Here is a 230686-nt window from a genome sequence, read left to right as displayed (position 1 = left end):
TCATTGTCTAACTGTATCGCTATCTAGCTCTTGGGGTTGTGTGCTGATTAGGAGAAGATCGCCACTTAAGCTCGAGGAAGATTGTTACTAGTGTACGTGTCAAGAGAAAAGGCAGGAGTGCGTTCACTATAGTCAATATCTCTACCAGTAAAAGATTTTGCTAGTTGTTCAAAAGATTCAGATTTGAGGTTGCGCTCATGGATTGGCTTAGTTTGTTCGCCACGGAAATAAGCCTGTGTTCCAATAACTGCTGCTGCTGCCCAACCAATGATGAATACTGCGACCAATAAAGTTATCATAATAGACCTCTGCTTTGTAAACTTTTTATTCTTTATGTAAATAAATGTAACAGAAACTATTGTTGAGTGCAATATTGTGCACGTACGGTTATACGAATCTTTATAGGGGGCAAACCGATTGTCATTGGCTAAAAGTCAACAGCTAAGAGACTGTTCGTAAATTAGCTCCACATTTCATAAAACAAACAGCGGAATGCCAGTAGTTGGTCATGACTAAAAAAGACGCGGTTCTGAGAAAGGAGACACTGAGAGGGTAGAGAGGAGAATCGCCGCCTCCCCGTGTCTCCGTGTCAGTCTCAACCCACAACTCGCGCGTTCCTTGGCAGAGGAAATATGTCGCCGTATGCGATGGCTACCTACGGCAGGTTCGCTCGTCAAATTCGATGTTGACCAGCTTATGAAATGGTGGTTTCAAAGAAATCTTGGTTCATACAATCTACATCCTGGTATGAAAACTTCTTGAAGTAATAGATAATCGCTTATTCCCATGTCATACTCAATATAGAAGTTAAATCTTCTTCACCCCCTATAAATAATTTTTATAAAATACCATTCGCGCCTTAATTTATTGAGGCGCAATATATTATTTGGATATGGCGAGTTCGCTCTCAGATTTGATTATCCTTGGTTAAATGCTTGACAACTTAAGCGGCAACGGGAAGATGTAAACCACATTCCTGTTTGAGACCCCGAAAGCGAGTTAAACGTTCGTTAGTGTCTTCAGCCATTAAGGAACGACTGGAATGCCAATCGCCAACAGTAACATATCCTTGGTCGAAGAGCGGATGGTAAGGTAAATTATATTCTTGGAGGTAATAGTAAATATTTTTAGCGTTCCAAGATAAGATTGGTAGAACCTTGTATTGTTCTCCTTGCAGATTGATTGTTTGTAACTGTTGACGAAAATCGGTCTGTTCCCGTCGCAATCCCGCCAAAATAGCTTTAGCATTTAATTCTTTCAAGGCTCTGTTCATTGGCTCAACTTTACGGAGATAGTCATAGCGGTTTAATGCTTTAAGGTCATCTTGTTGCCAAAGCTTACCGTAAAGTGCTTCCATACGAGCGGGACTAAGATCTGATTGATATATCTGCAAATTGAGTTTCAGCTTTTTAGTTAATTCTTCAGCAAAGCGATAGGTTTCTGGAGGTAAGTAACCTGTATCAATCCAAATAACGGGAATATCGGGAATAATTTGAGTAACCATGTGAAGCATGACGGCTGACTGGATACCAAAACTAGTACTCATGACCAAACCTTTGGAGAAGTTATCTTGGGTCCATTGAACGATTTCTATAGCTTTTAAAGGAGTAAGTTCCTGATTAAGGCTAATTAAATCTAAATTTTCCGTTTTCATAGCTCTAGTGCCTCTAAGCTTGCGTCTGAGGTTAATTACAATCGAAATCTTCATCTCTTTGAGAGACAATACGACCTGGAATGCCCACTACTGTAGAATTTGCTGGTACATCTTTTACTACTACAGCACCAGCACCAACGCGAGCGTTACTGCCAATATTGATATTGCCGAGAATTTTCGCTCCAGCACCAACAGTAACGTTACATCCTAAAGTGGGGTGGCGTTTTCCATTATCTTTGCCTGTTCCACCTAAAGTTACACCCTGATAAAGCAAACAATTGTTGCCAATTACTGCGGTTTCGCCGATAACTACTCCCATACCGTGGTCGATAAATACCCTGTTGCCAATTGTTGCCCCAGGATGAATTTCTATTCCCGTTAGCAAGCGGGTGAGATGAGATAGAAAACGAGGAAAGAAAGGGAGATTTAACTTATGTAGCCAGTGAGCAAAACGATAGGAAACTATAGCTTGAGTGCCAGGATAACAAAGTAAAACTTCTAACCAATTCCGAGCTGCTGGATCTCGTTTTAAAGCGATCGCATAATCTTCAAAAATGGTTTTTCCCATCTGCTTAAGGGCAGTCCAGCGAGTGCGATCGGATTTGGTAAGGGTTGGGAGTCTGTTGTAAGCAGTCATAAGTAGTATTTTTGAGCTTATTTGTCTCGAATAGATTTTGTGAAGCGACAATTGGACGAAAATAGCTAACTTAGTTAGTCTTTGGGTTCTACAATTGGGAACGATATAGATGCTCCGGTTGGGTCGACCGTTTCCAGGGAGCTAACACCAGAGATAGCAGTAAGTAAAAGGAAAAAAGCGATGGTAGTAAAATCAATCAAGCGTTTCATGATGTTTTCTCCTGAGATGAATTAAGCAGTATCAATAACCAGACAGACCATTCTGTCTATAAAAGAACAAAAAAAATTAGCTCAATAATTGGTTCGCCGCCGCCTTACTTGCCTCAATGGGCCATAAGTCATGATGAATACGACTTTCAACTAATGCTGCTTCAAACAGTAGATAGACAGCAGTGGCTCTAGTCTGAGCCGATTCTGGGGAGATATCTTCTGGTAAAGCCTTCAACACTAATTGCTCTATGTATACCTTTAAATCGGTTTTCAATTGAGCAATTAACTGGCGGGGTTTACTCTCAGGTTGCGAAAATTCTGCCGCAATATTTAGAAAAGCACAACCTCGGCATTCAGCTTGTTGAGCAAAGCACGCAATATGATCGAATAAGGCTAAGATTTTAGCCTTTGGTTCTGGGTGCTGCTTGTCTAACTGTCGTAATTGTTGAACAAACGAACTGTTATAAGTTTTGATGTATTCCAATACCAATGCTTCTTTGGAAGGGAAGTGTTGGTAAAAACTTGCTTTCGCCACTTGAGCTTCGGCAATTATTTGGTTAATACCGGTTGCTAGATAGCCTTGTTCATAAAACAAGCGATCTACTGTTTTGAGAATGCGTTCTTTTGGTGTTAGTTGCTTGGTAACTGTATCCATAGTTAAATTTTAAAACAGACAAGTCTGTCTGTCAAGTTTAGATAAGACCTATTTCAGTTCTGAAGTAACAGGAAAAAGCCATCTGATAAGCTTTACCATTAATAAACCACAAATTAAACCAGTAGCATTAGCTACCAGATCGTGAAACTCTCCGTAACGATTAACATAAGGTTGTAATAATTCAATCCCCCCACTCCAACAAATAAAGAATAAGGCGATCGCTGGCCAATAGTTTGGTTTTCTGAGAGCTGTGGGAAACATTAAGACAGCGTAGGCAATTAAGTGGTGTGTTTTATCGTTTCCAGGCACAGGAGGTAATTGTTCTAATGGCCAAAGAGACATGATGGTGATGAACGAAAGGATAAACAGTGTGATAGAGATCCAAAACCTTCTGATAATAGTCAGCAGTTTATTAATCATATTTGAGCGAGCTAGTATTTCAACCTGATGCTTTAATTTGAGTAGAATTGTAAAGTAATGTAAGGAAGTCAATCAATCATTATAAGCTCATGGAAATAACTAAGCTATCGGTCAGTAATATATCTCTCCCGACCTTGGGTATTGGTACTTGGGCTTGGGGCGATCGCTTGTTTTGGGGTTATGGTTCTGATTACGGGGAAGTAGAAGTACAAAAAGCTTTTGAGGCTGCTGTTGCTAATGGTGCAACTTTTTTTGATACTGCTGAAGTATACGGTTTAGGAGAATCAGAAAGACTTCTGGGACAATTTTTAAAGCAAACAACTCAACCAGTACAGATAGCAACCAAATATTTTCCTTTACCCTGGAGATTTGGCAAGCAAGCGGTAGCCGATGCCTTAACCAATAGTTTGGAGCGGCTTGGGATAGAACAAGTCGCTCTCTATCAAGTTCATATGCCTTTTGACTTTCTAATGGGTCAATCAAATTTGATGGCAGCTTTAGCCGAAGAGGTTAAAGAAGGTCGTATTCTCACTGTTGGAGTTAGTAACTATTCGGCAGAGCAGATGGAACAGGCTCATGAATTCTTAGCTAAATATGATGTTCCCTTAGCCGTAAATCAAGTTCGTTATTCTCTGCTAACCAGACAAGTCGAACGCAACGGAATTATAGAGAAAGCCCGTGAGTTAGGTGTTACTATTTTGGCATATAGCCCACTAGCTCAAGGATTGCTGACTGGAAAATATAGCCCAGATCGACAAGAGCGAGTGACAGGAGCAAGAAAGCTCGACCCCAAATTTTCAGTTTCAGGATTAAGCAAAATTGAACCCATAATTAGCCAGCTAAAAAAGTTAGGTGAAAAATACCAAAAAACGAGTACCCAGGTAGCGTTGAATTGGTTGATAGCCCAAGGAAACGTAATTCCGATTCCGGGAGCAAAAAATGCCAAGCAAGCAGCAGAAAATGCTGGAGCTATGGGTTGGCAGCTTTCTCCTGAAGATGTTCAACAACTTAGTCAATTAAGTAATGATTGACGATAAAGGGCTTCGCCCCAGCTATCAGCCATAAGCCATAAGCTATAAGCTAGTTAAGATATGACTCCTAAATGAAAACTGCAATTCTCACTCCGCTTAAAGAAGAATTAGCTATTTTGGTTACTGAATTAGAGCGGTTTGGGCTGAATAAACAGGAGTTAAGATTAGGCAATATAGATATTTTTGAATTTTGTGAACTCGATCTATTGGTTGCTTGTGGTGGACATGGTAAAACGCAGTTTGGCATACAAGCACAATATTTACTTTGCCAAGCACCGCAGATAGATCTATTAGTCTGTGCTGGTGTGGCTGGAGCATTGTCTAACTCACTGAATATTGGCGATGTTGTCGTTGCAACTGAAACGGTTGAACACGACTACAATCTGAAATTTATCAGCCGTCCTTTGCCTCGTTTTGCTGGAGATCCTCAAATTATCGAGGTTCTACAAAATTTATCTCAAATGAATTCAGCGTTTTCAATTCATTTTGGTGGAGTTGCAAGTGGTGACGAGGATATTATTGATGCTGTAAGAGGACAAGAGTTAATGAATTTAACTGATTGTATTGCCGTAGCATGGGAAGGGGCGGGAGGAGCAAGAGCATGTCAATTCAGTGAGAAGCATTACGTTGAGTTGCGTAGTGTAACTGATACAGCGAATCATCAAGCAGCGGCAGATTTTGAAGCCAATTTGGTTATAGCCATGCATAATCTAGCTGAGATAATAGTTCGATGGAGAGCAAGTATTAAAAAAAGTAGAGCAAGTATAAAATCTGCTGATAGCTGATAGCTGATAGCTAGGAATTACCGTTCCTGTAAGACGATGAGGAATCAGTTTCAGTTCTTAGTTTTAAAGTCACAATTTTATAAGGTTCAATTTTATAAGGTTCAATTTTATATAGTTCCTCTGTTGCTTTTTTGGTTTTGTTTTCCAAACAATCCAATAAACTATCTTGTTGTAAATTCAAATCACTTTTGATGCTCAGATTACTTGCTTCTCCCTGAGATTCATAGCAACGCATAATTAGTTCTTGATTTTTGGATAGTTTTAAAGCCATTAAGATTAAATTGTCGGCTGATAAGTTTAACAACTCGCTCCTAGGAGATAATTGCTGATAAGTTTGATTATTCAAGTTATTACTATCGAGCAATACAGTTTGTAGTGAAGTATTTAACTCATATGCCTTTTGTACTGTTTTAGCTGATTGCCAACCATTATTATGGGGATATATTGCATAGGTAAAATGATGAATTCCTCGATCGCTCTGGGGATCGGGCCATACAGGAGAACGTAACAAAGTTAATCGTAACTGATTGGGTTTGGCATCGTAACCATACTTGCAATCATTGAGAATGCTAACGCCATATTGACCATTATTAAGAGTTAGATCGAGCCAATTAAGGGTTGACCCTTCCCACTTAGCTTTATCTGCTGCTGTCTTGGGCTTAGTTGTTCTGGCTATTGTTCCGCAGGGAATTTCACAGGTAACATAATCGCTGTTTAGATTGAGGGGAAACGCCACCTTAAGCATCACATGAGTTTCTTGCCAATCAACTGTATTGGCTATTTTTAATATCGGTGAATTGCCTTGCAAGATAATATCTTGAATGAATTCTGATTGATTAAGATGCTTGATTACTCTGATTCGTTGTTCGAGCTTTTCGTCTTCAATCCATTGAATTGATTTTAATTCTGGATCGGGTAATTGCTTTTGTTCGTATTCGGGATCGATATTCCAAGCATCCCAATATTGCCCTCGATCTGCAAAAGCTTCTAATTTGTTTCCTGGGTCAGATAGTAATTCTCGGCGATTTTGTTTATCGTAGATACTATTTAAGTTACCAGTTTCAGAATCAACAACCACTTTTAAATATTGATTCTCAAGCATAAATTCTTGCTGGTCTAAAGTTGTTCTTTGAGGAGAAGTCTTATTAGGACACAGCCAAAATAAACGATATCCCACAGAGGGAATATCTTCAGCTAAGAAAATTAATTGCTGCTCGGCTTTAAATTGTGATTCTCCTTCAAAAGATATTACTGCTTCCACAATCTGCGATCGCACAGGATTTCCTAGACAATCAAACACCGTAAATTCTGTATTTTCGATGTTTACTGTTACTATTTCTGATCGCTCCCAATTAAGAGAATTAAAAACAACTAAGGGTCGAGCATCAGGTTGAGGTGGGGTAGGAAGAGCAATACTTGAGGCGATCGCTTTTAAGGCGGTTTGAAGTATTTGCTCGCCGAGGGCGATCGCAGTTTCCCAGTCCTGGTTCGCTTCCGTAAATACTTCAGGAATAGAAGTACCAGGTAAAATATCGTGAAACTGATTAAATAAGACTTTTTTCCAGGCAATTTCAATCAGTTTTTGCCAATCTGCTAAATTAAGATTTTCTCGTTCAGGAATCGAAATCTTATCGAGCAATTGTAAATGATTCAAGAATTGGTCTTGACAAAGTAAAGTTGCCCAAGTTGACCATAACTCCGCTTGATAAAGTAATCTTTCACAATAGCGATTATATTTTTTCTGATCTCCATGGGTAGTGTAGCAACCTCGATGTAGCTCTAAATATATTTCGTCTTGCCAGATAGGTATTGAGGACTGGAAATTATTGATGTGATTGTTGTTATTTCTAGGTTGAGATATCTTTTTCAAATAATCAGTGGCAGTGGAAAACTCAATTTCCGGAAAAAAGGGGGAATTATGCCATTTCTCGGCTACTTCTAACATATCTCTCGTAGGACCACCGCCATGATCTCCTACTCCCGGTAGCCAAAAGATATCCTGCAAACCTGTTTGGGTTTCCCATTCAATAGCATAGTTAGTCATGGTAATCGGGTTAGTATCCATAACTCCCGTAACGTTGGGAGGAGACATCACAGTCAGCAACTGTGTCCCATCGGGAGACTCCCACCAAAAACACCCCAAAGGAAACTTAGTGGTATCGTTCCAATGCAGTTTACCGGTAACAAAATATTCAATCCCACATTGTTTGAAGATTTGAGGAAGTTGCCAGGTAAAACCAAAGCTATCGGGCAACCAAGCTATTTTGCTAATTTCGCCAAATTTCGCCAAATAATATTGTTGACCATAGAGTAATTGTCGAATTAAAGATTCTCCACTAACGAGGTTAGTTTCCGGTTCGATCCACATTCCTCCTAAAACTTCCCATTTATTTGACTTAACTGCAGATTTAATTAATGCAAACAGTTGAGGACGATTAATCTCCATCCATTCATATAAAGCCGGACTTGTATGACCAAAAGTCAGATGGGGAAAATCCTGTTGTAAACTCAGTACGGATTTAAAAGTACGTTCGGCTACCTCATAAGTTTCGTCAGTAGTCCAGAGCCAAGCCATATCTAGATGGGCATGACCAAGTAAGTTGAAACAACGTTGTTTAATATTTTTGGCTAGAGGTAATAGTCTTACTCGCAGATTAGCTAAATCCCGAGCAAACTTCTCAGCGGATTGCAGATTACTCCAATCAAAACTTGTTAATTCTGTTGCTAAGATTTCTAGGTTTTCCGGTTCAAACTGGGAAATATATTTAAATAAAACTGTAAGCTCATCTGCTACCAAGCCAGGATCGACACTTTTAGGAATATCTATTTTTTCATAAACTAAATGCGATCGCATTAAGGCTCCTATGTCATGATTAGGGCTAACTAAGCAGATTGCAACTGTGTATTCATTACCTGGTTGAGCATCCTCAGTAATCATTACCCGTGCTGAAGAGTCAAACAAGTCACCTTGCTGCACCAATTCCCCATTAATAAATATCTGAGCCTCTTCTGCCCACCAAGTTAATACTAAGCGTAAGCTTAAACCTGACACAGAATAACCCTGAAGTGTTGGAGGAATAACAATCTTTTGTGCCAACCATCTTAATTGTCTTCCCTGAGGAAAAACTATATAACCTTTTTCATTGGCTGATGCAGTCGGGCATTCTTGAAGATTAATCCTCGCTAAATTACTGTTGATGTTGATTATGTTTAATAGTGTAATGTCACGCCAACTATGCTGTACCTCTAATTGAACTAGCTGGCGTAGTTTATTGATGACTTGCTCTATGGTTACAACAAAGTTATGAGCCACGGCTGATTGGTTTGATTTTTTTTGAGGAAACGATAGTTAACAATTTATCAACAAGCATCTACCAGAATACTTCTTTCTCGCATTCTATTTAAAATTAAAAATCTACAAACCCAAAATTTTACGCTGTTATTAATCTTTATTATTTTTAAAATTGCCGTTCATAATACTTTAGGATAACTTAAAAGTATTTCCATTTTATTTAAATAGTTCATAATTTTGTTGATTCAAATTTATGTAAAAACACCTGATTTCAATGTAAATAGCTATTAGCTATTAGCTATTAAAAAAATAATGATTAATCAAGAAGGTCTGAGAGGATATCTGAAAAGTTGTTTTTATACATTCAAATCTTTGATTTCACCCCCCTAGCCCCCCAATTCTGGGGGGAAACGCTCAAAAGTCCCCCAAACTTGGGGGATTTAGGGGGCTTTAAAATTATGATTTATACTTTTCAGACAACCTCTGAGAAAATTTATTTGGTTAAAGTTACAAAGAAAATCTAAAAAATTATTACTTAAGCAAGAAAGAGAAGTTGCCATCAAAAGATTGCATCGAGAACTATGGTTAGATGCAACTTGGAATACAAACTATATTGTTTTTACGATTAGTGCCTGTTTGATTGCTACTTTTGGATTAGTTATAGTAGTTCTCGAATTAGTGAAGTACACCTCGGTTAGGATAAATTCGGAATTCGGAGTTCGGAATTCGGAAAATTTTGTACCTCACCTATTTGAGAAACGCTCTAGTAAATTAGATATTAAACTGACCTCTTGACTGGTCTACCATTCACTTCTGCATCATTTTGACTTAGCAACGATGCTCTAGATTTTAGTGCTACTGCCGATGATGATGGCGATCGCAAATATTTTGGTATGCTCTTTGAGATTCAGGATTATCGGTAATTATTTCCAGTCGTATTTTAGTATTGCCCGGAGTAGAATTAGTTGTAATTTTGGTCAATAAGTCTTTAACTGATTGTAAAGAAACAAACTCGCTTTGAGCTTGGTAAATATTGTGGGTATCACCTAGTTCGCCAAATTTAACGCCGTCAACCTCTGATTCTCCTAGGTCTATTTCCGTTAGATGCTCTGTAGTTATTCCTACTGTTTCTACAATCAGTTTTTCTCGACGAATCGGAATATGTACCATCCGCGTTTCAACTTCTTTGCGAACAATGACCTCTCCAACTTTTTGCTTACGACGTTTAACAATTAACTTTTCTTCTAACAAAGAAATATCATGAATATCTGCCACTTCTTCTGGCTTTTCTTCAGTGTTATCTGTGTGCGGAGAATTGATTTGCCAGTTGTTATTTAGAGAGAAATTGTCCATCTTTTTTGCTCCTTAAGTAAAATAAATTTAGGATTAAATTTAGGATGATTATTTAATTATCGATCTTAATTACTTAGTCAGTACTAAGCAGACGATCCCAAAAAGTAAAATACAGACCGTAGTGGCGAGTATATATCTGATGATGTAGAGCGTGATGATCGGAGCTGATAAACCATTGACCTAACCAATGATGGGGAAATCTAGGGAACAATTCAAAACCAAGATGGTTAACTAACGCCCAAACGGTCATGGTAATTAACAATAAAGCCAAAACATAGAAGTGAAGGGGAATAAAAAATACTATTGCGACCAGAAAAATTCCTTGAATCAATGCTTCGGGAAAATCGAGAGCGAAAGATGTCCAGGGGGTAGGATGTTTAGAACGATGGTGTCCACGATGTAGCCATTTGAATAGTTGGGGATGATGAAATCCGCGATGGAGAAAATAAAAGCAAGCATCCTGTAGTAGGATTACAATCAGAAAACTGGCAATCAAATACCAAGTTCCATAATCATCAATGGACCTGTATATTCGTGTAGCACCAGAATCGTAGATCGTCATTACTAATGCAGCACATATAGCTAATGCCACAGTAGTAATTATAGAAAGGGCAATATCGTTTTTGATCGCTTTTCGACTGGGAAGTTTAATAATTTTAGGTTGATGTTTGAGCAAAAATTTCTGGGAAGAATAAAATAACCAATAAGTTCCTCCTGCTACTAAAAAATAGCGTACAAGAATAATACCAAAAAAGGCGCAAAGGTAATATAGCCAGAGTTTCATTAAATTAATTGTTACATTTTAAATATTTAATTAGCATTAGAAATTTTAGTGGAACTAGCTTACGCGTAGGCTAGCACGGTCAAATTCTCTAACGTCTTTTAGAGCAGAGGCAGAACTATTGTTGATTTTCTGGATCACGCTAAAGCTACCGTCTGTTTCTAAAACTACGGCATCGGCATCTTCTATTGCACTAACACCACTAGCACGCAAAGCTGCTAAAACTTCTCCTTCTGAGACACGTTCTCGTTTGAGTACATCATGTCTGAGTTTTCCTTGATAGAGCAATAATGCTGGTTCAGCTTTAACTAGTTTTTGCACCCAGGTAGAACGCACTGCTACCCAGGTAAGAATATATTGAAACAGAACCAATAATGCAAAACCCAGAATTCCCGTACCAAAAGAATCCTTAGTCGATAACAAAATACTCGATAAAATTGACCCAAAGGCAATAGTAACTACAAAATCAAAAGAATTCCATTTTGCTAGGGTGCGTTTACCAGATATCCGCAACATAAAAATTATGGCGATATAGGCAATAGTTCCCAGTAAAATAGTGCTGAAAAATGGATTGTCAAGCATGGTTAGTTTAAGATTTAAGAGCTATGGAGCAAGACTCATACTAAAGAGTTCTGTTCGTATAGATTACTTGTATATAGTCCCTAAATCCTTCAAACTTGAGAGACTTAAAATGACTTTCTACTTCTTCGCTAAAGTAACTTTTATCAAGCAGATTTATTGTTAGCAATGTCCTTTAGATTTGTCAAAAGCGGATATTAGTATCGATTAGAAAATTTAGGGGCTATGGCTGAAAATAAATTTAAGTCCGCCTATGCCCCAACTGCCTTATTTAATCCTTTTTGACTTCGAAGTCGTCTGGCTAAAGCTTAGGATTCGGTAGGAGGTACAATTTCTACCTCTTCAATATTGACACTATTAACACCCGTAATTTCTTTTGCCAGAGGCTCTATGGTTGAGTATTCCTTTTCTCCTGGAACAGTGCCAATAATAACTACATCACCATTCTCTGCTTGAATAGTCAACTTAGAACGAGGGATATTAGCTTCCAATTTTGCTCTAATTTCACTTTCTAGATCAGAATCGTTTCTTACTTCTTGTTCTCCCAAGACATCGTTGCGTTGCTCTCGCGCGCGAATATCAGAACTTAACTGATCTTGGCGAATTTCGCTGTTGGCATCTTCTAATGTATCTTCGACTTGTGCGGGGTCTTCTACTGCCTCATCTGCTGAATCGGGAGCTTCAGAACTTGTTTTGGCTACATCACAGCCGACTGCACCTAAAAGTAAAACACTACTTAATAAAAATGTTGTTAGTTTATTCATTATTCTTTTTCCTTGCTCTTTAATAATTAATTTGATTGACTGTGGTGATTAAATTACTTTCAACTCGATAATTTATTTTGACGACTAAAGTGAAGGGTCAAATATTGATCATTTATTAATTGTTAAATGATCAATAGTTCAATATCTATCGTTCGATGATATCGCCGTCGGCATCAACTTCTAATTCTTCACGACGGATAGTTTCACGAGCCTCTACAGTCTCAGTTTCTACTTCTTTGCGAACGTTAACTTCTTCGCGGACAAAAGCTTCCTTTTGAATATCAGCAGTTTCCTCATAGAGTTCTACCTCGGCTACTTTACCGCCTGCGAAATTAGCAGTACCAGGAGTAACTACAGTACCAGCAGCAACATCTGTACGTTCAATCACGATGCGTTCTTTTTCTACAGGTACAGAAACACTAGCTGTTTCGGTTTCAACACGTTTGCCGATGGCAACTTCACCAGTTTTCTCACGCTGTTTGTTAACCATCAAGCGTTCTTCATATAGTCTGATTTTCTCATCATCAGCAATATCAGTTCTGGTTCTGATATCTTCGTCTACTTCTGTAACTGCTGTAGCTTTGGCACCAGGAACGTCATAGATACCAAATTCTTCTACACCGTTACGTTGTAGAATTACCTCTGCACGAGCTATTTCTGCTGTATTACCGTTGACTATTACAAGGAAACTGCCACCTTTTACTCTGTCGTTGTATATCTTGGCTTTTTCTTCAGGAATACCCAAACCGATCAAAGCACCGATCAAACCACCTGCTGCCGCACCAATACCAGCACCGGCTAAAGTAGTGGCGATCGCCGTTGCTTCTGCACCAGCTAGCAAGATTGGTCCAATACCAGGGATAGCTAAAGTCCCTAAACCAATTAACAAACCAGTAATACCGCCTAAAGCACCACCAGTAACTGCACCTGTTGCTGCACCTTCATCAGCTTTGTTACCGATTTCTTCTGTAGTCTCGTGTCCACCTATTTGATCGGCATCTCTAGCAATTACAGACACTCGATCCATATCATAACCAGCATCCTTAAGGGCGCGGACTGCTGCTTCTGCTTCATCACGACTATAAAATAATCCAGCAGCACGTTTATAAAAGTTATGTTCCATTATTGCTTTACCTCCTAAGATATTTCTCGACTGATTTTTAGCGGCTTGTTTAACAAAAATTGGCGAGAATTCAATTCGTTTTCCTATATCATCTTCACATTACTTGGAAATAAATCCATCTATCTAAAGCACAGTTTTTGGTTATTAAAACTTAATTTCTTCAAGAAGTTCTTGAGTATTTCATGTTGATACATGATGACTTTTAAAGGGATTAGAGATTAGCTCGGTATAGTTTCAATCTCTAGATAGATTCGTTTAAATCAAATAACTGTGTGTTAATTTTTATATTAGTTAAATCCAGTCTCGTTTACCAATCCAAGTAGAATTACACTGAAATAAATAATACTGAAGAAAAATAAAATATTTTGCTGATTTTTATCAAGAAACACTGAATATATTTTAAAAATAAGGTGATCTACTCAACCTTTCAAAATTATTATTTTTGTTAAAACGTTTTAGAATTAAATAATAAATAAAAATAAGTTATTCTTATTGGAAAACGAGATAGTAGCCAAAATTCTATTCTGATACAGCATCGATTTAGAATTTATGAACGGAGATCTACTGTTTTACATCTTTAAGTATTTATATTTCATTACTTAAGAAGTATCTATAAGTAAGAAGGAATCATAATCTATGGGGAATATGGTTTATGGTTAGTCAGACATTAGACGAGCAACCGCAAATTTTAGTCGTAGAAGATAACATTGATAGTTTGCTCTACGTTACTGCCGCGTTAAATTTATTGGGATATTCTTTTGCAACCGCGCAATATGCTCAACCAGCATTATATTTAGCCAGAAAGAACTTGCCAGCTCTTATCCTTTTGGATATTGGTTTACCAAAACGTAGCGGTTTAGATTTAGTCAGAGATTTAAAGCGCGATCATTCAACTAAAGATATCCCGATTGTGATCATATCTGCAATAGAAATATCAGAGATAGAAAAACAAGCCAAAGTGCTAGGATGTGATGAATATCTTGAAAAGCCCTATTTATTTGAACAGTTAGAACGAAAAATCAACTCTCTAATCAATTAGTATAATAATCTCACACCGCTCAACTTTACCGTTTGAAGGAGAGTAAAATGAACAATTACAGGAACGGTATTCTTGGCATCGCCATTCTTCTATGCGCATTCTGTCTTGGTTTGACTTCTGTAGAGGATTCTAAGCCACACAAACAGGAATCCATAAAAAGCTTTCAGGAACTTAATCATGCTGAATGGAAAGAGGTATTCTACGATCCAGGCACAAGGGACTGGAAAGAGAACTGGACACTTGACGGACTAGAGGCAAAGGTTGAAAACAGTAAGGAAGGCATGGATTTCTCTGCGGGACAGTCATTTGGCAATGATTCGTCCCACGCCGTAATGTGGACAAAACAAAGCTTCAGTGGAGATATCAGGATTGACTATGAATATACCAAGCTAGATGAAACCATCCGTGCCGTGACCATTCTCTACATCCTCGCCACTGGCAGTGGATTAGATCCATACGAGAAAGACATTGCCGAATGGGGCGACCTTAGAAAAGTACCCTCCATGGCAACGTATTTTAACAACATGAATACTTACCACATCAGCTATGCTGCATATGGACTTAAGAACACCGATCCTGCAAATGATTACATACGGGCTCGACGATACATGCCGAAAGCCAAGAAGGGCTTGAAAGGAACAGAACTGAAACCTGACTATTCTGAAACGGGACTTTTCCAAACTGGGGTCCCCCATAGAATAACTGTTATCAAAGAGGGAAATGACCTATTCATGAGTATCCGCACTAAGGGAAAGACAAAGTTATTTCATTGGAGAACCGATTCTTTACCTCCGATTACGGAAGGACGCATTGGTTTGCGCCACATGTACACCCGAAGTGCCCGATACCGTGATTTCCGAGTTTCAGTGCTGAATGATCGAGATATAGATCGTTTTTAGATCAAATTTAGATCAAACAAAATATCAACAGTCAAAAAATAGTGAATTTATTATTGCATTTACTTTGTTACTGCCGTCACATTCTCTCTTATAATGAAAAGTCCTAAACTTTCTCTTCAATTAGAAGGATTATCAATTGTAGATTTTTCTAGTTTTTCTGAAGAATCGTTATTTCAAATGGTTGTAAAGTTTCAGGTATGTCGATAATTTTACCTTCTTCCCAAATATTGGAAATTAGTACCGACCAATCTTCTGGTTCAATATATTCATCAACTTCCATCGGCTTTTCATAAGAAAAATTGATGATAATTAACACTTTTTCCGCTTTAGTTTGTCTAACATAAGCCAAATGTTCGTAAGGATAATGAATTAGAGGTTTCCAGCTTCCCCTCAAAAGAGCCTTACTATTTTTTCTGATCTTAATTAATCTCCTATAGAAATTAAAAATAGAATCTTTATTTTCTAATTGCTGGACGACATTAACTTCCGTGTAATTATCGTTTACTGGTAAATAAGGTTCGACATCTTTACCAAAGCTAAACCCTGCATGAGCAGTATCATCCCACTGCATAGGAGTTCTGGCACCATCTCTAGGAGGTGGTAATTCTCCAGTTTCACTCTTGACTACCGCTTTGTCTTGGATTTTTTCCGGAGGAATATCGAGATTGTCCACCATACCAATCTCCTGACCATAATACATTACAGGAGTTCCTCTCACGGTCAAGAGTAAAGTAGCAGCTGCTTCGGCGATCGCATCTGGATTGGTACACAAGCTACACTCAATCCAACGAGATAAATGACGGGGAATATCGTGATTGTCTAAAAAGTATGTAGGCCAACAATCCTTGGGAGTAACGGCCTCTATTTTAGCTATTTTTCGTTGGAGATAGCCTGGATACCAAGGACTAAAAGTAAATTCAAAATTAAATGGTAAGTGCAGCTCGTCATTCTTGATGCCATAAAAAGTAATTGAATCGTATAAACTGCTGTCAATAAAAGTCTCGCCAATTAAAACTCTGGCATCATATTCATCAATAATCTGGCGAATTTCTTGGATAATATGATGATTTTCTGGCAGATCTTTATCATATAAGTGGTCTTGATTATTATAGTTATTTCTATCTGTGGTACCAAACTTAACAGGATTGTAACGATAATATTTATCCTTACTGTAAACGCTGGAAGCATCGAGTCTAAATCCATCCACCCCCTTATCTAGCCAAAACCTAATAATGTTGTAAACTGCTTCTCTAACTTCAGGATTGTTCCAATTTAAGTCTGGTTGATTTTTATTGAATGCATGATAGTAATATTGATCTCTAGCTTCGCAATAAGTCCAGGCAGTCCCCCCAAAATAAGATAGCCAATTATTGGGAACTGAACCATTGGGTTCGGCATCTTGCCAATGATACCAATCACTTTTGGGATTGTCTTTACTGGAACTAGATTCAATAAACCAATCGTGCTGATCTGAGGTGTGGTTGACAACTAGGTCGAGAATCACCTTAATATTGCGCTGGTGACATTCAGCTAATAAAGTTTCAAAGTCTTCTAAGGTACCAAATACTGGGCAGATATCATAGTAGTCGCTAATATCGTAGCCATTATCAAACATCGGCGAAGTATTAATTGGGGATAGCCAAATTGCATCGATTCCCAATGAGTTTTTACTATCTGGTTGACCACCGTTAAGGTAATCAAGTTTTTTAATGATGCCCTGTAAATCACCTTTGCCATCACCATTGGCGTCAGCAAAAGTTAAAGGATATATTTGGTAAATTACGCCAGTTTCCCACCATTTATCTGCTCGAGATTTCGTATTATTGATCATTGAAGAATAATTTTATCTATTGAGATATTTGCCTATAAGATCCAGTTTAGTTCGAGCGCAAAACATAACCAACACTTCTTACGGTATGGATTAAGCGTTTTTCATGCTGCGCCTCTAACTTAATACGCAAATATCGAATATATACTTCAATAATATTGGAATCACCAAAAAAATCATACCCCCAGATTTTTTCGAGTATTTGAACGCGAGTCAATACCTGACGTGGATGTATCATTAAATATTCTAAAAGATTGAATTCTTTAGCAGTGAGGATAATTGAACGATTATTTCGATGTACTTCTCGTGTTAGAGTATTTAGCTCTAGATCTTCAAAAATTAAGATATGAGACTTTTCTCGTCTATTTTGACGTAGACGAGCCCCTACAATAGCTAAAAATTCTGCCATCGAAAAAGGGTGAGATAAACAGTCATCTGCTCCTGCATTTAAAATCGTGACTCTCTCCTTAGCACTTTTGCCCTCAGTTAAAGCGATGATCGGAATATAATTACTTGTTGATCGCAAACAATAGTAAATGTCGATACCAGAAAGAAAGGAAACTACCCAATCTAAGACAATCAAATCTGGTTCTTGTTGACGTATCGCGATCGCTGCTGTGAGACCATCATGAAAAACTTCCACTTGGTAGCCTTGATGAATAAGCTCTATTTCGATGATTTCAGTTAGTAATTGTTTTCTAGCAATTAAAAAAATACGTGCTATCTTGCTTTGGGATACAAATCGTCTACAGTCTTTAACTTTTGGTAAGGCTTTAGGCAACTTCTGCATTTTTTAGCTAGTTGTTTAAGAACAAGAGATAGAATTAGATGACAAGTATTATTGAGTAAAATCTAGCAAAATTTTGGCATCATAGAATATGGATTTTAATAAATTAACTTTATAAGAAAACTTTGATCATCTCTCTGTAAACTTTGTGACAGATATTAGATATTTGGGCAAAACACAATAATAACTACATATTTTGAAAAGCAAATATACTACAAAAACTGTATAATATTTTATTAAACAAATATACACGCAATCATGCTCTTAAATATAGCAATATTCAATCAATTTTAACAATAATCAACTTGACTACTATCGGTGAATTAAGATAAATTTCGATAACAAATGATATTAAATAGTTTTACTTTGATTTATTAAATAAACTCAAAACTAATTTGGAATTTATTTGTAACCGAAATATTTCGATAGTATGGTCACAAAATCATAAAATTGTTTAAGAGCTTGTTTGATTAATCAAAAAATAAAAATGCTTAATATTTGATTTTTTTTGAGGTAAGAGTAAAGATATAACTTATATATATATTACTTGTTTCAAATCAAGTAAATTTTGTGCAAAAAAAAGAGCAAATTAACTGTTTTTTAGGTCAAGTCTAAACGAAGAATATTTTAATTTCTCAGATTTTAGAGTGATTAAGACTACGATCTACAATTCATAAGTTAGAAGTAGTGCAACCCATCGTCGCTGTTGTTGGGGAACCACTCCAAATTGAGAAAATTTTCAGGTGTTTCTAATCTTGATAAAAGTTTTCTGGCACAAATTGTTAGTACGAAAGGAGACCGGTAAAGATTTGTTGCCAATTGTCAGATTGCAACTTACCAGCCAAAACAACTATCTCTAGTTCATAGGCTATCTCCATCGTGGCAAATAACTTTGAATTATCTTCAAAAAATCATGTTAAGTAGTCTCGGTAAAATTAAGAATCCTTTCCTGAGAAGCATTACGACTGCCAGTACATTCTTGTCCATGGTGACTTTAATTTCTGCTGTGGCGATCGGATTAACCAATCCTCAAGATAAATCAGCAAATAAAATCGGCGTTTACGCTTCCTTACTCGCTACTGCCGCTGGCGCAGCTTTTGGCTTGGCTGTCAAAGATAAATCAACAACTAGACAAGGTAAAATCATCCAGCTCCAGCCTGAACACAATCACACTTGGCAAGATTGGCGTGATTTTGAAATTTTCCGCAAAGTACCAGAAAGTAAAGAAATTACTTCTTTCTACTTCAAACCCCAGGATAGAGGAGCATTACCCGATTATAAGCCTGGTCAATTTCTAACCATTAAGTTGGATATACCCAATCAGCCACGCCCAGTAATTCGTACTTATTCCCTTTCAGACTATACATTTTCTGGAGATTATTATCGTCTTTCCATCAAGCGAGAGGGTTCCCCAAAAGGTTTAAATGTTCCTCCTGGAGTAGCTTCCAATTTCATGCACGATCGCATTACAGAAGGTTCTATAATTCCCTGCAAACCACCAAACGGCAAGTTTTTTCTGGATGTAGAATCTTCAATTCCGGCGGTCTTAATTAGTAATGGCGTGGGGATTACGCCGATGATTAGTATGGCAAAAGCCTGTAGTCGATTTAATCCTAACCGCCATCTTTGGTTTATTCATGGTGCCAGAAATGGGGAATTTCATGCTCTGCGGGATGAAGTAAATGCGATCGCCGAAAATTACAACAACTTACATATTCACTATCGATATAGTCGTCCCCGACCAGAAGACGAAGGACAATATCATAGCCAAGGTTACGTAGATAAAAAGCTTTTGGAAGATTCGATTCTGACTGAAATCAGTCAGATATACGGCTCTAGTAGTGCTAAATTTTTCTTGTGCGGTTCACCTTCCTTTATGGATTCAATTAAAGATGGGTTAAGAGAATTAGATGTGCCCGAAAACAATGTTTATTTTGAATCTTTTGGAGGAGGATCAACCAAAGGTCAGTCTAAAACTGTAGCAACTAACCAAGCAGCTGTAGACAAGGCAGAGGTTGTATTTGCTAAGTCAGGTCAAACTATAACCTGGACAAAAGATGATGGAACTCTTTTAGAATTTGCCGAAGCCAATAACATCAATCCAGACTATAGCTGTCGCCAGGGAGTTTGTCTAACCTGTATGTGCCAACTTCAAGAAGGCGCAGTTGAATATTTAGAACAACCTGCTAGCGAACCCGATGAAGGTTCAGTGCTAATTTGTATTTCTCAACCAAAAACGGCAAAAGTAGTCCTCAATCTATAATATCCATTTATTGATCTCGAAAAGAGATTATAGTCAATGCTTAAGTAGGTGGGTGTAATTAAATATAAAATGCCTACGGTAAGGGAATAGGGAATAGGGGATAGGGAATAGGGAAATAGCTTAATAGTATGGTTTTCCTACTTAATTTGATTTATCAATAAGGTACATTTGACTGAGTACAAATAGCTGATAGGTAGTACTTTAGGCTGAAATATTTTCCAGTTGTTTTTATCTGAGCTACGCTTAGATTGAAAGCTCGATATAGGATATCTTGATTTGGGGATGTCTCGGTTTAAAATACTTGGCGATCATCTTTATCTCTTTATAAGTAATACATGAAGAGATAAAGATGATCAAGAGTTTACTTGCGCGAAACAAATGGTAAACAGAGGAAATTGGGTTAAAGAAACCAACTATTCGATTTACGAATGGTTCGATAATTATCAGGGAGAGAAAGTCAAGCAGCAGATCTATTTAGAGCCTTGCTCGGCAAACCGCGATCGCGGTAGATTCAAATCATCATTTCTGTTTATTTCGCCGCTAGAAATATTAAATCTCAACACTTATTATTTTGATCGCCAAAGAGCGATACAAGAGATCGAATCTTGGGCAAAAGTGATCAGCGAAACAATACATTTAGACTTAAAGCAAAAACAAGCTTTTGAAGAATGTAGTGAAAGCAATATTTATTTGTCAACTTTGATTAGTTCAGAATGCCTTAGACTAGAGGCAAAATTGCCGAGCGGGGGTATTGAATCGCATTTTCAAGAAATTTATAGTTTCGACGTGGAAATTCAGGACAAAGACCTAGAGGTTGGTATTGCCGATCTATTTCCTAGATATTACATCAATAAAAATGTGGCTAAATTAGAGATGATCGAATGGTCCAAACATTGGTTGAGAAATTATGCTCAAGTTTTCACGGAATATGTCAGCCTAAATTGAGTGAAATTAATTCAAGGAGAAGAACTAGTACACTACCAAGTTTGAATTGAGGGGTAAATCCTTTGACTCCGAATTAACTTATAACCTATAACCTATAACCTATAACTTTGAATTCCGATTTTTTTTAGTATCGATCATTTCAAAATTGGCAAACTACTAGCGGGTAGTCTACAGAAAGAATAAGTATTAACTCCTAAAAAACTCTTTTTTTCAGGTAATATCAGCTTTTATTTAGGAAAAATTCAGAATAGTAAAGATCTGGCTAAGAAGAAATTCAGGGTGGTCAATCATAGTAATCGAGTAAACCAAGTTAGTTTATTTTAGTCAAGATATCTATGAAATTCTTCGACCCCCATAGTTTGCCTACCCCGATAAAGAATAAAATTACCTATCGAAATTTGGCTGTAGGAGAAAGGTTGTTCAGACGAGGGGATGCAGCTGTTAATTTCTTTATCTTAGCCACTGGAAGAATTCGGCTGATTCGTCCAACCATTAATAACCAAAATGCTACTCTGCAATTTGCTGAACCTGGAGGCATTCTGGGAGAAGATGCTATTTTTGAAAGTGCTTATTCTAGCAGTGCGATCGCAACTGTAGCTTCCAAAGTTATTGTCTATCCATCTTCGTATCTTCTATCAATTCTCCAAGAGTATCCTGATTTAGTTGAAGATTTGCTAAAAATGCTTCTAGAAAAAATCAAGTATTTCCAAACCAACATGGAGTTACGAGAAATTCGTGCTGCTAATCTAAGAGTGTTGCAATATTTAAATTATGCTGCTGACAATGAACACAAAATTGTTAATTTAAACTGTCCGCTACAGGATATTGCTGCTCAAATAGGGTTTACCCCGGCAACTTTTTCGAGAACATTATCACAATTAGAAGCTGAAGGTTCAATTACTCGTCAATCTGATGTCATTATCTTAAATGATTCAAATGCGGCATAATCAAGATTTAGGGATATTCAACATATTCTCCAGAATTGATCTATTTTGGGCATCTCTTAAACAAACTTTTCAATTTTTGCCGCAGTTTCTCAGAAAAAATTAAGATAACAAAGATGAATTTGTTATTCAATCAAGAACATAATTGCCAAAAATTCATCATTATTGTTCCGAATAAGCTTTTTTGAACATTCATAATAGTATATCGGTATCTTATGAAACGTTTGCAAGATCGAGTAGCTTTAGTTACGGGTTCGAGTTCTGGTATTGGTGCAGCAGTAGCTAAATCTATGGCTGCGGAGGGAGCAAAAGTTATTGTTAACTATGCTCGCAGTTCTAAAGGTGCAGAAGCCGTGGTCGAGGAAATTAAAACTGCTGGGGGAGAAGCGATCTCGATTCAAGCCGATGTCAGTCAAGAAGACCAAGTAAAAAGTATGTTTCTACAAACGTTTGAAGCCTACGAAACTATTGATATTTTGGTCAATAATGCGGGATTGCAAAAAGATGCCGCTTTTGTCAATATGACCTTAGATCAATGGAATACGGTTATAGGAGTTAACTTAACGGGACAATTCCTCTGTGCTCGGGAAGCAGCGAAAGAATTTATGCGTCGGGGAGTAATACCCGAGAAATCTTGTTCTGCTGGCAGTATTATTTGCATGAGTTCTGTTCATGAGGTGATTCCTTGGGCTGGTCATTGCAACTATGCAGCATCCAAAGGAGGTGTAATGCTGTTGATGAAGAGTATGGCTCAAGAGCTTGCTCCCCATAAGATTCGGGTTAATAGTATCGCTCCAGGGGCAATTAAAACTCCCATTAATCGAGACGCATGGGATACACCAGAAGCTGAAGCAGAATTACTGAAGCTAATTCCCTACAACCGTGTGGGAATACCAGAAGATATTGGTAAAGCAGCCGTCTGGTTAGCTTCCGATGAAGCGGAGTATGTGCAAGGAACTACTATTTTTGTCGACGGGGGAATGACTTTATATCCAGGTTTTGCCACAGGTGGTTAATTTGATAGGAATTTTAATTTAAATTGAATGAGCGTTAAATTTTTAACCGATCGAGGAATTGAAGTTCCCTCTGTCACCACCGAACAAATGATCGAGGTCGATCGCGTGGCAATAGAAGAGACGGGACCCAATCTGTTTCAGATGATGGAAAATGCGGGGCGAAATCTAGCTTTGCAGGCGATCAGCTCTGCTGGTGCGCGACGCGGAGCTAGTCCTTTAGGGCGGAGCGCAATCGCCTGTCTGGGAGAAAATTGGCAACAGGCTAATATTGTAATTCTTTCAGGGAGTGGCGGCAATGGTGGTGGGGGTATCTGTGCCGCTCGCCATTTAGCCAATCGCGGAGCAAAAGTGCAATTGTGTTTGTCTGCTCCAGAGCGGTTAAAAGAAGTACCCCAGTGGCAAAGACATATTTTTCAATCTACTTCTGGTAAGGAAGTTGGCATTGCTGAATTAAAATCATCTAACGAGCCGATAAACCTAATTATCGATGCTCTGATTGGCTATAGTTTGCGAGCTGCACCTAGAGGCAATGCCCTGGAACTAATTAATTGGGCAAATAACACTGGCGTACCAATTCTCTCTCTAGATACTCCCTCTGGAGTTGATTCCACGACGGGAGAAACCCCAGGTGAATACATCCATGCTCGTTGGACAATGACATTAGCTTTGCCCAAAAAAGGTTTACTACCAGAGAAAACAGGAGAATTGATTCTGGCAGATATTGGTATTCCCCCTGGTGCCTATAGTTGGCAAACCTTGCAGTTAAATTATATTCCACCTTTTGGCGATCGCTTTCGCATTCCTCTACAAACCATCACAGAATAACCATTAAAAATGGGCGATAAACTATGAATTTCAAGTTTGGGCGAGAAATATGTAATAACCTGCAAATGGTGGAATCAAGAGAATGGTTAGTTACCAATGGGATTGGCGGTTTTGCTTCAGGAACGATCGCAGGAGTATTGACCAGACACTATCATGGTTTACTGATTGGGGCTTTAAACCCACCTGTAGCCAGAACTTTACTGTTAACTAAACTTGAAGAGATTGTTCACTACAACGGTCAATTTTACGATCTAGCTACTAACCGATGGGCAGATGGTACTGTGGCACCTGAAGGATACCTCAATATTGAGAGTTTTCATTTAGATGGAACAACTCCTGTTTGGAATTTTGCTTTTGCTGATGGGTTACTAGAAAAACGTATCTGGATGCACCAGGGAGAAAATACCACTTATATTCGCTATAGCTATCAGCGAGGTAGTCAGCCTTTAACTCTATCTCTCAAAGCATTAGTAAATTATCGCGATTATCATGGTGGAACTCACTTTGACTCAAAATCTATAGGCAAGATTGAACCAATATCAGATGTAGATCTAGAAATCAAACCTTTTCCTGACGCTGCCAGTTTATATTTATCAGCAATTTCAGAAAATTCGACTCATAACTTTAGTTGGTTAATCAACAATACTTGGTATCAGAATTTTGCCTTAGCAGTAGAGAACTATCGGGGTTTGGATGATACAGAAGATCATTTATTAGCTGCAACTGGCAACGTTAGTTTACAACCAGGGGATTCCATAACTTTTGTCGCCAGTACTCAGAAAGATGAGGAGACAAAGAGACACGGTGACAAAGAGAAGGAGGAAAAAGGGCGAAAATTAATCGATCTGTTCTATTCTCAGAATAAACTTCAAGCTGCACCAGAATGGATAGAGCAGTTGGTTTTAGCAGCAGATCAATTCATTGTCGATCGCCCGTTAACTAATAATCCTGAAGGGAAAACGATTATTGCAGGCTACCCCTGGTTTACTGATTGGGGTAGAGATACGATGATCAGTCTGCCAGGATTAACGATCTCTACAGGGCGTTATGACATTGCGAAAACTATTCTTCTTACCTTTGCCAAGTATGTAGATCGGGGAATGTTGCCCAATGTATTTCCCGATGCAGGGGAAACTCCCGAATACAATACTGTAGATGCTACTCTCTGGTATTTTGAAGCAATCCGCACTTACTATGATGCAACTGAAGATCGGGAATTTATTGCCGAGTTATTCCCTTTGCTAGCTGAAATTATTGATTGGCACATTAAAGGAACCCGCTACAACATCAAGATGGATGATGATGGTTTACTCTATGCTGGCGAGCCAGGAGTACAGCTTACTTGGATGGATGCCAAAGTAGGAGATTGGGTAGTTACCCCTCGTATTGGTAAGCCTGTAGAAGTAAATGCTCTTTGGTATAACGCTCTAATTTGCATGGATTATTTTGCTAGTATTTTGCAGAAATCTGAGACTAGATATCAGGAGATAGCAAGCAAAACGCGATCGCACTTTTCTAAGTTTTGGTATGAAGAAGGTGGTTATTGCTACGACGTAATTGATTCTCCTGATGGAAATGATGCCAGTTTTCGTCCCAATCAAATTTTTGCCGTTTCATTGCCGAGTAGGGGTTATTCTGTAAGGGCGTTTCGCGAAACGCCCCTACGACCAGAACAACAGAAAATGGTGGTCGATAAAGTAGGGCAAAAATTATTAACTTCTTATGGATTGCGATCGCTTTCTAGAGATCATCCCGATTACGTTGGAATCTATGGCGGAGATCAATTAAAACGCGACGGGAGTTATCATCAGGGAACTACTTGGGGTTGGCTAATAGGTCATTTCATTCAAGCACACCTGAAAGTTTATCAAAATCCAGAACTTGCTTATACTTTTCTCGAACCAATGGCTGATCATTTACAAGATGGTTGTATCGGCAGCATTAGCGAAATTTTCGACGGCGATACACCCTTTTCTCCCAGAGGTTGTTTTGCTCAAGCTTGGAGTGTAGCAGAAGTATTAAGAAGTTGGGTGATGATTCATAGCAATTAACAATTAACAATTAACGATTATCAATTAGCAAAAACATGACTAAAGAATCGGAACGTTTACAACAAAATGATTGGAAAAAATGGGGACCTTATCTCAGTGAAAGGCAGTGGGGAACAGTTAGAGAAGATTATAGTGCCACAGGGGAAGCCTGGGATTACTTTTCTCACGACCAAGCGCGATCGCGGGCATATCGTTGGGGAGAAGATGGTATTTTGGGTATTAGTGACGATCGGCAACTACTCTGTTTTGCGATCGCCTTATGGAATGGCAAAGACTCGATATTAAAAGAGCGTATCTATGGATTAACTGGCTCTCAAGGCAATCATGGAGAAGATGTCAAAGATTATTATTTTTATCTTGATAGTACTCCGACTCATTCTTATATGAAGGGATTATATAAATATCCTCAGACAGAATTTCCCTACGCTGATTTAGAAGCAGAAAATCGGCAACGAGGTCGGGGAGGAATGGAATATGAATTATTGGATACAGGAGCTTTTGAAAATAATAATTACTACGATGTTTTGGTTGAATATGCCAAAGATACACCAGAAGATATTTTAATCAAAATTACTATTACTAATCGCTGTAAGGGCGAAAGGCTTTCGCCCACCCAATCATTACATTTACTACCTACTTTATGGTTTCGTAATACCTGGTCTTGGGACAAAGATACAGTTAAACCCAAAATTTCTGTAGGGTCTGTTCTCGATCAGCCCCTACAACATACCGTAATCGAAACCAATCATCCAGAACAAGGCGATCGCTGGTTATATTGTGAAGGTCAGCCCGAATTATTATTTACCGAAAACGAAACTAATTATCAAAAGATATTTAATTACGACAATGGTGCTAAATATGCCAAAGATGGCATTAATAATTTTGTAGTTAACGAACAAAAAGAGGCAGTTAATCCCCATAAAATTGGCACGAAATTTTCGCCGCACTATCAATTAACTATTCCACCAGGAGAAACCAAAGTAATTAAATTACGACTGAGTGATAAGTCAAATTTAACTGAACCTTTAGCTGATGAATTTGATGATATTTTCAGAACCCGTTTAGGGGAGGCTGATGAATTTTATCAGCAAATAAACAAGCAAGCTTTAAACGAAGATTTAATTAATATCCAGAGGCAAGCTTTTGCTGGGATGCTGTGGACAAAACAATATTATAAATTCGACATCGAACGTTGGCTGGAAGGCGATCCCACTCAACCCGCACCTCCACCAGAAAGGAAAAAGGGACGCAATCATCAATGGAAGCATTTAGATAATGAAGATATTATCTCTATGCCAGATAAATGGGAATACCCTTGGTATGCTGCTTGGGATTTAGCTTTTCACTGTTTACCTATTGCCCTAATCGATCCTGATTATGCTAAATATCAGTTGGATATCATGACCCGGGAATGGTATATGCACCCCAATGGACAAATTCCCGCCTATGAATGGGCATTTGGGGATGTTAACCCTCCTGTCCATGCTTGGGCAACTTGGCGAGTATACAAGATTGAGGAAAAAAGGAAAGGCAAAGGCGATCGCCAGTTTTTAGAAAGAGTATTTCAGAAGCTTTTACTGAATTTTACTTGGTGGGTAAATCGCAAAGATGCAGAAGGAAATAACATCTTTGAAGGCGGCTTCTTGGGATTAGATAATATCGGCGTATTTGATCGCAGTGCCCCTTTACCCACAGGAGGTTTTATCGAACAGGCAGATGGTACTAGCTGGATGGCAATGTACTCCCTCAATATGCTGACAATTGCTTTGGAGTTGGCATTAGAAAACCCTGTTTACGAAGACATGGCAACCAAATTCTTCGAGCATTTCCTGTATATTGCCGATGCCATGGTACATATCGGTGGTGATAAAACTCAGCTTTGGGATGATGAGGATGGTTTCTTTTATGATGTACTCCATCTGCCTAATGGCAAGAGAGTCAGATTAAAAGTGCGATCGATGGTAGGTTTAATTCCCTTGTTTGCTGTCACGACCCTTGAACCAGAAGTTATTAATCAGCTCTCAGGCTTTAAACAGCGTTTGGAGTGGTTTATTAGCAATCGTACAGATTTAAAGAAAAATGTTGCCTGTATGGAAACCAAAGGGCTAGGTGCCAGAAGAATGCTAGCTCTTTGTTATGCAACTTTAGACAGATATGAACCAGAAGATAAGTTACGTCGCATCTTGGAAAAACTTCTCGATGAAGACGAATTCTTTGGTGATTATGGCATTCGTGCTTTGTCTCGTTTCCATAAAGAAAACCCCTATACTTTTTATGTCAATGGAGATGAGAATAAAGTCAGTTACGAACCAGCCGAATCTAGTAGTGGTTTATTTGGCGGCAATTCTAACTGGCGAGGTCCCGTATGGATGCCAGTCAATTACTTATTAATTGAATCTCTACAAAAGTTTCATCACTATCTGGGGGATGATTTTAAAGTTGAATGCCCTACAGGTTCGGGTAACTTAATGAATTTGTGGGAAGTTTCTCAAGAAATTTCTTCTCGGCTAACACGTATTTTCCTGAAAGATAGCGAGCAAAAACGACCTTTATATGGCGGCATCGATCAATTTCAAAATGATCCGCACTGGCAAAATTTAATCCTCTTCCATGAATATTTCCATGGTGATAATGGTGCTGGAATTGGCGCAAATCATCAAACAGGATGGACAGGTCTGGTCGCCAAGTTGATTCAACAAAGTGGCGAGTATATTCAAAAGAAACAGTAACTTTATCTGATATAAGTCCGAATCTTAAAACTTGAGTGAATTTATGAAAGAAGAACAAAAAGAAGCCCTCTTAGACGCAGTAAATAAAGCAAGTACACAATGGAAATCTGCTTTTAATTCAGGAAATGCAGTTGGTTGTGCAGCCCAATATGAAGCAACTGCAATTATGGAAGCAAAGCCATTTGGTACTTTTGTTGGAACTGAAAATATTAAAAGTTTTTGGCAAAAGATTATCGATGACGGTTTTTCTGATGTTGAATATCTAGAACCAAAAATAGAGGTGGTTGATGAAACAAGTGCCATACTAACTTCTGGCTGGAGAATGAATAAAGCCAAAGGTATTATTCATAAGGAATTGTGGGTATTACAAGAAGATGGACAAGCTAAGTTACGAGAAGATTATTTTGAAGTGAAGGATTAATTTAATAACTCTTTTAATGTGAGCTAGAAATTAACTTTTTCACTCGCAGTTTGATATTTAAAATCTGAGATACTTACCTAACCTAAACTTTTTAAAAAAAATAATTAATATCAGGAGATGTTTTGAATTATGCGACCGAAAGAATTAATCAAAGAATTTGTAGAGGCATTCAATCAGGCTGACGTTGAAGGTTTGGCAAATTTTTATAGTGAGACAGCTATTAATCATCAAGTAGCAAATAGTCCAGTGGAAGGACGGGATGCTATACGCAAGATGTTTGAGAAAGAATTTGCTACAGCCAACATGATTTGTATCATCGAGAATATTTTTGAAGATGGTGAGTGGGCAATTCTGGAATGGCGCGATCCTTTAGGCTTAAGAGGCTGTGGTTTTTTTCACATAGTAGATGAAAAAATAGTATTTCAAAGAGGATATTGGGATAAATTATCTTTTCTAAAACTTTATGGTCTGAATGTAACACAATAAAATCTTTACTTACAATGACTGAAATAAATAAAACATGAGTTACTTTCGTGCTGCTGTTGATGCCACAACTGGCTACATTCCTGGAGAACAACCCAAACCAGGAACAAAAATCATCAAACTTAACACTAATGAAAATCCTTATCCACCTTCTCCAGATGCCATAAAAGTATTGCGTACTATTGATAGCGAATGGCTGCGACGCTACCCCGATCCTTACGCTATGGACTTTTGTTTAGCTGTTAGTGAAGTTCTAGGAATTCCTGCCGATTGGATTATTGTGAGTAATGGGAGTGATGAACTACTCAATGTGATCATTAGAGCCTGTGCGGAAGGAAGCGATCGCCCTGTAGTTTATCCGATGCCAACTTATGTACTCTATAAGACATTGGCTGCTTTACAACCAGCTAAGGCGATCGCTATCAATTATGATCAAAGTTTTCAGTTACCAATAGACGAACTGGTTGCCGCTAAAGGTGCAGTGACTTTTATTGCCTCTCCAAATAGTCCTTCTGGTCATATAGTACCTCTTGATGATTTACGGGAATTGGCACAGAGAATCTCGGGAATATTAGTTATCGATGAAGCTTATGTTGATTTTGCCGAATATTCAGCATTATCTTTAGTCAAAGAATTTGAGAACGTTATTATCCTCAGAACTTTATCTAAAGGTTATTCCTTGGCAGGCTTGCGCATGGGATTTGGGATCGCCAATCCCCAATTATTATCTGGTTTGTTCAAAGTTAAAGATAGCTACAACATTGATGCGATCGCCACCTTAGTAGGTGCAGCAGCAATTAGAGATCAAGCTTACAAAAATGAATGTGCAGCAAAAATAAAAAAGTCTAGAGCAAAATTAACTAGTAATCTTCAAAGCTTAGACTTTACCGTTCTCAACTCCCACGGAAATTTTGTCTTAGCCACTCCCCCAGAAGGTAATGCCGAACAATTATATCTGCAATTAAAAGCACAAGGTATTTTAGTTCGCTACTTTAAACAGCCTGGATTAGACGACAAACTACGTATCACCGTTGGTACTGAGCAACAAAACCAAACTTTACTAAAAGCCTTGCAAATTAAGGTAATTAGCTAAATTAATGAATAATATCGCTCTCCAAACATAAAAAAGTTGTACTATCTGTTAAATTAATCAACTGTTGCCAATTAGGATTAATATCTTCTTCGTTAGTACTTAAAATTATTTGCTGTGCTGATGTCTTAGGTAAATCAAACCAAAAAGTAGGGTTTTCGGCTACATCAGCAGTTTGATAAAGGCGATCGGCATTAGTCTTTTGTTGTTGAGATAGATAAAGGTCTTGAGAACACATTTCATCGTGATGCGAAGATTCGCCGCGCGAACCTGCTCCCTCTGAAAATTCTGGTTGTTTTTCTTCTGGTGGAGGTTGAAATGAGATTGGAGTATTAATATCTTCAATTTCGCTGAAGGCAAGACACTTGCAAATCCCTATTGGTGTTAATAAAAAACCTAATATAGTTATACAAGCGATCAAGCCTAATTTATTGTTTGATTTCTTTGAATTTGAAGACGTACTTTTTTTAAAAAGTTTCATTTTCTGATCTAAAATCTCTGTTAATAATTTTTTATTTATTTAGGACTAAAGTCTTTTAGTAGTAGCACAACACTACGCAATAACTTCATACTAAGGCAACACTATAAAATAAACTGAGTCTATAGTGATTGCTAGAGTGACTGGGAAAACTCAATTAAATTTCCATTGTTATCTTGAATAAAAGCGACCCTTCGACCTACAGCAGCGTAGTCTGCGACTTCTATCAAAGCAGAAACACCTTGTGCTGCTAATTCATTTATCACTGCATCTACATCATCGACTTGAAAACTAATTAGACCAGCATAGTCCATAGTTCCTAAATAATCATTTACATCTGCAACCTGAGATGTACCAGTAGAATATGCATTGTTACCCACTATATTCACGTTTAATCCGTACACATTAAGATTCGCTAGCATGATGTTTGGAAGTTCGGGAAATGTCCATTCTTCCTCTATGGTTGCGTTAAAATTCTCTTGATACCATTGCACTGTCTCGTCATAGTTAGTCACGCTAATGGTAATTGAGTCTGTTCCAATAGTTGCTTGAATTGTGTCTATAATACTAACATCTGCAATGACGTCCGCTTCATTCCCAACGTTTTGAACTTTCAGGATTTCTTGCTGGTTCTGTTGATCTATAGTATTAATCAAGCTCTCATTCGCTGTGGCAACACTGTTAAAACCGAAAGTTGTAACTAACAAAGTAGTAATAATTGCAACTGTAGATTTCATAATTGATTTCTCCTTAATTCAATTCTTTTGAATTAATCATAGAAATTCAACATCTGAAAAACATCTGAAAAACGTCTCGAATCCCCTCTCAACCAAAGAGATAGCGATCATCTAACTTTCGTTGATTAGTTGAGTATATTTGCCTAGAACTAAAGTCCCCCACTACTGATATAGTCGTACAAAGTTGCATTAAGACAAGTTTATTTGATTGCTCGTAAGTAATGAGTAATGAGCAACTTTCGTAACAAAGGACTTGTCCGCATATAGTGCTGAACCCGAAGGGAGCACAATCGCAAGTCAAAATAATCGATTTCAAATAGTGAGATCGCTTGTGTCAAGCTGAAATTCAATAAAATCGTTTAATTATTTTCTAGCATGCAGCATTGAATTAATCCATTTTTTTAAACGTAATTCCCATTCTGGTTCATCTTTGAAAAATTCCCGAAGCCATTTATGGTGCAAACTATTCCATCGATAATAAAAATCAGTTGAAGATGGATAAAGCCAATCTCTTATTTCCCAAGCTGCTCTTTGAGCTTGTATGGATTTACTTTCTATTAATAATGAAAGAAAACGGACAAAATCTTGACGATGAAATCTTGAGTTATATGGTTGTTTAAAATAGCTCCATGCTTGTCTGATTTGTCTTTGGTCTAATTGAGTCTGGACTCTTTCTCTTACAGTTATAATATCCCATGATAATTTCTTACATTTTTTTCGGCGAATAGATTTAACAGCATCTTCACAACTATCTATGTCAATGAATTTTTGTTTTACTTTTCGACGATAATGCCTGTTTTTCTCTCGCATCCCATCTTTCCAACTTTTTCTAAAACTATGAGGATATTCAACATTCAAAACATAGTCTTTGTCATATCTATATTTCTTTTTTTGTTGAGGCGTTAATCTACGATTTTTCATCGCACTGCTTTTTGTATCTTTTTAATTACAATTAAAGCATAGATTTTTATTTATATGTAGCAAGAACGCAATTTCAAATTAATCTTATGCAGACATGACTTTTCACGTAATAGATCTTATTTCACAAGTATTTGCTATTGAAGAAAAATTTATAGGTCAATCAGACACCGAAATTATAGAATGGCTTCAACAGAAAGGAACTCTTTATAAATTTAAAAAGCGATCAGCTTTGCTGGTGCGCGGAGCGCAATCGCCTGAAGCAAAACAATTATTTAGATTTTATTCTTATCTTGGTTTTGAAGCTACCTTTTTTATAGATAATGGTAAATTTTTCTTCATCGGCGATCATTGTACTTTTCGCCCTCGCAGAATTTCCTAAAGATGTCCATTGTCAATTAAACAGTAACTCCTTCCAATTCATCTTCTGTAGATTCATATAACTCTCTTAATTTCTCTAACTTCTCTTCATCGGCATTCCAAAAACCTCGTCCATTAGCCTCGATCGCCCGTCCGACAATATTACGAAAGGCTTCAGGATTAGCATCCCTTAACTTCTGTGCCATTTCTGCATCTAAAGCATAGGTATCAACAGCTTGATCGTATACCCAATCATCTTTAAAACTAGCTGTACCACCCCAACCGATTAAAGCTGTCATCCGTTGGGATATTTCATATGCGCCACCACTTCCTTGATCTGCCATTGCTTCTGCCCATTTGGGATTAAGTAACTTGGTACGATATTCCATGCGAAGTAAATCTTTAAGCTTACGGGGGTTAGTATCTTTAGAAAAGCTTTCGACAAAAGAAGCTTCTACTTCCTTACCACTTTGTTTTTCCGCAGCTAGTTTTAATCCACCTGTATTGCCGTAATATTCTTGGATGTCTGTTAAGCCATATTCTACTGAGTCAATTTCTTGAACAATGCGATCGCTAGTCTGTAATAACTGAGATAATACCTCTGGTCTAGCCTGTCCTTTATCTTGGCGTCCATAACTAAAGACATTGCGATTTTTCCAAGTATTAGCAAGTTCGTCGCCAGATTCCCAATTACTATCAACTACTTGGTCATTAACTAATGAACCAAAATCACCAGCAGGGTTAGAAAACATTCTGGCACTGGCATTTTCCACGCCTTGGGCTTTTAATGCTAGATAATGCTTGCGTATATAATTATTATCTTCTAATTCCTCCACTTCTGCTGCCCGTCTAAATAAATCGTCTAGTAACTCAATGATGTTGACAAAAGTATCGCGGAAGATACCCGATAAGTTAGCTAAGACATCGATGCGAGGATGTCCTACGTCATCAATAGGTTTCAATTCATAACGAACAATTCTACCTGTTCCTTCTTTAACAGGTTCAGCACCCACTAATTCTAGTAAAATACCCAGAGATTCTCCCTTTGTTTTAATCGAATCCAGTCCCCACAACATTACTGCTACGGTTTCAGGGTATGTCCCTTTTTCTTCAAGATTTTGGGCAATAATTTTTTTGGCTATTTCCCTTGCTCTCTCAAAAGCAGCAGGGGAAGGCATCCGATAAGGATCTAAAGCGTGGATATTTCTGCCTGTAGGCAATACTCCACTACCATCTCGCAGTAAATCACCACCAGGCGCAGGAGGTATATATTCCCCGTTTAAACCCCGCAAGAGATTGGTCATCTCGTCGGTGTTTTGGGTTAATAAATCTCTAATTTTGGTTGCTTCTTCTAAGTTAGGCGAAAGCCTTTCGCCCCTACTTTGCTCATCCTTGTAAGATATAGATACATCTTCTCTGCCCGAAATTACGCTATCAATTGCATCTTCTGATAATTCCCCATCAAAATAAGCCTCCAGATAAGATTTCAATTGTTCTTCGTTCGGTGCATTTCCTAATATGTGCAACCCTGAAGAGAATAATCGTTGTTCCAATACTTGCAAGTATTCATAAACTTGAACAAAATATTGATTAATTACATTCTTACTAAACAGCTTTGAATTCTCGACAGTAAAAGCAATACCCTGTTTTAATCCCTCTTCAAACTTACAATCTTTTTCTAAACCAGCATCGACAATCTTCTGACAGATAATATCTCTGAGTGCAGAATTCTTTTCCGTATCTTCGCGATATTCTCCAATTAATTCCCGCAGCGCAATCAATTCCTTATATAAACCAGCTCGTCCATAGGGAGGAACATTGTGAGAAATTAAAACACCATAACCTCGACGTTTTGCCAAAATTGATTCTGAAGGATTATTAGCGGCATAGATATATAGGTTGGGAATGTCACCTAATAAAATATCCGACCAAGAATAGCCCGTATTACCCAAAGGCGAACCTGGTAGCCATTCAACTGTACCGTGCATACCAAAGTGAACTACTGCATCAGCTTGATATTCGTTTTGCAACCATTTATAAAAAGCCGTGTATTGAGGATGAGGTGTTAGGTCTTTCTCGAACATCAACCGCATCGGATCTCCGGCTATTCCTAAAGGCGGTTGTACTCCTATCCAGACGTTACCTAATTTAATTCCACCAATGTGAAATTCGTCTCCATAAGTTTTAATGCCTGTCCCTTTTAATGACTTCCACTGTTTTTCGACTCTAGTGGTTTGTAAGTATCCTAACCATTTTTCGAGAGTGCGAACGTTTATCGATCCCCCCTGTCCCCCCTTAACAAGGGGGGTGGATTCGTCAGCTTCTTTAACTTGTTTAATAATTTCTTCGCCGTCTTCTGGTAACTCTCCAACGTCATAACCTTCTGCTTTTAAAGCGTGAAGCAAGTTTAATAAACTCTTGGGTACATTCAATAATGCGGCTGTACCTGTTGCGCCATAACCAGGAGGAAAACCATATAGAATGACTGCAATTTTCCTATTTGGTGTCGGCTTGTGGCGCAAACTAATCCAGTTTTTAACTCTACCTGTCAGGCGATGGAGTCTTTCCGGTACCAGATAGATATCTTCTCCTACTAACCCACCTAAAGGAACTGTATCGATCGCCCCATCTAATTCGGGGAGAGAATATAACACCACACTCTGTAAACCGCCTATGCCCTGTCTTGTCCAAGAATGGATATCTTGAATTAATAAAGGTGCAGCCACAATATAAGGTATGTTCTTAGCTGTCAGAATTCTTTTAGCTACTTCTACCTGTCTTCCCGCTTCCATCGAACCTGCGGGACCTCCTACCAGAGGGAACCCAATGGTAGAAACTATCGCATCTACTTTGACTGCATCATCAGATAGGGAGAGAATTTCTTTATTACCCTGCTGTCTTTGTTCCTGTTCGTAGGTAGTTGTTAGCCAGTCTCTTACGACGACATGACCTTCTACACCATTGATAAATAACGGCAGGGGGATCAATCCCTCTTGTTCAAAATGTTTAATTAACTGAGGAATGTAAGGTTGTTTGGTAATTACATGTTTGCGATACAGCAATATCCCAATTACTGGTAGGGGCATATCGCACTGTGAGGGCGAACAGCCGTTCGCCCCTACGCGGGTGATGTACCATTCGAGATAATCCTGTGGAGAGGTAAAATAACCCTGGTATTCAGGATGTAATAAACCCATATTCGGGGTTTCGATTGGTTGGGGAATTTCACCGACTGTTAAACCAAGGTATTTCTCTGCTAACGTCCAACACATGGAAGCAACATTTTCTGTTCCCCCGGCATTCCAGTAACCATAGATAATCAGCCAGTTACGCAAATCTTGAACTTTCTTGGCAGGGATATATTTCAGTAATTTGGGTCCTGTTTTTAAAAAGCTGAGATAACCAGCCAGTTTGTCTTCTTCTCTGCTATTACTAAACTTACTGAGAATAAATTTTACGGGTTTGGGCATTCCTTTGGGTTGATCGCCAATGACAAACTTACCCAACTGAGTCAGACTCATTAATTCTAGAGCCGACTCAAATACTAGCCTAATAGGAATATCTTTGACTCTTGACCGAAGCCAAATTACTTGGTCATAATCAAAAATCAAACTGCCAAAGAAGACATCAGCAGACTGTAAGGCAGTTTCTACTTGATTGGGATTAGCGGTAATGTCGCGATCGCTGAAGACAATAACTTCCAACTCCCCACATCGCGATGTCGCCATCTCAGCAGCTTGTCGATACAGGTTAGCGTTAAAAGATTCAAATCCGGCAATCAAGACAATCCGTTTCATATACCCTGCTTCTTAAAATTTCTTTATATTATGCCTATCTTGATTGTAAAGAAATTCTCAAACAAAGGCGATGATTGTCACTTTGAACGGGATTTGGGTTAATGCGATCGCACTTGAAAATAGATAATCAACAATAATCGCAATCAATGCCAAATTACGAGCAATTGCTCAAGACGGTTCAAATATGTCAAGCTTTGTCGGATATGAGACAAGATATATTATTGTTTCTTTATGACGAAGATACAAATGAATTTTCCATCTTGGCAGAAAAAGAGCCAGAATAGAGGTGACGGTATATCGAGATTCAACGGTAGATGTAGAAATAGGCGATGAAATATAAATCGATGACTAAGAGCGAATTAAAACAATATCTTTTAAACAATCGCAATGATAAAGAGGCTTTAAAAGAACTTAAATCAAGACCAAAACAAAATGTAATTACTATTCCTGCAAATACTAATGCGGCAGAACAAAAACAAATTTTAAAACAAGCTATTTCTCATATTGGAAGCGATCGCCTTGAGCGCTGAAGACCATAATTTCCAACTCCCCACTATGGTTCAAATACCCTTACCAGCAGATAAAATCAAAGCATTTTGCAAACGCTGGAAAATTACTAAACTTGCTTTATTTGGTTCTGTTTTAAGAGATGATTTTCACAGTAATAGTGATGTTGATATCATAGTTGAATTTGAGCGTAATTTACGTTATGGCTTGTTTGATTTAGTAGTTATGGAAGATGAATTAAAAGCAATTTTTAATCGAGATGTCGATCTCGTTACTCGTAAAGGAATTGCTAATAGCCGTAATTATTTACGTCGAGAAAATATTCTTAATTCTGCTAAAACTATTTATGAATCGGGAAAAACAATTTCTCCTTGATATGTTAGTGTCGGCAAGAATTGCAATTAATTATCTTCAAGAAAAATCTATTGAGGACTTGGAAAATAATTTGCAGCTTCAAGATGCACTTATTAGAAGATTACTAATTATTGGTGAGGCTTCTAAGAGAATTTCAGAAACAACACAACAAGATTTAGCAACAATTCCTTGGCGACTGATTAAAGGAATGCGAAATCGTTTAGTTCACGAATATGATGATATCGATCTAGATACTATTTGGGAAACCGTGAATACCAGCTTACCTATCTTGGTTGTTGAATTAGAAAAAATAGTTGCATCTTATCCGGATTCGGGCAGTTAGTTAACTATTTTTTAGATTAAGGTAATCATGGAAGTCTCCCACTAGAAAATGGGTTTTTCATCAAGAGTAGTAACAAATAAAACTCCTAAAAGACATAATGTGGCAGCGATCGCAAATGCACTGATATAACCAAATGCTTCTGCAATAAAACCACTAAGACTACTAGCCATTAAACTACCAATAAAAATAATCGTAACTTGTAGAGTGTAGTCAAACCCTGCCTTTCCCTGCCGGCTATTATCCATGGCGATCGCAAACATCGGAACACAAGCCATGCTATAGGCAAAATGTAAGCCAGTAGAAATTAGATAGAGAACTGGTAAACTGGCAAATCCCAATGTGGGTAAAATCCAAGTGGAGATCGCCACTGTCATCAAAATACCGAATACAATCAAACCTCGTTTACGTCCCAAAGGTTTGACTAGAAATCCACCTAAAATAGAGCCGACAAATCCTCCGCCAAAAGATACAATACCGTTCATTACCCCAATATCAGTCATAGACATTCCCAAGTCTACAAGTAAGGGTCGAGACATAGTACTGGTGATAGTTACTCCCATCATGTAAACCACCAGTATTAAGATCCACCGCACCATCCCAGGCTGCCGAAAAAATCCCACTAATGCCGAAAAACTTAGTTCATAGTCGATTTTTGGATTGGTTACATTTTCACGATGAAACAAGACGGGAAATATTAATAAAAAGACACCCAATGCCATTACTAATAAACTTCTAGTCCAACCCCAAGTATCTAATAAAATAAGGATCACACCACCGCCCAAAATTCCTCCCAGATATCCGCCAGCCCCCTGAATGCTATTACCAAAACCTCTTTCAGCAGGTTTAAGTAGTTCAATTGCTAAAGCATCGGTGGCAATATCTTGAGTTGCAGCCAAAGTAATAGCTATTAGCATAACAGCTAGTAAGAGAGTAAAATCAGTTTCGAGATTGATAAAAGCACAAATGGCGATCGCTATCCCCATCAGACTTTGCATCAAGATAATCCAGAACTTATAATGTCCCCATCTCGTCCATCCATAGCGATCAATCAACGGCGACCACAATACCTTAAGTGTCCAGGGTAAACTGAGTAAGCTAGTCAAGCCGATTAATTCTAGAGAAACGCCCTGTTGTCGCAGGAATATGGGTAGAGTTTGCCCAAAGAAAGCTACAGGCAGAAACTGTGCTACATATAAGCTGGCGAGTAATCCCCATTTATTCATAATTAAAACTTACTTCTAACTTGAAAACCATAGGTGGCAGGTGCGTCAAAGCTGGCAACATCAGCAAAACGGTCAAAATTAAATGCTGTTGTCAGATATACAGTTATTTGATCTGGTGCTGTGTCTACTACTGGTACGGGTGGTGTTGCGCTAATAGTTAAACTCTGAGTTCCTGTTACCGTTTCTGCCGTAAGTGTTCCATCAATTCCAGAGATAATCACTCTAACCTCAGATATACCTTCAGTAGGATTTTGACGCACAAACCTCGATTCTGTTAGTTCAAGTCGAGCATTAGGAATATAGAATAATGGTCTATGAATCTATCTTGATTCCGTGAGAGGACACCCGTTAAAGCACCAAGGATGTAAGGCTTAACGGGCGGTGAATCACGGGTTGGCATTTTGTTGTAAACAGTTGGGTCGACATTCATCTAATCTTGCATGCGGCAAAAAGCGATGAAGTGTGGTCTTGCGAGACAGTCCGTTGGCGGTGAAGCAGGGCGTTGGCGGGGTTCCCCCGCTTGAAGCCACTGCTGAACCCTTTAGGGGGTACGATGCGGCCATACGCCTGGCCTTTGTCCCGCTTGAAGGAACTGTCGCCCTAAAGGATACCGCTTCGCATAAGGGCGGGGGTTTCCCCCATGAACAACTTCATCAAGAAGAATGCCTTTGCATATCAAGGACTTCAGACGTTGTATAATACTTTTGTATGCGACACAAGCTGAGATTGCTGGACTACATACAGAACCTAGAAAACAAAATAAACATGGGTTGTAACCAAAAGTCTCAGATAAATTCGTTGGAAGCGTAAAAGTTTATTACGAACCTGGGTGAGTAAATTAATTGTTTCAACATTGAATTACAAGAAGTCGGCGGTAGGGCATATCGTGGTCTTTAACATAAAATGCTTGCAGAGACGGTCTGACGGGGATGCATTTTAGGGTGCATCTAGTTAAGAGTCGATGAATCAAGAATCGTGCGTTAAAATCTTTGATTTAGCGCGCGAGTGTCAACATGAGAAAAGTACCCGCATCAAAAGACAGCTTGTCGTACTTTAGCTATTGATAAATTCTATGGAGAATCAATATTCAGCAACAAACTAGGTGAACCTGAATAAAGCGATAGCGAGATTGAAATCAAATTCAATATCATTGACCTTGATTTTAGGGAAAATCTCTGTCCTTTAGCGTCAGCGCAGGACGGAGAGGATGTCAAGATAATGCAAAAAACAGAAATTATAAAAAAAACAGCAAGTGTCTGTGGCGGTCATACATGTGTTCGCAATACGAGAATTTTCGATTGGTGTTTGCGAAGATAATTTTAGAAGTTTCTCGCCTGTTTGTTGTTGAAATCGTTGAACTCGGCGATCGCCTCAGGAGGATATATTGTTCCTCTCTTATATCAAGTACGGATAATTAATTGAAATAAACAGGCTTATTGCAGACCTGAAAAACTTATTACTTGTTACTTGTTACTTGACCTCATTCTTAATTTAAGTATTCAACCGAACTTGATATTACGTGGTGTAGAAGAATAAAAATATCACTCTGAAATTTTCAACCGTTTAATTCTTTGTAATTTCAACATAGTGATACAAAACGTCAGCCACAAAAAGCCGATACCGTAGCCACCAATAATGTCAGTTGGCCAATGTACTCCTAGATATAATCGACTCAAACCAATTGCACCAATCAGACATACTACTACAGCATAAATTAATAGAGAAAATTGAGGATAACGAGTTGCTATAAGATAGGCGATAAATCCGTATAATACAGTTGAACCTAGAGCATGACCGCTAGGATAGCTATAAGAGAGGTCTTCAATAGCTGATTGCCAAAGATCGGGTCTAACCTTACCAAATACTGATTTAAGACCGTAGCTAAGAACGACACCACCTAAACAGTCTATGATAAATATCTGAGCTTCTGAATAATAACGTCGCCATAAAAGTATTCCCAAAGTAACAAAAGCAATTACAGTAACCGTACTAGGATCGTTTAGGCGAGTAATAAAGTGCATTATGCCATCAAGAGTGGGATTCGCGAAGGAGTGAATCCAGAGTAAAATCGTTTTATCAAAGGCGAAGGCTTCTTGATCTAATACTTCATCGGAAATTTGGGCAACAACATAAATAATTATGAGACAGCTAACTAATCCTACTGTTCCGACAGTGGTAATTAAAAAAGCTATTCGACTATGAATATTGTTCTGCCAAAATTTGACTAATCTTTGTAAAATAGTTTGCATCGTAAAATATGGTTAGACATTATCAAAATGTTACTCGATAATGTTTTGCTGATTTTAGAAACATGAATCATTAAGTGAACTATGCGAGTCCCTTTTCCAATGTCTGCTAATGTTTAATTAAGTGTATTTTTGGCGATTGCTCAATTTAAACTTATGACAGCATTAAACGAACGACAACGAAAAGCTATCAATCGGAATTTTTCTTTAGTAATTGATTATTTAAATAGTAAGTTCCGTAAAACTCAGGTACACCTTCAAGAATCGCCTTGCTATTTTTATATGGGAAATAAATCGAAGCTAGAAATAACAGTATTTTCCAATCCTCAAATTGCCAAAATAGATGTAAGAATAATTGCCTTAAAAAATTACGACAGAGAGCCTGCTTATGAATGCAGTTACGATCTAGATGGGCTGTCGATAGTCATGTTTCAAAGAGCTATTGAGGATTTAATTTCTAGGATGGACTAACGAGGGAAGTTAAATAGATCTTCTACAAAGGTGATTTCTTTTATTGTTAACACCCAAGACGGAGAACGTTAGTGATTATTAATTTTCTCTTGTAAAGCACGTAAACTTAATAGTGATGCTGCGATCGCGCCTATAGCATCCATAATTAGATCGACTATGGTATCGTCAAGAGAATTAATTGTTGCAGTAAGCCATTCAAATACTTCCCAAAGCGCACCAATGGCAAGACCAAACGAAATAATGGTTAAAATATATAACCAGCGATGACTGCGAAACAGAGTCAACATGGGTTGATAGACCAGAAAACTTAGTGCCAAAGTCACGGAAAAAGTTGTAAAGGCATGGGTAATTTCATCATAAGGTCCTGGTTGATAAAACAATCCAATCCAGCCTCCTGCATTAAGTAGTGCTGCAATCACAAATAGCAGATCGAATAAGGTAGGTAGCTGACGCTCTTTAAGCACAAAAATGAAAGATGCTACTAAAAACCCTAATAATATAACTGCTGCTTGCCAACCTACTTGAACGAAAACAATTGCTGTAGCAATCGCTAATAAAAATTGCCCTATCCAAGCTGCAATTCGATAACCACGCCAGTTAGTACTTGTTGCTGTGCTTGTTTCATTACCTTGGAACATAAACAAATGACGGTAGATTCTTTTATCAAGCACAGTATCATGTTGAACAATAATTTTCGGTGGGTCAAAAGTTAGAAATAGTGTCCCAGAGTAGAGGAAGCGGAAGAGACAGCCTATCAAAGAATACTAACCCTAAAGGACATCTTCAGATAACCGCGGGCAGTCGGCGCATAATTATTAAAAGAGAGAAGTACAAATAAGAAATAATATATTCACTAACAATATAATTAACCCAGTTTTTTTCGATGAAGTTAGCAGCGATTGATATAGGTACTAATTCTATTCACATGATAGTGGTAGAGGTGAATAACAAAAAGAGCTTTGATATCATTAATCGCGAAAAAGAGATGGCAAAATTAGGAGCTGGGGTATTTGCTTCTAATTACATTAGCGATCGCGCTTTTAAAATTGGTTTAGAAACGATTAGTCGTTATGTTCAACTTGCAGATAGTTTAGGAGTGGACGAAATTATCACCGCTGCCACTAGTGCTATCCGTGAGGCACGCAACGGGGAAGATTTTTTAAATCAAGTGGTAGCTCAAACTGGACTTACTCCCAGAATGATCTCAGGACAAGAAGAGGCTCGATTAATTTTTTTAGCTGTCCGTAATTCCATTGCCTTAGAGTCAGATAAAGCTTTAGTTTTAGATATTGGTGGTGGGAGTACCGAAGCAGTTTTAGGCGATCGCTCTAAGATATTCTTCAAAGATAGTATGCCTCTTGGAGTTCTGCGTTTATTAGATATGTTTGAAGATCGAGGTACTGTTGGTACTGAAGGAAAGGGTGTTCTAGAGGCTCATATTCGCTTTGTCGGTAAACAAATTTTTAAACAGATACACGATCTTGGCTTTGATCGAGTAATTGGCACATCGGGCACAATTCGGACTATGGGAGAGGCCGCCCACGTAGCTGCTGGTGGGGAATCATGGCAATCAGTCAATGCTGAAGTTGTACAGCTAAAAGATATTGATAAATTGACCCAGAAATTGCTCGACATGAAACCAGAAGAACGGGCAGAAGTTAAAGAAATAAGCGATAAACGTGCTGATGCCATTCATTTGGGAGGAGTGCTGCTGGTCCAGTTATTAGAAATGGCAGGAGTGAAAGAGATTACTCTTTGTGATGCTTCCTTAAGGGAAGGAATGATATTAGACTACATACAACGTCATTCTAATGAAGTATCTGTATTACCCGAAACCCCAAGTTTACGACACCGTAAAGCAGCAAATTTGGTTTATAAATATGAATCAGATTGGGACGAAAACTGTCATGTCGCCAAATTAGCCTTACAGATATTTGACCAAATTCAAAAGCTACATCAATACGGCGATTTTGAACGAGAAGTCTTAGAGTTTGCTGCGTTACTTCATGACATCGGACAGTTTATTTCCTTTCGCCAACATCATAAAAATTCGCGTTATATTCTCAAACAAACCGATCCTAGAGGATTTAATGATGAAGAGATGCTGTTGATTAAGCACTTAGTTCGTTACCACTGCAAAGCAAAACCAACTAAAAGACATAAAAAGTTTAGAAATCTCTCTAAACAACATCGTCAAATCATTCAAATGTTGTCAGGAATTCTCAGAATTGCAGTAGCTTTAAACAAAACTAAAAATCGCCGAGTTGAACGGATTGATTGTCAGGTATCAACAGAAAAGCTAGTAATAACCGTTACGGGTGCTGATAATTTAGAAGTAGAAATTTGGTCAGCTCGTAACAGTCGTCAGGTTCTAGCTGAAGCATTAAAACGTGAGGTTAAAATTAAGCCAACTTATGCTGACGATTGATTAAAGACTAAACTTGGTCTAAATGATCGTGTTATTCACCGATCAACCTCAGTTGTTCTTAAGATTCCACTCTATGAACCATCAACAAATTATCTTCAATGCCGAATTGATCGATAATGAAATCAGGATTAAGCTTACTGCCGACAATGACCATCAGAATCTAGCGATCGCAGCAGCGAGTAAATTGTTTGCCTCGTTAGAAAAAGTCGGGATAGAAATGAACAGAAAAAATTTAGCATCCCCCGCGAGAAGCCCGACACCATAACCCCAAGGATGCAGGGTTTGGTGTCGGGATGGCAATAGCTTTAAGCGGGGTTCCCCCGCCAACGCTTTGCCGCATGAATCGTGGGCTGGCATTTTGTTTATAACTGGTTAAGTTGATATTCATGTAATCTTTATGTAGCCAGGGTTTCAGTTGTTGTAAGATAGTTCTAGAGCGTATGAATGGGATGCCAATATCCGAACATCGGTAGTAAAACAAAAAACTAAAATTGGCAGCACCTTGAAAATCAAACATATAGGGTTATAGCTAAGAAATAGTCTCGATTGGAGACTCGGTAGCTGTGTAAAATGTTTGCCGTAATAAGCGCAAAAATGCGGTCTTGGGGGTTTCCCCCATAAGCAATTTTTGTAAGAAGGAGACATTCTAAAAACTGTACGCACGGACTATGCGGAACGGAAACTGCCTGGGCAATCGATCTGTCGGGGGTGTGATTTTTTTCATATCTAGATAAGTGGTGCAAGATCTTGAAAGAGAAAACAACCAGGAAAACCTAGTCGTGAGTCTAGGGAAGCCCAGACTGTATTGCGAAGCAATCAGTGTGGGAGGAGGTCACAGAAAGATTGGCACCTAGAATCTTGATTTTGCTGGAAATTTTAGGTAACAGGCAGGAAAATTTATTACCTATTACCTAAAATCTAATTATCATTTAGCTTCCAGGTAGCTGCTGGGGTTGGACAGGGGAAATTCGCTCTTGACCCAAAGTTGCCGTCATGGGTGTAAAACGGCTGGGTTGAACACAGGGTGCGTTATCTAGTTCGTCTTTAAGTTTGGTTGCAAAGGACTCAAACATATCTGATAGAGTTTGGCGATCGCTCAAGCACCCCTGTAAGGCGGTTAGTTGTTCCAACGTCCAATTATAAAGCTGAGTATCTCCCTGTTCGATGCGCAAATATAGCTGAGTTTCAAATTGTCCCAGACGGGAGTAGAAGTTATTAACCTCGCCTTTAATAGTCTCCATATCGATAAAGAATTGCTGTTTCTTAATATCGGATAAGACCGTAGTTTTGATTGAGTCGGTGTAGTTTTGGTTCAGCTCATTTTTGACAATGGAGGTGACATCATCGCGGAAGTTGAGAATTTTGTTTTCTAATTTGACATCAATGCGATCGTCTACATTATTAATGACGTTATTAACTACTACCTGAACGCTATTGTCAGTCTTGTCAGTAACTGCGGTATTGATACGTCTGTCTATGTCAGCTTGTAATTGATTAACTACCAAGTTTTTAATATTCTGAGTTCTAGCTTCTAGCTTGGAGTCAACGTTAGAATTAACCCGCTTTTCTAGATCCCCCTGTAACTTTTTGGTTATGGAGTTATCAATTTCTAAGGTTTGGTCTGCCAGTTTGAGATTTACTACCGCATCAATGCGTTTATCAACATCCGCCTGTAGCTGCTGAATGACTAAGTTTTTAATATTTGGCGTTTGGTCTGTAACTTTAAGATTTACTACCGCATCAATGCGTTTGTCCATATCAGCTTGTAGCTGTTTGATTACCTGGTTATTAATATCCTGTGCCTGGTTTTCTACTTTGAGATTAACAGTAGTATTAATCCGCCGCTCCATTTCATCTTGTAGCTGATTAACAACCAAGTTGTTGATTTCTTCAGCTTGATTATCTACTTTAAGATTAACTATTGTACTGATGCGCTTGTCGATATCACCCTGTAGCTGTTCAACTACTTGGTTCTTGATTTGAGAAGCGCGATCGCTAATCTTTAAATTCACTACCGACTCTACACGTTTGTCGATATCATCCTGTAATTGCTGAATGACTTGGTTTTTAATTGCGGTAGAGCGATCGCTAATTCTTGAGTTAACCTGTTCTTCTACCATCGTCATCATTCTGGTATCGATTAGTTCGTTAAGACGACTATCGAAGTAACCAGACCAAGCCTGGAAGTTTTGATTAAAGCTGACTTCCATCTGTTGAGTGATGGACTTCATCATAAACTCTAACCGTGCGACTTGGATCGCTAAGTCTTTAGCTTGAGTTTGATAGCCCTTAAGAATCCACTTTTCTAAATTATCCCAGTAGTAAGCCTCTTTCTTTTCATCCTGTTCGTCGGTTACTGTTACGGAAGTTTCAATCTTGGCTGCCATTTGCTGCCACATCTGTTCCATTTGAGCTTCATCAAAGCGGAAGTTGAAGCTAGTACCATTGCCGACTTTAACCTGTTGTGAGGTTTTCCCACTATTAGTTGCTGAAACGCTAGTGGTTTGAGTTTCTCGTTTCGTAGTACTACTTCCCCCAGAAGCGGTAACAGTTACTCGTTCACTGCTTTGAATATTTCCTCCCCCAGAGGAGGTAACGGTTATGCGTTCTCCACTTATGGTATCTTCAACGTTTGCTGTAACCTTTTGCTGCTGATATTTCTGAGCTATTTCTTCTGCGTTGATATTTTCAATAGCAATAATAATTTGTCCTTCATTGTCTTCGTTGAAAGTATCGAAAAATAAGCCTGATAAAGTAGTTTTGGTTTTTACTTCTAAAATAAATTCGTCTTTCAAACCATTTAAAGAACACCAAGTTTCACTAGTTTCTACTCCAGTTAGTTGAGTGATAAATGAACCTGCCTTGATCCAGATCAATGCCCAGGGTTCTAACTTAAATTTCTTTTGGTCAGACCAATAGCTAGCATTACCTTCCCGTATCTTGACTCGATAGTTACCAGGTTCTAGTTCAATAAAGTTTTGTTCCCACTGTTTGAGACTTGATAGATATTGTTCGTTAAGTATGTAGCTATGATCTCGACTATTAACCGTTAGTTCTCGAACTTGAGATGATTCGTCCTTAATCGTCAATTTAACTGAACCGCTATTATCTCGATTACTTTGGTTAAAGAACAAAGCACACAATACAGCCTGCTGTTTGACTTCTAACTGTAATTTTTGATTGTATCCATTGAGAGTTGTCCAGGTAGCACCAGTTTCAACACCTGTTCCCCGATTGATAAAAGTACTGCCCTCACTGCCATAAATCCATAACAATACAAAAGGTTCTCCCTCAGTCTCATTCTTGCTATAGCTATAACGACCATCAATAATCTGAATTTCAAAGTTGCCTCGATCTAGGATCATCTTGCTAGCGACATTTTCCTGTAGCTCGTTCATGCCGTTGGGATCGATCACATAACAGTTATTTTTAGTATCGATAGTTAATAGCTGCATATTTTCCTCCACTGCGCTTTGAGATTGATTAGGATTAATTTGGGGAACAGTTTTTGTCTTTGCTGTAGTTGGTTGATATACGGTCATACCCGCCCAACGACCAACAGGATTGGTTTTGGTCACGACGATCCCTTTCCCTGTCCTCGTATCAATTCGAAGCAGTTGACCATCTTTGCCCAAATTAAAAAAGTTACCCGTTACGCCATAGAGAACATCGTCAATAAATTCCATGCTGGCAAGATCGGGGAAACCAATATCGCCAATGACACTAACTTCTCCACTGTCTAAATTGCAGCTTGCTAGTTGTTTCTTTTTATCAGTGCCGATCAGGGTAATGTAAGCTTTTCCCGAACTATCAAAAGCAACTTCGCCACAACCCCGTTTATCTTTGCTTACCGTTACAGCAGGTTGACCTTTACCCGTTTCTAAAGCGATCGCAATTAGTTGTTTAGCTGCTGAGGCATATAAAGTTTCACGCTGAGTGTTATATGCCAACCCCACAACATCAAAGCCAATATCACCGACTACTGTAGTTTTTCCTGTAGCACGCTCTATTTTGACTAGCTGAGTATTCTTTTTGCCTTGCTGTAGTCCGTATAGCTGCGAACCAACAAAAGCTAGATCGTAGACATTAGTTGCAATTGAGCCGACTAAATCTGCTTTACCTATTTGTAGATTTAAAGTGTAGAGATTACTCGCTTTGCCAGCAACAAAATCTTGAATATATACTGTGCCAGATTGAAGGTTCACAATATCTGTGTTCACAGTGCGACTGCCACAGATGACTTGTTCCAAAACTGCGCTAAAACCTTTGAGGGTATCTTGGTCTGTAAAAGCCTGTCCTCCAGTGTCGGTAGCAAGTCTGGCGTATTCAGAGGTAATACCTTGGCGATGCTTGCTTTTAGAAGTACCAAAATAAGTATAAACCTTAACTTCTTGGGCTTGAGCTTTTTGAATGGCAACATTGGCTGATTCAATGTCTGCCCGTTCAGTTTTCGCTCCACCTCCTTCAAGTGCTTCGTCGCCCAGATAAAAAATAGCTTTTGCGGCATCTTGACGCCAGTTAAAATAATCGACAAGATCGGCAACGGCTCTTGCCCCATCTTCTTGCGCTCCAGCCGACTTTAATTCACCCCGCTTTCTACTCCTAAAGTCAGACTCAGAAACTTTACACTCCTCGGTTAAATAACTTCTAACCGTTCGATTGAATAGTGTTCCTTTCCAAATTCCCTCAATACCAAGCCAAGTCACTTTTAAATTTGACGGACAGCTAGATTTAGCCGTGTTAATTGCTGCCTCTGCTGCTTTACTCAAAGCTTGGGCTTCATCTTTCATAGAGGGACTAGTATCGATTACGATAACCAAATCGACGCTAGGAATATTACTTAAAGACTGATTATTCATTTTTTGGGACTTTCTTGGTTTAAAAAAGGAGAAAATATTTCTAGGCATAAAACACATAGCCATCAAAAGAAAAGCTATTTTTGTCTTTAGCAAATAGCTTAAAACTACGTTGGTCTAATTAGAATTAGATCTACACTTTATTGGTAGTTTCAGTAGATAAAAACTTCAAATATTTCAGCATAACTTGTTTGTCGATATTAAGGTATATCTAACGTTAAAGACCTTAGAATACGATGAAACTTGAATTAGAATGTACCAAATACAAGTTTTCCTCTAATAAAATAAGTTGACTTTTATTTTGTATTTGAATTTTGGCTACTCGGATAAATGTCATATAGATTAACCTTACTACTTTGAGAGCTTATTCTAAATGATAATTACTTTTTTCTTAACTTAACTTCAAATCTTATTCGTAAACCATACAAAAATGGTTAGAAAACTTACTTTATGACTTTTTGGTAGAAAGTAATTTATGATTTTTATATTTTTATCAGGATTTCAAATGGTATTAAAGAGCTGAATATTTTATAAATAGTAGATTTGAGAGAATTGTCTTAAAAATAAGTTGTCAAACAGATGTTTTGTCTGTTTTGTTATCTAGATTACATTCGAGAAAAGGTAATCTAGATAACAAAAAAATAGTGATTATTTCCTCAAACTATACCAATTTCCCAAAGATGCTAAATTGCTTTAAGCTATATTTTTTATGATTTTTAAAAGCTTTCTCGATTCAGAATGGTTTGTTTAACTAGTTTTTTACCACCTAAGCTTAATTTTTTTCATTTAAAACTTCGCGAAAATAAAGACGATAAAGTTCACAACTGGGTTGAGCTAAGAAACCATCCAATGATATAAGTCCGATACTTTCTAACTTATACGCTACCAAAGTATCTATTCTTACGGGTTCGTTACTATTAACTATTAACTATTAACTAATCGATACATTGCAGACATTAATTGATTATCCTTCTTCTCCCATTGTTCTAAATCCTGATATGATAGGCGATCGCCAGATAGTTATAACCAAGAATCTTCTTTTCTATTTCGGCATCTTTATTAGCTACCTGTTGCCAAAGCTGAGCGGCTTCAGAATATTGTCCGCGATCATAATATTGTTTGCCCGTATTTGTAAGGAATTCTTAGTCCAATACTATTGCCCCATTTCCTTAACTTGATTTCAATGTGCCTATACTTGAAATAATTATATAATTATACATTGTATAATTAAAAAGCTATTTGCGATCGCTTTGACCTGCGACTAAATAGTTACCACATTATTCGTTTTAATTAAGGAAAAAATGTCTTCTGGTAGAGAAAAATGGTTTACATGGATTAAATTGGCAATAGATTTACGCAGTTCGGTTATTCCTGCAATTTGGAGAAGAGTAGTTGCGACTATGATATTTGCAGCGATCGTTACTGTAGCTTATTATGAAGGATTTTCAGTCAATCAGCCAATTATTAATAGTTTGATTCCGACTATTGTTTTAGGGTTATTAATTGTTTTTAGAACTAACACAGCCTATGACAGATATTGGGAAGGACGTAAGCTTTTCGGTAGTTTGATTAATAATAGTAGAATCTTATCTAGAAATATTTGGTTCATAATTCCAGATAAAACTCAAGAGCAACAGCAAGAGAAAATTACTCAAGTTAGATTGGTTTTTAGCTTAATTGTAGCAATCAAAACTCACTTAAGAAAAGAATATTTGAATCCAGAGCTTAGTAATTTACTAACCGATCAACAGTATTTAGAACTAAAAAATGTTACTCATATACCTTTGAGAATGATTAACTGGTTAGCCGCATATTTTAGCGACCTTTATTATCAAAAAGGTCTGATCAACGACCGATTTTTTGATTTGTTGAATAAATCTTTAGATCTTATTGCAGGGGATATGATTGGTTGCGAGCGAATTTTAAATACACCTCTGCCAAAAGCTTACTCCATTCACTTGAGACACTTATTATTAATCTACTGTTTGGGCTTACCTTTTTCCTACGTTTCCGATTTAGGCTGGGGAGCAATTCCTGCAGTTGGTTTGGTTAGTTTTGCTTTATTAGGGGTAGAAGAAATCGGTATTGAAATTGAAAACCCTTTTGGTAGAGACCCTAACGATTTGCCTTTAGACGATCTATGTAAAATACTTCACGGAAATATAGAACAATTAATTCAATATGGAACTGATGTGGAAAAAACCGATCCAACTTTTATCTATGACAATTGAAATTTTTCTGCCCAATATGCGGCTCGTTGTTTGAACTGGCGATAGTACGGTTGTCTAAAATATTTAGCGATAAGCCTAACGGCATGGCTACGCTACGCCCTGCTTGAAAAGTTAGATTACTATTAGTCAGGCTAGTAATATCATCATCAATGGTAATATCGTTATCTGCTTGCAACACCACATCGCTATTTACCAATGCTGAGAAATTGATGCCCCGCTAATTGTTTCACCTTGTAGAGTTCGTTGTGGCAATATTATGCTTCAAGTCACAACAAACACCTGAAAAAACACCTGAAAAAACACCTGAATTTTTCCCCTAGTATTGACTAAAGAGTAACTGTATAATTAATAGACTGAAGCCAAACGATAGACTGAAGCCAAATTACAGTGAACAGCAATAATTTAACCCATTACTAAATATTTTGATGAAGGAGCATAAAACTATATTCTCTTATCAAATTGGAGGAAGTTTAGCTAGTAAATCTCCCAGCTACATAGAACGAAAAGCCGACCAAGAATTAGATCGAGCTTTAAGACAAGGAGAATTTTGCTATGTTTTAAACTCACGACAAATGGGAAAATCTAGTTTGCGTGTGCGAGCAATGGAGAAATTACAAGCAGAAAAGACTGTTTGTATTTTTATTGACTTGACGGGTATGGGAACCCAAGATTTGACTCCGGAAAAGTGGTACGCAGGAATTGTCCGTTCGCTAGTTAGTGGTTCTCAACTGAAGTTTAATTGGCGTAAATGGTGGCGAGAAAAAAGAGATTTATTCAGTCCTTTACAGAGATTAAGTTTATTTATTGAGGAAGTTTTATTAGTAGAAATTACAGAAAAAATTGTTATTTTTATTGATGAAATAGACCGAGTTCTTAGCCAAAAATTTTCTCTAGATGATTTTTTCGCTTTAATGCATAGCTGCTATCAAAAGCGTCAAGTTAATCCACATTATCATCGTCTTACTTTTACTCTTTTAGGAGTAGCAGCACCTAGAGATTTAATTAGCGATAAAACTCAATCTCCATTTGATATTGGTAAAGCAATAATCTTACAAGGTTTTAAATTAGAAGAAGCTTTACCTTTGACATCGGGGTTAATGAATAAGGTTACTTATCCTGAACAAATATTAGCAGATATTTTGTATTGGACAGGAGGACAACCTTTTTTAACTCAAAAATTATGCCAATTAGTTGTAGAAAAAGGGAATAGTGAAGAAAACAACATCGTAGCTAATATCGTTGATAAATATATTGTTACTGATTGGGATACCCAAGATGAACCAGAACATCTTCGTACCATACGCGATCGCCTATGCTATCGAAATTCATCAGCAACTATTCGTTTACTAGGTCTATATCGAGAGGTATTACAACAGGGAAAAATTCGGGTTAATAATAACCCCGAGCAGATAGAACTACGTTTATCGGGTTTAGTTGTCGAAAGACATGGGAACTTGGAAGCTAATAATCCGATTTATACCAAAGTATTTAATTTAGCTTGGGTTGACAATCAATTAGCACAACTACGTCCCTACAGCAAAGAGATCGCGAATTGGATGACCAGCAATAATTGCGATCCAACTTATTTACTCAAAGGGAAAGATTTGCAAGATGCTTTATCTTGGTCGTTGGGTAAAAGTCTTGGCGATATAGACTATCAGTTTTTGGTTGCTAGTCAAAACTTAGCCAAACAGAAGACAGAAGATACTTTAACAGCAGTAAAAGCAGCTAGTAAATTATTAGCAAGAGCGAGAAAAAAAGCGCGACATAGAGTATATCAACAACGCTTAGACATTTCCTGGCTAGCATTAATTGCTTCGGGAGTAACAGCATTGATCTTACTATTACGTTCTACGGGAATTTTACAAACTTGGGAATGGAATGCACTCGATCTCTTTTTTGGTTGGCGACTTACAGATCACCAGGAACCTCAAATCGCAGTAGTTACGATTGATGATCAAGATATTGCAGATATTAATCAATGGCCCATTCCCGACAGTGTCTTTGCAAAAGCCATTAAAAATTTAAAAGCGCATCAACCAAGTGCGATCGCCTTAGATGTCTATCGCGATATACCAGTTCCAGATTTATCCAATTGCGATGATTCAGGAAATCGAGAATTACTCCAAATCTTTAACTCTACTCCCAATCTGTTTGCCGTCGAAAAAGTAATCGGAGATCCTGGTATTTCTCCCCCCAAAGATTTTAAGCAAGAACAAGTTGGCTTTGCCGATCAAATTACAGATGGTGATGGTAGAGTACGCCGGGCGTTATTATCTTTGGGAACCGATAATGACAAGGTGCGTTTAAGTTTGGGTGCTCAATTAGCCCTACATTATTTAGGAGAGCGAGACATCCATCCAGACCCTATAGACGAAGATCCTATTCGCTATGGTTTAGGAAAAGCTATCTTTAAACGATTTGAGAGTAATGATGGAGGATATGTGCGTACAGATAATGGGGGAACTCAAATATTACTCAATTTTTGGGGAACACAAGCTAATTTTAAACAGTATTCTTTAACAGAAGTGCTAAACGGCAAAATAGCTCCCCAAGACCTTCAAAATCGCTTAATTTTTATTGGTACTACTGCTGAAAGTATCAAAGATGTCTTTGATACACCCTATAGTAATAATCAAGGTTGGTTTCGTTCTCCAGAGAAAATGCCTGGGGTTTTTATTCATGCTAATGTCGCCAGTCAAATAATTGATGCTGCGCTCGGTAAGCGCCCATTACTTCGCACCCATAACAAACTCTCAGAATCTCTCTGGATTCTCTTGTGGGGAATCATTGGGGTTATTATTTTTTGGCGTTGGCAATCGACGCTCGCAATTTCTGGTTATGTTTGCTTAACCACCATCATATTGATTATTACTTGTTATCTAGCATTTCTATCAGGCTGGTGGCTTCCTCTAGTGCCTTCAATACTGACACTAATTATGACAGTAATTATGGCGATCACACTGAGAAATCAACAACGCGATCGCCAAAAGTTTCAACTTACCTTAGCATTTCTGTTAGCAGAACATCGTGAGCGACCTATTGTCAGTAGAATTGCTCTAGAACATCTCAAGCAATCAGAAAATAAAGACAATTCAGACCTAATAGAACAAGAGATAAAACAATTACCATTTAATAAAGGGGTTTAAACCCCCTTCATTGATGACGATTGAAAGGGTAAAGCGGCAGAGCCGCAGCTATAAGCTGTAAGCTGTAAGCTGTAAGCCAATTAGAAGAGGCTTTAACCTCTCCTAATTGTAGACCACCAAACTTCGTTTGCTGGGGGCATTAAACCCGATAGCTATAAGCCCTTCGGGTACTCTTCGAGAAGGCTCCGCCAACGACAGTTTCTTTAAGCGGGACAAAGGCCAGGCGTATGGCCGCATCGTACCCCGCCAATATGCGGAGCGGTATCCCTTTAGGGACGAACTGTCTCACTGTTAGCCGTTTACCAAGCGTAAACTTTAGAGCTTAAAGCTTAAGGCTTAGAGCTTAAAGCTTTTTAAGGTAAAAGTTAAGGGGGAAAGGATTAATTTTTTTCCCTTTTCCCTTTTCCCTTTAACCTACTCTTCACCGTTTATTTATGATGGTGAGGAGTCAAGGTAAAGACGATCCCTGAATCCTGCCTAAAATTGGTTGATTAGCAATTTTACCTAAACCAGCAGATTTTAGATATTGAGTCCAAAGATTGTTCCAATTACTTAAAGACGATTTTTTTTCGGATATCAACATATCTAGCGAATCATACCAAATTCCCTTTTTTGCATATATGTTCGCCTTTTCTAGCATACTGTTTGCCGATAATGAAGAATCAGTCACTGGAGATTCCTCAGCAACACGCTTAATCCCAGCAGTAACAAATGGATCATTAGGATTAGCTCTGTTACCGCAAACTAACACTACCGCCCATTGATACTGTTTGCCAATTTCTAAAGCAGGAGCATCATCTAATAATCTAATCCCCAAAATCCCAGTTTTTCCTGTCAAACTAATCGACTGTTGCCAATGAGGGTTAGCACCTTTTTCTTTAATACTCAAAATTGCCTTTTTTGCTGAAGTTTTGGGTAAATAAACCCAAAAAGTAGGACGTTCGGCTACTGTTAACCCAAAGCGATCGGGTACAATAGGAGTTAGTTGAAGGCGATCGCGTTCGGACTTTTGTTGTTGAGATACTAAACGATCTTCAGAACATCTTGCATCTTGACGTGAAGCCGCTGCATCGGTCTTTTCTGGGCGTTCTTCTCCAGATGGAGGTTGAAATAAGATCGGAGCATTGATATTTTCTATCTCGCCTTCTGCGAGACATTTCGAGATCGCTACTAATGTTAATGAAAAGCTTAATAAACTTACAAAAGCGATCGAGCCTAAATTATTGTTTGATTTTTTTAAAGACATATTTTTTTTAAAGAGCTTCATTTTTTTGCTTATAATCTTTGTCAATATTTTTCTTCGTATCTGTGGGAATAGATAATTTTCTATACTTGGCGAATTTTAGATTAGCTAGAGTAACTTCTAAAGAACTTGAAAATTGAAAAACACTCAGTATCACCAATGTAGCTATAAATAACCAAGCAAAAATAATTTTTTTTAAGAAGATTGACTATGAATCTTTTTGGTTTTGTCTGCTGATACATCGAAACATTCTGGGTAAATGAGAAATATAGTTTCGGAGATGCAGATTAGTTAATAAGATTTGATAAATTTAAGTTCCGAGGGGAAATTTAGATATTATGTTTTATCATAATTTTTAATTTAATTGAAGTTTATTTTTTATAATTGTGCATCCAATAGAGAAATATTAAAAGAGGAAAAATTCAGGTATTTTTCAGGTACAGTTTTTAATCAATCTACAAATCCTTAAATAACTAGAGTTTTACTAATATTAGGCAAATTGTTGCACTTTTCCTTGATTCTCCCAGACAGACATTCGTGGTTCTGGAATCTCCAAGGCTTTTCGCCTCGATACCGATATTACTTTCTCTTTCTTTATCTCAAATCCTTCTCCTGAACCAATATTTGGTGTTGAATAGTTCACTCTCAAGTCTGGTTTTGAGACTTGTTCCCACCTTTTACCAGAAAGACTTTCTTGCCCACCTGTTTGCAGTTTTACTTCTGGAAGCCAAATCTTCATTCTGTTCTTTCTTGTCTTTTTCAATTCATCAGATGATGATGGCTGAGAACTTGTCTGACCATCTAGCCTCCAACTTCTCTCTAGCAGTGCTTGATTTTCTGTCTCTAAAGTTGCTGCTTTTTCTTCTTGTCTTTCTGGGTTCATAGAAAGAACACGATCATTATTATGTCTTTCTGAAAATTCCTCCTCTTGCTTTGTCTGGGGGCTTGCTTTGATGCAAGAGATTTCGACTTCTATTCGACAGCCGTTTCCTGGTGAAGTCTTGAGCTGAAGATGACCGTTAACACTAGCTACCCTCTCTTGCATTCCTTGAAGTCCAAACCCAGAACGCTTTTGGTTTAAATCAAAACCTTTACCGTTATCTTCTACAGTCAAATAAATTCCTTCTGGGGTACTTTTAAGGTTAATTTGTACTTTTGTGGCTTGTGCATATTTAAAAATGTTGGTCAAAGCTTCTTGGACAATCCGATAAACATTTTGGGCTACTGGAGAGGGAACTGAACCACAGCAACTAATGTTGGTATCAATGTCTAGACCAGTTCCTCTGCGACAATCATCTACTAAAACGTCAATTTTGGCTGCTAGAGGTTTTTCATCTTGAGCATCTTCTCTAAGGCTGCTAATGGATTGACGCACTTCTTTTATGGCTGTCTTTCCTAACTGTTGAGCTTGCGCTAGAAAAGAGTGAGCTTGTTCGGGTTCTTTGTCCCAGAGTTTGAGGGCAGTTTGCATCTGAATGTTTAAACTAGTGAGAGCGTGACCCAAAGAGTCATGGAGTTCCCGAGCAATACGATTACGTTCTTGTATCGTGGCCAGTTCTTCAATCTTCTGAGAATATTGCTGTAACTGTTCGTGAGCATGAGCCAATTTTTGTCGCATCTGACGTTCAGCTCGTACTTGATTAGTTAACTGCGCCACAGAGAGCGCTAAATTATGATTAGAGAAATGGTGTTGGGTATTATTGCTTTGTTGAGTATCTGTGGGAAAAGATAGTGGAGGAGTAAGTTGAGTTTTTAGCATGATATTTTCTTGCTTGGAATCTTCTCGATTTAAAATCTATGTGAGTATTATGCTTCAGGCTTTTAGTCCGTACAAGAGGAAAAATTCAGGTGTTTGTTCAGGCAGAGCCTACTTCTTTTAAGACACAAGGACAAAAACTAGAGAGATTGAACAAAGTCAATTTCAAACTGCTCTAAATTGAAAAAGATACGACGTAAGTGCTCGAAGCCTTAGCGAAAAACACTACATATGGCGAACCGAATCGCCTTTGTGGCTTTCCGTCCATGCTTTGTAATCGCGATCAGTTTTTCCTTAGATAACCATAGATAACCATTGACCAGTAGGATCTGCCCAACATATGCGGAGCGATATCCTTTAGGACAGAACAATGGTTAATAAAGTAAATAGACGACTAAGGCGTTCAAAATCAATCAAGTGAGTATCTTCGAGGTTAAAGCCACGACTTTTAATTACCTGGGTTTTATTAAGTCGATATTTGCCAACTGTTTGACCTTTAACGACAGGAATTTGGGATGAATTTCCTTCGTAACGATTGTCTAAAAGAGTAAATTGCATAAGAGATGCTCCCTGGCTCAATTCCTACTTCTCTCTACATCTATGTTTAATAATAGTTTGATTAAATACCTATCAATATCATAAAATTCATCCCAGAATTCATAAAAAAACTCATGAAAAAATATGGGCGTTGTTCAACAACGGTTCGCATTCTTGAAAGTAGATTGTCTCAGTGATGGACAACATCATCTCCCGACTCTTATTGTTTTTTCTCATCTCAAAATTGGTCAATCAGAACTACTTAAGAGAAAGCGAAGCGGAAAGGTGGGAGCGTCAAGATTATGCCAAGCGTTGGGGGATCGAAACTACTGATTTAAACTGTATAATCAAAACCAAATTGACCATCAGAAGTATCTTTAAATGAAACCTTGCTCTTCAATACTCTTAGGGTTTTTTCTGGGTAGTGTGTTTATCGCCCCCGTTCAAGCACAAATCAGTCCAGATCGCACGACCAATACCACTGTAACTCCAATAGATAATGGGATCAGAATCGACGATGGCGATCAGGCTGGAGGCAATTTATTTCATAGTTTTGAGCAGTTTTCCGTACCCAATGGCAGCGAAGCCTTTTTTAATAATGCCAACGACATAGTTAATATCTTTTCTCGTGTCACCGGGGGAAGTATCTCTAACATTGATGGTTTGATTCGAGCCAATGATACTGCTAATTTATTTTTGATTAACCCAGCAGGAATTATCTTTGGGAAAAATGCGTCTTTAAATATTGGTGGTTCTTTTTTAGGCAGTACTGTCAGTAGTATTTTGTTTTCTGATGGGATTGAATTTAGTGCTACCGATTCCGAGAATCCGCCTTTATTAACCATTAATGCGCCTCTAGGATTAGGTTTAGAAGATAATCCTCGGCAAATAGTCAATCGTTCAGTTGTCGAAAATAGCGCAGAAGAAGTTGTCGGTTTAGAAGTTGCCCCAGGAAATGATCTGGCTTTGATTGGCGGTCAGATTGATTTTGAGGGAGGTCAAGTTACTGCTATGGGGGGAAACATAGAATTAGGTGGTTTATCAGTCGCAGGAACAGTAGGTATTAATTCTGATGGTAGCTTTAGTTTTCCTGAAGGAGTAACCCAAGCAGATATCAATTTGAGCAATGGTGCGGATGTAGATGCCAGGGGAGCAGGTGGAGGAAATATTACCGTTAACGCTGGTAACTTAAATTTAGCAGCAGGAGAATTCCGTAAAAGTTTTATTCGAGCAGGAATTAGACCTGAATCGACATCTGCCGAGGCACAAGCAGGAAATGTGACTATCGATGTGGCTGAAAAGATCACTCTGAATGATAGTCGTATTACTAATCGAGTTGAGTCTGGTGGAGTGGGTAATTCAGGCAGAATCGTGATTAATACTGGTTCAATTGAAGCAATCAATGGGGGAGATATTGATGCTAGTACAGGAGGTCAAGGGAATGCCGGAACTGTTGAGCTTACTGCCACAGGAGATATAACTATTGATGGTGAAGAGTCAGAAGGTTTTCCTAGTGGTGTTTCTAGTGCGGTTAATCCAGGTGCAGAAGGAGATGCAGGGGGAGTGACTATCTCCACTAATAATCTGACTCTAACCAAGGGGGCAAGAGTTGTTGTTAGTACTTTTGGTCGAGGGAATGCCGGAACTGTCGAGCTTACTGCTACCGGAGACATTACTATTGATGGTGAAACTTCACAAGGTTTTCCTAGTGTTGTTTCTAGTCAGGTTGCTCCAGGTGCAGAAGGAGATGCGGGGGGAGTGACTATCTCCACTAATAATCTGATTCTAACCAATGGAGGACAAGTTGATGCTACTACTTTTGGTCAAGGGAATGCCGGAACTGTTGAGCTTACTGCCACAGGAGATATAACTATTGATGGTGAAGAGTCAGAAGGTTTTCCTAGTGGTGTTTCTAGTGCGGTTAATCCAGGTGCAGAAGGAGATGCAGGGGGAGTGACTATCTCCACTAATAATCTGACTCTAACTAATGGGGGAAGAGTTGATGCTACTACTTTTGGTCGAGGGAATGCCGGAACTGTTGAGCTTACTGCCACAGGAGATATAACTATTGATGGTGAAACTTCACAAGTTTTTCCTAGTAGTGTTTCTAGTGCGGTTAATCCAGGTGCAGAAGGAGATGCAGGGGGAGTGACTATCTCCACTAATAATCTGACTCTAACCAAGGGGGGAAGAGTTGATGCTACTACTTTTGGTCAAGGGAATGCCGGAACTGTTGAGCTTACTGCCACAGGAGATATAACTATTGATGGTGAAGAGTCAGAAGGTTTTCCTAGTGGTGCTTCTAGTGCGGTTAATCCAGGTGCAGAAGGAGATGCAGGGGGAGTGACTATCTCCACTAATAATCTGACTCTAACCAAGGGGGGAAGAGTTGATGTTAGTACTTTTGGTCAAGGGAATGCCGGAACTATTGAACTTACTGCTACCGGAGACATTACTATTGATGGTGAAACTTCACAAGGTTTTCCTAGTGGTGCTACTAGTATGGTTGATTCAGATGCAGAAGGAGATGCTGGAGGTATTACCATCTCTGCTACCAATTTGACTCTTACCAATGGGGGACGAGTTGTTGCTAGTACCTCAGGTCAAGGTGAAACTGAGAATAGTGGCAACATCAATCTCCGCGCCGATAATATTTTTCTACTGGATAACAGTTTGATATCAGCAGAAGCTCTTAATAATAGTGCTAATGGCGGTAATATTGATATTGATGCTGGTTTTGTGGTTGCTTTCCCCAACCAAAACAACGATATTATTGCTAATGCGGCACAAGGAACGGGGGGCAACATTAATATTTCTACTAATTCAATTTTTGGAATCGAAGAAAGAAGTTCGCTACCTGCTAATGAAACAAATGACATAGATGCTAGTTCAGAATTTGGCTTAGATGGAACGATCGCCATTAATCAACTAGATGTTAATCCCGTCGAGGCATTGGAAGAGTTACCCATGTCTCTGATCGATGTAGTGGGATTAGTAGCGCAAAATCTCTGTCAGCAAGGAAAAGGAAGTGAATTTATTGTCACAGGTAAAGGTGGTGTAGCGCCAAATCCAAGTCAAGTCAGGGAGGGGGAGATTAGTGACGTAGATTTGGTAGCACCTGCAACTGGGGAAGAATCAGAAAAAGTCGAGACAGTGAAGGGAACAGGGGCAGATAAAGAAATAGAGGAAGAGAAAGAAATTGTTGAGGCTCAGGGATGGATAATCAACGATCGCGGTAAGGTAGAGTTAGTGGCTCAGAAGACTGATGTGAATGGTGCTTCCCCACAACCTAAAAATGACAAAATATGTCGGCGTTGAGCCAATAGTACTGATTTAATCTGTATAATCAAAACCAAATTGACCATCAGAAGTATCTATAATGAAACCTTGCTCTTCAATACTCTTAGGGTTATTTCTGGGTAGTGTGCTTATCGCCCCCGTTCAAGCACAAATAAGTGTTGATCGCACGACCAATACCACAGTAACTCCGATTGATAATGGCATCAGAATCGACCAGGGCGATCGGGCTGGAGGCAACTTATTTCATAGTTTTGAGCAGTTTTCTGTCCTCAATGGCAGCGAAGCCTTCTTTAATAATGCTAATGATATCGTTAATATCTTTTCTCGTGTCACAGGAGGAAATATATCTAACATTGATGGTTTGATTCGAGCCAATGGTAGTGCGAATTTATTTTTGCTTAACCCTGCAGGAATTATCTTTGGGCAAAATGCCTCTTTAAATATCGGTGGTTCATTTTTGGGCAGTACTGCCAGTAGCATTTTATTTCCTGATGAAATTGAATTTAGTGCTACCGATTCCGAGAATCCGCCTTTATTAACCATTAATGCGCCTCTGGGATTAGGTTTAGAAGATAATCCTGGAGAAATAGTCAATCGTTCAGTTGTCGAAAATAGTTTAGAAGAAAACGTCGGATTAGAAGTTGACCCAGGAAATAATCTGGCTTTGATTGGTGGTCAGATTGATTTTGAGGGTGGTCAAGTTACTGCCATGGGGGGAAACATAGAATTAGGTGGTCTATCAGTCGCAGGAACAGTGGGAATTAATGAAGACGGTAGCCTCAGCTTTCCTGAAGGAGTAACCAAGGCAAATATCAATTTGAGCAATGCTGCGGATGTAGATGCCAGGGGAACAGGAGGAGGAAGTGTGACCGTTAATGCTGGTAACTTAAATGTAGCAGCAGGAGAATTCGGTAGTAGTTTGATTAGCGCAGGAATTAGAGCTGAATCGACATCTGCTGAGGCGCAAGCAGGAGATGTGACTATCAATGTGGCTGAAAAGATAACTCTGAATGATAGTCGTATTACAAATCGAGTTGAGTCTGGTGGAGTGGGTAATTCAGGCAGAATCGCGATTAATACTGGTTCAATTGAAGCAATCAATGGGGGAAGCATTTCTGCTAGTACTTTTGGACAAGGAAATGCCGGTTCGGTAGGTATTACTGCTACAGGAAACATTATTTTTGATGGTGAAACTTTAGGAGGTACTGATAGTAGTGGTGCTTTTAGTCAGGTTGCTCCAGGTGCAGAAGGAGATGCCGGAGGTGTGACCATCTCTACTACTAATCTGACTTTAACCAATGGGGGAAGCATTTCTGCTAGTACTTTTGGACAAGGAAATGCCGGTTCGGTAGGTATTACCGCTACAGGAAACATTATTTTTGATGGTGAAACTTTAGGAGGTACTGATAGTAGTGGTGCTTTTAGTCAGGTTGGTTCAGATGCAGAAGGAGATGCCGGAGGTGTGACCATCTCTACTACTAATCTGACTTTAACCAATGGGGGAAGCATTTCTGCTAGTACTTTTTGAACAAGAAATTGCCGGTTCGGTAGGTATTACCGCTACAAGAAACATTATTTTTGATGGTGAAACTTTAGGAGGTACTGATAGTAGTGGTGCTTTTAGTCAGGTTGGTTCAGATGCAGAAGGAGATGCCGGAGGTATGACCATCTCTACTAATAATCTGACTGTGACTAATGGGGGACAAGTTGATGCTACTACTTTTGGTCGAGGGAATGCCGGAACTATCGATATTACCGCTACAGGAGACATCACTTTTGATGGTGTTGGTAGTGGTGCTTTTAGTGAGGTTGGTTCAGATGCAGAAGGAGATGCCGGAGGTATGACCATCTCTACTAATAATCTGACTGTGACTAATGGGGGACAGGTTTCCGCTAGTACAGGAGGTCGAGGGAATGCCGGAACTGTCGATATTACCGCTACAGGAGACATCACTTTTGATGGTGAAAATTTACAAAATTTGGCTAGTGGTGTTGCTAGTCAGGTTTTTTCAGGTGCAGAAGGAGATGCCGGAGGTGTGACCATCTCCACTAATAATCTGACTGTGACTAATGGGGGGCAGGTTTCCGCTACTACTTTTGGTCAAGGGAATGCCGGAACTGTCGATATTACCGCTACAGGAGACATCACTTTTGATGGTGAAAATTTACAAAATTTGGCTAGTGGTGTTACTAGTCGGGTTAGTTCAGACGCAGAAGGAGATGCCGGGGGGGTGACTATCTCCACTAATAATCTGACTCTAACCAATGGAGGAAGAGTCTCTGCTACTACTAATGGTCAAGGAAATGCCGGAACTGTCGATATTACCGCTACAGGAGACATCACTTTTGATGGTAGTGGTGTTACTAGTCTGGTTAGTTCAGACGCAGAAGGAGATGCCGGGGGGGTGACTATCTCCACTAATAATCTGACTCTAACCAATGGGGGACAAGTTACTGCTAGTACTTTTGGTCGAGGGGATGCGGGAAACTTGACAGTGACAGCTTCAGAATCCATTGAATTGGTTGGGTCAAATGGTTCATTTCCTAGTGGTTTATTTGCTAATACTATTGAAGGTAATGGCAACGGTGGCAATTTATCCATAGCTACTGACCAATTAATCCTTCGAGATCAAGCAGTAATCACTGTGGGTAATTTTCAAAAAGTGGTTGAAGGAGGACCAGAACCACTTCCCCCAGGAACAGGTGCTGCTGGTAATCTGGAAATTAATGCTGGCTCGGTGGAAGTAAGTAATCAAGGCGAGATCGATGCCAATAATGCTAATGGCATTGGTGGGAATCTCACGCTGAATACAGATTCTTTAACTCTGGAGAATGAAGCATCTATTTCTGCTTCAACTACTGCCGAACAAGGTCAAGGGGGTATTATGACTTTAAATATTGATGATTTCTTACTCCTGCGCGATCGCAGTCGGATATCGGCAAGTGCAGACCGTGGTGCTAATGGCGGCAATATCAATATTAATGGGGGGTTTGTGGTTGCTTTCCCCAACCAAAACAACGATATTATTGCGAGTGCAGTACAAGGGAGAGGGGGGAATATTAATATTACTAACAATGGTCTTTTTGGGATTGAAGAACGTCCTCTCGATCCTGTTACCAATGATATTAATGCTAGTTCAGAATTTGGCTTAGATGGAACGATCGCCATTAATCAACTGGATGTTAATCCCGTCGAGGCATTGGAAGAGTTACCCATGTCTCTGATCGATGTAGTGGGATTAGTAGCGCAAAATCTCTGTCAGCAAGGAAAAGGAAGTGAATTTATTGTCACAGGAAAAGGTGGTGTAGCACAAAATCCAAGTCAAGTCAGGGATGGGGAGATTAGTGACGTAGATTTGGTAGCACCTGCAACTGGGGAAGAATCGGAAAAAGTCGAGACAGTGAAGGAAGCAGGGGCAGATAGAGAAATAGAAGAAGAAACAGAAATTATTGAGGCTCAGGGATGGATAATCAACGATCGCGGTAATGTAGAGTTAGTTGCCCACAAGACTGATGTGAATGGTGCTCCGCCACAGCCTAAAAATGACAAAATATGTCGCCGTTGAGCTAACAGTGCTGATTTGAGCTGTATAATCTAAACCAAATTTACCATCAGAAGTATCTATAATGAAACCTTGCTCTTCAATACTCTTAGGGTTTTTTCTGGGTAGTGTGTTGATCACCCCCGTTCAAGCACAAATCAGTCCAGATCGCACGACCAATACCACAGTAACTCCGATTGATAATGGCATCAGAATCGACGAAGGCGATCAAGCAGGAGGCAATTTATTTCATAGTTTTGAGCAGTTTTCTGTACCCAACGGCAGCGAAGCTTTCTTTAATAATGCCAATGATATTGCTAATATCTTTTCTCGTGTCACTGGGGGGAATATCTCTAACATTGATGGTTTGATTCGAGCCAATGGTAGTGCGAGTTTATTTTTGCTTAATCCTGCGGGAATCATCTTTGGGCAAAATGCCTCTTTAAATATTGGTGGTTCATTTTTGGGCAGTACTGCCAGTAGCATTTTGTTTCCTGATGGGATTGAATTTAGTGCCAACGATTCTGAGAATCCGCCTTTATTAACCATTAATGCGCCTCTAGGATTAGGTTTAGAAGATAATCCAGGGCAAATAATCAACCGTTCCTTAGGGCAAAATAGCAATCAAGAAGTTGTCGGTTTAGAAGTTGCCCCAGGAAATAATCTGGCTTTGATTGGCGGTCAGATTGATTTTGAGACGGGTTGGGCTACCGCCAGAGGGGGAAATATTGAATTAGGAGGATTATCTCAAGCGGGAACTGTAGGAATTAATTCTGATGGTAGCCTCAGCTTTCCTGAGGGAGTAACCAAGGCAAATATTAATTTGAGCAATGCTGCGGATGTAGATGTCAGAGGAACAGGGGGAGGGAGTATTACCGTTAATGCTGGTAACTTAAATTTAGCAGGTATTAGTTTGATTAGCGCAGGAATTAGAGCTGAATCGACATCTGCCGAGGCACAAGCAGGAGATGTGACTATCGATGTTGCGGAAAAGATCACTCTGAATGAAAGTCGTATTACTAATCAAGTTGCTTCTGGTGGAGTGGGTAATTCAGGCGGGATCGCGATTAATACTGGTTCAATTGAAGCAATCAATGGGGGAGATATTGATGCTAGTACTTTTGGTCGAGGTGATGCCGGAACTGTGGATCTTACCGCTACTGGAGATGTAACTATTGATGGTGAAACTTCAATTGGTATTCCTAGTGGTGCTTTTAGTCAGGTTGCTTCAGATGCAGAAGGAAATGCCGGAGGTGTGACCATCTCCACTAATAATCTGACTGTGACTAATGGGGGACAGGTTTCCGCTAGTACAGGAGGTCGAGGGAATGCCGGAACTATCGATATTACCGCTACTGGAGACATTACTTTTGATGGTGAAACTTTAGATGGCTCTGATAGTAGTGGTGCTTTTAGTCAGGTTAATCCAGGTGCAGAAGGAAATGCAGCAGGTGTGACCATTAGTACTACTAATCTGACTCTGACCAATGGAGGAGTAGTCTCTGCTAGTACTTTTGGTCGAGGGAATGCAGGTTCGGTCGATATTACCGCTACCGGAGACATTACTATTGATGGTGAAACTTCAGACGGTTTTGTTAGTGGTGCTGCTAGTCAGGTTGCTCCTGGTGCAGAAGGAGATGCAGAAGGGGTGACTATCTCCACCAATAATCTGACTCTAACCAAGGGGGGACAATTTTCTGCTAGTACTTTTGGTCGAGGGGATGCAGGTTCGGTCGATATTACCGCTACTGGAAACATTATTTTGACTGGTGAAAGTTCACAAGGTATTCCTAGTGGTGCTACTAGTCTGGTTAGTTCAAATGCAGAAGGAGATGCAGGAGGTGTGACTATTTCTACTAATAATCTGACTCTAACCAAGGGGGGAAAAGTTGATGCTAGTACTTTGGGTCGAGGTAATGCCGGAACAGTCGATATTACCGCTACTGGAGATATAACTTTTGATGGTCAAACTTCAGAAGGTATTCCTAGTGGTGCTACTAGTGGGGTTAGTTCAAATGCAGAAGGAAATGCAGCAGGTGTGACCATTAGTACTACTAATCTGACTCTGACCAATGGGGGACGAGTTGATGCTAGTACTTTTGGTCAAGGGAATGCCGGGACTGTGGATATTTTCGCTACTGGAGATGTAACTTTTGATGGTCAAACTTCAGAAGGTTTTTCTAGTGGTGCTACTAGTGGGGTTAGTTCAGATGCAGAAGGAGATGCGGGAGGTATTACCATCTCTGCTACCAATTTGTTTTTGGCTAATGGACGAGTTGTTGCTAGCACTTCAGGTCAAGGTGAAACGGATAATAGTGGCAACATCAATCTCCGCATTGCTGATACTATTGTTCTACGGGATGAAAGTTTAATTTCAGCAAGAGCTTTCAATAGTGCTAATGGCGGTAATATTGATATTGATGCTGGTTTTGTGGTTGCTTTCTCCGACCAAAACAACGATATTATTGCTAATGCGGCACAAGGAACGGGGGGCAACATTAATATTTCTACTAATTCAATTTTTGGAATTGAAGAACGTCCTCTCGATCCTGTTACCAATGATATTAATGCTAGTTCAGAATTTGGCTTAGATGGCGCGATCGCCATTAATCAACTAGATGTTAATCCCGTCGAAGCATTGGAAGAGTTGCCGATGTCATTAATCGATGTGGTGGGATTAGTAGCGCAAAATCTCTGTCAGCAAGGAAAAGGAAGTGAATTTATCGTCACAGGAAAAGGTGGTGTAGCGCCAAATCCAAGTCAAGTAAGGGATGGGGAAATTAGTACCGTAGATTTGGTAGCACCTGCAACTGGGGAAGAATCGGAGAAAGTTGAGACAGTGAAGGAAGCAGGGGCAGATAGAGAAATAGAGGAAGAAAAAGAGATTATTGAGGCTCAGGGATGGATAATTAACGATCGCGGTAAGGTGGAGTTAGTGGCTCAGAAGACTGATGTGAATGGTGCTCCGCCACAGCCTAAAAATGACAAAATATGTCGCCGTTGAGCTAACAGTGCTGATTTGAGCTGTATAATCTAAACCAAATTTACCATCAGAAGTATCTTTAAAACGGTAGATTATACCCATAAAGCCAGTCCGAAAAAGCCTTTTGACCAATTTGGGCTTGTTCTGGCACTGCTGCAAATGATTTATTAAAAAACCGTTTTGGACTTAGGAAAGGATTGAACATTTGAGCGGCAGAAAACAGCGTGCGATATTGCACAATAGTGGTGCGCTCGATACGACTTTTTTCGTAATATTCTAAAGCCTCTCCCAGATCGCCATAATTAGATAAACAAGCAGACAATTCCCACACATCTTCAAATGTGGTATTAGTGCCTTGTCCAAGATGAGGTCCCATATAATGGGCTGCATCTCCCACTAAAATTACTCTGTTGTCACCCCATTTGGGCAAGATTAGGGGCTTGCCAACTGGTCTCTCCACGATGATATCTGCATCCGTTAGGTCAATAACTTTTTGCACTACAGGATGCCATTTTGCCAGTTCTTGAATAACTCGTTCTTTAACTTCTTGGGCATTCTGGGATCGATGGCTTGTTTCAGAAAGCATCTCCAGCGACCAGGAAATATACCCATCTCCATTATCCATAACTAGAAATATCTTTCCTTTATTGGCAAACACGGTTGCTTGATGAGGAGGCAATAAACGATGTTGATATTTCAGTACCCCGCGCCAAGTCATCCAACCGCTATAGGTCGGGTTTTCAACCCCAAACAACTGTTTACGAACAACAGAGCGAATACCATCTGCACCAATAAGTAAATCGACGGTTGCAGCTTTATTATTTTCAAAGCAAAGCGTGACACTCTGATGATTTTGTTCAAAGGCAATTAATCGATGATCGAGATGAAAGTTATCTGGTGGCAGTTGAGATCTCAGAATTTCCTGTAGGTGAAACCAACGAATCGCCATAAACGGCTGATCGTATTTGTCGCCAAATATGCGTTGGGTGATGATCGGCCATCCTCTTTTAGATGTTCTGACTTTGAATCGTTTAATTTGAGAACCTTGTAGTTTGAGTTGCCGAGCGATATCTGGAGCGATCGCTGCTAAACTTCTTAATCCGTTAGGGGACAGAGTCAGTCCTGCGCCAATAGGTCGAAATGCTCTGGCTCGATCATAAATGTGGACTTCAATACCTTGTTGTTTTAGGGCGATCGCTGTGGCTAATCCAGCAGGACCTGCCCCGATGATACCGACTTTTTTAAGGTAGGTTTGAGAGTTCTTTAAATTGCTCATCTACGGGTCTATTTTCAGATAGTGTATTAAACATTTGGCAATCAATGAAGTGATTTAAAGGTTGTAATAGTTGATCGATAATGGGATCGTCAGACCTTAGTCTTCCTTCATTAGTAACTTGGCATTTGTTCCACCACTGTGAATCCCTTTGAGAAAGTGATTTCAACAAACTTAGATAAGGTGTCTTATGGTCATTGCTCCCTCGATCATTTGAGGGGAAGTAGTCAAGCTTTTTCATCGCCGAACAGCAGATTCGCACATAGGAGATTGCTTTTAGGCAGAGAGGAATATCTGGAGCAAAAAGTTTTCTCCTAGCAAAGGCGAGTTGGTTAAGAACCCTTTGGTCGTCCGTCAACATAAAATTGCCCTCCAATTCGATTTAAGTTAAGGTTTTCTGATGAAAGTATTTCTTGTTTTCTGAAAGTCTGTTCTTATCTTTAAAGCTATTAGCTATTAGCCTTTAGCCTTTAGCTCTAAAGTGAGAAGATTAAATGTCTTGTAGCTAACAACTATGGGTCTACGACCACCGCCAAAACGAAGTTTGGCGGCATATCATTCAGTGGCGGGTCACAATCTCCCACTGAATACAAATGACAATGTCAACAGTTAACTTAAGCTAATTGCTAACAGCTAACAGCTATTGAAGAAATCAAACTTCTCGTTGACACACTAAGACTGACTTTCGATTTCCCTGGGTAATTCGCAACTCTTCATCTAGATAAAGTAATTTCAATTTGCCTTTGGGTGATTTATCGATCGCAAAGGATTGTTTTCCTGTTGTTGGATCGATCGCAGATACTTGACTCATACTGAACATTTTCTGCACCAACCAAAATGTCAGACGCTCTAATAAGGAAATCTGGGACTTTGTTTGACTACTACCAAATATCTCCAACCATTGTTTAATCTGTTCTCGATCGCTATCAACGGCAGGGATTAATTCTCCGCCAGTAAACATTACTTGCAATGTATCGTCTTCGACAGGAGAGCAAACTGCCAGATTTTTAACTACTCCTTGAAGTTCGGGAAAATTTTCGTCGATAATTTTGAACTCCACTACGATATCGTAGCTATAATCATTTTCTTGTTCTTTAAAAAAGATTGGTTGGGAAACTCGCTCTATGGCAACTCGAAGATTAGCAGGTTCAAACTTATTAAATGCTAATCTGCCCAAAGTATAGACATATCTGTTGGCTTCATCTGATAGTTTGCCAGGAAAATTGGGCGCACTAATCAGTATCCAATTACCTTCTAACAAGGTTTGATTCTGGGCTGGGTTTGGTGTGGGATTAAGAGAAGATAACAGAGCGATCGCTTCTGCTACCGCGATCTCTTTTGTATCACCATTATGAGTGGCTAAGGCTGTTTTCAGATCTGCTTTTGCTTTTTCCCTTTGAGCATCTATGCTGTCTGTATTCATAGTTATTATGTTGAGCTTATTTGAAAATATCTATCAATGCTCGATTACTCCAATCTTATAAATTCTCAGATAAGCAAACATCTGAAAAAAGTCTCGAATTGGTCATCAACGAAAGAAATAGGCACTCTCTAACTTTCGCTGATTCATTAGGTAGATCTTCTTAAGACTAAAGTATTCCACTCGGTCTTTAATCAAGTAACTACAAGCTTCCTTAATGTCACCCAGTTTTTTTGTTGATTGGGGTCCCGGTGTCAGAGAAAAAAATTATTGAGGCTCAGGGATGGATAATCAACGATCGCGGTAAGGTAGAGTTGGTGGCTCAGAAGACTGATGTGATACTAAATCCGATTAACAAAGGTAGTGTTTAATTTCTTCATAAAAGTCTTACTCTGAAATCAGAATCACCAATACTCGTTACTCGTTACTCGTTACTTATTACTCAATTTTTTAAGTGACCTATACGAAACGGATTTAGTATGAATAGTGCTTCCCCACAACCTAAAAATGACAGAATGTGTCGCAGTTGAGTCAACAATACTGATTTGAGCTGTATAATCAAAACCAAATTGACCATCAGAAGTATCTTTAAAATGAAACCTTGCTCTTCAATACTCTTAGGGTTTTTTCTGGGTAGTGTGTTTATTGCCCCCGTTCAAGCTCAAATCAGTCCAGATCGCACGACCAATACCACTGTAACTCCGATTGATAATGGCATCAGAATCGACGATGGCGATCAAGCAGGAGGCAATTTATTTCATAGTTTTGAGCAGTTTTCCATACCCAATGGCAGCGAAGCCTTCTTTAATAACACCGCTGATATTGCTAATATCTTTTCTCGCGTCACTGGGGGAAGTATATCTAACATTGATGGTTTGATTCGAGCCAATGATACTGCTAATTTATTTTTGCTTAACCCAGCAGGAATTATCTTTGGGGAAAATGCGTCTTTAAATATTGGTGGTTCTTTTTTAGGCAGTACTGCCAGTAGTATTTTATTTCCTGATGGAATTGAATTTAGTGCTACCGATTCCGAGAATCCGCCTTTATTAACCATCAATGCACCTCTGGGATTGGGTCTAGAAGATAATCCTGGAGAAATAGTCAATCGTTCAGTTGTCGAAAATAGTTCAGAAGAAGTTATCGGTTTAGAAGTTGCCCCAGGAAATAATCTGGCTTTGATTGGCGGTCAGATTGATTTTGAGGGAGGTCAAGTTACTGCTAAAGGAGGAAATATAGAATTAGGTGGTTTATCAGTCGCAGGAACAGTAGGTATCAATGAAGATGGTAGCTTAAGCTTTCCTGATGGAGTAACCAAAGCAAATGTCAATTTGAGCAATGCTGCGGATGTAGATGCCAGGGGAACAGGAGGAGGAAGTATTACCGTTAATGCTGGTAACTTAAATGTAGCAGCAGGAGAATTCCGTAGGAGTTTGATTCGGGCAGGAATTAGAGCTGAATCTACATCTACCGAGGCACAAGCAGGAGATGTGACTATTAATGTTGCGGAAAAGATAACTCTGAATGACAGTAGTATTACAAATCGAGTTGAGTCTGGTGCAGTGGGTAATTCAGGCAGGATCGCGATTAATACTGGTTCAATTGAAGCAATGAGTGGGGGTCAAGTTTCTGCTAGTACTTTTGGTCAAGGGGATGGAGGTTTGGTGGATATTACCGCTACTGGAGATGTAACTTTTAATGGTGACGATTTAGATGGTAATCCTAGTGGTGTTGCTAGTCAGGTTGCTTCAGATGCAGAAGGAAATGCAGGGGGGGTGACTATCTCGACTAATAATCTGACTCTAACCAATGGGGGAAGAGTTTTTGCTAGTACAGGAGGTCGAGGGAATGCCGGAACTGTCGATATTACTGCCACAGGAAACATTATTTTTGCTGGTGAAGATTCACAAGGTTTCCAGAGTGGTGCTTTTAGTCAGGTTGCTTCAGATGCAGAAGGAAATGCAGGGGGGGTGACTATCTCCACCAATAATCTGACTCTAACTAATGGGGGAGGAATTTCTGCTAGTACTTTTGGTCAAGGGGATGCTGGTTCGATTGATCTTACCGCTACTGGAGACATTACTTTTGATGGTGAAACTTTAGATGGCTCTGATAGTAGTGGTGCTTTTAGTCAGGTTAATCCAGGTGCAGAAGGAAATGCAGGAGGTGTGACTATCTCGACTAATAACCTGACTCTAACCAATGGGGGAAGGGTTTTTGCTAGTACAGGAGGTCGAGGGAATGCCGGAACTGTCGATATTACTGCCACAGGAAACATTATTTTTGCTGGTGAAGATTCACAAGGTTTCCAGAGTGGTGCTTTTAGTCAGGTTGCTTCAGATGCAGAAGGAAATGCAGGGGGGGTGACTATCTCCACCAATAATCTGACTCTAACTAATGGGGGAGGAATTTCTGCTAGTACTTTTGGTCAAGGGGATGCTGGTTCGATTGATCTTACCGCTACTGGAGACATAATTTTTGATGGTGAAACTTTAGATGGCTCTGATAGTAGTGGTGCTTTTAGTCAGGTTAATTCAGGTGCAGAAGGAAATTCAGAAGGGGTGACTATCGATACTGCTAGCCTGACTGTGACTAATGGAGGACAAGTCTCTGCTAGTACTTTTGGTCAAGGGAATGCCGGAACTGTCGATATTACTGCCACAGGAAACATTATTTTTGCTGGTGAAGATTCAGAAGGTATTCCTAGTGGTGCTTTTAGTCTGGTTGGTTCAGATGCCCAAGGAGATGCAGGGGGGGTGACTATCTCCACCAATAATCTGACTCTAAGGGCAGGGGGAAGAGTTAATGCTGGTACAGAAGGTCGAGGAAATGCCGGTTCGGTCGATATTACCGCTACTGGAGACATAACTTTTGATGGTGAAACTTTAGATGGCTCTGATAGTAGTGGTGCTTTTAGTCAGGTTGGTTCAAATACAGAAGGAAATGCCGGAGGTGTGACTATCTCTACTACTAATCTGACTCTGAGGGCAGGAGGGGATGTCGATGCTAGTACTTTTGGACAAGGAAATGCCGGTTCGGTCGATATTACGGCTACTGGAGACATAACTTTTGATGGTGAAAATTCACAAGGTTTCCAGAGTGGTGCTACTAGTCTGGTTAATCCAGGTGCAGAAGGAAATGCAGGAGGTGTGACTATCTCTACTAATAACCTGACTCTAACCAAGGGAGGACGAGTTGATGCTGGTACTTTGGGTCGAGGGGATGCCGGAACTGTCAATATTACCGCTACAGGAGACATAATTATTGATGGTGAAGATTTAGGTGGTTTTCCTAGTGGTGCTACTAGTCTGGTTAATTCAGGTGCAGTAGGAAATGCCGGAGGTGTGACTATCTCTACTACTAATCTGACTCTAACCAATGGGGGAAGGATTTCTGCTAGTACAGGAGGTCGAGGGGATGCAGGTTCGGTAGATCTTACCGCAACAGAAGACATAATTTTTGATGGTGAAACTTTAGATGGCTCTGATAGTAGTGGTGCTTTTAGTCAGGTTAATTCAGGTGCAGAAGGAAATTCAGAAGGGGTGACTATCGATACTGCTAGCCTGACTGTGACTAATGGAGGACAAGTCTCTGCTAGTACTTTTGGTCAAGGGAATGCCGGAACTGTCGATCTTACTGCCACAGGAGATATCACTTTTGATGGTGAAGATTCAGAAGGTATTCCTAGTGGTGCTACTAGTCTGGTTGGTTCAAATGCACAAGGAAATGCCGGAGGTGTGACCATTAGTACTACTAATCTGACTCTGACCAATGGGGGACGAGTTGATGCTAGTACAGGAGGTCGAGGGGATGCCGGAACTGTCAATATTACCGCTACAGGAGACATTACTTTTGATGGTGAAGATTTAGGTGGTTTTCCTAGTGGTGCTATTAGTCTGGTTGGTTCAAATGCACAAGGAAATGCCGGAGGTGTCACCATCTCTACTAATAACCTGACTCTAACCAATGGGGGACGAGTTGATGCTAGTACTTTTGGTCAAGGGGATGCAGGTTCGGTAGATCTTACCGCAACAGAAGATATAACTATTGATGGTGAAGATTTAGGTGGTTTTCCTAGTGGTGCTATTAGTCTGGTTGGTTCAAATGCACAAGGAAATGCCGGAGGTGTCACCATCTCTACTAATAACCTGACTCTAACTAATGGGGGAGAAATTTCTGCTAGTACTTTTGGTCAAGGGGATGCAGGTTCGGTAGGTATTACCGCTACAGGAAACATTATTTTGACTGGTGAAAGTTCACAAGGTTTTTCTAGTGGTGCTACTAGTCAGGTAGTTTCAGGTGCAGAAGGAGATGCCGGAGGTATTACCATCTCTACTACCAATTTAATTTTGGCTAATGGACGAGTTTCTGCTAGTACCTCAGGTCAAGGTGAAACTGAGAATAGTGGCAACATCAATCTCCGCGCCGATAATATTGTTCTACTGGATAACAGTTTGATATCAGCAGAAGCTCTTAATAATAGTGCTAATGGCGGTAATATTGATATTGATGCTGGTTTTGTGGTTGCTTTCCCCAACCAAAACAATGATATTATTGCTAATGCGGCACAAGGAACGGGGGGCAACATTAATATTTCTACTAATTCAATTTTTGGAATCGAAGAAAGAAGTTCGCTACCTGCTAATGAAACAAATGACATAGATGCTAGTTCAGAATTTGGCTTAGATGGAACGATCGCCATTAATCAACTAGATGTTAATCCCGTCGAAGCATTGGAAGAGTTGCCGATGTCATTAATCGATGTGGTGGGATTAGTAGCGCAAAATCTCTGTCAGCAAGGAAAAGGAAGTGAATTTATTGTCACAGGAAAAGGTGGTGTAGCGCCAAATCCAAGTCAAGTCAGGGATGGGGAGATTAGTGACGTAGATTTGGTAGCACCTGCGACTAGGGAAGAATCAGAGAAAGTCGAGACAGTGAAGGAAGCAGGGGCAGATAGAGAAATAGAGGAAGAAAAAGAGATTATTGAGGCTCAGGGATGGATAATCAACGATCGCGGTAAGGTGGAGTTAGTGGCTCAGAAGACTGATGTGAATGGTGCTTCCCCACAACCTAAAAATGACAAAATATGTCGGCGTTGAGCCAATAGTACTGATTTAATCTGTATAATCAAAACCAAATTGACCATCAGAAGTATCTATAATGAAACCTTGCTCTTCAATACTCCTAGGGTTTTTTCTGGGTAGTGTGTTTATCGCCCCTGTTCAAGCACAAATCAGTCCTGATCGCACGACTAATACTACTGTAACTCCGATTGATAATGGCATCAGAATCGACGAAGGCGATCGAGCTGGAGGCAATTTATTTCTAGTTTTGAGGAGTTTTCTGTCCCCAACGGCAGCGAAGCCTTTTTTAATAAAACATCACCGATTATTGAGCAACGCCAGAGAAAGTAGGAGATAGGAGGGAAATGATGATACAATGTACAGGTAATATGTACAGATAGACCAAGATGTTTCCGATATCTACTTCGTATACAGATGCTAGGCAAAATCTAGCATCCTTGTTGGATCGTATTGAACAAGAAAACGCGGTCGCGCTGGTCACTAGAAGAGGACATAAAGATATTGCTATTTTACCTGCTGAGGAATTAATAGCACTAACTGAGAGTTTGCATTTACTGCGATCGCCTAAAAATGCTCAACGTTTGTTTGCTGCATTAGAAGAGTCAATTGCTAGGGATGCTCAAAGCGATCACAATCTACCTGATGAAAGTCTTGCCAAGTTAATAGATGATTGCCAAAAGTAGAAAAATCATATTCAACAAGGCTTTTCGCGAAGATCTTAGATGGTGGTTTAGAAAAGATAAATCTAAAGCCGAGAAGATTTTGGATTTGATTGAATCGGCAACAGAAGATCCATTTAAAGGATTAGGTAAGCCCGAACCCCTAAAACATATAGCTAGTGGAGTTTGGTCAAGAAGAATTACCCAAGAGCATAGGCTAGTTTATCGAGTAACAGATCGCTTTATCGAATTTTTGCAAGCTAGATATCATTATTAGTTTTTTCTAGGGCAATACTGTTCAGGTAAAATCAGTTCGATGAAGTGACTTTTTCCCTTTAATTTGTCTTCATAATGTACCCTTAAATCCTGCTGTGGCTTCCGTCCCAGAAACCTATCATTGTCTATAACTGGTACTCGTTGCATAAGAGATAATCCTATATAAGTGTTTGTACTTTTAGTACGTCCCTTCGACCACCCAACTAACCATGTCCACCTTTGAGATGAAATTCCACCCAGGAATTTTAGAGATAATCCGAACTAGGGAGATATTCGGAAGTCTGTTAGATAGTTAGGCTATGGGTCTATTCAACGTTTCAAGTCAACTGGGTCTGACATTCTCCGTTCTCGTCCCGTTAGGGCAGGGCGGAGTTATTGAATCCGTTAGTTCAAGAACTCATTAAGCTTTTGTTGAAGATAGTTCTTCTGACTTTGCTCAGAATTCGTGGGACAATATTCTTCGTGGGTTTGCACTATGTTGCTACTAGACTTGACCCAACTGAAAACCGCTGTATTTATTCCTACAGAATTGAGTAAAATTTGGAATGTGAGCCAGAATAATATTTTAGTTGATAATGTTTTAGTTACTTGTCTTGTCCAGCTAATTCTCATTTTCCTTAACTTCCCTTTTGAAAGCTTTTTGATAAATAATATTTAAAGTTCATTTGCTCGTATTATCCGATTCATCTTGAGGAAGTAACAGGGGAGAAATTCAGATGTTTTTTCAGGTATCTAACACTGTAGTTTTCGGGAACAAAAAAAATATAGTTATGAATTCAATTTTAGATAAGTACTTAATTACTTTCTTCGTTTTGGTTTTAGCAATACCTGTAACTCAAACTAAAGTTGTTGCCGCGTCTTCTGTTTCTACAATTCAAAAGAATCAAGATTCTGAGCAATTAATTAAACAAGCTCAACAACTCTATCAAAACGAGCAATATGTAGAGGCAATTCGAGTCTGGCAACAAGCAGTTAGCGATTATCAGCAACGGGAAGATATTCTGAACCAAGCTATGGCGTTAAGTAATCTGGCTTTGACGCAACAAAAATTAGGAGATTTAACCGCAGCACAAGATGCGATCGCCTCTAGTTTAGAATTACTAGAAACTCAATCTCAGACAGAAACTCAACAACGTATTTTCGCTAATAGTTTAGATATCAGAGGAAGTATAGAGCGATCGCAGGGAAAATCTAAAAAAGCTTTTGAGACTTGGCAGCAAGCAGCAGAAATTTATCGGGAATCAGATAATCATAGTGCCATAATTCAAAATCATTTAAATCAGGCTCAGGCTCTACAAGATTTAGGATCTTATAATCGCGCTAGTAAAATCTTAAAGTCAGTTCGAGAGCAACTTGCTAATCAACCTATTTCTGAACAAAAGGCGTCTAGATTACTAAGTTTGGGTAATACTCTGCGGGAGACAGGAAACTTAGAACGCTCAGAAGAAGTTTTAAAACAAGCTAGGGAAGCAGCTGATAAATTAAAAACCGAGCATCAACAAAGTGCAGTTTTACTGAGTCTAGGAAATACGCTCCGTGCTTTAGGTAATCGAGATAGCCAATCTCCAAGCATTCAGACAGTAAATTTATCCTCGTCTCAATGTATAGCCGAGAGTAATTTAGGAACCAAAAACGCCTACTATGCCCAGGCAGCAGACTGTTATCAACAAGCAGCTTTATCCCCCGATCAAGCCACAAAAATTAAAGCTCAACTGAATTTGCTTAGTTTGGCTGTACAAAATCAAAATCAAGACAGAGAAGTGATTGACCTACAAGGGCAATCATCAATTTCCGAGCTTATTACTCAGATAAAAACCAATCTAGCTCAGTTACCTGTTACACGCACCAGCATTTTTGATCGCCTTAATTTAGTTCAAAGTCTAATCTGTCTTCAGCCGAATACAATTCAATTTTCTTCTCCTATTGCTCAACAATGCCCAGCATCAACCAAAAATAATTTAAATATATCTTGGGGAGAAATTGAATCAGAAATTAACATTGCTCAGCAACAAGCTAATCAATTACAAGATAAACAAGCACAAGCTCATACTCTAGGCTATTTGGGCGCAATCTATCAACAAACAGGAAGATTTACCCCAGCACTAGAGTCAACCAATAAGGCTTTGTTGACTATGGATAGCACTACAGCACCAGAAACAGAGTATCTATGGCATTGGCAGCTAGGTAGACTCTATCAACTTCAAAATCAGCCAGAAAAAGCTTTGCAAGCTTACAATACTACTTTTGCTATCTTACAATCCTTAAGACAGAATTTAGTTGCGATTAATCCTGAAATACAGTTTGCTTTTCGCGATCGCCTGGAGCCAGTATATCGCGAACGAGCAGCGTTACTGTTAAACAATAATAATCCTAGTCAAAAAAATCTCAGACAAGCCCGCGATACGATTGAAGCTTTGCAGTTAGCAGAATTGAATAACTTTTTTCGAGAAGCTTGTTTAGATGCTAAACCTCAAACAATAGAGGATGTAGACGGCAAAGCGGCAGTTATTTACTCGATTATTTTTGAAGATCGTTTTGCTGTTATCTTATCTCAACCAGGAAAAGACCTAAAGTATTATGAAACCGATAGTGGTCTTCGAGAAATTGAGAGCGTCTTTACAGAGCTGAATGCGAACCTCCTCCCCGTTCTATCTTCTAACGCTCCATTAAAACCTCATCAAACTTTCTACGATTGGTTAATTCGTCCCCTAGAAAGCGAACTAGAACAAAATGGAACCAAGAACTTAGTATTTATCTTAGACGGGATCATGCGAGGAATTCCTGTAGCTTCACTTCACGATGGCGAACAATATCTAATTGAAAAAGATTATAATTTAGCCCTAACTCCTGGCTTACAACTATTAGCATCTCGTTCTTTAAGCTCTGATAGCTTAGAAACTATTTCCGCCGGCTTAACTAAATCCCGTCAGGGTTTTGACCCATTACCCAATGTCAACACAGAAGTCAAAGAAATTGGTACTTTAGTTCCCTCAGAAATATTGTTAGATGGAGACTTTACTCGCGATCGCTTACAAATGCAAATTGCAACTTCACCTTATCCTATAGTGCATTTAGCAACCCACGGGCAGTTTTCTTCTCGCGCCGAAAATACTTTCTTACTTACTTGGAACAATCGTATTCGTGTTAAAGACTTAGACGAATTACTCCAAGAAAGAAATTTCACAGAAAATAATCCCATAGAACTCCTCATTCTGAGTGCTTGTCAAACCGCTGCTGGAGATAATCAAGCGGCACTAGGTTTAGCAGGAGTCGCTGTACGCTCTGGCGCGAGGAGTACGGTAGCTACATTATGGTCGGTACAAGATGATTCTACCGCCGAATTAGTCACTCAATTTTATAAAGCTTTAAAGATTCCAGGAATCAGTAAATCAGCAGCACTACGTCAAGCACAATTAAAATTATTGGAAGATCCTAGACACCAACATCCTTACTATTGGTCGGCTTTTGTTCTAGTTGGCAATTGGTTGTAGTTTGAGAGCGTTATAGTTATACTCACTCTATCCGTATATTTGCTTATTTTTGTCCAAATTTTGGACATTTTGACTCTTACGCTTAGAGTAGACGCTCAAATATTACAGTTAAGCCACTTTGGTCTTAAGTAAATATACTTAACTATCAACGAAAGTTAGAAAATTGCTATCTCTTTCGTTGAGGCTAGATTCGAGACGTTTTTCAGATGTATTTCCCATGTTGAATCTCTACTATTAATTTAAACGAGTTTAATTTAGGAGAAATCGATTATGAAATTCACAACAATTTTAGTTATTAGTATGTTGGTGGCTACAGCCTTCGGCTTCAATAGTGGTGTCAAAGCGAATAAGAGTTGGGGTAATACTATAGACCAACAGAACCAGCCAAAAAGCGATCGCAGTTAACGATCAACAAAGCAATGGGATGACTTATAGCCGTACCGAGTAACATTAGGACAAGTTTATTTGATTGCTCATCAGTAATCAGTAATCAGCGTCCTAATGTAAATCCATATTGCTTTATCATCTCACCTATGAATCAAGTGGGTTTTCCCCATCACTTAGCTTAGATAAGCTCAGAAAAAGAATCCTCAATCTTGATGGTATGATTACTCCAACTAAACCCGCTGATTTAGGTTTTATTCTGTCGTGACAAAATCGAATGAAATTACAGCTATTACTCAATTATTTTAAGATTTTAGAACTATCTGGAGCCATAGATACTCTTAATGTCATAGACTACCAGAAAGCGATGTCACCATTCGAGGAGAGACAATCCCCTATAGGGTTCAGTAGTTGCTCGTTGGGGGAAACTCCCAGCCTCAACAGTTCCTTTAAGCGGGCGACCAACGAACTACCTTGGGGACCCCCGCAACGTAACTGTTTCACCGCCAACGAACTACCCTGGGGACCCCCGCAAAGTGACTGTTTCATCGCCAACGAACTACCCTGGGGACCCCCGCAACGCAACTATTCCATCGCCAACGAACTGTCTCGCAAGACCACGTTGCCAAACTGCGTTGGTGACAGACGCAATACAAAGTGCTTGCCCGTACATACGCGCACGGAAACAGAAATGGTGAATCTAATTGTCGCTCAACGTAGAGAATATACAATTACTTTAAAGAAAGTATATCAGCTCAATCAAGCTAATCTACATAGATATCTGTATTCCCTCTCAATTTCTTGGCTAGCTTTAATAGCAGCACTGATAGGAGTACAGCCACTAAGTGCGAAGGAAGTAAGTTTAATCGAAACAGCTAAACATCAAGATAGTTCCCACCACTACTCAGAGCTGTTAACTAAATCTCTACCTACACCTAAACCAATAACTCAAGAACGAGACAATAGCCAGCAAAAATCTTTCCGTAACTCAGCCTATCCGCTATCTCAAGGGCAGACATTTTCAGAAATCAAGATCAATAATCAAGACTTAATTGTCGCTCAAAATTCTGATGATATTCCTGAAGAAATTGTCGTTAAAAACTTTAAGGTGGTTGGCAGTAGTGTTTTTAGTCAAGAAGAATTAGCTAAGGAACTTAAACCTTATCGTAATCGTCCTCTAACTTTATCAGAGCTATTTCAAGCCAGAAGCGTCATCACCGAACTTTACACCGAACGAGGATATGTCAATTCTGGTGCTTATATACCTCCTGAACAAGAGCTTGAAGATGGTCCTGTCACGATCACGATCGCCGTTTTGGAAGGTCAATTAGAAAGAATTAACGTTTCAGGAACCAAACATCTCATTCCTCAATACATCTCCTCTCGCCTTGAGGCTGCTGCGGGAAAACCCTTGAATGTTAACTCTTTATTGTCTGGTCTACAGTTATTACGGCTTAATCCTCTAATTGATAACATTTCGGCAGAATTATCGGCGGGTATTCACCCCGGAACCAGCTTATTAGATATTGAAATTGAAGAAGCAGATGTGTTTAATATTTCCACTAGTCTCAATAATAATAGATCCCCTAGCGTCGGCAGTAATCAGCGTTCTGTCGGTTTAAATCACGGTAATTTATTCGGGTTTGGGGATCAATTTAACTTTAACTATACCAATACTGACGGCAGCAATAGTTTTGATTTTGCCTATGCTTTACCTGTAAACACCAAAAATGGCACGATTAAAGCAGCTTACAGTAGTAATGATAATGATGTGATTGAAGAACCCTTTGAACCTCTTAATATTGAATCTAAATCACAGTATTACGAGTTAAGTTTTCGTCAGCCTGTGATACTCAAACCAAATCAGGAATTTTCGTTAGGCTTGGGTCTCTCTCATACCGACAGCGAATCTTTTCTTCTCGATGAGACATTTCCTTTATCTCGTGGTGCCGATGAAAATGGAGAAACTAGAATTAGTGCCATCAGGTTATTTCAAGAGTTTGTTAATCGAGATGACAAACAGGTATTAGCATTTCGTTCTCAATTTAGTATTGGGGTGGATGCTCTCAATGCAACCATTAATGACGATGAGCCTGACAGTACTTTTTTTGCTTGGCGAGGACAAAGCCAATGGGTAAGAAGGTTAGACGAAGATTTTTTATTGCTTTTAAGGGCTGATGCTCAATTATCGGGCGGAAGTTTAGTACCCTTAGAACAATTTCGGATCGGCGGAGTTAGTAGTGCTAGAGGTTATCGTCAAGATTTGAGTTTGGGAGATAATGGTTTATTTGCCTCGGCAGAGTTACGCATCCCAATTCTCAGATGGAGAAAAGTTGATGGCTTATTCCAAATTGCTCCCTTCGTTGATGTTGGAACAGTTTGGAATAATGATGAGGTTGAAATTGCCAATACAACTCTACCTTCCTTGGGTGTGGGCTTGAATTTTGCTGCGGGAACTAATTTTAATGCCCGTTTAGATTGGGGAATTCCTCTAGTAAATGTCGACAATGAGGGTGATTCTCTTCAAGAAGATGGGATTTACTTCTCCGTAGATTACAACTTCTTCTAGTCAGCATAAATAGATGAACCATTTATTGAATAGAAATTTCGTAGGTTAAGCAATAAAGGTAAGGTATTAATATGAATAGTTCAAACAACCGATTTTGAAGATGCAAGTGGAATACTTAGACAAAAATGAAACTAAATACGGAATTTACTTGGGAAAAAGCGCAACAAACTTTAGAGAGTTTAGTTTTTCAGCAAACAGGTAAACATCTCAGCGATCTTGAAATTGTGGTTTTACGGGGTGCTTGGGATAATAAAACTTATGAAGAAATTGCTGAAGCCGAGGGCTATACCAGTAACTATCTGAGCAAAGATGTTGGAAATAAGCTTTGGAGTAATCTTTCCCTCGCTTTGCAAGAAAAGGTATCCAAGAAAAATTTTAGAGCTGCTTTACAGCGCAAATATTACAATCAGGCTCCAAGTAATTTAGCTCAATATCAACCTCAATTATCAGAATTTTCAACCGAAAATCTAACTTTTCCTGAAGGTTCAGTTGCTTTAGAATCTCCTTTTTATATTGAGCGATCGCTTGTTGAATCTCTCTGCTATCAAACAGTTATTAAACCAGGTTCTTTAATTCGGATCAAAGCAGCTAAATGGATGGGTAAAACCTCTTTAGTTAACAGAATCCTCGAACAGGGTCGTGTCTCTGGTCACAAAACAGTATATTTGGATTTTGGTAGTATTGAACGTTCTATTCTCAAAGATTTAGACAAACTATTGCGCTGGCTATGCGTTATGGTTTCACGTCAGTTGGAATTGACCAATGAAGTAAATGATTATTGGGATACAGATATTCTCGGTAGTAATGATAACTGCACCGTTTATTTTGAAGAATACATATCAGCAGAAATAACCAGCGAGATCGTATTAGCTTTGGATAATATTGATAAATTATTTTCTTACGAAGAGGTAATCGAAGATTTTTTTGGTATGTTGCGCAGTTGGCATGAAAAGGGCAAGATAGATGATTCTTGGGCAAAATTCAAACTAATACTGGCACATTCTACAGAAGTATACATACCTTTAGATATTCATCAATCTCCCTTTAATGCAGGAGTGCCAATTCTACTTGAAGAATTTACTCATTCACAAGTAGAAACTTTAGCTTCTTGGTATCAACTAAATTGGGATAAATCTCAAATTACAAAATTAATGGATTTAGTCGGGGGTCATCCTTATTTAGTCAGATTAGCGATGTACCAAATTAAGACTTCATCTCTTAACCTAGAACAGTTTTTACAAGGAGCTATTTCTGAAACAGGAATTTATAGCAATCCTTTACGTCGTTTATTAAATATTCTCAAACAATCACCCGAACTTAGTTCTGTATTTGAACAAGTAGTAAAATCTGACAAACCTGTAGAACTAAATTCTCTGCAAATTTATCAGTTACATAGCATCGGTTTGGTTCAACATCAACAAAATTTTGTTTCCCCGCGCTGTAAACTGTATCGAGATTATTTCAAAAGAGTATTTTAAAAGGAAGTTCAGAAATTAGATTATACAGCTCAAATCAGCACTGTTGGCTCAATGGCGACATATTTTGTCATTTTTAGGTTGTGGAGAAGCACCATTCACATTAGTCTTCTGAGCCACTAACTCCACCTTGCCGCGATCGTTGATTATCCATCCCTGAGCCTCAATAATCTCTTTTTCTTCCTCTATTTCTCTATCTGCCCCTGTTACCTTCACTGTCTCGACTTTCTCTGATTCTTCCCCAGTTGCAGGTGCTACCAAATCTACGGTACTAATCTCCCCATCCCTTACTTGACTTGGGTTTGGTGCTACACCACCTTTACCTGTGACAATAAATTCACTTCCTTTTCCTTGCTGACAGAGATTTTGCGCTACTAAGCCCACTACATCGATTAAGGACATGGGTAACTCTTCTAGTGCTTCGACGGGATTAACATCCAGTTGATTGATGTCTATTGTCCCATCTAAGCCAAATTCTGAACTAGCATCAATATCATTAGTTTCATTGGCAGGTATCGAACTTCTTTCTTCAATCCCAAAAATTGAATTAGTAGAAATATTAATGTTGCCCCCCGTTCCTTGTGCCGCATTAGCAATAATATCGTTGTTTTGGTCGGGGAAAGCAACCACAAAACCAGCATCAATATCAATATTACCGCCATTAGCACCACTGAAAGCTCTTGCTGAAATAAAACTGTTATCCCGTAGAACGATATTATCGGCGCGGAGATTGATATTGCCACTATTCTCAGTTTCACCTTGACCTGAGGTACTGGCAGAAACTCGTCCATTAGCCAAAATTAAATTGGTAGTAGAGATGGTAATACCTCCGGCATCTCCTTCTGCACCTGAAACTACCTGACTAGTAGCACCACTAAGAATACCTTCTGAAGTTTCACCATCAATAGTTATGTCTCCTGTAGCTTTAAGATCTACCGAACCTGCATCCCCTTGACCAAAAGTACTAGCATCAACTCGTCCCCCCTTGGTTAGAGTCAGATTATTGGTGGAGATAGTTACACCTGCTGCATCTCCTACTGCATCTGAATTAACCTGACTAGTAGCACCACTAGGAATACCTTCTGAATCTTCACCGTCAATAGTAATATCTCCAGTAGTGGTAATATCGACAGTTCCGGCATTACCTCGACCAAAAGTACTAGCATCAACTCTTCCCCCTGCCCTCAAAATCAAATTAGCAGTATCGATGGTCACACCTCCTGCACTTCCTACTCCAACTTCATTAACCTGACTAAAAGCACCACTATTATTAGAGCCATCTAAAGTTTCACCATCAATAATTATGTCTCCTGTGGCGGTAATATTGACCAAACCTGCATTTCCTCGACCAAATGTAGTAGCGTCAACTTGTCCCCCTGCGCTCAGAGTCAGGTTATTAGTAGAGATGGTCACACCTCCTGCATTTCCTACTGCATTTGAAGTAACCTGACTAGTAGCACCACTAGGAATACCACCTAAATCTTCACCATCAATAATTATGTCTCCAGTAGCGGTAATATTGACAGCTCCGGCATTCCCTCGACCCAAAGTACTAGCATCAACTCTTCCCCCTGCCCTTAGAGTTAGATTGTTGGTGGAGATAGTCACCCCCCCTGCATCTCCTTCTGCACCCGAATTAACCTGACTAGTAGCACCACTAGGAATACCACCTAAATCTTCACCATCAATAATTATGTCTCCAGTAGCGGAAAGATCGACCGAACCGGCATTTCCTCGACCTTCTGTACCAGCATTAACTCTTCCCCCTGCCCTTAGAGTCAGATTATTGGTGGAGATAGTCACCCCCCCTGCATCTCCTTGGGCATCTGAACCAACCACACTTAAAGCACCACTAGGAGAACCACCTGAAGTTTCACCATCAATAGTAATGTCTCCTGTAGCATTAATATCAACAGTTCCGGCATCTCCTCGATCAAAAGTACTAGCAGAGACTTGTCCCCCATTGGTAAGAGTCAGGTTATCAGTAGAGATAGTTACACCTCCGGCATCTCCTTGGGCATCTAAACCAACCAAACTTAAAGCACCACTAAAAACATCATCTCTTGAACTTTTACCATCAATAGTAATTTCTCCAGTAGATATAATATCAACAGTTCCGGCATCTCCTCGACCAAAAGTACTAGCAGAGACTTGTCCCCCTGCCCTCAAAATCAAATTTGCAGTATCGATGGTCACACCTCCTGCACTTCCTACTCCAACTTCATTAACCTGACTAAAAGCACCACTAGAAGAACCTTGTGAATCTTCACCATCAAAAGTTACATCTCCAGTAGCAGTAATATCGACCAAGCCGGCATCTCCTAGACCATTAGTACTAGTAGAGACTTGTCCTCCATTAGTCACAGTCAGATTATTAGTATCGATGGTCACACCTTCAGTATTCCCTACTGCACCTGAATTAACCAGACTAGTAGCACCACTAGTAAAACCTAGTGAATTTTCCCCATCAATAGTTATGTCTCCTGTAGCGGTAATACCTACCGAACCTGCATCCCCTTCTCCTGAAGTACTAGCAGAAACCCTTCCCCCATTGGTTAGAGTCAGGTTATTAGTAGAGATGGTCACACCTCCTGAATTTCCTACTGCACCTGAATTAACCAGACTAGCAGCACCACTAGTAAAACCTAGTGAATTTTCCCCATCAAAAGTAATGTCTCCTGTGGCAGTAAGATCAACCGAACCGGCATTCCCTCGACCATTAGTACTAGCATCAACTACTCCCCCATTTGCTTCAATTGAACCAGTATTAATCACAATCTTGCCTGAATTACCCACTCCACCAGTACTAACTTGATTTGTAATAAAACTATCATTCAGAGTTATGTTTTCAGCCACATTGATAGTTACATCCCCTGCTTGTGCCTCGGTAGATGTCGATTCAGCTCTAATTCCTGCGCTAATCAAACTAATACCTGTTAAATTTAAGTTACCAGCATTAACGGTAACACTTCCTCCCCCTGTTCCTCTGACATCTACAATGGTCAAATTGCTCAAATTAATATTTGCCTTGGTTACTCCTTCAGGAAAACTAAAGCTACCATCAGAATTAATCCCCACGGTTCCTGCTTCAGATAAACCACCTAATTCTATATTTCCCCCCATAGCAGTAGCCAAACCCGTCTCAAAATCAATCTGACCGCCAATCAAAGCCAGATCATTTCCTGGGGCAACTTCTAAACCGATAACTTCTTCTGAACTATTTTCGACAACTGAACGATTGACTATTTCTCCAGGATTATCTTCTAGACCTAATCCTAGGGGGGCATTAATGGTTAATAAAGGCGGATTCTCTGAATCAGTAGCACTAAATTCAATCCCATCAGGAAACAATATACTATCTGCTGTACTGCCTAAAAATGAACCACCGATATTTAAAGAGGCATTTTCCCCAAAGATAATTCCTGCTGGGTTAATCAAAAATAAATTAGCTGTATCATTGGCTCGAATTAATCCATCAATGTTAGATATATTTCCCCCAGTGACGCGAGAAAAGATATTAACGATGTCGTTGGCGTTATTAAAGAAAGCTTCGCTGCCATTGGGTACGGAAAACTGCTCAAAACTATGAAATAAATTGCCTCCTGCTTGGTCGCCCTGGTCGATTCTGATGCCATTATCAATCGGAGTTACAGTGGTATTGGTCGTGCGATCAACACTTATTTGTGCTTGAACAGGGGCAATAAACACACTACCTAGGAATAACCCTAGGAATATTGAAGAGCTAGGTTTCATTTAAAGATACTTCTGATGGTCAATTTTGTTTAGATTATACAGCTCAAATCAGTACTGTTAGCTCTAATCTATGAAATACGATAAAATACGATATGGCGGTTCTCAGATAAAAGCCTAAAGCTCCTGGCTAAAAGCTTTAAAAATTAACTTCGATTCCAGATAGTTACTCCGCCTGGTTTATCAATTAAAGTAATCCCCAGGGCTTGTAATTCATCTCTAAGGCGATCGCTTTCGGCATAATTTTTATTGTTGCGTGCCTCATTACGCTGCTGCACTAAAATATCAATCTCATCGTCGCTTAAACCTCCCTCATCATTTTTACTAGCTTCTTCTGGCTGTATTTCAAAACCTAGAACTTCAGCAAATTCAATTAGGGTTAGCCATTGTGTTTCTAGTTCTTCCTGGGTCGATTTAGTTGTCCCTTCATGGACTAAAATATGACCTTCCTTACTCAGATTCTTGGCAATTTCAAACATGACGGCTAACCCTCCGGCAAAGTTAAAGTCGTCATCCACTGCTGCTTTAAATCTACTAACTAATTCTTCACTTGGAGATGAAGTATTAGAAGAGTTAGCAAATCCTAGCTTGTCTCCATACCGATAACCAAATAACAATCCTTCCTTTAAAGTTTCCCAGCTATTAGTAGCAGTAGCTAAAGCTTCTTCAGTAAAGTCTAGAGGCTTACGATATTGAGTCTGTAGGATAAACAAGCGAACTGCCATCGGCTCAAATTTCTCTAGCAATTCGCGGATGGTAATAAAGTTGCCCAAAGACTTGGACATTTTTTTTCCTTCCACAATAATCATGCCATTATGCAGCCAGTAATTTGCTAGGGTTTTACCTGTTGCTGCTTCAGATTGAGCAATCTCATTCTCATGGTGAGGAAATGTTAAATCTCCGCCGCCGACATGAATATCAATTGTTTCTCCGAGTCTTTCTCGAACCATGGCAGAGCATTCAATATGCCAGCCAGGGCGACCATTTCCCCATGGAGATTCCCAGGCTGGTTCCCCCTCCTTGGCAGCCTTCCAGAGAGCAAAATCGAAAGGATATTGTTTCTTACTTGCTTCGGTATCTTCTACGCCGACTCTCCCGCTTGCTCCTGCTTGTAAGTCTTCTAATTTTCTACCCGATAACTTGCCATATTCAGGAAATTTCTGTACGGAATAGTAAACATCTCCCTGGGCAGGATAGGCAAAACCTTTTTGTTCCAATTCCGAGACTAAACGTTTGATACCATCTAGAGTATGAGTAGCACGAGGATAGGCATCGGCTTGTCCTACCCCCAGACGTTCCATGTCTTCAAAATAGGCTGCGATATATTTTTCAGAAACAACTTCCATCGATGTCCCTTCTTGCCTAGCACGATTGAGAATCTTGTCGTCAATATCAGTAAAATTCTGTATATATTGCACTTCATAACCACAATACTGAAGATAACTTCGTACCACATCCCAAACTAAACAAGTTCGCGCATGACCAAGATGGCAGTAATCATAAACGGTGATGCCACAGCAATACATCCGCACCTTATTCTTTTCAATGGTTTGAAATTTTTCTTTGCTACGGGTGAGAGTATTGTATACGTTTAAGGTCATGGCGATAATAAAGTTGGATATGTGATTGCAGACGCGCACATATTAATGTAGAGAACAGAAGTCATCTCAGTCAACATGCTGACCGAAAAATTTGGGATACAAGCCCCGTGCTTATTGCTCAAAAATTAATTCAATTTCTTAAACTTTAGAATTAACGAGTTTTTCCCATACTGGCAGAAAGATCGTAGGGAAAGATCTAAGCAATGGGAAGACAAAATCTGAAAGTGCTTCCTCGATCAATTTGACTTTCAACTTCAATGTGTCCTCCTTGTAATTCAACTAGGCGGCGAGCGATCGCTAGTCCAATACCTGTTCCTCCTGAATGACTAGCGCGGGAGGGATCGGCACGCCAAAAACGTTCAAATATATAGGGTAAATCCTCTTTGGCAATCCCAACTCCTGTATCAATTACCGAGATCCAGACATAACGATGAACTTTTTCTGCCTTAACTGTGATTGAGCCAGTTTCTGTATAGCGAATAGCATTACCCAACAAGTTAACTAGTATTTGTTCCAGGCGATCGCGATCGGCTAATACATGAGGGATATCCTGGGGACAGTCTAGCTTGAGGCTTGGTCCTTCTTCTAATAGTTGATCGGCAAAACGTTCAACTAAAGATGAAAGTAAAGGACATAGACTAATTGGCTTGGAATCAATCGATAAATAGCCAGCTTCTGCCTTAGAAAGTTCTTGTAGATCGTGAATTAATCTTTCTAAACGCCTAGTTTCTCTTACCAGACGCAAATAAAGTTCAGGCGTACCATCAATTGTGCCATCAGCTAGTTCTTCGAGATAACCGCGCATTACAGTCAGTGGAGTACGTAGTTCATGGGTTAAATCGCTAATTAATTCCCGTCGTCGTTGCTCTACATCTCCTAAGCTACTAGCCATCGAGTTAAAACTAACGCTGAGTTGGTTTAATTCAGGTATGGCACTTTCAGGAACTCTTTCGGCTAAATCTCCAGCGGCAAATTTTTGAGTAATCTGTTTCATTTGCCTTACGGGTTGAGTAATACGTTTAGAAGATAGATAACTTACCCCTCCTGCTACACTAGAACCAACAATTACCGATAAGATGGCACTGCGATTCCAAGCATTTTGAAATCCTTCTACTAGATAGGTTCGTGCTGAACGAACGGTGAAAATACCTCTTTTTTCTAGTTGCTCTAGCCGTAAAACAAACATTCGTGGAGAAGAAAGTTTAGCAATAATCACGAAGCTTCCTAATCCCACCATCATCACTAATAAATGGGAGATAAATAAACGCGCTCCTAGACTTAATTTAGGCATTTTTTGATTTTCAAGTTTGATTGATCGAAAGCTATCAGCTTTTCTCTTCAACATAGTAAGACAAGGATCAAGCAGCTAACAGCTATTTGGGTTGAAGATCTTTTTTGATTTTAATTAATAGCAGTATTCCTCTCGGTTTCATACCTTAAATCACTAACTCTATTTATTCTGAGATCAAATTTCCCTCATAAGTTCCTCAAATTATTTGTCTATATATAAAGGTAGAGCTTCCAAGTATCTCAACCAAGCCAAACAACATTCTTGAATGGCTTTAAAGAAACTTGATTCAGACTAGAGGAAATCAATATGTTTAACAAAATTTTGGTAGCAATAGATGATTCAACAACTAGCAGAAATATTTTTGACGCTGCTCTATGTCTGGCAAAAACAACTGGCGCTAGTTTGATGTTGCTGCACGTTTTATCCTCTGATGATCGGGATTATCCAAGTCCGTCTCTTTACTCTGGTCTTGAATACGATCCCTTTGATTCCATTCTTATCGAAGCTTATCAAGAGCGGTGGCAGAAATTTGAACAACGGGGACTTGAAATGCTTCGCTCACTTACAGAAGAAGCAACTAAAGCAGGAGTAAACACCGAATTTACTCAGGCCGAGGGCAATCCTGCTCATATTATTTGTGACTTAGCTCAAACGTGGTCAGCGTCACTGATCTTCATTGGTAGTAGAGGTCTGACTGGGGTCAAAGAAATATTTCTGGGCAGTGTGAGTAATTATGTGACTCACCATGCTCCTTGCTCGGTTTTTATTTGGCGTGATAATGTCAATCCTGATTCTCAATTTTCTCAAAAAAACAATGCGCAATTAACCTCTTCTCCTTCCTGAAAACCAACTCTTAAAGGATCTGGATTTATGGCTTAGCTGTTCGGCGAGAAGCCCCACATCTCTTTTGCGACAGCAATGAGTGTGGGATGAATCGCTAGTAATAAACTAGCTATAGGAGAATTCTGATTTTCAATATATTTTCTAAGTGTTGAAATAGTAACTCCACCGCAGCTTGCGAGAAAATAACTGCTATTCCAAACGACTTTCTTTTGATAGTATGTTTTCTCCAATTCTGGTAAAAATTCCTGTCTCAATTTACGACTAGATACGCTTTTGAGACTATTGACTAGCTTGCTCAATTGAACCTCTGGGTGATATTGGCAAAGCAAATGTGCGTGCTCGCTTTCGGCGTTGAACTCGACCACCTTGCAGTCGAACTTATCTAACAAAGATTCAAATACCTGATGAAGTCTATCTATCATTGGTGCAGTTAATACTTTATGCCTGTACTTGGTAGTCAAAACTAAGTGAGCTTTTAAATCAGATACGGAGCGTCCTCTTGATACGAAATCTTTCTTCATAAATAGTTCGGAACGACTATGATATTATCAGTGTATCAAATTAACTGACTCCAATATTGATTTATAACTACCAGTATCGATTGTATCTAACTACAGAACAGAAGCTCGTCCTTAATGACTGGCTTCGGATTTGTCGTTATTGGTACAATCGACAGCTGGGGGAAAGATTTGATTGGTGGAAGAGAAATCGCAGCTACACTGATAGCTGTCCTTTGGTATGCCATTTACCCCAGTTAAAAGAAAAGCCTGAGTTTTACGGACAAAAAAAGCAGCTACCTATAATCAAACAAGACTTGGTAACTGTGGGCTGGAGTGGCGAATTACTAGACTTTAACTCCGTTCCCTCGCAGACGCTTCAGGAGGTTTGCACTAGAGTCAAGTTGGCGATGGAGCGATATATAGCTGGCGATGCGAAGGGTAAGCGTTCGGGAAAACCGAGAATTAAAAATACCGCCAGATACAGATCGATGGTGTTTGAGGGAGCGAAGCTACACTCTTGTTCTGTCGGTGCAAAATGGTTATATGTTTCCCTGCCTAAGATTGGTCCAATTAAAGTCAGGCATCATCGTCCATTACCAGATGGAGCAAAACTCAAGTCTGTACAGGTAATAAAGAAAGTAGATGGTTGGTATGTTAACCTTCGTCTAGAAGACATCTCTGTTCCTAATTTCCAAGCAGATATTGTTCCTACCTGGGATAATTCTTTGGGAATGGATGCAGTTCTGCATGAAAATGATTATCTGGCTACTTCTGAAGGAGTCAAACTACCAAGTCTCAAGTCTTTTCGCCAATCCCAGCACAAGCTAGCCAAAGTCTCAGGACGTAAATCCAATAGAAGTGTGGGTAGTAAACCCCGACGCCAACTAGCCAAGCGTGAGGCCAAGATACATCAGCGCATAGCAAGAGCTAGGAAAGACCATGCTTATAAGACTGCCCATAAACTGATGGCTACTGGTAAAAAAGTTTTCTTCCATGAAAAACTCAATCTAGCTGGGTTGAGCACAAGAAACAAACCCAAGCAAGATTCCAAAGGCAAATACTTGCCTAATGGTCAATCTGCTAAATCTGGGCTGAATAAATCTTGGTCGGATGCTGCCTTCGGTCAGTTTTTCAACATTATGAAGTACATAGGCGAAAAAACTGGTGCTTCAGTTGTCGCAGTAAATCCCGCGTATACCTCAATGATATTGCCTTACAAAGACGAGTTTGTCTTTACCGATGTCAGTATCAGAAAGTATTGGGATGAAGAATTAAAGCTCTGGGTTGACCGAGATATTGCTTCTTCGGTCAACGTGAAGAGGGTTGGGCTGGATGTGTTCCCAACCATAAAACGGCGTAGAGGAAATCCAGTAGTTATCTCATCTACTACTAATAGTACCTCCAAGCTAGTTCTCTCTTCCCTACGGGGTCTGGAGAAGCCTACATCCGTATGCGAAGCATCGGTGTAGGTACATCACTAGATTTCTCGGTAATTTCGTGAAGCTACCACTCTTCTTCTTCGTGAAGATGATGGGGTTGTCTCTCAAAATGTTCAATTGCTGATCATACATCTATACATCTATACAATTGCACCTCTTCTGTGGTTTTGTGAATCCGACTATCTCTTAAAGGTTATATTTATGCTGGTTGTGATTGAGGTAAGCTGTGTTAACTCGAAGAAAGTTTTTTTCTCTTGCGGGAGTTGGTGTGGGTAGTGCAATTCTGGCTGCACCGATGAAGAATTTATATACAAGATTAGCTCAGGGAAAACTAGCTTTTGCTGATAAGATTGGGGCTTTGGTTCCCGATCCTCAAGGAATTTTGGATTTACCCGAAGGGTTTCAATATCGAATTTTGTCCCGTGTTGGGGACACTATGAACGATGGTCATCTGGTACCTAACCAACATGATGGTATGGCTGCGTTTGCTGGTCAAGATGGTAAAACGATTTTAGTCAGAAATCATGAAGTTCATCCTCTACAAGCAGTTAATAATCTAGCTGTTGATCTTCCCCAATACGATCGCAGTTGCTCTGGGGGAACAACAACTTTAATTGTGGATCGCGATCGCAATTTAGATCAGCATTATCTTTCTCTTGCTGGTACCAACCGTAACTGTGCGGGAGGGACGACCCCTTGGGGTTCATGGATTAGCTGCGAAGAGGAAATTTCTACTCCCTATCCACCACCAGGATATACCAGAGCGATTGTCGCTCCTATCTGGGGCAAAGTTGAACAAAAACACGGCTATAATTTTGAAGTTCCTGCTCACGGAGGATTAGCCACGCCAACTCCTTTAGTAGCCATGGGCAGATTTCGTCATGAAGCGATCGCGACTGATCCGCTGACAGGCTATATTTATCAAACTGAAGACCAAGTTAATAGTTGTATTTATCGTTTTCGTCCCGATCAACCAGGGAAGCTACAGGAGGGAGGTACTCTAGAAGCTTTGGTAATTAAAGATTTACCCCAAATAGATACAGGAGTTAATTTTCCTGTGGGCAAGCCTCAAGCAGTAAGCTGGGTCAAACTAGAGGATGTCGATCCAGAACACGACACTTTGCGGTACGAAGCTCAAACTAAGGGGGCAGCAATATTTCGTCGGGGAGAGGGTATGTGTTATGCCAATGGGGAATTATATTGGACTGCTACCAATGGTGGTGCAGCCCAGGTAGGTCAGATCTTCCGTTATAATCCTGCCAAACAAACAGTAGAATTATTTGTTGAGTCTCCTGGTAGTGGAGTATTAGATTATCCTGATAATTTAACTCTAGCTCCTTTCGGCGATCTGATAGTTTGCGAAGATGGCAGAGGAGAACAATTTCTGGTGGGCATTACACCCGCAGGAGAATATTATAAGTTTGCTCGTAACGCCCTAAACAATAGCGAATTTGCTGGAGTATGCTTTTCGCCTGATGGTCAAACTATGTTTGTGAATATCTACTATCCAGGAATGACTCTAGCTATTTGGGGAGACTGTTGACATACTCCCCATGCGTGAACGCAGGGGATTCTAAATTCAGGCAGAGATAGCAGGTTGAACCTGTCTGACATCTCCTAGCTTAAGGGTTGATGCCCCAACCCTTTGAATATTAATTGCAGCGTTTTTATCTCTATCCAAACTGGTATTGCACTCAATACAAGTCCATTCTCTATCTTTGAGACTTAACTCTTGATTGATATAGCTACAACAAGAGCAAGTTTTAGAGCTGGGATAAAAGCGGTCGATATAGTGAACTAGCTTTCCTTTATTGGCAGCAACAGTTTCGAGGACTTCTAGAAAGGAAGCCCAACTCAAGTCGCTTACTTTTCTGCCCCACAACCGTTTCATACCGTCGAGATTCAAATCTTCAAATATCAGTACGTCGTATTCATTGGTTAGCTTGTTAGCTAACTTCCAGAACCAATCACGACGCTGGTTTGAGATCTCTTCATAAATTCGATTGAGATGGTCTTTGGCTCGATACCAGTTATGAGAACCTTTCTTTTTTCTGGATAGAGAGCGGTTGGCAGCTTTTAGTTTATTTCTCAGTCGGTTAAAAAATAGTGGCGATTTAATTTTCGTACCATCACTGCCAGTTAGAAAAGTCTTTAAGCCAAAATCCCAACCTGCGCTTTTACCCGTCACGACTGGAATATATTCTTGTTGATAGTCAGTTACCACCAGCAAGAACAACTCGCCCAAGCTATTTCTTTTAACAGTTAAGGTCTTGATTTTTCCTTCGATTTTTCTACTCAGAGAAAACTTAAATAATTTATTTCCTATTTTGATTTTGTTTTCAGACAAAAACTTATAACCAGCTTGTTTTAAAGTGAAAGATTTATACTTTCTACGCTTTTTAAAGTTAGGGGGTCTAGTTCCTTTCTGATGCTGCTTGAAGAATAATTTGTAGGCCTTCTCAATGCGTTGAATTATATCTTGTACAGCTTGTGAACCTACCTGTTTCCAGTATTTTTTACGCTTTCTTAATTTGGCTATATGCTTCATGAGACGATACTGATTTAAGTGCTTGCCAAACATTTTGTAGTAGCGTTTGTGCAACGCTATACAGTGATTATAAATACTGGCACTAGCATTAATTGAATAGTGCAAATATTTATTTCTTTGATGTTGGTATAACTTGAATTTGTAGGTCTTCATGATTGATATTGTATCATAATTTAAGCATCAATAAAAGTTGCCAAGCCATCCCCTCGCTACATGCGGCAAACTACGCGCCTTTGTATCCCCATGTCTGAAGCCAGGGGCTTTACGCTCGCATTCGGTAAGCAAGTAATTGTCAAGTTGATATTTACCTAACAAATCTGAGGCATTCAGCCATTCACTAGGTTTCCCCGCTAGACCAGTAGACTGCAAGGCTCTACAAAGCAGGGTGCTACCCGTCCTTTGACTAAACCAGATGGTGTAAGATAGTTTCGGTTTCATCGGCTTATTCGCGTAAAATCTTGATGCCAGATTTTAGCCGTGATCACTTAGCGTGGGCTTCGTTCAATCGCCAAATACTCCTTAAACTTTGATTGCTTCCTACATAACCTGAATTCGGGATAAGCTGAAACGCTTTTGGTGCGGTTGATGGAAAAACCATGATTTACGTTAAATCATAATGAGGTTGGCAGAAAAATAATCCAAAAAAAGCTTAGAGCTTATGACTTACAGCTTAGAGCTGACCTTAGCCTTGAATTGCCTTAACCCGAACTGAGGTTACATATCTTTTTGATATTCTTCTAGTAAATCTAGGAGATTAACTTGGCACTGCATTGGTAGCAAGTCATTTAGAGGTAATTCCGTTTTACCACCCCCTAATTTTACAGGAATGCTTTGTAGAATCGAGGTAACTGCGTCCTCGCTCAGAGAATCATCTTCCAAAAGAGGGTAGACTTTCTCGGCGACAATGGTATGTAAATGGGCATCATTTAAATATAAATGCCATTTAGCAACATCAATGTAGACGTTTTCGCCAATTTGAGCTGCTAAAGTTTCTATTTCTTGTGTAGTAGCCATTAGGTTTTTATCGATGTGTAATCTGCGATCGCTTTAATATAAATAAAATGTAGGGCTAAAATACCAAACCAAATACCGTTGACCCAGAGCAACCATGGCCACTCAGTTGATTTGAGATTATGGACAAACCATAAGCCAGAATTGGTGGCAGCATAAATTCCAACATGAATGGCAAAATTCATTAAGTCATCTAAACGACGATATTCTGGATCGGTTTTACGGTTTGGTTCACGGGGCCAACGGGGAGGCATAAATTCTGACTGGATTAAATTATCTATACTAATACACCCTTATTGTATCTTTTTAGCTGCTTTTTGCGACCGCAGAATAGTCACCAGATTTGCCTCCAGTTTTACTCAGCAAACGAATATCTAAAATCTGCATCGATTTTTCTAGTGCTTTTGCCATGTCGTAAAGAGTTAATGCTGTCACGGAAACGGCTGTAAGAGCTTCCATTTCTACTCCTGTTTCCGCCTTGGTGCCTACGGTAGCCTTAATTTTATACCCAGGTAACTGTGAATCTGGAATAATTTCTACCTCAATTTTGTGGAGTGGCAGTGGATGACAGAGAGGAATTAGATTAGCTGTCTGTTTAGCTGCCATGATTCCCGCAATTTTTGCCGTACCCAAAACATCCCCTTTCGGTGCATTTCCAGCTTGGATAGTTGCTAAAGTTGACTGAGACATTCTAATTTTGCCCACGGCGATCGCTTGGCGAGGAGTTATTTTTTTAGCTGAAACATCGACCATTTGAGCTTCTCCGCGGTCGTTAAGATGAGAAAGTAAATGGGAATTATCTTTTTCTTGCATTGTTGTACAAAGTTCTGCTACTATTAGAAGCTGTTGGGTAGAGTCCATTAATCGCGGCTCACTTAGCTAGGGGCGAGTAGCTCAGTGGATTAGAGCATTTGGCTACGAACCAAAAGGTCAGGGGTTCAAATCCCTTCTCGCTCATATATCATACTTTAACTGGCAGAGATATAAAGTCGGTTCCAATATTTCTCGTTTAACGAGTGCTAATTGATCTATAAGGTTCGGTTAAAGGGCAAAGGAACAATCCTCAACTTGCGTAGACCTTTTACCTTTTACCACACACAACCAATCAATTTTGATGGCTTAATCGAGAAGTACTGAAGTCAGTTCTTGTTTACCTACACTTTTACTCCTCATGGATAAACTAATTAAACATTCCAGCAATACTGCATGGGATTAAATGTTTGTAGAGATTAAATTGTATTTTAAATAAAATGAAAAAGTTCTTCCCGATATCATTAATCTTCGGAATTACCTTTAGTGTACAGTCAGCTTTGGCAATTCCTGCTCAAGTCGGAGTTAATCAAGTCGACTCTCAGTCACCATCGGAGACTAGAGCTAATCCAGATGGAAATGGCATTGAAAACCAAAATGCCCAAGCCAAAGAATTTAAATTCAATTTCGACAATGCCTATGACTATGCTGCTTGTTTAGACGTAATTCTCTTGACCTATGAGGGGCGTAATATCGAATTAGAAAATGCCTCTCAGAATGAATGTACCAGCGATATCCTCAATACTTTTGGTGATGACTTAACTAAAGATACTGCTTTAGAATTAGTTAAGTCGGCTCATTTTAGGGCTACTGAAGGACTTGAAAGCCCCCTTTACCCCTCTCTCGGTATTAGAAGAAGAGTAGCCATCAATTTGGGATATGTTTATGACATCGATCAAAATAACAGCGATATTTTAGAACTGATCGAATAGCTATCAGCTATCAGGTATCAATCTTGAAGTGAGTGATGATATCATTTTGTTTTTTAATTAAGACAGATTATATCATTTCAGTTTTTAGGTAAGACAGATTATTTGTAGGGGCGAACCGCAGTTCGCCCCTACCACTCCTTCCACCGCAACTGTCTAAAGGTTTTTCTGTATAAATCCACTATCAATTATTAGTTGCAGTCAACATAAAACATTTAAAGATTGGGGTTCAAAGCATAAACATCTGAAGCTCTTCCTAGAGCAAAAAAGAGAGAGTGGCGAAAATTTTTCCCTGCTTGAGTGACAAAGATAACTAGAGCAACTAAAGCTAAGATGGCAGCTAGAGAAAATATACCTCGATAACCACCCAAAACAGAAGCAAGAGAACCTAGAGTAAATCCCCCCAGGGCAATCCCTAAATCAAAACCGCCCATGCAGAGAGCAAAAACTTTTCCCCTTTCATTGGTATAGGATCGATCAGCAATTAATGCCAAAATCAGAGGAATAAGCATACCAGCCCCTGCTCCTTCGACGATCGCCGATAATAAAAACATGACGGGAATCTGGGCATAAGCTAGTAAAACCATGGAAACGATGTAGCAAATTAGACTACCACTGATAAATAGCCCCCGTCCATAACGATCGCTTGCCTGACCCACAAATAAACGAACTGAAAAGGAAGCGATCGCTGCTGCAGTATAGTAAAGACCGACATTAAAATCTAGCTGTAATTGCTTAATATATAAAGGCAAAAAGGCTACCAAAGTACCAAAAACCAAACCAACTAATAATAATACTATGGTGGGCACGATTAAAGCAGGATCTCGGCATAGTTGCCAAAAATCCCGTTGAATTGTAGCAGAATTACTCTCGGAAGATAGTTTGATCTCAGGTTGCCATGAATTTTTAATTTGACTGGCAAGTAAAAATGCCAAAGTGCCGCAAATTGCCGAAATCATAAATAATATTTCATAGCCAGTCTTATTGGGGAGCAACAGATTGTCACTAGACTGTAAGAATCCGCCAAATGCTGGTCCGATAGACATACCAATCGGTACAGCTAGGTTCATGTAACCAATTAAAGTCCCTCTTTGCTCCCGAGGGGCGAGATCTACTACTAAGGCACTATAACCAATCGTAAAGGCAGCGATACTGACACCATGAAAAGCTCTGATTTGGGCTATACCTACAATTGAATTAACTAGCAGGTATCCTACTGGTGCTAAAGCTGCGACTAGAGTGCCAATCAAAATTACTAGTTTACGGCTACGACGGTCTGCTAGCTTGCCCAGCCAAGTGCGAGACCCCAGTAATCCAATCGCAAAGCAACTCATCACAATACCTACTTGTTGCGTCGTACCACCCATAGATTGAATATAAGTAGGCAAGGTAGGTAATAACAAAGTGATGCTGACCCAAAATAGCAATCCGACTAAAAATAGATTTAGTAACTGTTGTTTGGTTTTTGTTTCAAGAACTTTCCAGGCTTTCACAAGTATTTTGATAAGATATTCGATAGCTAACATTAACTAGCTATTAAATATCTTAACGTTGCTTAATATAGATTTGCTGACAAACTGAGAGCTAGTTCTGCAGTTTTTGGAAATTTTGGAGCATCTTACTGGTCGCATCCCCAACAACGAATACATCCGCGAAAGACCATGATTACTGTCAATATTTCTGTAACCAGTAAGAACTTTTGTGGAGTTAAACATAATCCCCACATCAATAAAATTGCTCCTAAAATCACTGCTGATAGCTGGGCGATTTCTTCCTGAGCCTTTAAACCCCAAGCAATTACCCCAAAACCCAGCCCCAGAAAAATTACAAAGCTCATGAACTATAGTCTAGTACTCGGACCAAAATACGCTCGCTTTGGAAATCAGACTGTTTAATTTTAAAGCGATCGCGTCCCACTTGGGCAACTTCCATATCTTGCGCCAGATTTAGAAATTCATCTACTGTCACTAAATCACAGTTTTCTGCCGCTGCTGTAGTGCGATAATGTGTGGGAATAACCATCCTGGGACGAAGCACCTCTACCGTCTTTTTCGCTTCTTGAGGACCATAAGCTTTGACGCCACCACCAACAGGAGCCAAGAGCACGTCAACACCACCTAAGAGAATTTTATCCTCCGTCTCCAAAGGTGCTGCCGCACCACCTAGATGAAGAATACTAACTCCCCCCTGAGTCCAACGCCAAGCAATATTTTGACCAAAGCGTCTACCATCTTCTCGATCATGAGGCAGAGAGAAGCCTTGAAATTTAATGTTGCCAAACTGATGAGTACCTCGCTGAGTAATGACCTGAGGTTTTCCTTTAACGGATTCAATCGCCCCTTCGTCTAATAAAAAACTACTGACTAAAACTAGGTCTGGTTGGAGATCTGGCAGAGCATAACCAGCAGTACACCCCAAAGATTCATAAGGATTAACCAAAACTTTTAAACCGTCACCGGTAAATAAAAAACAGGTATGTCCGAAATATTGAATTGTCACACCATCAGTAGCTGTCTGCGCTTGGGAAGGTTGACGAGAAGGAATTAGAGTCGTCGCGATCGCTGTTGCCAAACCAGCCCCACCATAGTGAATGAACTGTCGCCGTTTCATATAATTAGCTAAATTATTTACTATTTTAGTGATTTTAAAAAATTACGTAACAAGGATTTACCGCTGTCTGTCAGAATACTTTCTGGATGAAATTGTACCCCTTGAACATGATGATAATCGCGATGGCGAACTCCCATAATAGTTCCATCATCTACCCAGGCAGTAATTTCTAAATTATCGGGAATAGTCTGGCGGTCAATCACTAAACTATGATATCTGGTTGCAGTAAATGGGGAATCTAAACCTTCAAACACACCAACATTTTGATGGTGCACCGGGGAGGTTTTACCATGCATTAACACTGGTGCCGAAACTACCTTGCCACCAAATACCTCACCAATGCTTTGATGACCTAGACAAACTCCCAAGATCGGTATCTCAGAACCGAGCTGGTCAATTAATTGAAGCGAAATGCCCGCATCTTCTGGGCGGCCAGGTCCAGGTGAGATTAAAATACCGTCTGGTTTAAGTTTCCTAATGGTATCAATATCGATAGAATCATTGCGATAGACAAGAATATCCTTTGCAACTGGCAATTCTTGACTTAATTCTCCTAAATATTGCACCAAATTATAAGTAAAACTATCGTAGTTATCGATGACTATAATCAAGTCCTATCTCCATTACAACATAGGCATAATACGCTGCAATAGCGGTGGAAGCAAGATAAATGCAGCTACCATTACCGCTGCGATCGCACTAATCAAAACTGCACCAGCAGCACAGTCCTTAGCTATTTTAGCTAGCTCGTGATAAGTTTGCTTAACAGTAAGATCAACTACAGATTCGATTGCGGTATTGATTAACTCCAAAATCATCACCATGGCGCAGGTCATAATAATTATCGCCATTTCCATGGCCTTGATTTCTAGTAAAATTCCTAGAGTCACAGCCAAGAAACCAATCAGAGTATGAATACGAAAGTTTCTTTGAGTTACAAAAGCATAACGTACTCCAGCCCAAGCATATTTAAAGCTCAGAAATAAATTTGGTGCTACCTGCCAAGCTAACTGACGAATGATTTTTTTATTGACTGGCGAAGATTCCATAGCAGTAGGGACAATAGTAGAAGATTTCATATTTATATCAAATAAAGATAATGTGGGATTGGTTCTTGGATTTGGTTTAATCATGTTAAAAGAATCAACTATAATCCGTATATTTATTCAATTTATAAAGTTATAACAACTTTACAGTACAAGAAGAATCGAATTAGACAAAATGGGTAGTTAAATGCTGTTATTCAGTAACTTGGCTGAATTTCAACTAGTTGAATTAAGTCTGACTGCCGATTGAGCATCTGCTTAAGACTATGAGCATCAGGATGATCCCAACCCAAAAGATGTAATAAACCGTGACTAGCTAACCAAGCCAACTCCATCACTAGAGAATGGTTTTGTGCTTGAGCTTGTCTGGCAGCAGTATCCAGTGAAATAACAATATCTCCCAGATACAAAGGTTCTTCAAAGTCTTGGGGAATAGTTATATCTACTTCTGTAGCTGCAAAAGCTAATACGTCAGTAGGTTGGTCTAAAGAACGATATTGATGATTAAGAATCTGGATCTGGCGATCGTCAGTTAATCGTAAACCGACTTCACACTCCTTGGTCATCACTGTTTGAGAATCTAAAAATTGTATCCACATTTGAAACCAACTGCTCCAGGGAATGGACTTGACCGAACTCAGGCTGCAGTCTATCAAACTTCCTTCATAGAGATTTTCGACATAAACCACAGCATTTACAAGTTGTTTGGCAGTTATATCCATATATCTAGGGTTTAGTCAAATAAGCTAGACCGACTAATAGTCCGACTAGACCAACAGTAGTTAAGAAAAAATGCCAGAGAGATTGCCGCCCTTTACGAACCATGTTTCGCATCGCCAACTTCACATAGCTATCTTGAGGTTTAGTATTTGCTGAATTGCTTTCTAAATTGCTATCAATAGAGATAGCGGGTTTTTGAATCTGTTCGGGAGAAGGATTTGACATAGCTTAATTTAAGCAGTTATTCTAAATTTAATGTGATTGAGCAACATTAATTGTGTAGTGTTTAACTAAATAATAGTGCCTGAACGCTAAAAAAGCATAATGTAGCACTGCCCAAGGGGACAGTCAAATTATCTATTCCTAGTTTAGAAAAAGCTTCTAATAGGGTTGCAACTAATGCAACCACTAAAGAAATTGACCATGTCTCCCAACTATTGCCCTCAACTAGCCATAAAATTAATCCAGTAACCAAAAAGCTAGCGATCGCCATTGCTAGAGAACCTTCCCAACTTTTGGTGATTTGCCCAACTTGATAGGTATGTTTGCCAAAACGCTGACCAATAATTGCCGCCATTCCATCGCCCCAAGCCATGGTTAAGATACCAATTGCGGTATATTGAGGACTATCTTGCCAAAAACAAGCGGTTAGAATACCAATACTAATGGCATAAAAAAGTGTGCCTAAGCTTTTTCGCCCCACACTTTCGATACTGGGTAAAATGGGAATGATATAAGATGTTAGGGCGATCGCTGCGGCAATAATTGCTGCACTAACGATGACTTCAGTGGAAATATCTAGCCACCAGGCGAGTAAAATTACATTCCCACTACCAATGTGGACTATTTTACGGGTTAATTCTGGATCATCAGGAATCAGACGGCTGAGAGTTTCCGCTAAAATTACTAGCATCGCTAAGTAGATAAAAACAGCCCCCAATGGATAAATAAAATTGGCGATGGCATTTTCTACCGGAGATGATAATTCTAAATGACCCATATAATATTGGCGATTATTGTATTTTTATTGTCTATTGATTTAACCGCTTCTAGAGCAAAAACGAATGAAAACTTTATTACTATGGCTAATTAAAAGTTATCGTCGCTTCATTTCGCCGCTATTTCCTCCCAGTTGCCGCTTTCAACCTACTTGCTCTCAATATGCCCTAGAAGCAATCGACACTTATGGTACTTTGAAAGGGAGTTGGTTATCAGTAAGGCGTATTTTACGCTGTCATCCTTTTCATCCAGGAGGCTATGATCCTGTGCCATCATCGGACAAAGCTCAGGATCAATAATTAGTTAGTGAATTTTGTCGTACTGGGTTTAAAGCCTCGACCTTCCAGGACGACTTCGCTTTAGCCGTTAGCTTCTTGGCGCATTCGCTCGCGGCACGGAAACCAACAACAAAGGCGCATAGTTCGCCGCATGTGCGCGATGCGCCGCTTTTAGCCTTAATTAAAAACCTGCGTAGTCACTTGAAACCGATTAACTCGCGCAATACCCGAAGGTAGCTAAGAGCTATGAATCAGCGATCTCTTTAGGGCGGTGAGCCGTCAAGCTTCTACAGTTACACCTCGCCAAAAAGCCACATAACCTTTGATATTGTTGGCTTTTTCTTTCGTTTCAGGATAGTACCAGGCAGCATCTTTATTCTCCTTGCCATCGACAACGATTGTGTAGTAGCTAGCTTGTCCTTTCCAGGGACAAGTTGTGTGAGTGGAACTGGGGCGAAAATATTCCTGATTAATCGAATCTGGGGGAAAATATTGGTTGTTTTCGACAACTTCGGTGCGATCGCTTTCGGCTAAGACTTGTCCATTCCAAATTGCTTTTGGCATTTTGTATCAATTGAATTTTATAAACAGGATCTAGATCTATCTTAAATTACCAATTACTCCAGCCTAATTTTTTACCTTGTGTCATCTGTTTTTGGTCAACTATTGACTGATACTGAGCAGAACTTGCCCAGCGATCTATTTCTCTAGCTCTGATCACGGGTACAGGATGAGTTAATTGTGCAGTTTGAGCCGTCTTGAGCATTTCTCCTAAACTATCTGCACCAACAGAATCATATGCTTTTGCTTGCTCAATAAAAGCATCTAAATTGAGTTGCGGTGCCAAAGTAGGAGAACCTCCTGCTAACTTCATTAATACCGACATAACTACTTTAGGATCTTGAATGGCTAATAGGGCAGCGCGATCGCAACTAAATTCGGCACAGCGCACCCATTGCAACATTCTCTCCTGTAAAGATTGAGCTAAAATTGTCCCCCAACTTGGGAGTAAATTAGCCGCTAACACCAAGACATTCGCCATGGTTAAATAAACTCCGTGTTCACATTTGAGATGCCCCAATTCATGAGCAATGACCGCTTGGATTTCTTGAGGAGTAAGCATCTCGATCAAAGATGTATGCAGTACCACAAACGGTTGTTTACCTCTCATGGCAAAAGTATAAGCATTGGGTGTGGGATTTTGCTGTACATATAGCTGAGGAGGCTCTAGATCGAGAATTTCGCAGGCTTCAATTAATAGTTGATGCAGATTGGGTAACTGTTTCTCGCTAACTAAAACACTAGAGGCAATGTTATTGAGATAAAAAAACTGTTCTGCTACCGAACCCAAGACACTACGAATAGCAATATCTAACCCTGGTAACTGCTTCAGAGTATTAGTAGCTTCTAAGTCTAGAGGATGGCGAAAGCGATCGGCAGTTAACCCAATTAAAGCTTTGTTTGATAAATTCATGAGAAAAGGTTGTTTTAGTGTTTTTATCAGTCAGTTGTTAATTATTTAGTTACGGTCTGCTTTATCTAATTGTAGAGGTGAAAATGGTCAGCTTATATTCTTATCGACCTTAAATGAAAAACGTATTAGATTATTTTTCATTCACATGAATAATATTTGGCTAGATTATGGGAGTAGTTTTAGTCAATTTAATTTTACGAGTATTAGAACCTAGAACAATCCAACCTAAATCCTGTAAACGAGTTGTCAGGTTAGAAATAGTTACCCCTAAATTTTGCGCAATGTGGTAGAGATGAGACCATTGAGTTAAGTCTTTGCCTTGTATTAATTCAGTTAATATATGCTGAGGCATCAGCAAGCATCCCGCAAAATATTGTGCTTGCCATTCAATTCCCGCTAAATTATCTTCATGATGACAGAGAAAAGGTTTTACCTGAACATCAACACCTTTTTGTTTCAGTCTAATATAACGTTCTACTTGCACTCTATCAATATGCAATATCCAATGCCCGATCTCATGGGCAATCGTCGATTCGCCGAAACCTCCTCGTAGCTGGGGAATATTTTCGTTAATTTCAACTAGTTTTTCTAAGGGTAAAATTCTCGCTGCAATTGTACCTCCTGCATCATCTGGAATCGTATCCCATACTAAATCCAGTTCCAAAAATTCCGCAATTAAACTGACATCTAAAGGTAATTGAAGCTCAAAACGAGCTTTTGCCATCTCTAACCAAACATTTAAAGCACAAGCCTCGATTTCAATTTTGGGAATAAATCGAAACGGACGAAAAACACTCACAAATTTGAAGTTCCTATTGGTCTGTCATGGAAGCTTCGCGGAATACTCTTTGGGCAAATTCAGGATTTTCCCGCATCCGACGAAATAAAACCGGCATATCCTTATAGTGTTGCTTAAGTAAATCTTCTTCCTGTTGAGGAATTCTTCCTGCCAAAAAAATTAGCTCTTCTTCGTCTAAGTTTAAATGTTGTGCCAAACCGCGAATTACCCCCTCTTTGGGTGCATAATCAGCTCGATTATTTTCTAGTTTGGATAGATAGGTAAAATCCATTTTTAACAGCTTGGCTAATTCTCGCTGAGAGTATTTTCGTTCTTTTCTAGCTTGACGAATTAATTTACCAAAATCGTTCGACACTTTAATTGTTCCTCATGGGTTTGAGAACTGCTATGTATCAATCATAGTTCAGCTTGAATAAACAATCAACAAATCAGCACTTTTCGATAGTCATGAGCAGCTTTTAGTTTTTGCTTTTCTTCCAATATTGTTATCTTGTTAACGACAAGTTTTATTCAATACCTTCGCCAAATCAATAAGAAGTTTCAGCGGTTTGTCTAGGGTGTACAGAGCCTAGATTAGAAACTTTGACCAAGATCTGTGCCCAAGAAATTGGGTCGGGTTTTGGCGGAAGTAATTTCCAGACTTCCTCGACGTACTTGTAACCCCTAAGGCAAGCCTTCAAATCAAGAAGGCTGAAATCTGAGTTATCCTGGCGACAGTCTCCCACCGTTCCTTTGGGTTTTTTCCTCTGTCTACCAATTCGTCTACCAGTAATGTCGCGATCGCTTTGAGCCATGAGGGGTTAAGGGACGAAAATCCGTCTACCAATCTTCTACCAATTTTAGCTTGAAAACCCTTGAAAAATACCAAAAATAGGTTACTTATTGAGAATCAGAGGTGATTTAAAAATATCTCTATAAATGACAAAACCCCCTCAGAGAGAAGGTTTTATTTGCATCGGAGCGGCGGGATTTGAACCCACGACCCCCACTACGCCAAGGTGCTTATCTAGGTTTTTATAGACTTGAGGAGTTAATGCCGACAGGATGTGATTATTTTGAGGTTCTTGCAATATGGAGGAAACTTAGTTTTCCTACTGAAACTATTTATTATCTCTGTTTATGAAACTTAAAGAAAATTTGGGGGTGTTGAGAAGGATTAGTTTCTTTTTACAAGTAAAGCTTACAAAATTGCTTTTAATTTTGAATAATAGATACGCCGTGTGCAACTTCTCACGAAAGAATAATACTTTCAAGGTATTTTATAAAAATCTGTAGTTCTAAAACCCAGTAAAATCAATAATTTTAAAAGAGTCGCACACAGCGTAATAGATATATTTTAGTAGTTATTTTGAACCATGGAAACCAACTTTATTCTTGAGTATTCTGTGAAAATCTCTGTAACACAGTGATAAATCCTTATAATATTTAGGATTATAAAATTTATCAATAGTTTCATCATACCACTCAACAGAATATTGGTTTTGCCCATACTTCCTGAGACAGAGAGAGAGATGTTTGTTATGAGGAATTTGAGTATGAAATAAGCTTTCTACTTGATAAGTCATCGTTCAACTACATCTATATGAATAAAGGTAAGTAGATTGAAGCAAACAAACTTGAAATTTGTCTTGAGATAAAGAGCAGTTTTCTATTTTCTGTTTCTCCTTACCCATTCCCTAACTAAAACATTTTCTAATTTACCCATCTACTTAGCTGTCTTCAGTTTGACATTTGTTTATCGCTCTGTCTGAGCGCAAGCGGAACTAACAGTAGTTTTAGATGAAGCTAGTGACGATTTTCTGAGGATCTGCACATCAAACACATTGACCTAAATAAGTCGCCATAAACTGTTTAGCCCCTGCTCCTTGTCTTCGATGAAGGAAAAGTCAAACCTGTTCTCTTTATTGAGGGCAGGGATTTTTTTACTTATTTACTTGAATAAAAAATCAATACTATGACGGCTACTAACATTTCAGTACAAGACTTTGTACAGCGAGAAGTAATATATTGCGTCTCGTCTCTTATTCACACACTTACCAAAGAAAACAAACTTGTGGAAGAACAAGCACTTGAACTATGGACTGGTAATAACATCTGTCAAGCGTACTTTAGAGCAATCTACATTGTAGTGTTCGTATATCTCTGACTGACATACCTTGATGTTAAAAACCTTGCCCTTTAACTCAAAGTCATTTGTCAGTATGTTGTACCTCAAGTCATCTTTGAGTTTCATTTCTACAAATACTTCAATCGCAATTCCTTCCAGTCTAGTTGTATTTCTACTACTATTTCTACTACGGTCTATTTGTTCCCACTCAGATAAGACACGCTCTTGTTTTTTATTAGTGCTAGTTGTTGGAGTGGGTGTAAGACCGATGCTAGCGTGTGCAACTGGGAATGGGTAAACGCATTAGAGAATATGTCCCACGCTCACAGTAATGGACTTAGACCAAAGTTAAATACCCAAGGTGAAAAGAATGGGTTCTCAAAGTTGACGGAGGCTCAGGTTATAGAGATCAAGCAGTTACTAGCTGAAGGTAACTTAAAACAGAAAACTATTGGTTCTCAGTTTAATGTTTCGAGAGAAACCATCAGCAGTATCAAAAGTGGTAGAAGGTGGCAGAAAGTGATAATCTTGCCGAACAAGACTGTAGCTTAATGTTTTCAATTAGATGAAGGTTTAGTAAGTTATTAAAGGTGGGGATTAATTGGGGATATTATTAAAACAATCCAATTAATTCCTTTTCAAGAAATCCCCGAAACCCTTACTGTATATGTATCGGAGCGGCGGGATTTGAACCCACGACCCCCACTACCCCAAAGTGGTACGCTACCAAGCTGCGCTACGCCCCGTTTTCACAATTAATTATCATAACACTGTTTGGTGTGAATATTGCAAAAACTTCCATGACTCAATGAAATAAAGGGTTGTAGATGTTTTTTTATAGATGGAAATAGGTTTGAATCTCAGTATAGATACTACTAATTTGGATAGTTGTTAGATGTAGTCTTTCGGAATTCCTATGTATATTTGGTGTGAATTTGGTGTGAATTTAATTCACTACTGAAAACCATGTATACCAATAACGAAGGGGGAAAAGCCAAAATTGGAATAATTAAAATATTTGTTAGCCGATACGAGACAATCAATCTGCGTTTTATATACCCCAAAGGTAAAAGACACGATAAAAGTAGGAATTGATGTCGCGACCGTCCGCAATGATGTCAAAGCAGCCAAAGTGCAAATGTATTCTCAAGCATCTTAAGCAAAAAATAGACAACTTCAAGTAAATACAGATTTATTTCCCCGAGGGGAATATTATCTTAATAGATAACAAATAATTTTCAAATAAGAGGTATTTTGTGAGTGTTAGAGTAAGGATTGCTCCTTCACCGACAGGAAATTTACACATTGGTACAGCACGGACAGCTGTATTCAATTGGCTATTTGCCCATCGCCATCAAGGTACGTTTGTCTTGAGAGTTGAAGATACAGATGCAGCGCGATCGCGTCCTGAATATACAGAGAATATTAAATCAGGGTTAGCTTGGCTGGGTCTTAATTGGGACGAAGGACCATTTTTTCAAACCCAACGTTTAGATAAATACCAACAAGCCGTACAAACTTTACTCGATAAGGGTTTAGCCTATCCTTGCTACTGTACTCCCGAAGAATTAGAAGAGATGCGGGAAACTCAAAAAGCGAAAGGACAAGCTCCTGGTTATGATAATCGTCACCGCGATTTAACTTCAGCAGAACAAGAGGCTTTTGCTGCTCAAGGACGTAAGCCAGTAATTCGCTTTAAAATTGATGGCGATCGCACTATTGTCTGGAAAGATTTAATTAGAGACACAGTCACTTGGAAAGGAAGTGATTTGGGTGGAGACATGGTTATTGCTCGCACTGCAGAAACAGAAGATCAGCCTTATGGACAGGCTTTATATAATCTGGCGGTAGTGGTAGATGATATCGATATGCAAATTTCCCACATTATTCGTGGAGAAGATCATATTGCCAACACTGCCAAACAAATCTTGCTCTATGAAGCATTAGGCGCAGAAGTCCCTTCTTTTGCTCATAGCCCCCTCATTCTCAACCAAGAAGGACGCAAATTATCCAAACGGGACGGCGTAACCTCCATTGATGATTTTCGTAAGATGGGTTTTTTACCCGAAGCTTTAGTTAACTACATGACTTTACTCGGTTGGACTTTTCCCGATGCGACAAAAGAAATTTTCACTCTTGAGGAAGCAGCTAAGGAGTTTGATCTAGAACGGGTTAACAAAGCGGGAGCAAAATTTGACTGGGACAAATTGGATTGGATTAACAGTCAATATCTCCATCAAATGCCTGCTGACAAATTAACTGGTTTATTAATTCCCTATTGGCAGGAAGCTGGCTATGCCGTAGACAAAATGGATCGGGCTTGGTTAGAAAGCTTAACTGCTTTAACTGCACCTACTTTAAATCGTTTAACAGATGTGATCAAAGAAACTAGTGTGTTCTTTGTCGATGCTGTTGAACACAGTGAGGAAGCGATGGATCTACTCCAACAAGAAGGAGTAGCCGCTGTAATTACAGAAATAGCTGAAGGGGTTAAAAATGCCGACAGCATAACAGAAGAAGATGCCAAAGCTTTAATTAAACAAGTAACTAAAAGCCAAAAAGTTAAAAAAGGCTTAGTCATGCGATCGCTTAGGGCTAGTTTAACCGGAGAATTACATGGTCCCGATTTGACTCAAACTTGGTTATTACTTAATCAGCTAGGAGAGGATAAAAAACGACTGCTTGAGACTCTGGAAAAAATTGCCGATTAGGTTCTAATATTGTAGGGGCAAACAACCGTTTGTCCTTACGATTTATCAAAAAGCTCTAAGCTCTAAGATTAAGGGGTTTAATACCCTATTTGATTGGGCTTATAGCTTAAAGCTTATGGCTTATAGCTGGGGCGTATCCCCTTTATTCTTAAATACTATGCTTCAAGAATTAATCGATCTTAGACAAAGTATAGTCGAAGGTCGCTATCAAGATGCACTAAATATTGTTGATGAACTCGAAGGAATGGGTAAACAAGCAATTTTACGTAATATTGAATCCTTCCTAGTTCGTTTATTAATTCATTTGATTAAAAATCAAGTAGAAAAACGCCTAACAAATTCTTGGGCGGTGTCCATCATTGATTCCATTAGGCAAATTAAAAAACTGAATTTAAAAGATAATAAAAGATCTTACTACATAAAACAAGATGACTGGTCTGAATATTTAGAAGAAGCTTTTGAAGTAGCAATTTTGGAAGCAAGTATAGAAGTTATTGGTGGTACTTATACGCCGATTCAATTGGCAGAAGTCGTCAATAAAGAGCAAGTTACAGAAATAGCATTATCTTTAATAGATATGACTTATCAATATTCTGCCAAAGATTTATTATCTACTGTCAGAGAATATTTTGTTGATTTGCCTGGTGGTAAAGAATGGTTAGAAAGAAGAATATAGAAATTCTTACCAAAATAATAAATACATTTTATAGCGGTTCTTAAATAAGTGAGGTACAAATATAAACTTAGTCAAAAACCTGAAAACCCCTATTCCCTATTCCCTGACTCCACCAAGGTGTATCTCATTAATACGAGAACCGCTATATATAACCTTAAACTAGCTGAAACTGATTTCATCGCCAAATCTTTGCTGGAAAAACTGAGTGAATAGTCTGATCTTAGTGTTCAGATGCCGATTTAGAGGATAAACAAGACAAAGATTAATCTCTGGAGGCTGATAGTCGGTCAGAATCACCACGAGCTTTTCTGTTTCCAGTTCTTGTTTGATAATAAAGATCGGTAATAGGGCAATACCTAAACCTTTGACAGCAGCATCTTTTAAAACTTCACCATTGTTAGAACAAAGCACTCCATTGACAGTTATCTGATATTCTTGTTCATTACCCAAGAGTAGCCATCGGTTTCCTGTCACTATATGTCCGTAATGTAAACAGGAATGCTCACTAAGATCCGTAGGATGTTGAGGAACACCGTATTTTTCCAGATAGCTATGAGCAGCACAAAGAACTCTTGGTGTAGGTGCGATCGCCTGAGAAACTAAACTCGGTGCTGTTTCTGGTTGACCAATCCTAATAGTCAGATCGTATCCTTCCGCCAGAGGATCGATAAAGCGATCATCTAGGGTTAGCTGAACCTGTAATTCCGGGTATTGAGCCATAAAATCGGCGATCGCCTTGCCTAAATATAATGTTCCGAACGACATCGGGGCATTGATCTTGAGTATTCCTTTGGGTTCAGTTTGTAACTGGGATACGGCAACCTCTGCTGCGGCAACTTCTGCCAAAATATTAACGCATCGCTCATAATAAACTAATCCTGTTGGCGTGGGATTAACTTGACGAGTGCTACGTTGCAATAGCTGTACGTTTAATTCATCTTCTAAATTAATCACCAACTTGTTAACTGTCGATCTTGATACTCCCATGGTTCTACCAGCGGCAGCAAATCCCCCTGACTTTACTACCTGAGTAAAGGCTCGCATACTAGCAAATTTATCCATAGATTGTAGAAAAAATAGATACAATACGTTTATTAAATATCATATTGTCTTTTTTAAAAAACTAATTCATAATAAATATAGAGCAACAAAACTTTAGATCAAGGAGGTAAAACCAAATGATTACAATTCGTCCCCGAGATGAAAGAGGCGTAGCCAACTTTGGTTGGCTGGACAGCAGACACACCTTTTCATTTGGTAGTTATTACGATCCTCAACACATGGGTTTTGCCAGTCTGCGCGTGATAAATGAAGATAAAGTTATACCTGCTAAAGGCTTTGGTACTCATGGACATCAAGATATGGAAATTATTTCCTATGTCCTATCGGGAGAATTAGAGCATCGGGATAGCATGGGGAATGGCTCAGTAATTCGCCCTGGGGATGTGCAAAGAATGTCCGCAGGAACAGGAGTTAGACATAGCGAATTTAACGCTTCAGCGACGGATCCAGTTCATTTCTTACAAATCTGGATTATGCCAGACCAAAAAGGACTCGAACCCAGTTACGAAGAGAAGCATTATCCTCCTGAGACAAAACAAGGACAGTTGAAATTAGTTGGCTCAAGAGATGGGAGAGAAAATTCGGTGATAATTCATCAAGATGCTGAACTGTATATTGTCTCTTTGTCCAAAGGCGATCGCGCAAGTCACCAGCTCAAAGACGATCGCGTTGCCTGGCTACAGATAGCTAAAGGATCGGTTTTACTCAACGACCAGCTACTTGAGGCTGGAGACGGAGCTGCAATCACTGATGAAACTCAAATTGTAATTACGGGAAGTAGCCAAGATAGCGAAATTTTGCTGTTTGATTTGGCAAATTGATTTCAAACTGTCCAAAAAGTAACCAAACGTTATGGCTAACAGCTATCAGCTATCAGCTGTTAGCTGTTAGCTCTAAAACTTAAGGACTGGGTGGCAGTTCTGGTTCCACTTCGGAGGGTGATTTCTGGGAAGTAGATACTATTTCTTGTATTTGAGGGTTACTTAAAAACTTACGGGTATCTTCAATTAAACGTTCTCCCCAGAGATTATCCTCCAGAAACTGAATGTCAGCATAGCGATTATCGATCGCCAAAGCCGCTTTGCCTAATTCAATACCTTTATTAACTTCTCCTTGGGTAAACAAAGCAACTGCTAAAGCTAATTGAGGTTCAGCTTGTTCTCCATCAACTTCAATTACAGATTGCCATTTTTCAATTGCCTCTTCATGATCGCCCTGTTCGTATTCAACTAACCCCACATTATTTAATGCTGGCCAAAATGTAGACTCTTGAGCAAAAGCTTTTTCGTAAGCTTCGATCGCTTGATCGGGTTCAGATAATTTTAGATAAGTATTACCCAGATCGAAGAGAGCTTCAGGAGAATTCTGTTCTATTTCTAGCCCTGCCTCAAGCTTATCTTTGGCAACATCATAATTACCCTTCTGAAAATAGGCATTGCCTAAGGTAAACAAAATACCTTCTTGTTCTGGTGCTAGAGTTTCAGCTTTTTCTAATACCTTAATCCCTTTATCTAAATTTTCCTGCTGAATATAAAGGCTACCTAAAATAAACCAAACTTCATAGTTAGAAGGAGCAAGCTGAGTTGCAAGTTCTGCTCGAGGTAATGCCAATTCATACTGCTGAAAGCGAATAAGCTGTACGGCATCTTGAAGCAGCTGCAGTCCTTGTGACTCTAGCTTTTCTGAGTCTAATTTAGGTATGTATGGAAGTACAGCTTGTCCCCTAACTGGCAAAGATATACTAGAAATGCCAGCACAAGCTATCAAAGAAATCAACCAGTTAAGTTTAGGCACAATACCGTCTCAATTTTTAAGTTTATTAATATCAATATTCACAAGTTACTTCATTGTCTTACTGAACGGCAAATTTGCTTTGCATTTTCAGCTTAATAGTTTCTTTAATTGAATCCGATCACGATTAGACCATAATTAACTCTTCATACTAATTGCATTTTAGATTTATTTAAAGTAATCAATTAATTTTAGGTGACAGACAAGAAATCTGATTAATTAAGCAATAAAAAAATCTAAAGCCCAATATGATACCATAAGGTTAGCGGCTAATAAACAAACAAAGAGTTCTTAAATACATATCTTAATATAGCTTCTGAATGAATTACTGAATTATTGACCAATGGTCAGAGCCGGCTCTGACTTTCAGAAATTTTAGCAATTATTACTCCTCAATGACCAAACAGCAGCCAAAATCCCAATATTGGCATACATAATCAATGAAATTGCCTATAAATTACTCAGAAAAAAGGTCTTGGCAAAGCCAAAACCTAAATTAAGACCTGAGAAGAAAATATGATATTCTTCACTGATGTTACTTCAACAATTGTAAGATCTGGGAAGTAATTGTCATACTCTCTTCAAATAACATTTCCCGACCCCACCGTTGTAGTTGTTGAGCCAGTAAATTCTCGGTTTTCTGATCGGATAAAGGTGTTACTTCTTCGATGTAACAGGATTGCGCTCCTCCGCCAGCTTCCATTTTCATACAACCTGAAGTGCTGGAACATAAAACGGTACAACAGTCGGCATCTAAATTAGTAGAATTCAAACGTAAACTGACTAAATCTCCAGGGATATCTCCCCAGTCAGCTGTGGGAATACCCGCTAATTCGGCGTGAATATCTCGTTGCTTGTCATCAGTAAATTTAACCCTGCGAATATCATAGTCTCCTCCTTCCCAGTGATATTCTAGAGGAGTCCACTTGAGACGACTTGCTAACCAGCCCAAGAACATTAAAGCTTGAGACTGATTACCCAATTCATAATCAATTGTGACTTGATCGACTTCATAAATTTCTGCTCTTCTTTCTGGAGGGTCAAATGCAGCAGCAGTTAATTCTTGCCAGGGAGCTAGTCTACGCCAATTAATATCAGCTAGGGCGGTATCTTGCTGAAGTAATTCAGCTAAGGATTTTAGATCGGCTTCGGGGTGAACAAAGCTACTAGAATCAAAAATAACTGTATCGCTGGAAGATACCAAGCGTTTAAATAAGGGATGCTCGGGGGTAGGAGTCGCTTTCCACCAGACAAACTTAGGCAGATCGGGGATCGCTAGGGCGGCGATAATACCACCAATTCTTTCTAAGGCTTCGGCAGTACCGCTAAGGGTAATGTACTCACAGCAGACTAGAGTGTTTTTAGTTTGTTTGTTAATTGGGCAATAGGCTGATACTTGAGCTTTAACCCCTGTATCTTCTCCTAAAATCGGACAGAGAGTAACAATCCGACAAGGATTAGCAGCTGCGATCGCATCTGCGGTAGCTCCTTCTGAATCTGGACTGTAATTAATCGCCGCTGTTTTATTTTCAGAAGTTAGTTTGTCTTCTGCCTTGGCTTTAACAAATTCTGTTTGCAATTGCTTGAGCAGTGTATTATCAGATTTACCCGTAGCTTCCATATTATAGGCTTTTTGAGCTGCCTTAATCGCCGCTTTGGTTCTGGGTCCAGCAATACCGTCAATAGGACCAGTATAAAACCCCAAGGAAGCTAATAGCTGTTGGGTACCATCTGGCTCATAAACAATTAAGCTAAAGGTGGCTGCTCTAGTGACAGCTGCACCATCTTCCTCTGAACCTTGAGACTGCCAAAGCGATCGCAATTCGGCTTCAATTTCGTCGATAGATACGTCTTTGGGTGCTTGTAAAGATACTATTGGAGAAACCATTTTTTAGTAATCAGTAATCAGTAATCAGTAATCAGTAATCAGTAATCATTTAATTTAAAGTCTGCGCCAACGCCGGCGATCGCGGTTAATCATAAATTCGGCTTCGGCTGGTTGCCAAGTTCCTGCTTCGTACTGGGGCATTAAGTCAGGATCGCTAGGAGTTTCCCAAGTATTAATTAAGGGCATCACAATGTTCCAGGCAGCTTCAACTTCATCAGCACGGGTAAATAAGGTTTGATCCCCTAACATACAGTCCAGTAATAAACGATGGTAAGCATCGGCAGTAGCCATCCCAAAGGAAGAACCATAGCTAAAGTCCATGTTTACAGTTCTAGTTCTTAAATCAGGACCGGGAGTTTTGGCTTCAAACTTCAAAGATATCCCCTCGTTGGGTTGGATTCTCATCGTAAGAACATTAGGACTAGTTTGTTGTGCCGCTGATTGGAAAATTAATAAGGGAACTTCCCGAAAATGGATGGAAATCTCGGTGACTTTTTTAGGCATCCGTTTACCGGTGCGAAGATAAAAGGGTACTCCTTTCCAACGCCAATTATCGATTTCTAGTTTCAGTGCCACAAAAGTCGGTGTAGTAGATTCGGGATTTACCCCCTCTTCTTGACGATAACCCTTAACAGGCTGACCTTTCATCCAGCCCTCAGAATATTGGGCTCTAACTGCCGACTGTTCTAGGTTATTAGCCTCGGAAATATGAGTAGCCTGGAGAACTTTAGTTTTTTCATTACGAATACTATCAGCGTCTAGGGAATTAGGAGGTTCCATCGCGGTAATCGCAAATAGCTGCATCAGGTGATTTTGCAACATATCTCGCAAGGCACCAGAAGTCTCGTAATATCCTGCTCGCTCTTCTACGCCAACAGTTTCAGCAACGGTAATCTGAACATGATCGACAAATTGCCGATTCCACAACGGTTCAAAGATAGCGTTACCAAAACGAAATACTAAAATGTTTTGGACAGTTTCTTTCCCCAGATAGTGATCGATACGATATACTTGCTCTTCTTTACAAACTCTTTGCACCGCACGATTAAGAGATTTGGCGGTGCTTAAGTCCTTGCCAAAAGGCTTTTCAATTACGATCCTACTTTTCAGCCGATCTTTAAGCATTCCTGCTGCACCAAGCTGTTTAAGGGCTGGTTTAAAAAATTTAGGAGATACTGCCAGATAAAAGACACGATTGCCTCTTGTTCCCCGTTGCTCGTCTAATTCTGCCAAAAAAGTTTTTAACTTGGCATAGCTTTCAGCTTCGTCCATGTTGCCTGAACAATAGAAGATGCCATTAGTAAAGTCTTGCCATAGCTCTTCGTTGCCCACCCCATTGCCAAATTCCTCAATTCCATCTTTGAGATGTTGGCGAAAATAATCGTGAGTCCAATCTCTTCTGGCAACTCCCACAATAGTCATTTCTGGAGGAAGGCGACGCTCTCTTTTGATTTGGTAGATGGCGGGGATCAGTTTTCTCTGGGTAAGATCTCCTGATGCTCCAAAAATCACGATAATTGCTGGATCGGCTGTACGCTCCTGCTGTAAACCTACTCGTAACGGATTTTCTAATAATGCAACCATATTTTAATTTATTGGCTTTTGTTTAAAAGTTTTGGGACATTGGTGATTAAAGATATGAAATTTCGAGAAATACTGCTCTTAGCTATTATCTATCTGCTTCGCGCTTTTTAGTCTTAAGTGGATATTCAGATTTCTGATTCATATCTAATATCATTTCAGTTTTTAGGTAAGACAGATTATTTGTAGGGGCGAACGGCGGTTTGCCCTTACGACAATATTATGTGTCTCAGATATTATCCAAATTGATATAATTCAACAATGTCGTTGCTTGTATTCGCAAAGAGAAAAGAGAAAGGTCAAAGGAAACAAGCCATAACTAACTTTTTCCTTATTTTTCCTTTCTCCTTCAAATTAAACTGTAGCTAATTGCTTAACTTTAGTTTCTAAAGATGACATTAAAGATTCAAAGGGCTTGATGAATTTATCAATGCCTTCCTCTAGTAATTCATCCATTACTGCATCAAGCTCAATACCAACGTCTGCATCTTTCAAACCATCGATAATTTGGTTGGCAGTATCTAAATCAGTTTCAATTCGGTTTGCGGGATCGCAATGATCGACGCAAGCATCAATTGTATTTGGTGGGAGAGTATTGACAGTATCTACTCCAACTAACTCATCAACATACATAACGTCGCTATATTCGGGATTTTTGGTGCTAGTACTTGCCCAGAGGAGTCGTTGTGGTTTTGCTCCTTTAGCGACTAAGGCATCCCATCTGTCACCACTAAAGATTTCTTTGTATTTTTGATAAGCAATTTTGGCATTAGCGATCGCAACTTTACCTTTGATGTTATTAAGTTTGGTCTTAGCTTCATCGCTAGCTGATTCTAATTTGCTATCGATGCGACCATCGATATTACTATCAATCCGGCTGAGGAAGAAACTGGCAACAGAAGCAATATTACTTATATCTTCTCCTGCTGCTGCTCGTTTTTCTAAACCTTTGATATAAGCCCAAGCGGTATCTACATAACTTTGGACGGAAAATAATAGAGTCACATTAACGCTGATCCCTTCAGAGATTGCTTGTTCTACTGCGGGTAATCCTTCTGGCGTCCCCGGAATCTTAATCATCAGGTTGGGACGATCAATAGTCTGGTAATAACGACGAGCTTCTTTGATAGTACTATCGGTATCTTTGGCTAAATTTGGCGGGACTTCGATACTTACGTAGCCATCTAAACCTTTGGTCTCCTCATATACGGGCATAAAGATATCGCAAGCGTTACGAATATCAGTAAATACTAAGTCTTCGTATATTTCTCCAACTGTTTTATTAGCTTTGATGCCATCCTCGATCGCTTGATCATAAGTTTTATTCCCAGCGATCGCCTTTTCAAAAATAGCAGGATTAGAGGTAATTCCTCTAATCCCTTTATCGGCAATGAGTTGTTTTAATTCTCCCGATTCAATGATGTCACGGCTGAGGTTATCCATCCAGATACTTTGACCGTACTGATTTTCAATCTCTAAAATGGGATTTGCTGTAGACATAATTAATAATTTTCCTCTAAATAACCTAACGTCTGAAATTAGCAATTAAACCAAAGCTTGCTGTTCTGATTCGCGACGAGCCCAATCTTGAATAAAAGATTCTACTAACTGGACATCTTCGGTACTACCGATTACTAAGGGTGTACGTTGATGCAATTTATCTGGAACAACACTTAATAGTCGCTCCATGCCAGTACTAGCTTGACCCCCAGCTTGTTCAGCCAAGAGCGCCAGAGGTGCAGATTCGTACAACAATCGTAATTTCCCTTCCGGTTTTTTAACTGTCCCGGGATAGAGGAATACACCTCCTTGAAGTAAGATACGATGAAAATCTCCTACTAGCGCACCACTATAGCGAGAAGTATAGCCTTCGTGACGATGAACATAGCGAATGTATTCCCGAATTGATTCATCCCACTGCCAATAGTTACCCTCGTTTACGCTGTAGACTGGTCCATGACTGGGAATAGTAATATTTTCTTCGGCTAAAATAAACTCTCCTAAACTGGGGTCGAGAATAAAGGAATGTACCCCTTTACCTAGAGTGTAAACTAGCACCGTGGAAGGACCATATAAGACATACCCTGCTCCTATCTGGCGATCGCCATCCTGTAATAGGTCTTGAGCTTCTCCGTCGAGATCATCTCCCTGCTGTTGTCGCAGCGAAAATATCGAGCCAACGTTAAGGTTGATATCTACATTAGACGAACCATCAATCGGATCGTACAAAAGCGTATAGCGTCCTATTGGGCAATTTTCAGGAATATAATAGGGTTTTTCCATCTCTTCAGATGCTAAACGGCATACTAAGCCACTTTGCTTAAAGACAGATATAAAGACATCGTTGGCATAGATGTCCATTTTCTTGACTGACTCCCCTTGGACATTGGTTTCTCCTGTAAACCCCAATACCCCAGCCATCAAGCCAGCCCGACTCAAACGCCGACTAACTAACTTGGCGGCTAAGGCGATGCGATTCATAATCGAGCTAACATCTTGAGCCTCAGTTGTGAAATTAGAAAACTGTTGTAATACGTGCCGAGACAGAGTTTGGCAATCTCTATCCAAACTCTGTTCTGGAATTACAGCTTTGTCAAAATTTTCCATGGAACTGACCTTCCTAAGCCTGCATCTCTTGTTTTCTCTAACCAGTGGTCAAAAATTATGGTTAAGAACAAGAGGTTAATAAATTGACCGCGAGATTTGCAAGTTATCAGCCAGAGGTTACACAAGACAGTTCATTGGCGAGAAACCGCGCTTAAAGGAACTGTTGAAATTTTTTGAGGGCTTCCTCCGCTTTCTCACCTTGAAGAATCGCGGTGTTGAAACAGAATCGAGTTGTCTCCAAGTAAGCCTTAGCTATATCTAATAGCTATGAACACTTGACATATTGCAGGCTACCACTTCAGATCTACTAGACTCTATTATTTATATTAGGAAGTTATTTTTAAGCTTGGTCAGAAGCTTAAGACTAGCTTCAGGTTGTCAATCTTGATGTTGTTATTGTTACCAATGTTATTTATCCCAATTGATGACACAATCTAAACGAATTTAGTCAATGTCTATTGATTGAGGTCGGTCACTACGGTTAGGTTGAGAAGAATTGTTATTAGTGCCTGAGTTATAACCTTGTTTTTCTAACCATTCGGATAAAGGCTCTTCGTTTAGTTTGAGTTGCAGAACACCAGAAACAAAGCCACTAGCGAAAGCGATTGGTTGTTGAACGAATTTTTGCAAGACGGGAGTTAGTTCAGTTAAAAACATAGATTTATAGGCTTTCTTAGCCTGAATCAATTTGATATCAAGGTTTTCTTAAAAAATTCTAACGTGTCTACTGTTAAAAAAGAGTAATTATACTCAAAGTCTAGTAAATAACCGGTTGGAATCGATAATCCTTACTGATAATAGTTGCGATTTCTAACACATAATATAGAAGTGTAAAGGTAATGTAGTTTAACTTATATAAAGGTTTTCATTGTCATTTGAATCAGCTTTAATGCAGGTATGGATCTTTTAGTGACAGTAGCTATTATTCAGTTTATAAAAGATTCTGTCGCTAGAAAAAATATCTTGAGAATAGAACGATGAATGAGCCGCCTAAGAGAGATATCTTATTATTAGAGCTAGAAAGAGAACGTTCTATACGCCGTACGGTTAGATTGCTATATGCTAAGCGATCGCGTATCAGAGATGAGATAGATCGTCTGGTTAGCCACCTTTCTCTCCTAGTTGCAGTTCCGCGTAAAACAGTAGAGGATCCTCAGCCAGAATCAGATATTTTGATTGAAGCAGCTAAAAGAATTAACGATCCCGTATTTACCGATTTGTTGGTTCAGATTATTCGAGAAAGGACAAGATAGTTCATTTTGATCCCAAATCAAGTCAGTTTTTGGTTTAATCGGGAAAGGGTTAAAGGAAAAAGGAGAAAGGTTTTTTCTGCAATCTTGGGCAATATTGATTACGCTAAATAATAAAGTTTGTCCTCCAAACCTCAAAATACCATTATGGTTGAGCAGATTAAACCTCAATATTCTTTATCTTGGATTTCTAAAATTGCCGAAATTCCTCAATCACAATGGGATGAGCTGGCGAAGCCTTTGCGTACTCCTTTCTTAGAATGGGAATGGCTCAACAATATTGAAACTTCTGGTAGTGCGACAGCCCGTACAGGTTGGCAACCATGTCACTTGGCAGTGTGGCGTAATAGTCAGTTAATTGGCGCGGCACCTTTATACATTAAAGGTCATAGCTATGGTGAATTTGTCTTTGACCATCAGTGGGCAGATCTATCTCATCGTTTAGGCATCGAATATTATCCTAAATTATTGGGCATGACCCCCTTTACTCCCGCAGTAGGTTATCGATTTTTAATTGCTCCAGGGGAAGATGAAGAGTTGATCACAGAAATAATGGTAGCTGCAATCGATAATTTTTGCGATCGCAATCGTCTTTCGGGGTGTAATTTTTTGTTTGTCGATCCTGACTGGCGCCAAGTTATGGAAAGACAAGGTTTTTATAGCTGGCTACATCATGGTTATATTTGGGCAAATCGTAACTTTCAGACCTTTGATGATTACCTCAAGATGTTTAATACCAACCAGCGAAAAAATATTAAACGAGAACGAAAAGCTGTAACTAAAGCTGGTTTATATACTAAAACTTACGTTGGTTCAGAAATTCCCCGTCATTTATATTCTTATATCTATCGGTTTTATAGTAATACCTGTGATAAATTTTATTGGGGTAGTAAATATTTAACCCGTCAGTTTTTTGAGCAGCTTTATCCCAACTATAGCGATCGTGTTTTACTAGTTATCGCCTATACAGAACAAGATGGGCAAAATCCGGTGGGAATGTCTTTTTGTCTCCATAAAGGGAATAATTTATATGGTCGTTATTGGGGTTGTTATGAAGAATATGACTGTCTCCATTTTGAAGCTTGTTACTATAAACCGATTGAATGGGCCATAGCTAACGGTATTCAAATGTACGATCCTGGCGCAGGGGGAAGACACAAGAAAAGACGAGGTTTTCCAGCTACTGAGAATTACAGTTTACATCGCTTCTATAATCGACGCATGAGTCAAATTCTGCGTAATTACATTGGAGAAGTAAACCATATGGAACGAGAAGAAATTATGGCGATTAATCACAATTTACCTTTCAACAAACGCGAAATTAATTTTAACTTGGATTGATTGCAACTGAGATCTCTCAATCATTCCTTTTTAGTCGCTGAAGCAAGGAGCGAAACTATGGGTAGTCGTCAATTAGCCATAGAATATTAAAAACAATCTCAGATCTATCTCGATCAAAACTTATATTTATAATGTCTGATATTCAATTACTTATAGATGCAGTAAATAAAGCAGATTCTGCTGATTTATTACTAGAGACAGTAGAAGATTTAGCAGAGACTAAGGATCGAGCTGCTATTCCTACTTTAGTCGAAGTTTTAGGCTTCAATAATCCTGGTGCATCCGTGGCTGCAGTTGATGGTTTAATCCAAATTGGCGACCCAGTTGTTCCTTATTTATTGAGCAATCTGGACGATTATAATTATGGTGCTAGAGCCTGGGCAACCAGAGTATTTGCCGGTATTGGCGATCCTGATGCTCTTGATTTATTGCTCAAAGCTGCGGTGACTGATTTTTCTCAGAGTGTGCGTCGTGCAGCAGCTAAAGGTCTAGGTAGTATTAAATGGTTCAAGTTGCCCCCAGAGCAAATAATCTCTGCGCAACAAAAAGTTCTAAAAACTCTATTGTTGGCGACAGAAGATGGAGAATGGGTAGTTCGTTATGCTGCTGTTGTTGGCTTAGAAGCCTTGGCCAATACTTTGGCAACCAGTCAGCCTGAATTGTTATCAGCAATTGAAGTTAGATTTCAAGAACTAATTGATAGTGAAACAGAGGTAGCTATAGTCGCACGGATTAAATATTGTTTACGACAATCTCAGGAAATGAGTGATGATGTCATAAATTGCTCAAACAGCTAAATGAACTGGGGTAACACCCTGGCGTAATTGTTTTTGTCGTTTTAACCAGGAAGCACGAATACCAGGGCGAATAATCGGAGTGAAAGTTCTAGCACCCCAGCGAAGTAAAGCACTTTTATGTAACATTTCTGCTTGTGCCATTTCTTGTGCTTGTAACTTTTGGATGCGGATGATTTCGGGTTCTCGTTCTTGTTGAATTTGCAGTAGTACTGAATCAATTTGGCTCAGATTAATTTCTGCTTGGATTAATAAGGGAACTAGATGATTAGCAGCGACAATAACATCACGAAACGCCATATTAATACCTTGAGCGCGGATCGGTGACATAGGATGGACTGCGTCTCCTAGTAAGAGTAATCCAGGAATTGACCAGCGATCGCAACGACCAACAATTACAGACAACAGGAGAGGTTGAGTCAGAGTATCGCGATTATTGAGTATATGTTCTGCCAACCAAGGGGGAGAAGCTGCTGCGAGTTTTTCTGCCCAATCTATTTTTCTCCAGTCAAAATCATCATCAGAGTGTAATCCCCAGCCGATGTGCAACTGACCTTCAGAAGCACGAAATAAACCAAATCCGTCTCGTTCATGCAGAATTGAATAAAATATATTTTCTGATTGAAGCAATGAGCCAGAATCAAGTTTAAACCAGAGAATATCTATATTACTTTGCAGTTGGGTTAAATTTAAACCTGCCTGTTTTCGCAGCAGAGAATTGCGACCATCGGCAGCAATTACTAAATCGGCAGTTATTTCTCGTCCAGAACCTAATCTGACCCCTGAAACTCTTTGATTAGAACTTAAAATATCTTTGACAGCTTCTCCCTGGATAAATTCAAACTCTGAATATTTCTCTGCTTGTTGAACAATTGCTGCGAGTAGATGAGGTTGGGAAACTGTAGTGCATGGTTTACCCCCTGGCTCTATCGGTTCAGATACTTTAAATAGAGTCCGCCCAGATAATATAAATTCCCAAGCAGCAAAAGATTGATGGGGAATATCAGCTACTAATTCTAGTAACCCCATTTGTTCCAAGGCATCTAAACCACTGGGCATCAATCCTTCTCCGCGAAACAATCGTTTAAAATCACGGGATGCTTCTATTAGCTTGACCTTGATTCCTCTTTTGATTAAGAGTAGTGCCATGGTTGCCCCAGTGGGACCGGCTCCAACAATTACAACTTGCGCCATTAAGTTATTGAGAATTAAACGTTTAATAAAAATTATCTATGTATTTAAAGTGGGAGTATCAATTAACACTTGCTCGTATTTTTGTCCGACTTTATCCCAGGTATACTCCGTTTCTACCAGAGAACGTCCATTTTCGGAGAGCCTTTCTCTGAGTTTAGGTTCGGAAAACAAACGACCGATCGCATAAATATACTCTTCTAGAGTATTAGCTCGCATAGCTCTGAGGGGAACAGTTGACCCGTCAACTTCAAATCCGGCCAAAGCGCGGTCGCTTCCCACCACTGGAACTCCTGCCGCCATCGACTCCAGAGTGCGATTTCTCAAGCCATATCCCTGACGAATGGGAATTACGCAGACAGTTGCCCAATGAAGATATTCCACTACACTGGTCACTTTTCCCGTCACGATAATCCCTGGTAAATCATTTAACTCTAGAATTTCGGCTACAGGTTTCGCCCCAACTAATTCTAGTGCCGCCTCAGGATAACGCTGGCGAATTGCCGGAAATACTTCTAAAGCTAAAAAGCGTGCTGCATCAATATTGACGGGTCGATCCATATTGCCCACAAAGACAATTCTTTGCCCCCCTTGATTGGTAATTCGGCGAGGAAATTTAGTTAAATCTACACCATTGGGAATGACGGTAATTGAACTTTCTGGCTCTAGTTTTTTGACTATACGACGATCTTGAGCTGTTACAGTTACAATCGCGCTAAATTTTTCTAAATAGTTTTGTTCATAACGTTTTTGTAACCCCAGATTAATTTGATCTTTAAGCTCGTTATCCGAATCTCCCGCTTTTAGCTGTTCCTTGTATTTGCCATACTCAGAAAAATGTAAATCTAATACTACTCCCAATTTTTGATGCCATTGAGAATCAATATAAATTTCATCCAAACGATCTTCACAAGCTAAGATCTCAAATTGGGAGTCAGCGATCGCCTGATTAATCCAAGCTGCCATTTCTGGAGAATAGTTGTCTAAAATATCTGGCGGTGTTCCCTGTTGAATAAATGTCCCCAATCGCTTGGCGCGATCAATTAACCCCAAAGATTCTTTATCTTTTGGTGCAGTTGTAAATACTACTAATTCTGTTACCTGTTCTCGGAGAGCTTCGAGTTCATCATCAGTAACCTCAGAACTACGACGAGTGAGCAAAGTAATCTGATGACGAGAATTAAGATACTCGAGGAAATGAAATGTTCTTAACTGTTGTCTACCTTTGGTTGGAGGATAAGGAAAAGTAGAGCAAATAATGAGAATTTTCATAAACTATTAGACATAAAAATTATCGATCTTATTCTTTCAACAATAAATAAAATAAGTTGCCACTTCCATTAATTCTTCCTGCTCTTTCCCCGGCAACATCACCACTACCCAAGAAAATATCAACTCTGCCGGCACCTTTGATCGCGCTTCCTGTATCTTGATCTAAGACATAGCGACTAACTAACCGTGGCTTAATGTTCTCGGTTGATTCTAGATCGGGAATGGGGGCAACAATTAGAGCTAATGCTCCTGGAGGCATCAAAGATTTATCAGTGGCAATAGAGCGATCGCCAGTAACAGGAACACCTAAACTACCTGTAGGTGGCTTACCACCAGTCTCGCGGAAGAATACAAAACGTTTATTGCGGGGAATATATCGATCCAATTCTTGGGGATGGGTAGCAAAATAATCAAGCACCTTTGGTAGACTCAACTCCTCCAGCTCAAAGAGACCATCATTAACCAATTCTTTGCCGATGCTAACGTAAGGATAATTAGTCGTACCGCCGTAACCAACAGTCATGGTGCTACCATCGGTAAGGTTTAACTTGGCCGAACCTTGTACCTGAATTAAAAATGCTTCTAAGCGATCGCTCAACCAAACAAGTTCTTGACCTTTTAAAACACTTTTATTTTCCGCCAAACCATCTTTGCCTTCTAACTGGGCGCGAGTGGGGTGAGGAGATGTCCAACGGTCAAAATTTGCCGGTTTACGATATAGAGGATAGCGATATTCCTCTGTACGAACTCGGCTAGCGGTGTATGTTGGTTCAAAATAGCCTGTAAAATCAACTTTTCCCTGTCGATCTTTACCTACAGACTGATAAAAGACAAATTCTTCTTTCACAGCTTGTGACAAAGCTATGGGAGAGTCGGTGGTTAACAATAATTCTTTAAATCTAACTAGCGATCGCTTAACACGATCTAAGTTAAAATCCGAGTTGGCATATTTACGATAACTTTGAGCTGCTTTAGGTGTACTTAGGTAAAAAAGACTATGATCGATTGCCTGTTGTAGAGCTTGACGCTGAGTTTCGTTCCAACCAGAAGCTGTTGTGTGACTAGATTGAATCTCAGGACAATTTGAATCAATACGACATTGATTGATCGTATGTCTTTGAGAATCAAGCTCATGGTTGCTTAACTTCTGATCTAAGCCAAGATGCTGAATATGTTTCGGGGAAACTGACTGTAAGGGAGCAGCATGAACGATTTGCCCCCAAGAGGTAACTGCGATCGCACTTAGGCTAAAACAGAAAGTAGAAATAGACTTGCTCATAAATAGAAGTAGTTAGTAATCATAATTAACCACCCTAGCCTACCCTATATGATTCGAAGAGCAATCAACATCTAACTATAGTCTACTATCCTAAATTATTTATAGCTTTAGCAAGGCGTACAAGATGTCAACTAAGACTTAGTCTAATTTGAGTTAAAACTATTTTAGTAAATTAATAATTTCCATGTCCAAAAATATGCCGAGTAACAATACCGAATTAGCCAAAGAGCGTAACCGTGCTGCTGCCGAAAGAACTTTGATGGCTTGGATTCGTACCTGTTTATCTTTAATCAGTTTTGGCTTTGGGGTCGATCAAATTATTATGGCGTTACAAAAATCTCTGATTTATGGGGAGATTGATCCACATCATTTAACCAGAATTTTAGGACTTTCTTTTATTGGTATCGGTACTTGTGCTATTATTCTGGCTGCTTTAGAACATCGTCAAGAATTACGTCGCATTCAAAATGAAAATTATAGATATCAGGCTCGCTCCTCTTTAGCCTTTAGTGTAGCAGTATCTATATTTATCACTGGTTTATTTGCGTTTCTGGGGATTGTCCTCAAATCTTATTTAAATTAACTCTGAATGTTTACCATCGTTCTGGGTTTAAAGCCTCTTTCTTCTAGGAAGACTTCTTTTAGTAATTAGTAATTAGTAATTAGTAGTCAATTTGAACTAAAAACTAAAAACTAAAAACTAAAAACCAGAATCACCGACTCTTTAGGGCGGTGAGGAGTCAATTAAACGGCAGTGACTCGATTTAAGTCACTACTGTTTAAGTTAAATCTATGCTGTTAATTTGATTACTCCACAGTATGACCGGCTGCGGTAATAATTTGCTTAATGGATTCTTCTGAAGCGTTAGTTTCAACCTTTACTTGTTTGGTATCAAGATTAATTTCAACTTTTGCCTCTGGTTCATGAGTAGTAATAGCTTCGGTAACTGTTGTTACACAGCCATCACAAACCATACTTGGTACTTGAAGATTTATTGTCATACAAATGATTTTTTAAAACTATCAATTTTATTTATATTTTAATCCTAAACCGATCTCACCACTTCCAAACCAAGCTTTTGAATCAGTCTGTCAATATCAAAATGCTGTTGCATTAAATCTTGAATCTGTTTTACTTTAATTCCTTCTTGGATCGGTACTTTTCCAAAAGAATTATCAACAACTTCCACTGTAGTCAAAGTATCTGTATCTACTGATAAAATAGGAATATCTAAACTTTCGGCACGCTCAATAATCAATTCTTTGGGGGGAATCCTACCAGTTAAGATCAAGCAATGAGTCGAAGTCTCTAGAGCTGCCATTTGCAATTCAGCGCGATCGCCACCAGTAACCACCGCCATATTTTCTCTATTGCGGAAATATCCTAAAGCTGAGTTGACGTTCATAGCTCCAATACTTAGGCTTTCTACCATCCAGTCTAAATGTTCGGAACAACATAAAACCTCGGCATCTAATCTAGTAGCTATTTCTTGGACACTAACACTATTAAGAATCCGATCTGTCGGTATCATTCCCAAAATAGGAATTTCTTGGTTTTCTAGGTAAGGTTTGATTGTCTCGCTAGCAGTAGTTAATTCTGCTTGGGGTATATCATTAATGACAACTCCTAAGAGACGATCTCCTAAAAACTTTTTCGCTGTCAATAAGCTATCCACCAACATCAGGGGATGATAACGGGCGACCAAGAGTATTGAGGCATCGACTGCCGCGGCAATTTCTGGTACAGACAAGTTAAAAATACCACCTTCCCAAAGATTACTAGGACCTTTTAATAAAACTAAGTCTGCTTCTATCTGTTTGACATATTCTTGTAAGGCTTGAGCATAATCTTCTTGATCGTCTCCTTGCAAACGTCGATTAATTGTATGACGATCGAGAAATAATAAAGGGGTTTTAACTTGATTGGATGATAACTTTAGAGTGGTTGCCAGAAAATTTACATCTTCTGTTTTTTTAGTGTCCCTTGAATTTTCTCTGAGATCGGTTGCCAAAGGTTGTCCGTAGCCAACAGATATTTCCCTTTGTAAAGATAAATGACTCAAACCTAAAATAGTTGTAGATTTGCCACTATAAGCCTCAGTTGAAGCTATCAGAAGATGTTTAGCAGATTTCGCCACGCCAGCGCTCCTTATTGATTGTGATGTACTCTTTGCTATTCAAAACGCAACAGTTTTCGATAAAAACTTCTCGGAAAATCTGTTATTTGAGAACGTTTAAAGTTCATGATGACATCAATTAGGTAATCAATAAACTCCGAATTAGATAAAGTCACCTCATAACTCAATTCTGCCTGTCCATCAAACTGTAAACGGCAACGAGTTAATTCAGAAGGTAATTTCGACACATACCAACTAGCTACAAAGGGAATACTTTCTCCCCCCTCTACCTGTCGCTCTCCTTCTAAAGATGCCTCACGATATAAAGCGATCGCATGGGGTAGCCAACTGTGTTTATTTTTAGAATAGTAAGGTACATAAATAATTACATCTGCTTTCCCGGCAGGTTTGATTTGTTCAATAGTAGACATAGATAAAACTTAGATACAACTAATAACTGTCAACTGTTATGTTTCAAGTCCTTGAGACTTACTACTTTATAACATCAGTTTTTTCAGACCACCTCTTATTAAAGGAATTCAAGTAAGACTACTGATAATAAATCCTTTTGACATCAAGATTAAGGAATGCTTAAACAATAAAATCAGCAAAAAAAATGCTCCCCATCGTTGGAGAGCATTTTTTTATTTATTTACTTCAAACTAGAAGCGCAGTTATCAAAACCAAACTACCCATTGATTGCAGGAGCGGTTAAAGCTACAGGAGCTTGCTCGCCACTTGCTAAGTCTAAGGGGAAGTTGTGAGCGTTACGTTCGTGCATTACTTCGAAACCGAGGTTAGCGCGGTTTAAGATGTCTGCCCATGTGTTAACTACACGTCCCTGAGAATCCATGATCGATTGGTTGAAGTTGAATCCGTTGAGGTTAAATGCCATGGTGCTAATACCCATTGCAGTAAACCAAATTCCGATTACGGGCCATGCACCTAAGAAGAAGTGCAAGGAACGAGAGTTGTTGAAAGAAGCATATTGGAAGATAAGACGACCGAAGTAGCCGTGTGCTGCCACGATGTTGTAAGTCTCTTCTTCTTGTCCGAACTTGTAACCGTAGTTTTGTGATTCAGTTTCAGTTGTTTCACGTACTAAGGAAGAAGTTACCAAAGAACCGTGCATTGCGGAGAACAGAGAACCACCGAAGACACCAGCTACACCTAACATATGGAAGGGGTGCATTAAGATGTTGTGTTCTGCTTGGAAGACCAACATGAAGTTGAATGTTCCACTGATTCCCAAAGGCATTCCATCAGAGAAGGAACCTTGTCCTAGAGGATAGATTAGGAATACTGCTGTGGCTGCGGATACAGGTGCACTATATGCAACACAGATCCAAGGACGCATTCCTAAACGGTAAGATAATTCCCACTGACGACCGAGGTAAGAGAAAACACCGATCAAGAAGTGGAAGATTACTAGTTGGTAAGGACCACCGTTGTATAACCACTCATCTAAGGAAGCTGCTTCCCAGATGGGGTAGAAGTGAAGACCGATCGCGTTAGAAGAAGGAACAACTGCACCGGAGATGATGTTGTTACCGTAAAGTAATGAACCAGCTACGGGTTCACGGATTCCGTCGATGTCTACAGGAGGTGCTGCGACAAAGGCGATTAGAAAACAGACTGTGGCAGCTAGGAGTGTAGGAATCATCAAGACACCAAACCAACCAACATAGATGCGGTTGTTAGTGCTTGTTACCCACTGACAGAAATTCTCCCAAGCGCCGCGAGTTTCGCGTTGCTGTAAAGTAGTTGTCATGTGTTTATAATTGCGTTATTTATTTTTCAAGGTTCTTGTCAGAACAGGACAGATAACAAAATAAAAAATTAAGTTGTTTCGTCTGTCTTATGTAATAACAATAGCTGAGTATATGTACTTTGTAAAGCTATATTACATTGTTCTTCGTTATGTTAAGTATAAGTTTTGATTATGCTTATCTAATGGCTCTTAGTTTTAAGCCGTCAAATTTGAGCATTGTATCTCTGCGGGATGATCTTGTAGCTGGGACTCAATTCATTTTCCGTGTCCCCGTGTCCCGGGTGAGCGAAATTTACGGTGGCAAAAATTTTAATTGCCGTTACTCGTTACTTTTTACTCGTTACTTAAAGTGTCTCTATTATTTAACTCCCACTATGGGAGATGACTCTACTTCCGATAATGCCGCCTTTGGGAACTAAATATGTTTGGTTAATCAACTCAAATCTAACTAGGCTCTAATGTAAGCTTGAATACCTGAAGTATCTACATTGCGGAGTAATTTAGCTATTTTAGTTCCCGATACTGGCTCAATCAAGTCTGGTGCAATCTCTGCTAAAGGTACTAGTACAAAAGCTCGTTCAATCATTCTGGGATGAGGGATTGTAAGATTAGGAGTGTCTAGAACTAAATCTCCATAGAGTAATAAATCCAAATCTAAGGTTCTAGGTTGAAGCGTGCCTTTACCAACCCTGCCAAACTGAATTTCGATCGCTTGCAAAATGACTAACAATTCTTCGGGGGTTTGTTCGACGGATAATAAGGCACAGCCATTAAGATAATCTGACTGTGGTTCAAGTGTCCCAACAGGTTTGGTTTGATACCAGCTAGAAACAGTATTAAGAGTAACACCAGGAATTTGATCTAATGCTGTGAGAGATTTTTCCAGGATATCTAGAGAGTTTCCCTGATTACTACCTAAAGCGATCGCGCATTCTGCCATGATTAATTTATCGGAGTATAAACAACAGCCATATCACTATCTCGATTACTCATATTAATTCTTTCCTCGTCGTGCAATTGATTGAGTAATTCGCGAGCTTCTTTACCAGGAATATTCAGTAGATTAGCTACTTCACCCACCGTAATCATTTGTTTGTCTTGAATTAGATTAACTATTCTTCTGCGCTTATCTCGCTCAGATTTTTCTCGCATATTAATTCCCACCACAACAGTAGGAACTCCTAAAATTGTTGGCATAGCGATCGCACTGAGTAAATTGCCGTCATCAACTCCACTATACAGACAAAATCCAGTCCAAACTAGAGAACAAATGTGATTTTTGGGATTAAATTTATAATAAGTCATGATTAAGGCAGGATAGTTTATTTGTTGCGAAGGCGTGTCTAAAGTATTCAACCACTAGTTATTTTTAATCTATATCTATATAGTTATAGTTCCCAAAATTTATGTAGCTCCCAAAATCATGACCAACAAAACTGTTAAATTTGAATTAAACACCGTTATTGATCATTATAAATGTCTCAACGTCCGATATATCTTGATGCTCAGGCAACGACACCAATGGATGAGCGAGTCTTAGAAGCGATGTTGCCTTATTTTACCGAACGTTTTGGTAATCCTTCAAGTAACACTCATGTCTATGGTTGGGAAGCTGGCGCAGCAGTTAAAAACGCTAGAGAAGCGATCGCCAAAATTATTAACGCGACTCCCGAAGAAATTGTCTTTACTAGTGGAGCAACAGAAGCCAATAACTTGGCGATTAAAGGAGTTGCTGAAGCTTATTTTAATCAAGGGAAACACATTATTACGGTCACTACGGAACATCGGGCAGTACTAGATCCATGTGCTTATTTAGAAAATTTAGGGTTTGAACTTACCTACCTGCCTGTACAATCTGATGGTTTATTAGATCTTCATCAACTAGAGTCAGCTATCCGTGAAGATACAATTCTGGTTTCGGTTATGGCTGCTAATAACGAGATTGGCGTACTGCAACCTATCGCTGAAATTGGTTCAATTTGTCACAATCGAGGGGTCTTATTTCATACCGATGCAGCTCAGGCGATCGCCAAAATTCCTTTAGATGTAGTAGCGATGAATATTGATTTGATGTCTCTCACTGCCCATAAAATTTATGGTCCTAAAGGCATTGGTGCATTATATGTGCGTCGCCGTCACCCCAGAGTTAAATTGGCTTCCCAAATTCAAGGTGGTGGACAAGAACGAGGTCGGCGATCGGGGACTCTCTACACTCCCCAAATAGTTGGCTTTGCTGAGGCGTTGGAAATTGGCATAGCCGAAATGGAATCTGAGTCCACTCGTCTATTGCAGCTAAAGAAGCAACTCTGGTCAATGTTGGAAACCTTGGACGGTATCCACCTCAACGGCAATTTTACTCAAAGTCTGCCAGGTAATCTCAATGTGAGTGTTGAAGGAGTTGACGGTTCAGCTCTATTGCTGGGACTACAATCAGTAGTGGCTTTATCTTCTGGTTCTGCCTGTTCTTCTGCTTCTACTGCCCCGTCTCATGTCTTAACTGCTTTGGGACGTGATGAGAAATTAGCTCACGCTTCTTTACGTTTTGGTATTGGTAGATTTAATACTTCAGAGGAAATAGAGATTGTGGGGCAACAGGCGATCGCAACTATTAATTCGCTGCGTCAAACTAATCAGTTAAAAACCACAAGTTAATCTAGCTTCGTTCTAATTAATTAGTTTTTAGCTATCAGCTATCAGCTGTCAGCTCTTAGCTATTAGCTTCTTGAAAAGCTACGAGCCAGCTACCGTGTCTAGAGAAAATAAATATCGACAATCATAACCTCTTTAGAGACAATAGAACACCAAGAAAATTATCTAAAAAGCTTAAAGATTGTAGCTATCAAGGCAATCTCTGAATTTTTTAATTCATTTTAGAAGTTAACTATACAAAGAAATACAAAATTTTAAAACATACATTTTTGCTAAAATGTACAAAATAGTCAACTTAGTTTGAAAATGGAAAGTTACACACTAACTCAAACCCGTAACCAACATGGCGAAGTATTTGACAAAGCTGCAATAGAGCCAGTCTTAGTTACTAAGCAAAAACGCCCTAGTCATGTAATTCTGGCAGCAGAAACCTATCAACAACTAATTACCAGGCTTGAAGAGTTAGAAGATTTAAACTTAGGAAAAGCTGCCGAAACTGCTCTCAGTCAATCTTCAATGACAGGAAGTAAAGAATTTACCTCTGCTCTGGAGAAACTGACGAATGCCAAAGCTTGATGGTTTAGAGACAGTTCTAGACTTTTTAAAAGGATTGCAACCAAAAATTGCTGCTCAAATTGCCAAGAAAGTGTTATCTCTCAATATCGATCCTCTGCCTAACGATAGCAAACAATTGAAAGGCTATTCTAATTTTCGTCGAGTGGATAGCGGAGAATATCGAATAGTTTATCATTCTACGTGAGAAGACCCTCGCGTCCCGCGCAGGGATGAATCACGGGTTAGTTGTAAGTTAATCTTACTTTGTTTTACAAAACGGACAAGTATATTGTAAAATGACTAAACAATATAGCATCTTGGTCGAAATGCTTAATCTTACATACAACTACAAAATACAGCCAACAACCAAACAAATAGAAATAATTGAACACAATTTAGATGTTTGTAGAGCGGTCTGGAATCATGCGTTGTATGTGCGTAAACTTTGGTATAACAGTCGTAGCTGTAAGGTAAACCAATGTTCTCTGTTTCATGAGTATATTGTTGAACCATTTGATTACCCTAATTATCATACTCAGTCGGCTGAGTTAACTAAGGCTAAGAAAACCAACGCTTTTCTGAAATCAGGTAATGCTCAGGCTATGCAACAAACATTGCGAAAGCTAGACAGAGCGTTCAATGATATGAAGAGCAAGGGTATGGGTTTCCCTCGATACAAGAACAAAGCCCGATCTTTTAACATTTTGGGCAAGATATCAGTAGAAGATAAGTACCTCAAGATGCCTTTGCTTAAATTAATTAAGTTTAGAAAGTCAAGAGATATACCAGAAGGATTCAAAATTAAGCAAGTACAAATTATTAAAAAAGCTAGTGGTTACTATGCCAATTTAATGATTGAACTAGATGTGGATATTGTCAAACCAATACCTCATGGTCATGCTATCGGTATTGATGCGGGTATTGAGAGCATGATTTCAACTTCCGATGGGCTAGTACTTACTCGACCCTCATTCTTAGATAAAGCTCTGCGTAAGATTAAATTACTACAAAAAAAGCTCAAGAATAAGAAAAAAGGTTCTAATAAATGGAAGCAACTAAACCATCGTATTGCATTACTTCATGAAGCTGTAGCAAACAGACGAAAAGAATATCACTTCAACTTGGCATATCAACTATGTGATGGAGTCGGAATGATATTTGTCGAAGATATTAACTTTGTCTTATGGAGTAGAGGCTTGTTTGGCAAGCAATCTTTAGACATGGGATTAGGTCAATTTTTCAAGATTCTTGAGTATGTTTGCTTGAAAACAGACACCTATTTTGCCAAAGTAAATAAAGATTTTACATCTCAAATATGCTCCAATTGTGGAACTCATACAGGAAAAAAGGATTTGAGCGTAAGAATACATTCTTGCCCTGAATGCGGATACGTTCAGAACAGGGATGTGGCAGCAGCAGAAGTAGTGAGAAATAGAGGTTTAGAAAATATCGCGGTAGGAACTACCGTAATTAAACAGCCCAGTGATGGCGTTCTGGCGGGTGCTTCGGCATAGTCGTGAGTCTATATGGGAATCCCTCGCGTCCCGCGATGGGAGGTTCAACAATTTAAACCAAAAGAAGATTTAGTAGAGATAATTTTAGTTGGTAAACGCAATGATGATGAGGTGTACAAGAAATTAAATCGTTTAAGAGATTAACTATCCATTTCAACTTAGAGTTGTCCAAGATAATCCAGCATTGTCTTTATATCGTCGCAATGGATTTAAGATAATTGAAGATCAAGGGTGGTGCTTTCTTTTGGAGAAGGTTTTAGAGATTTTTTAATAGATTGTCGATCGAGAAATCGTATATATAAAGTATCTGTAATACTAAAGAGAAGAACAATTTGTGAAAATCTCTCCTAATGAAACTTTCTCAAATCAAGTCGTTTGTCACTGTTGCCCGATGTGGAAAATTTAGTCAGGCGGCAATTGAATTGGATTTAAGTCAACCTACTGTTAGTCATGCGATCGCCACATTAGAAGACGATTTAGGAATCCAACTACTGTTTAGAGGGAAAAAAGGCGTGAATCTTACCCCAGCAGGAGAAAGTGTCTTGGCACATTGCTATCGAATATTACAGTCAATTGAAGATATTCAACAAGAAGCTAACCGTTACAAAAGCCTTGGGGGAGGTAAAGTCAGAATTTCTACCTTTCGTGGTGCAGCAGCACAACTCTTACCTAAAATTAGAGCCAACTTTAAAACTAAATATCCCCAAATAGAGATCAAAATTGCTGAAGAAAAAGATTGTCCTCAAGTAGAGCAGATGGTTTATGAAGGACAAGCTGATGTGGGTTTTACTACTTTACCCACCTCTAAAGATTTAGAAACTATTGAAGTGCTGCGAGATGATTACATTGTTCTCTTGCCACCTGATTCTGATCTAGGTTTTTCTGTAGTCAACTCCCCAAAACTTAGTTGGACACAGTTGCTGTCAATACCAATTATTTCTTATCCGAATCACAACAGTTGTTTTAGAGAAATCAAAAATTACTTTAAAGCTGAAGGTTATCAATTTCAACCCTGTGAACAGGTCAGAGAAAGTGACACCATAATTAACCTCGTTGCTACAGGCTCTGGCGCAGCAATTTTACCTCAGCTATCTGTTTTTCATACTCCTGAGGGCGTAACTGTTGGTCAGTTGCCCACCCCTCTACAACGAATTGTAGTCGCTGCAACTCCTAAAGATGCAGATTTATCCCATGCAGTTTGGGCATTGCTTGATTTTCTCAAGCAAGTTGACATCAGCCAGATATAAGCTCAATTGCCAGCAATTAAATGTTTGTCTACTAAATCAGGAATTTGTTTCGGTTTAACCTTGCTGTAACGTGCTTTATCGGGCAACATAACTATGGTTGGTGCTTGTTTACACTTTTTTAGACAACCTGTTTTTTTAATGGGAATATCTTTACTTAATCCGCGATCGCTTAGGGTAGATTCTAATTGCCGATAAACTTTCTGACCACCTTTTTTCCAGCAGTTGGATTTTTGACAGATTAACACCCTAGCTTTAGATTTAACCTCAGTGTCCAATACAGGTAACAAAGAAACTATTTTAGTTTTAACTTCCGTAGTTTGTTCTGTATCCTGAGGAATTAAAACAATTGTTTGCGCTTCATACTTAACTTTGCCAGTTTTGGAATTCCGCCTAGATTTTCCCGCTACTTCTATCTGACAACCACGAGATAAGTTAGCAACCTTTTTTCTGAGCTTCTTCGTAATTTTGAGCCAATATTTACCTTGCTTAGTAACTAACTTGATGTATTTAATTTTATTTTTCTTAGTATAAATTTTGGTCAATTTTCCCCCAAAACTAAAGGAAGAAACTACGCTACCAGTTTTTGTCATTATATTTGCTTAATTCTCACCTACTTTGACGATCGTATTTCACCTGCCAGCAATTATCTAACCAATCAATTAACTCTTGACGTGGTGCACTAAATTGTCTGATCACACTTCGTATTTGTACCGCAGTAGTTGGACTATCCAAGTAAGCTAACAAGGGTTTATTCGTAGAACATTCACATTCTATTCCTAGTGCTTGTAAACGACGAAATACGTCCCAGCGACAAGTCCATTTGACTGATAGGATGGGACTCAATTGTTGTCCATCTTTTTTTATCAGTTGATGAGACTTAGACTTAGCCTGAATTTCTTGATTAACTTTGTTAGCCCCTGAAGGGTGATTACCCGCAGAGTCAGCTTTGCGATCGCCATTACTCATATTAATTTACCTTTTTCTGATTATCTTGATTAAATTCAAGTGATAAAAACTCTAGGTCAGCTTATTGAGAATATAATTCAATTAATTATCTGAAACGATTATAACCTTCAATTAAAAATATCTGTCAATAAATATTGGCATTTATCTATCACTGTGTCTAAAAAAACTGCCAGGTGAAGATTTATAAATTGCGGTCAATTACATTTTTGTTGCTGCTTAAGTTGATTGTTAATTCTCTGGGGTAATCCTAGGGAAGCTTGCTGATAAAGGCGTTGGAACTCCTGGTCAAAGTGCTTTGCTACTGTAGGGTTATTAATGATAATCAAAGCTTCATCATTATTATAATTTGCTGCTTTTGACCAGTTTTGTGACCCAGAAATTACGATCTGAGAATCTATCAAGCTGAACTTGTGATGAAGTTTGTCCCCAACATTTACTAGTGGCGTACCAATAGTTTCTAAAGGTTTTTGCCATGGATTATTATTTGCTTCAGCTTGACAATGATAATACAAAGTAACTCCTAACATATCCAATACTTCACTGTAATACCGAAAGGCAAAACTAGGATCAAAAACCCCCCGAATCTTTACTCCTTCTTGCTGCTTTTGTTGCAGGATATCGGCTATTTCCTGTTCACTAAAAACAAACAAAGCTAAATCAATGGAATCATTGGCTTGATTAAGTACCTTCCCAATCGAGCCGTTACTACTTAGTTGCCAATCTTTTTTATTACTAGAAGTAGGAGAAAATTGAATTGTAATCTCTGTATTTTTCCAGGTAATAGATATAGGCGATCGCCATGGTTTAGCTAGACCAAATTTACTGTTAATTCCACCATCGGAATTATCGCCCCACATATAATCAAATTCTTCAGTAAATAAACCAGCTACATCAACGTTATCTATAGTTAGGAGATGGTTGATATTACCTTTCGTTTCTCGGTTACTAAAATCTCCATGAATACCACTTAAGGTAAAGTTGGCAGAGCCAGCAATTACTTTTTGTCCGTCAATAACCAAATATTTATGATGCATCAAACCGCTACCTTTAGAACCATCAGCAGTATCATCAATTAGGGGAATATCTGCTTGACGTAAAATTACCAAAGCATCTTGTTGAGCAATTTCTGTTGTACTTAAAGTACCATTCCGATTTAGATCTACTAATTGGAAATACTCGTTATATTTTTGGCGATCGCGTCGATTTAATCGTTTAACTTCCTGAGGGGTTAATTCACTTAAAGATTGACTATAGTTGTTATCTAAAACTACTCTTACTTTTACTCCTGAGCGATGACTTTTAACTAAAGCCTGGGCTATTAAAGGCAAGTTAAGCTCTTGAACAGCCAAATCAATAGTGTCATTAGCTGTTGCTATTTGCTCGATAATTACTGCTTCTAAATTATCTCCTGAACGTTCTATCTCACGATAAGGATCAATATAAGTGGAAAAATTGCTGGCTCGATGATTAAAATAAACTTGAATAAATTGGTCTTGAAAGTGAGCAGATAACTCGTGAGATTCTTTTTTACAAGCGTTAAGCAAGGTTAAACTTAAAACAAGCATCCATCTAAAATATCGAGACATATAATTAAATAGACATTTAAATTTCTTTTCCTTTGTATCCCAAATAAATTAGTATTTCGTCGTAACATTAGTTAAATAATGCTTGATGATTTAGGTGACGATCCCGAAAACAAAGTAATTTTTGGGCTTTAAGATCCAGTTTTAAGTTATAAATTTTATTTACTGTAAATTAACTTTTATAATCCTGAATTAATTTACTTTTTTTTAATTATTTTGGCGTTTCAAAAGGTGGCTTTTACAGATTTAATAAAGATCGAGCCTCATCTTACTAGCAAGATAAATTAACAGAAAGATTCGGGAACCTATAAGTATTTATCAGAATTATCACTATCAGGGAGTAATTTTCATGACAACTGTCAGACTAGCGATTAACGGTTTTGGGCGTATCGGTAGATTAGTATTTCGTGCCGGACTAAATAATCCCAATCTAGAATTTGTCTGTATTAACGATTTAGTTCCAGCAGAAGCGATCGCTTATCTTCTCAAGTATGATTCTACTCATGGGCGATTTGCTGGCACTGTCGAAGCAGCGGATGATGGCATTGTCGTTAACGGCAAACATATTCCTTGTGTTTCGATTAAAAATCCAGAAGAACTACCTTGGCGGGATTATGAGGTAGATTATGTACTCGAATGCACTGGACTCTTTACCACTTACGAGGGAGCATCCAAGCACCTCACCGCAGGAGCAAGAAGAGTAGTTATTTCTGCACCCACCAAAGATCCAGATCGAGTTAAAACTCTACTAGTGGGAGTTAATCACGATAGTTTTGATCCCCAGACAGATGTGATCGTTTCTAATGCTAGCTGTACCACTAATTGTCTAGCTCCCATCGCTAAAGTAATTAATGATAACTTTGGTTTAGCAGAAGGATTAATGACGACGATCCACGCTATGACAGCGACTCAACCTACGGTAGATGGCTTTAGTAAAAAAGACCTACGTTCTGGACGCAGTGCAGCGCAAAATATCATCCCTGCATCTACAGGGGCAGCTAAAGCGGTAACTTTAGTATTACCAGAATTAACAGGAAAACTTACGGGGATGGCAATGCGTGTCCCTACACCTGATGTATCCGTAGTCGATCTTACCTTTCGCACCGAGAAAGCTACTAATTATGCAGAAATCTGCCGAGTAATGGCATCAGCAGCAGCAGGAGAAATGAAAGGAGTTCTCGGATATACCAATGAGCCGGTAGTTTCTACGGATTTTACGGGCGATCCCCACTCCAGTATTTTTGATGCTAGTGCTGGTATGGAGTTAAATAGTAACTTCTTCAAGATTGTGTCCTGGTATGACAACGAATGGGGCTATTCTAATCGTGCAATTGATTTAACCCTGGCAATGGTAGCTAAAGAACAAGAGATGTTAGTCACGGCTTAGCAGATGTCAGGGGATGCAAAACGAAATAAAAGATGATGTCTAGTTGCATCGGGAGATCAGTGAGTAAACTTTAGAGCTTATAGCTTAAGGCTTATAGCTTATAGCTTTCATAAGTAAATCTCAATTGTTTATAACATCGATCTTAAGGATAGTAATGTTCTCAGTTTTTTTACTTCACATCGGCAACGGCGAAAAATTGACTGGATAGTCACAAAAAAAGATATATTAATTTTCGCTAGCATCTCGACAAAGATATACATAATTTTTTTTAAGAGGAGAATTGATGCTTAACCAATCGGAAGCCGTAATTGAAGCGATCGCTGCTAGAGAAATTTTAGATTCTCGTGGTCGTCCTACTATTGAAGCAGAGGTACGTCTGGAGACGGGAGTTGTCGGATTAGCTCAAGTACCCAGCGGGGCATCCACAGGTAGTTTTGAGGCTCACGAATTAAGAGATGGCGATCAACACCGCTACGGAGGCAAAGGAGTCTTAACCGCAGTCCGTAACGTTAAAGAAAAAATCACCCCTGAATTATTAGAGGTAGACGCATTAGAACAGGCAACCATCGACCAAATAATGATCGATCGCGACGGTTCTCCCAATAAGAAAAATTTGGGAGCAAACGCAATTCTGGCAGTATCCTTAGCCACCGCCAAAGCAGCTGCTGAAGAAGTGGAGTTACCTCTATATCGTTATCTGGGTAGCCCTCTGTCTAACGTTTTGCCAGTGCCAATGATGAATGTGATCAACGGTGGTTCCCATGCAGATAATAACGTTGATTTTCAAGAATTTATGATTATGCCTGTGGGGGCAGATTCTTTTAAAGAAGCCTTGCGTTGGGGAGCTGAAGTTTTTGCTTCATTAAGTAAGGTTTTGGGCGAAAAAAATCTCTTAACTGGTGTAGGAGACGAGGGAGGATATGCTCCGAATCTGGGTTCTAACCAAGAAGCCTTAGATTTATTGATTACGGCGATCGAGCAAGCCGGATATAAGCCAGGAGAACAGATCAGTTTGGCAATGGATGTAGCTGCTAGTGAATTTTACGAAAATGGGAACTATAACTACGATGGTGAGCTTCATTCTCCTGATGAGTTTATCAATTATTTGACAGAGCTAGTTGAGAAATATCCCATTATTTCCATTGAAGATGCACTCCATGAAGATGATTGGGATAGCTGGAAAACCTTGACTGAAAAGCTGGGCTCAAAAATTCAGCTGGTGGGAGATGATTTATTTGTGACCAATAAAACTAGGTTACAAAAGGGAATTGACTTGGATGTGGGGAACGCCATTTTAATCAAGTTAAATCAAATTGGAACACTGACTGAAACTTTAGAAACCATAGATTTAGCTACTCGCAATGGTTATCGTTCCGTCATTAGTCATCGTTCAGGAGAAACAGAAGATACAACTATTGCCGATCTTGCTGTTGCCACCCGCGCCGGACAAATCAAGACTGGCTCTCTTTGCCGTAGCGAGCGAGTCGCCAAATATAATCGACTGTTGAGAATTGAAGAAGAATTAGGCGATCGCGCTTTATATGCTGGCAAAATTGGTTTGGGACCAAAATGCTAAACTGAGAATTCAGTTTCTAAACCAAAAATAAGATTAAGGCTTGGGTTTTTCCCAGCCTCATGAATAAATCTAGTAGTACTCTATAGACAGACTAAGTTAGATCTGTCATAGCAATAATAGAAGCTAGTTATATGAAATTAGAAATAGATAGCGTTGATTCTGAGCGCGATTTTTAGGCAGAAGTTGCCTGTCTATACCCTAAGCAATTATCTATCCCAATAATCTAATCCTCGAAGTAAATAATCCTCAGAAGCAAACATGGAAACTAAAACTTCTCAACAACTTGCTCAAACAGCTACTACAAGCAATTCGGCTCATCAAAATATTCAGGTGGAAGATGATCGCACAGGAATGAGCGTAGAGACTCTCAAGCGAGCCTTCGCCGATAACCTATTTTATGTTCAGGGCAAAGACCAATCGACCGCTACTCTTCACGACTACTATCAAGCATTAGCTTATACAGTACGCGATCGCCTACTACATCGATTTATCAAAACTGGACGCACTTATTACGAGGGTAACGTAAAAGTAGTATGCTATCTCTCCGCAGAATTTTTAATGGGTCGTCATCTGCAAAATAATTTGATTGCCTTGGGAATCTACGAAAAGATGCGTCAAGTAGTCAAGGAATCAGGGTTAAACATCGACGACCTAATTGAACAAGAACCAGATCCTGGTTTGGGAAACGGTGGTTTAGGTAGACTCGCTGCCTGTTTCTTAGACTCCTTGGCAAATTTGGAAATGCCCGCGATCGGTTATGGTATTCGCTACGAATTTGGTATTTTCCATCAGGCATTAAGAGACGGTTGGCAAGCCGAAATTCCTGACAACTGGTTGATGTTCCAAAATCCTTGGGAAATTGCTCGCCCTGAAGACTCAGTTGAAGTTAAGTTGGGCGGACATACCGAAGTCTATCGCGATGAAAAAGGACATAATCGCGTTAGTTGGATTTGCGATCGCAAGGTCAAAGCGGTACCCTATGATACTCCTGTACCAGGTTATCGCACCAACACCGTGAACTCTCTGCGATTATGGAAAGCAGAAGCCAGTGAAGAATTCAACTTTGAAGCCTTTAATGCTGGTAACTATGACCGAGCAGTAGGGGAAAAAATGAGTTCGGAAACTATTTCCAAAGTACTTTATCCTAATGACAATACACCTCAGGGTAAAGAACTTCGTTTAGCACAGCAGTTTTTCTTTGTTTCTGCTTCGCTACAGGATTTAATTCGCATTCATTTACATATTCATCCTAATCTAAGCAATTTCCACGAAAGAGCTGCAATTCAGCTTAACGATACTCATCCTGCAGTAGCCGTAGCCGAGTTAATGCGTCTATTGATCGATGAACATGCAATGGACTGGGATCAAGCTTGGGATATTACTCAAAAAACCTTAGCCTATACTAACCATACTTTACTACCAGAAGCTCTAGAAAGATGGTCAGTGAGTTTGTTTAGCCGAATGCTACCCAGACATATCGAGATTATTTATGAAATAAATCATCGTTTCTTGGAAGATATTCGCACTTGGTTTCCCGATGATGACGATTTAACCACAGAACTTTCAATTATTGAAGAAGGGGCAGACAAAAAAGTTCGCATGGCAAACTTAGCCTGTGTTGGTAGTCATGCTATTAACGGGGTGGCAGCATTGCACACACAATTGCTCCAGAAATATACTCTTCATGGGTTTGCCAAACTGTGGCCAGAAAAATTCTTTAACAAAACCAATGGTGTGACTCCCCGTCGCTGGATCTTACTTAGCAATCCCCGACTATCAAAACTGATTACGGAAAAAATTCAAAGTGATAGCTGGTTAAAAAATCTCGATGAAATGCGGAAAATTGAACAATTCATCGACGATCCTGAATTTTGTCAACAATGGCGAGAGATTAAGCGTAAAAACAAAATTACCCTGGCAAATCAAATTAAGAAAATAAAGAATGTTGACGTAAATGTTGATTCTATTTTTGATGTCTTAGTTAAACGGATTCACGAATATAAGCGTCAACATTTAATGGTGTTGCACATAATCACCCTTTACAATCGCATCAAACAAAACCCCAGTATTGATATTGTGCCTCGCACCTTTATCTTTGGTGGCAAAGCTGCCCCTGGCTACTTTATGGCAAAATTGATTATCAAATTTGCTAACTCAGTAGCAGAAGTAGTAAACAAAGATCCTGATGTTAAAGGACGTTTAAAAGTAGTGTTCTTGCCTAACTTCAATGTTTCTTTAGGGCAAAAAATCTATCCAGCAGCAGACTTGTCGGAACAAGTTTCTACTGCCGGTAAAGAGGCTTCTGGTACTGGTAACATGAAGTTTGCTATGAACGGAGCCCTAACTATTGGTACTTTAGATGGAGCCAATATTGAAATTCGCGAAGAGGCTGGCGCGGAAAACTTTTTCTTATTTGGTTTAACCGCAGAAGAAGTTTATCAAATGAAGGCTGATGGTTACGATCCTATGTCTTACTACAATAGTAATGAAGAACTAAAATTAGTAATTGATCGCGTTTCTAAAGGCTACTTTAGTCACGGTGACACTAAGTTATTTAAGCCTATCGTTGATTCTTTACTGTATGACGATCCTTATATGCTGTTAGCTGACTATCAAGCATATATTGATTGCCAAGAGCGAGTTTCTGAAACTTACCAAGACAAAGATAAGTGGACTAAGATGTCAATTCTCAACTCTGCTCGTATGGGTAAATTCTCCAGCGATCGCACTATCAAAGAATATTGTGAGCAAATCTGGGGTATTAAACCAGTAAAAATTGATTTGGAAGCCTATAAGTAACCTCTAGTGTGAATTAAGAAATCAAGTGATTCGCTAAAAAGCTTATAGCTATAAGCCATAAGCTATAAGCTTTTTAGATTCTCTTTCTAGTATTCTATATACTCCACCGACGGTACAACCTGACCAGGAAACGCATCAGTTAAATTTAGAATTGTATAGCACGTCTTAACCAGTAGATTTTTAGAGCTTAGAGCTTAGAGCTTAGAGCTTAGAGCTTAGAGCTGACCTCACCCTTAAATTACCTCAACCCGAACTGAGCTTGAATTAAGAACAAGTATTAAAAATATCCAAAACAATTTGAATCGTGCAGGCGATCGCCACTAAAGTAATAATAACCAAAGAAGACAAAATATTACTGGCAAAGGCGAGGGTAAGCACAAAAGCTGCTGCGCCAAGACGATAAAAAGTCAAAATTCTTTTGCATTTAGTTTGTCCCAGTTCACAACTCGTCCAATGCAGGTTTGAGAGAATTAAAAGACATAAAGCTACCGCTACACAAAACAGTATTTTTTCACTAGTTATAGAATCATTCTCTAAACCATGAATCATTTTTTCTACTCCCACTCCCGTGGCAGTTAAACCAATAGTTAGAGGAAGATGGGAATAAAGCCAGGTAAGCGCAATACCCATTTTGCCCTTTTTCATAGCATGGAGAGGAGATTCATCGACAGTATCGAAATACATCCACCAAAAGCTAAAAGCAATCGACAAACCCAACAAAGCGATCGCAATTGATACAGGAGTCCATTGTCTCCCAGATACGCCACCAACTACAGCAACTATAGATTCACCCAAGACAATAATCGTAAATAGTCCAATTCTCTCGGTAGTATGAGCCATGTCAGGAGGAACTTTGACTACTCTTTTTCCAGCTGTTAATGGTGTGGCAAAATCAACGATTAGTCCCAAACCCCAAAGTAGAAAACGCCAAGGTAGGGGGACAAAGATAGAACCCAGCCAAAAAATGATGCTACCAGTAAAACCAAAGGCGAACCAATTAGTTAGATGTCTTGCTTGAGGCACATGATATCCCGCATGAAGATATTGGCAAATCAATACACCACGAAAAGCAATATAGCTCAGGGCGAAATTAACCGAAGAAGTGTCTAATCCATGATGGATATTCGCCGCCATTGTTGCCGCGATCGCCATTTGCAGCAGAGTAATCAAACGATCTACTAAGCCATCGTTATCAAACCGAGTATCGTAAAAAGTTGCGCCAATCCAACACCACCAGACAGGAATAAATAATATTGCTAATTTAACTAAGCCAAAAAAACTAAAATCTTCTTTAAAATTATGGGCTAATTGGGCGATCGCTACGACAAAAATCAGATCAAAAAATAACTCTAGCCAAGTTGCGCTTCGTTCTCCTTCCTCGCACTCTTCTCGACGTAATTTTGGCGGTTGAAATATAGCTCTGGTCATTATAGTAAGCAGTTATCAATTATCAGATATCAATAATTTACCAAAAGTATTACTACTAGATATTTATAGATATTTAGTTAACTGGAGCTACTTACTTTTAATTCTGAATTTATCCTAGAAAATGCGAGTTAAAGTGAAACACAGTCTTTTGTTCTTAAAGAACTGAATTCTTCGGAAGAGAAATTAGCTATACTTTCAACATCAGAGATAATGCTATTGCAAAGATTATCTACAGGTAGATCATTTACGCCATAAAGAAAGGGATTTTCTAGCTCATTACCTACTTCTTCTAACCCTAATAAGATAAAACTGACAATAGCAACAACTGGCAAAGTCCACCATCCCATTTTTTCAATTAGATTAAATGGTAAACAAAGACAATAGATTAAAATCAACCTTTTGAGATAGATCCGGTAAGCAATTGGTAGGGCTGTTTGGGAAATTCGCTCGCAACTACTTAGACCTTCTACCATATTATTTAGTAGATTATTCATCTCAACTCTTTGAGAACTATCAATCTTGCCTAATTTGAGTTGTTGCTGTAGATATTCTCCAATCCACAAAGCAACCTGTAATGTCATCCGTTTAGCAGAATCAATCTCTCTTGACTGTTTAGCGCTTAATAATGCTTTGAGCTCGTTGTTAGCTGGCTCTCCTCTTAACTGTAGTTTTGTGGCAACCGCAAAAGCCCCTAATAGATTTAAAACAGCAGTTTTTTGCTCTCCATCTTTGGGATCTTCTTCGATGATACTTAAGTGAATAAAACGAGCTAAGTTACGAACATTGACAACTAACAATCCTAAAGATTTTCGACCCTCCCAAAATCTTTCGTAAGCAGTATTTGTCCGAAATACTAGCAATAAACCCAAAACCAAATTGTAAACTACATTGTTAGTAAGATCGCCAACATGTGAAATAAACTCAGGTTGCTTTATCATATATTGTGACAAGCATATTACAGAAGCACAACTAGTAAAAATGAAAATTCGTGGCAAGATAGTTTTGACTACTGAACCTTCTAATTGAAACGCAACTTCCAACCAGTTTAATTTTTTATCCACCGATTTCTGTAATTATCTATATTTGAAAAGAGCCTAAAAACCACTATAAATAGTTGATTAATAGTGGTCGAATTTCAATTTGCATACAATAAGCAAAGATTAAGTATTCCAAGATTTAGTTAGTTTTTTTCGTCTTTGATGGTTGACAGAAATTAGAGAATCTTGGCTAAGAGAATGTTCGGAGCCTTCTGCATGTACTTTGGCTACCATCTGGTGAATAATCTGTTTAACTTGAGGTTGATATTGAGATATATAAGTTTGTTTAAGTTGCTCGTATTCTTCGGCAGAAGTCGCATACAAAGAAGATACAGATTCGTGATTGAGAATTAAGGCACAGACATCAGATAAGTTGATCCTTCCAGTTGCCCCTGGATAGTTAGTATAAATATAATTAAACGCTTCTTCTATTACTTGAAACTCTGTTACATTAGCAAGATTAATATTAGCTAGAATTTCAAAGAGATCAGTTTCATCTGATTTTTCTTGGCTTTTGGGGGAATTTAGAGCCATGGTCAAATCCTGATGCAAACTTTGTGGTAATTTTTCCATTAAAACTTTGTCTATTGCCCAAGGTAGTAATTCTTCTCGCACTAAGACACTATATTGATTCTGAAATTTAAGTCTTTGCTTATTGTAACCTCTAGAAGAAGTAGCATATAAGTTGGGTATTTCTTGACGATTTAAAATCAAAGCCGCTACTGTTGCAGGCTGAAGATCTTTTTGATGCTCTTGATACTTGGCATTAATAGAGCTAACAACTTCTTGAACAATTTTGATCTCGGTTATGTTGGTAAGTCTAATATCTATCAAGATATCCAGCAAATCAAACCTGCCAGTTTGTATTTCTTCCATAGAATCACGCATATAATTTGTATCCTATTGAGTAAGGTTCAACCCGATTTTAGCCTTGGTGAAATATAACGGCTAGTAATTAAATTGTCCTGTTCAACAATGTATTAACTAACTCCATTACCTTTGATCAGTTATTTTTTGAAATTTGGCTTATCAGGTAAAGGAATATCTCTTAATTCCGAGGGCTTGCGATTAGGAAGAGGAATATTTCGTAGCCGATCGCGTAATGAAGGCAATGGTTCTGGTGCAGGAGTTGGTTGCGGTACAGGAGTTGGTTGCGGTACAGGAGTTGGTTGCGGTGCAGGAGTTGGTTGCGGTGCAGGAGTTGGTTGCGGTACTGGAGTTGCCTCAGGCTGAGGTTTAGGTGCAGGTTTAGGTTCAGGGGTTGCCTCAGGCTGAGGAGCAGGCTTGGGTTCTGTTTGTGGTGTTGGTTGCGGCGCTTGTTCGGGTTTTTTCTCTGATTCAGTTGTTTGATTTTTCTGTTCCCTTCTAATAGAGGGAAGAGTTAAAGAAGGACATATTTCGGCATCATACTTATAGTTAACTAATACCTGATAAGGTTTAGGCTTTCCAGTATCATTCTCTAAGACGCTTTTACTAATTTCTTGACTTGCTTGTTGATCAAAGATTGGGTATTTTGCGCCCTTAATCAAATCTAAAGCAACAACTTTTCCCTCAGGGTCTACCACAACTCCGTATACACTTGTACCTTTAAGCCTTCTTATGCAGGCATCTCGCGGATAAGTACCTTGAACTTCAATTCTTTTAGGTTCTATTTCTTGGACTTTAGTTAGCCAAGCGATATAGTTTTTCCTTGCATCTTCATTAGTGGTTCCAGCTTGGTTTTTTTTGAGACTTTGGCGAAGGTTTCTTACTCCCTTCGCCGATTCAGCAACTTTTTTGGCTGCAATTTCCTCAGGTTTGGGCTTAATCTGAGGTTTTGCTTGAGGTTTTTTACCTGGCTTTTGTTCGGGGTTATTTGCAGTTTGTGGTGGCTTTTCTGGTTGCTGAGGCTTGGCGGTTTCTGACGCTGGTTTATTAGTATCTGGAGGTGGGAATTCAGTTGGATCAACTTTGAAGTCCAGAGGATTAATTTCTGGTGGTTGAGGTAATTGTGACAAATCACCAATTGGAGGCAAAGTGATATCAGTTATCGGTGGTAAAGGAGGAAGATCAAAATTTGGCGGTGGCGGAATGGCTACGGGAGGTAGATTAGCAGGATCTCCTAAGCCAGGAATCAATGAACGAGGTATGGCGAATGGTGCGGCAGGGTTGCTATTATCAACCGGTGGCAAATCGTTGATATTAGGGATATTAGGATTTTCTATTTGGGGATATAAATCAGGCAAACGCGACTGTTGCTCTGGGCTTAACTCAATTACAGAAACTTCTCTTTGTCCTGAATCATTATTAAAATTTAATGTTGGCAAACCAAATTTAAGCACCAGCAAATGTAAAGCTACCGAAATAAATAAGGATAGTTTTGCAGGGTTAATTAGCTTGCCAGATTGATAATTCAATTGTGATTCGTAGGACATAACCGGCAACAATAAAAAATAAAATTTTAGTGTACAGAGCGATATTCAAAAATATGATAATTACATACTAGATTATTTAGATTATGGGGAATTAGTTAATATGACAATCTCTGATGGAAGCATCTATATTGACTACTAAGTGAAATGACTAACTTGTAGCCGTACAAAGTTGTATTAGGACAAGTTTATTTGATTGCTCGTAAGTAACAAGTAATAAGTAATAAGTAATGAGTGTCCTAATGTAAGTCCGTATTGCTATATCAATAATTTACCAAAAAGATAGCTAATGGCTAATGGCTAATAGCTTTTAAAATGATTTTATATACTCAGAAAAATATAGCTTTTATGTATGCAGTTATTTCTCCAGAGAAAATAGAGATTCCGCCAGGAGCAGTGTTTCAAATCCCTGGTAATTGGTTCTTGATAATCCATACCCTCAAAAACTTCTTTAGCAGCACCCAAAATTGCTTCAAATTGGCAATTTAATATATGCTCACTCCAATTATTCTCTTTAATAAAGTGAGATTTCTTACCTAACTTATTTCGTTTTTGAATTGCTAGGAGGCTATTGATAATAGAATTCTTCCAGCTTCTGGAAACTCTGCCTTCAACTTGAATTTTGATTAAATGGATCAATAAAATTACTAGAAATGACTCTAAGTTATTAATCTTATCCTGTCTTCCCATTGCTTCAAGATCTTCTACTATGGCAAAGGCACGATCGTATTGTTGATTAAGCAAACAGTCTTTTAATTCCAGTATTTCTTCCATAACTTCATTCAGAATGCTCTAAACCTACTGCTTCTTCAATACTAGCCAAACCTGCATCATCTAATTTAGTCAATAATCCCGATAACACCTCATTAACCATCCAGGGACCTCGATAAATCCAGCCAGTATAAACCTGTAATAAACTCGCCCCGGCAATAATCTTCTCCCAGGCATCTTCGGATGTAAAAATACCACCGACACCAATTATTGGTAACTTACCGTTAGTTTCTTGATAAATGAAACGAATAACTTCAGTCGAACGCTCCTTCACAGGTAAACCGCTAATTCCCCCCGCTTCATCCTCAATCCTGTTACCTGTCTCTTTTAAGATCTTAGTTTTCAAACCATCACGACGAATAGTGGTGTTAGTGGCGATTACACCAGAGAGATTGTAGTTAGTAGCTAAGTTAACAATATCCTTAATATCTTGCCATTCTAGATCGGGAGCGATTTTGATCAGGATGGGTTTATTCTGAGTATTTGCTGCTTGTAATCCAGATAAGATTGGTTCCAATTGTTCTCCTGCTTGGAGCGATCGCAATCCGGGAGTATTGGGTGAACTAACGTTAATGACAAAATAGTCTGCCACATCTTGAAGATATTCAAAACTGCTTACATAATCCTTAGCTGCGTCATCTAAAGAAGCAATTTTCGATTTACAGAGATTAATACCAATAGGAATTTTACGGGGTTGTCTTGTCCAGGTTTGCGCTAGGGTATCTGCCATCACTGCTGCACCAAGATTATTTGCACCCATGCGATTTAGGGCGGCTTTGTCCTCTGGGAGGCGGAACATTCGTGGGCGAGGATTTCCTGGTTGGGAGTGGAGGGTAACTGCACCTAATTCCGCAAATCCAAAACCCAAACTACTCCACATTCCTGCTGCTGTACCATCTTTATCAAACCCTGCGGCTAAACCTAGAGGATTATTAAAGTTCAAACCCCAGAATGTCTGTTGTAGACGAGGAGTCTCAATACAAAAAGACTTTTCCAACTGTTTAATCGCTAAACCTCCCCATCTAGAATGACGATTAATCTCAAGGTTGCTTAATGTTTTGAGCATCTGACGATGAGCCGTTTCCGGATCGCTTTTAACAGCAGAAAGCAACAAGGGATAGAAGGGTTTAGTAAAGTTGAGCATGGTTTTGATGGTGGATGATAGTTTATTGTTAACTACCTTTGCCACTTCTTCAAGTTATGCAGCTTACAACCAAAATGTAGTAGCATCCCAGCAAGCTCAATTGAAGCTATATTAACAATGACCCAAAACATATTAACCGATTCACAGGAATTAGAAACCTGGCTAGATGAGTTTATGGCAGAACAGATGGATAAGTTACAAATTCCTGGTGTGACTTTTTCTCTGGTGCAGAATAGCGAGCTTTTTTTGGCTAAAGGCTATGGTTATGCAAATTTAGAACAGCAGATACCCGTGTCAGCCGATCGCACTTTATTTCGAGTTGGTTCTATTTCTAAGTTATTTACCGCCACGGCAATAATGCAACTAGTGGAAAAGGGATTAATTAATCTACATGAAAATGTCAATAAGTATCTGAAAAAGTTTCAAATCGAAGATAATTATCCCCAAGCCGTGACCATTGCTAACTTGCTAACTCATACGGCTGGCTTCGACGATCGCCTTGTTAATTTACTTACCTTAGAAGCTGACAATCTTCAACCTTTAGAAGAACATCTAGCTGCTAAGATGCCAGCGCGAGTAATACCACCAAGGAATATAATGAGCTATTCTAACTACGGTTATGCTTTGCTGGGCTATATTGTGGAATTATTATCGGGTATTACTTTCAGTCAATATGTAGACGAAAATATTTTAAAGCCTTTAGAAATGCATCATAGCAGTTTCGAGCAAGCATCTCATTTAACTGATGATGTGTCCATAGGTTATCGATACCGTAAGCAAAAAGATACCTATCAAGCTTTGTCATTCCAATATGTTTCTATACTCCCTGCGGGTAGTTTGAGTGCTACTGCTACAGATATGGCTAAGTTTGCGATCGCCCATTTGCAATACGGCAAATATAAATCTCAAAGAATTTTAGACGAAACTACTGCTCGACAGATGCAGCAACAGCAGTTTACTCACGATCCTCGCTTACCTGGATGGTGTTATGGTTTTGGAGAATCTCTAGCCAATAAACAAAGAGTAATTTATCATGCTGGTGGCTTGCCAGGGTTTCTAAGCCTGTTGTACTTATTTCCCAGTCACAATTTGGGTCTATTCATTTCCAATAACGGTAGGGGTAACTTAATGCGATCGTTAATCGAGCAATTTTGCGATCGCTATTTTCCTGTTTACTTTAATTTCCCTAACCACATTAGGTTTTATTTCCTTCCTCATGGTAGATATGTATTAGCAGCAGGCTAAAATATTATTTGCTATTTGCTACTTTTTCCGAAAATCATCTGGTTGCTATTTGCAATGACTATAAAAGGCAATTATCAATTGTCAATCATCAATTCTTTCTGTAACTTATCCAACTCCTTGCGATCTCTTTTTAACTCTTGTTCCAATTCCTGTAATTGTTCGCGACGAGTTTCAATTTCTAGGGCACGACGGTTTAACTCGAGATTTTGGGCGGTTATTTCTTGTCGCCACTTTTCCACCTTGCTTTGTTCAGCTTCAATAAATTGAGGATTAATCGCATTTTTGGTTAAATGCTGTTGTAAAATGCTCAAAATCCATTCTTTGGCATTCTGAATGCTGATAATCTGCTGATTATGATCGATTTCCACTAGTACCAGAACTCCTGCACTTAGAGAACTTTCCTTGGTTAAAAGTAAGGTCTCACAATGATCTACTTCCCAAACGTATTCCGATTCTTGCCGAGCAAGTACTTGTAGTTGTATTTTTCCCGAAGTAGGATTTTTTTCGACCTGGGCTAGATATAACATGGCTTTTGAAGTGTCGAACATGGATGTAGTTGGTTAGATCATAAATGATACTTTTACTTTAGACGAGCTAATCGCTCCCGTAATATTTCTGCTTGTTTTTCTGCTTCTGCTAAAGCATCTTTTGCCCCTTGTATTACATCCTCAGGTGCTTTGTTAACAAAACCCGGATTGTTTAAACGACCAGAAAGGGATTTGATTTCTTTTTCAGCTTTGGCTAAATTCTTCTCCAATTTACCTCGTAATACAGATACGTCAACAATCCCTGTCAAGGGGATCAGAACTTGTACTGTACCTGTTACTCCTGCAATTACCTGTCCAGGGTCTTCTCCTAGAGTAGAGATAATAGTCAGCTGTTCAACTTTAGCTAAATCTTTGATATAGATTTGGGCTGATTTTAAGATCTCACTCTCGCGATCGCTCTCAGTTTGTAAAATTACCTTTATTTTGACTCCAGGTTTAATTACCGCCTCAGCGCGCAAATTACGAATCGTGCGAATCGTATTAAAGAGTAAGTCAAAGCTTTGTTCTAGTTCAGGATTAATTAGACTTTCTTCAACCTCAGGATAAGTCTGCAAAGCTAAAGTTTGCTTTCCATCCGCTTGAGTTAAAGTTTGCCATATTTCCTCAGTGATATGAGGCATAAAGGGATGAAGTAATTTGAGTATTCCTTCCAGGACATAACCTAATGTTTGTTGTGCAACCTGGCGAGAAGCAGAGGTTTCATCTTGCCAAAGACGAGTTTTAACTAGCTCGATATACCAATCACAAAAATCATTCCAAATGAATTCATATAGACCCTTGGCTGCTTCCCCTAAACCATAGGATTCAATATTGACCCTGGTTTGTTTAACGGTTTGATAAAAACGAGACAGCAACCATTGATCGACTAACTCTAGAGTTTCGGTTTTTGGCTGTCCAAGTTCTTGAGGACTTTTGCCTTTAAGATTCATCATCACAAACCGCGAAGCATTCCACAACTTGTTAGCAAAGTTACGGGAAGCTTCTACTGAAGATGATTCTTGTTTCTTACGGTCATAATCGAAGCTAATGTTCTGTCCTGCCCCTACAACTTTCGTGATTAGGGTATAACGCAGTGCATCTGCACCATATTTATCGATCATTAATAGAGGATCGATACCGTTATTTTTCGATTTGGACATTTTTTGTCCTTTTTCATCCAAGACCAAGCCATGAATATAAACATCATCAAAAGGCATCTTGTCGGTAAAGTGTCCTGCCATCATAGTCATACGGGCAACCCAGAAAAAGATAATATCGAAACCCGTAACCAGAGTTGAAGTCGGATAATACTTATCTAAATCAGCAGTATTTTCAGGCCATCCCATCGTCGAGAAAGGCCACAATCCAGAGGAGAACCAAGTATCTAAAACATCAGGGTCCTGTTCTAGTTGTATATTATCCCCGTACTTTTCTTTCGCTTTAATCTCTGCGCCCGCTTCATCGTAAGCGACAATAAAGGGGGTATCATCTTTAATTTCCCCATCAGTTTCTGAGACTACATACCAGGCAGGAATTTGATGTCCCCACCATAGCTGACGAGAAATACACCAATCTTTAAGTTTAACTAACCAGTCCCGATATACTTTCTTCCATCTTTCGGGTACATAGTTAGGAGAGTTTTCATTATCCAGGCAACTTAAAGCTTTACTTGCTAAGGGTTCAATTTTGACAAACCATTGAGTTGATAGTAAGGGTTCTACTGGTACTTTACCGCGATCGCTGTAAGGAACGCTATGGCGATAGTCTTCAATCTTAACTAGATTACCAAGTTCATCCAGTTTCTTAACTACATTTTTACGGGCAACAAAGCGATCTTGTCCCGCAAATTCCCCTGCATTCTCATTAAGACTACCATCCTTATTCATGATGTTAATCATGGGCAAGTTATGCCGTTGTCCCATCTCAAAGTCATTGAGATCGTGAGCAGGAGTTACTTTAACACACCCTGTACCAAATTCCATATCGACAAATTCATCGCCAATAATGGGAATTTCTCGACCAACTATGGGCAGAGTAATGGTCTTACCAATATATTCTTGATAGCGATCATCATTAGGATTAACTGCAACCCCTGTGTCACCCAGCATCGTCTCAGGGCGAGTAGTAGCCACTTCTAAATAACCACTACCATCGGTTAAAGGATAGCGAAAGTGCCATAGATGCCCATCTACCTCTTGTTTCTCGGCTTCGAGATCCGATACTGCTGAAAGAGATTCAGGACACCAATTAACTAAATAATTTCCGCGATAAATTAATCCCTCTTCGTAGAGCTTCACGAAAGCTGTCTTTACTGCGTGAGATAAACCCTCGTCCATCGTAAATCTTTCTCTTGTCCAGTCTGCTGATACCCCCAGGCTTTTTAACTGGTTAACGATAGTATTGCCTGACTGTTCTTTCCAAGCCCAAGCCCGTTTTAAATACTCTTCCCGTCCTATATCCTGACGGCTTTTACCTTGCGCTTTTACCTGCTTATCCATAATGGTGCTTACGGCAATGCTGGCGTGATCTGTCCCTGGCAACCACAATGTATTGCGACCAATCATGCGATGGTAACGAATCAAAGTATCAATCAGTGCGCTTTCAAAAGCGTGTCCCATGTGCAGACTCCCCGTAACGTTGGGCGGGGGAATTACAATACAGTAGGGTTCACCTGAATGATTAGGGTCGGCTTTAAATACTTCTTGTTCCGTCCAGTATTGCTGCCATTTGGCTTCGGTTTGCTTAGGATCGTATTGAGTAGAGAGATTCGTTTCAGTTGCGGTCATGTGACTAGCAGAGGAGTTGGTATTTTCAGCAATTACTCATTGTATATTCATTGCCGTCACTCTTGCTAATTAGTTGATTTGTATAATGTATGTCTATCTTAATGGCGTGTTTTCAACAAATCATTCATCTCATCTGGATAACCAGCAACAATTACTACTAAGCGATCGCGATAATCTTCCATTCTTTTGAGCAAAGTATCTATTGCTTCTTGTCCAAAATCTCATTATCTTAAAGCTTAAAGCCTTTAGCCTTTAGCCTTTAGCCTTTAGCTTTTAGCCTTGGTTTGACTGCTAAAAGCGTAATTGAGTTTAAGACTCCGACCTCTTAGGTCGTCGACAATCAGGTAGAGTTTAAGACTCTATTTGATTGAAGCTAAGAGCTAAGAGCTAATAGCTACGGCGTAGCCGTTTCTTTATTTCATCTTAATTCCTAATACCTGAGTATGCGCACCTCTAGCTTGAGTAACGCCGATAGTTCTCTCTGAAGCTTCAATCATCGGGCGACGCAGACTTACTACGATAAACTGGGCTGACTGTGCTTGCTTTTTAACCATGCGAGAAAGTTTTTCGACATTTGCACCATCGAGAAACATATCTACTTCATCAAAGGCATAGAAAGGAGAAGGACGATATTTTTGGAGAGAAAAGATAAAGCCCAGAGCGGTTAAGGATTTTTCTCCTCCAGACATAGAACTTAGTTTTTGTACTGCTTTACCTTTAGGATGGGCAACCAGATTTAAACCACCGTTGAAAGGATCGTCTTCGTCTTCCAGTTGTAAGTGTCCATCACCATCGGAAAGTTCTGCATATATCTTTTGAAAGTTTTCATTTACGGCATCATAGGATTCTTTAAATGCTCGTAGACGCAAAGTGGTAAATTTCTCGACCCTTAGTAACAATTCAGTTCTTTCCGCTTCGATAGTATCTAATTTATGGGAGAGTTCTTGTAATCTGGCTTCCGTTTTTTCATATTCTTCTAATGCCAGCATATTGACAGGTTCCATCGCTTCGAGACGTTTTTCCCCGTTACGAATTTGCTTTTGTAATTGCTCTACCTGTTCCTGAAGATTAGCAAAGGTAATTGATTCTCCTGCTTCAATACCATCATTATTGACTAATTGAGGAATTTCAGGAATTGGATCGGGAAGTTCTTGTTCTTGTTCTACTATTTGTTGTTCTAGAGTTTTTAGAGTAGCTTGTCTTTCCTGTTGGGCTAACTGAAGTTTTTCCAATTGCCAAACATGTTTTTGATGGCGATCGCGTAACTCTCGGAGATTATTTTCTATGCGATCGCGTTCCTGTTTGGTCTCTCCCAGTTTGGCTGATAGTTGCTCTAACTCTGTTTCAGCGGAGGTTATTTTTTGGTCAATGTCGGTCAGTTGATTTCCTACACTAGATATTTGTTCTTTAATTGCTGTTTGGTCATGATTGAGTTGCGTTATATATTGTTCGGCTTCACTAATCTTTTCACTCAGTCGTTGATGTCTATTGGTTAAATCTAATAGTTGAGTTTCTGCTTGTCTTAAATTTTGTTCTTGTTGCTGAAGCTGTTCTTCTTGGCTGGTGATTATTGCTTGTACTTGCTGCCATTCACTTTGGGAATGAGATGATTCGAGTACTTTCAGTTGCTGTTGTAATGACTGCAACTTGGTTTCTTGCTCTGGTATTTCTTGGTTTAATATTTCCAAGCGGGATTTAATCGTATTTCTCTCCTGGCGATTTGTATGTAATTGATTAATCAATAATTCCCTTTGGGCAGTAAGACGTTTAATTTCTTTCTCCAGCTGCTCAGCAAGTATTTTATTATCTCTACCTAACTGTCTTGCTTCTGTTAACTCTTCTGACAAATCTTTAATCTGTGCCAACTGATTGGCTAGTCTCTGGTCATAGTTGGCTAAAATGCGAGATATCTCTGCTAAACGCTCTTTTAATGCTTCAACTTGTCCTGATTCGCGGTTAGTAGTTCCCCCAAAGTGCAAACTTGAACGACTGGATTTACTCCCCCCAGTCATTGCCCCACTAACTTCTAAAATTTCTCCTTCTAAAGTGACAATACGATGTTTTCCGAGGCATGAACGAGCATTATCTAAAGTGTCAAAGACAACGGTATTGCCAAAGACATAGGCAAAGATCTGGTCATAACGAGAATCACAATTAACCAAATTAACTGCTAGATCGACAAAACCTCTGCCAAAGCGCATAGTTGCCATATTACCTATGCGTGGGGCTTGGATTTTATTTAAAGGTAAGAAAGTCGCCCTACCGCCTCGTTCTCTTTTTAATAGTTCAATTCCTTGTGCTGCTATACGGTCATTGTCAACTACAATAAAGCCTAATCTGCCCCCCGCAGCGGTTTCCAGTGCTAATCGATAACGCTGTTCGACTTGTCCTAACTGCACTACTAACCCCTCTACCCCCGATAGATTGGAGTTTAAGATAATCTTACTTGCATAAGTTCCCTGGACTTCTTGTTGCGCCTGTTTGGTGGCTTCTAACTTATCTAATTCCCGTTGTTTATCTCGTTGTTCTTTTAATAGACGTTGTTGGGTTTCTAATTGTAAACTGCGATCGCTTTCTGCTGATGCTAATTGTTGGGCAATTTTTTGCACATGACCTTGTTCTTGAGCTACCTGACTGAAGAGGGAATTATATTCAGTTTGTTTGGCACTTAACTCGGTTTCTACTCCTTCTAAGGACTGAGTTTGCTCCTGAATAGTGTTATCTAACTGGTTAAATCTTTCGCTAATTCTGGCTTGTTCAGTGCGTTGAGGATTAAGGATTTCTTGAATAGCAGATACTTGTCGGGAGAGATTAGCTTGTTCTTGTACCCAGGCTTCTGATGCTTCAGCGATCGCATTAGCATTTTCTTTACTCTGGGCAACAATTTCCCTGGCTGCTATAGCCTGTTGAGATAGGGTAGGAATAGTTTCTGTTTCTAATTTATGCTTCTCTTTTGCTAGCTGCTGAATTTCTTGCTGATACTGTTCTAGATTTTGTTGAGTCTGCACTAACCCTAGTTGCTTTTGTTGACTAGTATTATTTAACTCTTCTTGCTTTTGCTGAAGCTGGTGCTGTTTAGCTTTGTGGGTTGCTAAATCAGAGGCTACTGTTAGCTGTTCATCTTCTCCCAAGGCTTTTACTTGAGCATTTAGAGATTCTAGTTGACTGCTATGTTCTCTGACATCTAGATCTAGCTTGGCAATACTACTCGTTAGCTCTACTGCTTCGGTTTCCCCCGCAGTAAATTTCTCCTGTAACTCTTCTTGTTGCTGGGTCAGCGATCGCCAAACTAAAACTTTTTCTTGATGTTTCTTTTCTTGTACCTTTTCTTTCAACTTACGATATTTTTCTGCTTTGACTCGATCCGCAGCCAAGCGATCGCGATTGGCAATCAGCTCTTGAGCGATAATATGACACTTTTCTTCTCGCTCCTGTACCTTATCGAGGGTCTTGCGGGTTTGCTGAATTTTACGGTCAAATGCTGCTACCCCTGCCAATTCATCGATAATCTCACGTCTCTCCCGCGCATTCATGGTAATGATGCTGGTAACATCACCCTGCAATACTACGTTATAGCCTTCAGGATAAATTCTTAATTTCTCTAGTTGTTCATGGACTTCTGTCGCACTGGAAACTTGTCCATTAATATAAAACGTCGAAGTATAATTACCTTTCTTGGCTACCCGCAACCGTCTGGTAACTTTCCATTCCAAACTATCTCCATTAGCGATCGCAATAATCTTCTTATCGTCTTGATCTATTGTGGTTGATTCTTCTTCTTTGACTTCTAGCTCAGGATCTAGATGACCATTGCCATTACTATTGCCACCATTTTCATTACTGCTATCCCCAATTACAGCTTTTAACTCTGTTGAAGACGAGACAGGAGTTAAATCCTTGGCATCAGTAACTGTAGTCACCACATCCTCTAAGTCACCCAAATCGGTCAAATCGAAAGTGACAGAAACAATTGTCTCCGCCGCTTTACCATTAGCTATGTGCTTATTATTGACTAGATCGGGTAGGCGATCAGCTCGCATCCCCTTAGAACTTGCCAACCCCAAACAAAATAGCAGCGCATCTAAAATATTCGACTTTCCTGAACCATTTGGTCCCGAAATTACGGTAAAACCAGGTAATATGGGAACTTTGGTTGTACCACCAAAAGATTTAAAGTGAGACAGTTCAACGCGCTTTATGTGAACCATGAACTACAGTTTGGACTCAAGTAAGATAAATAGTACTCTCATACTAATTGACAGTCACACTATCGTGGACACTAAAGGTTGTAACTATAAACTGCCAATATAGGGGGAAAAACTCGATTTTTTTAATACTTGGTAATATTTCCTGTTGATACTGAAAATATTTAGCCACAAAGGAAAAGCAAATTAAGTTCGACAACAAGATAGCGATCGCACTTCGAGGATACTTTTGGTCACTGTTGAATTTAAATATCAATGTCATTCTGAAAAGAGTTTTAAGGTGTTTGACATTATGCTCATGAGAAAATTGATAGCTGTTTCAACTTTAGTAGTTTTATGTTGCACTTATGCTCAGGTAGCTAATGCTTGTGAGAACAAATATACATATGCTGCTCTTGGAAGTCTTGAGAAAGAAGAATTAGATGAATTAAAACAACAATATCGAGACACTTCAATACAAATTAATCGCGAAAAATATCTGTATCTTTGGGATGTTCAAGCTATTTTAGGATTTTCGGGAGAACAAACTAAAACTGCAAGTAATGGTAAGGTTGAGGATTGGATTTGGATTGATTCAGAAAACTGTAAGCGTATGATCAAAGCATCTTTTAGAAGTGGAGAATTAGTAAGAATCAAGAGTTATGGTTTCTAAAAAATTAAGAAACGTTATATCAATTACTTAAATTTTGCGATCGCAATCCTGATACGTCTTATGTGAATTAAACTCTGGCTTAACCTATTGTTACATAGTTAAGCTTTTCAACCCAGGCCTACTTATTAACTTAACTTTAGTTACGAAGGGGCTTGGGGAAGCCGTCACTTCCCCAACTGGGGGTCTGGGGGAAAGTTCCCCCAGAGATAAATATAGTTTTGAAGGATAAATCAACAACAAGATAGTTCAGAATTAAGCAATATTAATCCACATCAAGCGTCTTATAGAAATTAAGCTTTAGTTTTTGCGCGCTATTTGCATCATAGAAAGATAAGACAATTCTAGTTGGTTGCCACAATTGAGTTTTAATACCTTGGCTAACTCAGTCAATAGATTTACTCGCTGTTGAGGTTCTAGCCTGATATAGGGAGATAGAGTGCTTAACAAAGTCAGATAATCCTCGACGCTATAGCTAACTCTACTAACTAGCTGTTCAGAAATTAAATCTTTAAAATAACCAGAATCAATTACTTCCTGTCCCATCTTGGCTAAATTAGCCTGATGATTTTGATGTGTTTCGTATTTAGCTAGAACTGGGGCATGGGATAGATATACCTCTGCTAGTAATTGATGTACCTCATATTTAGGTTGAGGTGGAGTATTCCATAGCAGAATTAATAGTCCGTTTTCTTTTAGTGCTGCTGCCGTTTTTTCCGTTCTGATACCTGGTGTAACCCAATGAAAAGATGTTGTCGCTACTACGGCATCGAATTGCTGGCTTTCTAGCTGCCATTCTTCAAAGGTAGTGTTAATAAACTCGACATGGAGATAATTCTTACATTTACGGCGAGCCAAGTTACAGGCAGACAGACTAGGTTCCAAACAGATCATCTTTAAACCTATTTTGGCTAATTCAATGCTAGCAATACCTGGACCTGAGCCAATTTCTAGTATCTTGCCTTGAGCTGGAAACTGAGCAACTTCTCGCACACGAGCCAGAATTTTGGCAGGGTAGCGTGGTCTAGTGCGATCGTAAGCTTCTGCTACTCGATCATACCAACTTTTTTTATCTGCACAAAGATAAATTTTATTTAAAAGACTTGATATATCTGAATTCCAATCTTCTGAATTGCTCATTGATTTGCTGAAAGGAAAGGACAATGTTAGCAATATATCAAAATTACTTTACAAAAATTAATATTCACTGCTATACTAAGTTACATAAGTTAACAAAAACAGTTCATATTAAAAACATTTTTGATATTACTCGAAGGTTTAACCCCTCAGGGCAATAGTAACAAATCGTTTAATCATTTGTATTTCTAGTTTTTATTTTGAATTACTAAGTTAATTTCTTTGCAATAGCAGCGTCTAAAGCAAACAATCTTCTCAAAATCAACTTCTCCTGTAATAACCTCAGTCTGGTAGCTGAGGTTATTTTATTTTTGAAATACCTTTTACTATTGGGGATTTGCGGAAAATCCGTTGTAGCGACTCATAGATTTTTCTACCCCTTCCTTGAGACTTAGTTCGATCGCTTTAATAGAAATATAAAGTATTTCTTCAATAATTTTAGTTTCTCCAGGAGCAAACTTACCTAAAACATGACTAATGCTCTGTTTCCTAGCATCGGATTTGCCAATACCAATTCTTAAGCGGGAAAAATCTTGGCTCCCTAGGTGAGAAATAATTGATTTCATCCCATTGTGTCCTCCAGCTGAACCCGATAACCTCATTCGTAGCCTGCCTACAGGGAGATCCATATCATCATAAATAATCAGTACAGATTGAGGGTTGAGTTTGTACCAATCTGTCACTGCTCGTACTGCTTGTCCTGAGCGATTCATATAGGTTAGCGGCTTGAGAAGGCGAATTTTCCGACCTGCTGGTGCAATCCCTTCAGCAAATAAACCTTGAAAACGCTTATTTTCTTTGAGTGGTATTTGCCAAATACTGGCCAACTCATCTACTGCTTCAAAACCAATGTTGTGTCTAGTCTTATCGTATTTTGGTTCAGGGTTACCTAAACCAACAATTAATTCGGGAATAATTAATGCACTTGAATCAGAAATCACAGAAAACAATACACGATGAGCAGTGAATAGGAAGCAATTAGTTTATCATTGCTGAGACCTAGTCTCAGCATAACTGCTTTAGTTAGATTGAAATAAGGTCTCTAAGTAAACTCTGGCACAAGCACGATAGTTTTGGGAAGCCTCGGAAGTTTCTCCACTGTTATTTTGCAACAAAAACAAAGATAAGGCAGCAGCAAAAACTCTGTCTTGATCCCAATGGGGGTGAGTTTCGAGATAGTTTTTTAAGGATGAATGAAGTTCTTCAGGAATTTCCGCCAGAATACTTACAGTAGAGTTCATGGTTGGTTAAATGCTCCAATTGATATGATAATTTTGGCTTTTAGGTAACACGATCACTTTTCTCAAATATGTAAAACCATTTTGCTTTTCTCGATTAAGAAAATCTTTCAGGGAAAGAGCTCACCAAAAAAATGGCTTGACATAATATTTTAGTTAAAGGCTTAAATGGAATCGTCATCTTAGACAATGGTGGCTGATTCGCCAAGTTGTTATTGGTTTATTGTGAGCTAAAAACGGGGGGGTTTGTCAATGTTACAAAATGCTAAGAGCATCACTAAAAAATTAGTTAAGTTACGTAAGCATAGGTAATAGAAGCTATTTTTTGTTACCTTTGTTCACAAAATCAAGTTAAGAAACAGTTAATAATTGGCAAACATTCAAAATCCCCCATTTATTAGTCGAGAGTTGATTACTACGTTCTGGCCTGTGGAAAAACCTGGGTAAAATGTGGAAAACTCCCAAAAAGGTTGTGGAAATAGTGGGGATTCTAGGGGATAAATAAAGCGACAAAAATAAGATTTGATAATTTTTACTGGAATATTTAGACAGTTAAAGGTATTTAATTAAGATATTTGCTGATTTTTCCACCATTTTCGAGCTAAAGAGCTGATTTCTCCAAATTCATTTTCTGAGATTCGCTTTAAATGACTTAAAACTAAGTTCATTCTTCCTAAAGACTTTAAACGCTCGTGATGACGATGGAGAAAATCCCAGTAAAAGAAGTTAAAGGGGCAAGCTCGATCTCCAGTGCGATCGCTTTTATTGTAATGACAATTACCACAGTAGTCGCTCATCTTATTGATGTAGTTTGCGGAAGCAGCATAGGGTTTAGAAGCGAGAACTCCACCATCGGCAAATTGTCCCATGCCAATGACATTGGTTTGCATGACCCAGTCATAGGCATCAATAAAAGCACTATGAAACCAATTTTCAATTTCTTGGGGAGAAATTCCAGCAATCAGGGCAAAGTTACCCAGTACCATCAACCTTTGGATATGGTGCCCATAGGCTGTCTCTTCTACCTGAGTAAGGGTTTGATGTAAACAGTTCATGTCAGTTTTGCTAGCATCCCCAAAAAATTCGGGTAAGGGTTGATGATGTTCAAACCAATTGCTTTGGCTATAGTTTTCGTCCTGAAAATGATAAATTCCATGCATATATTCTCGCCAGCCCATCACTTGACGAATAAAACCTTCCACACTGTTGAGGGGTAATTCCCGTTGATAATAGGCAGTTTCTACCGCATCAATTATTTCCCTTGGCTCCAGTAAACCAAGGTTAAGATAAGGAGAAATCAAGCTGTGCCACATGGTATATTCCCCAGTGACCATTGCATCCTGATAAGTCCCAAATTGAGGCAAACATTCCTGAACAAAATAAGTTAAAACTTGTTGGGCTTGTTGTCTGGTTACTGCCCAGTTAAAGGGTTCAATTCTGCCGTAGTCAGAAAATTTTTCTTGCTTGATCCAATCAATGACTTCTTGAGTTATTGCATCTGGTTCAAAAGTTAATGGAGATGGAGTTGATAAATTTTTTTTTGGCGGCTTGCGATTATCTTTATCGTAATTCCATTTACCACCTAGAGGTTTTTTGCCATCCATCAAGATGTTAAATCTTTTCCTCCCCTCACGATAAAAGTCTTCCATTAATAGTCTTTTACGAGAGTTTGCCCAGGTAATAAATTCTTCCTTACTCCATAAAAAATGATTGTCAGCTAAAAATTTTATTTCACAATTTAAATCAAGACTTTGGATTAGATTGTGAAAAGGGCGATCGCATGGAGTCGTTATCTGTAACTCAGTGATATTGTTAGTTGCGAGCCAATCTTGAAGAGGGGTAGCAAAATCAGCCGCAATTTTATAGGTGACTTTCCAGTTATCTGCCTCTAATTCCGCTGCAAAGTGGCGCATTGCTGACCAGACTAATACCAACTTTTGTCGATGATATGGATGCTGTTTTACATATTCACTTGATTCAATGAAAATAACTGGTATTTGTTGTTTGTTACTTTGATTATTACTTAAACTTAATTGCTTAGTCGTCAGGCGATCGCCTAATATCCAAATGCCAATTGTCATAAATTAAAAATAAATAGATCAGCTTGATATTAAACTGTTGCGATCGCTTGAGCAAAACTTTCTAATATAGTTTCCAATGCCAAGTTTTGCGTAGTATCGACGTAATTCTTTTCAAGTTGTCCTATTAGCTAAATAGAGATCGCTAATTATTTTTTAAATTTGTTCACGCAAGGCGATCGCATTTCCCGGATGAACATAAATAACTATTGTTATGCAAAACTTATTACGTATGAGTGACAAAAAGAATTTTAGGTGGTACAACTTTTAATTAAATTACTTCCTAATGATGACTTTTGCTTTGGAGAGCTTGCTTAATTAATTTTCTGCGTAAATAACTTTTCATTATGGGCATCAAAGAATAATGAGCATCATTTTGAATAATCAGCGATCGCTTGGTTAAGCAATTAACACTGTGAGACAATGTGAGTTTAGGTTGAGATAGTTCCAGATAATTACTCAATTCCGTCAGAGATATTGGAGCACAGGAAATTGCCAGCCAATAAATAATCTCTTTTTCTAATTCTGATAGATAAGACAGTTCTTGTTCAAGCAAATTACTAATTGCCTCAAGAAGACTGAGATCTTGTAGGATTTGCTCAGTATTGTCATCAGAAAAAATATCTAGGTGATTCTCAACAATTTTTAGTAATTGAGGGTTATTTTGTAAAGTTACTGATAAACGCAATAGCTGTTGTTCTTGTTTGGCAGAATTATTTTCTAGATTCAAAAATGTCTTAGTAGTTTGCTGATTAAATCCTTGTAAATCAAGAATTTTCACTTGATTACTAGTATAATACTCAAGTGATTTTGGCTTAATACGGCTAGCGGAAATTAGTAGACTCTGATGATTGGTAGAGATGATGGAACGTAAAAACTGACTATAATCATCAAATTCTTTTTTATAAGAAACATTCTTTCTATTAGTTTCCAATATAGACTGTAAACTATCTAAGACTAATAAAACCTTGTGTTGTTTTAAGCAATCAATAAACTCAGACAGTAAAAAACTTAACTCCACTGGTCCTAAGTGAATTTGCTCGTTAGTAAGCTGTTTAATTATCTTTAAGTAGTTATGTAGCAGTGTTTTTAAAGACGGAGTATGATGCAGGGAAAACCAAATAACGAAATCATAGTTATCTTTTATATCTTGGGCAAATTTAGTTACTAAACTGGTTTTCCCACAACCGATCATTCCTGAAACAACAATACAGCGGCAATCAGAATCTTGACTCCAAGACTTTAATAGTTTAATTTCTGATTCTCTACCTACAAAATGGTTAGTATTGGGAGCCGTTGTCCAATTACAAGATTGCCTTTTTTTAAAGTCAGTAGATATAGATTGAGATTGATAATTTTCTAACCGACTTATTTTATCTTCAACCAGTTGGCTGATTTTTAGTCTCATAAAAGGGACAAAATTACCTTTGTTAATTTGTTCATCAAAAGCACTGGAGAGAGTCTGCCATAAATTACAACCTACAGTTTTAATGTATTCGGGATCGTAATTATAGTCATAAGCCATTTTTGAGTATGTTTTACCATTCCACACTTCTCTAAGTACTATTTCTTGAGTGGGATTAAGGTATGTAGGGCTAATAGTCTTGTCAATTAAAGATAAGACTGATTCAAAATCAACAGAAGTGTTCATATCGGCATATAGCTTTTAAGCAAATAACTTTTAAGTAGGTTTCAAAAAGAAGTTGGAAGCGTTGAATATTACAAATTAAGTATTTATATTAAATGAATATTGTATACGCAAATAGGTGATTTTACTTATATTTTAAAATAACAATATTTTATGAATACGCTAAAAAGCAGTAAAAATACATAAATAATAGTTAAAATGTCTAGCTTCTATAACAATATCTCAAAAAATTGTAATTTCAAGCTACTTATTGTAATTTAGATTACATTTAAAACATTTAAGTCATAAAAGCATAATTGTTTTCTCAGTATGTTTCAGTATGTTTAAATATTTCGCTTAATAATTCAAGAAAATTCAGATCATCTTGATCATCAAAAATACTAATAAACCAATTTTTTTAGGTAATTTATTTAACATTCAAACTGTTCTTTAGCCATTCTTACTTTTTAATAACTTTTTGGTAACTAAAAAGGGGTTTATCTTCTCTGATACATGATTTAACGTTACCTAAGACTAGTTATTATAAAATCTTTCCTTATAACAACAGCAAGTCTTTACTAAATATCAATTAGTTAACAGTTTTTCTAATTATCCAGTATCAAGAATCAATTTCAAAGTACCCATTAATCCAAGTACATACATAAGTAAACTGCTAATGAAAGTAGCCTTAGTACATGATTACCTAACGCAATTTGGTGGAGCTGAAAGAGTTTTCGAGTTACTGTGTCAGTTTTTTTACGAGGCTGATGTTTACACATCTCTCTACGATCCTCAAAATACTGTGGATTTTGCAGGACGAGCGGTCAAAACGACTTTTCTTCAACAGTTACCAGGAGCCAAATTGGGTTTTCGTCTCTTCGCTCCGTTCTATTACCGTGCTTTTCGCAGGCTCGATCTACAAGATTACGATTTAATCATTAGTAGTACTTCTAGCTTTGCCAAAGGAGTAAAAAAGAAGCCAGGAGCAATGCATATTTGCTTCTGTCACAATGTGACTCGCTTTCTTTGGGATACTAGAACTTATTTAGAAGAATATAGTAAATTTCAGAAATTTTACCCTCTAATTAAGCCTATATTTCAATCTCTACGGCAACAAGATTTGCAATATGCTCAAGAACCAGATTTATACATAGCTAACTCTACTACTGTAGCTAAAAGAATAAGGCAGATCTATCAAAGGAAAGCATTAGTAATCAATTATCCCATCGATACGAGCAAGTTTATTTATTCAGCTGAAAAAGAAGACTACTACCTAATTTCATCGCGAATGATTAGCTATAAGAGGCTGGATATCGCGATCGAGACATTTAACTGGTTGGGTTTGCCTTTGATTATTACTGGGGATGGGCCAGAACGTGAGCGTTTAGAAGCGATGTCCTTAGACAACATTAAGTTTTTAGGTTACGTCGATGATAACTGGCGTACTCACTTGATGGCCAAAGCCAAGGCTGTAGTAATCACCGCTCTGGAAGATTATGGTTTAGTTCCTATAGAAGCGAATGCTAGCGGTACTCCTGTTGTTGCTTATGGTGCAGGAGGAGTTTTAGATACCCAAATTGATGGAGAAACTGGTATTCTCTTTACACCTCAATCTCCTGATGCTTTGCAAGGGGCAATAGAACAGGTCGAAAGCCAAAATTGGAATTATACAAAAATCCGCGAACATGCTGTCAATAATTTTTCTGAGTCAGTGTTTTTCCAACAAATTACCAAAGTTATTGAAGAGTTTTGTGGTCCATCAATTGTACACAATTTAAACATCAAGTCGGAGTGGTTAGCTAATAAGGTTCCAATAGGAGTAGATCGATGAGTCAAAATAACTGGGAATTAGAAGAGCTAAATGATTTGGGTTATGGGCAGTTATTTGCTACGTTGTGGCGTCGCCGTTATTGGTTTGCAGGAGTATTTGGTGCTGTACTAGCTATTGCTATTCCTACAGCTTTGATGAAAAAGCCTGTTTACCAAAGTTATATGCAAGTATTAGCGGAATCTAACTATCAATCAAAAGATTTGACTAATAGATTCTCTGATAATGCCTATTTAGAAAAAGAATTTGCTGACTCTGGTTTGGAAATTGACTATGCCACTCAATTAAAAGTATTAAAGAGTTCAGAATTACTAAAGAGAGCTATTGCTAAGTTAGGATTAGAAAATTCCGAAGAGACAAAACAAGAAATTATAGAGTCATTGCGGGAGTCATTATCTGTAATTCAACTTACAGAAGAAGAAGGATCACAAGACCCGACAACGACCAAGATTATCCAAGCTGATTTTATTGGAGACAGTCCTGTTGAAACTAAAAGAATCTTAGAAGCAATCCAGGAAGTCTACTTAGAGTATAATCTCGAACAACAAGAGAAGCGCCTAAAGGATGGATTGAATTTTATCAATAATCAAATTCCTGATGCGCGTCGTGAATTAACCGAAGCTGAAGCAGCCCTAACTAAATTAAGTAAAGAGCATAATTTAATTTCTCCCGAACAAGAAGCGATCGCTCTGAAAGAAAACATTAGGGAGATTAGCAAAGAACGGGAAGCTCTTAAAGCTCAGCAGAGTCAAACTACAGGTAATTATAGTAACCTACAACAGCAATTAAATTTACCGACGGAAAACGCTCAAACTTTATCCCGTCTCAGTCAATCTGAACGTTACCAAAATTTACTGAACGAATTACAACAAATTGAAATTAGCCTGGCAAATGAACAAACAAAATTTACTAACGATAATCCTATTATTCAGGACCTCACTGCCAAACGAGATAGTCAACGGGCTTTGTTAATTCAGGAAGCAGAACGGGTTCTGGGCAAAGTACCTGCTAATTTTCCTATTGACCTCAAATCGATTCAAAAACAAAGGCAATTTTTTGATAGTGAGACCAGGTTTCTGGACACAATTACGGAATCTCAAGCTAGTTTGAAAGGTATCCACGAGCGAGAATTGAGCCTTGCGCAAACTGAAGCTGAACTGAGGCAGAGATTAGTTAAATTTCCCGATCTGATTGCTCGATATAGAAACTTATCTCAGGAAGCAGAAGTAAAAAGAAACGCTTTGCAAAGACTATTAGAAGCTAAGCAAGAGCTAGAAATAGAATTAAGTCGTGGAGGCTTTGGCTGGCAAGTAATTGAATCACCTCAATTGGGTGAACAAATTGCTCCTAATTTACTTCAGGATTTGTTGCTTAGTTTTGTAATTGCTTCTTTTCTGGGAGTAGGGACAGCCTTTACCATTGAAGCGCTCGATCAACGGATTACTAATCCTCAGGAAATTGAACGACAAACTTCCTTGCCGATCTTGGGAACTACCCCAGGACTATCTTCATTTGCTTCTAATCGTTTTCTAGCCAGGCTCCCCTTTTTATCTCAATCTCATTCCACCACTAATATTAAAGAAGTAATTCAGTGGCATCCTTTCCGAGAATCCTTAGATTTAATTTACCAAAACTTAAAGCTGGCCAGCATTAATTCGCCCTTACAATCTCTAGCGGTAACTAGCGCGATCGCTGGAGAAGGGAAATCCACTCTAATTTTGGGTTTAGCTATCAGCGCTGCTCGCCATCAGCAAAGAGTTTTGGTAATTGATGCTGATCTGCGTCGTCCTAGTCTCCATAAAGCATTTAATCTGGCTAATCATACTGGTTTAGCTGATTTTTTGGCAGGAGAAGTTACTTATCCTGTAATTGAGCAAGTTTCTTTCTCAGGAGAAACTATCGATTTAATTCCCTCTGGGTCCATACCATTAGATCCAGTTAAATTACTTAATTCCTCTATCTTACTGGATTTGATCGACCAACAAAAACAAAACTATGACCTGATTTTAGTTGATACTCCTCCAGCAATTGGCATGGTAGATGCGATTAAAGTTGCTTCTAACTGTGACAGCGCGGTGCTAACGATGCGTTTAGATAAATTAAAAGCTTCTGAATTACTGGAGGTGGAGGCATTATTCAGTAAGTTAAATGTTTTGGGCATAGTGATCAATGATTCTAAAGAATATGAGTTTAAATCTCCTTATTTATTGCCACAACAAGTTTAGTTTTCTGACTGGAAAAAATTATGACAACTAATATCGTCCTCCACACTTCCAAAGTGCTAACCCTAGACCTAGACCCATCTAGAGTAGAAAGTTATTTACCCGCCTGCGATCTTAAATGGCGTCAAAAAAATCTTTGGGTTAAGAGTATATCTGTGAATAGCCACTATAGTTTTCCTGCTTTAACTAGAAGGCACTGGCTAGAGAATTGTCTATGCAATTCTTGGGTAAAAAGAGTTTGTGTAGATCGGGCTTTAGGGGAACAAGGAATCAAGCTTTGGGCAGATACTTGTCATCAGGCAGATAAGCCGATTTTTATACGTCTTGCCTCTCATAGTGAGTTACCGAATTGTCGCCAGACTACCTACTGGCGAGTTAAAAGAACTTTGGATTGGTTGGCTAGTTTAATTTTACTAGTCATACTCAGTCCCCTAATGCTATTGGTGGCTATTTTAATTAAAATTTTTGACCCTGGTCCGATTTTTTTCTCTCAGTGGCGGGTAGGAGAGCGGGGCAAGTTATTTAGAATGTTTAAGTTCCGTACGATGATCATTAATGCAGAACAACAGCATCATGCCATAATGACCAATCAAAATGATTTACATAAGTGCAAAGATGACCCTCGCATTACTGCTTTGGGTAAGTGGTTGCGAAAATATAGTCTTGATGAACTACCTCAGTTATTTAACGTCATAAGGGGGGAAATGAGCTTGGTTGGTCCTCGTCCTTGGGCTTTGTATGACGCACTTCGTCTGGATGAAGCCGATAAAAAGAGGTTGAATGCTTTACCTGGGATTACCGGAGCTTGGCAAGTCCAAGAACGCTCTCAGTTGTTAGATTTGCACGCCGTGACGAAATGTGATTTTGAATATTTGCATAATTGGTCCTTGATTGGAGATTTAAAGATTTTGCTTTTGACTATACCGAAGGTTCTTGTTGGCTTTGGTGCTTATTGATGAAAAGCTATCAGCTATTAACTCTCAGCTTTCAGCCTTGATTTCCAAATTTAGGGGGCAATATTAAATCTAACTTCAGACAGATAACTAAAACAATGAATTTAATCTTGTCCAATTACTTACAATGCTAATTCGTCCTAAAATTCCGATTCCTATTCGCAGATTAATTAAAGCCACAAGTTTTTGGCGAGATAATTTCGTTATCCTCAGAGAATTTAAGCATTTTCGTTTCATTGCCATTACCGCGCTGACTTGTACATTGCTGGCTGCTCTCCTTGAAGGTACTACTGTCGGCTTAATCGCCTCTTTTTTACAAGTATTAACTAATCCTGAAAAACCTCCTATTGAAACTGGAATTGAATGGTTTGATATTAGCTTACTAGCAACCGAAGCATCCCCAACAGCTCGTCTCTATCGCCTATCAGCTCTTATTTTGGTAGCTATTTGGTTGCGATCGCTCTTACAATACTTGGGACTTTACTATTCTCGACTTTCTCAATCTAATTTATGCGACCGCCTACGTAAAAGGTTATTTGAGCAACTTCAGGGTTTGAGTTTGAGTTATTATTCAACGAGCCGTTCTGGAGATTTGATCAATAGCCTGACAACTGAAATCAATCAGATCAAGCAAGCTTTTCAAATATTTTCTAATTTGGTTAGCAGAGGATCGACACTGGTGGCTTATGTAGTCTCGATGTTGTTGCTTTCCTGGCAGCTTTCTTTGGCAGCAATCATACTTTATAGCCTCCTTTCTATAGGACTATCTACCTTAGTTCGTCGTGTTCGCGAAGCCAGTTTTGCTGTACCAAAAGCTAATGGACAATTTGCTTCCATTGCCATTCAGTTTATTAACGGTATCCGTACTGTCAAAGGTTCAGGAACCGAAGATTTTGAGCGACAAAGATTTTATCGAGCAAGCAATCTAGTGATTCTAGCCGAAGACCGGGTAGCCTCGATCTCTGCCCTAGTATTGCCACTAGCCCAAGGAGTAGCTAGCACAATTTTAATTGTCATGGTGATTGTGGCATTTAATCTATTTATCTCGACAGGAAGTCTGGCAACTTCTTCTTTATTCACTTTTATGTTTATCTTATTTCGGATGATGCCATTGGTATCTCAAGTAAATGGTTCAAGGGAAAATTTGGGTCGTTTTCAAGGGTCTATCAATAACATCAAAGAACTGCTCAAAACTGAAGATAAACCATATTTGCATAATGGAAAGCTACAATTTCAGGGATTAAAAAGAGGAATTAATTTTCAGTTGGTCGATTTTGCTTACGAACCAGGTAATCTAATTTTAGAAGATATTAATCTTACGATTGATAAAGGTAACGTCACAGCTCTAGTAGGTGCATCAGGAGCTGGGAAAAGTACTCTAGCCGATCTGGTTGCTCGTTTTTACGATCCCACAGAAGGCTCGATTTCAATAAATGGAGAAGATTTACGTAACTTTGATATTTCTTCTGTCCGTAAAAAGATGGCAATTGTTAGCCAAGACACTTTTATTTTTAATGCTTCAGTTAGAGATAATATTGCCTACGGTATCGAAGAAATTTACGAAGAAGATATTTGGGAGGCAGCCCAACTTGCTCATGCAGTTGAATTTATTAAAGAATTACCAGAGGGTTTAGATACAGTACTAGGCGATCGCGGAGTACGATTATCTGGAGGACAACGTCAGCGCATTGCGATTGCCCGTGCCTTATTGCGTAATCCAGATATTCTGATATTAGATGAAGCTACCAGTGCCTTAGATTCTGTAACGGAACAATTAATTCAAGAATCTTTGGCAAAACTATCTCAAGGTAGAACGGTGATTGCGATCGCTCATCGATTATCTACTATTGCTAAGGCAGATAAAGTAGTAGTGCTTGAGCAAGGAAAAATTGTCGAACAAGGAAGTTATCAAGAGTTAGTAGCTAGGAAGGGTGAACTTTGGAAATATCACCAAATGCAGTATGAATTGAGTCAAGCAAGTTAGAAAAACTTTGCCTAATTAAGGAAATATTTTTATGATAATGCCAAATTTTTTAATTATAGGTGCTCCTAAAGCTGGAACCTCATCACTATATTACTATCTCAAACAACATCCCCAGATTTACATGAGTTCGGTTAAGGAACCACATTTTTTTGCTTTAGAAGGAAATAAATTTGATTATGTAGGACCTACAGAAAAAGGAATTAATCGGAAAGGTCAAATAATTACTAATCTAGAGGAATACAAAGATCTTTTTAAGGAAGTATCTAACGAAATAGCCATAGGAGAGGCATCTCCAATTTATCTGCATAGTCTCCAAGCACCTGTAAGAATTAAGCATTATATACCAAATGCTAAATTAATAGCAGTTCTACGTCATCCAGCAGAGAGAGCTTTTTCTGCATTTTCTCATTTGGTTAGAGAAGGTTATGAAACCCTGTCTTTTGAACAGGCTCTCATAAAGGAACAAGAGCGTATAAATAATAAATGGTTGAATCTTTTTTATTATCAAAAACTAAGTTTTTACTACGAATCTCTCAAGCGTTATTTTAATAATTTTAATAAAGAGAAAATTCAAATATATCTCTATGAAGATTTTAGAGAAAATACTATTGATATTGTTCGAGATATCTTTAGTTTTTTAGAAGTAAATAATGATTTTGTTCCAGATTTAACTATAAAAAATGCATCTGGCATTCCTAAAAGTAGATTTTTATACGATCTTTTTACTAAAAAAAATTTCATAAAGTCTATTTCTAAGCCTTTTTTTACTGAGCAATTACGTCGAAAAATCTATGATAGAGTCACAACTCAAAATTTAGGTTCAAAACCTACTATGCCCTCAGAAATAAAACATAATTTGATAAACATATATCGAGAAGATATTTTGAAACTTCAAGATTTAATCCAACGAGATCTTTCTCATTGGCTGAAATAAAGTTATTATTCAGCAAAGTGCTCTTTCCTTTAACAATGAACAAATAGTAAGCAATCAACAAATTAATAATAATTTTTCAAACTATTATTAACTTAACTTACTTTTAATTCTCCATAAAATATGTTTGCCTGAATATTCAAATAAATATTTAAGACTTCTAAATTTTCGATCTTTTATAAGATAATTTTTTATAAAGTTCATTATTTGTATTTGAGATTTTACATCTTGATCTTGTACAGAGAAAAGAGGAACTAAACAATAACGATCAAAATTATTAGCCAACCATAAATCTAAATAACTTCTTTTAGCATCATTATCTCTTTTCCATTCAGCAATAGTTGTACTAAAGTTATCTATGAAATATTGATAAGCATTATGATTTATAGCGTATGTATGATTGCCTCTTACATCAGAACCTCTCTCAACTTTTATTAAATTATCAGATATATGATGAAATTTTATCTTGGCATCTTTACCAACAAAACTGTATCCAATATTAAATACTTTCCAATCTATAGGCAAATTATTAATTGCATTGTACATATATTTTTCATTCCATTTTATGAATATCAAATCATCTTCAAAAATCAGAATATTTTTTAGTTTCTTTTGAGCTGCCATTTTTATTACTGCTAAATGAGACGAACCTGCTATTGCACGTCCCCCAACTTCATCTCGAACAGCACTAAATCTTTTAACTTTATCCTCTATTCCTATTTTTTTGAATTCTTGTTTGACTTTTTCCCAACGCTCGATTTTTTCGTCAAGATTGATACAATAAATTTCTTCAAAATAGTCAAATGGATTGTTCATTTATTTATTTAGTAGAAAAATGTTACTTTATAATCTTACTTTATCATAAATAAAATTACGATCAACATTAATGATAAATATAAATAAAAAAGTATTTCTCACTACATAATATCGTTTGATTTAAAATAAGATTATATAATAGTAAGTGATAACTTTATTGGAGTTATAATTAAAATAATAGAACAATTATTAAGACATTAATAACTTTAGTTAATGAGTTAGAAAAAAATAATTTACTCATTATTATCACTTCTTTTTACGACTCAAACTTTTTTGTCAACCTATTGTGAAATTTTGCTTTTTAGCTTTTTTAGATAATTATTATGGTACTAAAGAAAACTACGTTACTCAAAAAAACTATTCTAGAACATTTTCATAAATCATATATATATATATTTGCAAGAAAAAGATTTTTCAAGCTCAATAAGCAACTATATTTTTTGAGCTTACGAGGTCTTGGTTTCATGAATTATAATAGAAAGATAAATGGCGAAAATTTGTTTTTACAGAAACTTTTAGGAAGTTCAGATAAATATTTAGTAATTGATGTTGGTGCCAACGTAGGAGAATATTCCAACAAAGTCAAAAGTATTTCTAAATCGGTCACAATTTATGCTTTTGAACCACATCCAATAACTTTTAAGAAACTTCAGGCTGCAGCATCAAAATATAACTATATAGCAGTCAATCTCGGATGTAGTAATATACAAGGTGATTCCAAATTATTTGATTATCAAGAAAATTGTGATGGTTCTACACATGCTTCCTTATATAAGAATGTGATAGAAAAATTTCATAGCAGTAGCTCGGTATATTGGGATATAAAGTTAACTACAATAGACCATTTTGTTGATAAGAACAATATCAGAAAAATTAACCTTTTAAAAATTGATACAGAAGGTAATGAATTGAATGTTCTTATTGGAGCCAAAAAATCAATTGAAGAAAAAGTTATTGATATCATTCATTTTGAGTTCAACAAAATGAATATTACGAGTAGAGTTTTTTTCAAGGATTTTTATGAGCAATTACCTGAATATTCATTTTATAGAATGCTTCCTGACGGACTAGTTAAGTTAGAAGCGTACAATCCTTTATTTTGTGAAATATTTGCATATCAAAATATTGTCGCAATTCATAAAGAATATGACCAGCCATTCTCAAGTTGATCTTACTTAATAATTACTTTACCCTGACCATCAAACTAGTTATAGATAAATAATACTAGTTACTAATAATGTTCCGGATAACTTAGCTTAGCTAATTAAGTAACTTAATGAAAATAAATAATTTTGCCTTAATTATTGGTGCAATGAAGTGCGGTACAACTAGCCTCTTCAAATACCTAGCACAACACCTCCAAATTTCAGCTTGCAAAAATAAAGAACCACTTTTCTTTTCTAACAAAGATATATTTTCTAGAGGTTTTGATTACTACCAAAGCCTTTGGGACTGGAATTCTAATCAGCATAAAATTGCTCTTGAAGCAACTGTATCTTACACAAGAGTAACGCATACAAGTCCATCTCATCTAAATGCTGCTGAAAATATTGCCAAAATCAAAGCATGTACAAATGCAAATTTTAAATTTATCTACATCATTAGAGATCCAATAGATAGGATAGAGTCTCATTACACTAATGGACGTGCACATCTATATAAAGACACAGCAAAGCCTCTTTCTGAAGGAATAAATAGCGAAATAATAGATACTTCAAAATATGCAATGCAAATAGAAGAGTACTATAAAAGATTTCCTCATGAAAGCATTCTTTTATTGAATTTTGAGAATCTAAAAAATGAGCCCCTTAATGTTGTGAGAAAAGTTTGTCGATTTTTGGACATAGATCCGGATTATAAATTTCAAGGATTAAATATTAATCATAATCCGTATAATCCAATATTCAGAAGAGTTACTTTACCTGGTTATTCAAGTATAAGAAAGACAAAATTTGTCAAATCGATAGTTAGGCAGATTCCAGATGAAACAAGAATAAAATTACAACCATTTCGCAAGCTTCTTACACAAAAAAAATATTAAGAATATATCAAAATTTCTTCAAAACAACGCAATCATGTTTTAAATTTACTACAAAATGATTTGCAAGATCTAAAAACTAAATATGGAGTTGATCTAAGCAGGTGGAATATAAACATCTAAATGATTTGCGTTTATTTATTTCTACGTATAGTAAGTTTCTTGGAAAAAATTTAATGTCTAACTTTGTGTCTCTTATTGCCGATCCAAAACATAGAAATACATTTAATGAAATATTTAATGAAATTACAAAGATAAAACTTAAATGAATATTACTGTTATTATACCTACTTATCGTCGTCCCCAGGATTTGGTACGTTGTTTGAACGCATTGAAAAATCAAACGCGACCAGCTGATGAAGTGTTAATAATCGTTCGCGATACTGATGCTGAAACCTGGACTTTCCTAAAAAATTTCAATCATGAATCCTTGCCACTACGTAACGTTAAAGTAACTATTCCAGGACAAGTAGCAGCTTTAAATGCTGGTCTAGATGAAGCTCGAAGTGAAATTATTTCAATTACAGATGACGATGCAGCACCTCGTCCTGAATGGTTAGCTCGTATTGAGTCTCATTTTCTGAATGATAGTCAGATTGGAGGTGTTGGTGGACGAGACTGGTTGTATATTGGCAACAAGTTGATGGAAGGTGAACGAAAAATTGTTGGTAAAGTCCAGTGGTTTGGACGAACTATTGGAGAGCATCATCGAGGTATAGGGAAACCCCGTGAAGTTGAGATTCTCAAAGGCGCCAATATGAGTTACCGGCAAACTGCTATAGCTAACTTACGATTTGATAAGCGACTCTTGGGTTCAGGGGCAGAAGTACATAATGACTTAGCTTTTGCTTTGAATGTCAAGAAAAGTAGTTGGAAATTAATTTACGATCCTTTGGTAGAGATAGACCATTATCAGGGTTTACGTTTTGACGAGGATCGACGAGGTCAATTTAATGAAGTTGCTTGGTTTAATGAAGTTCATAACCAGACCCTTGTTTTACTCGAATATTTACCAACTATGAGAAAAGTCGTTTATCTTGTTTGGACAATTTTAGTTGGCACCAGAAAAGGTTTTGGTGTAGTGCAGTTGGTAAGATTTTTTCCGAAGGAAGGTAAGTTAGCAGGAAAAAAATGGTTGATATCAATGCGAGGACGTTGGCAAGGACTCTTAGCTTGGCGAGAGGGTATAGAAAGTAGTTGCTCAAAGCTTTCTCAGACGTCTTTACCAGAAACGCTCCCGCGTAGATAGGGGAAGAATTAATGTAGGCAAGTAATAACTAAATGTTTTCATCTTGGAGAAACTAAGTGGAAGGGAAACAATTAATTTCTAAAAGTTCTTATAAAAGAGGTTGGCAAATAAACCTAGAACCAAAGCCAGCATGGATGGCAATTCTAGGATTAGTATTTGTCATAAGCGTCTTTCTGCTGGTCGCTCCTCGTCTTGCTATTCCAATTTTTCCCCTTGGTTCATTCGCCGTTGGTGTATTTTTCTATCGTCGTTATCCTATTCTCTATGTCGGTTTTACTTGGTGGATGTGGTTTTTAGGCACATTTATGCGGCGCTTAATCGATTATCGGTGTGGTTATATTACCCCTTGGCCCTATCACTTAACGCCATTACTAGTAACTTCAATTTCCTTAGCTACTTTGGTACGCTACTTGCCTAGAACTTATAAGCGCGATGGCTTGCCTTTCATGCTTTGTTTTGCCAGTGTTTTCTATGCCTTTTTTATAGGATTAATTCGACAACCTATAACTGACTATGAGCGCGAAATACTAATTTTGTTTGATTGGTTAAGTCCTATTCTTTTTGGTTTCCACTTATTTGTCAATTGGCGAGATTATCCCAAGTACCGTCAAAACTTTCAGAGAGTTTTTCTCTGGGGGGTTTTGGTGATGGGAATTTATGGAGTTTTCCAATTTTTAGTCGCACCTGAGTGGGATAAATTCTTTTTGTATAGCCCTGGTGACGATACTTATGCTTCATATATGGGAGTTCCCGAGCCTTTGGGAATTAGAGTTTGGAGTACGATGGGCAACTCGATGACTTTTGCCTTCAACCTCATGCCTGGTTTATTGCTGTTGTTGATTAGTAAAGAGAAGTTACGTTTTCCCGCTGCTGGGTTTGGCTATCTTGCCTTTCTGTTATCGAAAGTGCGTACTGCTTGGTACAGTTGGTTAATAACTCTTTTACTTTTTGTTATATCCCTTAAAGATCGTCATCAACTTCGTATAATTCTTGCCATTACAACAATAGTAGTTGTTACTATTCCATTAGCTACGATGGAGCCATTCTCTGAAGTTATCAGCTCTAGGTTAGAAACATTTTCTGAGCTGGGAAAAGATGGTAGCTTAAATTCGAGACTAATAACTTTTGACAGGGGAATTAATTATGCTTTATCTGAGTTTATCGGTTGGGGTTTATTGGCACCAGGACAAGCCCCAACAGGTGGAAACTATAATCAAGCTCTTTTTTCTACCAATGACAATGGTTATCTGGTGATCCTAGTTTCTTTTGGTTGGTTTGCTCTTATTGCCTATATTGGTGGAATAGCCCTGCTTTTGTTTAAACTGTTCCAAAGACGACAATTAGATCTGTTTACTATTGCTTCCAGAACTATTGTTTTAGGTTCTTTGGCGCGAATGACTACTAGTAACGTGACAACAGAACAATATGCTATGCCTATTTGGGGGTTTTTGGGGATAGCCATGGCAGCTTACAAATATTATCAATATCAAGACAATACTAAGCAGAAAAAAAATTTTATATTATAGGGCTGGGAGAATTTTTTATGACACTTCCTAACTTTATTGGTATTGGAGCAGCTAAGTGCGGCACAACTTGGCTACATGAATTACTCAAACAACATCCAAGTATATATATGCCAACAAGAAGAAAAGAGATTAATTTCTTTAACTTCGATGATAATTATAGTAAAGGACTTGGATGGTATGAATCATTTTTTCCTAGTTCAGAAATTGCAACTAAATATAAAGCTATTGGAGAATTTACGCCTAGATATTTATCGCAACCTAGAAAGTGTGCTCAAAGGATAGCTTCTGTAAAATCAATACAAAAGCTTATTCTAATGGTACGTAATCCAGTAAATCGAGTTTATTCGCAATATGGTCATGCAGTTCGTGCTGGATATAATAAGTCTTTTGAGGACTTTCTAATTGACAGACCTTGGGTTATTAAACACAGCTTTTATGCACACAATTTAGAACCATTTTTAGAATTTTACGATCAAAAGCAGATATGTTTTCTTGTTTTTGAGCAATCTATTACACATATAAATGAGACAAAAAAAACAATTGCCAATTTTTTAAAAATATCGTCTGAAGGATTTAGCAATACTATTGGATTACAAAGAGTCAATCAAAGCTATATTCCTAAATATAGCCAATTAAACTATTTGGCGGGTCTAGTTAATCGTAAATTATCAAAGCATGATTTAGATTTGATAATAAATCTATTCGACTCATTGGGAATTCGAAAAATTCTTAAAATAGGCGCTCAGCAGAGCTTACCAACTATGCAGGAAAAAACAAAATTAAGATTACAAGAAAAATTCACAAGAGATATTGAAAAATTAGAAGTTCTACTAGATGTAAATCTTGATATTTGGCGTTGATAAACCTCGATTCCAATCGATCAATTATCAACTATAAATAATCAATTAGCTAATAACAATATATAAATATATTCAAGCATCGATGTTAAAAATAATTAATAAAATTCCGTATAGTTCATTAATGACTTATCTTAGACAATTTAATTTTGTATTTCGCTCCTTGGTAGCAAGAGAACCTCAATTAAAACTTTTTTATTTACCCTACATTCTTTGGGATTGTAAAAAATTTAAATCCTTCAAGCAAAATCCCAGCGAACGTATGATAAGCAGTGATACTGAATTAGTCATAGATGGCTTTCAAGGTTCAGCCAATAGCTTTGCCGCATTTGTATTTCAAAAGAGTCAAACAAAATATGTTCGCATTGCTCATCATTTGCATTCGCCTGCTCAAATCATAGAGGCTGCCCGTAAAAATATTCCTATTTTGCTTGTCATAAGAGAACCTGAAAAAGCCGTTCTATCTCTTACTAGCCGCTGGCCATATATTTCTATTCAGCAAGGATTAGAAAGTTATATTAGTTTTTATTCTAAGCTAGAACCTTATGCAGCTAATTGCATAGTAAGTACTTTTGAACAAACTACAGGATATTTTGATCGAGTAGTCCAAAGAATAAACATTAGGTTTGGAACAAAATTTGATGTAGTTGATATGGCTCAAGCAAATCAATGGAAACCGCCTCAAGGAGAGAGAAAAAAATTAAAGAAACAGAAAAAACAAGATTTTAAACTAGAATCAAATAACTATTTATTAGAAAAAGCAAATGAATTATACATAAAATTTAAAATATTGGCCAAACAAGATTGATTGTTTATTCTTGTAATGTTATTGATTTTTATCTTGAGAAAAAAACATTTATTTCTTTTTTTTGCTGCTGCAATTTTATTAATAATTGTCGCCAACTATTCTCCTTTAAAATCAAAGTTGACTTTTCCATCTGAAGTTGTTGTTTCTTTAGGCGATCGCAATGAAATGCCTTTGCCAGAGAAAATTATTACGGTTGATATAGGCATTAAACAAGAAGAAAAAGATCAAGCGGATGCAATTTTAACCTCAAGGGTAATACAAGGTTTGGTCAATCGACAAAGCGCAGACAAAATTTGGCTCTTCAACGATAACTCTCAATCTGGCTACACAGGAAGTAATGATTGGGACTTTCAAAAAGTAATGCTTGAGACCTTACCTGAGGTGAAAGACTTACCAAGAAAGGATCTCCAACGCCAGGTAGGTGTTAATGGTGGACTTCATGCAATCCTCGAATACATCACAATAAAATACCCCAACATAATTAAGGGTTGGGTAGTGTGGGACCCAAACCTAGAGGGACAGGTACGGCTAGCTACTTCGGGAGCAGCAGTGACCATTGCCGCTCAAAAAAACTACCTCGCGGTTTCGCCAGAACTCAAAGAGCTAATAGAAAGCTGGGGATTTTCCTTTACCGAACTACTTGACCTTCGAGAGTTGGATTTCAAACACGATTGGCAAGTACTGAACTGGCTAGTCGATAATTATTTTGCTACTTCAAATCGCCAACATCAGCTTTTATATTCCACTGGTGTGAATTCTTGGGATAATCCTGGCCCTTATGAATCAGATACACTTTTATCCTTCGGAGTAATTGATTACGCAGTGGCAACAAATGGTTTCGCCTTCAACATCGATGTTGCTGACGCCAATGACGATCAGGCTCTTATGAAGATGTTACAACAGCCCGGGTTAATTGAAGGTAGGGCTGGAATTATAGGCTGGGTCCCTTCCCATCCTGGAAGAACAGAAACCTCTGAAACACCTAAAGTATTAAGTCATACAAGTTATTATGTTATTGGGACATCAATATCATCAAATTTCAGCGTACTTGATGCCTATCCAGACAGCCAAGTCAATTTACCTGATTCCAAAGCATATCCTGTTAATGAAAAAGATGTTTTTATTACTTGGTGGATAGCCGATGGAGATAATCTCGATCATACCTTTAAAGGAATGTTTGGTCTTTTCAAGCAAAGTCCTGACTTTGGACAGAGAGGAATTACTTGGTCTGTTGCGCCGATTTTAGCTCATCTCACTCCGCCACTTTACAATTGGTACGCTCAGGTTTTGCCTCCTGAAAACGATATGGGAATCATTTGGGCTGATAAATGGATGTGTACTAGACTCAGCAACTCTGAGCAAGCTGGTTATGTTTGGCGTACTTTTGCTAAGGATACTGATTTACCTGTAGTTAACAATTTTTGTGATGCCGAAGGACACCGAGCCGATATTGTTAATTGGTTGGGCGTAATTCAAGGAATTTACAATGTCAAGCAACCAGTACAGCGTTTGGATGCAACTAATCCAGATACAGCAGTGATTGGAATGCATATGTTTCAAGATTCTAAATATGCAAAGATAGAAAATGTTCGAGAAATTGCTGATGATATTCGTCAATGGGCAAAGACCCATCCAGGACCACAATTCATGCCAGTGTCTATTGGCAAGGCAACTTATTGGCAAAACTACGATTACTTTAAAATTGCTAAAACACTTGAAGAAAATCTCCTGGCTAATCCCGAGGGGCGCAAGTATCATTTCCTCAGGGCGCGAGACTTAATGATGACTTATAGCACTTGGCAAGGACGTAAGTGGAATTGGGATCGTGAAATCGAGCAAGATTTTGTGGATAATAGCGAAAGCGGTTTTTCTATGAGCGATGGATGGGTCACAGCTCCAAGAAGCTATAAACAATACGATAAAGACTATCTTGTGGCAAATGCTGATTCAAATACCTGGGCACAGTGGCAGCCCAATATTAAAGAACGGGGAAAGTATGAAGTATACCTATGGTGGCAGCCAGGAAAAGACAGAGCCACTAATGCCAAAATAATTGTGAATCATTTAGGAGGAAAGGAGATAAAACAGCTAAACCAAAGAAAAGCGATCATTCGTGGCTGGAATTTAATTGGCACCTATCAACTTGATGGACATTCCTATCTTCGTATCGTTAATGATAAAGCTAATGGCAAGGTTATAGCTGATGCAGCGAGATTTCTTAAAGTGAACTAAAATTTCCTACTTGAAAGTAACTAAAAAGTTACGTAAACTCGAAAATTTAAATGTTGCCTTTATATACATTTCCCCTACCAAATATATTAGGCGATCGCTAATTACTAATCAATTTTAATCCTACCTTGGGGTAACTTTTTGATTACTCAAAAGAGTTATTAAACATGATAATTTAATCAGTAATTTAGGCTTTTTGGACAATTCAATTTACTGAAAGGTATTCTTGAATTTAAAAATTCCTTTAATTGCACTATCTTTAAGCTGTGGTGAAAATTCTTTTTCTCGATCAAACGGGTATGTTGGGCGGCGCAGAGTTTGCCCTAATAGATGTTGCTTACGCATATATAGAAAACTGTTTGGTTGGACTGTTTGAAGATGGTCCTTTCAAAACTCTACTCGAACAGAAGCAAATTCCAGTTCAAATTTTAAATGACCAACCAATAGCAGTTAGCCGAGATAGTAATTTTATCCAAAGCTTAGGTAGCTTGGGGCAAATTATTCCTCTCATTAATCGTGTTGTCCAGAAAGCGCGTGACTTTGATGTAATTTTTGCTAACACACAAAAAGCCCTAGTTATTGGGGCAATTGCTAGCTGGTTATCACGCCGCCCTCTAGTCTATTATCTTCACGATATTTTATCGACAGAACACTTCAGCCCTACCAATATTCGCATTGCTATTGCCACAGCAAATCGATTTGCTTCACTAGTGATGGCTGACTCCCAAGCCACTAAAAAAGCTTTTCTTGAGGCGGGTGGAAGACCTGAAATTGCAGAAGTCGTCTACTATATTTTTAAACCAGAGCTATATTCGGGTCACGATTCCCAGCGAGATATTTTGAGACAGGAGTTGGGATTGAGCGATCGCTTCCTGGTGGGACATTTTAGTCGCTTATCATCTTGGAAAGGTCAACACGTCTTGATTGAGGCTCTCAAATATTGTTCTGATGATGTAACTGCGGTTTTAATTGGCGATGCCTTGTTTGGCGAACGGGAATACGTAAAGCAGCTTCACGAGCAAGTAAACAGTTTGGGACTAGAGGAACGAGTTAAGCTCCTAGGCTTTCGCTCTGATGTACCGCAGTTGATGACTGCCTGCGATTTGGTCGCCCACACTTCAATTGCACCGGAACCATTTGGACGAGTCATTGTCGAAGGTATGTTATGCAATCGTCCGGTTGTAGCTGCTAATGCTGGCGGAGCGGCAGAAATTGTCGAGCATAGCAAAACGGGTTGGTTGCACTCTCCTGGAGATGCTCATCAGCTCGCAGAGATTATTATGAATTGTCACGACCGACCAGACCACGCTGCTGCGATCGCTAGCACAGCCAAAACAGAGGCAAGTCAACGCTTTAACCCATCAGCAATTAACCAGCAAATTTATCAATTGCTTAGCCAAGTGATTGCAATAAGCTAAAACTCTTAAAAATTGTGAGAAAAAGAGCTAAAAAGATCCAAGTTTAATAAACTGCCCAAGATAATGAAAACTCTCCAGATAGGCTTAGACTGGTTTCCCGAACAACCAAGCGGACTTGGTCGCGTCTACTACAACTGTGTCAATTATTTACCAAAAGTCGACGTAGAAGTAAAAGGCTTGGTTGCGGGCTCAAAAAAAGTAAGCCTAGGTTCTCAAGGACAAGTCCGAGCCTTTGCCCCCCCTGATTCACCCCTAATAAAACGCTGTCAAGGAATACGAAAATCAGTTTGCCAACTGTTAGCAGAATCAGACTATTCCTTGATAGTTTCTCATTTTGCCCTCTATACCTTTCCTATCCAAGATCTAATAGGCGATCGCCCATTGGTAACTCATTTTCATGGACCTTGGGCATTAGAAAGTGGGGTAGAGGCAAATAAACGTATAGCAGTTAAAGTAAAAAAATGGCTTGAACAAAGTGTTTATAGGCGATCGCAACAATTCATCGTTCTGTCTCAAACCTTCAGCGATATTTTGCATCAAGAATATCAAGTCCCCTTAGAAAAAATCAATATTATCCCTGGGGGAATAAATATAGATTGCTTTAATATTAATCTCGCTCCAATAGAAGCTCGTAGTCAATTAGGTTGGCATCAAGATCGACCGATTATTTTTTGTATCCGTAGGCTAGCCAAACGCATGGGATTAGAAAACTTGGTAGCAGCTATGGCAAAAGTTCGGACAGTTTATCCCGATATTTTGCTCCATATTGCTGGGAAAGGAGAGTTGGCTACTACACTCAAAACTCAAATCGCCGAACTAGAACTTGAAGATAACGTTAAACTACTAGGATACATACCTGACGAACAATTACCCCTATGCTATCGCGCTGCTAACTTTTCCGTTGTTCCCACCGTAGCCTTAGAAGGTTTCGGTTTAATAGTAGTCGAATCATTAGCTGCTGGTACTCCAGTATTAGGAACTCCTATCGGTGGTATTCCCGAAATCTTAAAACCCTTTTCTGAAGATCTAGTTTTTGAAGGATATCATCCAGAGCAACTTGCCAGAGGAATTATCGAAACTCTATCAGGCGATCGCATTTTACCTAGCAGTCAATCCTGCTTAGATTACGTTCAAACTAATTACAATTGGCCAGCGATCGCGCAGAAAATTAAACTTGTCTATCAAAGAGCCTTGACTGATTGACTCCGAGGCTCATCAACAATTTGAGTCATAGTTGGTTCAACAGCGATCGTGTGTTCAAATTTAGCTCAAATCAAACAGGCGATTGCGCTCCGCGCACCAGCAGAGCTGATCATTCTTTTCAATAAATGCAAGTTTTTACCTTCACCGAATAAATAAAATCTTGATTTTGACTAGATTTCCTCTACTTGTAAATATCTCTTCGATGTCCAACTTTGGTAATTATAATCAGCAAAGTTTTATCTTGTATTTCGTAGATAATTCTATAATCGCCTATTCTAACTCGATATAAACTTTCTGATGTTACTAGTGCAGCTAGGCGGAAATAATCCACCAGTTAATCATGATCTTTAAAACCCTCAAACTTCCACACAAACGGCTTGGCAAAATGCCAATTAAAGTAATCAATAAAATTCAGAATCTTTTGCTCCAGGTCTTCAGTCGAACAGAAACTACTTCTTTTGAGCAAACGCCTGACTAAAATAGAAAACCAACACTCAATTTGGTTCAGCCCTAATGTATGTTTCGGAACATATACAAAGCGAATCCGATGTGATTCATCTGATAAAAAAGCCTCACGGCTGGTCATGGATTTTAAAATTCCTTCTTTCCCTTTAACTCCTAAATCCGTAGTAATTCCACAGTTTGATGCTACTAAATTAACTAAACTTTCTGATTTATGAGTATTGAGTTGATCCACGATAAAAATCCATGACCCTTTTTCATCAGTCTGAATTGTTTTCTGGATATGTTCATAAAAATCTTGTTCAGTTCGAGTTGCACCGATAGAGGGAGTAAGTACTTTTCCTCTGGCTACATCCCAGTTAGCAATTAAGCTTAAGGTTCCGTGGCGTTCATACTCAAATTCGATTTTCTCTACTTGTTTAGGCTTGCCTGGTTTGGCTGGAAATAATCTTTCAAGAGCTTGAATACCTGTCATTTCATCGGTACTAACCAAATGAATACCTTGTTCTAATAACTTTAAGGCATTTTGATGCAGTTGACAGATATATTTGACTTGCTTTTTAAATTTTAGGGGGTCATCAATTTTGGGATTTAACCAGTAACGATGGAGATCTGGTTTTAGTGTGGCTTCTTGTTAAAAAACGTCCCGCACTTCGAGGGGAAATCTTTGACACTATTCCTCTTTTAACTGCTTCTGCTGCTAACTCTCTGGCTGTCCAATGACTTACTGGTCTTTCTGATTCTTCGGGAGATTCACAGGCTAGTGCCACTATTTGAACGACTTGTTCTACGCTAAAGAACCTGCTCGTGCCTGAACGTGGGCGATCTTCTAAAACTTGTTTAATCAAGACCATTAACTTTTTGTCAGTTACTTGTTGTTCTTCTGCTGCTGCTAGTTTCTCTTTGTCCTGTCTCCATCGTTCTCGCCACAAGCGTACTTGCCCTCTTTCTAGTTCTAATCTTCGACTAATAGAACTATTGCTCTCTCCAGATGCTGCGGCTAAAATCAGCTTGGCTCTTCTCACCAAACGATCAGGGTTGGTAGTCCCTCTAACTATCTGTTGTAGTAGTGTTTCTTGTCTGCTGGAGAGGTTGATTAGTTTTGCTTTGTTAATGGGCATCGATTCCTTGGCTTCACTCTTTTGCTTAATAGAGTAAGTTTCATTTTATCTGATGAGAGCTTCCTTTTTAACCTGGTGGGCTATTTCCGCCTAGCTGCACTAGATACTCAACCACATAACTAAATACTTACTTCTTTCTAACCATCAAACAAACTAATTATAGATACCTTAATGGTGTGATAGCGCTTGTTGCGGGTAAAACACTATTCTTAAATCTTAGAGTAGGGATTATATTTTTGATATATTTATCTCTTTTTTTCCATAAATTTTACTTTTGGACAAGTCTAGTCTAAATCTCATCTAACTATCTTGATATTAATTCTCGAGATTTAATAACTATTTAATAACTGGTTAAGCCTTGATTAAATTCTAAATTACTGTCCATAATAACTAGACATAATAGCTTGATTTTAATTAATAGTAATTAATACCAGTATTTAATGGAAAAACAAAAAATAGAATCTATTAGCAAAAGACTGTTAAATTTGATCTATATACAAGATCTAGGCTTGATACTTAGATTTGTATCTGTTCTTTTGGGGGGAAAGTTAAGTGTTAAATTGGATAAACCTCTGCAAGAATTCAACAGAATTATTGAAATAGGCTCAACAAAAGTTAGATTTGCCCATAGTTGTCTAAATACTGAGACAAATAATTATTTGGGACTTTTGACCAAGGATATTTCCACCAAGCAACGACAAAATGAACAGATTTTAACTATAGATCGGACTTTCAGTATCAAAGAAAATAATGCGGATATCCTAATTCTTTCAGATACTCTCCATTTAAACCGTCTCTGGTTTTTTCATGAATATAGACATACTCAATATCTTTTCTATACGCCAATAAATTTTACTGCCTTATTTTCTGGTCTTTCAGGGCTTTGGAAAAATATCCTTTTAAAGCGGATTCAAGTGGTTGGATTTTCTGTTTTAGAAGACGATTGGGGAACCAAACAACCTACTTTAATCATCAAAGTCTTAAAAAGATTTACCCCTAATGCCAGACGTTATATTTCCCCGGTTTTAGGTGTAGAAGGTTTTTTTAAAATTCTGACCGAAAAGCAAGTTAGATACACAATTTTACGTTGGTTTGAAGATTTGCCAGCAATAATGCCTGATGAAGATATCGATATGCTTGTTGCTGATGAGGATGTTGAAATTATAGAATTGCTACTCCAAAAACAACCAGGTATTATTCCCTGTGACCTATATACTGTTTCTGGTTTACCTGGAACCGCCTACAAAAATATGGCATATTATCCTCCTTTATTAGCCGAGAAAATACTACAGGAATCGATTACTTTTAGGTCATATTTTCGGATACCAAATCGAGAAATTCATTTCTTTAGTTTGGCCTATCACGCGATCTATCATAAAGGTCTAAACTCAGGTATTCCTATCTCTGTAAATGATAATAAGAACTCTAAACTAGATTCTACACCAGAGCATGAATATACTCAGATTCTAAAGGAAATGGCACAATCACTCAATATTGAGATTGATATTACCTTGGAAAGTTTACATGAGTATTTGAGTAGTATTAATTGGCGACCTTCACAAGATACTTTAGCTCGTCTTGATAGTAGTAATATTTGGCTGCAAGAAAAGTATCAATCTATTCTTGATACAGACAGCGGTTTAGATGCAAATAGTTTAAATATCAAGGGATTAGCTGTTTTCTTTGTGCGTCGAAAAGCACTTGAGTTGAAATTAGAACATAAAATTATTGAGCTTTTAGTTAGAGAGGGCTTTAATTTAATTGAAAGCAAAGTTTTAACCTCTGAAGAAGTTAAGCAAGTTAAATATAAAATTAGAGGTGGTAACTGGGGTAAAGGTCCATGGCCAGACTCTGGAGGAGATCCTACAATGGTTTTGGTAACAGTAGATTTAATGCCTTTAAAACCTAGTGATACACAATTAGCCAAGCAACCTCATCTATCCAATGCACGTATATTAATTAAAAATAAGATTAGAGATATAATTAATTCCTCGCTTTACGCAGAACAAAGATGTAATATTATTCACTCCAGTGATAATGAACAAGAAGCTTGGAATTATTTACAAATAGCAATACCTGAAAACTGTATAGAAATTAAGCATAAAATTGGTGCATTACACCATGATTTTTTGACAATGTATCCCATTAAAAAAGAATTAACTAGGTTTGGTAGACGTGCCAAACTTGAAGTTATTGAATATCAAAATAAATTGGCAATTAAAAAGACTTTTAGACCTGGTTGTGAACGTTTTTGTCGCAGAGAATTATTAGTTTATCAGTCTTTCGGAGAAAGATTTTTTGCAATTTCTAGTTTGATAGATTATAGTTCAAATTATCTAATCTATCCTTATTATAATGATATTTTGCAATTTCAAATTAATCAAAATAGGCTATTACCTTTATCTGTAGCCAAACAAGCTATAGAAACTATTAATTTCTTTTACGAACAAGGTTACTCACTACTCGATTTCAACCCAGCTAATATTATTGTTGATCGCGATACTGGGTTTAAAGTGATCGATTTTGAATTTCTCTATCAATATGAAAATAGACCAGATTCTTTAGAACAGTGCTATGAATTGGTTGGTATTACCGATGATTTTCATGGAGACAAACCAAATTTTGAATCAAAGCAATACTATGAAGATAGATGGAAACGTTATGTAGGTCTGAGCTTAAAAAGTTTAATTTACGATCCTACTTGGCTCCAATATATTAAACGTTTGATTTACGCCATAACTTACTTGCCAATACGCTCTCTAAAAAACAGAATTAATGGTTTATTATCTGATTATAATTTAAATTTCAGTTCTCTGAAAACTCTAATTAAAACCACAACAATACGTAAAGTCGATTAATTGTGTTAATTATTATCAGGTAAAAATTATTTTTCTCCTCAAAATACAAAAGTTTCGTTCGTAATTCAAATCAAATTTTAGATTGAGAAACATTATGATCAATGATATATTTGCCATTATTGATTGGAGTAAGAAAAACTCATTACATGCTTTGGTTGACAGTTCTTGTAAAAATATCAGTTTCTCTGATAATTATTTAACAGAAATTATTCTAGATAAACCAGAAATTTGTTTTAGTGGTATCCGTAAGAAACAATTAAATAAAAATTCTAATTATTGGCACTGTGGCGAACGAGACTTTATTTTACATGGCAATATCTGTCAGGGTTTTAAGATAGATTCTAGCTGGGTAAATATAGACTTTAGTCAGCATGTTGATCGCGTTTTTGATGGTATTTATAATCTTTTGATTTGGGATAATCGCGATCAATCTTTATTTATTTCTTCCGATTATTTGAGTGCTAAGTCACTCTATTATTGGCGAGACAAGGAAATAGTTGTTATTTCTAGTAATCTTAAAGCATTTCGTTTGTTACCATTTATACCGCAAAAACTCAATCCACAGGTTTTAGCTACTACTCTCGCTCTTTCCCATCCCCTTAGTTGCGATACTTTGCTGGAAGGAGTTCAAGCTCTTCCGATTAATAGTGCTACGGTTTTTAGGCGGGACAAAACAGAATTTTTGGCGAGAACCTACGAGCAATCTAGAAACGCAAAATCTTTAGCTACAGAAACTGAATTAATCACTAACTTAGATAGTTTAATAGCGCAATCTACTAAAACCTGGTTAGGAGATCGTCAACATGCCCTTATTTCTTTGTCAGGAGGTCTAGATTCGCGAATTTTGCTTGGTTACCTGAAACACCTAGAAATTGAAATTACCGCAGCCACTTGGGGCGAACCAGGAAGTGATGACTTCCGACTGGGAATAGAATTAGCAGAGGCCACTCAAACTAAATATCTTACTTATATATTGACAGAACAATCTGCGATCGCCGAAGAGGATTTAAAATTTCCTGCTTGGTGGACTGAATCTTTTAGTGTCAATAACGTTCCTTTTTATTGGCGGGGTTGGTTAGATCTATTACAGACTCAACAATTACCCGTTATTCACGGATTTTTAGGAGGTCCTTTGGGAGGAGGACGTTTACTACAGTGGGGCGTATCGCCCAACCATTTAGCTCGCGAAGTAGATGAAAGAGTAATTGATGAACTAAGAACCTGGGGGAATAATGTTGCACCAAATATACTAACTGAGTTTTCTACACCTCTATTTAAAGAGTTCCTCACCGAAGGTATTGCCGAGAGTTTAGTGGCATCTTTTTCTGACTTGCCACAACAATTTGTTTATCAGCGTTTGATGTGTCTGGATTTTTACTATCGTCAAAGACGCTATCTTGCTAATGCGGTTTCTAAAATTATTGGCACATTTTTACCAACTATGTTGCCTTTTTATACTAAAGACAATCTCGATTTTGTTTTACAGTTGCCCCTAGAATTAATTTTAGATAGAAAAATTTTCAGAAAACTACTTTTAAAGCAATTTTCTACTCTAGCAAGTTTTCAAGAAGCAGATAAAGGTAAACTACCTATCTATTCTAATCCCACTAGTAAATATATAGATAACCTAAAAAATAATCGTTATGCGTGGTTTCTATTTCCTAAATTAAAACCACGACGGTCAGGAGCAATTTTTAGTATGTTGCTCGATAAGCATTTGCCTATTTTTATAAATACTTTAATAAATTCTAGTACTATTTTAAATGATTATCTAGATATAGAGGGTATAGTCGCCAAGCTCAAATCAGGAGAAATATCTGGTCGTGATCGCGATCAAATTATGAGACTTTTTAATATAAGTGTCTTTGTAAATCGCTATTTTAAATGCTAAATGACAGCCAAGATAAATTATCAATAACTATACTAATAAATTAATCAATTAAATAACTATAAATATCTGTTCTTTAAACTAAAGTTTAATCTGTGAAAGTCGTCGACCGATAAATATATATTAGTTATTTAATTATGCTAGTAATAGCCAATTCAGGTAAAGTTAATTCACCCAGAGTAAACATAGATTTACTTAAAGTTAAAACCCAATTAAGAAAATGTTGACAACAGTAAAAGGTAAGATCAAAAAGTTTTTGCGAATTAATCAAGGTAATAAAAATAGATATTGGAACGGTCGCAAGAATAGAATTTATTATCAGCAAGCACTGACATTTGCTAAGCAATATGCGCCTGATGCCAAAACAGTAATTGACGTAGGACCTCACAATACACAATTTTTATCACGGGTAGATTGGGTTTCATCTAAAACAGCGATCGATCTTAAGCATATGCCATCATTACCAGGTACAAATAACATACAAGGTGACTTTCTAGAATTTGTACCAAAAGATACTTTTGATTTAGTTTTTTGTCTTCAGGTCCTTGAACATCTAGAATCTCCGACATTATTTGCTCAAAAGCTACTGGAGACAGGGAAAATAGTAGTTATTTCTGTTCCTTATCAATGGCCCCCAGGAACTCGCAAAAACCATATACAAGATCCTGTCGATGAAAATAAGCTTCTTAGCTGGACTAAGAAACCCTGGTTAGAAAAAGCTATTATAACTGATGACTTACCACGTCTTGTTGCAGTTTTTGAAGGGACAAACAAGAATTAGTTGTGAATAATTTTCTCTGTTTTTTTCTATTTAAATCATCAAAAATAGCAGCGTTTAAAATTGTTTATGAAATCTCGTAGTGGCAATTAATAAATTGTCACTACGAGCTGAGTTCTCTATTTTACTTTATTTTCTACCAACTTCCTACTAATTATTGGCCCGCTCAATTTTTTGCCAATATTTGGAATAAGTTTTTTTACAAAGCTTCCTTAATATCAAACGCTTGTACTGTTCTTGAAGAAAAGTACTAGGAAATAAAGACCTTAAATCATCATTAGGAATCAAATCTATGACCAAATGAATTCTTCTTTTATTCCAGTTATTCTTAACTCTATGAGGAAAAGAAAAATCTCCATAATAAATATTACCAGGTTGCCATTGACAAACATTGTGACAAATTTTAAATTCTACTTTTGGACTGGTAATAACTGGAATATGAAACCTCGAAGAAGTAGAGTTAACAATTTTATCGATACTCCCTGTGCCATCAAAATGCCATTTGATTTCATGATTTGGCTCTAAGGATAAAAATCTAACTCTTTTTTTCTTAGCAGGTAATTTGTCAAGAAGTTCTCTGATATACGGACAAAATTGTAAAGCGGAAGTAGCAACATAAGGTTTACCAACTTTGTTAATGTGCCTATCCTCATTTACATCACCACCGCTGGTAATTAATCCAATTGATTTCCACCCTCCATTATGATGTTCTTTAACAGAGTGCGGTACACCTGAGAAAATTGAAGATACAGCTTGAAAATCAGATAGTATTTTTTCTGCTTCTATCCTAATTGGAAGTTTGACATTTAGTTGAACTTGAGTCATTAAAGTCAATAATTCAAATATTTGGGACATAATCTATTTGTTACCAAGATGATGTTACTTAAAGCCTTAAAAATATAATATCTAAATAAAATTTATTTGTAATAAATTTTATAACAATCAAATTACTTTTATCTAACTTTCAAGATTTTTTATATATACAAAAATGCATAATACTTAATTTCAAAAACTATAAATTTCTATATTTTATTTATAAGTAAAACCTCAATATATATAGCTATTTTTTATTCTAAAAAAACTAAATTTTAATAAGGATAGTTTACTAAGCTTTGTTCGAGAAAGCTGAAAATTATCTATTAGGAACTTAACCTGATCAATCAGATAGAAAGTGTACTCTTTAAATCGTTAGCGATCGCACAAATCTTATATATAGCTTCAAAAAATCGAAAACCCTATCATTGTTATCAGTTTATGACATAGTAGTTCTACTATTAGTTTGCTCAGTTAGAAATAATGATTAAATCTACTAACTTCGATTTCCAAATTTAATTCCAAATCTTTAACTCCGAACTATTTTTACATCCATTTTTACATCCATCAAATCAATCTTGACAGACTCATAGTATATTTATTTATATCAATCGAAAAAAGCGCTCATTATAATGACCACATTAATACAAACAATTGATACATCTTTGTTTTCACCACCCAGTCCAGATCCAGCAGGGATAGTTTTTCTAGAAGATTCTAATAGCTTTTTATTAATTTCCGATTCTGAAGTCGAAGAAACACCTATTTTTGCTGGAGTAAACCTTTTTACCACCAATTTAGATGGTAATGTAACTAATACTGGAGACACATTAAGTTTTTCGGCAGAACCTACTGGATTAAGCTACGATTCCGCTAACGATATTTTATTTGTTTCGGACGATGCTAATCAAAGGATCTATCAAGTCACTTCTGGCAATGATGGCATCTTTGGGACATCGGACGATAATTTAATTGACGAATTGGCCACCGGGTCTATCGGAAGAACTGACCCTGACCCTTTTGGAAGTGGTGACCCTGAAGATGTTGCTTTTCGTCCTGGGTCGGGAACCCTCTTTATTTCTGAAGGGATAAATCATCGGATTTATGAAGTTAATACTGACGGTAATTTGATCAGTAGTTTTGATACGACTGATTTTGGTCTATTTGATCCCGAAGGTATTGAATTTAACCCAGAAAGCGGTAATTTTTTCATTGTTGGTGAGCCTACAGATGAATTGTTTGAAGTTACTGCCGATGGCAATTTAGTACAAAGAATAAATATTAATGAAGCTAATCCCGTACAACCTGCTGGAGTTACCATTGCACCTAGCAGTGACAATACTGCTAATAGAAGTCTTTATATAGCCGATCGCGGTATTGATGAAAGTGTAGATATCAATGAAAACGATGGCAAAGTTTACGAGTTTGCTCTAGAAGAAACTATTTTTGCTACAGTTCGCGACACCGTTAATTTAAATGGAAATACCTTCAATGATGAAGATGTTTTTGCTTATAATGCTCGCACGGGAACATGGTCTCAATACTTTGATGGTTCTGACGTTGGTTTGAGTAGTGGAGATCTTGACGCTATTCATTTAAATGATGATGGAAGCCTTTTATTTAGTTTAAATGCATCAAATAACACAGTCTCTGGTATTGGTAATGTTGATGATTCTGATATAGTTCGCTTTATTCCCACTTCGACAGGTACCAATACTGCTGGCAATTTTGAACTTTACTTTGACGGTTCTGATGTAGGGCTAACTCAGGGTGGTGAAGACATTGATGCAATTTCAATCCATTCAGATGGCGATATATTCATTAGTACCAATGGTTTTTTTGATGTTGAGTTTGGAACGGTAACAGGTGAGGACAAAGATGTACTTCGATTTTCTCCTGATAGTCTAGGTTCTTTGACCAGCGGTAATTGGTCTTTATATTTAGACGGCTCTGATGTGGGTTTGAGCGGCAGCAACGAAGATATCAAAGGATTATCGATTTACGATGATGATGAAATTGTTGTTAGTAGTCTTAGTGACTTTGCTGCTAATGATGTAACTGGTAATGGTAGCGATCTGTTTTCCTTCAAATCTACAACACTTGGAGATAATACTAGTGGTATTTTTTCCCTATTCTCAGATGGTGCGGCGAACGGATTTGGTAATCAAGTAATTGCTGATTTCACTATTGTCTAGCAGTTTGTCGGAGAAAAATTTATGCTAAGTAGCCCAATTGGTGATCGCTCAAAAAATCAAACTCGTCTATCAAAGTACCCTAGTTTAAATCAATCTCAGATTTTTTAAAAACTTACATAACACAATACTCCGAACAGTTTTTATTTAGACGCTTTACTACTGTCCTTCGGGTGATCGCGCAAAATACATAAATAGCGGAACAAAGTACCTAAACTATTTGCAGATTCGATCTCTGTCAGATTTTCTCGACCCACGCTCACTTAATTCTTGAAGATAAAATAGTAAAGCTCTTTAATTTATAAGGTTTATAGATGAGTAAAAAACTATTTTCCTGGCTAAGTTTAGCATTACTTACAATTCTATTATCATTTACTATTCGCCTTCCTGCTATTGCGGATACTCCTAAACACTATACAGAATTAGAATTTTCTCCTCTCCCAGAAATTCAACTACCTGAATACGATCGCTATGAGTTAGATAACGGCATGGTAGTCTATCTCTTAGAAGATCGGGATTTACCACTCATTAATGGGACAGCTATAATTCGTACTGGTTCGCGTTTTGAACCTGCCAACAAAGTGGGGCTAGCTAGTTTAACAGGCACAGTGATGCGTAGTGGAGGAACGCAAAATCATTCCCCAGCGGAATTGAATTCAATTCTAGAACAAAAAGCAGCTAGTGTAGAAACCAGTATCGATATTAGTTCTGGTAGCGCAACCTTTAGTACGCTCACCGAAGATTTGGATACTGTATTTTCTCTATTTACTGAAGTTTTACGTCAGCCAGCGTTTGACCCTGAAAAGCTGGCGATCGCTAAAAAACAGAGACAGGGGTCAATTGCTCGTCGTAACGATGATCCTAGAGAAATTGCTAGTCGTGAATTTGATAAAATAATTTACGGAGAAACTAGCCCTTATGCCCGTACTGTCGAGTATCAGACTCTAGCCAATATTTCTCGTCAAGATATTATAGACTTTTATCGAACCTATGTTCGTCCTGAAAGTATTATCCTCGGTATAGTAGGGGATTTTGATGCTGAAGACATGATTCAGCAAGTGCAAAATGCCTTTGGTGATTGGCAAGTCGATACCTCTCTACCTTCCTTAGAGCCGCCCGCAGCTAATCAAAAGTACGAACAGGGAATGTTTGTTGTTGATCGCCCCAAACTAACGCAAAGCAATATTTTTCTGGGTCATATCGGAGGTCAATTCAAGAGCCCTGATTACCCCGCCCTCAGTGTTCTAAACGAAGTCTTAAACGGCTTTGGGGGACGTTTATTTAACGAAGTGCGATCGCGTCAGGGTTTAGCTTATAGTGTATACGGTTCATGGAGTCCTCGCTATGACTTTGATGGTATATTCATCGCTGGAGGACAAACCCAAACCAATAACTCAGTTCCCTTTATTCAATCAATTATTACTGAGATTGAGAAGTTACGTACTAAGCCGATTTCTCAAAAAGAACTTGCCAATGCTAAAGAATCTATTCTCAACTCTTTTGTCTTTAATTTTCAAAGCCCTAATCAAACTTTATCTCGCATAATGCGTTATGACTATTTTGACTATCCTGAAGATTTTATATTTGAGTATCAAGAGCAAGTAACAAATACTACTCAGGAAAATATTTTAAATGTTGCTCAAGAATATCTTCAGCCAGATAAATTGGTTACTTTAGTTGTAGGAAACCATCAAGCAATAAATCCGCCTCTTAGTAGCTTGGAAAAAGAAATCAATATCGTAGATGTTTCAATTCCCCAAGCCAAACAAGGCTAAATAACGTCAGTTCGAGTTAAGACAATTAAGAGTGAGGTCAGCTCTAAGCTCCAAGAGTAGTGCATTAAATATGTGTGGGATAGGTGATTAATTTATGCCTACTCCAAGGAGCGAGCGCTAACCCTGCTCTAATCGCAGCCGTATTTTTCTGAAGACTACGAACCTAAATCTTGAGTCATGCCATCCAACAGTCTCCTAACATTAATTTGTCTTGGAGGCAATAATATCGTTGACTTCCTTTAATGGGTATTCCGTACTCATGAGCCTTGTGATGACTACAAAGAGAGTATTCCATAAATAGTAAAGCGGCAGAGCCGCAGCTATAAGCTGTAAGCTGTAAGCTGTAAGCCAATTAGAAGAGGCTTTAACCTCTCCTAATTGTAGACCACCAAACTTCGTTTGCTGGGGGCATTAAACCCGATAGCTATAAGCTGTTAGCCGTTTACCAAGCGTAAACTTTAGAGCTTAAAGCTTAAGGCTTAGAGCTTAAAGCTTTTTAAGGTAATGATTAGTTTTTCTCCGTCATCGTACCAATCCCAAACTTTTTTGATGCACTATCGTATAGAGTTGTGGGAAGAGACATTTTATTATACAGCTCTCTATTTCATCAACAATTTTTTAAACTACTTGAACTCCATACTGAGCTAAGAATAACGCTACCAAAGCAGATATTAAGCTGGATAATACTTACTACTTTGAGCCAGTAAATCTAGCAGAACCTAGACGATAGTCCCCAGAAGATAAATCATAATTAGTCTACTAAAGATAGGAAATAAATATTTATTTTAGATACAGTTTACCTAAATCAAATAAAGAAGATAGCAAAATAAAGAAAGCTAATAGTAGATGGTGAAAGAAAAAGTTTGAATCAAGCAAATTAATCTCAGATTTAAAGCAGATCTAATCCTTCTAATTTTAGCGAGGTAGAACAGGAAATTATCAAACCGTTATTCTCAGAAGAAAAAAAAGCTTGAGCACAAACAAGCAGCCTCCCTGAGAGAGATAGTTAACTCGATATTTTACTTATGAGAAGAAGGGTGTCAATGGCGATCGCCTATACATAATTTTTCTTACTAGTCAACAGCAAGAATCTATTTTGACCAGTAGAAAAAAAATAAAAGTTGGGACTCAATTAAACAAAGTTCTACGAGCTAGATAAGTTACATATTTTGTAGTTTGCTATATTTCCTTAAATAAAATCAACTAGAAATAACTGTAAAAAATCTTGTACTTATAGCTGTAAAATATTAAATGAGGAGTTATATAATTCAAGTTCAACTCTCGAAATATGTGTGATATCCCAATTTCTCAAGATTTCAAAGTGAATTCACACATTATTTACATAAATACCCGAACAATTACGTAAACTTTATACCATGCCCATATATTCACGGATATACTGAATTTTAGGGAACAACAACAAACGCCAGTTATTCTGTCATACAAATTAGTACACAAATAAGTTCATGGAAGATATCAATAACTACATCGCATCTATTCAGCAAGAAATCGTGGCTGAAGAAAAAACAGTAAAAGTTGCCAGGCTAATCATTTTATTAATTAAAATTGAAAAAGAGTTGGCTACAGTAAAAGCAACTTTGACTAAACTACAAAACCATCAAAAAAAATACAATAAAAATTCTCGATTGTCAGAGCAAATTGAGCAGAAAATAGCTACTGTGGAACGTTTATCGGCTAAAATTAGTAAGGCGAGATTAAATCTCAACTATTATTTTATTTAGTACATATCATTGCCTGAATTATTGGTTGGATTTCCGTAAATTATCGAGCTAAATTTAGCTGTTAAAAAGCTTGTCACTACTTTATTTCATTGAGTACATAGATAAAAAGTAAATTATATATAGCAATATAAAATAAGATAATTCATAATATTTCTGTTAAAAGTAGATGTCAAATAAGTGCTTGCGCAATAAATTAATAATCTTGATTTTAAAAGATTCTCAACTGTTGTGATTTGATTTGAATTAGCGATTGCGCGGAGCGCACCAGCAAAGCTGATTGGGCTCCGCCCACCGCCAGAGGCGATCGCTATAAAAAAATCAAGCAGACACCTCCTTGCGTTGTTTAGCAAATAATCAATTCTCCTTCAGTATTATTAATGGATGAGCCGTTTAGTGCGTTAGACGCTCAAACTCTCCACATGATGCAAGAGTTGTTAATGGAGATTTGGCAAGATTTTAAAACTACGGTTATTTTTGTCACCCACGATATTGAAGAGGCTGTCTTACTAGGCGATCGCATTTTAGTTATGGGAGTCAATCCAGGACATATCAAAGAAGATATCGCGATCAATCTCCAACGTCCTCGTCACATTGATGACACTCTTATTCCAGAATTTATTCAAATCAGCCGTCAAGTTTTGGCAACTATTCGCGAGGAAACTTTGAAAAGTATGGAATTAAGTTAGATTGTTGTCTTGCCTCCATCAGCGACGATCGCAGCACCGTGAACAAACTGGGCATCATCACTAGCTAAGAACAAAGCAACTTTAGCAATATCTTCGGCAGTACCAAGATTGCCAGCAGGAATAGAATTGATCGCAGCTTGAGCTTCTGCTTTGGGGTCAGTTGCTAAATCAAATTCTGCCCTTAGCATGGGCGTATCGATCGGCCCTGGACAAAGAGCATTAATCCTAATTCCTTGTGCGCTCCATTCAGCAGATAAAGCCCTGGTCATAGCAACTACAGCCCCTTTTGTACCGCAATAGGCACTGTATAATGGCTGTCCTACTAATGCTAATTCTGAAGCCGTATTAATAATAATTCCTTTCTTCTGTTGACTCATTTGAGCGATCGCGTGTTTGCAACCAAAGAAAACACCTTTAAAATTAATCCCAATCAGACGATCTAAGTCTGCCTCAGTGATTTCTATCATCGGTTTGATAATCGAGATTCCTGCATTGTTGTGCATAAGATCCAAACGACCATAGATTGATACCGTTTTGGCGATTGCATCTTTTACTTGTGCTTCTTGACTGACATCAACTTGTAACGCCTGACACTTTCCCCCTACTCTCTCAATTAATTCTTGAGTAATTAAGGCCTCTGCTTGATTAATATCTGCAGCTATGACAATTGCCCCTTCTGCGGCAAAACATTGGGCTGTAGCGCGTCCAATACCAGAACCTGCCCCAGTAATTAAAGCAATCTTATTTTTTAGCCTCATTAAAATCTATTTTTTATTCTTGCGTTACACAATCGAGAGATTATTTTAAAATTTATCAAATATTGAATAAATTTAAACAGCTTAGAGCTTAGAGCTATATGCGAAGCGGTTATCCGAAGGTGTATCCTTGTATCTTGAAATTAGGATTTTAAATCCTGATAGTTTAGAGAAGGTAGTAGACCGTGGTATCCTTGGTTGCTCGAAACCGTCCTAAAGCTGGGTCGCTACCAACTCTTCCTCCTCTAGTGAACTCAACAGCTTCAATAGCCTCAACGGGGGTTCCCCCCGCAACGGCTTTTCGCTCAAACAATCGCCTGGGCAAACTAAGCCCGTATTTTAGCAAGGAAGAGTCAAAGGAGCGAGAGAAACAATCAACATAATCACCACAGAGAAAAACTCATGAGTGAACAACAGTGGGTAGGAATAGATGTCTGTCAACAATATCTTGATGTCTACGTACGTCCATTAGGAAACCTATTTCAAGTAACAAATAATGAGGTAGGAATTAGTAAGCTAGTTCAAACTTTAAAAAACATCGAACCAAAATTAATTGTTTTGGAAGCAACGGGAGGTATGGAAATTGATGCCGTAATCAAGTTAACTGAGGCAAAACTTTCTGTAGCAGTAATCAATCCTCGTCAAGCCAGAGATTTTGCCAAAGCGACGGGAACACTAGCCAAAACCGATGCTATTGATGCTCAATTGTTGGCGCATTTTGCCGATGCGATACGTCCTCAAGTGAGACCAATAAGTGATGAATCTTCGCGCCAACTAGAAGATCTAGTAACTCGTCGCCGTCAAATTAGTGACATGATTACCGCCGAAAAAAATCGTCGTCGAGGTAAAACTAATTCAATTCAAGCCGATATTGACGAACACATTGAATGGCTCGAAAAGCGACTCAAAGAAATTGAATCCCAAATCAAATCAGCAATTGCGATTAATGAAGACTGGCAGCAAAAGATGAAATTGTTGACTAGTGTGCCTGGAGTCGGTGAAGTAGTAGCTGTGACTTTGATCTCATCTTTACCAGAATTAGGTACAATCTCGCATAAATCAATTTCCTACTTAGTTGGTGTAGCACCCCTAAACAGAGACAGTGGAAAGTTTCGAGGCAAGAGAAAAATTTGGGGTGGACGAGCTACAATTCGTTGTGTCTTGTATAGAACCCATTTGAGATCTCTGTCTGTAACCATAAGCATCCTGAAAACACTGTCACATTAAATGTTTCAAAATAGCTGGTTTAAACCTTATTTTATCGTTCAATAAATCAAAACAAGGAACTCTGAAATAACTGATTTTTCGTAGAAAAAGATCCCAAATGGGTTCTATATGGCGACTCTAGTGGCTGTTCGTTTTAATCCTGCTATCAAAGCTTTCTATGAGCGTTTGCTCAAAAAAGGGAAACTCAAAAAAGTTGCTTTGACTGCTTGTATGCACAAGCTTTTAATTTTGCTCAATGCCATGATGAGAAATAATCAAACCTGGCGACAAGAAGTTAGTCCGTAATTGGCAACCTCAAATCGTTTAGTTCAATGACCGCGATCGCTTTGATTTTGTCTTGTTTGCAGCAAGTTGTGACTGTGACGAGGGAATTTTCTTGCTTTATTTAGTCGTAGCGCGATCGCCTGAAAAAAACAAATTTAACTTGACATTCAAGACAATCGCTTTAGGAATCCTTTAGGACGAACAGAAGCATTTTGTAAGTCATACGTTAAATTAGCAACGCTTTTATTCCCTAACGCAGTGCCTGAAGTACCTGACGTTTATAGTTAATAAACTCTCCCGTAAGTTTAAGATCTAAATCCCGTTGAGTTGGCAGTTCGATCTTAATTGACTCTTGAATTCTACCTGGGTGTGCCGACATGACATATATTTTTTGTGCCAGAAAGATTGCTTCTTCCACATCATGGGTAATCATCAAGAGAGTAATATGAGTTTTATCCCATAGATCGTAAAGGAACTCCTGCATTTGCTCTTTCGTTTGAGCATCTAAAGCCCCAAAAGGCTCATCTAGCAGCAATATTTCTGGTTTATTAGCTAAAGCACGAGTGATCGCAACTCGTTGTTTCATGCCCCCTGAAAGCTGTTTAGGATAGGAATTGGCAAACTGAGTCAGACCGATAATTTCCAGATAGTAGCTAATAATTTCACGACGTTCAGCTTTGGAGATTTTTTTTAGATCCAAGCCAAAACCAATATTATCGGCAACAGTTAACCAAGGAAATAGGGTGTAATTTTGAAACACCATGCCCCGATTTGCCCCAGGTCCTAATAATTCTGTCCCATCAATAGCTACTTTACCTTTCGAGGGGGGCAACAATCCCGCAATAATGTTGAGTAAAGTCGATTTACCGCAGCCTGAAGCTCCCACAATACAGGCAAATTCATTGGGATAGATATCAAGATTAATTTTATCTAAGACTAGTAATTGCTGGCGACTATCTTTGTTTTTAGCAAAGCTTTTAGAAAGATTCGATACTTGCAATTTCGGCTCAAGAGAATCTAATTCCCCCAAACTCTGTTGAGCATTGGCAACCACTCGATCTGGTAATAAAGTCATAATAAATTTTCATATCGTTAGCAATATTAAACAGGCTGAACCGAAACCTTTGCAGCATCAATAAATACTTGACTGGAAATTAAGGAATCTTTTTGGAGATACTGCATTGCTTTGAGTGCTGCCTCATGAGCATCCCAATCCGAACCCGCACAACAATCTTCAATTACATAAAAGTGATAATCTCTCTGGTGAGCTTCGGCAACAGTGTAGTGGACGCAAACATTAGTCATCGTACCCATGACTACTAAGGTATCTATCTTCAAACCACGTAACAAGATTTCTAAATCCGTACCAAAAAAGCAACTGTAGCGTCTTTTGGCGATCGCATATTCCCCATCGCGAGGATACAGTTCGGGATGAAAATCTGTACCAACCCAGGTTTCTAGACAGTGGACTGGTTCTGTTCCATCCAATTCTCTGCCAAAATCTACCATCTCTTTACGATGGACTTCTTGGGTATGGATAATCGGTAAACCAATTTCTCTCGCTGCTGCCAACACTCGTTTGGCTTTAGGTAAAACGGCATCCGTACCGACTAGCTGTAATGCACCACCATTAAAGACATCAGCCTGAAAATCAATAATTAATAGTGCCGTGTGATCGCGATCTAAATTAAAATTCATTCTAATTACTTGTTGATGCATTGTATTAAATTAGAAAATAAACCAGATAATCTTCTCCTAGTCTCCCCGTCTCCTAGTCTCCCCATCAATCTCAGCAAGCAGATTAAATGCTTGACAGTTTACTATTCTGCCCAAGGTAGTGCCAGACGATATAAAACCTTGAAACTATAATCCAAAAGCAAGCCAATAATGCCAATAATTAGAATACAAAATAAAACCTTATCCGTACTGAGAAATCTTTGGGAATAAATAATCTTAAATCCCAAGCCATTTTGGGCAGCAATTAACTCAGAAATTACTAAAAAATTCCAGGCACCAGCAACATTAACCCGAAGGGTATCGATAATACTGGGAACAGCAGCAGGTAAAATTACCCGAAATAGTAGATTCATTCGATTTGCTCCCAAGGTATAAGCAGCATGCAACATTTCATTGGGGATAAACTTGACCGCATCGGCAATCATGATTGCGTTATAAAACACAATTCCTAGAAAAATAATTAGAATTTTAGAAACTTCTCCCAGACCAGCCCAAAGCACTATTAAAGGCATAAAAGCAGCAATGGGCATGTAACGCACCACCCCAACAATCGAGCCAAATAAACTTTCCATACTCTGGAACGTTCCCATCAAGATTCCTAGAGGAATTCCTATTAAGGCAGCAACTAAAAACCCTGCCAAAACTCGACCGCAACTAGCAGCAATATCGATAATTAAATCTTCCGATTTAAACATTTCAATACCCGCTTGCAACACTGCCGTTGGAGTTGGTAAAAACTGCGGATTTACCAATTTATTAAAGCTGAGATAAGACCAAATCAGTATTGGGATAATTAAGGCGATCGCTGTTAAAACTAACTTTAGCCAAATAGGAAAACTTTCACGAATACTCCAAAAAACTGAAGGCTGCAAGTATGTCTGGGATGGTTTGTCGATCATTACCTATTACCTACTTAGTTGCTTGAACCGATTGAATAAAAGTAGGATCGATATAATTTTCCATGTCGGGTACGGCTTTAATTTGTCCCTGTTCTACTAAGAAATCACCCATCGCCTTTAGGGGGTTCAAGATATAAATGTCACTACTAGCATCGGTTAACATTTCCAAGTTAGTTTCAACGCTAGGTAAACCAATACCCGCCAAGTCTGCATCCAAAGCTTCAGGAGTAACTTCTAAGTTGGCTGCGGCGATCGCGAGTGCTTCTTCTCGATTGGATTCAATAAAGCCTAGGGCTTTCGCAATACCATCGACAAAAGCTTGCACTGCTTCGGGATTCGCTTCGATGTATTCCGTGCCAAAACTATAAAAATCGGCGATCGCTGTAGGCATTTTAGAGGAGTCATAGATGATTCTGCCATCGGATTGCGCTTCATTTGCCTGAGATAAGAAAGGAGCAAAACTGCTGGCAATATCTACGTTACCTGCTTGATAGGCTGCGGCTGCTGTGGATGCATCCGCGTTGATAATCGTAATGTCTTTATCGGTTAATCCCGCTTCTTTTAATACCTGTAGTAAGAAAAAGTGTCCTACTGCGCCCTGTTCCACAGCAACTTTCTTACCTTTAAAATCGGCAATGTCGGCTACGCTATTGCGAGCTAAGATCCCATCTCCCCCTTGGGAATTATCCTGAACCATGACGACTTTAAAGTCTTTTCCTTTATCTGCCATCAGTACGGCTTCAGAAGTTACGGAGGAAATAGCCCCATCAATTCGATTGGCTAAAAATGCCGATATATAATCGGTATTTGCTCCAAATATTTGCAGATTAACATCCAAGCCATTCTCCTCAAAATAGCCTTTTTCTTGAGCTACATAAAAAGGTGTTAAACCAATCCAAGTCACCCCACCTAATGACATTTCCATTTCAGAAGCTTGAGCTATGGGAGCAGATATTCCTTGTAATAAAATACTCCCCGCTAATCCTGCCATCACGACAGTTGTCTTTTGAACCAAAGGAATAGAACTAATATTGATAGTCATAAATTTTTTTATAGTTAAGGAAAAAGTTAAGGAAAAATTTGCTCGGCTTTTTGCTAACCTTTAGCTGTCAGAATACTATTGATGATTTACCTCGAAATGTATCGAGTTAAACATAATTTGTGATCGCTTTATCTTGGGTTCTGATTTTGCATAAAAGTGATGCAAAAAGCAGATTTGTAATTTTAGATAGATTTTAGGAAGGAGTTAATAAAGAAACCCCAATACCGCCAGTAAAAGCTTCCACACCTGCATTTTCTAAATCCACATCTCCTTGTCCGCCAAATAAACGAGAGAGTCGAAAACGATGATAATTACCGATTAAAGTTGATAAAGGCAAAAGATTTTTCGCTTCATCGCCATAAAGACTCTGATGTAGTTCTGGCAGACGATACCAAGGACAACGCATATCGTGATGGTGGGCATTATGATAGCCAAAATTGAGATATAGTAGATTTAACCAGGGATATTTCGGTGAAACGAAGTTAGAAAAGGTATTTGCCTGTTCGTAAATGCGATCGCGCTTAGTAATCTCTCCCCCAGTAATGGCATATTCATAGGTGTGGTGAAAAGCATCAGCAAAACGAACCAAATTAACAAAACAAATATAGCTGAAAGTATAAAGTAGAAAGGCTTTCCAAGAAATAAAACCTAATAATATAAATAGACTGCTACGGTATGCCATAAGTCCTAAATTGCGCCAACGCAAATGCTTTTTTTCGGGATTCCTAAATGGTGCAACTATTAACCGCCAACGCATAATAAATTCAAAGGCAGGAAAATACGCCCATTCCAAAGCCACCAAAAGACTCCGAAGAGGAGGTGATAGCTCATTGCAAAATTTGGCAATATCGAAGGGCACAAAATCTGCATGATGGATGTGATGATTAATGTGGTGTTCCACCATGTCGTCATAGGGTGCATAGCAAGCCCCATTTATATGAGTAAATAACTTACCAAATAGTCTATTCAGATTTCGCTGCTTAAAAATATTGTCGTGGAGTAGTTCGTGAATTAGGTAAGCAGAAAGTACCAATCCATGAACCGTTAAAATCACCCCTGCTATATTAAATCGCCAATCATGATTTAGTAATAGAGCAATCCCCAATAAATAAATTGCACCGACATAAGTCACTACCAGACTACTAAGTAAGGCAGGATTAAACCCTATTGCTAAAGTATTCGTTTTCATGCAAATTATTTAAAAATCTATGATTTATTAATTAATCAACCAACTTCCGACATCGTCGCAGTCAAATTTTGTTTTTGATGATAGCGGGCAATTTCTCCACAGGTAGTTAACCAGACCCCATCGAGCGATCGCATATACTCAATCAGTTTTTCTAACATCAATACCCTAGCTGGACGACCAATTAACTCAGGGTGCATGGTCAGAATAAATGCTCTTCCATAATGGTGCATTCCTTCTACCTCTTCCTGCCATAGTTGCAAAGCTTTGGCACAGGTTTCTATGACTCCACTACCAATTTTCGGCTCCATATGAAATGCAAACTGTTCCCAATCATCATTTGTCCAGTGAGGGGGGATTTCGATCAAGTCACCTTTAGGAGTGGAGATAGTATAGGGCACATCATCATCCATTAATGAAGAGTCATAAACCATACCATGACTTGCCAAAAGTTCGGGAGTGCGGTCATTTACATCCCAAAGTGGCGCACGATAACCAATTGGTCTGGTGCCAGTGATTTTCTCTAAAATATCGCAGGTTTTAACTAAAGCAGTTTCTTCTTGAATTAAATCTAGACTGGATACTTTTTCGTGCAAATAGCCATGGACGCCAATCTCATGACCCTCATCGCTAATTCTTTTAACCAAATCTGGATATAATTCTGCGGTGTAGCCAGGGACAAAAAAAGTAGCTTGTACTGACTGTTTTTTGAGCATATCTAAAATGCGAGGTACCCCTGTTTTTGGTCCATATCGCGCCCAAGCGATCGCCGATAATCTTTGAGACATTTTCGGATCTTCTGCAAGTATGCCTGATTCTCCATCCACGTCAAAGCTAAGAACCGCAGCACAACGTCGATTTTCCGACCAATTATATGTCATTGTTCATAACCTACTTAATCAATACCGATTCAAAAACTCGAAGCAGTTACGCTTTTCTGTGTATTAAGTAATAAATTAGCTAAAAGCGTAATTATTAAATGTTGTTTTTGCTACAGAGCTAGTTTTATTATTTTCGATTGCTATTATCTGAAATAATATAGAAAATACTTGTTTTTATCTGAATAGAGCAATGAAAAGAGAATTAGAGTCTGAGCTAGAAAATTTAGAATTGGATTCTATTGATCGAGATATCATCGATTTGCTACGTACTGATGGACGAATGTCTTTTCGAGAAATCGCCAGACATTTAGACATTCCAGAAGCCACCACTCGCTATCGAGTACAGCGTCTTCTACAGTCAGAAACTATTGAGATATTGGCTCGACCCAATCCCGCTAAGATGGGAAAAACTAATATTATTATTCTCTGGCTGACAGTCGAAAATAGTTGTATTGAAACTGTGGCAGAAACTTTAACCCAGTTTGAAGAGGTAAGATTTGTCGCGATTACGGCTGGAAGCAACAACATCGTTATCGACGTTCATTGTGGGACACAAGAAAAGCTATTTCCTTTTTTTCAAAAGCTACACCAGATTAAAGGCATTATTAAATACGAATCCCAAACTATCTTAAAACTGCTCAAAGCTGAATATAAATACACTTTGAGTTAGATTCAAAAAAATAGTATTAATAAATATAAATTAGTCAAATCTTAAGTTGTAGGACAAAAGCTGCCTTTATAGTAAGTTGCAAGATCGATATTGGCGATCGCAGTCTCGATCTAGAAAATAGCGATCGCACACAGCTTAATTATCAAATGTAGAATTTTCTTTTAACCATAAGGTGATCGATTCCTGAGTTTCTCTATTCATAGTTAAACCTTCCATTTTGACCACTACTTCCATCTCGTCTACCTCCAGCCAATAGTTATTCAAACCCAGAAAAGTATACATGACCATAAAAGCAGTTCTTTTATTCCCATCAATGAAGGGGTGATTATTCGCTAAACCATAACCATATGCTGCTGCCAAATCGAAAATTCCTGGATCGCCATAAGCAAAAAGATGTTTTGGTCTAGCCAAACTCGCGCCTAATAAATTATTATCTCTGATACCTGGAGTTCCACCGTGTTGCGCTAGCTGATCTTCGTGGATAGCTAAAACTATTCTTTCTGCAACCCAAATCGGTTCTTTCATTAAGCCAATTCTTTCATTGCATTTCTATATTTGTGGCTACCCTTTTTATAGATAGACATAGCTTTCTCAAATTCTGGATCGTAAGCAGAAAGTTTTACCCCATCAGGAGTTTCTGTTACAAAAACCGTATCTCCTTCCTCAACTCGTAATTTTTCTAATACTTCTTTGGGGATTGTTGCGCCAAGAGAATTGCCAACTTTGCGGATTTTAATTTTATACATAGTTTTTGCTTGAGTAATACAAATATTATAACTCTAAGCAGAAAGCTAAAATGATTCAGAATGTATTGTCACATTTTTAAAATTATGACCGAAGAAAACAATAAAAAGCTATTTCTGATACAAGCTCCAGATTATAGTTACGATTTTGAATCTTTATTAGCTAAAACTGAAGACCATTTCAGCCGAATTTTAATTGTATCTAACTTATTTAAGCCAACTTGTCGCTAATCAAACGATTAAGACTGACATCTTGTTCGGCTGCTTCAATTGCCAGCATCCGATGACGTTCGGGAGTAATGCGAACTTGAAACTTACCACTATAGCTTTTCTCTGAAATTGGCGTTGGTATTTTTTCGCCTTCAGCTTCCATATCAGCAACAATATCTTTGACCAAGTTAGAAATTCCTTCTAGTGCTTTGAGATGATCTTCATCTAAATAAGAAAGACTGGGAAATTCGGCACATAGCCCAACAAATTCTTCGTCTTCTACTGACCAAACTACTCTATAGGCATAATGTTTGTGGTTAATCATTTTTGGTTGTCTCCAATTTGGCGATACAACTATGCAGAGTAGGCAACTTTAGGTGTGGGCAAAGATTCTCCTGTACTTTCATAGGATGTCATCAAAGATTCAAGAGCTTCTTTCCCATTAGCGAAAGCCTCATCATAAGTATCGCCATGAGTACGCCAATAGCTACCAGGAAAATCGGGAAATGCGACTAAAAAGCAATTATCTTCGTCACTCCACTGAATAATCATTTGATATTTTGCTTTATTCATTTTCCTTTCTTTTGCTTACTTCCTGAATAGCCTGTTTAATTTCTTTTTCTTGGTATGGTTTGGCATCACTACCATCCTTACCAGATATTGTAACTTTTCCAGAATAGAGAGGATGTACCCAGTTTGTATGGCTACCTTTTCCTGGTAGTTTTTGAAAACCTGCTTTTTGCAATATTTTCTTTAACTCTCTAATTTTCTTTGGCATATATCCATGATTTTAATTGAATGGATAAGTTAATTTTACGCTATGGCATTTTCAACTACGTTCAAGGCTTCTCTTTGTTCTGCCAATAGCCTTTGTTTGACCATTTCTAAATAGTCAGCCCGAAATTTTCGTAATTGATAATCGCGTGGATCGCTATGCTTTAAATCTAACCAAGCTTGTTTTTTCTTCGGCGCGCTACGTTTTTTTGCTGCTGCGATCGCGTCGGGGGTAATATTAGCAGTTTAAGACACTATCGTTTGATTAACACAAAAATAGCGATCGCCATGATAACGCCAAAACAAACAAGTTGAAAGGTATCAGTAATCATGGGTAATGCAGTTATGCGCGCTCCAAAGTATGCGCCTAACATAGCTGGGGGAATAAACAAAACGGCAGTTTTAAAGCTGACTGACTATATGATGAAAGTCCTCGCCAGCGCTACCACCCGTTAACATATTATGTGCGTTTTTTTCTTGCGCTGGTCCTGGGGATATGATTGGCACGGGCAGGGATAAAATTAAGGTGAGATAAACCAAAAATACAACCATGATTACCTTAGCTAAATGGTCAGTTGAAGACTATCATCAAATGATTGCCGCAGGTGTCCTTAGTGAGCGTTGTGTCGAATTACTAGAAGGGCAAATTATTGAGATGTCACCAGAGGGACCTTTACATCGGAAAATCAACGATTCCATAGCAGAATACTTACGGGAAAAACTCCGAGATTGTGCCAAGATTTACGAAGCTCATCCCGTTACCCTTCCTGATTCAGAACCAGAACCTGATATTTCTGTTGTTAAATTGCCAGCTTCCTTGTACGATTCTCGTCATCCTTCTACTGAGGAAATTTACCTATTAATAGAAATATCTGATAGTACCTTAGAAAAAGATTTAGAACAGAAGCGAATTGCCTATGCCCATGCTGGAATTTTAGAATACTGGGTTGTAGATTTGAAAGCTCAACAACTGATCGTGTTTCGGCAACCATCAGTAAATACTTATCAAATTAAACAAACCCATAGCCAAGGAGCTATTTCCCTGGTTGCGTTTCCCGACATTGAAATGTCAGTTGAAAAGCTATTATCAAAAAAAGATAATTAGGGAATTCTCAGAATTCGAATATTTAGTCCGAACCATTGAACTGGTAAATAAAAGCTAAAAGCCATTAGTAATTAGCTAGGGGAACTCCAAGAAATAAAATATCCAAAATTATTTAGCGGCAGTTGTCTGCCATCGCCTTGAGTAACGTTTGTAAGGCTTGATATTCTTCTGGGTTGACCTGGCGATCGAGTAAAGCAATACTAGCTGTTTGGGAAAGTGCTACCGCAGCCACATCAGCATCAAGATCTTTGACTAGTCGATCTATCGATTGAGGGACTTTCAAGGCTGATTTGATTCCCAGGAGCATTGATTCTTCTAGTCCCAATAACTGTAATTGAGGATAAACTTGTTCCCAATCAATCTTATCTGGATTACTCATTTGAATCGCATAGGCAAGGATGCGTTGATACTTTGTTTCTTGAGCGGCTGGAATTGAACTAGAGCGATCGCTGGCAAACTCAATTGTTTCTGAAGTATCTTGATTAAGATGATTTAGGATTTCCTGCCAGTCATTATCTTCACTGGTATCTGGTTGAGCGACAGTAATTGATACCTGTATTTTGTCTCCTAGGGTATCGAGTTGGGTAACTTTGGCTTCTACCCCCAGAAAACCAAGCCATTTGATAATAGTTTTGATTAAAGTTGATCGCGTTGCTTGACTTTTGGCTAATAAACGAATTTGAGTATTAACCATAGGGCGGACTATTTGTGAAAGCATAATCAATTGATAATTATTTATTTATAGCGTGGTCTCTGACTTAGATAAGCCAAGGTAAATATTGTCAAAAACATCATAGCTATAGAATAAATTTTATTACTACTTAGAGCAGTAATTGCTACTACTAAAACAATTAGACATCCGCGTAAATTAGCAACTAGGTTTTCTCACTATACTCTTTTTTTATATCGGCTAAAACTGAGATTAAACATATTACTTTTTATCACTACAATTGATACACTCCTAAACCCACACTCCACATCATCAATATCGATCAGTCCGCTTCTTCTCGTTCACGATTTTGCTGCATCGCCTCATAACCAACTCCGATCGCAAAACCCAAACCAGAACCGACAACAATTGCGACTTTTTGCCGAGATTCTCTTTCAGCTATGTGAGCTACGACTAATCCTAGTAAAGCACCAACTAAAGCGGTCATTATTCCCGAAAAAATTAGCATTCTTACATTCATAACTAAAGTAAAAATCAGAAAAATACAAACGAACAAAATAGGATTAAAACTGTTAGAAAAAATAAGCCATTGTTCATCCAATCATTCAAATTCCAGTTTTTAAACATTTTGAAACAGGTAAGGTTGATCAATTAAAATAGTAGCTAAAGAGCGCCAAACTATTAAGATAAAATTAACTCGGATTATTTAATTACTGATTGTTGATTGTTCTTCTGTCGCATCTGTTGTTCTCTTTCTATTATTCTCCTCATCTCTATTTCTCCGAGTCCCGGAGTCTTTATTCTTGCCTCCTTTCAAGAAAGACTGTTCAAAATTTTTGATCACAATATAAAGAATCGGGACAAAGATTAGACTCAAAACTGTTGCTACGAGCATCCCGCCAAACACACCCGTACCAAGCGACCAGCGACTGACTGAACCAGCACCAGAGGCTATTAATAAAGGCATAAACCCGACTAAAGTAGATATTGCGGTCATTAAAATCGCTCTAAATCTCTGCTCAGAAGCGAAAATCGCGGCTTTTTTAATACTCATGCCTAAGTCACGGTTTTGATTCGCAAATTCCACAATCAGGATTGCATTTTTACTTGCCATACCGATCAACATAACTAATCCTACTTGGACATAGATATTATTGTTGAGAACAGGCCAAACTCCTCCTGCTTGGAGAAAAGTTGCTCTCAGCCAAATTCCTCCCAATGCACCCAGAATAGCTAAGGGAACAGTGAGCATAATAATCAGAGGATCGATGTAGCTTTCATACTGAGCCGCTAACACTAAAAACACCATTACAAAACTGAGACCAAATACCAACGGTGCAGCACCACCCGCGGTTTTTTCCTCGGCTGCGGTATTGGTCCATTCATAACCAAAACCTGGTTGTAGAGTTGCCCCTGCAACTTCTTCCATGGCGGTAATTACTTGACCAGAACTATAGCCTGGTGAAGGATTGACGTTTACTTTGATCGCTGGATAAACGTTGTAGTTAGTGACAATAGGGGGATAAGAAATACGTTGGGCATTAATTAAATTACTGAGTTGAATTAATTCACCATCACGCGATCGCACATAGAGTCGATTAATATCATCGGGATTAGTACGATTTGCCGCTTCGGCTTGGGCATATACTCGATAGAGTCTACCATCGAGAACAAATTGATTAACAAAGTTAGAACCGAGATAGGTTTGCAAGGTATTAAGAATCTCGCTGACATCAACGTTTTGCGCGTTAGCTTTATTGCGATCAATGTCTGCTTCCAACATCGGACTATCAAAGGTAAAAGTACTTATTGCCTGAGCAATTTCTGGTCTTTCACTAGCTGCGGCAATTACCTGTTGAGTATTACTAATCAGGGCATCCATTCCCTTACCCTGGCGATCTTCGATATAAATTTCGGAACCACCAAAGTTACTTAAACCATCTACGGGAGGGGCATTGACAGCAAATACTAGAGCACGATCAATTTCTTGCTGAAACTCCTGATTAATACGTTGTAGTAACCCAAATACCGAACCAGAATCGCCTGTTCTCTCACTCCAGGGATGGAGCTTAACAAACATCACCCCTTTGTTGCTGTTTTGACCGTCAAAAGAAAATCCCGACAAAGCCATGGAGTGCTGTACTTCTTCGTGACTCATGACTATTTGGGCTGCTTGTTGGGTAACGTTATGAGTGTAACTAAGGGAAACTCCTGGCGGTGCTTCGATAATAGTAAAGAAATAGCCTTGATCTTCTTCAGGAACAAATCCTTGAGGCAAACTGGTATAAGTCCAACCCGTCAATACTAAACCACCGATAAAGACAGCAATCACCACTAGTTTCATGCGGGTGAGAAATTCGATTAAACTTCGATACCGCACTTTTAACCAGTCAAAAACACGGTTAAATCTAGGAAATAGCCAGCCCAAAGGTCCTTTTACAGGTTGAGTAGGACGCAGAAACACCCCCGACATAGTGGGAGAAAAAGTCAAGGCATTGAAAGTCGAAAAGGCGACGGCAAAAGCTATAGTTAGAGCAAACTGTTTATAAACAATCCCCGTGGTTCCTGGGAAAAAAGTTACGGGAATAAATACCGCCAGCAAGACTACAGAAGTGGATAGTACAGCCCCTACCAATTCTTCCATCGCATCTAATGCTGCCTGTACAGGACGCATTCCCTGAGACAGTTTAGCCGAAACAGCCTCAACAATCACAATCCCGTCATCTACCACTAAACCCGTTGCCAGTACACAAGCAAATAAGGTCAATTGATTCAGGGTAAATCCTAAAGCCTGTAAGCCAATCATTGCTCCCACTAAAGCTACAGGAATAGCGATCGCGGGAATTAGGGTAGTGCGCCAGTCTTGCAAAAAGACAAAGATGATTAAAACTACTAGTCCGATCGCCTGTACCAAAGTAAGTACCAAATCTTGCAAAGAAGCATTAATAAATAGGGTATTATCTTGAGCAATTTCCGCTTTTAAACCTTTGGGAAAATCAACCTCTAATTCCGCCATCTTTGCTTTAACCAACTCAGCAGTATTCAGCGCATTAGTTCCAGGAAGCTGATAGACAATTAAGCCAACTGCCGGGTCTTCTCCATCAAATACAGCTTGGGTAAAGTAATTTTCTACCCCTAGTTCTGCTCGTCCGACATCTTTAATCTTGATTAGCGTACCGTCACTCTCTGCTTGCACTACCAAGCTTTCTGCTTCTTCAACATTGGTAAATCGCCCATTAACCCGCAATGGTAGTTCGTATTGTTGGGTTTGGGGTACTGGCTGCCTACCAACACCCCCCGCACCGACTTCAAAGTTTTGACTGGCGATCGCATTAACCACGTCGGTAGAAGTTAATCCTCTCGCAGCTAACTTATTAGGATCGAGCCAAATCCGCATCGAATAGGTAGCCGAACCAAATATTCTCAGACTGCCGACTCCTTCAATTCGTTTTAATTCATTCCATAAATAGCGATCGACATAGTTTTGCAAAAATACTGGGTCATAATAATATTCACCCGCTTCATTTTTCTCAGAATAAAAACCATATACCAAAGTAATACTAGGAGATTCCTTCTCGGTGGTTACTCCAGTAGCAATAACACTTTGAGGTAAATTAGACTGTGCCTGAGCGACCCTATTTTGGACTAATACCTGAGAAATATTCGTATCTTTCTCGATTGGAAAGGAAACATTTATAGTTGCATTGCCATTGTTATCAGTATTGGAATTAATCCATTTAACATCTTCTGTACCGTTAATTTCTCTCTCTAGTACCGTAGTTACATTATCTACAGTAGTTCTAGCATCTGCACCCACATAATTAGCTCGCACCGTAATTTGTTTGGGTGCAATCTGGGGCAATTTATCTAAAGGCAGTAATGCTATGCAGATAACTCCCAAAAGCACGATCACAATCGTACAAACAGTAGTTAAGACAGGACGTTTGATAAATGGGGTTGAGATGGACATTCTTTTTTTAGTAGATTAATTTTATTCCCTACTTATTACTCATTACTTATTATCTCGATCCCGCTTGACGGGACTCATTACTCACTTCAGACACAGCCTGTTCTGATTCAACAAGTTGAATGGGTGTGCCATCTCTAAGGCTGAGAATATTAGAAACAGCGATTCTGTCTCCTTCTTGAAGACCAGAGAGCACCTGATAATTTTGTGCTTGAATGCTACCCAACTTGATTGGTTGCTGTTGAGCAATTAGGGATGCATTGGGAGACTGAGAGTTATTCTCTTCTGGCAAATTACTTTCATTGGAAGATTGAGTGCTACTTTCTTCTTGAGAATTAGCCTCAGTTGCCAGATAGACAAAGTTTTGTCCTCCTAAAGTGGATATAGCATTAGTTGGTACTAATACCCCTGGTTTTTTGCCCCAAATCACCCTAACTCTGACATATTCCCGATCTTTGAGACTTCCTTGATTGGGGAAAGTAACTTTAGTTAGAATTGATTGCGTATTTTGTTGAACTAACGGGGCAATGTAGGCAATTTCTCCTTTAGTTCCTGGGCTACCATCTTCATTGACTATCTCTACCGTTAATCCTGGCTTAAGGCGATCGCGATATTCAACCGGGATATTGACATTGAGATCGAAGCTTTGATTATTGGTAATCGTGGTTAATTCTTCACCAATGTCGACGTAATCGCCGACTTTCTTATCATCAAAACTGCCTAAAACACCATCGATGGGTGCATTGATAGTATTAAAAGCCAGATTTTGACTGATCGAGCCTAATTCTGCTTCAACCTGTTTGATGGTTGCATTCTGGCTATCAATATTTGCTCTGGCTTGTTCTACCTGCTTCTCTGCAGCTTCCAAAGATTTGGTTGCTGCATTTAAGGTTTCTCTGCGGGAATTTAGCTGGGCAATACCACTTTTAAGATCGCGATTATCATCATCTAAATCTTGTTGCGCCAATGCTCCACCCTCTACTAGCATTCTGGTACGTTCAATATTTATTTTGGCTAATTCAACTGCTGCTGCTGCATCTTGAACATCGGCTTTGGCGCTTTCTACCTCTGCTGCTGCTGCTGCTTGATTCGCTTCTGCTGTTCTCAGTTCGGCTTGGTTTTGACCTAATCTAGCTTTTTCAACGTTGACACTTTGGGTCGCAGCATTGACATTTTCTTGTTCTTGAGTTGGTTCTAACTTTACTATGGGATCGCCCCGACTAACGCGATCGCCCTGACGAGCAAATATTTCTAGGATTCTGCCTTCGGTACGAGGTGCCAGACTTACTCGCTCTCTTGCTTCTAAAGTTCCTACATACTCACTACTATCAATGAGGGTGGCAGATTCTATGGTTTTCAACTTGACCGCGACTGCCTGGGGTTGACTTGCTTGCTCTTTTTCTCCACCACAGCCACCAATACCCAACAGCATCGTAACTGCTACAACTGAGGCGGAAATACGTACTAAAGGAGTAGCAAATTGTGACTGTTGTGTATAAATCATTTGTATTATGTCGCCTACAAAATTTATAAATTGACAATTAGAAACAAAAAATAGATAAAGTCATTTCTTGGTGCCAACAAAAAGCCAATTCAACCTTGTTCGAGTTAACGTTCTGTATTTGCTTTACTAGAGAAGCATACAACTTACAACATTTTCCTGTCTTGTCTAATGTTGCTTAAACTTGTCTAATATTGCTTTTTTTTGTTGATTCTTGCGATTTGAGATTGACGATTGCCAAGCCTGGATGGAGTCCAATCATTCTAAATCCGTTTCGTATAGGTTACTTGAAAAATTAAGTAATAAGTAATGAGTAATAAGTATGATTTGAAACAACTTTACCATAGATACTAAACACTACTTAAGATATAGCCAGCCACTAAATAATCGAGTCATTCGAGGCATGACAACATAGGTCATTAAAGCAACTAATCCAACGGTCAACAGGAAACTACGCAATAGCATTGGTAGAGTTGCCAGAAAGCTACCTAAAAGTAAATTAATTAGTACAATTAGGACGAAAATTGCTATCCAGGTAACGATCGCCATTTTATAGCGAGGTGGAGGAATCATCGGGCGGGATGCGGAACTATCAACAGTAAACCAAGTTTCTAACCCTGTCATTACTTCCAGATTTGGTGGCTTATCTTCTAGACGATTGAGGATTTTGAACCAGTAAGCTGCTTCATGCGATCGACACCATCTTTGATAGTCTGTTTCTGAAGCAAATTTAACTATAATCCGATAATCGTTTGATTCCCCTCTTTGTGGCTTGAGAACAGTTACCCCAAGATGCCCAGGAAACTCCAGCGCAGCATCAATAGTATCGGCTAAAGCTTGTTCAAATTCTTTTTGATTTTCTTGGCGGGGACTACGTGTTACCAGCACGGTAACAGGTTGGTGAGAATTTATGGAGCTATTTGTATCGTAGTTCATACTTCTTACCTACAGCTTTTAATGATCGCAACAGTATTGATACGGGGTGTATCAGCAATTTGAACAAGAGCTATATCATCCTAAATGCGATTGGCAAAGCCACTGCGCAAAGCGCGATCGCTCTACGCTAAATTTTTAATGATTGAAATGGCGTTTAAATAATTCCTCCAGTAGCGCGAATATTTTGCCCTGTAATCCATTGAGCATCATCACTAACTAACATCGCAATTACATTAGCAATATCATTAGGTTTGCCCAGACGACCCAATGGAGTTTGGTTAATAAGTTGGTCTATTTGTTCTTGTTCTAGTACTAAGCCATCAGTATCAGTGACTCCTGGAGCGACTGTGTTAACAGTTATTTTGCGATCGCCTAATTCTTTTGCCAAACTATTGCTAAATTGTTCCACTGCTGCTTTTGAGCCAGCATAAGCTCCACCTGCGGGTATAGTCATTGATGTCCCTCCTGTTGAGATACTAACAATTCTGCCACTATCACTTAGCTGTTTAGCTGCTTCTTGTAAGGTGAAATAAACCCCGCGAGTAATGTCAAACATACTGTCATATTCTTCAGGAGTCATTTGAACAGTCGGCTTGAAGATATTCTTCCCCGCAGCATTATTGACTAAAATATCTACCTTGCCAAAATGCTCAATGGCTTTAGTAAACATCTGGCGAACATCTTCTATTTCTCTAACATTCACTTGTAATGCGATCGCATCTACTCCTTTTTCTTTAATTTCTTTAACTACTTTCTCTGCCGTATCTTTACTGCTGTGATAAGTTACAACAATGTTTGCACCATCCCCCGCTAGTCGCAAAGCGATCGCTCTACCAATACCACGAGATGAACCTGTAACAATTGCGGTTTTTCCTGCCAAATTTACCATGATTTAACTTGTCTTTTATCTTTCTCAATTGTTTTCAAATTCAATATATATTCATACTTACTTTTTTAGAAGTACTTACTTTTTTGTAAGTATTCTTAGAAATAGAAACATTAGAGATTATAGAAATGTCAGACGATCAAGTAGTAGGAACTAAGTATGTTCAAACAACCTTAAAAGTCTTGGGCGGTAAATGGAAACTTCTAATCTTGTGGAACTTAAAAGACTGTACAAGGCGTTTTGGCGAACTAAAGCGATTAATGCCCTCAATCTCAGAAAAAATGTTAATTCAGCAACTTCGAGAATTAGAAAAAGATGGTCTGGTACATCGTAATGCATATCCTCAAGTTCCGCCCAAAGTAGAATATTCTTTTACAGAATACGGAAGAAGTCTTCAACCTGTTTTAGAAGTTCTTTGTAACTGGGGAGAACAACATCTACAAAACTTTCCAGACAAAGATATTAATTCCCAAGAATAATAGCTTCTACACTACCTGCAATAGAGTTTGCGGCTCGATCCAACTTTTTTAGCACAGTAGCATTTTGATATGACCACAGTAGCATTTAATTTTGAAACCATCTTCGCAGTAGCTAGACCAATTCCTGAACTTGCTCCTATAATTACTACTTTCCTATCTATTCAATAATTTTTCAATTATAGCGATCGCTAATACACAAAAATATTCTCTTGTTAGTGTTTTGAGATGCGGATTTGGTATTACTCTTTATTTCCTACTACTAACCTTCCCTTGGGATCGAAAGCGAGTAGGGTTAAATGCCCTACTAAAATCAATAAATCTCTTTCTAAGCCAGCAACCTTGGAAGAATCGGCTACAAAACTGGGGATTTGAACAGTTGCGATCGCACCGGCAATAATAAAGATTAGGATTAAATTGGTGATTTTCCAAAAACGCCCAAACAAAAGCAAGACGCTAGCAATTACTTCGACAATACCAGTAATTGGCCCCAGGAAACCAGGTAAGCCAAAGCCAACAAACTTTTCGGTTGCTGCTGACCAAAATATTGCTTTAGGGACTCCATGATAGAGAAAAATTAGTACTAAAAGAATACGTAAACCTAATAAGGCATAAGTTGAAAAATTATTGCGGTCAATAGAATTAGTTTGCATGGGTTTATCTCCTGAGTAATTGGATAGGTATAAAAGGTTTGAATGTATAGCCGTACAAAGTTACGTTAGGACAAGTTTATTTGATTGCTCGTAAGTAACAAGTAACGAGTAACGAGTAATGAGTGTCCTAATAAAAGTTCGTATTGCTGTATTAGTTTTTAATCTCTAAGGGGACTGTTCTTTCGATAGAAGCTGATTTGGGATCTGATAAAATCAAACGTACAGGGCGATCGCCAATTAAATAATTATGTAGCCAAGTCAAAGTAATCATTAAGCGGTTACGCCAGTCAGGAAAATAAATAAGGTGGACTGTTAACCAAAAAAGCCAAGGTAAAAAACCTCGTAAATTGACCCCCGCAATTTGACCAATTCCTGCATAACAGCCAATAATTGCTAATCTGCCTTTATTGAAATAACTAAAAGGTTTAATTCGTTTGCCCTGGAGTTGTTTAACAATCGCCCTAGCAACATAGACTCCCTGTTGTAAAGCTTCTGGGGCAACCCCAGATAGAGATTTATGGGATGGGACGTGGGCAAGATCGCCAATGGCAAAGACTTCGGGATAATTGGCTAGTTGAAGGGTGGGAGATACTTTCACTTTTCTTTGTTTTCCTGTAGTGGGGAAAGGAAAACATTTAGGAATTGCTCCTGAAACACCCACTGCCCAAATAACAGTAGCAGCTGCTATGAACGTACCATCATCAAGTTCCAAACCATCGGCAGAGACTGTAATTACTCTCGAATCTAGTAATACTTTTACTCCTAAGCGTCTTAGTTTCTTGGCAGTATAATTGCCCAAAGATCTAGGAAACTCGGTAAAAAGGCGATCGCTCTTTTGCACGAGGAGTAACTTAACTTCTTGGGGATTTAGTTGCTGAAAATCCCTTTGCAGAGAATTAGTAATCAGTTCTACTAAAGAGCCAGCTAATTCTACTCCCGTTGCCCCCCCACCTACAATGGCAATGGTTAATAGTTGTTCTCGTTGAGCATTGTCTGAGACTAGGGTTGCCTGTTCAAAACAGCGCAATAAATGATTGCGTAGCTTAATCGCTTGATTAAGAGTTTTAAGTCGAAAGGCATATTTTTCTGCACCACGAACATCAAAAAAATTACTCTTACTACCAGTGGCTAAAACTAAATAGTCATAGATCAGAGTCTTGCGATCAGTTTTAATTTCTTTGGCAGGGAAGTCAATTTGCTGAACTTCAGCCTGAAGGAAGTAAAGATTTTTAGCCTTACGCAGCAAAGTACGAATCGGAACAGCAACTTGCTCGGGAGCTAATTGGGCTGTAGCAACTTGATAGAGTAGGGGAATAAAGGTGTGATAGTTATGACGATCTATTAAAAGAACTTCAACTCCTTTTTCTGCCAAAGATTGAGCAGTTTGTAACCCACCAAAACCAGCCCCTACAATGACCACTCTAGGATATGGTTTCATAAATATATTTTTGATAAAAATTAAATTTCGGCATAAGAACCTGATAAAAACTCGCGTCCTAGAGGCTGCTCTGTATCTGGTTCTGGTTCAATAGTGATTGAAATTGAACTGGCATTAAAAAGAACATCGTCTGAAGATAAGTTGAGATGTACTTCACCCTGGGCATTAGGGGTAAAATTAGAACAACCAATCTTTTGACCTTGAGATACTGCCCATAAGCGATACACTTGTTTTCCAGGTAAAGCATCAAGGTTTTTTAACGTTAAAACTGCTGTATTGCTCTCAGGGGAAATAAATAAACTACCCGATGCTGTTACGACATCATCATTTGCTGTTAAGGCTACTAAGCGATTATTGGGTTGACGTAATAAAGTAATCAATTCTTGCTGTTGCTGTAGGCGATTTTCAGTAAAAGCGATTTGTTGACGCAAACTAAAGTTATTTATAGCCAGAAACAAAGTACCTACTGCTGTGACAGCACTAATAATCCAACCCCAGCGAAATTTGGGAGATACTGGCTTCAGCTTAGCTTGAGCTAAAATCTGACTGCGAAGATTATTTTGGGGTACATCTTCCGGTAAGCCATAGGGCAAAAGATTTAAGGTCGATTCTAGTTGAGCGACTTGCTCTCTTAGTTGAGGATTAGCTGCCAATTGCTCATTGAGCCAGACAAGTTCTACTTCATCAAGATCTCCCAAAACATATCCCGCTAAGATTTCATCTAAATTGTGCGATCGAGGATTGTTGATCATCTCTAATTAACTAAATTATGTAAATTTTTTCTTAGCTGTATTAGTCCACGACGACTATGGGTTTTAACTGTACCGAGAGGAATATTTATACGTTTGGCGATTTCTGATTGACTTAATCCTTCGTAATAAGATAATTCTAAAATTTGACGTTGGTTGGGAGATAGATGCTGTAAGGCATTTCTAACCTGAGTAGAAATTTCTTCGGTGGAAACAACTTCCATAGGACTATCCGATTTTTGCTGCTCGATGGAATCTTTTAATTTGCCTATATTTTGCCAAAAACGTCCTTGGGAACGTTTGGAACGTAAGCGATCTATGGTTCGCGATCGCGTTAAAGTCATTAAATAAGTATAAAAAGATCCTCGCTCGGGATTAAATTTAGACTTGACTTGTAGATTGAGAAAAATTTCTTGAGTTAAGTCTTCTGCCTCCTGAGAGTTGTTTAACATCCGATAAATCAAACGATAAACTAACAGTCCATAGCGATCGTATAGCATACCTAAAGCAGATATATCCCCTTGAGTAAATGCCTCAAAAACCTCTTCATCCTTTGGTATGTTTGGATCGGGACTATTGGCGATCAATGAATTATCAGGTTCTTTATTCACAGACTCTCTCGCTAAATTGATGTTATCTTGGGGGGACAAAATATTTGTAACCTGCATTTATTTTCAATAGAGTTCGCTATAAAACATTCCTGGTCTACTATTCATCATTTTTTTTTAACTAAGGCACTCTGTAATTGGATACGTCACATCGTTCAATTTGGATTCACTTTTCCAGGAGTTATGCACTTCAATCTGGAAAACCCTGATTTTTTCTGGGTCTAAGTAATTATCTTGATTTAATTTGTCTGAGGGCGATCTTCTGTTAGTTAAGGCGATCGCTTTTTTCTCAATACGAGGCAGTCTGTTGGTTAGGAAGTCGAAGGGCGTATAGACATGAGGGTAGTTCACACTGAACTAGAATTAATGACCGCATCACTTTGCAGAATATATACTCGTATTGGTTAATATTTTTGTGGAGGAAGATTATGAATGTACGTTCGCTTTTGCAGGTTCCTGTTGCGATTATTTCAGTTGTTTTGATAACTCCTTCTCCCAGCATGGGTTTAGAGTATGCAGGTCTTACTGATGGTTTGGAAAATGCTACGGTTAGTGTTTTGAGTCAACTTGGTTATGACTGCAAAACTGCTAGCGTTGGTGGCATAGTTTGTAAAAAATGCTCAGTAAAAGATAATAAACAAAAATGTGTGGCTTATCTATGCGATGCGGTAACTAAGAAATGTCGCAAGAAACAAGCGGAGGTTCCTCAATTACCTAATTTGAATAATAATGACGAAGATAATTCTTCTGATGAGATCAATTTACCTTCGCTATAACTATAATCTTTGTAGCACTATATTAATAATGAAATAATGTCACAATCAACTATTTGGGTAAATGAACAAATAGATCCAGGCGGTATAGTATATTCTTGTATTGCTTGTGTTGACGAGGAAGCGGCTCATGATTGTCATCAGAATTGGCAAAATAGCCTCTCCGAAGAACAAAAGCGAAATGGTTGGGTTGCTAATCTCCGTACTGTTGATTCTTGGGATGATGTTCCCGTAAATGCTCTAAAACTAAGTTGTTAACTTAATTTAGTACTCTCTGATAGTTACAAGCAGTTACACTACACAAGAATCACCATCCATCAAGATACCAACAAATTACGAAGTAAAGTAGAGGAAACTAATGCTCGCCCATCTGGTAGACTATCTAGCCTCAATCTACCTTGATGAGCGTGAATAATTTGATTGGCGATTGGCTCTGCCACCGCCCCTCGGGCGATCGCTAATCCTAACCCGTTCCTTCTCCTTAGAAAATGAATCTAAGCAAACCAAGAACACCTCCAAGAGGACTGAAAACTTGACCGGCCGTATCAGTAGCGGCTGTTGTACCAGAGCGACCAACGACCACAACATCATTGTGATTGAGAGTAGGATTAGTCACATCATCAATTCCCGATGCTAGATCGACCTCTATCTGACGTTTATCTACTGTCCCGTCTGGTTTCAGGCTCACCAACTCAACTTTATTACTATTGGCACGCTGATTATCAAAACCTCCAGCAGCCAAAATAGCTTGGTTTAGCGGTGTTCCCGGTTGCACTTCTTGTGCTCCTGGAGAGTTCACTTCACCCACGACATTAACGGTAATTGTTTCACGGTTAAAACTAGCTGTAGCCAGGGCATCTACTTCTTCCTTACTCAAAGCATCAGCTTTGGGAACGACAATCTTATCTCCTTCTTGTAAGATTACGTCTTGTTTGGTATCTCCGGTCTGAATCAACTCCCATAAGTTGACCGCGATCACTTTTTCTTCATCATCCCAAGTAGTTCGACGTACCTCTACATTGCGAACATCTGCCAAAGGTTTAATTCCGTTAGCCACATTGATCGCCTGAGTTAGTCTGGGAGGGATAGATTCTTGCCGCTGTGCATTAGTGCCATTATTATCGTTGTTTCTACTCAGCAATTCTGGCTGAATAAAATGAGAGCCTGGACGAAATACTTCTCCGACGATCGCCACTTGGATCGGTTTGTCTGTTTGGAGACCAAAGCTGGCCTCTGCCAGTCGATTCAACTCCGAAGTATTAATTTCGTCGGTAGTAGGAACAAAGATATTATCACCATCTCTTAAGGAGATATCTTGCCTAACTTTACCTTCAGTTAATAGTTGCCACAGATTAGCGTTATAGACTACTTCTTTGCCTTTAACCTCTCTTTTGACTCTAACGTTGCGCACATCAGCAATCGTAGTAATCCCACCAGCCTGTCGAATAATACCAGTCACACTGGGGAACTGAGGGTTCTCCGCCGTAATCGGCACTTCATATGTCCCAGGGTTGTCAACCTCTCCTGAAACGCCAATTTTGAGTGGACGGGGGGCGACTAAACCAACGGTAATAATGGGTCTTTTGAGGTAAGTTGAATATTCTTGAGAAACCACATCAGAGGTTTCTTTCAGGGATAGTCCTCGGACATCAACTCGTCCGACTAGAGGCAAACTAATGGTGCCATCTACTAATACAGGGTACTCGCCACTGTACTCCTCTACTTGGAAGATATCGAGTTTAATCTGATCTCCTGCACCGAGAGTATAGTCACTTTCTTGAGTGGCAAAATTAATGCTTTCTGCACTATCGGCGCTTTCGGCCGGCAGAGGGGTTATATTCTGGGCAGGATCTGATTGAGGAGCTTCTCGGTCTTTTAGTTCAGGTAAATCCCGATAATTAGTCTCTGAACTTTCAGTGGGTGAATCGCTAGAACCAGAATCTTGTAATTCTAAAGTGTTGTCTTGGGCAAGTGCTGGAGTAGCTGCAATTGCTAAAAATAAAGATAGAGCGATTGCGCTATATTTGTTAACTGGTTCTAAAAATAATTGATACAAAACAGACTTGGTTTTCATAAAAATATTACAATCTAAAAAGGTTTAATTATTGCGACTAGGCTATCATTATTATCGGTTTGATTGCAAAAGAAAAGCACTTTCGCCAACAAGAATTTTCATAATCAAAGAAATAGTGTTGTAGATTTATTCAACCTTCATTACTATCTAATTGTGAGCGGGAAGACCTTCACGTCCCATGATGGGAGTATGTCAAAGAGTAGTCAATTTTTAATTACGGTATGGTAATTGGCAACCGCTCACTGTTCACTACTATCGGATTCGACGACCTCTCGTTTAGAGAAACCCCAAGCAAAAAATACTGCCACGACCACAATTGTTACCCACTCTGGGATTAGAGCATCTGGTAGCCAAACTTTAAGTAACAGACGTACACCGACAAACCCGACAGTGATAAAGCCTGCATCTTCAAGATAAGTATATTCTTGTAACCAACGAATAAATAAGCCAGCTAAGAAACGCAAAATAATAATTCCCATCGTACCTCCAGCGATAATCAGCCAGGTTTCTTCGGTAATAGCGATCGCCGAAGTGACACTATCGAGGGAGAAAGCTAAATCAGTAATAGCAATGGTGGGAATTACCTGCCAGAGAGTGGTAAAACCAAGAGTATGTTTTTCGTTGATTTCTGATTCTTCAGCAGTAAAAAAATAATTAAAAACTAACCAGATTAAATATATTGCTCCTAATAGTTCAAACTGCCAATATTTAACAACCCAAGTTGCAGCTAGAATTAGAATCATTCTG

The 230686-nt window shown here is 38.6% G+C and carries 203 protein-coding genes, 2 tRNA genes and 6 pseudogenes (1 of these 211 running past the window's edge); 91 read left to right on the top strand and 120 right to left on the bottom strand.

The window, feature by feature from the left end:
• Positions 1-65 precede the first annotated feature (65 nt).
• The 5 genes from PLEUR7319_RS0118310 to PLEUR7319_RS0118285 form a co-directional block, all read right to left on the bottom strand.
• Positions 66-299 carry a photosystem II protein, Psb35-related gene (locus PLEUR7319_RS0118310; protein ID WP_019506682.1) on the bottom strand — a complete coding sequence of 78 codons (234 nt, stop codon included), beginning with the start codon at positions 297-299 and terminating at the stop codon, positions 66-68.
• 644 nt (positions 300-943) lie between these two features.
• Entirely contained in the window at positions 944-1654 is a 711-nt protein-coding gene (gene cysH, locus PLEUR7319_RS0118300) for a phosphoadenosine phosphosulfate reductase (protein ID WP_026102623.1), read from the bottom strand.
• Positions 1655-1685: 31 nt separating this feature from the next.
• Positions 1686-2291 (bottom strand): serine O-acetyltransferase, encoded by a 606-nt coding sequence (cysE, locus tag PLEUR7319_RS0118295; protein ID WP_019506680.1) that lies wholly within the window; start codon positions 2289-2291, stop codon positions 1686-1688.
• A gap of 285 nt (positions 2292-2576) precedes the next feature.
• Positions 2577-3155, bottom strand: a complete 579-nt coding sequence (locus tag PLEUR7319_RS0118290; RefSeq protein ID WP_019506679.1) for a TetR/AcrR family transcriptional regulator — start codon at positions 3153-3155, stop codon at positions 2577-2579.
• A gap of 48 nt (positions 3156-3203) precedes the next feature.
• Positions 3204-3623: a VanZ family protein gene (locus tag PLEUR7319_RS0118285; protein ID WP_071592957.1), complete on the bottom strand. Its 420-nt coding sequence runs from the start codon at positions 3621-3623 to the stop codon at positions 3204-3206.
• Positions 3624-3664: 41 nt separating this feature from the next.
• On the opposite strand from PLEUR7319_RS0118285, the gene PLEUR7319_RS0118280 reads away from it, so the two are divergent.
• A complete protein-coding gene (locus PLEUR7319_RS0118280; RefSeq protein ID WP_019506677.1) occupies positions 3665-4606 on the top strand; it encodes an aldo/keto reductase in 942 nt (313 codons plus the stop codon).
• A 71-nt stretch (positions 4607-4677) separates the two neighbouring features.
• Positions 4678-5391 carry a 5'-methylthioadenosine/S-adenosylhomocysteine nucleosidase gene (locus tag PLEUR7319_RS0118275; RefSeq protein WP_019506676.1) on the top strand — a complete coding sequence of 238 codons (714 nt, stop codon included), beginning with the start codon at positions 4678-4680 and terminating at the stop codon, positions 5389-5391.
• Positions 5392-5401: 10 nt separating this feature from the next.
• On the opposite strand, the gene PLEUR7319_RS0118270 is transcribed toward PLEUR7319_RS0118275, so the two are convergent.
• From PLEUR7319_RS0118270 to PLEUR7319_RS0118240, 6 genes are all read right to left on the bottom strand, one after another.
• Positions 5402-8704 (bottom strand): alpha-mannosidase, encoded by a 3303-nt coding sequence (locus tag PLEUR7319_RS0118270; protein ID WP_019506675.1) that lies wholly within the window; start codon positions 8702-8704, stop codon positions 5402-5404.
• Positions 8705-9538: 834 nt separating this feature from the next.
• Entirely contained in the window at positions 9539-10036 is a 498-nt protein-coding gene (locus PLEUR7319_RS0118260; RefSeq protein ID WP_019506672.1) for a DUF2382 domain-containing protein, read from the bottom strand.
• 73 nt (positions 10037-10109) lie between these two features.
• The gene (locus tag PLEUR7319_RS0118255; RefSeq protein WP_019506671.1) at positions 10110-10820 is read right to left on the bottom strand and encodes a sterol desaturase family protein; all 711 of its coding nucleotides are present in this window, start codon (positions 10818-10820) and stop codon (positions 10110-10112) included.
• Between the two features lie 54 nt (positions 10821-10874).
• Positions 10875-11399, bottom strand: coding sequence for a DUF421 domain-containing protein (locus PLEUR7319_RS0118250; protein ID WP_019506670.1), 525 nt, complete (start codon positions 11397-11399; stop codon positions 10875-10877).
• Between the two features lie 305 nt (positions 11400-11704).
• Positions 11705-12160 carry a BON domain-containing protein gene (locus PLEUR7319_RS0118245; RefSeq protein ID WP_019506669.1) on the bottom strand — a complete coding sequence of 152 codons (456 nt, stop codon included), beginning with the start codon at positions 12158-12160 and terminating at the stop codon, positions 11705-11707.
• 145 nt (positions 12161-12305) lie between these two features.
• A complete protein-coding gene (locus PLEUR7319_RS0118240) occupies positions 12306-13283 on the bottom strand; it encodes a DUF2382 domain-containing protein (RefSeq protein ID WP_019506668.1) in 978 nt (325 codons plus the stop codon).
• A gap of 652 nt (positions 13284-13935) precedes the next feature.
• Here PLEUR7319_RS0118240 and PLEUR7319_RS0118235 point away from each other — a divergent pair.
• Together PLEUR7319_RS0118235 and PLEUR7319_RS0118230 are read left to right on the top strand one after the other, a co-directional pair.
• A complete protein-coding gene (locus PLEUR7319_RS0118235; RefSeq protein ID WP_019506667.1) occupies positions 13936-14322 on the top strand; it encodes a response regulator in 387 nt (128 codons plus the stop codon).
• Positions 14323-14369: 47 nt separating this feature from the next.
• A complete protein-coding gene (locus PLEUR7319_RS0118230) occupies positions 14370-15221 on the top strand; it encodes a DUF1961 family protein (RefSeq protein WP_019506666.1) in 852 nt (283 codons plus the stop codon).
• 148 nt (positions 15222-15369) lie between these two features.
• Here PLEUR7319_RS0118230 and PLEUR7319_RS0118225 read toward each other — a convergent pair whose 3' ends face one another.
• Positions 15370-17052, bottom strand: coding sequence for an alpha-glucosidase (locus PLEUR7319_RS0118225; protein ID WP_019506665.1), 1683 nt, complete (start codon positions 17050-17052; stop codon positions 15370-15372).
• Between the two features lie 46 nt (positions 17053-17098).
• Positions 17099-17839: a response regulator transcription factor gene (locus PLEUR7319_RS0118220; protein WP_019506664.1), complete on the bottom strand. Its 741-nt coding sequence runs from the start codon at positions 17837-17839 to the stop codon at positions 17099-17101.
• Between the two features lie 910 nt (positions 17840-18749).
• Here PLEUR7319_RS0118220 and PLEUR7319_RS0118215 point away from each other — a divergent pair.
• From PLEUR7319_RS0118215 to hisC, 10 genes are all read left to right on the top strand, one after another.
• A complete protein-coding gene (locus tag PLEUR7319_RS0118215; protein WP_026102619.1) occupies positions 18750-20099 on the top strand; it encodes a 2Fe-2S iron-sulfur cluster-binding protein in 1350 nt (449 codons plus the stop codon).
• A gap of 378 nt (positions 20100-20477) precedes the next feature.
• Positions 20478-21044: a hypothetical protein gene (locus PLEUR7319_RS0118210; RefSeq protein WP_019506662.1), complete on the top strand. Its 567-nt coding sequence runs from the start codon at positions 20478-20480 to the stop codon at positions 21042-21044.
• Positions 21045-21379: 335 nt separating this feature from the next.
• Entirely contained in the window at positions 21380-21991 is a 612-nt protein-coding gene (locus PLEUR7319_RS0118205; RefSeq protein WP_019506661.1) for a Crp/Fnr family transcriptional regulator, read from the top strand.
• 212 nt (positions 21992-22203) lie between these two features.
• Positions 22204-23004 (top strand): SDR family oxidoreductase, encoded by an 801-nt coding sequence (locus tag PLEUR7319_RS0118200; protein ID WP_019506660.1) that lies wholly within the window; start codon positions 22204-22206, stop codon positions 23002-23004.
• A gap of 27 nt (positions 23005-23031) precedes the next feature.
• Positions 23032-23829 (top strand): NAD(P)H-hydrate epimerase, encoded by a 798-nt coding sequence (locus PLEUR7319_RS0118195; protein WP_019506659.1) that lies wholly within the window; start codon positions 23032-23034, stop codon positions 23827-23829.
• A 23-nt stretch (positions 23830-23852) separates the two neighbouring features.
• On the top strand, positions 23853-25880 hold the full coding sequence (locus PLEUR7319_RS0118190) for an amylo-alpha-1,6-glucosidase (RefSeq protein ID WP_019506658.1): 2028 nt from the start codon (positions 23853-23855) through the stop codon (positions 25878-25880).
• A gap of 35 nt (positions 25881-25915) precedes the next feature.
• Positions 25916-28609 (top strand): hypothetical protein, encoded by a 2694-nt coding sequence (locus tag PLEUR7319_RS0118185; RefSeq protein WP_019506657.1) that lies wholly within the window; start codon positions 25916-25918, stop codon positions 28607-28609.
• A gap of 43 nt (positions 28610-28652) precedes the next feature.
• On the top strand, positions 28653-29030 hold the full coding sequence (locus PLEUR7319_RS0118180) for a hypothetical protein (protein ID WP_019506656.1): 378 nt from the start codon (positions 28653-28655) through the stop codon (positions 29028-29030).
• 129 nt (positions 29031-29159) lie between these two features.
• Complete coding sequence (locus PLEUR7319_RS0118175) at positions 29160-29516, top strand: nuclear transport factor 2 family protein (RefSeq protein ID WP_019506655.1); 357 nt, start codon at positions 29160-29162, stop codon at positions 29514-29516.
• Positions 29517-29550: 34 nt separating this feature from the next.
• The gene (gene hisC / locus PLEUR7319_RS0118170; protein ID WP_019506654.1) at positions 29551-30606 is read left to right on the top strand and encodes a histidinol-phosphate transaminase; all 1056 of its coding nucleotides are present in this window, start codon (positions 29551-29553) and stop codon (positions 30604-30606) included.
• Between the two features lies 1 nt (position 30607).
• Here the strand turns inward: hisC and PLEUR7319_RS0118165 are convergent, their stop codons facing one another.
• The 3 genes from PLEUR7319_RS0118165 to PLEUR7319_RS0118155 all read right to left on the bottom strand — a co-directional run bounded on the left by PLEUR7319_RS0118165 (position 30608) and on the right by PLEUR7319_RS0118155 (position 32739).
• The gene (locus tag PLEUR7319_RS0118165) at positions 30608-31084 is read right to left on the bottom strand and encodes a hypothetical protein (protein ID WP_019506653.1); all 477 of its coding nucleotides are present in this window, start codon (positions 31082-31084) and stop codon (positions 30608-30610) included.
• Positions 31085-31215: 131 nt separating this feature from the next.
• Positions 31216-31818 (bottom strand): VOC family protein, encoded by a 603-nt coding sequence (locus PLEUR7319_RS0118160; RefSeq protein WP_019506652.1) that lies wholly within the window; start codon positions 31816-31818, stop codon positions 31216-31218.
• Positions 31819-32181: 363 nt separating this feature from the next.
• Positions 32182-32739, bottom strand: coding sequence for a hypothetical protein (locus tag PLEUR7319_RS0118155; RefSeq protein WP_019506651.1), 558 nt, complete (start codon positions 32737-32739; stop codon positions 32182-32184).
• Positions 32740-32833: 94 nt separating this feature from the next.
• On the opposite strand from PLEUR7319_RS0118155, the gene PLEUR7319_RS0118150 reads away from it, so the two are divergent.
• Entirely contained in the window at positions 32834-33118 is a 285-nt protein-coding gene (locus tag PLEUR7319_RS0118150; protein ID WP_019506650.1) for a hypothetical protein, read from the top strand.
• Between the two features lie 16 nt (positions 33119-33134).
• Here the strand turns inward: PLEUR7319_RS0118150 and bchH are convergent, their stop codons facing one another.
• A complete protein-coding gene (bchH, locus tag PLEUR7319_RS0118145; RefSeq protein WP_019506649.1) occupies positions 33135-36893 on the bottom strand; it encodes a magnesium chelatase subunit H in 3759 nt (1252 codons plus the stop codon).
• Positions 36894-37039: 146 nt separating this feature from the next.
• Here bchH and PLEUR7319_RS41360 point away from each other — a divergent pair, with 146 nt between their 5' ends.
• The 4 genes from PLEUR7319_RS41360 to PLEUR7319_RS0118125 are packed head-to-tail and all read left to right on the top strand — an operon-like array spanning position 37040 to position 38097.
• Positions 37040-37177, top strand: a complete 138-nt coding sequence (locus tag PLEUR7319_RS41360) for a hypothetical protein (protein WP_019506648.1) — start codon at positions 37040-37042, stop codon at positions 37175-37177.
• Between the two features lie 60 nt (positions 37178-37237).
• Entirely contained in the window at positions 37238-37423 is a 186-nt protein-coding gene (locus PLEUR7319_RS0118135) for a hypothetical protein (RefSeq protein ID WP_019506647.1), read from the top strand.
• Between the two features lie 25 nt (positions 37424-37448).
• Positions 37449-37775: a nucleotidyltransferase family protein gene (locus PLEUR7319_RS0118130; protein ID WP_019506646.1), complete on the top strand. Its 327-nt coding sequence runs from the start codon at positions 37449-37451 to the stop codon at positions 37773-37775.
• Positions 37747-38097: a DUF86 domain-containing protein gene (locus tag PLEUR7319_RS0118125; protein WP_026102616.1), complete on the top strand. Its 351-nt coding sequence runs from the start codon at positions 37747-37749 to the stop codon at positions 38095-38097. Before PLEUR7319_RS0118130 ends, PLEUR7319_RS0118125 begins: the two co-directional genes overlap by 29 nt.
• Before the next feature lie 41 nt (positions 38098-38138).
• Here the strand turns inward: PLEUR7319_RS0118125 and PLEUR7319_RS0118120 are convergent, their stop codons facing one another.
• Together PLEUR7319_RS0118120 and PLEUR7319_RS0118115 are read right to left on the bottom strand one after the other, a co-directional pair.
• The gene (locus PLEUR7319_RS0118120) at positions 38139-39320 is read right to left on the bottom strand and encodes an MFS transporter (RefSeq protein WP_019506644.1); all 1182 of its coding nucleotides are present in this window, start codon (positions 39318-39320) and stop codon (positions 38139-38141) included.
• 2 nt (positions 39321-39322) lie between these two features.
• Positions 39323-39580, bottom strand: a complete 258-nt coding sequence (locus PLEUR7319_RS0118115; RefSeq protein ID WP_019506643.1) for a hypothetical protein — start codon at positions 39578-39580, stop codon at positions 39323-39325.
• A gap of 223 nt (positions 39581-39803) precedes the next feature.
• On the opposite strand from PLEUR7319_RS0118115, the gene PLEUR7319_RS43570 reads away from it, so the two are divergent.
• Complete coding sequence (locus PLEUR7319_RS43570; protein WP_083892574.1) at positions 39804-40019, top strand: hypothetical protein; 216 nt, start codon at positions 39804-39806, stop codon at positions 40017-40019.
• A gap of 842 nt (positions 40020-40861) precedes the next feature.
• On the opposite strand, the gene PLEUR7319_RS0118105 is transcribed toward PLEUR7319_RS43570, so the two are convergent.
• Entirely contained in the window at positions 40862-41560 is a 699-nt protein-coding gene (locus PLEUR7319_RS0118105) for a phosphatase PAP2 family protein (RefSeq protein ID WP_026102614.1), read from the bottom strand.
• Positions 41561-41722: 162 nt separating this feature from the next.
• On the opposite strand from PLEUR7319_RS0118105, the gene PLEUR7319_RS0118100 reads away from it, so the two are divergent.
• Positions 41723-42037 carry a hypothetical protein gene (locus PLEUR7319_RS0118100; protein ID WP_192816071.1) on the top strand — a complete coding sequence of 105 codons (315 nt, stop codon included), beginning with the start codon at positions 41723-41725 and terminating at the stop codon, positions 42035-42037.
• A gap of 68 nt (positions 42038-42105) precedes the next feature.
• On the opposite strand, the gene PLEUR7319_RS0118095 is transcribed toward PLEUR7319_RS0118100, so the two are convergent.
• Positions 42106-42675 carry a hypothetical protein gene (locus PLEUR7319_RS0118095; RefSeq protein ID WP_019506639.1) on the bottom strand — a complete coding sequence of 190 codons (570 nt, stop codon included), beginning with the start codon at positions 42673-42675 and terminating at the stop codon, positions 42106-42108.
• 245 nt (positions 42676-42920) lie between these two features.
• Between PLEUR7319_RS0118095 and PLEUR7319_RS0118090 the strand changes: the two genes are divergently transcribed.
• Positions 42921-44465 carry a Ppx/GppA phosphatase family protein gene (locus tag PLEUR7319_RS0118090; protein WP_019506638.1) on the top strand — a complete coding sequence of 515 codons (1545 nt, stop codon included), beginning with the start codon at positions 42921-42923 and terminating at the stop codon, positions 44463-44465.
• A gap of 73 nt (positions 44466-44538) precedes the next feature.
• Positions 44539-44730, top strand: a complete 192-nt coding sequence (locus PLEUR7319_RS35905) for a hypothetical protein (RefSeq protein ID WP_019506637.1) — start codon at positions 44539-44541, stop codon at positions 44728-44730.
• Between the two features lie 664 nt (positions 44731-45394).
• On the opposite strand, the gene PLEUR7319_RS0118080 is transcribed toward PLEUR7319_RS35905, so the two are convergent.
• A complete protein-coding gene (locus tag PLEUR7319_RS0118080; RefSeq protein WP_019506636.1) occupies positions 45395-49324 on the bottom strand; it encodes a hypothetical protein in 3930 nt (1309 codons plus the stop codon).
• A 769-nt stretch (positions 49325-50093) separates the two neighbouring features.
• A pseudogene (locus PLEUR7319_RS43565) lies at positions 50094-50246 on the bottom strand (AAA-like domain-containing protein); the annotation flags it as partial.
• 376 nt (positions 50247-50622) lie between these two features.
• Between PLEUR7319_RS43565 and PLEUR7319_RS0118075 the strand changes: the two are divergent.
• Complete coding sequence (locus PLEUR7319_RS0118075) at positions 50623-51552, top strand: bestrophin family protein (RefSeq protein WP_019506635.1); 930 nt, start codon at positions 50623-50625, stop codon at positions 51550-51552.
• On the opposite strand, the gene PLEUR7319_RS0118070 is transcribed toward PLEUR7319_RS0118075, so the two are convergent.
• Positions 51536-51748, bottom strand: coding sequence for a hypothetical protein (locus PLEUR7319_RS0118070; RefSeq protein WP_144054335.1), 213 nt, complete (start codon positions 51746-51748; stop codon positions 51536-51538). The genes PLEUR7319_RS0118075 and PLEUR7319_RS0118070 overlap by 17 nt on opposite strands.
• A 229-nt stretch (positions 51749-51977) precedes the next feature.
• Here PLEUR7319_RS0118070 and PLEUR7319_RS0118065 point away from each other — a divergent pair, with 229 nt between their 5' ends.
• Positions 51978-54701 (top strand): CHASE2 domain-containing protein, encoded by a 2724-nt coding sequence (locus PLEUR7319_RS0118065; protein ID WP_019506634.1) that lies wholly within the window; start codon positions 51978-51980, stop codon positions 54699-54701.
• A 448-nt stretch (positions 54702-55149) separates the two neighbouring features.
• On the opposite strand, the gene PLEUR7319_RS0118060 is transcribed toward PLEUR7319_RS0118065, so the two are convergent.
• The 3 genes from PLEUR7319_RS0118060 to PLEUR7319_RS0118050 all read right to left on the bottom strand — a co-directional run bounded on the left by PLEUR7319_RS0118060 (position 55150) and on the right by PLEUR7319_RS0118050 (position 58258).
• Positions 55150-55947, bottom strand: coding sequence for a DUF928 domain-containing protein (locus PLEUR7319_RS0118060; RefSeq protein WP_158441851.1), 798 nt, complete (start codon positions 55945-55947; stop codon positions 55150-55152).
• A 487-nt stretch (positions 55948-56434) separates the two neighbouring features.
• Complete coding sequence (locus PLEUR7319_RS42765) at positions 56435-57703, bottom strand: sensor histidine kinase (RefSeq protein ID WP_019506631.1); 1269 nt, start codon at positions 57701-57703, stop codon at positions 56435-56437.
• Positions 57704-58057: 354 nt separating this feature from the next.
• The gene (locus PLEUR7319_RS0118050; protein ID WP_019506630.1) at positions 58058-58258 is read right to left on the bottom strand and encodes a hypothetical protein; all 201 of its coding nucleotides are present in this window, start codon (positions 58256-58258) and stop codon (positions 58058-58060) included.
• Positions 58259-58618: 360 nt separating this feature from the next.
• On the opposite strand from PLEUR7319_RS0118050, the gene PLEUR7319_RS0118040 reads away from it, so the two are divergent.
• From PLEUR7319_RS0118040 to PLEUR7319_RS0118030, 3 genes and pseudogenes are all read left to right on the top strand, one after another.
• The gene (locus tag PLEUR7319_RS0118040; RefSeq protein ID WP_019506628.1) at positions 58619-61555 is read left to right on the top strand and encodes a filamentous hemagglutinin N-terminal domain-containing protein; all 2937 of its coding nucleotides are present in this window, start codon (positions 58619-58621) and stop codon (positions 61553-61555) included.
• Between the two features lie 61 nt (positions 61556-61616).
• Positions 61617-65103 (top strand): annotated as a pseudogene (locus PLEUR7319_RS40160) (filamentous hemagglutinin N-terminal domain-containing protein).
• A gap of 61 nt (positions 65104-65164) precedes the next feature.
• Positions 65165-68083 (top strand): filamentous hemagglutinin N-terminal domain-containing protein, encoded by a 2919-nt coding sequence (locus PLEUR7319_RS0118030; RefSeq protein ID WP_019506625.1) that lies wholly within the window; start codon positions 65165-65167, stop codon positions 68081-68083.
• Positions 68084-68141: 58 nt separating this feature from the next.
• Here PLEUR7319_RS0118030 and PLEUR7319_RS0118025 read toward each other — a convergent pair whose 3' ends face one another.
• From PLEUR7319_RS0118025 to PLEUR7319_RS0118015, 3 genes are all read right to left on the bottom strand, one after another.
• Positions 68142-69338, bottom strand: coding sequence for an NAD(P)/FAD-dependent oxidoreductase (locus PLEUR7319_RS0118025; RefSeq protein WP_019506624.1), 1197 nt, complete (start codon positions 69336-69338; stop codon positions 68142-68144).
• Positions 69304-69696 carry a hypothetical protein gene (locus tag PLEUR7319_RS0118020; protein ID WP_019506623.1) on the bottom strand — a complete coding sequence of 131 codons (393 nt, stop codon included), beginning with the start codon at positions 69694-69696 and terminating at the stop codon, positions 69304-69306. Before PLEUR7319_RS0118020 ends, PLEUR7319_RS0118025 begins: the two co-directional genes overlap by 35 nt.
• A 291-nt stretch (positions 69697-69987) precedes the next feature.
• A complete protein-coding gene (locus PLEUR7319_RS0118015) occupies positions 69988-70758 on the bottom strand; it encodes a PAP/fibrillin family protein (protein WP_019506622.1) in 771 nt (256 codons plus the stop codon).
• 590 nt (positions 70759-71348) lie between these two features.
• Between PLEUR7319_RS0118015 and PLEUR7319_RS40155 the strand changes: the two genes are divergently transcribed.
• From PLEUR7319_RS40155 to PLEUR7319_RS0117970, 8 genes are all read left to right on the top strand, one after another.
• A complete protein-coding gene (locus PLEUR7319_RS40155; protein WP_019506620.1) occupies positions 71349-75854 on the top strand; it encodes a filamentous hemagglutinin N-terminal domain-containing protein in 4506 nt (1501 codons plus the stop codon).
• 61 nt (positions 75855-75915) lie between these two features.
• A complete protein-coding gene (locus tag PLEUR7319_RS0118000) occupies positions 75916-76176 on the top strand; it encodes a hypothetical protein (RefSeq protein WP_019506619.1) in 261 nt (86 codons plus the stop codon).
• Between the two features lie 49 nt (positions 76177-76225).
• Positions 76226-76522 (top strand): type II toxin-antitoxin system Phd/YefM family antitoxin, encoded by a 297-nt coding sequence (locus PLEUR7319_RS0117995; RefSeq protein WP_019506618.1) that lies wholly within the window; start codon positions 76226-76228, stop codon positions 76520-76522.
• On the top strand, positions 76506-76775 hold the full coding sequence (locus PLEUR7319_RS0117990) for a Txe/YoeB family addiction module toxin (protein ID WP_019506617.1): 270 nt from the start codon (positions 76506-76508) through the stop codon (positions 76773-76775). Before PLEUR7319_RS0117995 ends, PLEUR7319_RS0117990 begins: the two co-directional genes overlap by 17 nt.
• A 769-nt stretch (positions 76776-77544) precedes the next feature.
• Positions 77545-80265 carry a CHAT domain-containing protein gene (locus PLEUR7319_RS0117985; RefSeq protein ID WP_051044444.1) on the top strand — a complete coding sequence of 907 codons (2721 nt, stop codon included), beginning with the start codon at positions 77545-77547 and terminating at the stop codon, positions 80263-80265.
• Between the two features lie 270 nt (positions 80266-80535).
• Entirely contained in the window at positions 80536-80670 is a 135-nt protein-coding gene (locus PLEUR7319_RS43175) for a hypothetical protein (protein WP_256380645.1), read from the top strand.
• A gap of 256 nt (positions 80671-80926) precedes the next feature.
• On the top strand, positions 80927-83218 hold the full coding sequence (locus PLEUR7319_RS0117975; RefSeq protein WP_019506615.1) for a ShlB/FhaC/HecB family hemolysin secretion/activation protein: 2292 nt from the start codon (positions 80927-80929) through the stop codon (positions 83216-83218).
• Positions 83219-83343: 125 nt separating this feature from the next.
• Positions 83344-84696 carry an AAA-like domain-containing protein gene (locus PLEUR7319_RS0117970; RefSeq protein WP_019506614.1) on the top strand — a complete coding sequence of 451 codons (1353 nt, stop codon included), beginning with the start codon at positions 83344-83346 and terminating at the stop codon, positions 84694-84696.
• Between the two features lie 48 nt (positions 84697-84744).
• Here PLEUR7319_RS0117970 and PLEUR7319_RS40150 read toward each other — a convergent pair whose 3' ends face one another.
• The 3 genes from PLEUR7319_RS40150 to PLEUR7319_RS0117955 form a co-directional block, all read right to left on the bottom strand.
• Positions 84745-88446, bottom strand: coding sequence for a filamentous hemagglutinin N-terminal domain-containing protein (locus PLEUR7319_RS40150; protein WP_019506613.1), 3702 nt, complete (start codon positions 88444-88446; stop codon positions 84745-84747).
• A gap of 143 nt (positions 88447-88589) precedes the next feature.
• The gene (gene cysS, locus PLEUR7319_RS0117960; RefSeq protein ID WP_026102609.1) at positions 88590-90044 is read right to left on the bottom strand and encodes a cysteine--tRNA ligase; all 1455 of its coding nucleotides are present in this window, start codon (positions 90042-90044) and stop codon (positions 88590-88592) included.
• 196 nt (positions 90045-90240) lie between these two features.
• Positions 90241-91335 carry a cell wall metabolism sensor histidine kinase WalK gene (locus tag PLEUR7319_RS0117955; RefSeq protein ID WP_026102608.1) on the bottom strand — a complete coding sequence of 365 codons (1095 nt, stop codon included), beginning with the start codon at positions 91333-91335 and terminating at the stop codon, positions 90241-90243.
• A 306-nt stretch (positions 91336-91641) separates the two neighbouring features.
• On the opposite strand from PLEUR7319_RS0117955, the gene PLEUR7319_RS0117950 reads away from it, so the two are divergent.
• Entirely contained in the window at positions 91642-92178 is a 537-nt protein-coding gene (locus PLEUR7319_RS0117950) for a universal stress protein (RefSeq protein WP_019506610.1), read from the top strand.
• A gap of 32 nt (positions 92179-92210) precedes the next feature.
• On the opposite strand, the gene tnpA is transcribed toward PLEUR7319_RS0117950, so the two are convergent.
• On the bottom strand, positions 92211-92699 hold the full coding sequence (tnpA, locus tag PLEUR7319_RS0117945) for an IS200/IS605 family transposase (protein ID WP_026102607.1): 489 nt from the start codon (positions 92697-92699) through the stop codon (positions 92211-92213).
• A gap of 56 nt (positions 92700-92755) precedes the next feature.
• On the opposite strand from tnpA, the gene PLEUR7319_RS0117940 reads away from it, so the two are divergent.
• Both PLEUR7319_RS0117940 and PLEUR7319_RS0117935 read left to right on the top strand, forming a co-directional pair.
• A complete protein-coding gene (locus PLEUR7319_RS0117940) occupies positions 92756-94147 on the top strand; it encodes an RNA-guided endonuclease TnpB family protein (RefSeq protein WP_019506072.1) in 1392 nt (463 codons plus the stop codon).
• Positions 94148-94343: 196 nt separating this feature from the next.
• Positions 94344-95660, top strand: a complete 1317-nt coding sequence (locus tag PLEUR7319_RS0117935; RefSeq protein ID WP_019506607.1) for an alkaline phosphatase PhoX — start codon at positions 94344-94346, stop codon at positions 95658-95660.
• Between the two features lie 36 nt (positions 95661-95696).
• On the opposite strand, the gene PLEUR7319_RS0117930 is transcribed toward PLEUR7319_RS0117935, so the two are convergent.
• The 5 genes from PLEUR7319_RS0117930 to moaC all read right to left on the bottom strand — a co-directional run bounded on the left by PLEUR7319_RS0117930 (position 95697) and on the right by moaC (position 98489).
• Positions 95697-96818 (bottom strand): RNA-guided endonuclease TnpB family protein, encoded by a 1122-nt coding sequence (locus PLEUR7319_RS0117930; protein WP_019506606.1) that lies wholly within the window; start codon positions 96816-96818, stop codon positions 95697-95699.
• Positions 96819-96845: 27 nt separating this feature from the next.
• Positions 96846-97103: a Stf0 family sulfotransferase gene (locus PLEUR7319_RS43560; protein WP_019506605.1), complete on the bottom strand. Its 258-nt coding sequence runs from the start codon at positions 97101-97103 to the stop codon at positions 96846-96848.
• 276 nt (positions 97104-97379) lie between these two features.
• Positions 97380-97679 carry a DUF3181 family protein gene (locus PLEUR7319_RS0117920; RefSeq protein ID WP_019506604.1) on the bottom strand — a complete coding sequence of 100 codons (300 nt, stop codon included), beginning with the start codon at positions 97677-97679 and terminating at the stop codon, positions 97380-97382.
• Positions 97679-97930 carry a 2TM domain-containing protein gene (locus tag PLEUR7319_RS0117915; RefSeq protein WP_019506603.1) on the bottom strand — a complete coding sequence of 84 codons (252 nt, stop codon included), beginning with the start codon at positions 97928-97930 and terminating at the stop codon, positions 97679-97681. Before PLEUR7319_RS0117915 ends, PLEUR7319_RS0117920 begins: the two co-directional genes overlap by 1 nt.
• Before the next feature lie 52 nt (positions 97931-97982).
• The gene (gene moaC, locus PLEUR7319_RS0117910; protein WP_026102606.1) at positions 97983-98489 is read right to left on the bottom strand and encodes a cyclic pyranopterin monophosphate synthase MoaC; all 507 of its coding nucleotides are present in this window, start codon (positions 98487-98489) and stop codon (positions 97983-97985) included.
• 70 nt (positions 98490-98559) lie between these two features.
• On the opposite strand from moaC, the gene PLEUR7319_RS0117905 reads away from it, so the two are divergent.
• Both PLEUR7319_RS0117905 and PLEUR7319_RS0117900 read left to right on the top strand, forming a co-directional pair.
• A tRNA-Arg gene (locus PLEUR7319_RS0117905) sits at positions 98560-98633 on the top strand.
• Positions 98634-98926: 293 nt separating this feature from the next.
• Positions 98927-99418 carry a hypothetical protein gene (locus tag PLEUR7319_RS0117900; RefSeq protein ID WP_019506601.1) on the top strand — a complete coding sequence of 164 codons (492 nt, stop codon included), beginning with the start codon at positions 98927-98929 and terminating at the stop codon, positions 99416-99418.
• Positions 99419-99630: 212 nt separating this feature from the next.
• Here PLEUR7319_RS0117900 and PLEUR7319_RS0117895 read toward each other — a convergent pair whose 3' ends face one another.
• The 8 genes from PLEUR7319_RS0117895 to PLEUR7319_RS0117860 form a co-directional block, all read right to left on the bottom strand.
• The gene (locus PLEUR7319_RS0117895) at positions 99631-100941 is read right to left on the bottom strand and encodes an MFS transporter (RefSeq protein ID WP_019506600.1); all 1311 of its coding nucleotides are present in this window, start codon (positions 100939-100941) and stop codon (positions 99631-99633) included.
• 92 nt (positions 100942-101033) lie between these two features.
• A complete protein-coding gene (locus PLEUR7319_RS0117890; protein WP_019506599.1) occupies positions 101034-101252 on the bottom strand; it encodes a hypothetical protein in 219 nt (72 codons plus the stop codon).
• Positions 101249-102025 carry an MBL fold metallo-hydrolase gene (locus PLEUR7319_RS0117885; protein WP_019506598.1) on the bottom strand — a complete coding sequence of 259 codons (777 nt, stop codon included), beginning with the start codon at positions 102023-102025 and terminating at the stop codon, positions 101249-101251. The genes PLEUR7319_RS0117890 and PLEUR7319_RS0117885 overlap by 4 nt, the downstream gene beginning before the upstream one ends.
• A 20-nt stretch (positions 102026-102045) precedes the next feature.
• The gene (locus PLEUR7319_RS0117880; protein ID WP_019506597.1) at positions 102046-102636 is read right to left on the bottom strand and encodes an aminodeoxychorismate/anthranilate synthase component II; all 591 of its coding nucleotides are present in this window, start codon (positions 102634-102636) and stop codon (positions 102046-102048) included.
• 12 nt (positions 102637-102648) lie between these two features.
• The gene (locus tag PLEUR7319_RS0117875; protein WP_237743593.1) at positions 102649-103104 is read right to left on the bottom strand and encodes a diacylglycerol kinase family protein; all 456 of its coding nucleotides are present in this window, start codon (positions 103102-103104) and stop codon (positions 102649-102651) included.
• A 164-nt stretch (positions 103105-103268) separates the two neighbouring features.
• Positions 103269-103793 (bottom strand): rRNA maturation RNase YbeY, encoded by a 525-nt coding sequence (ybeY, locus tag PLEUR7319_RS0117870; RefSeq protein WP_019506595.1) that lies wholly within the window; start codon positions 103791-103793, stop codon positions 103269-103271.
• 4 nt (positions 103794-103797) lie between these two features.
• The gene (locus PLEUR7319_RS0117865) at positions 103798-104016 is read right to left on the bottom strand and encodes a DUF3285 domain-containing protein (protein ID WP_019506594.1); all 219 of its coding nucleotides are present in this window, start codon (positions 104014-104016) and stop codon (positions 103798-103800) included.
• A gap of 61 nt (positions 104017-104077) precedes the next feature.
• Positions 104078-104791 carry a diacylglycerol/polyprenol kinase family protein gene (locus PLEUR7319_RS0117860; RefSeq protein ID WP_019506593.1) on the bottom strand — a complete coding sequence of 238 codons (714 nt, stop codon included), beginning with the start codon at positions 104789-104791 and terminating at the stop codon, positions 104078-104080.
• 64 nt (positions 104792-104855) lie between these two features.
• Between PLEUR7319_RS0117860 and yidD the strand changes: the two genes are divergently transcribed.
• Positions 104856-105089, top strand: coding sequence for a membrane protein insertion efficiency factor YidD (gene yidD / locus PLEUR7319_RS0117855; RefSeq protein ID WP_019506592.1), 234 nt, complete (start codon positions 104856-104858; stop codon positions 105087-105089).
• 258 nt (positions 105090-105347) lie between these two features.
• Here the strand turns inward: yidD and PLEUR7319_RS0117850 are convergent, their stop codons facing one another.
• The 5 genes from PLEUR7319_RS0117850 to PLEUR7319_RS35865 all read right to left on the bottom strand — a co-directional run bounded on the left by PLEUR7319_RS0117850 (position 105348) and on the right by PLEUR7319_RS35865 (position 108135).
• On the bottom strand, positions 105348-105632 hold the full coding sequence (locus PLEUR7319_RS0117850) for a DUF427 domain-containing protein (protein ID WP_019506591.1): 285 nt from the start codon (positions 105630-105632) through the stop codon (positions 105348-105350).
• Positions 105633-105678: 46 nt separating this feature from the next.
• Positions 105679-106542 carry a M48 family metallopeptidase gene (locus PLEUR7319_RS0117845; protein ID WP_019506590.1) on the bottom strand — a complete coding sequence of 288 codons (864 nt, stop codon included), beginning with the start codon at positions 106540-106542 and terminating at the stop codon, positions 105679-105681.
• 160 nt (positions 106543-106702) lie between these two features.
• Positions 106703-107341, bottom strand: a complete 639-nt coding sequence (locus PLEUR7319_RS0117840) for an ImmA/IrrE family metallo-endopeptidase (RefSeq protein WP_019506589.1) — start codon at positions 107339-107341, stop codon at positions 106703-106705.
• A gap of 13 nt (positions 107342-107354) precedes the next feature.
• Positions 107355-107696 (bottom strand): RodZ family helix-turn-helix domain-containing protein, encoded by a 342-nt coding sequence (locus tag PLEUR7319_RS0117835; protein WP_019506588.1) that lies wholly within the window; start codon positions 107694-107696, stop codon positions 107355-107357.
• A 172-nt stretch (positions 107697-107868) separates the two neighbouring features.
• Positions 107869-108135 (bottom strand): hypothetical protein, encoded by a 267-nt coding sequence (locus PLEUR7319_RS35865; RefSeq protein ID WP_019506587.1) that lies wholly within the window; start codon positions 108133-108135, stop codon positions 107869-107871.
• A gap of 1625 nt (positions 108136-109760) precedes the next feature.
• Between PLEUR7319_RS35865 and PLEUR7319_RS0117825 the strand changes: the two genes are divergently transcribed.
• Positions 109761-110000: a hypothetical protein gene (locus PLEUR7319_RS0117825; RefSeq protein ID WP_019506585.1), complete on the top strand. Its 240-nt coding sequence runs from the start codon at positions 109761-109763 to the stop codon at positions 109998-110000.
• 120 nt (positions 110001-110120) lie between these two features.
• On the opposite strand, the gene PLEUR7319_RS0117820 is transcribed toward PLEUR7319_RS0117825, so the two are convergent.
• Positions 110121-110194: transfer RNA gene (locus tag PLEUR7319_RS0117820), tRNA-Pro, on the bottom strand.
• A 272-nt stretch (positions 110195-110466) separates the two neighbouring features.
• On the opposite strand from PLEUR7319_RS0117820, the gene PLEUR7319_RS42760 reads away from it, so the two are divergent.
• From PLEUR7319_RS42760 to PLEUR7319_RS0117810, 3 genes are all read left to right on the top strand, one after another.
• Positions 110467-110607 carry a hypothetical protein gene (locus tag PLEUR7319_RS42760; protein WP_237743592.1) on the top strand — a complete coding sequence of 47 codons (141 nt, stop codon included), beginning with the start codon at positions 110467-110469 and terminating at the stop codon, positions 110605-110607.
• A gap of 97 nt (positions 110608-110704) precedes the next feature.
• Positions 110705-112159 (top strand): glutamate--tRNA ligase, encoded by a 1455-nt coding sequence (gltX, locus tag PLEUR7319_RS0117815; protein WP_019506584.1) that lies wholly within the window; start codon positions 110705-110707, stop codon positions 112157-112159.
• Between the two features lie 157 nt (positions 112160-112316).
• Positions 112317-112835: a DUF29 family protein gene (locus tag PLEUR7319_RS0117810; RefSeq protein ID WP_026102603.1), complete on the top strand. Its 519-nt coding sequence runs from the start codon at positions 112317-112319 to the stop codon at positions 112833-112835.
• Between the two features lie 159 nt (positions 112836-112994).
• Here the strand turns inward: PLEUR7319_RS0117810 and PLEUR7319_RS0117805 are convergent, their stop codons facing one another.
• Entirely contained in the window at positions 112995-113897 is a 903-nt protein-coding gene (locus tag PLEUR7319_RS0117805; protein WP_019506582.1) for a LysR family transcriptional regulator, read from the bottom strand.
• Between the two features lie 116 nt (positions 113898-114013).
• Between PLEUR7319_RS0117805 and PLEUR7319_RS0117800 the strand changes: the two genes are divergently transcribed.
• Positions 114014-114718 carry a pirin family protein gene (locus PLEUR7319_RS0117800; RefSeq protein WP_019506581.1) on the top strand — a complete coding sequence of 235 codons (705 nt, stop codon included), beginning with the start codon at positions 114014-114016 and terminating at the stop codon, positions 114716-114718.
• Positions 114719-114797: 79 nt separating this feature from the next.
• Here PLEUR7319_RS0117800 and PLEUR7319_RS0117795 read toward each other — a convergent pair whose 3' ends face one another.
• The 6 genes from PLEUR7319_RS0117795 to PLEUR7319_RS0117770 all read right to left on the bottom strand — a co-directional run bounded on the left by PLEUR7319_RS0117795 (position 114798) and on the right by PLEUR7319_RS0117770 (position 122421).
• Positions 114798-115691 carry a tetratricopeptide repeat protein gene (locus tag PLEUR7319_RS0117795; protein WP_019506580.1) on the bottom strand — a complete coding sequence of 298 codons (894 nt, stop codon included), beginning with the start codon at positions 115689-115691 and terminating at the stop codon, positions 114798-114800.
• A 532-nt stretch (positions 115692-116223) separates the two neighbouring features.
• Positions 116224-117576 (bottom strand): glucose-6-phosphate dehydrogenase assembly protein OpcA, encoded by a 1353-nt coding sequence (opcA, locus tag PLEUR7319_RS0117790; protein WP_019506579.1) that lies wholly within the window; start codon positions 117574-117576, stop codon positions 116224-116226.
• A 54-nt stretch (positions 117577-117630) separates the two neighbouring features.
• Positions 117631-119160 (bottom strand): glucose-6-phosphate dehydrogenase, encoded by a 1530-nt coding sequence (gene zwf, locus PLEUR7319_RS0117785; protein ID WP_019506578.1) that lies wholly within the window; start codon positions 119158-119160, stop codon positions 117631-117633.
• Between the two features lie 351 nt (positions 119161-119511).
• Complete coding sequence (gene tal / locus PLEUR7319_RS0117780) at positions 119512-120657, bottom strand: transaldolase (RefSeq protein WP_019506577.1); 1146 nt, start codon at positions 120655-120657, stop codon at positions 119512-119514.
• Between the two features lie 45 nt (positions 120658-120702).
• Entirely contained in the window at positions 120703-121764 is a 1062-nt protein-coding gene (fbp, locus tag PLEUR7319_RS0117775) for a class 1 fructose-bisphosphatase (protein ID WP_019506576.1), read from the bottom strand.
• Positions 121765-122208: 444 nt separating this feature from the next.
• Positions 122209-122421, bottom strand: coding sequence for a hypothetical protein (locus tag PLEUR7319_RS0117770; protein WP_019506575.1), 213 nt, complete (start codon positions 122419-122421; stop codon positions 122209-122211).
• Between the two features lie 320 nt (positions 122422-122741).
• Here PLEUR7319_RS0117770 and PLEUR7319_RS0117765 point away from each other — a divergent pair, with 320 nt between their 5' ends.
• The 3 genes from PLEUR7319_RS0117765 (at position 122742) to PLEUR7319_RS0117755 (ending at position 125152) form a co-directional block, all read left to right on the top strand.
• Positions 122742-123017, top strand: coding sequence for a hypothetical protein (locus PLEUR7319_RS0117765; protein WP_019506574.1), 276 nt, complete (start codon positions 122742-122744; stop codon positions 123015-123017).
• A gap of 144 nt (positions 123018-123161) precedes the next feature.
• Positions 123162-124355, top strand: coding sequence for a GNAT family N-acetyltransferase (locus PLEUR7319_RS0117760; RefSeq protein ID WP_019506573.1), 1194 nt, complete (start codon positions 123162-123164; stop codon positions 124353-124355).
• 131 nt (positions 124356-124486) lie between these two features.
• On the top strand, positions 124487-125152 hold the full coding sequence (locus PLEUR7319_RS0117755) for a HEAT repeat domain-containing protein (RefSeq protein ID WP_019506572.1): 666 nt from the start codon (positions 124487-124489) through the stop codon (positions 125150-125152).
• Here PLEUR7319_RS0117755 and PLEUR7319_RS0117750 read toward each other — a convergent pair.
• The 3 genes from PLEUR7319_RS0117750 to PLEUR7319_RS35855 are packed head-to-tail and all read right to left on the bottom strand — an operon-like array spanning position 125141 to position 128891.
• The gene (locus PLEUR7319_RS0117750; RefSeq protein ID WP_019506571.1) at positions 125141-126343 is read right to left on the bottom strand and encodes an FAD-dependent monooxygenase; all 1203 of its coding nucleotides are present in this window, start codon (positions 126341-126343) and stop codon (positions 125141-125143) included. The genes PLEUR7319_RS0117755 and PLEUR7319_RS0117750 overlap by 12 nt on opposite strands.
• A gap of 36 nt (positions 126344-126379) precedes the next feature.
• Positions 126380-127612 (bottom strand): glycosyltransferase family 4 protein, encoded by a 1233-nt coding sequence (locus PLEUR7319_RS0117745; RefSeq protein WP_019506570.1) that lies wholly within the window; start codon positions 127610-127612, stop codon positions 126380-126382.
• 28 nt (positions 127613-127640) lie between these two features.
• Positions 127641-128891 carry a murein transglycosylase A gene (locus PLEUR7319_RS35855; protein ID WP_019506569.1) on the bottom strand — a complete coding sequence of 417 codons (1251 nt, stop codon included), beginning with the start codon at positions 128889-128891 and terminating at the stop codon, positions 127641-127643.
• Positions 128892-129075: 184 nt separating this feature from the next.
• Between PLEUR7319_RS35855 and PLEUR7319_RS0117735 the strand changes: the two genes are divergently transcribed.
• A complete protein-coding gene (locus PLEUR7319_RS0117735; RefSeq protein WP_019506568.1) occupies positions 129076-129474 on the top strand; it encodes a YidH family protein in 399 nt (132 codons plus the stop codon).
• A 224-nt stretch (positions 129475-129698) separates the two neighbouring features.
• Here PLEUR7319_RS0117735 and PLEUR7319_RS0117730 read toward each other — a convergent pair whose 3' ends face one another.
• The 4 genes from PLEUR7319_RS0117730 to psbA form a co-directional block, all read right to left on the bottom strand.
• Entirely contained in the window at positions 129699-129893 is a 195-nt protein-coding gene (locus tag PLEUR7319_RS0117730; RefSeq protein WP_026102602.1) for a heavy-metal-associated domain-containing protein, read from the bottom strand.
• A gap of 44 nt (positions 129894-129937) precedes the next feature.
• Positions 129938-131029 carry a phosphotransacetylase family protein gene (locus PLEUR7319_RS0117725; protein ID WP_019506566.1) on the bottom strand — a complete coding sequence of 364 codons (1092 nt, stop codon included), beginning with the start codon at positions 131027-131029 and terminating at the stop codon, positions 129938-129940.
• A 35-nt stretch (positions 131030-131064) separates the two neighbouring features.
• On the bottom strand, positions 131065-131439 hold the full coding sequence (ebsA, locus tag PLEUR7319_RS0117720) for a type IV pilus biogenesis protein EbsA (protein WP_019506565.1): 375 nt from the start codon (positions 131437-131439) through the stop codon (positions 131065-131067).
• Between the two features lie 257 nt (positions 131440-131696).
• Positions 131697-132779 carry a photosystem II q(b) protein gene (gene psbA / locus PLEUR7319_RS0117715; RefSeq protein ID WP_019506564.1) on the bottom strand — a complete coding sequence of 361 codons (1083 nt, stop codon included), beginning with the start codon at positions 132777-132779 and terminating at the stop codon, positions 131697-131699.
• A 209-nt stretch (positions 132780-132988) separates the two neighbouring features.
• Between psbA and PLEUR7319_RS42755 the strand changes: the two genes are divergently transcribed.
• On the top strand, positions 132989-133198 hold the full coding sequence (locus PLEUR7319_RS42755) for a hypothetical protein (protein WP_144054334.1): 210 nt from the start codon (positions 132989-132991) through the stop codon (positions 133196-133198).
• 29 nt (positions 133199-133227) lie between these two features.
• Here the strand turns inward: PLEUR7319_RS42755 and folK are convergent, their stop codons facing one another.
• The gene (gene folK, locus PLEUR7319_RS0117710) at positions 133228-133719 is read right to left on the bottom strand and encodes a 2-amino-4-hydroxy-6-hydroxymethyldihydropteridine diphosphokinase (protein WP_019506563.1); all 492 of its coding nucleotides are present in this window, start codon (positions 133717-133719) and stop codon (positions 133228-133230) included.
• A 2-nt stretch (positions 133720-133721) separates the two neighbouring features.
• Positions 133722-134084 carry a DUF742 domain-containing protein gene (locus tag PLEUR7319_RS0117705; protein WP_019506562.1) on the bottom strand — a complete coding sequence of 121 codons (363 nt, stop codon included), beginning with the start codon at positions 134082-134084 and terminating at the stop codon, positions 133722-133724.
• Positions 134085-134255: 171 nt separating this feature from the next.
• Between PLEUR7319_RS0117705 and PLEUR7319_RS0117700 the strand changes: the two genes are divergently transcribed.
• The 6 genes and pseudogenes from PLEUR7319_RS0117700 to PLEUR7319_RS0117675 all read left to right on the top strand — a co-directional run bounded on the left by PLEUR7319_RS0117700 (position 134256) and on the right by PLEUR7319_RS0117675 (position 138744).
• Complete coding sequence (locus PLEUR7319_RS0117700; protein WP_019506561.1) at positions 134256-135431, top strand: cysteine desulfurase family protein; 1176 nt, start codon at positions 134256-134258, stop codon at positions 135429-135431.
• A gap of 303 nt (positions 135432-135734) precedes the next feature.
• Complete coding sequence (locus PLEUR7319_RS0117695) at positions 135735-136004, top strand: type II toxin-antitoxin system Phd/YefM family antitoxin (protein WP_019506560.1); 270 nt, start codon at positions 135735-135737, stop codon at positions 136002-136004.
• Positions 135991-136176: pseudogene (locus PLEUR7319_RS0117690) on the top strand (type II toxin-antitoxin system RelE/ParE family toxin); the annotation flags it as partial. The gene PLEUR7319_RS0117695 and the pseudogene PLEUR7319_RS0117690, both read left to right, overlap by 14 nt.
• 133 nt (positions 136177-136309) lie before the next feature.
• Positions 136310-137497, top strand: coding sequence for an RNA-guided endonuclease TnpB family protein (locus tag PLEUR7319_RS0117685; RefSeq protein ID WP_019506558.1), 1188 nt, complete (start codon positions 136310-136312; stop codon positions 137495-137497).
• A gap of 51 nt (positions 137498-137548) precedes the next feature.
• Positions 137549-137641: pseudogene (locus PLEUR7319_RS43555) on the top strand (type II toxin-antitoxin system RelE/ParE family toxin); the annotation flags it as partial.
• A gap of 206 nt (positions 137642-137847) precedes the next feature.
• Complete coding sequence (locus tag PLEUR7319_RS0117675; RefSeq protein ID WP_019506556.1) at positions 137848-138744, top strand: LysR family transcriptional regulator; 897 nt, start codon at positions 137848-137850, stop codon at positions 138742-138744.
• Between the two features lie 2 nt (positions 138745-138746).
• On the opposite strand, the gene PLEUR7319_RS0117670 is transcribed toward PLEUR7319_RS0117675, so the two are convergent.
• From PLEUR7319_RS0117670 to PLEUR7319_RS0117660, 3 genes are all read right to left on the bottom strand, one after another.
• Positions 138747-139334 (bottom strand): ferredoxin, encoded by a 588-nt coding sequence (locus PLEUR7319_RS0117670; RefSeq protein WP_019506555.1) that lies wholly within the window; start codon positions 139332-139334, stop codon positions 138747-138749.
• 16 nt (positions 139335-139350) lie between these two features.
• The gene (locus tag PLEUR7319_RS0117665; RefSeq protein WP_019506554.1) at positions 139351-139710 is read right to left on the bottom strand and encodes an Asr1405/Asl0597 family protein; all 360 of its coding nucleotides are present in this window, start codon (positions 139708-139710) and stop codon (positions 139351-139353) included.
• A gap of 194 nt (positions 139711-139904) precedes the next feature.
• A complete protein-coding gene (locus PLEUR7319_RS0117660) occupies positions 139905-141296 on the bottom strand; it encodes a phospholipase D-like domain-containing protein (RefSeq protein ID WP_019506553.1) in 1392 nt (463 codons plus the stop codon).
• 346 nt (positions 141297-141642) lie between these two features.
• Between PLEUR7319_RS0117660 and gap the strand changes: the two genes are divergently transcribed.
• The 3 genes from gap (at position 141643) to PLEUR7319_RS0117645 (ending at position 147055) form a co-directional block, all read left to right on the top strand.
• Positions 141643-142680, top strand: a complete 1038-nt coding sequence (gap, locus tag PLEUR7319_RS0117655) for a type I glyceraldehyde-3-phosphate dehydrogenase (protein ID WP_019506552.1) — start codon at positions 141643-141645, stop codon at positions 142678-142680.
• A 283-nt stretch (positions 142681-142963) separates the two neighbouring features.
• Positions 142964-144256 (top strand): phosphopyruvate hydratase, encoded by a 1293-nt coding sequence (gene eno / locus PLEUR7319_RS0117650; RefSeq protein WP_019506551.1) that lies wholly within the window; start codon positions 142964-142966, stop codon positions 144254-144256.
• A 258-nt stretch (positions 144257-144514) separates the two neighbouring features.
• Positions 144515-147055 carry a glycogen/starch/alpha-glucan phosphorylase gene (locus tag PLEUR7319_RS0117645; RefSeq protein ID WP_019506550.1) on the top strand — a complete coding sequence of 847 codons (2541 nt, stop codon included), beginning with the start codon at positions 144515-144517 and terminating at the stop codon, positions 147053-147055.
• 264 nt (positions 147056-147319) lie between these two features.
• Here the strand turns inward: PLEUR7319_RS0117645 and PLEUR7319_RS0117640 are convergent, their stop codons facing one another.
• From PLEUR7319_RS0117640 to PLEUR7319_RS0117615, 6 genes are all read right to left on the bottom strand, one after another.
• Entirely contained in the window at positions 147320-148483 is a 1164-nt protein-coding gene (locus PLEUR7319_RS0117640) for a low temperature requirement protein A (protein WP_019506549.1), read from the bottom strand.
• Between the two features lie 128 nt (positions 148484-148611).
• A complete protein-coding gene (locus PLEUR7319_RS0117635) occupies positions 148612-149544 on the bottom strand; it encodes a bestrophin family protein (RefSeq protein WP_019506548.1) in 933 nt (310 codons plus the stop codon).
• A 99-nt stretch (positions 149545-149643) separates the two neighbouring features.
• Positions 149644-150408 carry a hypothetical protein gene (locus PLEUR7319_RS0117630; RefSeq protein ID WP_019506547.1) on the bottom strand — a complete coding sequence of 255 codons (765 nt, stop codon included), beginning with the start codon at positions 150406-150408 and terminating at the stop codon, positions 149644-149646.
• Positions 150409-150527: 119 nt separating this feature from the next.
• Complete coding sequence (locus PLEUR7319_RS0117625) at positions 150528-151934, bottom strand: energy transducer TonB (RefSeq protein ID WP_019506546.1); 1407 nt, start codon at positions 151932-151934, stop codon at positions 150528-150530.
• 318 nt (positions 151935-152252) lie between these two features.
• Positions 152253-152705, bottom strand: coding sequence for a DUF29 family protein (locus tag PLEUR7319_RS0117620; protein ID WP_019506545.1), 453 nt, complete (start codon positions 152703-152705; stop codon positions 152253-152255).
• A gap of 4 nt (positions 152706-152709) precedes the next feature.
• Complete coding sequence (locus PLEUR7319_RS0117615) at positions 152710-153846, bottom strand: quinone-dependent dihydroorotate dehydrogenase (protein WP_019506544.1); 1137 nt, start codon at positions 153844-153846, stop codon at positions 152710-152712.
• A gap of 117 nt (positions 153847-153963) precedes the next feature.
• On the opposite strand from PLEUR7319_RS0117615, the gene PLEUR7319_RS35845 reads away from it, so the two are divergent.
• Positions 153964-155091 carry a serine hydrolase gene (locus PLEUR7319_RS35845; RefSeq protein ID WP_019506542.1) on the top strand — a complete coding sequence of 376 codons (1128 nt, stop codon included), beginning with the start codon at positions 153964-153966 and terminating at the stop codon, positions 155089-155091.
• Between the two features lie 74 nt (positions 155092-155165).
• Here the strand turns inward: PLEUR7319_RS35845 and PLEUR7319_RS0117600 are convergent, their stop codons facing one another.
• The 4 genes and pseudogenes from PLEUR7319_RS0117600 to smc all read right to left on the bottom strand — a co-directional run bounded on the left by PLEUR7319_RS0117600 (position 155166) and on the right by smc (position 162612).
• Entirely contained in the window at positions 155166-155639 is a 474-nt protein-coding gene (locus tag PLEUR7319_RS0117600) for a hypothetical protein (RefSeq protein WP_019506541.1), read from the bottom strand.
• 32 nt (positions 155640-155671) lie between these two features.
• Positions 155672-158404 (bottom strand): valine--tRNA ligase, encoded by a 2733-nt coding sequence (locus tag PLEUR7319_RS0117595; RefSeq protein WP_019506540.1) that lies wholly within the window; start codon positions 158402-158404, stop codon positions 155672-155674.
• A 122-nt stretch (positions 158405-158526) separates the two neighbouring features.
• Positions 158527-158625, bottom strand: a pseudogene (locus PLEUR7319_RS43550) (AAA family ATPase); the annotation flags it as partial.
• A 192-nt stretch (positions 158626-158817) separates the two neighbouring features.
• Complete coding sequence (gene smc / locus PLEUR7319_RS0117585; protein WP_019506539.1) at positions 158818-162612, bottom strand: chromosome segregation protein SMC; 3795 nt, start codon at positions 162610-162612, stop codon at positions 158818-158820.
• 226 nt (positions 162613-162838) lie between these two features.
• Here smc and PLEUR7319_RS0117580 point away from each other — a divergent pair, with 226 nt between their 5' ends.
• Positions 162839-163261 (top strand): hypothetical protein, encoded by a 423-nt coding sequence (locus PLEUR7319_RS0117580; RefSeq protein ID WP_144054333.1) that lies wholly within the window; start codon positions 162839-162841, stop codon positions 163259-163261.
• Between the two features lie 297 nt (positions 163262-163558).
• Here PLEUR7319_RS0117580 and PLEUR7319_RS0117575 read toward each other — a convergent pair whose 3' ends face one another.
• The 5 genes from PLEUR7319_RS0117575 to PLEUR7319_RS0117555 all read right to left on the bottom strand — a co-directional run bounded on the left by PLEUR7319_RS0117575 (position 163559) and on the right by PLEUR7319_RS0117555 (position 169362).
• Positions 163559-164398, bottom strand: coding sequence for a class I SAM-dependent methyltransferase (locus PLEUR7319_RS0117575; protein WP_019506537.1), 840 nt, complete (start codon positions 164396-164398; stop codon positions 163559-163561).
• 323 nt (positions 164399-164721) lie between these two features.
• Positions 164722-165345, bottom strand: a complete 624-nt coding sequence (pth, locus tag PLEUR7319_RS0117570) for an aminoacyl-tRNA hydrolase (RefSeq protein WP_019506536.1) — start codon at positions 165343-165345, stop codon at positions 164722-164724.
• A 69-nt stretch (positions 165346-165414) separates the two neighbouring features.
• Positions 165415-165636 carry a DUF2811 domain-containing protein gene (locus PLEUR7319_RS0117565; protein WP_019506535.1) on the bottom strand — a complete coding sequence of 74 codons (222 nt, stop codon included), beginning with the start codon at positions 165634-165636 and terminating at the stop codon, positions 165415-165417.
• Between the two features lie 563 nt (positions 165637-166199).
• The gene (locus PLEUR7319_RS0117560; RefSeq protein WP_019506534.1) at positions 166200-167714 is read right to left on the bottom strand and encodes a cryptochrome/photolyase family protein; all 1515 of its coding nucleotides are present in this window, start codon (positions 167712-167714) and stop codon (positions 166200-166202) included.
• A 280-nt stretch (positions 167715-167994) separates the two neighbouring features.
• Positions 167995-169362 (bottom strand): AAA family ATPase, encoded by a 1368-nt coding sequence (locus tag PLEUR7319_RS0117555; protein WP_019506533.1) that lies wholly within the window; start codon positions 169360-169362, stop codon positions 167995-167997.
• Positions 169363-170014: 652 nt separating this feature from the next.
• Here PLEUR7319_RS0117555 and PLEUR7319_RS0117550 point away from each other — a divergent pair.
• The 5 genes from PLEUR7319_RS0117550 (at position 170015) to PLEUR7319_RS0117530 (ending at position 177259) form a co-directional block, all read left to right on the top strand.
• Positions 170015-171169: a glycosyltransferase gene (locus PLEUR7319_RS0117550; protein WP_019506532.1), complete on the top strand. Its 1155-nt coding sequence runs from the start codon at positions 170015-170017 to the stop codon at positions 171167-171169.
• On the top strand, positions 171166-173391 hold the full coding sequence (locus tag PLEUR7319_RS0117545; RefSeq protein WP_019506531.1) for a polysaccharide biosynthesis tyrosine autokinase: 2226 nt from the start codon (positions 171166-171168) through the stop codon (positions 173389-173391). Before PLEUR7319_RS0117550 ends, PLEUR7319_RS0117545 begins: the two co-directional genes overlap by 4 nt.
• A gap of 20 nt (positions 173392-173411) precedes the next feature.
• Positions 173412-174344: a heterocyst development glycosyltransferase HepC gene (hepC, locus tag PLEUR7319_RS0117540; protein ID WP_026102599.1), complete on the top strand. Its 933-nt coding sequence runs from the start codon at positions 173412-173414 to the stop codon at positions 174342-174344.
• 124 nt (positions 174345-174468) lie between these two features.
• On the top strand, positions 174469-176325 hold the full coding sequence (hepA, locus tag PLEUR7319_RS0117535) for a heterocyst formation ABC transporter subunit HepA (protein WP_019506529.1): 1857 nt from the start codon (positions 174469-174471) through the stop codon (positions 176323-176325).
• 37 nt (positions 176326-176362) lie between these two features.
• The gene (locus PLEUR7319_RS0117530) at positions 176363-177259 is read left to right on the top strand and encodes a sulfotransferase (protein ID WP_019506528.1); all 897 of its coding nucleotides are present in this window, start codon (positions 176363-176365) and stop codon (positions 177257-177259) included.
• Between the two features lie 87 nt (positions 177260-177346).
• On the opposite strand, the gene PLEUR7319_RS0117525 is transcribed toward PLEUR7319_RS0117530, so the two are convergent.
• Positions 177347-178072, bottom strand: a complete 726-nt coding sequence (locus tag PLEUR7319_RS0117525) for a hypothetical protein (RefSeq protein ID WP_019506527.1) — start codon at positions 178070-178072, stop codon at positions 177347-177349.
• A 464-nt stretch (positions 178073-178536) separates the two neighbouring features.
• Between PLEUR7319_RS0117525 and PLEUR7319_RS0117520 the strand changes: the two genes are divergently transcribed.
• The 9 genes from PLEUR7319_RS0117520 (at position 178537) to PLEUR7319_RS0117475 (ending at position 189400) form a co-directional block, all read left to right on the top strand.
• Positions 178537-179241, top strand: a complete 705-nt coding sequence (locus PLEUR7319_RS0117520; RefSeq protein ID WP_237743590.1) for an FkbM family methyltransferase — start codon at positions 178537-178539, stop codon at positions 179239-179241.
• Between the two features lie 107 nt (positions 179242-179348).
• Positions 179349-180113 carry a sulfotransferase gene (locus tag PLEUR7319_RS0117515; RefSeq protein WP_019506525.1) on the top strand — a complete coding sequence of 255 codons (765 nt, stop codon included), beginning with the start codon at positions 179349-179351 and terminating at the stop codon, positions 180111-180113.
• A gap of 262 nt (positions 180114-180375) precedes the next feature.
• A complete protein-coding gene (locus PLEUR7319_RS0117505) occupies positions 180376-181359 on the top strand; it encodes a glycosyltransferase family 2 protein (RefSeq protein WP_019506523.1) in 984 nt (327 codons plus the stop codon).
• A gap of 56 nt (positions 181360-181415) precedes the next feature.
• Complete coding sequence (locus tag PLEUR7319_RS0117500) at positions 181416-182885, top strand: O-antigen ligase (protein ID WP_019506522.1); 1470 nt, start codon at positions 181416-181418, stop codon at positions 182883-182885.
• Between the two features lie 17 nt (positions 182886-182902).
• Positions 182903-183745: a sulfotransferase domain-containing protein gene (locus PLEUR7319_RS38310; protein ID WP_019506521.1), complete on the top strand. Its 843-nt coding sequence runs from the start codon at positions 182903-182905 to the stop codon at positions 183743-183745.
• 82 nt (positions 183746-183827) lie between these two features.
• Positions 183828-184550, top strand: coding sequence for a hypothetical protein (locus PLEUR7319_RS0117490; RefSeq protein ID WP_026102596.1), 723 nt, complete (start codon positions 183828-183830; stop codon positions 184548-184550).
• 117 nt (positions 184551-184667) lie between these two features.
• Complete coding sequence (locus PLEUR7319_RS0117485) at positions 184668-186782, top strand: GxGYxYP domain-containing protein (RefSeq protein WP_158441850.1); 2115 nt, start codon at positions 184668-184670, stop codon at positions 186780-186782.
• A gap of 266 nt (positions 186783-187048) precedes the next feature.
• Complete coding sequence (locus PLEUR7319_RS0117480) at positions 187049-188197, top strand: glycosyltransferase (protein ID WP_026102595.1); 1149 nt, start codon at positions 187049-187051, stop codon at positions 188195-188197.
• A gap of 63 nt (positions 188198-188260) precedes the next feature.
• Positions 188261-189400, top strand: coding sequence for a glycosyltransferase family 4 protein (locus tag PLEUR7319_RS0117475; RefSeq protein ID WP_019506517.1), 1140 nt, complete (start codon positions 188261-188263; stop codon positions 189398-189400).
• A 181-nt stretch (positions 189401-189581) separates the two neighbouring features.
• Here the strand turns inward: PLEUR7319_RS0117475 and PLEUR7319_RS40140 are convergent, their stop codons facing one another.
• The 3 genes from PLEUR7319_RS40140 to PLEUR7319_RS0117465 form a co-directional block, all read right to left on the bottom strand.
• Entirely contained in the window at positions 189582-189731 is a 150-nt protein-coding gene (locus PLEUR7319_RS40140; RefSeq protein ID WP_237743588.1) for a type II toxin-antitoxin system RelE/ParE family toxin, read from the bottom strand.
• A gap of 3 nt (positions 189732-189734) precedes the next feature.
• A complete protein-coding gene (locus PLEUR7319_RS0117470) occupies positions 189735-190337 on the bottom strand; it encodes a transposase (protein ID WP_019506516.1) in 603 nt (200 codons plus the stop codon).
• 103 nt (positions 190338-190440) lie between these two features.
• On the bottom strand, positions 190441-190983 hold the full coding sequence (locus PLEUR7319_RS0117465; RefSeq protein ID WP_019503787.1) for a helix-turn-helix domain-containing protein: 543 nt from the start codon (positions 190981-190983) through the stop codon (positions 190441-190443).
• 440 nt (positions 190984-191423) lie between these two features.
• Here PLEUR7319_RS0117465 and PLEUR7319_RS0117460 point away from each other — a divergent pair, with 440 nt between their 5' ends.
• The 3 genes from PLEUR7319_RS0117460 to PLEUR7319_RS35835 all read left to right on the top strand — a co-directional run bounded on the left by PLEUR7319_RS0117460 (position 191424) and on the right by PLEUR7319_RS35835 (position 196510).
• On the top strand, positions 191424-193841 hold the full coding sequence (locus PLEUR7319_RS0117460) for a hypothetical protein (RefSeq protein ID WP_019506515.1): 2418 nt from the start codon (positions 191424-191426) through the stop codon (positions 193839-193841).
• 94 nt (positions 193842-193935) lie between these two features.
• On the top strand, positions 193936-195732 hold the full coding sequence (locus PLEUR7319_RS0117455) for an asparagine synthase-related protein (RefSeq protein WP_019506514.1): 1797 nt from the start codon (positions 193936-193938) through the stop codon (positions 195730-195732).
• A gap of 217 nt (positions 195733-195949) precedes the next feature.
• Positions 195950-196510, top strand: coding sequence for a bifunctional 2-polyprenyl-6-hydroxyphenol methylase/3-demethylubiquinol 3-O-methyltransferase UbiG (locus tag PLEUR7319_RS35835; protein ID WP_019506513.1), 561 nt, complete (start codon positions 195950-195952; stop codon positions 196508-196510).
• 147 nt (positions 196511-196657) lie between these two features.
• On the opposite strand, the gene PLEUR7319_RS0117445 is transcribed toward PLEUR7319_RS35835, so the two are convergent.
• Positions 196658-197332, bottom strand: coding sequence for an aspartyl/asparaginyl beta-hydroxylase domain-containing protein (locus PLEUR7319_RS0117445; RefSeq protein ID WP_158441849.1), 675 nt, complete (start codon positions 197330-197332; stop codon positions 196658-196660).
• A gap of 620 nt (positions 197333-197952) precedes the next feature.
• Here PLEUR7319_RS0117445 and PLEUR7319_RS0117440 point away from each other — a divergent pair.
• The 4 genes and pseudogenes from PLEUR7319_RS0117440 to PLEUR7319_RS35830 all read left to right on the top strand — a co-directional run.
• Positions 197953-199515: an esterase-like activity of phytase family protein gene (locus tag PLEUR7319_RS0117440; RefSeq protein ID WP_019506511.1), complete on the top strand. Its 1563-nt coding sequence runs from the start codon at positions 197953-197955 to the stop codon at positions 199513-199515.
• Positions 199516-199826: 311 nt separating this feature from the next.
• Positions 199827-201287 carry a pitrilysin family protein gene (locus tag PLEUR7319_RS0117435; protein ID WP_019506510.1) on the top strand — a complete coding sequence of 487 codons (1461 nt, stop codon included), beginning with the start codon at positions 199827-199829 and terminating at the stop codon, positions 201285-201287.
• A gap of 1466 nt (positions 201288-202753) precedes the next feature.
• Entirely contained in the window at positions 202754-203029 is a 276-nt protein-coding gene (locus PLEUR7319_RS0117430; RefSeq protein WP_019506509.1) for a hypothetical protein, read from the top strand.
• 350 nt (positions 203030-203379) lie between these two features.
• Positions 203380-203715 (top strand): annotated as a pseudogene (locus tag PLEUR7319_RS35830) (ABC transporter ATP-binding protein); the annotation flags it as partial.
• Here PLEUR7319_RS35830 and PLEUR7319_RS0117420 read toward each other — a convergent pair.
• Positions 203712-204473: an SDR family NAD(P)-dependent oxidoreductase gene (locus tag PLEUR7319_RS0117420; RefSeq protein WP_019506507.1), complete on the bottom strand. Its 762-nt coding sequence runs from the start codon at positions 204471-204473 to the stop codon at positions 203712-203714. The pseudogene PLEUR7319_RS35830 and the gene PLEUR7319_RS0117420 sit on opposite strands and share 4 nt — an antisense overlap.
• A gap of 163 nt (positions 204474-204636) precedes the next feature.
• Positions 204637-204795, bottom strand: a complete 159-nt coding sequence (locus PLEUR7319_RS41350; protein WP_237743564.1) for a hypothetical protein — start codon at positions 204793-204795, stop codon at positions 204637-204639.
• 77 nt (positions 204796-204872) lie between these two features.
• Here PLEUR7319_RS41350 and PLEUR7319_RS41665 point away from each other — a divergent pair, with 77 nt between their 5' ends.
• Positions 204873-205697 carry an IS110 family transposase gene (locus PLEUR7319_RS41665; RefSeq protein WP_019506506.1) on the top strand — a complete coding sequence of 275 codons (825 nt, stop codon included), beginning with the start codon at positions 204873-204875 and terminating at the stop codon, positions 205695-205697.
• Between the two features lie 108 nt (positions 205698-205805).
• Positions 205806-205982, top strand: a complete 177-nt coding sequence (locus PLEUR7319_RS40775) for a hypothetical protein (RefSeq protein ID WP_019506505.1) — start codon at positions 205806-205808, stop codon at positions 205980-205982.
• 229 nt (positions 205983-206211) lie between these two features.
• Here the strand turns inward: PLEUR7319_RS40775 and PLEUR7319_RS0117410 are convergent, their stop codons facing one another.
• The 6 genes from PLEUR7319_RS0117410 to PLEUR7319_RS0117385 form a co-directional block, all read right to left on the bottom strand.
• Positions 206212-207036, bottom strand: a complete 825-nt coding sequence (locus PLEUR7319_RS0117410) for an ABC transporter ATP-binding protein (protein ID WP_019506504.1) — start codon at positions 207034-207036, stop codon at positions 206212-206214.
• Positions 207037-207062: 26 nt separating this feature from the next.
• Positions 207063-207659: a cysteine hydrolase family protein gene (locus tag PLEUR7319_RS0117405; RefSeq protein ID WP_026102592.1), complete on the bottom strand. Its 597-nt coding sequence runs from the start codon at positions 207657-207659 to the stop codon at positions 207063-207065.
• Between the two features lie 122 nt (positions 207660-207781).
• Positions 207782-208597 carry an ABC transporter permease gene (locus PLEUR7319_RS0117400; protein ID WP_019506502.1) on the bottom strand — a complete coding sequence of 272 codons (816 nt, stop codon included), beginning with the start codon at positions 208595-208597 and terminating at the stop codon, positions 207782-207784.
• A gap of 10 nt (positions 208598-208607) precedes the next feature.
• Complete coding sequence (locus tag PLEUR7319_RS0117395; RefSeq protein ID WP_019506501.1) at positions 208608-209639, bottom strand: ABC transporter substrate-binding protein; 1032 nt, start codon at positions 209637-209639, stop codon at positions 208608-208610.
• Between the two features lie 193 nt (positions 209640-209832).
• Complete coding sequence (locus tag PLEUR7319_RS0117390) at positions 209833-210828, bottom strand: fatty acid desaturase (protein WP_019506500.1); 996 nt, start codon at positions 210826-210828, stop codon at positions 209833-209835.
• Positions 210829-210863: 35 nt separating this feature from the next.
• On the bottom strand, positions 210864-211706 hold the full coding sequence (locus tag PLEUR7319_RS0117385; protein WP_019506499.1) for a polysaccharide deacetylase: 843 nt from the start codon (positions 211704-211706) through the stop codon (positions 210864-210866).
• A gap of 190 nt (positions 211707-211896) precedes the next feature.
• On the opposite strand from PLEUR7319_RS0117385, the gene PLEUR7319_RS0117380 reads away from it, so the two are divergent.
• Positions 211897-212376 carry an Lrp/AsnC family transcriptional regulator gene (locus tag PLEUR7319_RS0117380; protein ID WP_019506498.1) on the top strand — a complete coding sequence of 160 codons (480 nt, stop codon included), beginning with the start codon at positions 211897-211899 and terminating at the stop codon, positions 212374-212376.
• Between the two features lie 135 nt (positions 212377-212511).
• Here PLEUR7319_RS0117380 and PLEUR7319_RS0117375 read toward each other — a convergent pair whose 3' ends face one another.
• The 6 genes from PLEUR7319_RS0117375 to PLEUR7319_RS41345 form a co-directional block, all read right to left on the bottom strand.
• Positions 212512-212901, bottom strand: coding sequence for a type II toxin-antitoxin system death-on-curing family toxin (locus tag PLEUR7319_RS0117375; RefSeq protein WP_019506497.1), 390 nt, complete (start codon positions 212899-212901; stop codon positions 212512-212514).
• Positions 212901-213122, bottom strand: coding sequence for an AbrB/MazE/SpoVT family DNA-binding domain-containing protein (locus PLEUR7319_RS0117370; RefSeq protein ID WP_019506496.1), 222 nt, complete (start codon positions 213120-213122; stop codon positions 212901-212903). Before PLEUR7319_RS0117370 ends, PLEUR7319_RS0117375 begins: the two co-directional genes overlap by 1 nt.
• Positions 213123-213330: 208 nt before the next feature.
• Complete coding sequence (locus PLEUR7319_RS0117360; protein ID WP_019506494.1) at positions 213331-213654, bottom strand: type II toxin-antitoxin system HicB family antitoxin; 324 nt, start codon at positions 213652-213654, stop codon at positions 213331-213333.
• Between the two features lie 29 nt (positions 213655-213683).
• Positions 213684-213902, bottom strand: a complete 219-nt coding sequence (locus PLEUR7319_RS0117355; RefSeq protein ID WP_019506493.1) for a type II toxin-antitoxin system HicB family antitoxin — start codon at positions 213900-213902, stop codon at positions 213684-213686.
• A complete protein-coding gene (locus PLEUR7319_RS0117350; RefSeq protein ID WP_019506492.1) occupies positions 213895-214107 on the bottom strand; it encodes a type II toxin-antitoxin system HicA family toxin in 213 nt (70 codons plus the stop codon). The genes PLEUR7319_RS0117355 and PLEUR7319_RS0117350 overlap by 8 nt, the downstream gene beginning before the upstream one ends.
• Before the next feature lie 250 nt (positions 214108-214357).
• On the bottom strand, positions 214358-214495 hold the full coding sequence (locus PLEUR7319_RS41345; protein WP_158441848.1) for a hypothetical protein: 138 nt from the start codon (positions 214493-214495) through the stop codon (positions 214358-214360).
• Between the two features lie 158 nt (positions 214496-214653).
• On the opposite strand from PLEUR7319_RS41345, the gene PLEUR7319_RS0117340 reads away from it, so the two are divergent.
• On the top strand, positions 214654-215208 hold the full coding sequence (locus PLEUR7319_RS0117340) for a Uma2 family endonuclease (protein WP_019506490.1): 555 nt from the start codon (positions 214654-214656) through the stop codon (positions 215206-215208).
• 112 nt (positions 215209-215320) lie between these two features.
• Here the strand turns inward: PLEUR7319_RS0117340 and PLEUR7319_RS0117335 are convergent, their stop codons facing one another.
• From PLEUR7319_RS0117335 to PLEUR7319_RS0117310, 6 genes are all read right to left on the bottom strand, one after another.
• Positions 215321-215902 (bottom strand): hypothetical protein, encoded by a 582-nt coding sequence (locus PLEUR7319_RS0117335; RefSeq protein ID WP_019506489.1) that lies wholly within the window; start codon positions 215900-215902, stop codon positions 215321-215323.
• A gap of 298 nt (positions 215903-216200) precedes the next feature.
• Positions 216201-216398: a hypothetical protein gene (locus tag PLEUR7319_RS0117330; protein WP_026102590.1), complete on the bottom strand. Its 198-nt coding sequence runs from the start codon at positions 216396-216398 to the stop codon at positions 216201-216203.
• Positions 216399-216584: 186 nt separating this feature from the next.
• A complete protein-coding gene (locus PLEUR7319_RS0117325) occupies positions 216585-219848 on the bottom strand; it encodes an efflux RND transporter permease subunit (RefSeq protein WP_019506487.1) in 3264 nt (1087 codons plus the stop codon).
• 49 nt (positions 219849-219897) lie between these two features.
• A complete protein-coding gene (locus PLEUR7319_RS0117320) occupies positions 219898-221349 on the bottom strand; it encodes an efflux RND transporter periplasmic adaptor subunit (RefSeq protein WP_019506486.1) in 1452 nt (483 codons plus the stop codon).
• Between the two features lie 354 nt (positions 221350-221703).
• The gene (locus PLEUR7319_RS0117315) at positions 221704-222282 is read right to left on the bottom strand and encodes an antibiotic biosynthesis monooxygenase (protein ID WP_019506485.1); all 579 of its coding nucleotides are present in this window, start codon (positions 222280-222282) and stop codon (positions 221704-221706) included.
• Positions 222283-222436: 154 nt separating this feature from the next.
• Positions 222437-223171, bottom strand: coding sequence for a glucose 1-dehydrogenase (locus tag PLEUR7319_RS0117310; RefSeq protein WP_019506484.1), 735 nt, complete (start codon positions 223169-223171; stop codon positions 222437-222439).
• 125 nt (positions 223172-223296) lie between these two features.
• On the opposite strand from PLEUR7319_RS0117310, the gene PLEUR7319_RS0117305 reads away from it, so the two are divergent.
• Complete coding sequence (locus tag PLEUR7319_RS0117305; protein ID WP_019506483.1) at positions 223297-223647, top strand: helix-turn-helix domain-containing protein; 351 nt, start codon at positions 223297-223299, stop codon at positions 223645-223647.
• A gap of 239 nt (positions 223648-223886) precedes the next feature.
• Here PLEUR7319_RS0117305 and PLEUR7319_RS0117300 read toward each other — a convergent pair whose 3' ends face one another.
• The 5 genes from PLEUR7319_RS0117300 to PLEUR7319_RS40770 all read right to left on the bottom strand — a co-directional run bounded on the left by PLEUR7319_RS0117300 (position 223887) and on the right by PLEUR7319_RS40770 (position 227443).
• On the bottom strand, positions 223887-224297 hold the full coding sequence (locus PLEUR7319_RS0117300) for a DoxX family protein (RefSeq protein ID WP_019506482.1): 411 nt from the start codon (positions 224295-224297) through the stop codon (positions 223887-223889).
• Between the two features lie 151 nt (positions 224298-224448).
• Positions 224449-225735, bottom strand: coding sequence for an NAD(P)/FAD-dependent oxidoreductase (locus tag PLEUR7319_RS0117295; RefSeq protein ID WP_019506481.1), 1287 nt, complete (start codon positions 225733-225735; stop codon positions 224449-224451).
• A 20-nt stretch (positions 225736-225755) separates the two neighbouring features.
• On the bottom strand, positions 225756-226487 hold the full coding sequence (locus PLEUR7319_RS0117290) for an anti-sigma factor (protein ID WP_019506480.1): 732 nt from the start codon (positions 226485-226487) through the stop codon (positions 225756-225758).
• Between the two features lie 2 nt (positions 226488-226489).
• Complete coding sequence (locus PLEUR7319_RS0117285; RefSeq protein WP_237743586.1) at positions 226490-227095, bottom strand: sigma-70 family RNA polymerase sigma factor; 606 nt, start codon at positions 227093-227095, stop codon at positions 226490-226492.
• A 114-nt stretch (positions 227096-227209) separates the two neighbouring features.
• Positions 227210-227443, bottom strand: a complete 234-nt coding sequence (locus PLEUR7319_RS40770; protein ID WP_144054332.1) for a hypothetical protein — start codon at positions 227441-227443, stop codon at positions 227210-227212.
• A gap of 77 nt (positions 227444-227520) precedes the next feature.
• Between PLEUR7319_RS40770 and PLEUR7319_RS0117280 the strand changes: the two genes are divergently transcribed.
• Both PLEUR7319_RS0117280 and PLEUR7319_RS0117275 read left to right on the top strand, forming a co-directional pair.
• Entirely contained in the window at positions 227521-227868 is a 348-nt protein-coding gene (locus PLEUR7319_RS0117280; RefSeq protein WP_019506478.1) for a hypothetical protein, read from the top strand.
• A gap of 36 nt (positions 227869-227904) precedes the next feature.
• Complete coding sequence (locus PLEUR7319_RS0117275; protein WP_019506477.1) at positions 227905-228123, top strand: hypothetical protein; 219 nt, start codon at positions 227905-227907, stop codon at positions 228121-228123.
• A 59-nt stretch (positions 228124-228182) separates the two neighbouring features.
• Here the strand turns inward: PLEUR7319_RS0117275 and PLEUR7319_RS43170 are convergent, their stop codons facing one another.
• From PLEUR7319_RS43170 to PLEUR7319_RS0117265, 3 genes are all read right to left on the bottom strand, one after another.
• On the bottom strand, positions 228183-228305 hold the full coding sequence (locus PLEUR7319_RS43170; RefSeq protein WP_256380644.1) for a hypothetical protein: 123 nt from the start codon (positions 228303-228305) through the stop codon (positions 228183-228185).
• A 41-nt stretch (positions 228306-228346) separates the two neighbouring features.
• A complete protein-coding gene (locus tag PLEUR7319_RS0117270; RefSeq protein WP_019506476.1) occupies positions 228347-229939 on the bottom strand; it encodes a polysaccharide biosynthesis/export family protein in 1593 nt (530 codons plus the stop codon).
• Between the two features lie 239 nt (positions 229940-230178).
• Positions 230179-230686 carry the 3' portion of a TerC family protein gene (locus tag PLEUR7319_RS0117265; RefSeq protein WP_019506475.1) on the bottom strand. The gene runs 194 nt beyond the window's last position, so the window shows 508 of its 702 coding nt (coding positions 195-702); its start codon lies beyond the right edge, outside the window — the gene reads right to left on this strand; the stop codon is at positions 230179-230181.

The organism is Pleurocapsa sp. PCC 7319 (assembly GCF_000332195.1).
Taxonomy (GTDB): Bacteria; Cyanobacteriota; Cyanobacteriia; order Cyanobacteriales; family Xenococcaceae; genus Waterburya.
This window is presented reverse-complemented; position numbering and strand designations above follow the sequence as displayed.

Bases quoted from the DNA above. Each gene is read 5' to 3' on its own strand.
- PLEUR7319_RS0117900 (WP_019506601.1), top strand. From the start codon at position 98,927: ATGAAAAAGTTCTTCCCGATATCATTAATCTTCGGAATTACCTTTAGT.
- tnpA (WP_026102607.1), bottom strand. From the start codon at position 92,699: ATGAAGAAAGATTTCGTATCAAGAGGACGCTCCGTATCTGATTTAAAA.
- PLEUR7319_RS0117865 (WP_019506594.1), bottom strand. From the start codon at position 104,016: ATGTCAAATCCTTCTCCCGAACAGATTCAAAAACCCGCTATCTCTATT.
- PLEUR7319_RS0117525 (WP_019506527.1), bottom strand. From the start codon at position 178,072: ATGAACAATCCATTTGACTATTTTGAAGAAATTTATTGTATCAATCTT.
- PLEUR7319_RS40155 (WP_019506620.1), top strand. From the start codon at position 71,349: ATGAAACCTTGCTCTTCAATACTCTTAGGGTTTTTTCTGGGTAGTGTG.
- PLEUR7319_RS35905 (WP_019506637.1), top strand. From the start codon at position 44,539: ATGAACCATCAACAAATTATCTTCAATGCCGAATTGATCGATAATGAA.
- PLEUR7319_RS0117530 (WP_019506528.1), top strand. From the start codon at position 176,363: ATGCCAAATTTTTTAATTATAGGTGCTCCTAAAGCTGGAACCTCATCA.
- PLEUR7319_RS0118210 (WP_019506662.1), top strand. From the start codon at position 20,478: ATGGTAAACAGAGGAAATTGGGTTAAAGAAACCAACTATTCGATTTAC.
- hisC (WP_019506654.1), top strand. From the start codon at position 29,551: ATGAGTTACTTTCGTGCTGCTGTTGATGCCACAACTGGCTACATTCCT.
- ebsA (WP_019506565.1), bottom strand. From the start codon at position 131,439: ATGTCTACTATTGAACAAATCAAACCTGCCGGGAAAGCAGATGTAATT.
- PLEUR7319_RS0117445 (WP_158441849.1), bottom strand. From the start codon at position 197,332: ATGACTCAAGTTCAACTAAATGTCAAACTTCCAATTAGGATAGAAGCA.
- PLEUR7319_RS0117465 (WP_019503787.1), bottom strand. From the start codon at position 190,983: ATGCCCATTAACAAAGCAAAACTAATCAACCTCTCCAGCAGACAAGAA.
- PLEUR7319_RS0117390 (WP_019506500.1), bottom strand. From the start codon at position 210,828: ATGAAAACGAATACTTTAGCAATAGGGTTTAATCCTGCCTTACTTAGT.
- PLEUR7319_RS0118125 (WP_026102616.1), top strand. From the start codon at position 37,747: ATGAATCGGGAAAAACAATTTCTCCTTGATATGTTAGTGTCGGCAAGA.
- PLEUR7319_RS0117895 (WP_019506600.1), bottom strand. From the start codon at position 100,941: ATGTTAGCTATCGAATATCTTATCAAAATACTTGTGAAAGCCTGGAAA.
- PLEUR7319_RS0117270 (WP_019506476.1), bottom strand. From the start codon at position 229,939: ATGAAAACCAAGTCTGTTTTGTATCAATTATTTTTAGAACCAGTTAAC.
- PLEUR7319_RS0117550 (WP_019506532.1), top strand. From the start codon at position 170,015: ATGAAAGTAGCCTTAGTACATGATTACCTAACGCAATTTGGTGGAGCT.
- PLEUR7319_RS0117850 (WP_019506591.1), bottom strand. From the start codon at position 105,632: ATGCCAAAAGCAATTTGGAATGGACAAGTCTTAGCCGAAAGCGATCGC.
- PLEUR7319_RS0117505 (WP_019506523.1), top strand. From the start codon at position 180,376: ATGAATATTACTGTTATTATACCTACTTATCGTCGTCCCCAGGATTTG.
- PLEUR7319_RS0118275 (WP_019506676.1), top strand. From the start codon at position 4,678: ATGAAAACTGCAATTCTCACTCCGCTTAAAGAAGAATTAGCTATTTTG.
- ybeY (WP_019506595.1), bottom strand. From the start codon at position 103,793: ATGGATATAACTGCCAAACAACTTGTAAATGCTGTGGTTTATGTCGAA.
- PLEUR7319_RS0117470 (WP_019506516.1), bottom strand. From the start codon at position 190,337: ATGACAGGTATTCAAGCTCTTGAAAGATTATTTCCAGCCAAACCAGGC.
- smc (WP_019506539.1), bottom strand. From the start codon at position 162,612: ATGGTTCACATAAAGCGCGTTGAACTGTCTCACTTTAAATCTTTTGGT.
- PLEUR7319_RS0117330 (WP_026102590.1), bottom strand. From the start codon at position 216,398: ATGAATGTAAGAATGCTAATTTTTTCGGGAATAATGACCGCTTTAGTT.
- PLEUR7319_RS0117700 (WP_019506561.1), top strand. From the start codon at position 134,256: ATGTCTCAACGTCCGATATATCTTGATGCTCAGGCAACGACACCAATG.
- PLEUR7319_RS0118130 (WP_019506646.1), top strand. From the start codon at position 37,449: ATGGTTCAAATACCCTTACCAGCAGATAAAATCAAAGCATTTTGCAAA.
- PLEUR7319_RS0117310 (WP_019506484.1), bottom strand. From the start codon at position 223,171: ATGGTAAATTTGGCAGGAAAAACCGCAATTGTTACAGGTTCATCTCGT.
- PLEUR7319_RS0117275 (WP_019506477.1), top strand. From the start codon at position 227,905: ATGTCACAATCAACTATTTGGGTAAATGAACAAATAGATCCAGGCGGT.
- folK (WP_019506563.1), bottom strand. From the start codon at position 133,719: ATGGCAGAATGCGCGATCGCTTTAGGTAGTAATCAGGGAAACTCTCTA.
- PLEUR7319_RS35865 (WP_019506587.1), bottom strand. From the start codon at position 108,135: ATGGCTCAAAGCGATCGCGACATTACTGGTAGACGAATTGGTAGACAG.
- PLEUR7319_RS0117890 (WP_019506599.1), bottom strand. From the start codon at position 101,252: ATGAGCTTTGTAATTTTTCTGGGGCTGGGTTTTGGGGTAATTGCTTGG.
- PLEUR7319_RS0117350 (WP_019506492.1), bottom strand. From the start codon at position 214,107: ATGCCAAAGAAAATTAGAGAGTTAAAGAAAATATTGCAAAAAGCAGGT.
- PLEUR7319_RS0118015 (WP_019506622.1), bottom strand. From the start codon at position 70,758: ATGAATACAGACAGCATAGATGCTCAAAGGGAAAAAGCAAAAGCAGAT.
- PLEUR7319_RS41665 (WP_019506506.1), top strand. From the start codon at position 204,873: ATGAGTGAACAACAGTGGGTAGGAATAGATGTCTGTCAACAATATCTT.
- PLEUR7319_RS0117340 (WP_019506490.1), top strand. From the start codon at position 214,654: ATGATTACCTTAGCTAAATGGTCAGTTGAAGACTATCATCAAATGATT.
- PLEUR7319_RS0117560 (WP_019506534.1), bottom strand. From the start codon at position 167,714: ATGACAATTGGCATTTGGATATTAGGCGATCGCCTGACGACTAAGCAA.
- PLEUR7319_RS0117695 (WP_019506560.1), top strand. From the start codon at position 135,735: ATGGAAAGTTACACACTAACTCAAACCCGTAACCAACATGGCGAAGTA.
- PLEUR7319_RS0117280 (WP_019506478.1), top strand. From the start codon at position 227,521: ATGAATGTACGTTCGCTTTTGCAGGTTCCTGTTGCGATTATTTCAGTT.
- PLEUR7319_RS0117705 (WP_019506562.1), bottom strand. From the start codon at position 134,084: ATGACTTATTATAAATTTAATCCCAAAAATCACATTTGTTCTCTAGTT.
- PLEUR7319_RS0117455 (WP_019506514.1), top strand. From the start codon at position 193,936: ATGATCAATGATATATTTGCCATTATTGATTGGAGTAAGAAAAACTCA.
- PLEUR7319_RS43175 (WP_256380645.1), top strand. From the start codon at position 80,536: ATGAAATTCACAACAATTTTAGTTATTAGTATGTTGGTGGCTACAGCC.
- PLEUR7319_RS0117300 (WP_019506482.1), bottom strand. From the start codon at position 224,297: ATGCAAACTAATTCTATTGACCGCAATAATTTTTCAACTTATGCCTTA.
- PLEUR7319_RS0117440 (WP_019506511.1), top strand. From the start codon at position 197,953: ATGACCACATTAATACAAACAATTGATACATCTTTGTTTTCACCACCC.
- PLEUR7319_RS0117625 (WP_019506546.1), bottom strand. From the start codon at position 151,934: ATGTCCTACGAATCACAATTGAATTATCAATCTGGCAAGCTAATTAAC.
- PLEUR7319_RS0118245 (WP_019506669.1), bottom strand. From the start codon at position 12,160: ATGAATAAACTAACAACATTTTTATTAAGTAGTGTTTTACTTTTAGGT.
- PLEUR7319_RS0117640 (WP_019506549.1), bottom strand. From the start codon at position 148,483: ATGACCAGAGCTATATTTCAACCGCCAAAATTACGTCGAGAAGAGTGC.
- PLEUR7319_RS35835 (WP_019506513.1), top strand. From the start codon at position 195,950: ATGTTGACAACAGTAAAAGGTAAGATCAAAAAGTTTTTGCGAATTAAT.
- PLEUR7319_RS0117670 (WP_019506555.1), bottom strand. From the start codon at position 139,334: ATGACAAAAACTGGTAGCGTAGTTTCTTCCTTTAGTTTTGGGGGAAAA.
- PLEUR7319_RS0117360 (WP_019506494.1), bottom strand. From the start codon at position 213,654: ATGATTAACCACAAACATTATGCCTATAGAGTAGTTTGGTCAGTAGAA.
- PLEUR7319_RS0117875 (WP_237743593.1), bottom strand. From the start codon at position 103,104: ATGAAATCTTCTACTATTGTCCCTACTGCTATGGAATCTTCGCCAGTC.
- PLEUR7319_RS0118060 (WP_158441851.1), bottom strand. From the start codon at position 55,947: ATGTCTTTAAAAAAATCAAACAATAATTTAGGCTCGATCGCTTTTGTA.
- PLEUR7319_RS0117755 (WP_019506572.1), top strand. From the start codon at position 124,487: ATGTCTGATATTCAATTACTTATAGATGCAGTAAATAAAGCAGATTCT.
- PLEUR7319_RS0117920 (WP_019506604.1), bottom strand. From the start codon at position 97,679: ATGGCTACTACACAAGAAATAGAAACTTTAGCAGCTCAAATTGGCGAA.
- PLEUR7319_RS0118000 (WP_019506619.1), top strand. From the start codon at position 75,916: ATGAAACCTTGCTCTTCAATACTCCTAGGGTTTTTTCTGGGTAGTGTG.
- bchH (WP_019506649.1), bottom strand. From the start codon at position 36,893: ATGAAACGGATTGTCTTGATTGCCGGATTTGAATCTTTTAACGCTAAC.
- PLEUR7319_RS0117565 (WP_019506535.1), bottom strand. From the start codon at position 165,636: ATGAACTCTACTGTAAGTATTCTGGCGGAAATTCCTGAAGAACTTCAT.
- PLEUR7319_RS0117750 (WP_019506571.1), bottom strand. From the start codon at position 126,343: ATGGCGCAAGTTGTAATTGTTGGAGCCGGTCCCACTGGGGCAACCATG.
- PLEUR7319_RS0117885 (WP_019506598.1), bottom strand. From the start codon at position 102,025: ATGAAACGGCGACAGTTCATTCACTATGGTGGGGCTGGTTTGGCAACA.
- hepA (WP_019506529.1), top strand. From the start codon at position 174,469: ATGCTAATTCGTCCTAAAATTCCGATTCCTATTCGCAGATTAATTAAA.
- PLEUR7319_RS0118290 (WP_019506679.1), bottom strand. From the start codon at position 3,155: ATGGATACAGTTACCAAGCAACTAACACCAAAAGAACGCATTCTCAAA.
- PLEUR7319_RS0118185 (WP_019506657.1), top strand. From the start codon at position 25,916: ATGACTAAAGAATCGGAACGTTTACAACAAAATGATTGGAAAAAATGG.
- PLEUR7319_RS41360 (WP_019506648.1), top strand. From the start codon at position 37,040: ATGCCAAATTACGAGCAATTGCTCAAGACGGTTCAAATATGTCAAGCT.
- PLEUR7319_RS0117395 (WP_019506501.1), bottom strand. From the start codon at position 209,639: ATGACTATCAATATTAGTTCTATTCCTTTGGTTCAAAAGACAACTGTC.
- PLEUR7319_RS0117290 (WP_019506480.1), bottom strand. From the start codon at position 226,487: ATGATCAACAATCCTCGATCGCACAATTTAGATGAAATCTTAGCGGGA.
- PLEUR7319_RS0118065 (WP_019506634.1), top strand. From the start codon at position 51,978: ATGAAGGAGCATAAAACTATATTCTCTTATCAAATTGGAGGAAGTTTA.
- PLEUR7319_RS0117375 (WP_019506497.1), bottom strand. From the start codon at position 212,901: ATGAAAGAACCGATTTGGGTTGCAGAAAGAATAGTTTTAGCTATCCAC.
- PLEUR7319_RS0117805 (WP_019506582.1), bottom strand. From the start codon at position 113,897: ATGGATAAATTTGCTAGTATGCGAGCCTTTACTCAGGTAGTAAAGTCA.
- PLEUR7319_RS0117845 (WP_019506590.1), bottom strand. From the start codon at position 106,542: ATGAATTTATCAAACAAAGCTTTAATTGGGTTAACTGCCGATCGCTTT.
- PLEUR7319_RS43560 (WP_019506605.1), bottom strand. From the start codon at position 97,103: ATGAAACCGAAACTATCTTACACCATCTGGTTTAGTCAAAGGACGGGT.
- cysS (WP_026102609.1), bottom strand. From the start codon at position 90,044: ATGACCTTAAACGTATACAATACTCTCACCCGTAGCAAAGAAAAATTT.
- PLEUR7319_RS0118040 (WP_019506628.1), top strand. From the start codon at position 58,619: ATGAAACCTTGCTCTTCAATACTCTTAGGGTTTTTTCTGGGTAGTGTG.
- PLEUR7319_RS0117630 (WP_019506547.1), bottom strand. From the start codon at position 150,408: ATGCGTGATTCTATGGAAGAAATACAAACTGGCAGGTTTGATTTGCTG.
- PLEUR7319_RS0117955 (WP_026102608.1), bottom strand. From the start codon at position 91,335: ATGCCTAAATTAAGTCTAGGAGCGCGTTTATTTATCTCCCATTTATTA.
- PLEUR7319_RS0118160 (WP_019506652.1), bottom strand. From the start codon at position 31,818: ATGAAATCTACAGTTGCAATTATTACTACTTTGTTAGTTACAACTTTC.
- PLEUR7319_RS0118240 (WP_019506668.1), bottom strand. From the start codon at position 13,283: ATGGAACATAACTTTTATAAACGTGCTGCTGGATTATTTTATAGTCGT.
- PLEUR7319_RS0117645 (WP_019506550.1), top strand. From the start codon at position 144,515: ATGGAAACTAAAACTTCTCAACAACTTGCTCAAACAGCTACTACAAGC.
- PLEUR7319_RS0118050 (WP_019506630.1), bottom strand. From the start codon at position 58,258: ATGCAATTTACTCTTTTAGACAATCGTTACGAAGGAAATTCATCCCAA.
- PLEUR7319_RS0118175 (WP_019506655.1), top strand. From the start codon at position 29,160: ATGCGACCGAAAGAATTAATCAAAGAATTTGTAGAGGCATTCAATCAG.
- PLEUR7319_RS0118095 (WP_019506639.1), bottom strand. From the start codon at position 42,675: ATGTTCCAAGGTAATGAAACAAGCACAGCAACAAGTACTAACTGGCGT.
- PLEUR7319_RS0117475 (WP_019506517.1), top strand. From the start codon at position 188,261: ATGAAAACTCTCCAGATAGGCTTAGACTGGTTTCCCGAACAACCAAGC.
- PLEUR7319_RS0117420 (WP_019506507.1), bottom strand. From the start codon at position 204,473: ATGAGGCTAAAAAATAAGATTGCTTTAATTACTGGGGCAGGTTCTGGT.
- PLEUR7319_RS0117595 (WP_019506540.1), bottom strand. From the start codon at position 158,404: ATGACCGCAACTGAAACGAATCTCTCTACTCAATACGATCCTAAGCAA.
- cysE (WP_019506680.1), bottom strand. From the start codon at position 2,291: ATGACTGCTTACAACAGACTCCCAACCCTTACCAAATCCGATCGCACT.
- PLEUR7319_RS0117320 (WP_019506486.1), bottom strand. From the start codon at position 221,349: ATGATTTATACACAACAGTCACAATTTGCTACTCCTTTAGTACGTATT.
- PLEUR7319_RS0117975 (WP_019506615.1), top strand. From the start codon at position 80,927: ATGAAATTACAGCTATTACTCAATTATTTTAAGATTTTAGAACTATCT.
- PLEUR7319_RS0118080 (WP_019506636.1), bottom strand. From the start codon at position 49,324: ATGAATAATCAGTCTTTAAGTAATATTCCTAGCGTCGATTTGGTTATC.
- gap (WP_019506552.1), top strand. From the start codon at position 141,643: ATGACAACTGTCAGACTAGCGATTAACGGTTTTGGGCGTATCGGTAGA.
- PLEUR7319_RS0117555 (WP_019506533.1), bottom strand. From the start codon at position 169,362: ATGAACACTTCTGTTGATTTTGAATCAGTCTTATCTTTAATTGACAAG.
- PLEUR7319_RS0117620 (WP_019506545.1), bottom strand. From the start codon at position 152,705: ATGGAAGAAATACTGGAATTAAAAGACTGTTTGCTTAATCAACAATAC.
- PLEUR7319_RS42765 (WP_019506631.1), bottom strand. From the start codon at position 57,703: ATGCTAAAAACTCAACTTACTCCTCCACTATCTTTTCCCACAGATACT.
- cysH (WP_026102623.1), bottom strand. From the start codon at position 1,654: ATGAAAACGGAAAATTTAGATTTAATTAGCCTTAATCAGGAACTTACT.
- PLEUR7319_RS0118220 (WP_019506664.1), bottom strand. From the start codon at position 17,839: ATGCAGAAGTTGCCTAAAGCCTTACCAAAAGTTAAAGACTGTAGACGA.
- PLEUR7319_RS0117295 (WP_019506481.1), bottom strand. From the start codon at position 225,735: ATGAAACCATATCCTAGAGTGGTCATTGTAGGGGCTGGTTTTGGTGGG.
- PLEUR7319_RS40775 (WP_019506505.1), top strand. From the start codon at position 205,806: ATGGCGACTCTAGTGGCTGTTCGTTTTAATCCTGCTATCAAAGCTTTC.
- PLEUR7319_RS0117735 (WP_019506568.1), top strand. From the start codon at position 129,076: ATGTCCAAAAATATGCCGAGTAACAATACCGAATTAGCCAAAGAGCGT.
- PLEUR7319_RS0118155 (WP_019506651.1), bottom strand. From the start codon at position 32,739: ATGAAAAATCGTAGATTAACGCCTCAACAAAAAAAGAAATATAGATAT.
- PLEUR7319_RS0118255 (WP_019506671.1), bottom strand. From the start codon at position 10,820: ATGAAACTCTGGCTATATTACCTTTGCGCCTTTTTTGGTATTATTCTT.
- PLEUR7319_RS0117400 (WP_019506502.1), bottom strand. From the start codon at position 208,597: ATGATCGACAAACCATCCCAGACATACTTGCAGCCTTCAGTTTTTTGG.
- opcA (WP_019506579.1), bottom strand. From the start codon at position 117,576: ATGGTTTCTCCAATAGTATCTTTACAAGCACCCAAAGACGTATCTATC.
- hepC (WP_026102599.1), top strand. From the start codon at position 173,412: ATGACAACTAATATCGTCCTCCACACTTCCAAAGTGCTAACCCTAGAC.
- PLEUR7319_RS0117800 (WP_019506581.1), top strand. From the start codon at position 114,014: ATGATTACAATTCGTCCCCGAGATGAAAGAGGCGTAGCCAACTTTGGT.
- PLEUR7319_RS0117825 (WP_019506585.1), top strand. From the start codon at position 109,761: ATGTCCCACGCTCACAGTAATGGACTTAGACCAAAGTTAAATACCCAA.
- PLEUR7319_RS0117325 (WP_019506487.1), bottom strand. From the start codon at position 219,848: ATGTCCATCTCAACCCCATTTATCAAACGTCCTGTCTTAACTACTGTT.
- PLEUR7319_RS0117410 (WP_019506504.1), bottom strand. From the start codon at position 207,036: ATGACTTTATTACCAGATCGAGTGGTTGCCAATGCTCAACAGAGTTTG.
- eno (WP_019506551.1), top strand. From the start codon at position 142,964: ATGCTTAACCAATCGGAAGCCGTAATTGAAGCGATCGCTGCTAGAGAA.
- PLEUR7319_RS40150 (WP_019506613.1), bottom strand. From the start codon at position 88,446: ATGAAACCTAGCTCTTCAATATTCCTAGGGTTATTCCTAGGTAGTGTG.
- PLEUR7319_RS0118235 (WP_019506667.1), top strand. From the start codon at position 13,936: ATGGTTAGTCAGACATTAGACGAGCAACCGCAAATTTTAGTCGTAGAA.
- PLEUR7319_RS0117660 (WP_019506553.1), bottom strand. From the start codon at position 141,296: ATGTCTCGATATTTTAGATGGATGCTTGTTTTAAGTTTAACCTTGCTT.
- PLEUR7319_RS0118100 (WP_192816071.1), top strand. From the start codon at position 41,723: ATGACAGCATTAAACGAACGACAACGAAAAGCTATCAATCGGAATTTT.
- PLEUR7319_RS0118120 (WP_019506644.1), bottom strand. From the start codon at position 39,320: ATGAATAAATGGGGATTACTCGCCAGCTTATATGTAGCACAGTTTCTG.
- PLEUR7319_RS0117490 (WP_026102596.1), top strand. From the start codon at position 183,828: ATGTTAAAAATAATTAATAAAATTCCGTATAGTTCATTAATGACTTAT.
- tal (WP_019506577.1), bottom strand. From the start codon at position 120,657: ATGTCTACAGCAAATCCCATTTTAGAGATTGAAAATCAGTACGGTCAA.
- PLEUR7319_RS0118225 (WP_019506665.1), bottom strand. From the start codon at position 17,052: ATGATCAATAATACGAAATCTCGAGCAGATAAATGGTGGGAAACTGGC.
- PLEUR7319_RS0118215 (WP_026102619.1), top strand. From the start codon at position 18,750: ATGTTAAGTAGTCTCGGTAAAATTAAGAATCCTTTCCTGAGAAGCATT.
- PLEUR7319_RS0117995 (WP_019506618.1), top strand. From the start codon at position 76,226: ATGTTTCCGATATCTACTTCGTATACAGATGCTAGGCAAAATCTAGCA.
- PLEUR7319_RS0117930 (WP_019506606.1), bottom strand. From the start codon at position 96,818: ATGAAGACCTACAAATTCAAGTTATACCAACATCAAAGAAATAAATAT.
- PLEUR7319_RS0117745 (WP_019506570.1), bottom strand. From the start codon at position 127,612: ATGAAAATTCTCATTATTTGCTCTACTTTTCCTTATCCTCCAACCAAA.
- PLEUR7319_RS0117460 (WP_019506515.1), top strand. From the start codon at position 191,424: ATGGAAAAACAAAAAATAGAATCTATTAGCAAAAGACTGTTAAATTTG.
- PLEUR7319_RS0117730 (WP_026102602.1), bottom strand. From the start codon at position 129,893: ATGACAATAAATCTTCAAGTACCAAGTATGGTTTGTGATGGCTGTGTA.
- PLEUR7319_RS0117985 (WP_051044444.1), top strand. From the start codon at position 77,545: ATGAATTCAATTTTAGATAAGTACTTAATTACTTTCTTCGTTTTGGTT.
- PLEUR7319_RS0118250 (WP_019506670.1), bottom strand. From the start codon at position 11,399: ATGCTTGACAATCCATTTTTCAGCACTATTTTACTGGGAACTATTGCC.
- PLEUR7319_RS0117990 (WP_019506617.1), top strand. From the start codon at position 76,506: ATGATTGCCAAAAGTAGAAAAATCATATTCAACAAGGCTTTTCGCGAA.
- PLEUR7319_RS0118020 (WP_019506623.1), bottom strand. From the start codon at position 69,696: ATGTTGACGGACGACCAAAGGGTTCTTAACCAACTCGCCTTTGCTAGG.
- PLEUR7319_RS0117765 (WP_019506574.1), top strand. From the start codon at position 122,742: ATGAATGAGCCGCCTAAGAGAGATATCTTATTATTAGAGCTAGAAAGA.
- PLEUR7319_RS0118190 (WP_019506658.1), top strand. From the start codon at position 23,853: ATGAATTTCAAGTTTGGGCGAGAAATATGTAATAACCTGCAAATGGTG.
- PLEUR7319_RS0118075 (WP_019506635.1), top strand. From the start codon at position 50,623: ATGTCTTCTGGTAGAGAAAAATGGTTTACATGGATTAAATTGGCAATA.
- PLEUR7319_RS0117355 (WP_019506493.1), bottom strand. From the start codon at position 213,902: ATGAATAAAGCAAAATATCAAATGATTATTCAGTGGAGTGACGAAGAT.
- PLEUR7319_RS0118195 (WP_019506659.1), top strand. From the start codon at position 23,032: ATGAGCGTTAAATTTTTAACCGATCGAGGAATTGAAGTTCCCTCTGTC.
- PLEUR7319_RS0118090 (WP_019506638.1), top strand. From the start codon at position 42,921: ATGAAGTTAGCAGCGATTGATATAGGTACTAATTCTATTCACATGATA.
- PLEUR7319_RS0118025 (WP_019506624.1), bottom strand. From the start codon at position 69,338: ATGAGCAATTTAAAGAACTCTCAAACCTACCTTAAAAAAGTCGGTATC.
- PLEUR7319_RS0117405 (WP_026102592.1), bottom strand. From the start codon at position 207,659: ATGAATTTTAATTTAGATCGCGATCACACGGCACTATTAATTATTGAT.
- PLEUR7319_RS0117860 (WP_019506593.1), bottom strand. From the start codon at position 104,791: ATGGGTCATTTAGAATTATCATCTCCGGTAGAAAATGCCATCGCCAAT.
- PLEUR7319_RS0117685 (WP_019506558.1), top strand. From the start codon at position 136,310: ATGCTTAATCTTACATACAACTACAAAATACAGCCAACAACCAAACAA.
- PLEUR7319_RS0117760 (WP_019506573.1), top strand. From the start codon at position 123,162: ATGGTTGAGCAGATTAAACCTCAATATTCTTTATCTTGGATTTCTAAA.
- PLEUR7319_RS0118200 (WP_019506660.1), top strand. From the start codon at position 22,204: ATGAAACGTTTGCAAGATCGAGTAGCTTTAGTTACGGGTTCGAGTTCT.
- PLEUR7319_RS35845 (WP_019506542.1), top strand. From the start codon at position 153,964: ATGACCCAAAACATATTAACCGATTCACAGGAATTAGAAACCTGGCTA.
- PLEUR7319_RS0118180 (WP_019506656.1), top strand. From the start codon at position 28,653: ATGAAAGAAGAACAAAAAGAAGCCCTCTTAGACGCAGTAAATAAAGCA.
- psbA (WP_019506564.1), bottom strand. From the start codon at position 132,779: ATGACAACTACTTTACAGCAACGCGAAACTCGCGGCGCTTGGGAGAAT.
- PLEUR7319_RS0118205 (WP_019506661.1), top strand. From the start codon at position 21,380: ATGAAATTCTTCGACCCCCATAGTTTGCCTACCCCGATAAAGAATAAA.
- PLEUR7319_RS0117810 (WP_026102603.1), top strand. From the start codon at position 112,317: ATGCTTCAAGAATTAATCGATCTTAGACAAAGTATAGTCGAAGGTCGC.
- PLEUR7319_RS0117315 (WP_019506485.1), bottom strand. From the start codon at position 222,282: ATGAACTACGATACAAATAGCTCCATAAATTCTCACCAACCTGTTACC.
- yidD (WP_019506592.1), top strand. From the start codon at position 104,856: ATGAAAACTTTATTACTATGGCTAATTAAAAGTTATCGTCGCTTCATT.
- PLEUR7319_RS0118165 (WP_019506653.1), bottom strand. From the start codon at position 31,084: ATGAAACTTTTTAAAAAAAGTACGTCTTCAAATTCAAAGAAATCAAAC.
- PLEUR7319_RS0118150 (WP_019506650.1), top strand. From the start codon at position 32,834: ATGACTTTTCACGTAATAGATCTTATTTCACAAGTATTTGCTATTGAA.
- PLEUR7319_RS38310 (WP_019506521.1), top strand. From the start codon at position 182,903: ATGACACTTCCTAACTTTATTGGTATTGGAGCAGCTAAGTGCGGCACA.
- PLEUR7319_RS0117520 (WP_237743590.1), top strand. From the start codon at position 178,537: ATGAATTATAATAGAAAGATAAATGGCGAAAATTTGTTTTTACAGAAA.
- PLEUR7319_RS0118260 (WP_019506672.1), bottom strand. From the start codon at position 10,036: ATGGACAATTTCTCTCTAAATAACAACTGGCAAATCAATTCTCCGCAC.
- PLEUR7319_RS35855 (WP_019506569.1), bottom strand. From the start codon at position 128,891: ATGAGCAAGTCTATTTCTACTTTCTGTTTTAGCCTAAGTGCGATCGCA.
- PLEUR7319_RS0117970 (WP_019506614.1), top strand. From the start codon at position 83,344: ATGAAACTAAATACGGAATTTACTTGGGAAAAAGCGCAACAAACTTTA.
- moaC (WP_026102606.1), bottom strand. From the start codon at position 98,489: ATGCAAGAAAAAGATAATTCCCATTTACTTTCTCATCTTAACGACCGC.
- PLEUR7319_RS0117370 (WP_019506496.1), bottom strand. From the start codon at position 213,122: ATGTATAAAATTAAAATCCGCAAAGTTGGCAATTCTCTTGGCGCAACA.
- zwf (WP_019506578.1), bottom strand. From the start codon at position 119,160: ATGGTTGCATTATTAGAAAATCCGTTACGAGTAGGTTTACAGCAGGAG.
- PLEUR7319_RS0117380 (WP_019506498.1), top strand. From the start codon at position 211,897: ATGAAAAGAGAATTAGAGTCTGAGCTAGAAAATTTAGAATTGGATTCT.
- PLEUR7319_RS0118230 (WP_019506666.1), top strand. From the start codon at position 14,370: ATGAACAATTACAGGAACGGTATTCTTGGCATCGCCATTCTTCTATGC.
- PLEUR7319_RS0118030 (WP_019506625.1), top strand. From the start codon at position 65,165: ATGAAACCTTGCTCTTCAATACTCTTAGGGTTTTTTCTGGGTAGTGTG.
- PLEUR7319_RS0117305 (WP_019506483.1), top strand. From the start codon at position 223,297: ATGTCAGACGATCAAGTAGTAGGAACTAAGTATGTTCAAACAACCTTA.
- PLEUR7319_RS0117545 (WP_019506531.1), top strand. From the start codon at position 171,166: ATGAGTCAAAATAACTGGGAATTAGAAGAGCTAAATGATTTGGGTTAT.
- PLEUR7319_RS0117430 (WP_019506509.1), top strand. From the start codon at position 202,754: ATGGAAGATATCAATAACTACATCGCATCTATTCAGCAAGAAATCGTG.
- PLEUR7319_RS0117600 (WP_019506541.1), bottom strand. From the start codon at position 155,639: ATGTTCGACACTTCAAAAGCCATGTTATATCTAGCCCAGGTCGAAAAA.
- PLEUR7319_RS0117950 (WP_019506610.1), top strand. From the start codon at position 91,642: ATGTTTAACAAAATTTTGGTAGCAATAGATGATTCAACAACTAGCAGA.
- PLEUR7319_RS0117915 (WP_019506603.1), bottom strand. From the start codon at position 97,930: ATGCCTCCCCGTTGGCCCCGTGAACCAAACCGTAAAACCGATCCAGAA.
- PLEUR7319_RS0118310 (WP_019506682.1), bottom strand. From the start codon at position 299: ATGATAACTTTATTGGTCGCAGTATTCATCATTGGTTGGGCAGCAGCA.
- PLEUR7319_RS0117575 (WP_019506537.1), bottom strand. From the start codon at position 164,398: ATGAGCAATTCAGAAGATTGGAATTCAGATATATCAAGTCTTTTAAAT.
- PLEUR7319_RS0117665 (WP_019506554.1), bottom strand. From the start codon at position 139,710: ATGAGTAATGGCGATCGCAAAGCTGACTCTGCGGGTAATCACCCTTCA.
- PLEUR7319_RS0117435 (WP_019506510.1), top strand. From the start codon at position 199,827: ATGAGTAAAAAACTATTTTCCTGGCTAAGTTTAGCATTACTTACAATT.
- PLEUR7319_RS0117335 (WP_019506489.1), bottom strand. From the start codon at position 215,902: ATGGTTAATACTCAAATTCGTTTATTAGCCAAAAGTCAAGCAACGCGA.
- fbp (WP_019506576.1), bottom strand. From the start codon at position 121,764: ATGGAAAATTTTGACAAAGCTGTAATTCCAGAACAGAGTTTGGATAGA.
- PLEUR7319_RS0117615 (WP_019506544.1), bottom strand. From the start codon at position 153,846: ATGCTCAACTTTACTAAACCCTTCTATCCCTTGTTGCTTTCTGCTGTT.
- PLEUR7319_RS0118135 (WP_019506647.1), top strand. From the start codon at position 37,238: ATGACTAAGAGCGAATTAAAACAATATCTTTTAAACAATCGCAATGAT.
- PLEUR7319_RS0118280 (WP_019506677.1), top strand. From the start codon at position 3,665: ATGGAAATAACTAAGCTATCGGTCAGTAATATATCTCTCCCGACCTTG.
- PLEUR7319_RS0117675 (WP_019506556.1), top strand. From the start codon at position 137,848: ATGAAACTTTCTCAAATCAAGTCGTTTGTCACTGTTGCCCGATGTGGA.
- PLEUR7319_RS0117770 (WP_019506575.1), bottom strand. From the start codon at position 122,421: ATGTTTTTAACTGAACTAACTCCCGTCTTGCAAAAATTCGTTCAACAA.
- PLEUR7319_RS0117515 (WP_019506525.1), top strand. From the start codon at position 179,349: ATGAAAATAAATAATTTTGCCTTAATTATTGGTGCAATGAAGTGCGGT.
- PLEUR7319_RS0117385 (WP_019506499.1), bottom strand. From the start codon at position 211,706: ATGACATATAATTGGTCGGAAAATCGACGTTGTGCTGCGGTTCTTAGC.